The sequence below is a fragment of the Blautia luti genome, from assembly GCF_033096465.1.
Taxonomy (GTDB): domain Bacteria; phylum Bacillota; class Clostridia; order Lachnospirales; family Lachnospiraceae; genus Blautia_A; species Blautia_A luti.
Window position 1 is genome coordinate 3,480,320 of record NZ_AP028156.1, and the last position, 230,686, is coordinate 3,711,005.

The 230,686-nt window shown below is 41.8% G+C and carries 215 protein-coding genes, 1 tRNA gene, 6 pseudogenes and 2 riboswitches (2 of these 224 cut by a window edge); of the genes and pseudogenes, 52 read left to right on the plus strand and 170 right to left on the minus strand.

Annotated features, from left to right (window positions below; all coding sequences use genetic code 11):
- Together R8695_RS16160 and R8695_RS16165 are read left to right on the plus strand one after the other, a co-directional pair.
- Window positions 1-51: the end of a PqqD family protein gene (locus tag R8695_RS16160; RefSeq protein WP_317676190.1), read on the plus strand. It extends 1,143 nt beyond the left edge of the window; the window shows 51 of its 1,194 coding nt (coding positions 1,144-1,194); its start codon lies beyond the left edge, outside the window; its stop codon occupies window positions 49-51.
- The gene (locus R8695_RS16165; protein ID WP_154779431.1) at window positions 48-1,817 is read left to right on the plus strand and encodes a peptidase domain-containing ABC transporter; all 1,770 of its coding nucleotides are present in this window, start codon (window positions 48-50) and stop codon (window positions 1,815-1,817) included. The genes R8695_RS16160 and R8695_RS16165 overlap by 4 nt, the downstream gene beginning before the upstream one ends.
- A gap of 81 nt (window positions 1,818-1,898) precedes the next feature.
- Here the strand turns inward: R8695_RS16165 and R8695_RS16170 are convergent, their stop codons facing one another.
- The 3 genes from R8695_RS16170 to R8695_RS16180 are packed head-to-tail and all read right to left on the minus strand — an operon-like array spanning window position 1,899 to window position 3,110.
- Window positions 1,899-2,279, minus strand: a complete 381-nt coding sequence (locus R8695_RS16170; RefSeq protein ID WP_154779430.1) for a hypothetical protein — start codon at window positions 2,277-2,279, stop codon at window positions 1,899-1,901.
- Window positions 2,280-2,330: 51 nt separating this feature from the next.
- Entirely contained in the window at window positions 2,331-2,699 is a 369-nt protein-coding gene (locus tag R8695_RS16175; protein WP_154779429.1) for a hypothetical protein, read from the minus strand.
- Window positions 2,700-2,726: 27 nt separating this feature from the next.
- On the minus strand, window positions 2,727-3,110 hold the full coding sequence (locus R8695_RS16180; RefSeq protein WP_154779428.1) for a hypothetical protein: 384 nt from the start codon (window positions 3,108-3,110) through the stop codon (window positions 2,727-2,729).
- 316 nt (window positions 3,111-3,426) lie between these two features.
- Here R8695_RS16180 and R8695_RS16185 point away from each other — a divergent pair, with 316 nt between their 5' ends.
- A complete protein-coding gene (locus R8695_RS16185; protein ID WP_154779427.1) occupies window positions 3,427-3,882 on the plus strand; it encodes a S24/S26 family peptidase in 456 nt (151 codons plus the stop codon).
- 9 nt (window positions 3,883-3,891) lie between these two features.
- Here the strand turns inward: R8695_RS16185 and R8695_RS16190 are convergent, their stop codons facing one another.
- A complete protein-coding gene (locus R8695_RS16190; RefSeq protein ID WP_118510386.1) occupies window positions 3,892-4,155 on the minus strand; it encodes a PqqD family protein in 264 nt (87 codons plus the stop codon).
- 107 nt (window positions 4,156-4,262) lie between these two features.
- On the opposite strand from R8695_RS16190, the gene R8695_RS16195 reads away from it, so the two are divergent.
- Window positions 4,263-5,456: a nucleotidyltransferase family protein gene (locus R8695_RS16195; RefSeq protein WP_243139418.1), complete on the plus strand. Its 1,194-nt coding sequence runs from the start codon at window positions 4,263-4,265 to the stop codon at window positions 5,454-5,456.
- Between the two features lie 35 nt (window positions 5,457-5,491).
- Here R8695_RS16195 and R8695_RS16200 read toward each other — a convergent pair whose 3' ends face one another.
- The 17 genes from R8695_RS16200 to trmB form a co-directional block, all read right to left on the minus strand.
- On the minus strand, window positions 5,492-6,859 hold the full coding sequence (locus tag R8695_RS16200) for a DUF4832 domain-containing protein (protein ID WP_154779426.1): 1,368 nt from the start codon (window positions 6,857-6,859) through the stop codon (window positions 5,492-5,494).
- Window positions 6,860-6,878: 19 nt separating this feature from the next.
- Window positions 6,879-9,233 carry a hypothetical protein gene (locus tag R8695_RS16205; protein ID WP_154779425.1) on the minus strand — a complete coding sequence of 785 codons (2,355 nt, stop codon included), beginning with the start codon at window positions 9,231-9,233 and terminating at the stop codon, window positions 6,879-6,881.
- A 47-nt stretch (window positions 9,234-9,280) separates the two neighbouring features.
- Complete coding sequence (locus R8695_RS16210; RefSeq protein WP_154779424.1) at window positions 9,281-10,387, minus strand: glycosyltransferase family 2 protein; 1,107 nt, start codon at window positions 10,385-10,387, stop codon at window positions 9,281-9,283.
- Window positions 10,330-11,844 carry a lipopolysaccharide biosynthesis protein gene (locus R8695_RS16215; protein ID WP_154779423.1) on the minus strand — a complete coding sequence of 505 codons (1,515 nt, stop codon included), beginning with the start codon at window positions 11,842-11,844 and terminating at the stop codon, window positions 10,330-10,332. Before R8695_RS16215 ends, R8695_RS16210 begins: the two co-directional genes overlap by 58 nt.
- Window positions 11,845-11,947: 103 nt before the next feature.
- On the minus strand, window positions 11,948-13,246 hold the full coding sequence (locus R8695_RS16220; RefSeq protein WP_243139417.1) for a DUF4832 domain-containing protein: 1,299 nt from the start codon (window positions 13,244-13,246) through the stop codon (window positions 11,948-11,950).
- A complete protein-coding gene (locus tag R8695_RS16225; RefSeq protein WP_154779421.1) occupies window positions 13,221-14,006 on the minus strand; it encodes a glycosyltransferase family 2 protein in 786 nt (261 codons plus the stop codon). The genes R8695_RS16220 and R8695_RS16225 overlap by 26 nt, the downstream gene beginning before the upstream one ends.
- A 20-nt stretch (window positions 14,007-14,026) precedes the next feature.
- A complete protein-coding gene (locus tag R8695_RS16230) occupies window positions 14,027-15,226 on the minus strand; it encodes a glycosyltransferase (protein WP_154779420.1) in 1,200 nt (399 codons plus the stop codon).
- The gene (locus R8695_RS16235; protein ID WP_154779419.1) at window positions 15,223-15,594 is read right to left on the minus strand and encodes a hypothetical protein; all 372 of its coding nucleotides are present in this window, start codon (window positions 15,592-15,594) and stop codon (window positions 15,223-15,225) included. The genes R8695_RS16230 and R8695_RS16235 overlap by 4 nt, the downstream gene beginning before the upstream one ends.
- Before the next feature lie 15 nt (window positions 15,595-15,609).
- Window positions 15,610-17,055 (minus strand): exopolysaccharide Pel transporter PelG, encoded by a 1,446-nt coding sequence (pelG, locus tag R8695_RS16240; protein ID WP_154779418.1) that lies wholly within the window; start codon window positions 17,053-17,055, stop codon window positions 15,610-15,612.
- A 20-nt stretch (window positions 17,056-17,075) separates the two neighbouring features.
- On the minus strand, window positions 17,076-18,542 hold the full coding sequence (gene pelF / locus R8695_RS16245) for a GT4 family glycosyltransferase PelF (RefSeq protein ID WP_154779417.1): 1,467 nt from the start codon (window positions 18,540-18,542) through the stop codon (window positions 17,076-17,078).
- Window positions 18,543-18,554: 12 nt separating this feature from the next.
- Window positions 18,555-20,381, minus strand: coding sequence for a DUF2194 domain-containing protein (locus tag R8695_RS16250; protein WP_154779416.1), 1,827 nt, complete (start codon window positions 20,379-20,381; stop codon window positions 18,555-18,557).
- A 39-nt stretch (window positions 20,382-20,420) separates the two neighbouring features.
- Window positions 20,421-21,215, minus strand: a complete 795-nt coding sequence (locus R8695_RS16255) for a hypothetical protein (protein WP_243139416.1) — start codon at window positions 21,213-21,215, stop codon at window positions 20,421-20,423.
- Between the two features lie 98 nt (window positions 21,216-21,313).
- Complete coding sequence (locus R8695_RS16260) at window positions 21,314-23,503, minus strand: NAD-dependent epimerase/dehydratase family protein (protein WP_154779415.1); 2,190 nt, start codon at window positions 23,501-23,503, stop codon at window positions 21,314-21,316.
- Between the two features lie 18 nt (window positions 23,504-23,521).
- Entirely contained in the window at window positions 23,522-24,556 is a 1,035-nt protein-coding gene (locus R8695_RS16265) for a stealth family protein (protein ID WP_154779414.1), read from the minus strand.
- Window positions 24,557-24,752: 196 nt separating this feature from the next.
- Window positions 24,753-24,825 (minus strand) — tRNA-Lys (locus R8695_RS16270).
- 103 nt (window positions 24,826-24,928) lie between these two features.
- On the minus strand, window positions 24,929-25,084 hold the full coding sequence (locus R8695_RS16275; RefSeq protein WP_182437397.1) for a hypothetical protein: 156 nt from the start codon (window positions 25,082-25,084) through the stop codon (window positions 24,929-24,931).
- Window positions 25,085-25,164: 80 nt separating this feature from the next.
- Complete coding sequence (gene trmB / locus R8695_RS16280) at window positions 25,165-25,830, minus strand: tRNA (guanosine(46)-N7)-methyltransferase TrmB (protein WP_118510409.1); 666 nt, start codon at window positions 25,828-25,830, stop codon at window positions 25,165-25,167.
- Between the two features lie 258 nt (window positions 25,831-26,088).
- On the opposite strand from trmB, the gene R8695_RS16285 reads away from it, so the two are divergent.
- From R8695_RS16285 to R8695_RS16325, 9 genes are all read left to right on the plus strand, one after another.
- Window positions 26,089-26,400 (plus strand): hypothetical protein, encoded by a 312-nt coding sequence (locus R8695_RS16285; protein ID WP_118510411.1) that lies wholly within the window; start codon window positions 26,089-26,091, stop codon window positions 26,398-26,400.
- A gap of 48 nt (window positions 26,401-26,448) precedes the next feature.
- Window positions 26,449-27,492: a V0D/AC39 family V-type ATPase subunit gene (locus R8695_RS16290; protein ID WP_118510413.1), complete on the plus strand. Its 1,044-nt coding sequence runs from the start codon at window positions 26,449-26,451 to the stop codon at window positions 27,490-27,492.
- An 11-nt stretch (window positions 27,493-27,503) separates the two neighbouring features.
- Window positions 27,504-29,447, plus strand: coding sequence for a V-type ATP synthase subunit I (locus tag R8695_RS16295; protein ID WP_118510415.1), 1,944 nt, complete (start codon window positions 27,504-27,506; stop codon window positions 29,445-29,447).
- A gap of 117 nt (window positions 29,448-29,564) precedes the next feature.
- Window positions 29,565-29,996, plus strand: coding sequence for an ATP synthase subunit C (locus R8695_RS16300; RefSeq protein ID WP_019163225.1), 432 nt, complete (start codon window positions 29,565-29,567; stop codon window positions 29,994-29,996).
- A 1-nt stretch (window position 29,997) separates the two neighbouring features.
- Window positions 29,998-30,306 (plus strand): V-type ATP synthase subunit F, encoded by a 309-nt coding sequence (locus tag R8695_RS16305; protein WP_118510417.1) that lies wholly within the window; start codon window positions 29,998-30,000, stop codon window positions 30,304-30,306.
- 12 nt (window positions 30,307-30,318) lie between these two features.
- The gene (locus R8695_RS16310) at window positions 30,319-30,906 is read left to right on the plus strand and encodes a V-type ATP synthase subunit E (RefSeq protein ID WP_118510419.1); all 588 of its coding nucleotides are present in this window, start codon (window positions 30,319-30,321) and stop codon (window positions 30,904-30,906) included.
- Window positions 30,899-32,671, plus strand: coding sequence for a V-type ATP synthase subunit A (locus R8695_RS16315; RefSeq protein ID WP_118510421.1), 1,773 nt, complete (start codon window positions 30,899-30,901; stop codon window positions 32,669-32,671). Before R8695_RS16310 ends, R8695_RS16315 begins: the two co-directional genes overlap by 8 nt.
- Window positions 32,672-32,790: 119 nt before the next feature.
- Window positions 32,791-34,173: a V-type ATP synthase subunit B gene (locus R8695_RS16320; protein WP_118510423.1), complete on the plus strand. Its 1,383-nt coding sequence runs from the start codon at window positions 32,791-32,793 to the stop codon at window positions 34,171-34,173.
- 18 nt (window positions 34,174-34,191) lie between these two features.
- The gene (locus R8695_RS16325) at window positions 34,192-34,809 is read left to right on the plus strand and encodes a V-type ATP synthase subunit D (RefSeq protein ID WP_118510425.1); all 618 of its coding nucleotides are present in this window, start codon (window positions 34,192-34,194) and stop codon (window positions 34,807-34,809) included.
- 666 nt (window positions 34,810-35,475) lie between these two features.
- Here R8695_RS16325 and R8695_RS16330 read toward each other — a convergent pair.
- Together R8695_RS16330 and trxB (R8695_RS16335) are read right to left on the minus strand one after the other, a co-directional pair.
- Window positions 35,476-36,258, minus strand: coding sequence for a C40 family peptidase (locus tag R8695_RS16330; protein ID WP_243139415.1), 783 nt, complete (start codon window positions 36,256-36,258; stop codon window positions 35,476-35,478).
- 134 nt (window positions 36,259-36,392) lie between these two features.
- Window positions 36,393-37,316, minus strand: a complete 924-nt coding sequence (gene trxB, locus R8695_RS16335) for a thioredoxin-disulfide reductase (protein WP_154779413.1) — start codon at window positions 37,314-37,316, stop codon at window positions 36,393-36,395.
- 139 nt (window positions 37,317-37,455) lie between these two features.
- Between trxB (R8695_RS16335) and R8695_RS16340 the strand changes: the two genes are divergently transcribed.
- Window positions 37,456-39,204 carry a DUF885 domain-containing protein gene (locus tag R8695_RS16340; RefSeq protein WP_154779412.1) on the plus strand — a complete coding sequence of 583 codons (1,749 nt, stop codon included), beginning with the start codon at window positions 37,456-37,458 and terminating at the stop codon, window positions 39,202-39,204.
- 166 nt (window positions 39,205-39,370) lie between these two features.
- Here R8695_RS16340 and R8695_RS17915 read toward each other — a convergent pair whose 3' ends face one another.
- Together R8695_RS17915 and R8695_RS16350 are read right to left on the minus strand one after the other, a co-directional pair.
- Window positions 39,371-39,460, minus strand: a complete 90-nt coding sequence (locus R8695_RS17915; RefSeq protein ID WP_154779411.1) for a cation-transporting P-type ATPase — start codon at window positions 39,458-39,460, stop codon at window positions 39,371-39,373.
- Window positions 39,461-39,576: 116 nt separating this feature from the next.
- Window positions 39,577-40,014, minus strand: a complete 438-nt coding sequence (locus tag R8695_RS16350) for a MarR family winged helix-turn-helix transcriptional regulator (protein WP_118510435.1) — start codon at window positions 40,012-40,014, stop codon at window positions 39,577-39,579.
- Between the two features lie 173 nt (window positions 40,015-40,187).
- Between R8695_RS16350 and R8695_RS16355 the strand changes: the two genes are divergently transcribed.
- From R8695_RS16355 to R8695_RS16375, 5 genes are all read left to right on the plus strand, one after another.
- Window positions 40,188-41,702 carry a CapA family protein gene (locus tag R8695_RS16355; RefSeq protein WP_118510437.1) on the plus strand — a complete coding sequence of 505 codons (1,515 nt, stop codon included), beginning with the start codon at window positions 40,188-40,190 and terminating at the stop codon, window positions 41,700-41,702.
- A 164-nt stretch (window positions 41,703-41,866) separates the two neighbouring features.
- Window positions 41,867-42,349: a cyclic pyranopterin monophosphate synthase MoaC gene (gene moaC, locus R8695_RS16360; protein ID WP_154779648.1), complete on the plus strand. Its 483-nt coding sequence runs from the start codon at window positions 41,867-41,869 to the stop codon at window positions 42,347-42,349.
- A 51-nt stretch (window positions 42,350-42,400) separates the two neighbouring features.
- Window positions 42,401-42,889 (plus strand): MogA/MoaB family molybdenum cofactor biosynthesis protein, encoded by a 489-nt coding sequence (locus tag R8695_RS16365; RefSeq protein ID WP_118510439.1) that lies wholly within the window; start codon window positions 42,401-42,403, stop codon window positions 42,887-42,889.
- A gap of 13 nt (window positions 42,890-42,902) precedes the next feature.
- Window positions 42,903-43,334 (plus strand): MOSC domain-containing protein, encoded by a 432-nt coding sequence (locus tag R8695_RS16370; RefSeq protein WP_118510441.1) that lies wholly within the window; start codon window positions 42,903-42,905, stop codon window positions 43,332-43,334.
- Between the two features lie 60 nt (window positions 43,335-43,394).
- Window positions 43,395-44,168 carry a TatD family hydrolase gene (locus tag R8695_RS16375; RefSeq protein ID WP_118510443.1) on the plus strand — a complete coding sequence of 258 codons (774 nt, stop codon included), beginning with the start codon at window positions 43,395-43,397 and terminating at the stop codon, window positions 44,166-44,168.
- 116 nt (window positions 44,169-44,284) lie between these two features.
- On the opposite strand, the gene R8695_RS16380 is transcribed toward R8695_RS16375, so the two are convergent.
- The gene (locus R8695_RS16380) at window positions 44,285-53,530 is read right to left on the minus strand and encodes a Cna B-type domain-containing protein (RefSeq protein WP_317676191.1); all 9,246 of its coding nucleotides are present in this window, start codon (window positions 53,528-53,530) and stop codon (window positions 44,285-44,287) included.
- A gap of 329 nt (window positions 53,531-53,859) precedes the next feature.
- Complete coding sequence (gene metG, locus R8695_RS16385) at window positions 53,860-55,818, minus strand: methionine--tRNA ligase (RefSeq protein ID WP_118510024.1); 1,959 nt, start codon at window positions 55,816-55,818, stop codon at window positions 53,860-53,862.
- Window positions 55,819-56,565: 747 nt separating this feature from the next.
- On the opposite strand from metG, the gene R8695_RS16390 reads away from it, so the two are divergent.
- Together R8695_RS16390 and R8695_RS16395 are read left to right on the plus strand one after the other, a co-directional pair.
- Window positions 56,566-56,997: a Fur family transcriptional regulator gene (locus tag R8695_RS16390; protein ID WP_118510022.1), complete on the plus strand. Its 432-nt coding sequence runs from the start codon at window positions 56,566-56,568 to the stop codon at window positions 56,995-56,997.
- Between the two features lie 286 nt (window positions 56,998-57,283).
- Window positions 57,284-57,829: an NADH peroxidase gene (locus R8695_RS16395; protein WP_118510020.1), complete on the plus strand. Its 546-nt coding sequence runs from the start codon at window positions 57,284-57,286 to the stop codon at window positions 57,827-57,829.
- Window positions 57,830-57,941: 112 nt separating this feature from the next.
- Here R8695_RS16395 and R8695_RS16400 read toward each other — a convergent pair whose 3' ends face one another.
- The 3 genes from R8695_RS16400 to R8695_RS16410 all read right to left on the minus strand — a co-directional run bounded on the left by R8695_RS16400 (window position 57,942) and on the right by R8695_RS16410 (window position 60,757).
- Window positions 57,942-59,357: an Ig-like domain-containing protein gene (locus tag R8695_RS16400; protein WP_118510018.1), complete on the minus strand. Its 1,416-nt coding sequence runs from the start codon at window positions 59,355-59,357 to the stop codon at window positions 57,942-57,944.
- 147 nt (window positions 59,358-59,504) lie between these two features.
- Window positions 59,505-60,161: a hypothetical protein gene (locus tag R8695_RS16405; protein WP_154781067.1), complete on the minus strand. Its 657-nt coding sequence runs from the start codon at window positions 60,159-60,161 to the stop codon at window positions 59,505-59,507.
- Window positions 60,162-60,208: 47 nt separating this feature from the next.
- Window positions 60,209-60,757, minus strand: coding sequence for an Ig-like domain-containing protein (locus R8695_RS16410; RefSeq protein ID WP_154781066.1), 549 nt, complete (start codon window positions 60,755-60,757; stop codon window positions 60,209-60,211).
- 153 nt (window positions 60,758-60,910) lie between these two features.
- Here R8695_RS16410 and R8695_RS17800 point away from each other — a divergent pair.
- A pseudogene (locus tag R8695_RS17800) lies at window positions 60,911-61,102 on the plus strand (argininosuccinate synthase); the annotation flags it as partial.
- A 240-nt stretch (window positions 61,103-61,342) separates the two neighbouring features.
- Here the strand turns inward: R8695_RS17800 and R8695_RS16420 are convergent.
- Entirely contained in the window at window positions 61,343-64,702 is a 3,360-nt protein-coding gene (locus R8695_RS16420; RefSeq protein WP_154781065.1) for a leucine-rich repeat protein, read from the minus strand.
- 418 nt (window positions 64,703-65,120) lie between these two features.
- On the opposite strand from R8695_RS16420, the gene R8695_RS16425 reads away from it, so the two are divergent.
- Genes R8695_RS16425 through R8695_RS16435 form a run of 3 tightly spaced genes read left to right on the plus strand, consistent with a single transcriptional unit; the run spans window position 65,121 to window position 66,885 of the window.
- Window positions 65,121-65,285 carry a hypothetical protein gene (locus tag R8695_RS16425; RefSeq protein WP_167515506.1) on the plus strand — a complete coding sequence of 55 codons (165 nt, stop codon included), beginning with the start codon at window positions 65,121-65,123 and terminating at the stop codon, window positions 65,283-65,285.
- A 24-nt stretch (window positions 65,286-65,309) separates the two neighbouring features.
- Window positions 65,310-65,801: a hypothetical protein gene (locus tag R8695_RS16430; RefSeq protein ID WP_317676192.1), complete on the plus strand. Its 492-nt coding sequence runs from the start codon at window positions 65,310-65,312 to the stop codon at window positions 65,799-65,801.
- 4 nt (window positions 65,802-65,805) lie between these two features.
- Window positions 65,806-66,885: an IS66 family transposase gene (locus R8695_RS16435; RefSeq protein ID WP_317676193.1), complete on the plus strand. Its 1,080-nt coding sequence runs from the start codon at window positions 65,806-65,808 to the stop codon at window positions 66,883-66,885.
- A 25-nt stretch (window positions 66,886-66,910) separates the two neighbouring features.
- Here the strand turns inward: R8695_RS16435 and R8695_RS16440 are convergent, their stop codons facing one another.
- Window positions 66,911-68,203, minus strand: coding sequence for a zinc ribbon domain-containing protein (locus R8695_RS16440; protein ID WP_118510008.1), 1,293 nt, complete (start codon window positions 68,201-68,203; stop codon window positions 66,911-66,913).
- Window positions 68,204-68,217: 14 nt separating this feature from the next.
- A complete protein-coding gene (locus tag R8695_RS16445) occupies window positions 68,218-68,922 on the minus strand; it encodes a serine/threonine protein kinase (protein ID WP_243139483.1) in 705 nt (234 codons plus the stop codon).
- 126 nt (window positions 68,923-69,048) lie between these two features.
- Between R8695_RS16445 and R8695_RS16450 the strand changes: the two genes are divergently transcribed.
- Window positions 69,049-69,474: a helix-turn-helix domain-containing protein gene (locus R8695_RS16450; protein WP_118510006.1), complete on the plus strand. Its 426-nt coding sequence runs from the start codon at window positions 69,049-69,051 to the stop codon at window positions 69,472-69,474.
- Between the two features lie 93 nt (window positions 69,475-69,567).
- Here the strand turns inward: R8695_RS16450 and R8695_RS16455 are convergent, their stop codons facing one another.
- The 18 genes from R8695_RS16455 to R8695_RS16540 form a co-directional block, all read right to left on the minus strand.
- Window positions 69,568-72,402, minus strand: a complete 2,835-nt coding sequence (locus tag R8695_RS16455) for a leucine-rich repeat protein (protein ID WP_154780079.1) — start codon at window positions 72,400-72,402, stop codon at window positions 69,568-69,570.
- A gap of 220 nt (window positions 72,403-72,622) precedes the next feature.
- Window positions 72,623-72,988 carry a hypothetical protein gene (locus tag R8695_RS16460; RefSeq protein WP_308418814.1) on the minus strand — a complete coding sequence of 122 codons (366 nt, stop codon included), beginning with the start codon at window positions 72,986-72,988 and terminating at the stop codon, window positions 72,623-72,625.
- A gap of 74 nt (window positions 72,989-73,062) precedes the next feature.
- Entirely contained in the window at window positions 73,063-74,055 is a 993-nt protein-coding gene (locus R8695_RS16465) for a D-alanyl-D-alanine carboxypeptidase family protein (RefSeq protein ID WP_330585068.1), read from the minus strand.
- A gap of 250 nt (window positions 74,056-74,305) precedes the next feature.
- Window positions 74,306-75,001, minus strand: coding sequence for a 50S ribosomal protein L1 (gene rplA / locus R8695_RS16470; protein WP_118510000.1), 696 nt, complete (start codon window positions 74,999-75,001; stop codon window positions 74,306-74,308).
- Between the two features lie 61 nt (window positions 75,002-75,062).
- Window positions 75,063-75,488 (minus strand): 50S ribosomal protein L11, encoded by a 426-nt coding sequence (gene rplK / locus R8695_RS16475; protein ID WP_008705378.1) that lies wholly within the window; start codon window positions 75,486-75,488, stop codon window positions 75,063-75,065.
- A gap of 70 nt (window positions 75,489-75,558) precedes the next feature.
- Window positions 75,559-76,074, minus strand: coding sequence for a transcription termination/antitermination protein NusG (gene nusG, locus R8695_RS16480; RefSeq protein ID WP_118509998.1), 516 nt, complete (start codon window positions 76,072-76,074; stop codon window positions 75,559-75,561).
- A gap of 15 nt (window positions 76,075-76,089) precedes the next feature.
- The gene (secE, locus tag R8695_RS16485) at window positions 76,090-76,299 is read right to left on the minus strand and encodes a preprotein translocase subunit SecE (RefSeq protein WP_118509996.1); all 210 of its coding nucleotides are present in this window, start codon (window positions 76,297-76,299) and stop codon (window positions 76,090-76,092) included.
- Window positions 76,300-76,351: 52 nt separating this feature from the next.
- Window positions 76,352-76,501, minus strand: a complete 150-nt coding sequence (gene rpmG / locus R8695_RS16490) for a 50S ribosomal protein L33 (protein ID WP_025578252.1) — start codon at window positions 76,499-76,501, stop codon at window positions 76,352-76,354.
- Window positions 76,502-76,695: 194 nt separating this feature from the next.
- Window positions 76,696-78,510, minus strand: a complete 1,815-nt coding sequence (locus R8695_RS16495; protein ID WP_154780080.1) for a sensor domain-containing diguanylate cyclase — start codon at window positions 78,508-78,510, stop codon at window positions 76,696-76,698.
- Window positions 78,511-78,611: 101 nt separating this feature from the next.
- Window positions 78,612-79,877, minus strand: coding sequence for a BTAD domain-containing putative transcriptional regulator (locus tag R8695_RS16500; protein WP_154780081.1), 1,266 nt, complete (start codon window positions 79,875-79,877; stop codon window positions 78,612-78,614).
- Window positions 79,878-79,946: 69 nt separating this feature from the next.
- Window positions 79,947-80,684, minus strand: a complete 738-nt coding sequence (locus tag R8695_RS16505; protein WP_118509990.1) for an SDR family NAD(P)-dependent oxidoreductase — start codon at window positions 80,682-80,684, stop codon at window positions 79,947-79,949.
- Between the two features lie 40 nt (window positions 80,685-80,724).
- Window positions 80,725-82,467, minus strand: coding sequence for a thiamine pyrophosphate-binding protein (locus R8695_RS16510; RefSeq protein ID WP_118509988.1), 1,743 nt, complete (start codon window positions 82,465-82,467; stop codon window positions 80,725-80,727).
- Window positions 82,468-82,517: 50 nt separating this feature from the next.
- Window positions 82,518-83,678 (minus strand): LicD family protein, encoded by a 1,161-nt coding sequence (locus tag R8695_RS16515; protein WP_154780082.1) that lies wholly within the window; start codon window positions 83,676-83,678, stop codon window positions 82,518-82,520.
- 40 nt (window positions 83,679-83,718) lie between these two features.
- Window positions 83,719-86,046, minus strand: coding sequence for a LicD family protein (locus tag R8695_RS16520; RefSeq protein WP_154780083.1), 2,328 nt, complete (start codon window positions 86,044-86,046; stop codon window positions 83,719-83,721).
- Between the two features lie 3 nt (window positions 86,047-86,049).
- Window positions 86,050-87,351, minus strand: a complete 1,302-nt coding sequence (locus R8695_RS16525; protein ID WP_118509982.1) for an adenylyltransferase/cytidyltransferase family protein — start codon at window positions 87,349-87,351, stop codon at window positions 86,050-86,052.
- 270 nt (window positions 87,352-87,621) lie between these two features.
- Window positions 87,622-89,013, minus strand: coding sequence for an acyltransferase family protein (locus tag R8695_RS16530; RefSeq protein WP_154780084.1), 1,392 nt, complete (start codon window positions 89,011-89,013; stop codon window positions 87,622-87,624).
- A gap of 95 nt (window positions 89,014-89,108) precedes the next feature.
- The gene (locus tag R8695_RS16535) at window positions 89,109-89,855 is read right to left on the minus strand and encodes a glycosyltransferase family 2 protein (RefSeq protein WP_154780085.1); all 747 of its coding nucleotides are present in this window, start codon (window positions 89,853-89,855) and stop codon (window positions 89,109-89,111) included.
- A 2-nt stretch (window positions 89,856-89,857) separates the two neighbouring features.
- Window positions 89,858-91,258 (minus strand): sugar transferase, encoded by a 1,401-nt coding sequence (locus R8695_RS16540; protein WP_195978538.1) that lies wholly within the window; start codon window positions 91,256-91,258, stop codon window positions 89,858-89,860.
- A gap of 294 nt (window positions 91,259-91,552) precedes the next feature.
- On the opposite strand from R8695_RS16540, the gene R8695_RS16545 reads away from it, so the two are divergent.
- The 4 genes from R8695_RS16545 (at window position 91,553) to mscL (ending at window position 95,730) form a co-directional block, all read left to right on the plus strand.
- The gene (locus R8695_RS16545) at window positions 91,553-92,692 is read left to right on the plus strand and encodes a glucose-1-phosphate adenylyltransferase (protein WP_154780086.1); all 1,140 of its coding nucleotides are present in this window, start codon (window positions 91,553-91,555) and stop codon (window positions 92,690-92,692) included.
- A gap of 1 nt (window position 92,693) precedes the next feature.
- A complete protein-coding gene (gene glgD, locus R8695_RS16550) occupies window positions 92,694-93,809 on the plus strand; it encodes a glucose-1-phosphate adenylyltransferase subunit GlgD (RefSeq protein WP_154780087.1) in 1,116 nt (371 codons plus the stop codon).
- 645 nt (window positions 93,810-94,454) lie between these two features.
- Window positions 94,455-95,048 (plus strand): 50S ribosomal protein L25, encoded by a 594-nt coding sequence (locus R8695_RS16555; protein ID WP_118509970.1) that lies wholly within the window; start codon window positions 94,455-94,457, stop codon window positions 95,046-95,048.
- A gap of 280 nt (window positions 95,049-95,328) precedes the next feature.
- Window positions 95,329-95,730, plus strand: coding sequence for a large conductance mechanosensitive channel protein MscL (gene mscL, locus R8695_RS16560; RefSeq protein WP_154780088.1), 402 nt, complete (start codon window positions 95,329-95,331; stop codon window positions 95,728-95,730).
- 127 nt (window positions 95,731-95,857) lie between these two features.
- On the opposite strand, the gene R8695_RS16565 is transcribed toward mscL, so the two are convergent.
- From R8695_RS16565 to R8695_RS16595, 7 genes are all read right to left on the minus strand, one after another.
- Complete coding sequence (locus tag R8695_RS16565) at window positions 95,858-97,438, minus strand: PucR family transcriptional regulator (RefSeq protein WP_243139484.1); 1,581 nt, start codon at window positions 97,436-97,438, stop codon at window positions 95,858-95,860.
- A gap of 15 nt (window positions 97,439-97,453) precedes the next feature.
- The gene (locus R8695_RS16570; protein WP_118509966.1) at window positions 97,454-98,089 is read right to left on the minus strand and encodes a cobalamin B12-binding domain-containing protein; all 636 of its coding nucleotides are present in this window, start codon (window positions 98,087-98,089) and stop codon (window positions 97,454-97,456) included.
- Window positions 98,090-98,251: 162 nt separating this feature from the next.
- Complete coding sequence (locus tag R8695_RS16575; protein ID WP_154780089.1) at window positions 98,252-98,788, minus strand: DUF2284 domain-containing protein; 537 nt, start codon at window positions 98,786-98,788, stop codon at window positions 98,252-98,254.
- Window positions 98,789-98,792: 4 nt separating this feature from the next.
- Entirely contained in the window at window positions 98,793-100,526 is a 1,734-nt protein-coding gene (locus R8695_RS16580) for an ASKHA domain-containing protein (protein WP_118509962.1), read from the minus strand.
- 216 nt (window positions 100,527-100,742) lie between these two features.
- Window positions 100,743-101,381 carry a corrinoid protein gene (locus tag R8695_RS16585; protein WP_118509960.1) on the minus strand — a complete coding sequence of 213 codons (639 nt, stop codon included), beginning with the start codon at window positions 101,379-101,381 and terminating at the stop codon, window positions 100,743-100,745.
- A 16-nt stretch (window positions 101,382-101,397) separates the two neighbouring features.
- Window positions 101,398-102,216: a methyltetrahydrofolate cobalamin methyltransferase gene (locus R8695_RS16590; RefSeq protein WP_154780090.1), complete on the minus strand. Its 819-nt coding sequence runs from the start codon at window positions 102,214-102,216 to the stop codon at window positions 101,398-101,400.
- A gap of 129 nt (window positions 102,217-102,345) precedes the next feature.
- Window positions 102,346-103,380: a uroporphyrinogen decarboxylase family protein gene (locus R8695_RS16595; protein WP_118509956.1), complete on the minus strand. Its 1,035-nt coding sequence runs from the start codon at window positions 103,378-103,380 to the stop codon at window positions 102,346-102,348.
- 377 nt (window positions 103,381-103,757) lie between these two features.
- Here R8695_RS16595 and R8695_RS16600 point away from each other — a divergent pair, with 377 nt between their 5' ends.
- The 4 genes from R8695_RS16600 to nudC all read left to right on the plus strand — a co-directional run bounded on the left by R8695_RS16600 (window position 103,758) and on the right by nudC (window position 107,046).
- The gene (locus tag R8695_RS16600) at window positions 103,758-104,633 is read left to right on the plus strand and encodes a serine hydrolase (protein WP_154780091.1); all 876 of its coding nucleotides are present in this window, start codon (window positions 103,758-103,760) and stop codon (window positions 104,631-104,633) included.
- Window positions 104,634-104,673: 40 nt separating this feature from the next.
- Entirely contained in the window at window positions 104,674-105,639 is a 966-nt protein-coding gene (locus R8695_RS16605; RefSeq protein ID WP_243139485.1) for a hypothetical protein, read from the plus strand.
- Between the two features lie 49 nt (window positions 105,640-105,688).
- Complete coding sequence (locus tag R8695_RS16610; RefSeq protein WP_154780092.1) at window positions 105,689-106,120, plus strand: phosphate-starvation-inducible PsiE family protein; 432 nt, start codon at window positions 105,689-105,691, stop codon at window positions 106,118-106,120.
- 77 nt (window positions 106,121-106,197) lie between these two features.
- The gene (gene nudC / locus R8695_RS16615; protein ID WP_154780093.1) at window positions 106,198-107,046 is read left to right on the plus strand and encodes an NAD(+) diphosphatase; all 849 of its coding nucleotides are present in this window, start codon (window positions 106,198-106,200) and stop codon (window positions 107,044-107,046) included.
- 60 nt (window positions 107,047-107,106) lie between these two features.
- Here the strand turns inward: nudC and R8695_RS16620 are convergent, their stop codons facing one another.
- The 8 genes from R8695_RS16620 to R8695_RS16655 form a co-directional block, all read right to left on the minus strand.
- Complete coding sequence (locus R8695_RS16620) at window positions 107,107-107,310, minus strand: PfkB family carbohydrate kinase (protein ID WP_154780094.1); 204 nt, start codon at window positions 107,308-107,310, stop codon at window positions 107,107-107,109.
- A gap of 97 nt (window positions 107,311-107,407) precedes the next feature.
- Window positions 107,408-108,562 carry a DnaJ C-terminal domain-containing protein gene (locus R8695_RS16625; protein WP_154780095.1) on the minus strand — a complete coding sequence of 385 codons (1,155 nt, stop codon included), beginning with the start codon at window positions 108,560-108,562 and terminating at the stop codon, window positions 107,408-107,410.
- A gap of 122 nt (window positions 108,563-108,684) precedes the next feature.
- Window positions 108,685-109,152 carry an Hsp20/alpha crystallin family protein gene (locus R8695_RS16630; RefSeq protein WP_118509946.1) on the minus strand — a complete coding sequence of 156 codons (468 nt, stop codon included), beginning with the start codon at window positions 109,150-109,152 and terminating at the stop codon, window positions 108,685-108,687.
- A 186-nt stretch (window positions 109,153-109,338) separates the two neighbouring features.
- The gene (locus R8695_RS16635; protein WP_008705428.1) at window positions 109,339-109,806 is read right to left on the minus strand and encodes an Hsp20/alpha crystallin family protein; all 468 of its coding nucleotides are present in this window, start codon (window positions 109,804-109,806) and stop codon (window positions 109,339-109,341) included.
- Window positions 109,807-110,393: 587 nt separating this feature from the next.
- A complete protein-coding gene (locus R8695_RS16640) occupies window positions 110,394-110,537 on the minus strand; it encodes a hypothetical protein (protein ID WP_154780096.1) in 144 nt (47 codons plus the stop codon).
- Between the two features lie 60 nt (window positions 110,538-110,597).
- Window positions 110,598-112,049 (minus strand): sensor domain-containing diguanylate cyclase, encoded by a 1,452-nt coding sequence (locus R8695_RS16645; RefSeq protein ID WP_154780097.1) that lies wholly within the window; start codon window positions 112,047-112,049, stop codon window positions 110,598-110,600.
- Window positions 112,050-112,138: 89 nt separating this feature from the next.
- On the minus strand, window positions 112,139-114,205 hold the full coding sequence (locus R8695_RS16650) for a hypothetical protein (RefSeq protein WP_154780098.1): 2,067 nt from the start codon (window positions 114,203-114,205) through the stop codon (window positions 112,139-112,141).
- 27 nt (window positions 114,206-114,232) lie between these two features.
- Window positions 114,233-114,607, minus strand: a complete 375-nt coding sequence (locus tag R8695_RS16655) for a response regulator (RefSeq protein WP_118509938.1) — start codon at window positions 114,605-114,607, stop codon at window positions 114,233-114,235.
- A gap of 184 nt (window positions 114,608-114,791) precedes the next feature.
- Here R8695_RS16655 and R8695_RS16660 point away from each other — a divergent pair, with 184 nt between their 5' ends.
- The gene (locus R8695_RS16660) at window positions 114,792-115,508 is read left to right on the plus strand and encodes a LytR/AlgR family response regulator transcription factor (protein WP_154780099.1); all 717 of its coding nucleotides are present in this window, start codon (window positions 114,792-114,794) and stop codon (window positions 115,506-115,508) included.
- Here R8695_RS16660 and R8695_RS16665 read toward each other — a convergent pair.
- Window positions 115,477-115,743 (minus strand): hypothetical protein, encoded by a 267-nt coding sequence (locus R8695_RS16665; protein WP_205730798.1) that lies wholly within the window; start codon window positions 115,741-115,743, stop codon window positions 115,477-115,479. The genes R8695_RS16660 and R8695_RS16665 overlap by 32 nt on opposite strands.
- Before the next feature lie 370 nt (window positions 115,744-116,113).
- Between R8695_RS16665 and bioB the strand changes: the two genes are divergently transcribed.
- Together bioB and R8695_RS16675 are read left to right on the plus strand one after the other, a co-directional pair.
- A complete protein-coding gene (gene bioB, locus R8695_RS16670; protein ID WP_118509934.1) occupies window positions 116,114-117,085 on the plus strand; it encodes a biotin synthase BioB in 972 nt (323 codons plus the stop codon).
- Between the two features lie 92 nt (window positions 117,086-117,177).
- Window positions 117,178-117,723, plus strand: a complete 546-nt coding sequence (locus R8695_RS16675; protein ID WP_118509932.1) for a biotin transporter BioY — start codon at window positions 117,178-117,180, stop codon at window positions 117,721-117,723.
- A gap of 43 nt (window positions 117,724-117,766) precedes the next feature.
- Here the strand turns inward: R8695_RS16675 and R8695_RS16680 are convergent, their stop codons facing one another.
- The 13 genes from R8695_RS16680 to R8695_RS16740 form a co-directional block, all read right to left on the minus strand.
- The gene (locus R8695_RS16680; RefSeq protein WP_154780100.1) at window positions 117,767-118,912 is read right to left on the minus strand and encodes a YibE/F family protein; all 1,146 of its coding nucleotides are present in this window, start codon (window positions 118,910-118,912) and stop codon (window positions 117,767-117,769) included.
- A 25-nt stretch (window positions 118,913-118,937) separates the two neighbouring features.
- Window positions 118,938-120,626 (minus strand): purple acid phosphatase family protein, encoded by a 1,689-nt coding sequence (locus R8695_RS16685; protein WP_205730799.1) that lies wholly within the window; start codon window positions 120,624-120,626, stop codon window positions 118,938-118,940.
- Window positions 120,627-120,845: 219 nt separating this feature from the next.
- A complete protein-coding gene (locus tag R8695_RS16690; protein ID WP_330585070.1) occupies window positions 120,846-122,795 on the minus strand; it encodes an amylosucrase in 1,950 nt (649 codons plus the stop codon).
- A 25-nt stretch (window positions 122,796-122,820) separates the two neighbouring features.
- Window positions 122,821-124,443: a glycoside hydrolase family 13 protein gene (locus R8695_RS16695; protein ID WP_118509930.1), complete on the minus strand. Its 1,623-nt coding sequence runs from the start codon at window positions 124,441-124,443 to the stop codon at window positions 122,821-122,823.
- A 43-nt stretch (window positions 124,444-124,486) separates the two neighbouring features.
- Window positions 124,487-125,980, minus strand: coding sequence for a glycoside hydrolase family 32 protein (locus R8695_RS16700; protein ID WP_154780102.1), 1,494 nt, complete (start codon window positions 125,978-125,980; stop codon window positions 124,487-124,489).
- Between the two features lie 112 nt (window positions 125,981-126,092).
- The gene (locus tag R8695_RS16705) at window positions 126,093-126,953 is read right to left on the minus strand and encodes a carbohydrate ABC transporter permease (protein ID WP_154780103.1); all 861 of its coding nucleotides are present in this window, start codon (window positions 126,951-126,953) and stop codon (window positions 126,093-126,095) included.
- Window positions 126,953-127,834 (minus strand): carbohydrate ABC transporter permease, encoded by an 882-nt coding sequence (locus R8695_RS16710; protein WP_154780104.1) that lies wholly within the window; start codon window positions 127,832-127,834, stop codon window positions 126,953-126,955. The genes R8695_RS16705 and R8695_RS16710 overlap by 1 nt, the downstream gene beginning before the upstream one ends.
- A 118-nt stretch (window positions 127,835-127,952) precedes the next feature.
- Window positions 127,953-129,215, minus strand: coding sequence for an ABC transporter substrate-binding protein (locus R8695_RS16715; protein WP_118509922.1), 1,263 nt, complete (start codon window positions 129,213-129,215; stop codon window positions 127,953-127,955).
- 458 nt (window positions 129,216-129,673) lie between these two features.
- A complete protein-coding gene (locus R8695_RS16720; RefSeq protein ID WP_154780105.1) occupies window positions 129,674-130,660 on the minus strand; it encodes a LacI family DNA-binding transcriptional regulator in 987 nt (328 codons plus the stop codon).
- A 505-nt stretch (window positions 130,661-131,165) separates the two neighbouring features.
- Window positions 131,166-134,312, minus strand: a complete 3,147-nt coding sequence (locus R8695_RS16725; RefSeq protein WP_154780106.1) for an ATP-binding protein — start codon at window positions 134,310-134,312, stop codon at window positions 131,166-131,168.
- Window positions 134,313-134,449: 137 nt separating this feature from the next.
- Window positions 134,450-135,364, minus strand: a complete 915-nt coding sequence (locus R8695_RS16730) for a 4Fe-4S binding protein (RefSeq protein ID WP_330585072.1) — start codon at window positions 135,362-135,364, stop codon at window positions 134,450-134,452.
- Window positions 135,365-135,529, minus strand: a complete 165-nt coding sequence (locus R8695_RS16735; RefSeq protein ID WP_118509918.1) for a CD1871A family CXXC motif-containing protein — start codon at window positions 135,527-135,529, stop codon at window positions 135,365-135,367. It lies immediately after the preceding gene.
- Window positions 135,530-136,726, minus strand: a complete 1,197-nt coding sequence (locus R8695_RS16740) for a TlpA family protein disulfide reductase (protein WP_118509916.1) — start codon at window positions 136,724-136,726, stop codon at window positions 135,530-135,532.
- Between the two features lie 532 nt (window positions 136,727-137,258).
- On the opposite strand from R8695_RS16740, the gene R8695_RS16745 reads away from it, so the two are divergent.
- Together R8695_RS16745 and R8695_RS16750 are read left to right on the plus strand one after the other, a co-directional pair.
- Window positions 137,259-137,927, plus strand: a complete 669-nt coding sequence (locus R8695_RS16745; protein ID WP_154780107.1) for a response regulator transcription factor — start codon at window positions 137,259-137,261, stop codon at window positions 137,925-137,927.
- Between the two features lie 4 nt (window positions 137,928-137,931).
- Window positions 137,932-139,092 (plus strand): sensor histidine kinase, encoded by a 1,161-nt coding sequence (locus tag R8695_RS16750; protein ID WP_154780108.1) that lies wholly within the window; start codon window positions 137,932-137,934, stop codon window positions 139,090-139,092.
- Between the two features lie 25 nt (window positions 139,093-139,117).
- Here the strand turns inward: R8695_RS16750 and R8695_RS16755 are convergent, their stop codons facing one another.
- The 3 genes from R8695_RS16755 to R8695_RS16765 form a co-directional block, all read right to left on the minus strand.
- Complete coding sequence (locus R8695_RS16755; RefSeq protein WP_118509910.1) at window positions 139,118-140,173, minus strand: threonine aldolase family protein; 1,056 nt, start codon at window positions 140,171-140,173, stop codon at window positions 139,118-139,120.
- A 105-nt stretch (window positions 140,174-140,278) separates the two neighbouring features.
- Window positions 140,279-140,683 carry a DUF1284 domain-containing protein gene (locus tag R8695_RS16760; protein ID WP_154780109.1) on the minus strand — a complete coding sequence of 135 codons (405 nt, stop codon included), beginning with the start codon at window positions 140,681-140,683 and terminating at the stop codon, window positions 140,279-140,281.
- A 170-nt stretch (window positions 140,684-140,853) separates the two neighbouring features.
- Window positions 140,854-141,729 (minus strand): DMT family transporter, encoded by an 876-nt coding sequence (locus tag R8695_RS16765; RefSeq protein ID WP_154780110.1) that lies wholly within the window; start codon window positions 141,727-141,729, stop codon window positions 140,854-140,856.
- 214 nt (window positions 141,730-141,943) lie between these two features.
- Window positions 141,944-142,047, plus strand: a riboswitch (TPP riboswitch).
- A gap of 111 nt (window positions 142,048-142,158) precedes the next feature.
- Here R8695_RS16765 and thiW point away from each other — a divergent pair.
- Both thiW and thiM read left to right on the plus strand, forming a co-directional pair.
- Complete coding sequence (gene thiW / locus R8695_RS16770) at window positions 142,159-142,746, plus strand: energy coupling factor transporter S component ThiW (protein ID WP_118510034.1); 588 nt, start codon at window positions 142,159-142,161, stop codon at window positions 142,744-142,746.
- On the plus strand, window positions 142,676-143,476 hold the full coding sequence (gene thiM / locus R8695_RS16775; protein ID WP_154780111.1) for a hydroxyethylthiazole kinase: 801 nt from the start codon (window positions 142,676-142,678) through the stop codon (window positions 143,474-143,476). The genes thiW and thiM overlap by 71 nt, the downstream gene beginning before the upstream one ends.
- A gap of 104 nt (window positions 143,477-143,580) precedes the next feature.
- Here the strand turns inward: thiM and R8695_RS16780 are convergent, their stop codons facing one another.
- The 13 genes from R8695_RS16780 to R8695_RS16840 form a co-directional block, all read right to left on the minus strand.
- Window positions 143,581-144,951, minus strand: coding sequence for an MATE family efflux transporter (locus tag R8695_RS16780; RefSeq protein ID WP_154780186.1), 1,371 nt, complete (start codon window positions 144,949-144,951; stop codon window positions 143,581-143,583).
- Window positions 144,952-145,236: 285 nt separating this feature from the next.
- On the minus strand, window positions 145,237-146,388 hold the full coding sequence (locus R8695_RS16785) for a double-cubane-cluster-containing anaerobic reductase (RefSeq protein WP_118509902.1): 1,152 nt from the start codon (window positions 146,386-146,388) through the stop codon (window positions 145,237-145,239).
- 91 nt (window positions 146,389-146,479) lie between these two features.
- A complete protein-coding gene (locus R8695_RS16790; protein WP_167829752.1) occupies window positions 146,480-147,241 on the minus strand; it encodes an acyl-CoA dehydratase activase in 762 nt (253 codons plus the stop codon).
- Window positions 147,242-147,474: 233 nt separating this feature from the next.
- Window positions 147,475-148,809, minus strand: a complete 1,335-nt coding sequence (locus tag R8695_RS16795) for a chloride channel protein (protein WP_154780112.1) — start codon at window positions 148,807-148,809, stop codon at window positions 147,475-147,477.
- Between the two features lie 207 nt (window positions 148,810-149,016).
- Window positions 149,017-149,241 (minus strand): acyl carrier protein, encoded by a 225-nt coding sequence (locus R8695_RS16800; protein ID WP_008708237.1) that lies wholly within the window; start codon window positions 149,239-149,241, stop codon window positions 149,017-149,019.
- 22 nt (window positions 149,242-149,263) lie between these two features.
- Window positions 149,264-150,466: a diaminopimelate decarboxylase family protein gene (locus R8695_RS16805; protein ID WP_154780113.1), complete on the minus strand. Its 1,203-nt coding sequence runs from the start codon at window positions 150,464-150,466 to the stop codon at window positions 149,264-149,266.
- Window positions 150,463-151,983: an amino acid adenylation domain-containing protein gene (locus R8695_RS16810; RefSeq protein WP_154780114.1), complete on the minus strand. Its 1,521-nt coding sequence runs from the start codon at window positions 151,981-151,983 to the stop codon at window positions 150,463-150,465. The genes R8695_RS16805 and R8695_RS16810 overlap by 4 nt, the downstream gene beginning before the upstream one ends.
- 45 nt (window positions 151,984-152,028) lie before the next feature.
- A complete protein-coding gene (locus tag R8695_RS16815; protein ID WP_154780115.1) occupies window positions 152,029-152,997 on the minus strand; it encodes a hypothetical protein in 969 nt (322 codons plus the stop codon).
- Complete coding sequence (locus tag R8695_RS16820; RefSeq protein WP_154780116.1) at window positions 152,984-154,495, minus strand: MBOAT family O-acyltransferase; 1,512 nt, start codon at window positions 154,493-154,495, stop codon at window positions 152,984-152,986. Before R8695_RS16820 ends, R8695_RS16815 begins: the two co-directional genes overlap by 14 nt.
- Window positions 154,496-154,626: 131 nt before the next feature.
- Window positions 154,627-155,490: a hypothetical protein gene (locus R8695_RS16825; protein ID WP_154780117.1), complete on the minus strand. Its 864-nt coding sequence runs from the start codon at window positions 155,488-155,490 to the stop codon at window positions 154,627-154,629.
- 60 nt (window positions 155,491-155,550) lie between these two features.
- The gene (locus R8695_RS16830; RefSeq protein WP_118509886.1) at window positions 155,551-156,282 is read right to left on the minus strand and encodes a transglutaminase-like domain-containing protein; all 732 of its coding nucleotides are present in this window, start codon (window positions 156,280-156,282) and stop codon (window positions 155,551-155,553) included.
- A gap of 19 nt (window positions 156,283-156,301) precedes the next feature.
- Window positions 156,302-156,997, minus strand: a complete 696-nt coding sequence (locus R8695_RS16835; RefSeq protein WP_118509884.1) for a hypothetical protein — start codon at window positions 156,995-156,997, stop codon at window positions 156,302-156,304.
- A gap of 15 nt (window positions 156,998-157,012) precedes the next feature.
- Entirely contained in the window at window positions 157,013-157,993 is a 981-nt protein-coding gene (locus R8695_RS16840; RefSeq protein ID WP_182437384.1) for a hypothetical protein, read from the minus strand.
- A 193-nt stretch (window positions 157,994-158,186) separates the two neighbouring features.
- Between R8695_RS16840 and R8695_RS16845 the strand changes: the two genes are divergently transcribed.
- Window positions 158,187-159,371 carry an SAM-dependent methyltransferase gene (locus R8695_RS16845; protein WP_154780118.1) on the plus strand — a complete coding sequence of 395 codons (1,185 nt, stop codon included), beginning with the start codon at window positions 158,187-158,189 and terminating at the stop codon, window positions 159,369-159,371.
- Between the two features lie 203 nt (window positions 159,372-159,574).
- On the opposite strand, the gene R8695_RS16850 is transcribed toward R8695_RS16845, so the two are convergent.
- The 18 genes from R8695_RS16850 to R8695_RS16935 form a co-directional block, all read right to left on the minus strand.
- Window positions 159,575-160,240 (minus strand): HAD family hydrolase, encoded by a 666-nt coding sequence (locus R8695_RS16850; RefSeq protein ID WP_154780119.1) that lies wholly within the window; start codon window positions 160,238-160,240, stop codon window positions 159,575-159,577.
- A 1-nt stretch (window position 160,241) separates the two neighbouring features.
- Window positions 160,242-160,883, minus strand: coding sequence for a thiamine phosphate synthase (gene thiE / locus R8695_RS16855; RefSeq protein ID WP_167829753.1), 642 nt, complete (start codon window positions 160,881-160,883; stop codon window positions 160,242-160,244).
- Between the two features lie 6 nt (window positions 160,884-160,889).
- Window positions 160,890-161,240 (minus strand): Hpt domain-containing protein, encoded by a 351-nt coding sequence (locus R8695_RS16860; protein ID WP_154780120.1) that lies wholly within the window; start codon window positions 161,238-161,240, stop codon window positions 160,890-160,892.
- 44 nt (window positions 161,241-161,284) lie between these two features.
- Window positions 161,285-163,342 (minus strand): diguanylate cyclase domain-containing protein, encoded by a 2,058-nt coding sequence (locus R8695_RS16865; RefSeq protein WP_308418815.1) that lies wholly within the window; start codon window positions 163,340-163,342, stop codon window positions 161,285-161,287.
- Between the two features lie 627 nt (window positions 163,343-163,969).
- Window positions 163,970-165,463, minus strand: a complete 1,494-nt coding sequence (locus R8695_RS16870) for a S1C family serine protease (protein ID WP_154780122.1) — start codon at window positions 165,461-165,463, stop codon at window positions 163,970-163,972.
- Between the two features lie 102 nt (window positions 165,464-165,565).
- The gene (locus R8695_RS16875) at window positions 165,566-168,298 is read right to left on the minus strand and encodes a DUF5722 domain-containing protein (RefSeq protein WP_167515462.1); all 2,733 of its coding nucleotides are present in this window, start codon (window positions 168,296-168,298) and stop codon (window positions 165,566-165,568) included.
- A 172-nt stretch (window positions 168,299-168,470) separates the two neighbouring features.
- A complete protein-coding gene (locus tag R8695_RS16880; protein ID WP_154780124.1) occupies window positions 168,471-168,797 on the minus strand; it encodes an L-rhamnose mutarotase in 327 nt (108 codons plus the stop codon).
- A gap of 246 nt (window positions 168,798-169,043) precedes the next feature.
- Window positions 169,044-169,613, minus strand: coding sequence for a signal peptidase I (gene lepB / locus R8695_RS16885; protein ID WP_182437381.1), 570 nt, complete (start codon window positions 169,611-169,613; stop codon window positions 169,044-169,046).
- 227 nt (window positions 169,614-169,840) lie between these two features.
- Window positions 169,841-171,403, minus strand: a complete 1,563-nt coding sequence (locus tag R8695_RS16890) for an aminotransferase class I/II-fold pyridoxal phosphate-dependent enzyme (RefSeq protein WP_243139486.1) — start codon at window positions 171,401-171,403, stop codon at window positions 169,841-169,843.
- 289 nt (window positions 171,404-171,692) lie between these two features.
- On the minus strand, window positions 171,693-172,943 hold the full coding sequence (locus R8695_RS16895; protein WP_154780126.1) for a 3-isopropylmalate dehydratase large subunit: 1,251 nt from the start codon (window positions 172,941-172,943) through the stop codon (window positions 171,693-171,695).
- A 19-nt stretch (window positions 172,944-172,962) separates the two neighbouring features.
- On the minus strand, window positions 172,963-173,454 hold the full coding sequence (locus tag R8695_RS16900) for a LeuD/DmdB family oxidoreductase small subunit (protein ID WP_118509862.1): 492 nt from the start codon (window positions 173,452-173,454) through the stop codon (window positions 172,963-172,965).
- A 137-nt stretch (window positions 173,455-173,591) separates the two neighbouring features.
- Window positions 173,592-174,842 (minus strand): 3-isopropylmalate dehydratase large subunit, encoded by a 1,251-nt coding sequence (locus tag R8695_RS16905; RefSeq protein WP_118509860.1) that lies wholly within the window; start codon window positions 174,840-174,842, stop codon window positions 173,592-173,594.
- A 3-nt stretch (window positions 174,843-174,845) separates the two neighbouring features.
- Complete coding sequence (locus R8695_RS16910) at window positions 174,846-175,331, minus strand: LeuD/DmdB family oxidoreductase small subunit (protein WP_118509858.1); 486 nt, start codon at window positions 175,329-175,331, stop codon at window positions 174,846-174,848.
- A 230-nt stretch (window positions 175,332-175,561) separates the two neighbouring features.
- Window positions 175,562-179,332 (minus strand): Ig-like domain-containing protein, encoded by a 3,771-nt coding sequence (locus R8695_RS16915; protein ID WP_154780127.1) that lies wholly within the window; start codon window positions 179,330-179,332, stop codon window positions 175,562-175,564.
- Window positions 179,333-179,537: 205 nt separating this feature from the next.
- Window positions 179,538-179,729: riboswitch (cobalamin riboswitch) on the minus strand.
- Window positions 179,730-179,796: 67 nt separating this feature from the next.
- Window positions 179,797-180,072: a hypothetical protein gene (locus R8695_RS16920; protein WP_154780128.1), complete on the minus strand. Its 276-nt coding sequence runs from the start codon at window positions 180,070-180,072 to the stop codon at window positions 179,797-179,799.
- A 57-nt stretch (window positions 180,073-180,129) separates the two neighbouring features.
- Complete coding sequence (locus R8695_RS16925) at window positions 180,130-180,342, minus strand: hypothetical protein (protein ID WP_154780129.1); 213 nt, start codon at window positions 180,340-180,342, stop codon at window positions 180,130-180,132.
- Window positions 180,343-180,436: 94 nt separating this feature from the next.
- Window positions 180,437-180,976: a response regulator gene (locus tag R8695_RS16930; protein WP_154780130.1), complete on the minus strand. Its 540-nt coding sequence runs from the start codon at window positions 180,974-180,976 to the stop codon at window positions 180,437-180,439.
- Between the two features lie 155 nt (window positions 180,977-181,131).
- Window positions 181,132-181,707 carry a hypothetical protein gene (locus tag R8695_RS16935; protein WP_243139487.1) on the minus strand — a complete coding sequence of 192 codons (576 nt, stop codon included), beginning with the start codon at window positions 181,705-181,707 and terminating at the stop codon, window positions 181,132-181,134.
- 841 nt (window positions 181,708-182,548) lie between these two features.
- Here R8695_RS16935 and R8695_RS17945 point away from each other — a divergent pair.
- Window positions 182,549-182,731: pseudogene (locus tag R8695_RS17945) on the plus strand (IS1634 family transposase); the annotation flags it as partial.
- Window positions 182,732-182,871: 140 nt separating this feature from the next.
- Here R8695_RS17945 and R8695_RS16945 read toward each other — a convergent pair.
- The 18 genes and pseudogenes from R8695_RS16945 to R8695_RS17030 form a co-directional block, all read right to left on the minus strand.
- Window positions 182,872-184,212 (minus strand): MATE family efflux transporter, encoded by a 1,341-nt coding sequence (locus R8695_RS16945; protein WP_154780131.1) that lies wholly within the window; start codon window positions 184,210-184,212, stop codon window positions 182,872-182,874.
- 407 nt (window positions 184,213-184,619) lie between these two features.
- The gene (locus R8695_RS16950; protein WP_243139489.1) at window positions 184,620-185,330 is read right to left on the minus strand and encodes a hypothetical protein; all 711 of its coding nucleotides are present in this window, start codon (window positions 185,328-185,330) and stop codon (window positions 184,620-184,622) included.
- Window positions 185,331-185,520: 190 nt separating this feature from the next.
- Window positions 185,521-185,856 carry an ArdC family protein gene (locus R8695_RS16955; protein WP_243139490.1) on the minus strand — a complete coding sequence of 112 codons (336 nt, stop codon included), beginning with the start codon at window positions 185,854-185,856 and terminating at the stop codon, window positions 185,521-185,523.
- 147 nt (window positions 185,857-186,003) lie between these two features.
- Window positions 186,004-186,192 (minus strand): hypothetical protein, encoded by a 189-nt coding sequence (locus tag R8695_RS16960; protein WP_118509844.1) that lies wholly within the window; start codon window positions 186,190-186,192, stop codon window positions 186,004-186,006.
- Between the two features lie 385 nt (window positions 186,193-186,577).
- Entirely contained in the window at window positions 186,578-188,548 is a 1,971-nt protein-coding gene (locus R8695_RS16965; protein WP_154780132.1) for an ATP-binding protein, read from the minus strand.
- A 90-nt stretch (window positions 188,549-188,638) separates the two neighbouring features.
- Window positions 188,639-189,220 carry a ParB/RepB/Spo0J family partition protein gene (locus tag R8695_RS16970; protein ID WP_154780133.1) on the minus strand — a complete coding sequence of 194 codons (582 nt, stop codon included), beginning with the start codon at window positions 189,218-189,220 and terminating at the stop codon, window positions 188,639-188,641.
- 81 nt (window positions 189,221-189,301) lie between these two features.
- Complete coding sequence (locus tag R8695_RS16975; RefSeq protein WP_243139491.1) at window positions 189,302-190,081, minus strand: HNH endonuclease; 780 nt, start codon at window positions 190,079-190,081, stop codon at window positions 189,302-189,304.
- Window positions 190,082-190,233: 152 nt separating this feature from the next.
- The gene (ltrA, locus tag R8695_RS16980) at window positions 190,234-191,490 is read right to left on the minus strand and encodes a group II intron reverse transcriptase/maturase (protein WP_022380659.1); all 1,257 of its coding nucleotides are present in this window, start codon (window positions 191,488-191,490) and stop codon (window positions 190,234-190,236) included.
- Window positions 191,491-191,520: 30 nt separating this feature from the next.
- Complete coding sequence (locus tag R8695_RS16985; protein ID WP_008704419.1) at window positions 191,521-191,709, minus strand: hypothetical protein; 189 nt, start codon at window positions 191,707-191,709, stop codon at window positions 191,521-191,523.
- Window positions 191,710-192,285: 576 nt separating this feature from the next.
- Window positions 192,286-192,985 (minus strand): annotated as a pseudogene (locus R8695_RS16990) (reverse transcriptase domain-containing protein); the annotation flags it as partial.
- A 664-nt stretch (window positions 192,986-193,649) separates the two neighbouring features.
- Window positions 193,650-193,982, minus strand: a complete 333-nt coding sequence (locus R8695_RS16995; RefSeq protein ID WP_154780135.1) for a ParB N-terminal domain-containing protein — start codon at window positions 193,980-193,982, stop codon at window positions 193,650-193,652.
- A gap of 743 nt (window positions 193,983-194,725) precedes the next feature.
- Window positions 194,726-195,130: an arsenate reductase ArsC gene (locus tag R8695_RS17000; protein ID WP_118512163.1), complete on the minus strand. Its 405-nt coding sequence runs from the start codon at window positions 195,128-195,130 to the stop codon at window positions 194,726-194,728.
- The gene (locus R8695_RS17005) at window positions 195,123-195,677 is read right to left on the minus strand and encodes a DUF5714 domain-containing protein (RefSeq protein ID WP_015526525.1); all 555 of its coding nucleotides are present in this window, start codon (window positions 195,675-195,677) and stop codon (window positions 195,123-195,125) included. Before R8695_RS17005 ends, R8695_RS17000 begins: the two co-directional genes overlap by 8 nt.
- Before the next feature lie 102 nt (window positions 195,678-195,779).
- Complete coding sequence (locus R8695_RS17010) at window positions 195,780-196,082, minus strand: ArsR/SmtB family transcription factor (RefSeq protein ID WP_082413811.1); 303 nt, start codon at window positions 196,080-196,082, stop codon at window positions 195,780-195,782.
- Between the two features lie 121 nt (window positions 196,083-196,203).
- A complete protein-coding gene (locus R8695_RS17015) occupies window positions 196,204-197,112 on the minus strand; it encodes a radical SAM mobile pair protein B (RefSeq protein ID WP_154780136.1) in 909 nt (302 codons plus the stop codon).
- Window positions 197,100-197,789 carry a radical SAM mobile pair protein A gene (locus R8695_RS17020; RefSeq protein ID WP_154780137.1) on the minus strand — a complete coding sequence of 230 codons (690 nt, stop codon included), beginning with the start codon at window positions 197,787-197,789 and terminating at the stop codon, window positions 197,100-197,102. The genes R8695_RS17015 and R8695_RS17020 overlap by 13 nt, the downstream gene beginning before the upstream one ends.
- Window positions 197,786-198,223, minus strand: coding sequence for a radical SAM mobile pair system MarR family transcriptional regulator (locus tag R8695_RS17025; protein WP_015567822.1), 438 nt, complete (start codon window positions 198,221-198,223; stop codon window positions 197,786-197,788). Before R8695_RS17025 ends, R8695_RS17020 begins: the two co-directional genes overlap by 4 nt.
- Before the next feature lie 143 nt (window positions 198,224-198,366).
- Window positions 198,367-198,699 (minus strand): winged helix-turn-helix transcriptional regulator, encoded by a 333-nt coding sequence (locus tag R8695_RS17030; protein ID WP_008373705.1) that lies wholly within the window; start codon window positions 198,697-198,699, stop codon window positions 198,367-198,369.
- A 140-nt stretch (window positions 198,700-198,839) separates the two neighbouring features.
- On the opposite strand from R8695_RS17030, the gene R8695_RS17035 reads away from it, so the two are divergent.
- A complete protein-coding gene (locus tag R8695_RS17035) occupies window positions 198,840-199,193 on the plus strand; it encodes a cupin domain-containing protein (protein ID WP_004614173.1) in 354 nt (117 codons plus the stop codon).
- A 258-nt stretch (window positions 199,194-199,451) separates the two neighbouring features.
- Here R8695_RS17035 and R8695_RS17040 read toward each other — a convergent pair whose 3' ends face one another.
- From R8695_RS17040 to R8695_RS17565, 19 genes and pseudogenes are all read right to left on the minus strand, one after another.
- Window positions 199,452-200,162, minus strand: coding sequence for a succinate dehydrogenase/fumarate reductase iron-sulfur subunit (locus tag R8695_RS17040; protein WP_330585089.1), 711 nt, complete (start codon window positions 200,160-200,162; stop codon window positions 199,452-199,454).
- Window positions 200,159-201,703, minus strand: a complete 1,545-nt coding sequence (locus R8695_RS17045; RefSeq protein ID WP_154780139.1) for an FAD-binding protein — start codon at window positions 201,701-201,703, stop codon at window positions 200,159-200,161. Before R8695_RS17045 ends, R8695_RS17040 begins: the two co-directional genes overlap by 4 nt.
- Window positions 201,700-202,239: a hypothetical protein gene (locus R8695_RS17050; RefSeq protein ID WP_009203875.1), complete on the minus strand. Its 540-nt coding sequence runs from the start codon at window positions 202,237-202,239 to the stop codon at window positions 201,700-201,702. The genes R8695_RS17045 and R8695_RS17050 overlap by 4 nt, the downstream gene beginning before the upstream one ends.
- Window positions 202,240-202,249: 10 nt before the next feature.
- Complete coding sequence (locus R8695_RS17055) at window positions 202,250-202,768, minus strand: DUF6921 family protein (RefSeq protein ID WP_167829754.1); 519 nt, start codon at window positions 202,766-202,768, stop codon at window positions 202,250-202,252.
- Window positions 202,769-202,784: 16 nt separating this feature from the next.
- Complete coding sequence (locus R8695_RS17060) at window positions 202,785-205,139, minus strand: heavy metal translocating P-type ATPase (RefSeq protein WP_154780140.1); 2,355 nt, start codon at window positions 205,137-205,139, stop codon at window positions 202,785-202,787.
- Between the two features lie 59 nt (window positions 205,140-205,198).
- Window positions 205,199-205,558 carry an ArsR/SmtB family transcription factor gene (locus R8695_RS17065; protein WP_118512143.1) on the minus strand — a complete coding sequence of 120 codons (360 nt, stop codon included), beginning with the start codon at window positions 205,556-205,558 and terminating at the stop codon, window positions 205,199-205,201.
- Window positions 205,559-206,014: 456 nt separating this feature from the next.
- Window positions 206,015-206,245: an LbetaH domain-containing protein gene (locus R8695_RS17070; protein ID WP_331669646.1), complete on the minus strand. Its 231-nt coding sequence runs from the start codon at window positions 206,243-206,245 to the stop codon at window positions 206,015-206,017.
- A gap of 28 nt (window positions 206,246-206,273) precedes the next feature.
- Complete coding sequence (locus R8695_RS17075; protein ID WP_154780141.1) at window positions 206,274-206,612, minus strand: hypothetical protein; 339 nt, start codon at window positions 206,610-206,612, stop codon at window positions 206,274-206,276.
- 395 nt (window positions 206,613-207,007) lie between these two features.
- The gene (locus R8695_RS17080; RefSeq protein ID WP_005423682.1) at window positions 207,008-207,172 is read right to left on the minus strand and encodes a type II toxin-antitoxin system antitoxin; all 165 of its coding nucleotides are present in this window, start codon (window positions 207,170-207,172) and stop codon (window positions 207,008-207,010) included.
- A gap of 201 nt (window positions 207,173-207,373) precedes the next feature.
- Complete coding sequence (locus tag R8695_RS17085; RefSeq protein ID WP_243139493.1) at window positions 207,374-207,961, minus strand: HD-GYP domain-containing protein; 588 nt, start codon at window positions 207,959-207,961, stop codon at window positions 207,374-207,376.
- A gap of 92 nt (window positions 207,962-208,053) precedes the next feature.
- Complete coding sequence (locus R8695_RS17090; protein ID WP_173719879.1) at window positions 208,054-208,284, minus strand: hypothetical protein; 231 nt, start codon at window positions 208,282-208,284, stop codon at window positions 208,054-208,056.
- A gap of 80 nt (window positions 208,285-208,364) precedes the next feature.
- Entirely contained in the window at window positions 208,365-209,906 is a 1,542-nt protein-coding gene (locus tag R8695_RS17095) for an ASKHA domain-containing protein (protein WP_106492201.1), read from the minus strand.
- 101 nt (window positions 209,907-210,007) lie between these two features.
- Window positions 210,008-210,151: pseudogene (locus tag R8695_RS17805) on the minus strand (rubredoxin); the annotation flags it as partial.
- Window positions 210,147-210,479 carry a flavin reductase family protein gene (locus R8695_RS17105; RefSeq protein WP_308418818.1) on the minus strand — a complete coding sequence of 111 codons (333 nt, stop codon included), beginning with the start codon at window positions 210,477-210,479 and terminating at the stop codon, window positions 210,147-210,149. The gene R8695_RS17105 and the pseudogene R8695_RS17805, both read right to left, overlap by 5 nt.
- Complete coding sequence (locus R8695_RS17110) at window positions 210,434-210,559, minus strand: hypothetical protein (RefSeq protein WP_279238200.1); 126 nt, start codon at window positions 210,557-210,559, stop codon at window positions 210,434-210,436. The genes R8695_RS17105 and R8695_RS17110 overlap by 46 nt, the downstream gene beginning before the upstream one ends.
- Complete coding sequence (locus tag R8695_RS17115) at window positions 210,552-210,959, minus strand: Fur family transcriptional regulator (protein ID WP_117450067.1); 408 nt, start codon at window positions 210,957-210,959, stop codon at window positions 210,552-210,554. The genes R8695_RS17110 and R8695_RS17115 overlap by 8 nt, the downstream gene beginning before the upstream one ends.
- Window positions 210,960-211,091: 132 nt before the next feature.
- Window positions 211,092-211,478, minus strand: a pseudogene (locus tag R8695_RS17120) (YaaA family protein); the annotation flags it as partial.
- Between the two features lie 134 nt (window positions 211,479-211,612).
- Entirely contained in the window at window positions 211,613-212,536 is a 924-nt protein-coding gene (gene trxB / locus R8695_RS17125) for a thioredoxin-disulfide reductase (RefSeq protein WP_005421617.1), read from the minus strand.
- A 150-nt stretch (window positions 212,537-212,686) separates the two neighbouring features.
- The gene (locus R8695_RS17565; RefSeq protein WP_243139494.1) at window positions 212,687-212,875 is read right to left on the minus strand and encodes a thioredoxin family protein; all 189 of its coding nucleotides are present in this window, start codon (window positions 212,873-212,875) and stop codon (window positions 212,687-212,689) included.
- 166 nt (window positions 212,876-213,041) lie between these two features.
- Between R8695_RS17565 and R8695_RS17135 the strand changes: the two genes are divergently transcribed.
- Entirely contained in the window at window positions 213,042-213,725 is a 684-nt protein-coding gene (locus R8695_RS17135) for a Crp/Fnr family transcriptional regulator (protein WP_154780142.1), read from the plus strand.
- 120 nt (window positions 213,726-213,845) lie between these two features.
- Here the strand turns inward: R8695_RS17135 and R8695_RS17140 are convergent, their stop codons facing one another.
- From R8695_RS17140 to R8695_RS17195, 12 genes and pseudogenes are all read right to left on the minus strand, one after another.
- Window positions 213,846-215,537 carry an FAD-dependent oxidoreductase gene (locus tag R8695_RS17140; protein WP_154780143.1) on the minus strand — a complete coding sequence of 564 codons (1,692 nt, stop codon included), beginning with the start codon at window positions 215,535-215,537 and terminating at the stop codon, window positions 213,846-213,848.
- 1 nt (window position 215,538) lies between these two features.
- On the minus strand, window positions 215,539-215,859 hold the full coding sequence (locus R8695_RS17145) for a rhodanese-like domain-containing protein (protein WP_154780144.1): 321 nt from the start codon (window positions 215,857-215,859) through the stop codon (window positions 215,539-215,541).
- Window positions 215,860-215,871: 12 nt separating this feature from the next.
- On the minus strand, window positions 215,872-216,177 hold the full coding sequence (gene trxA / locus R8695_RS17150; RefSeq protein WP_154780145.1) for a thioredoxin: 306 nt from the start codon (window positions 216,175-216,177) through the stop codon (window positions 215,872-215,874).
- Between the two features lie 92 nt (window positions 216,178-216,269).
- Window positions 216,270-217,016, minus strand: coding sequence for an SDR family NAD(P)-dependent oxidoreductase (locus R8695_RS17155; RefSeq protein WP_005421611.1), 747 nt, complete (start codon window positions 217,014-217,016; stop codon window positions 216,270-216,272).
- Window positions 217,017-217,169: 153 nt separating this feature from the next.
- Entirely contained in the window at window positions 217,170-217,328 is a 159-nt protein-coding gene (locus R8695_RS17160) for a rubredoxin (RefSeq protein WP_081017100.1), read from the minus strand.
- A gap of 33 nt (window positions 217,329-217,361) precedes the next feature.
- The gene (locus R8695_RS17165) at window positions 217,362-218,411 is read right to left on the minus strand and encodes a GGDEF domain-containing protein (protein ID WP_008708185.1); all 1,050 of its coding nucleotides are present in this window, start codon (window positions 218,409-218,411) and stop codon (window positions 217,362-217,364) included.
- A 175-nt stretch (window positions 218,412-218,586) separates the two neighbouring features.
- Window positions 218,587-219,348 carry a peroxide stress protein YaaA gene (yaaA, locus tag R8695_RS17170; RefSeq protein ID WP_154780146.1) on the minus strand — a complete coding sequence of 254 codons (762 nt, stop codon included), beginning with the start codon at window positions 219,346-219,348 and terminating at the stop codon, window positions 218,587-218,589.
- Window positions 219,348-219,803, minus strand: a complete 456-nt coding sequence (bcp, locus tag R8695_RS17175) for a thioredoxin-dependent thiol peroxidase (protein WP_117854279.1) — start codon at window positions 219,801-219,803, stop codon at window positions 219,348-219,350. The genes yaaA and bcp overlap by 1 nt, the downstream gene beginning before the upstream one ends.
- Window positions 219,804-219,806: 3 nt before the next feature.
- Window positions 219,807-219,935, minus strand: a pseudogene (locus tag R8695_RS17180) (DUF6219 family protein); the annotation flags it as partial.
- A gap of 593 nt (window positions 219,936-220,528) precedes the next feature.
- Window positions 220,529-220,963, minus strand: a complete 435-nt coding sequence (locus R8695_RS17185; RefSeq protein ID WP_106492463.1) for a bacteriohemerythrin — start codon at window positions 220,961-220,963, stop codon at window positions 220,529-220,531.
- A gap of 76 nt (window positions 220,964-221,039) precedes the next feature.
- On the minus strand, window positions 221,040-221,204 hold the full coding sequence (gene rd, locus R8695_RS17190) for a rubredoxin (protein ID WP_020993356.1): 165 nt from the start codon (window positions 221,202-221,204) through the stop codon (window positions 221,040-221,042).
- Window positions 221,205-221,481: 277 nt separating this feature from the next.
- Entirely contained in the window at window positions 221,482-221,853 is a 372-nt protein-coding gene (locus R8695_RS17195) for a hypothetical protein (RefSeq protein ID WP_154780147.1), read from the minus strand.
- Between the two features lie 337 nt (window positions 221,854-222,190).
- On the opposite strand from R8695_RS17195, the gene R8695_RS17200 reads away from it, so the two are divergent.
- Genes R8695_RS17200 through R8695_RS17205 form a run of 3 tightly spaced genes read left to right on the plus strand, consistent with a single transcriptional unit; the run spans window position 222,191 to window position 223,256 of the window.
- The gene (locus R8695_RS17200) at window positions 222,191-222,793 is read left to right on the plus strand and encodes a Type 1 glutamine amidotransferase-like domain-containing protein (RefSeq protein WP_154780148.1); all 603 of its coding nucleotides are present in this window, start codon (window positions 222,191-222,193) and stop codon (window positions 222,791-222,793) included.
- A gap of 35 nt (window positions 222,794-222,828) precedes the next feature.
- The gene (locus R8695_RS17950) at window positions 222,829-223,128 is read left to right on the plus strand and encodes a hypothetical protein (protein ID WP_330585103.1); all 300 of its coding nucleotides are present in this window, start codon (window positions 222,829-222,831) and stop codon (window positions 223,126-223,128) included.
- The gene (locus R8695_RS17205; RefSeq protein ID WP_330585093.1) at window positions 223,035-223,256 is read left to right on the plus strand and encodes a tyrosine-type recombinase/integrase; all 222 of its coding nucleotides are present in this window, start codon (window positions 223,035-223,037) and stop codon (window positions 223,254-223,256) included. Before R8695_RS17950 ends, R8695_RS17205 begins: the two co-directional genes overlap by 94 nt.
- Before the next feature lie 124 nt (window positions 223,257-223,380).
- Here the strand turns inward: R8695_RS17205 and R8695_RS17210 are convergent, their stop codons facing one another.
- Window positions 223,381-224,019, minus strand: a complete 639-nt coding sequence (locus tag R8695_RS17210; protein WP_008705300.1) for a DUF1847 domain-containing protein — start codon at window positions 224,017-224,019, stop codon at window positions 223,381-223,383.
- A gap of 407 nt (window positions 224,020-224,426) precedes the next feature.
- On the opposite strand from R8695_RS17210, the gene R8695_RS17215 reads away from it, so the two are divergent.
- Window positions 224,427-224,753, plus strand: coding sequence for an SdpI family protein (locus R8695_RS17215; protein ID WP_154780149.1), 327 nt, complete (start codon window positions 224,427-224,429; stop codon window positions 224,751-224,753).
- A 60-nt stretch (window positions 224,754-224,813) separates the two neighbouring features.
- Window positions 224,814-225,023, plus strand: a complete 210-nt coding sequence (locus R8695_RS17220) for a DUF6219 family protein (protein ID WP_154780150.1) — start codon at window positions 224,814-224,816, stop codon at window positions 225,021-225,023.
- 74 nt (window positions 225,024-225,097) lie between these two features.
- Here R8695_RS17220 and R8695_RS17225 read toward each other — a convergent pair whose 3' ends face one another.
- The 3 genes from R8695_RS17225 to R8695_RS17235 all read right to left on the minus strand — a co-directional run bounded on the left by R8695_RS17225 (window position 225,098) and on the right by R8695_RS17235 (window position 227,358).
- Window positions 225,098-225,661 (minus strand): hypothetical protein, encoded by a 564-nt coding sequence (locus tag R8695_RS17225; protein WP_154780151.1) that lies wholly within the window; start codon window positions 225,659-225,661, stop codon window positions 225,098-225,100.
- 237 nt (window positions 225,662-225,898) lie between these two features.
- Entirely contained in the window at window positions 225,899-226,144 is a 246-nt protein-coding gene (locus R8695_RS17230) for a hypothetical protein (RefSeq protein ID WP_330585095.1), read from the minus strand.
- A gap of 5 nt (window positions 226,145-226,149) precedes the next feature.
- Window positions 226,150-227,358: a DNA polymerase Y family protein gene (locus R8695_RS17235; protein WP_308418816.1), complete on the minus strand. Its 1,209-nt coding sequence runs from the start codon at window positions 227,356-227,358 to the stop codon at window positions 226,150-226,152.
- A 230-nt stretch (window positions 227,359-227,588) separates the two neighbouring features.
- On the opposite strand from R8695_RS17235, the gene R8695_RS17240 reads away from it, so the two are divergent.
- Window positions 227,589-228,299, plus strand: coding sequence for a S24 family peptidase (locus R8695_RS17240; protein ID WP_154780153.1), 711 nt, complete (start codon window positions 227,589-227,591; stop codon window positions 228,297-228,299).
- The gene (locus tag R8695_RS17245; RefSeq protein WP_243139495.1) at window positions 228,292-228,501 is read left to right on the plus strand and encodes a hypothetical protein; all 210 of its coding nucleotides are present in this window, start codon (window positions 228,292-228,294) and stop codon (window positions 228,499-228,501) included. Before R8695_RS17240 ends, R8695_RS17245 begins: the two co-directional genes overlap by 8 nt.
- 140 nt (window positions 228,502-228,641) lie before the next feature.
- Here the strand turns inward: R8695_RS17245 and R8695_RS17250 are convergent, their stop codons facing one another.
- The 3 genes in view from R8695_RS17250 to R8695_RS17260 are tightly spaced (at most 33 nt apart) and all read right to left on the minus strand, a layout consistent with a single transcriptional unit that may run on beyond the window.
- A complete protein-coding gene (locus tag R8695_RS17250; RefSeq protein ID WP_055057096.1) occupies window positions 228,642-229,214 on the minus strand; it encodes a CDP-alcohol phosphatidyltransferase family protein in 573 nt (190 codons plus the stop codon).
- Window positions 229,204-230,268: an FUSC family protein gene (locus R8695_RS17255; protein WP_055060228.1), complete on the minus strand. Its 1,065-nt coding sequence runs from the start codon at window positions 230,266-230,268 to the stop codon at window positions 229,204-229,206. Before R8695_RS17255 ends, R8695_RS17250 begins: the two co-directional genes overlap by 11 nt.
- A 33-nt stretch (window positions 230,269-230,301) precedes the next feature.
- Window positions 230,302-230,686 carry the 3' portion of a HAMP domain-containing sensor histidine kinase gene (locus tag R8695_RS17260; RefSeq protein ID WP_005347239.1) on the minus strand. It continues 659 nt past the right edge of the window, so 385 of the gene's 1,044 nt are visible here — the last part of the coding sequence; its start codon lies off the right edge, out of view; the stop codon is at window positions 230,302-230,304.

Here is a 230,686-nt window from a genome sequence, read left to right on the forward strand (position 1 = left end):
GCCGCCTGCGTGATGAAAAATGCCATTGATCAACTGGAGGAGCTGCAATGAAAGAAAAAATACTCCTGATCTGGAAACACCTGAAACAGGGAACCCTGAAAAAAATGTGGAAACAGACATTATGGATCTATCAGTACGGCAGACGTTACTGGAAAGCCATGATCCTGTATACACTGCTTGGTCTGGTCGGAACAGGTGTCTCTCTGGTTTCCAGTCTGATTTCCAGAGATCTGGTGGATATTATTACCGGACACCAGACCGGGAAACTTGTAAGTACCTTTGCCGCAATGATCGGCTTCTCTGTCGCAAACATTCTGGTTTCGCAGGCATCCGGATATGCCTCTACTTTCATTAACCTGAAGGTTGACTCCGAAATCAAGAACGACATCTTTGCCAAAATGCTGATCACTGACTGGGAATCCCTGACCGATTACCACACCGGAGATCTGGTGACACGCTGGAGTTCCGATGCCTCCAACATTTCAAGCGGAATCCTGAACTGGATCCCCAACCTGATCATTTATACTTTTCGTTTTATCAGTGCACTGGCAATCGTGCTTTATTATGACCCTACTTTTGCACTTTTTGCACTGCTTGGAATCCCCTTCAGTGCTCTGCTTTCGAAGCCGCTTCTGAAACGAATGCGTGATAACAATCAAAGAAGTGCGGCTATGAATGCAAAACTTTATGGATTTAATCAGGAGGCTTTCTCCAATATCCAGACGATCAAGGCTTTTGACCTGATTCATTTTTATATTGATAAACTGAAATCTCTTCAGACAGATTATATTAACATGAGACTGGATTTCCAGAAAATGTCCATTCTGACCTCTGTTCTCATGTCCATTATCGGATTTGTCGTATCCTACAGCTGCTACGGATGGGGAATTTACCGTGTATGGAGCAATGCCATCAGCTACGGAACCATGACCATGTTTCTGTCTCTGTCCGGTACACTTACAAGTTCAGTTAATTCACTGGTCAGTCTGGTTCCATCTGCGATTTCACTGACTATCTCAGCCGGAAGACTGATGGATATCGTGGAAATGCCTCAGGAAGACTACAGTCAGGATTCTGTTGTGCGCCGCTTCGAAAAGCAGTATAAAACAGAAGGTATCGGTGTGAACATGCAGGATCTCACCTATACCTATCATAACGGTACTTCTGTTTTCGCCCATGCATCTATGGAAGCCTATCCCCATGAAATCGTGGCTCTGGTAGGGCCTTCCGGCGAGGGCAAAACAACCATGCTGCGCCTGATCCTTTCCCTTCTGGCGCCGCAGACCGGTTCTTCCCATGTATGCGCTGGGGAAAATCATGAACACACCATCGAGATGTCACCTTCTACCAGAAAATTATTCTCCTATGTGCCACAGGGAAATACCATGTTCTCAGGAACCATTGCGGAAAATATGCGAAATGTAAAACCAGACGCTACAGATGAAGAGATCATCGAAGCACTCAGACTTGCCTGTGCATGGGATTTCGTGGAAAAACTGCCAGATGGAATCCAGAGCACGATCAAAGAACGGGGCGGCGGATTCTCAGAAGGTCAGGCACAGCGTCTCTCCATTGCCAGAGCACTGCTGCGCAAATCTCCAATTCTGCTGCTGGATGAAGCTACTTCTGCGCTGGATGTGGCTACGGAAAGAAAAGTACTGCGAAATATTATGCAGGATACCTATCCCAGAACCTGTATTGTGACTACACACAGGCCTACGGTTTTAAATATCTGTACCAGGGTTTATGCGATACGGGATAAGAAATGTGAGGTACTGAATGAAGCTGAGATAACAGCAATGGCTAAAGAATTTTAATTTAAAGATCCGGATGATCTGTTATCTATATGTATAAAAATCCCCTCAGAATGTGAATTGAATTCTGAGGGGATTCTCTCATTAGTCTGAAATACTTACACCGGTAATTGACAGACCTGCGTCAGATGTTACGACCAGATCGCCGAAACCGATATTATCAGTTGGATTCTGATGATAACTCAGTCTGATTGTCAGTGTCGGAGTTCCATCTCCTGAACTCAGTCCTGCTCCACCGGATACGTATGTAACGTTCTGGTTGAAGGAAATTGTTAATACCTGTGATTCTTTGGTATGGTCTGCATTATGATGACCATTTACCTGAATTCTGTAATCTCCTCTGCCTGTCTGTGGTGTCTGCTGGATGGATGCACTTGCTTCATAACATCCAGCTCCACTTGCAGCGTATACGCCTTCTGCTAATCCATTGTCTATGGAAACTACTGGTTTAGAATACTGTTTCATAATAACTGCCCCCTATATATTTTTAATCCTATTCGAAAGTGCTTTCATTAATTATTGGAAATTATTGGAATATGAGCTACCTGTAATTTGCAGATTTTTAATATCGCCATTTGCCTGTACAGTAATCTCAGCTGATGTCGGTGCACTGTGCCATGTCAACGTTGCTGTTTTACCAGAGCAAATTACTCCTGCGCCACTACCCCAGCAACTACTAATATCCATATTAAATGTCAATACAACTGTTAACTGTGATAGATTAACATTGCTTAAATCCAGATCAAATTTTGCCTGACCACTTCCACCCCAATCAGCAGCAATTGTTTTATTGCCAGTCTTAATTCCACCAGCTCCACTCGCCGCATACACACCTTCCGTCATCCCTGCATCAACAGAAACAACCGGTTTCTCATACACTTTCATGTTTATCCCCTTTCCTTATCTCACTGCTTAACTCACAGAATAACTGAATCCAGTCATCTGCAGACTATCAATACTTGTTCCATGATTCAGATGAATTCCAATTGTCAGCGGATTACTTGCTGTACTTGCGAATGTCAGTGTAGCAGTCCGACCTGACCAGGACTTCTGTACAGAAGCATCATCTGTCTCGATCTCATCTACTGTGTCATTAAAGTTAATAGTCAGCGTGATAGTTCCATCAATATCCGACCAGTCCGCCTGTGCCAGACCCTTGCCTCCATTGGATTCCCATCTGTCCCATACACCCAAATATGTTACATTCAGAGTTCCCTTAGAAGCACCACTTGCTGCGTAAACACCCTCTGCCATTCCTGCGTCAACAGTTACTACTGGTTTTTTATATATTCTCATGTTCAATTATCCTCTTATATCTTCAAAATCTAGCATTTTATTTGTTTCATCTTTTCTTTATCATATCCATCTGACCCCTGAAAGTCAAGCATTCTTACGGAAAACTTCCCCGTTTTTTCTTTCATTACTGTCATTATCCCATCCTGCCAGCAAACCTCTGTATCCACAGAATTCATATTGTTCTTTTACAACAGGAATGCTATAATACGCCTGTCCAGGTATTTACCTGAACTAAAAAACATCTACTTCTATTGTATCTGCAAATCTGCAATAATCGCTTTTTTATACATACTATTTATCAGGAAAGAGGATTTCTATGAACCCAACAACTCCGAACTCAGACAAAATCGACCTGGAGCAATTGCTTCGTGATGGAAATATTATCCGCATCAGACCACAGGGCTACAGCATGTATCCCCTTTTTATCCCAGGACGGGATGAGGCACTGATCCAGCAGGCTGACAGCACAGACTGTCGCAGAAATGATGTTGTCCTCTACAGACGGGATCAGGGAATCCTTGTGCTTCACCGCATCTGCCGGGTAACATCTGACGGCTTCTATATGGTAGGTGACAATCAATTCGAAGTCGAAGGACCTCTCCGCCCGGATCAGCTCAGAGGAAGACTCATCGCTTTTATCCATAATGGCAAAGAAATCTCTGTAAAAAATCCTGTTTACCGTTTTCTTTCTTCATTATGGCTGGGAATGCTCCCGCTCCGTCCTTTCTGTTTCAGATTAACAGCTTTTTTCCGCAGGATCCACCAGAAATAAACGTCTTTTTTACAAAAGAATTCTTTTATCCTGCAGAGTTTTCACCACACTTTTTACATCCTCATAAACCTCAGATGAGTCTATGCCATATTCCTTTCCTACTATCTGTGCCAGCTCATCAATATTCTCTGCCTCTTCCGCATGCAGATAGATAAACCCCGCTGTTTCACTCAGCGAGATCACTTCATTCACTTCTTCTGTCCTTTTCCCTGTAGGGAGCACAAGATATTCATCTTCCAGTCTCTTCACAATATATCCTTCTGTTTTTTTCATTTCCCTTTTCCTTTATTTCTAAACATATTCATGGTATACTTACTATTATTTCATGGCACTGTCCACACAGTACCAGTAACAAACTTATACACTTTCAGGAGATCATTATGGAACGAATATACGAAACCTATCTGAAGATAGTAAAAAATGCATGCACGGATTCCCACAGAACCGAATCTGTAAATCCAGCTGATCTTCCGACTCTGGCAGAGCTGGCCCAGAATCATTGTACAGTTCCATATATACTGCCATATCTCAAATCTGTATCCAATTATCCTTTCCTGAAATCCCAGGTAAAGAACATGATGCTGAACTACTATCAGATCGAACATTTCACCCGGCTTACCGTATCTCTCTTGCGGGATCACAATATTGACTGCTATCTTCTGAAAGGTCTGAGTCTGGCTGCCTGTTACCCAGTCCCGGAATATCGTAAGCTTGGAGATCTCGATCTATATCTGGCTGATCCTGCTGATCTTTCAAACGCACAGGCAGTTCTGGAAAGCAGCGGGTATGTACCTGAAGAAGAGCTTAATGATCACCATCTGGTTTATCGTTATACTTTTCCAAAGACAGGCCGCCATTTTTTGCTGGAACTTCATTACCGCGTTGTCGGACAATATCAGTACAACCGTGCCAATCAACTTGTAGATTCCATCTACTCACCGACTAACCTGAAGAAATCCACTCAGACTATCCACGGATACGCTTATACCGTGTTTCCTCCTACAGAATATGTCTTTTATATGATCCATCATATGCTGAAACATTATCTGTACAGCGGATTCGGCATCCGGCTTCTCTGTGATTTCACTTTTTATCTGAAATGCCACGAAAACGAAATTGATTTCCACCGAATCCACGAATGGTGCAGAGAATCACGGATCAGCCACCTTTACGAAATCATTCTGGAATGCTGTCGAAAATATCTGGGACTTCCTGACTCCATAGATGCCAATACACATTATTCCCCAGATGACTGCCAGGATTTCATAACACAGATTCTGAAAGATGGAGATATGGGAACAGACATTTCCCAATCACTCATCGGAAGCAGTTCATACCAGAAAATCAACTTCTTCACTTATTTCAAAGAAGGACACGTCCAGATGAAGGTACGCTTCCCCAGAGCCAGACGCTTCCCGCTCCTGTGGCCCGCCCTCTGGATCATTACTTTCCTCTGTTTTATCCGCAACACCTACACGGTCCGGAATACCACTCTCCGTCAGACCCTTCATGACTTTAAAAAAAGCAACCAGAAGACAAAACTGGTCAAAATTTTCGAAAACAGTGACTCCTGAGATGGGGAGGCACTGTTTTTCACATTACATAAAGATCACCACAGGAAGTTTCTGCCATTTTTATAGCTGCACTTCATTGCCATATGAAGGTTTGTTTTTCCAGTCATAGGATCTTCAATTCCTATACTCAGATTATATTTTTTCCCTGCAAGTTCTTCCAGTTTTTTGGTATCCAGCCAGGTTTCTGTTGCTATAGTTTCTCCGGGAAGGACTGATGACAGCTGAATATCAATCTGCTTCTTTTCAACTGTATTTCCTTCTTTGTCTGTTACATAAACCCATACTGACCAATCCTTATAAAAAGGTGCTGAACCATCATTTACCCAACCCAGGCTTAATTTTGTTCCTGTAAATCCATGAGAAAGAGCAGCCTGAGAAATTCTCAGACGATAACCCATATTTTTCAATACACTTTCGTAACCCTGCTGATATTTTTTATCTGCAATATTAGGTCCCAGAAATGTAGTATGAGATTCTCTGATCAGTTCCACTGTCCGTGATATATCCGTATCCAGCATTTCCTCCATAGAAAGTGAACTGGTAAATTCGCCCCCGACAGGTGCTGTCTTCCAGAAATCTGACATTGACACAACAGCATTTTTTTCATCTGTCTGACTAAGATCTCCACCATTTTGAATTTCTTTAAGCCAGGATTCTGTTTCACCCGGATCACCAGTCATATCATTATAAAGCCCTGTTCCATATTTGGAAGCATGAGAAAAAGATCTTCTCATCAGCAGCATTGCATCCGGAAAAGCCTCTACCCATGGTGCTACATACTGTTCCCTTACATCCTCTTTTGGCAACCGCTGAATTCCTGCACTGTAATTTACATGCCACTCTCCCCAGTGTCCAAGGCTGCCCAGCTCAATATAGCTGATCAATCCATCTCCTCCCAGATGTTCACCCAGAGTTTTTACAGCCTGAGCATGATAATAAATCATCTGTTCATTGTTATAATCCGGAGCAAAACCCTTACCAAATTCCACATCATACCAGGTTCCTGTATGACCGGTCTTTTCATACAGCCACTCCGGAATATCCATATGTTTTTCTTTTCCCGGCACATCACATACAAATCTCAGGATTATATGTTTTCCTTCTTTTTTCCATCGACTGAGCTGATTCTCTTTTTCAATACTTTCCCAGTTGTATTCACCTTCTTTCGGTTCCAGTTCTGCCCAAGTAATATCCATATACAGCAAAGACACATCCTCGCTTACTGTCTCATTCCATGCACATGGTGCATAACCCATAAGCGGATTGCCAAATACTTCTTCTGTTTCTTCATATTCTTTTATATTTTTCTCCGGAAACACACTTATACCAACTATTACTACAAGGACAACAGCCAGCACGATTCCGGCTGCCGTCAGACCTTTCCAATATTTTGCCTTGCCCATAATATCTCCTGTCACACCTTTAATTACTTAAATCATACAGACGATCCGGATTCTGCTTTATTACATAACACACAAAGTTCTCATCTTCATAATAAGTTTTCATTTCATTTGGAAAACATGATTTAAAATTCATACACCAATCATTTATTTCTGATTCAATAATCTGTCGGTTTTTGATATTGGAATATGCATCGGAAGCTTTCCCTATTACTGCAAGTGGTTCGCCAACCAGTTTCTCTGAAATTTTTTCATTTTTAATATCATCTCCCTGGCTTAAAACAGCATTTGAATACTCATAATATTTTGTATACTTTGACTGTGCCAGCCAGCTTGGTCCTGAGAAAAAATGATACTGCGCATAATAAATCGGCTCCTTTTCCACATAGAAAAAGAGATATTCTGTAGGAATGTAATACTGTTCCTGTTTTGATTTGTAATAAAAATCCAGCAGTTCTTCATGTCTTCCGGATTCTATGGCCTGATACATTTCCTCTGTCGTGGATATAATTGTATACATATACTGTGGATATTCATCAATAATACTATTGGTAAGTTCTACCGCTGAATTATAACGCGTCAGTTCATAATACAGATAACCATGAAAGACGCCAAAATAATTTGTTCCTGCATAAATGGCAGCTACCCCTAAAACACTTACATATGGAGCCAGACTTCCTGCTTTTGTTTTTCCCAGCAAAAAAAGCAGCTGATCAACAGGTATCGCCATCATTGCCAGCAACAACACCTGCTCTGTCAGACACAAACGGGCGCCTGCAATGATCTCCGGCAATCCCAGAAAAGGTGCCGCATATAAAACCATAAAAACAACAGAAGCAAACGTTATTCCCCAATACATTTCAAACGGTACTTTTCGAAATCGGATAAAAGAAACTATTGTATTTAAAACGCCAAGAACCAGCGCAATTAACGTAAATCTTAAAAGCCAGACAGCCCGTGAGCTGCCATAAAGCTGCGCATATCCATACTTATATACAAGTTTTACGTCATCAATAATTTTCTTTAACCGTTCCTGCAGAGACACTTTTTTCTGTACCTGTACAGCATTTCCATTCTGCCCTGCTGCGTCTCCGTCAGAAGACATCTGCAACTGATTCTGCTGCGTTTCGCCATTGTTGTCTATAAGATTCTGAGCTGCCTCTTCCATATTGCTTTCATCAGTAATACTCTGCGCTACCTGTGTTCTTCCTTCTTTTGTGTCTGTACCATTTATGATATTCATTCCCCAGTTCAGAGAACCCTGAAGAGGTGTTCCCGACACAAAGGCCAGAACCATCGGCATTGTGGAAATAATAACTCCTGCAATAACAGCAGCCAGCAGTCTGCCAAAATTCTTTTTCTGGAAAATCTTTGTAATTCCAAAAACAGCAAAGGAACCACACAGGAAAAACGCCATGATCGTAACATAAAAATGAATTGCAAGAGACGCCGCCAGTGACATCATAAACAGAAACAAATCATCTCTTTTCTCTTTTGAGTCCTGTTTTTTCCTCATAAATCTTATCAGATACATGACACACAGAAACTGTGTATACAATCCAAATTCCTGTGGTATCGTATACTGCAGTCTGGATATGCCATAAATTTCATCGACACACACAACATCTACAGTCAAAAATGCAGCCAGAATGAAATAAACCGTATATTTAGATTTCATTACTTCCCTGAACAGACAGTAAACTGCAACCAGAAAAGCACTTGCATGAATTTCTCCCAGAAATAACAGACAACTGTATACCGGTATTCCAAACATAACATTCATACAATAAACAAAACAGTGCATTGCCTCCGGGTAAACCCCTTCTGAGAAGATATTTCCCTCTTTCAGTCCATAGATCCACGCATGATGAACATACATGTCTCCCCATCCATAGGAATGGCACTGAAATGCCCCATAGGAAAAATAAATAACTCCAAATATTATCAGAACTGCCAGAACACTATACTCTATTTTTTTGCCTTTTGTCTTTCTGTTCAGCCATTTCAGAGAAACTGTCCCAATATTTTTTACCGTATCAATCAGGCGTAGCAACAATGTCTTCCATCCTAATGTACCTGAAAAAAAAGTCCGGATCTGTGCAAGAAAACCGGTTCGTAATTCTTTCTTTTTTAAAACAGAAATAGCAAATATTCCATAAAATATAACAAAAACAACCCCTGCCTTTAATATATGAAGCAGCCCAAGTGCCAGCACCATTGTATTGACCAGCAAAATTGAAACCGTAGTACAAAATGCAAAACGAAAGGTCAAACTCTTCCCATATAGCTTTTTTCTGAAAACAACAGACGGCCATAAATACATTAAAAAAATGTAACCAATAAGAACCTGTACAAACTGACTAATCCAATATCCCATATTCTAAGTGGCAGCCTCCTTTACCTTTCTTAATATATCTGCCTGCCCTATTCACGAAGTCCTGTGTCTGACAGCCTTTCATCTACTCTCAGATCAATCAGCAGCTTGATCCCCACTGATAAAAGAATATACCATTGATGTTTCATGCCTGATGCAAATCCTCTGATAATAAATTTCCACAAAGGCTGTTTCAGCTCAGACATTCTTCTGGCCTGCGAAAGTTCCAGAAAACTTTCTTTTCCAAGAGGATCCTGTCCATAAATTTTTAACACTTTTCTTACAGCACGCAAAGAATTTTTATGTTGTATATATTCCATCTTTCCATCAAAAAAAGGAGCAAAAAAAAGTGTATACTGCACCAGGCCTTTATATATATCCATATCTTTATTCTTTTCTTTGATCCATCCTTTTATTGTATAAGCAATTTTCAGCCAGCTGTCAGCTGAATTCGGATGATATTTCCAGGAAACCGACTCCTCATTTCTTCGGTAAACATACCCCAGTTCCTGAAGGAATACATATCTGGCATCACATACATAGCATTGCATATTGAACAGTTTATCTTCTGCATAAGCAATGTCTGTAAAAGTAATCTGATTCTCTTCCAGAAAAGCTCTTCGATATAATTTCCCCCATACATAAGATAATGTACCCACAGAAAAGAATCCCTGAAAGCGAAATTCCTCGGACAATGGACTTGATAATGCAAAGGCCTGTGTTTCCTCAGCCGAAAGTAATTTTCCATTCCACAATCTTGCATAATTACTGACAACAATATCTGCATTTATGTTCTCTGCAATACTAATATATTTATAAAAAACATCCTTATCCGGAATATAATCATCCGCATCCACAAATATAACATATTCTCCCTGTGCAGCTTCCAATGCTACATTTCTAGCAGGTCCGGGACCTTTCCCCGGACCTTTGACCATATGAATCCCGGGATATTTTTCTTCATATTCACAGATAATATCAGGACTTTTATCATTTGACCCGTTTTCTGCTAGGATGATCTCCCAGTTTTCATAACTTTGTTTTATGATGCTGTCCAGCGTTTTCCTGAGATATTTTTCGGCATTATAAACTGGTATGATTACAGAAATTTTTTTTCTGCAAAAACTCTTTTTGTTATTCTTCTCAGCAAGTTCCATAGTTCTCTCCATTCCACAGTTTTTCTGTAAACAACCCACAGCAGAACATTAGGCAGAATCAGACAGATCATCAGTCTTAATACCAGTACAAAAAAAGCCTGTCCTGAAATAAATCTGCAGCAATATTCCGTAATTCCCCACACTGCGGCCATCACTCCCAGATATCCTGCATACTTCACAAAAAATCCGGTCACAGGTTTCTCAATCCTGTATTTATAGATCACATAAGGTTCCACCCACACGGAAGTAAGCACTGTACTGCAGAATGTTCCTATAAAAACACCAGCTACCCCGAAATGTGTTACCAGCAAAATAGAAATTACAAGATTCAGCACTGCTTCAGCAACTGCTTTATACCGGTCATACCAGAACAGCCCCATAGATTCTTTAAATATCAGCACTGCCCTTCTCATTCCATTAATAAAAAAATTGATACAGAGAATCAACACAATTTCTTTTTTAAACAAGTATTTTTTTCCAAAGGCAAGTTCCACAAAAGGATTCAAAAGTTCCAGCAGGCAGATTCCAGCAAACCCGAACATCCAGTAGTCGATAAAAAACAACCTGTCAAAAATCTGCCCAACTTTATTCTTATCCTCTGTCACTCCAAGATTTCCCACACTCGCCGCAACACCAAGCATAGCCTGGTCAAATACCTGACGAACAGACCCTATAATCAGAAAATAATTGGAATAAATACCTGCTGTCACAACTCCTACAAAACTGGATATCAGAAGATTATCCGTATTATTCACAACTACATTTCCTATCTTGTGCATCAGCATTGCTTTTACATTTTGGAATATAGCGTGGCGTTCATTCTGTGGAAGTCTGTCTTTACACGGCTCCCTCAGATAGGGAAAAAGTCTGTCCGCTTTCCTGGACATACAGATGTTTCCGCTTATAGTACATACAACAGCAATAACCAGAAACAAAACAAAATTTCCTGTCAGAAGCAGTACAAAAATCTGGCAGATATCCTGCAGCACAAGAAATGCATTATGGTACATCACCGTAATATAATTCATCTGATGAGCATCCACCAGGATTTTCTTATAAATAAGCAAATAGGACACAACTGAATTTGTCAGATACAGAATATAAATCACAATAAGATGATCCACATCCGGCCGGTCTTTCATCAGAATATTGAGAAACGGAATCAGACACAATCCAACAGTAAGAACAACTCCTGCCGTTATTCTGTAAAAAGTTCGGAACATGCGCATCAGTATCTGCTGTTTTTTTATATCATTTCTGGCAATAGGACCGTATAGGGCATAGGTGATTGCAGTTCCCACACCGAGTTCTGACAAAGATAAAATATTTAATATATCTGTAAACAGACCATTGATTCCCACATAGCCTTCACTAAGTGTTCTGGTAAAGACAACTCTTGTACAAAATCCCATAAAGATTGCTGTTACCTGGGCAATGAAGGCCACCGTCGTATTCATAACTGAGTATTCTGTCCTGGATTTCTGTTTCACTCTTCACTTACCCTTTCTTTTTTGATTATAATACATTATAGTCAATTCACAATTGTATGTATAGACATTTTTAAAGAGCTCCAATGCAGAAGTTTTCTGCACTGTTTTTATTGGCAAAGCGGATATTCTGCCCGTCTTTTTTTCTTTGCGCTCTCAGAAACACTTTGCCCGAAACAGGTTCCGTCACTGCCTTTCCCTGGACAGTCGTTCCCGGAAATATTTCCCGCAAATCTATGGAAACCGGGATCTCTTTCCGGATCTTTTCATTCTCAATCGTCAAAAACAGTTCTGCTTCCTGAAAAAGTCTTCCAAATCCGGTATTTTCAATTTCTATAATAAATTCTGCTTTTCCAAACCACGTGATTTTCATCTTCACACATTTTACTGTCAGCCGATACCCCAAATGACTGCCTATATAATCATAAAGACTATGTCCCTGCCAGATTTCAGAACCTTCATATTGCATTTTTTTCCACTGGTTCAGAACTTTCATATCATAAGTACTGTCCAGATAAGTAAGATGCATTTTTTTCAATTCGTTGACAATGAAATCCTCATCACAAAGTTTCTCCTTCTCTTCCTCTGTGCAGGATGTTACTTCCCCTCCACAGAATACATTCTCTGTAAGCTGGTCTATAAAATCCAGTTCTTCCTTTCTCGTCCATGGACAGCTCCATCCTGCTGCTTCTTTTATCATAGTCCCAAATGTTCCCAGATGTGTCAGTGAACCCAGTATTCCATCGTCAAATAAGGACAGATGAGCATATTTTTTCTGCAAAAATTCATCTTCACTTTTCAAAGTTCTCCACTGTGACGGCGTACGCACTGCCATGTACAGGTCTTCTCCTGAATATTTCTGCATACATTCCCACATTTCACCCATATGTTTCGATGATAAATATCTGGAATCATGCATCTCTCCCCAGCTTCCCACCAGCATTCCCTGGAAAATGATTACCGAATGTTCTATATCTGCCAATATCTCACAAATCTGTTTCAAATGTTCCAGGACTATTTCAAATGTATCCGGTTCACAGATCCTTCCGTTTCCTTCCCGGTCATATACAGGTCGAAGAATCACATCTTTTCTGTACTGCAAAAAAAAGCTGAGAATGTCTTTGATATTTTGAGCAGCAACCTCATCCAACCGTATACTGCGATATGCACGAATATCAAGCAGCACAAGCGCCAGCGACTCCCCCTGTCTCAGACTCCATCTCAGCTCTTCCTGGTCTATACTTCGTTCAACAGAAAATGTATAGATTCCATACCATCCTCTGGCGGGATTTTCCAATTCATCAAGACTCTCTGTCAATTCTTCCTGACGAAAATCCCAGCCATTTCTATTTTTCATATTTTTCCAGATCATGTATCTTACCTTCATCTACTTTAAGGATTTTTTCCCGAATCCATACTGCCAGAATAGAAAATGTCATCCTGAACATATAAAGTATCGGCTTCAATCCAGAATGCATACTGACTCCCTCTGTTCTCATATGCATCACCGCCGGAATTTCTCTGACCCGGAATCCCAGAAGCAGCATTTGCATCAGCATATTTGCATCTGGATATTTGTCATCAAAATTGTCATATTTAGAATAAAAAAGAAAAGTTCTCCAGCTAAGCCCCTGCAGACCAGTCGTTGGATCCGAAATTCTTCTTCCAGTTCCCAAACGTAATATTATACGAAACCAGGCAAAAGCAATCTTTTTTGCCATGATAACAGGGAACTCTGAACTCCCCTCTATAAATCTTGATCCCAGTACAATATCAGGAAACATTCCGTTCTCATCCGGTGTCTTCAATGCCTGATATATCTTCGGAATATTACATACATCGTGCTGACCGTCTGCATCCATCTGTATCACATAAAGATAATCTTTTCGTACTGCATATTTATAACCAAGCTGCAGACCGCTTCCATATCCAAGATTAAATACATGAGTTACAACATCATGATTTCTCTTTTTTGTCACATAATTCGTAGCATCTGAGGATGCATCATTCATAACCAGTACATCCGCTATCTGTGCTATCTCCGGCTGCTCCAGTTTTTCCAGTACTGAAATAATCGTTTTCTCTTCATTGTATGCCGGAATAACAATCAAAACTTCTTTTTTATTTTCCATGGCTGTCATTCTTTCTCTTTTTATGCGATTCTAAACAATTCCAGAATATCTCTCTGTTCATCAGATATTTTCTTAGAAGCATTTTTTCTGTACTGCATACATTTTTTCTCATCTGCCAGAAGTACTTTTATATTTCTGCTGATATCTTCCGCTGATAACTGACATAATGCTCCATCTATTCCATCGTTTACCTGCTCCCGGTTTCCACTGCAGTCTGATACCAGGATCGCACATCCAAGAATCTGTGCTTCCTGTACTGCAATACTTTTTCCTTCATACTGCGTAGCATGAACATACAGATCACATTGCTTATAATAAGGATAAGGGTTTTCTTTGGCTCCCAGCAGAATAAAATCTTCTGTAAGACCAAGACTGTCTATCTTTTGCTGAAGCCGGTGTCTGAGTTCTCCCTCGCCAAGTACATACCAACGCAGATTTACCCCCTGGTCTTTCAGAATCTTCATTGCATCAATTGATATTTCATAGGCCTTCTGAGCTGTCAGCCTTCCTACCGTCAGAATTCTTTTCCCACTGTAATTATCTTCAAATCCACCGGGAAGTTCTGCCTTTCTGTAAATCTCTTTTCGATCAATAAGATTATGAAAAATAAACGTTCTGTCTGCACATTCCGGATACACCCTGACAAACCCTTCTTTTACTTCCCCCGATACCGTAAAAATCCTGTCAAAATCCAGATAACAGTCTTTATCCAGCATTCTGGTGTATCCTGCATATTCATAGTCTATATGAAGAAATGCGAATTTCTCCTTTGCCTTTATATGATTATGAACAAAATATGTGGAACCACCTTCCAGATAAGCTACTGCCATATCATAATCTTTATTCAGTTTTAATCCACTGTCCGACATGACTCTCCACAGAAGCTTATCTGCATAAATTTTTCTGTGTTTCAGCATAATTACAGCATTTTTTATCAAATAAGGAATATTCCTGAACAAAGCTCCGCGAATAAACAAACGCCGAAAAACTTTCCTGTTTAGTTTCTTTTTTCCTTCTCTTGTAAGAACCGATTCTGCTGTATAGTCCCTGTTCAGAACATTTACATATTCCGGCACCTGACTGATCAGCTCGCCCTGCTCCAGCAGAACATAAAGATCAACCTGATACTGTTCCGGCGAAAACCTTTTCAGAAGCTCCAGAAGTGCTTTCTCCGCACCGGCACCCCCAAGAGTATTTATCACAAACAATACTTTTTTCATTTTTCTTTCTTCAGTTTCTCCAGCTCTTTGAGAATTTTCTCACAGTCATTATTTAAAAGTGAGATCTGCATAGCCATTTCCTGATTCCTTCTTTTCAGAATGGATACCTGCGTACTTATAAACCACAATCCCCATAAAATTCCTGATACAACGATAATTATCAGAACAAGTCCTCTTGTGCTGATGTATCGATCCAGCTGAGATGGATTTAAAAGCACACCCGAAAAAATCATCAACGTAGATAATAACGCCCATGCAAGGCAAAAAGGCTCTGTCATTTTTCTTTTTGCAAGTGACAGTACTGCTTTTACAAGCATATATGCCCCTGCCACGATCACAAATAATCTAAGTATATCTCCCGAAGCCATTCTTCCGTTCCTTTCCTACTGCTCATATCTGTCAAATACTTTCGGCGATGGGCAGTCCCCTTTTTTCTTTTTTAATAAATGTCCGTTGCAGAATATATGAACATCCAGATGTTTTTCCATCCACTGAAGCCGCATGTAGGCAACAGTCCAACCTGCAAAACTTCCTGCAACGAGGCCTGCGCCATACCATATTTCCGTAAAGTGTGTAGATATGATACTTCCAACCATTGTAATAAGACAAAACGCCAGTCCTGTCAGTACACAGCCCTTCATATCATTGAAATAATACAGAAAAATAATCTCTGCATACATCAAAAACAAAATGAAATATCCAGCTGCCAGACACGGATAAATCCTCATGGTCATTCCTCCGAAACCAAACTGTGGAAGAAAGATCATGCAGACCAGAAAAATCACAAGTGTAATAATAAACTGGACTCTGGCAAGACTCATTAGCTCTTCTGAAAGAGTACGGAACATTCTTTTTTTCGTAATTGCTATATCTGCTCCTCTGCCACCAATTACTGCTTCTGAGTACGCTTTATACCTGTCGTGAAAATACATCTCTACTCTGCTGATAAAGATAACACTTGCAGAAATATTTGTAAACATAGCAAGGCAGGTTGCCATATCATATGTTGTTACACATACAAAAGATTTTACTACGATCATGTGAAGATCTGTTGTCCAGAAAACAAAATTATGGATATAAAGTCCAAGAGTATACAGAAAATTGGTGACAACCAATGGCCAGTATTCTCTGAAATATTCCAGAACCTGTTTATATTTTCCACTGTTTTCTTTAAAGTAACTTCGCACTACAGACATTTCCAGACAGGCAGTCAGCCAAAAGCCTACTGTTAATGAAAACAGCATTCCGTATGTAATGCTCCAGTGGCAGATTTTCACAAGGACAAGAGACAAAATAAAAGTAACTGTCATACCTATCCCAAAGAAAAGCGAGATTTTTTTATAATCTTTGCATATGGACAGATACAACATGGAATAAAACACCAGAACAAGAGCGATATATCCACAATAACCGGTAAAAACATATATGATATCCACTTTTCCCACAAGAACTTCGTGGACACAGAATACAATTCCCAGAACAGAACTGAGAAGAATATTAAGAAGCATTCCCACATAGTAGCAAGGCAGAATATCCTCATATGTTTCTTCATAAATTACGTCTGACATATATTTAGACAATACCGAGTTAAACGGCGATGCCGTAAGTAACGAAAAAATGAATATATACAGCACTGTACAGGAAAACAGTTCCCTTGTAACGTAGTCTACAGAAGAAAAATCCAAAAAGTATTCCATAAGCACAAGCGCACCAATTACTACCAGCATTGGTGCAATGGTAACAACAGTACTGTAGCCCATTCCTATGATATCCGTTGTCAGGGTATTTTTTTTATATATGTTTGTCAGTTTTACACCTATTCCGGCCATATACTCTCTCCATCCTGTAATTACTTACTGATACTAAAAGGTTCTTCTGTCCACGCAATCCCCTGTTTTTCGGCAAATTCCTTATATATATCCTGATACACTGCCTTCATCTGCTCGATCCGGTAAAATGCATTTACACGTTTATAACCGGCCTCTCCCATACGCAGTCTGTCTTCTTCCTGTATCGACATTGTCACCATTGCATGGGCAATTTCTTCAATATTCATAATATGTGTCAGGATACCCGCTTCTCCAAATCCATCATCATTGCCATAAATCAGTTCTCTGCAGTTTCCTACATCTGTTGCAATAACTGGTTTATGCGCTGCATAGCTTTCCAGAATTGTTAACGGCTGCCCTTCACTGATACTGGTAAGCAGTGTAAAATCCATTTTCCCCAGATAATCTTTTATATTGACCCTTCCTGTAAACTCTACATCTTTTGTTCCCAGGGATTCTACCAGATCATAACATTCCTGAGCATATTTTTCATCCTCATCTACTGGTCCCATGATCCAGAGTTTCAGATTCTTTACTCTTTTTTTTGCAAAGTCAAATGCCTGTATCATGGTTTTAACATCTTTAATAGGAGTAACACGGAGAACTGCTCCCGCATTAATAAACTTCTGCTCTTCCTCACTTTTTACCGGAAGATTCGCCAGAGCTTCTGTATTGATGCCATTTGGCGTTACTTTGATCTTTTCTTCCGGACAGCCCAGTTCAATCTGCAGTTCTCTAGCATGGTCATACAGACATGTAACAGTATCCGCTTTATCATAAGCAAGAAGGGACATTTTTTTAAACTGTTCGATCCAGATATTTTTGTAGATACCTTTTACCCAGGCTGCCTTGATCAGTTCTTCCTCCCGTTCTCTCGTATAAATACCATGTTCAGATATCAGAAGGGAACTTCCATGAAAATGTTTGGCCATGCTTCCTAAGATTCCAGAATAACCGGTAGCTACACAATGATACAAATCTGCTTTCGGTACATCCATCCGCAATGTCCAGAACATGGGGAGATAAATAGATCTCAATGTCCAGAGGAAGTCTGAGAAATTAATATTGGAATAATTCCTGTTGTAACATTCCGTGGCAATCCTGAAAAAATCTTCTCCCATAAGAAGATCATCCACAGAAAGGCGCTTTTTATGAAACAGATCAAAGATTATTCCCCAGTCTGTTTTCCGGTTTAGTACCATATTCAGAAGTTCATCATATTCCTTATGAGAGAGGTGAACTTTTTTTCTTGATTTTCTCTTTCTGTTTCCGCCTTCCCACTCACTGTCTTCCAGATATACCTCATAAACCTGTGTAAGATTTTCCGGAAGTTCATAAACGAATTTTCCCCGGAAAGAACGATTGGCTACAATAGCCAGCAATATAAATTCCACATTTGGAAATGATTTTATCAAACTATTGATCCATCCGGAGACCCCTCCGACTACATATGGATAACATCCTTCTGCCACAATGCAAACTTTCATCTGTGTCCTCTCTTATTTGCTGTAATGAAGTCCAGCTGTTTCTAACTGGATCTTCACAGTTACATCCTGTGCCTGAATGAGGTAAGCGTCGTCTTCCAGTTTTTTCTGCGTACCACCCTCGATATCTTTGATCTCTTCACCATGAGTTCTTAAGATAAACCAGCTTCCAGTTTCAGTTGTTTTTACAGTAATCTCGTCATCTGTTCTGGACTCTGAAAAATCCAGATTCAGAAATGTTCTTGTTCTGGTGTTGCTTTCTGAAAGTGTTGTACTGTCAAAGTCCTTAAATTTCTTCCAGTAAGTAAGAAGATTGCTGGAAAAACGTCTCTGCATAGTCTGCCATCTGTCTTTTTTTCGTTTCGGCCAGAAAATATCCTGCATATTCAGCATCACATTGGTATATCCCAATGAACTTTGAATACTTCTCATACGAATATCGCCACTGTAGGTATAATTCATTCCATCACTTGTAACCGACTGTAAAGTTACAGAATCTGTACAATAGGAAATTACCGGTTCATCCTCTGTATATTCGCATACCAGAGTGCTTACATTCTTCATTAATTCTGTATTTATCAGTCTCTTCACTGTATCAAGATCCTCTTCTTCTGTAAAAGCTGCCCCATATTTGTAACTGCTGTTGGCTTTTCGGAAAAATTCGGCATCCTGATTCAGTTTATCATTCAACGAACCTGCATTTTTATACTGAAGAGAGAGACCAGCTTCCGCATTCTGTTCTTTCATCTGTTTCAGATAGAATACCAGATCTTTACTGTCCGGCTCCACGCCATCTTCATAATCAGTCTGCGGCTGCATAAAACAGGTCATTTTCAGACCACTTTTTTCTACAATAGACACAAGAGAAGGCCACATGATATCTCTGACCATTCCGGTTATGGACTGACTGTACAATTCCATCATCTGTTCATTATTCTCATTTGCAAAAACAGGAAAATTGATCATGGAAAGATTCTGGGCATTTACTACCGGATAAATATAATACTGGGAAGCCTCTGTCACCATGCCATCCAGAAGGCCAAGTGCCGTACTGTCTTTCATATAATCTCCCACCACACAAAATACACTTCCATTTTGGATTCCATTTCTCCAGATAAGTGTAGGAAGCTCTTCGTTTACTATATGCCCATTTATTTTTTCTATGTCCAGGACACCCACCATATATGTCTTGGTACCACTGCCTACCTGATACCATGGCACATTAAGCTGCAGATCCTGGCGATCCTTTTCCTCTTTATCTTCGGGCGTTTCATAAGTTACTTCGCCCCCCAGAAGAAGACCTTCAAACAACCGTACTCCTATTAGTTCTGTCTCTTTAGAAACAACCCTGCTAATTCCCAGAAAATCCCGCAATTCATCATCTGCCTGAATGTCTTCTACATCTTCCAGACATCCAAATACAATGATCACACCTTCCTGTGCCAGCTTTTCTATCTTTTTTAAATTATCTCCAAGTGCATACTTTTCAGATTCCAGTATCATCATTCTTGGAAGTGATTTATCATTCTCTTTAAATCCATCCAGCGAATTTATCTTTGCTATATCCCATTTCGCATAAACACACCATCTACTTACAGCTTCAGCCATATCGGACAATGTATTTCCCACAAAAAGAGCATAATTTCTGTTTTCCTCTGTAACAGATTTTAAATCAACTTCTTTATTTCTCCAGACATTTTTTCCATCATTCTGTTTTGCTGTAAGATTGGAATTTATATCATAAGTATTCTGCCAGTCTCTGATCACCATGGAAAACTGGAACAGAAACAGTAACACAAACATCATAATCGCAATACTGAAAAATTTTCTTCTGGAAACCATTAGTCTAATTCTTCTCCTCTGTGCTGCTATCCAGGATTACTACATAAACGTCCTGATCAATTCAAGTGTCTCATTATCAATCGTAATATCCAGCTTTCTTAATTCCTGCATAACCTGGAAAAATTTCTCCTTGTTTCCGCAGGAGAAATAGAGTTTCAGCTGGCAGGTGTAGCTGGACAGGACTCTGGGGTATTGTTCCATGGCTCTGTCGCACCACAGGGTACATTTCTCATAGTCTTTTATTTCCAGCAGGCGCTGGCATACTTTTTCGTAAACTGTGCTGCTGATCTTTATCTTATCAAGAGTCCAGGCTTTTTCAAGTACTTCCTGCATTTTCTGTGTCATGGAACGCTGTTCCAGGCCTGTAAGTACCTGCTGTTCCAGGATGGGGTTCATATATTCTACAAGTTTCACACAGTTTTCTACCTGCTCCTCGTTTTCCTCCTGGCATAAGAGATATTTCTCCTGTACTTTACTTCGGAAATCGTTCAGTACATCCTGAAGAATGGACGCAGCATAATGGGCTGTCTCTGAGTCTTCGCTGTTCAGTGCCAGGTTGATGGAGGCCAGAGAATTCTGGTAGTCTCCCCTAATGACATTCAGCATCAGAGTACGAAGACTTTTCTTATCTGTAACCTCCAGTGCTTCCTCCAGAGAAACCATGTTTCTCTCCATATCTTCATCCGGCCGCAGGAAATTCTCCGTGCGGTCTTTGTTAAATACAACGTCGGAAAGATCCATGCCCTGAGAAGAAAACAGCTTAAACAGCAGAAACGACAGTAGCACGAACATTGGACCTACCACCGGGCAGAGCAGCATCATGACTGCCTTCATCCACACACTTCCAAGCCTTTCTTTTCTCCGGATGTGGTTCCAGATAAGATAGATGAGAACTATGATTAAATTTATGATCAGAAGAAAGATAAATAGTTTCATTCTTTGCGACATACTGCCATCTTCTCCATACACTCTGTTTTATATCCGTTTTTCTCGAATCGCTCCTGAACGATCGCTGCACTTTCTCTGGTAGTGTTGGTCAGCAGAATATACAGTTTTCCATCCGGCATCATTCCCAGATAGTCGCTGTCTCTCATCTGCCGCGACATGTGTTCATCGATCTCACGATATCTTTCTTTCCCAACATCCACTTTTATCAATACACACTCCACCAGATTCTTCAGCTCTGCATTCATATACGCCTGTACCAGTGACTCAAAAGCTTCCGGTTCCAGGATCCTGGAATGTCCGCTGTAACGCTGTTCTTCCAGAGCCTGCATGTATCTCTGTGCACGAAGTACCGCATTCTGGATCAGATAGCTGACAACCGTGAGGAAATTGGCCTGTCCCAGAGTCATTTTTTCCCATTTTAATCCCCAGAGCATGATGATCATCTGAACCTGTCCGCCTTCGTAAATGCCTCTGGCCATCAGCGGATAGCGTTCGTCCATATTTTTGTTGATATATACTTTCTGTTCGCTTAATGCATCATAAATCTCCGCCATCTCTTTATAACGGATGGAATTCCCCAGACTTCTGGCCTTATGGGAACTTGCGGAAAAAATACGGGCATAATCTCTGTTGACCACATTATAAAGAGCTACATCTTTCGTCTGCATCAGTTTCTCCAGCATTTCTACTGCATAGAAAATAACTTCATCGGGCATACGCTGTTCCAGCCCTGCTGTAATACTGTAGATCTTACCGATACTGTCTTTATGATCGATCAGCTGCTGCTCCATAATCTCTTTTACACGAACGTTGCTCTCGTTGATATCCCGTATATCCACGATCTGCCTGTTCAAATGCTCTTCCAGTTCCTGGCTCTCCAGACGCATGGTCCGGATCTGGTCACGCATATATCCTACAACCAGTCCCAGGATAAACAGCTGGGCAATCCACACATAGGTGTTATAATCCACAAGCACCTCGAAGCCGCTTCGTGTATACATCTGCCGGAACATATATCCGGCTACTGCCAGTATGGCGGAAAAAGTAGCCTGCTGCTGCCCATATACAATGGCAAAAAGCAGCACATACAGAAGAAAAGGATCCAGATTTGCGAAATATTCGCTTCCTACTGTTCGGTTATTCATCATAAAGAACGGGATGAAGCAGACCATATTTTCGAAAAATGGAAAAAGTACCTTGATCAGCCATTTCCATTTCTCGATCAGAACTCTCCACCAGGGAAGTTTCAATTCATCCTCATTGAGAAAAACATCCGCGTGCTTCTTCATATAAGAAGCCATATCTTTTATATTTTTCTCCAGATTTCCGAATGCGTGAACCCCGTATTCCTGCTCGAAATACCGGCCTGACAGAACACATCTTCCATTGCTGTCCGAAAATGCTGCAATATTGGATTCTATTCCCATTGCTTCCTGAACCATGGCCGCAAGTTTGAGCTCACTGATCACATCATTAGACGAAAGATTGTACCTGCTACGTTCATGTTTCGTTTTTTTTACAAGCTGATAAATATATTCTACCGCATCTTTCTCATAAAGTAAGGAAAATACATGCTCTGTTTTCGCCTTGATATGACCGTCCCGCAGACAGTCCAGGCACATCCGGGCACAGATATTGTTTACATCCTTTTTTTCTTTCGGAATGCTGTACAGGTGGTCCAGACGCAGTGTTACAATATCCAGCCCACGGTTCATCCTGAAATTCTCACAGATTTCCTCTGCCTGTGATAATGCATCTGCCCGGACCCCGATTCCGGAAAATGGCTCATCCTCTGTAATATCATCTGTGTAATTTCCATTATAGATCTCATCGGAAGAAAGGAAGATCAGTCTTCCTTTATTAACCACTGAATAAGCCACCAAAATATTGACCAGGTGGGAAATAAAGTGCACAATTTCTCTTTCTTCCCCGTTCCACCGGTAATTCGTGTCAAATGCACCCATGAGGATCGTTACATCTGCATTGACGCTTTCCAGAATATCATTCAAATTCTCACAGTCATAGGCGAAATCGTATTTCTCAAATACCCGTTCATATTTATTATGTCTGTATTTATCTCCGGTCAGCAGAAAAACCCTGTGTCCTTCTTTTCTCAGTTTCAGGATCATGCTGTCCATCAGGCTACAGGAGCCGCCAGCCAACAGAATATTCATGTTTTTGCCCTTCTTAATTTATAGTTTTTTCTCGAACAGAGATCGTTCTGGAAGGATTTTTTCCAGTGCACTTATAATTTCCTGCTTCGCCTTCTCGAAATCAATCTCATGATTACTGTCATTGATGCAGATCATTTTCTTTTTCTGCCCGGTGATCGTCTGTACCAGTCTGTCATTATTTTCTTCTACATCGTAGTATCCGCATAGTTTCTGTACATTCTTCGGAACGAATTCCCCGCTGAGCTTCTGGTATTCTCTCAGCACATACTGGTTTACATCTTCTTTATGCCGAAATGGATGGCTACATACCTGCGTAAGCAGCTCCGATTCCAGTTCCCACAGTTTCTGACAGGTGCTTTTCACCAACGGTGACGGACCATGTACTGTATAAAATCCGGTAAACCGGGGAAAAGCCAGTTCCAGCATATTATAGAAGAAATACATGGGCGGATACCCTATATGAAAATATGCCCCGGGATGCTTCTTTATATTATCACGTTTATCGAAATATTTCGCCAGCAGCATGGCATTGTTCAGATATATGTAGGGCATGACCTGATCATTAACATTCGCCACATCAGGCTGAAGCGCCAGCATATCTACTGGTCTGCCATTGCGGAAAAAATCCTCTGCTGCAATGGATTTCAGCAAAAACATATCATCATTAAAATAAACAAAATTCTCTGACAGATCCGGAATTCTGTGCAGGTTCCACTCAATCGTATGGGAATTAAATGTAGGGCAAAATTTCTCTGGGATAAACTCCTCATGCCGGACAATATTCAGTTTGGGATGTTCTATATTCAGCCAGTGTGGAATATGTCCCCAGGTGACCAGATGGATTTTCCTCACCCATGGTGCAAATTTCTCAACACCACGAAACCAGTAATGCAGATTATCCCAGTCTCTGTAACGCTCTTCTCTGTCATCTACGCGATCGAATCCACTAATGCCGCTGATCCTGTCGCTCTTCTCTCTCCGCCACTCCGGATCATTCCCATCTACCCAGGCAATGACAAAATCTATTTTCTGATCTTCACCCAATTTTCTCATATGTTTTCCCCACACAATTACCGTTTACCCTTTCCCGATAACCACAGATTTACTTTGTGCATAAGTATACCACATCTCATTATTATGTTACAAATAAAAAGACATTCTGACTCTTAATCAGAATGTCCATGGTCCATAGACAAGAAAAACACCGTCCCCGCGGCAATCGCATTGTCCGCAAAAACAGTGTTCTTAGTGCGCCTTCAGGGGTTCGAACCCTGGACACCCTGATTAAGAGTCAGGTGCTCTACCAACTGAGCTAAAAGCGCATTTTCTTTAGTTATTGCTTCAAGGTAGTTCCTCAACGCAAGTGATATTATATAAAATGATACATAAAATGTCAATAGGTATTTCATATTTTTTTTAATTTTTTTATTTTTCCTTTTTTTCATCCTTTTTAGACAGTTTATTCAGTAGCTTATTCAGTTCTTCTGCTGATTTCTGTACCTGCCCCATAGCCTTATCAAAGGAGCGATGTTCATATCCGAAAAGCATTATTTTATTATGAAAAGACTTTTTCCTTTTCAAAGACAGCTCCCCGGGACGCTTCGCGCCCCGAAATCTACTTGAATTATTTTATGCTGCTGTCTTTCTTTATATTCCCGTCATCAGTCTGTCTTTTGTCTGGAAATTACCATCTTACAGATTGGATTTCCCATGGAAGAAAACTTTTCTTCATACTCTGTCATTACATTCCCTTTCACCATTTCTTCATTATGGTGCAGATCAAAAGTAAATGCATCCAGATTCCATTTGGTTTCCTTCACTTCTTCCAGAGAAAATTCAAACAATCCTTTATTATCGGTCTTAAACTCTACTTTTCCATCAGGTACCAGGATCTGATCATAACGTGCCAGGAATTCCCTTGAAGTGAGACGACGTTTGGCATGACGCGCCTTAGGCCAGGGATCCGAGAAATTCAGATAAATCTTATCAACCTCACCTTTGTCAAAAATATCCGGCAGAAGTCTGGCGTCCACACGCATAAAATATAAATTGGAATAAACCACGCCATTCTCCTCCAGTTCATGTCTTTTTTGCAATGCGCGAAGAAGAACGCTGTCGTACATTTCAATTCCGACATAGTTGATTTCCGGATGAAGTCTGGCGAGATCCATCAGGAACCTTCCCTTTCCCATTCCTACCTCTATATGGATCGGCTGTTTTTTCTCAAAAACATTTTCCCAGCTTCCTTTATGGCTCTCAGGCTGCTGGATCACATAAGGACTCTCCAGGATTGCATCCTGAGCTCCCGGAATATTTCTTAATCTCATAATATCCTCCATAAAATCCTATCAGTTTTCATACAGTATCTCAAAGTATACCACACTCCCCTGCCAAATGCCTATTTTTTTTGTTGAAAAATAAACAGTTCATTGTTCATTTGTTTAATATTTATCAATTTTCTATGTTTCAAAAAAATTACATGGTTTTTTTCACCAAATAGGTGTATGATATGTAACAGAAATTACTATTTTGCACATAGTAATTCGAGCTTTTTTGTAAAAATTTGACAACTAAGGAGGTTGAAGATGGAGCAGATACTTAACAAATTATCTGAAATCGAGCTTACAGCCCAACGCATCATGGAAGACTGCGATCGACAGAAACAAATACTTTCTGAAGAAGCGGAAAAGAAATGTAAAAATTATGACGATCAGCTTGAAGCCCAGACAGCTGAGCAGATACAGAAGATCCGTCAGCAGCTTGAAGAGGAAAAAGATTCCCGTTTAGCACAGTTACGGGCAGATACAGACGCTACTTTTTCTTCACTGGATGCTCATTACGAGCAGCAGCACACACAACTTTCCCAGGAATTGTTTGAGAAAATACTATCTATGTAAAGACATTACTCAAACATGAAACAACATCAGGAAAGGAAGTGAGTAATAATGGGAGGCGTACTCTCCTACAGCGGACTTTCGACAAAAATCCGCGCAATGCAGAGCAGGCTTACTACCATGGAACAGTTTGAAGAAATCCTCCAGCTGTCTGATGTTACCCAGGTAGCCGCCTATCTGAAACGAATGCCGGAATACTCTTCCAAATGGGATGCACTGGATGAAAATACACTGCACAGAGGCCAGATTGAGAAGCTTCTAAAGAAGTCCATATTTCAAAACTTCTCCAGGATTTATCACTTTGCAAACCCGGAACAGCGTAAATTCCTGGATTTGTATTCCAAGCGTTATGAAATCCGTGTACTGAAAGAAGTCATGACAAATATCTTCGATCACCGTGACACGGACCCTGTAGATGTCTCTCCGTACCGCGAATTCTTCCGTCTGCATTCCAATATTGATGTAGACCGGATCACGACCTGTTCCACCATGGAGGAACTAATCTCCTGCCTCAAGGGAAACGAGTTTTATTTCCCGCTTTCGAAGATCCAGGAGCATGAAACAGCACTTCTTTTTGACTATGGTATGGCACTGGATCTGTATTATTTTACCCAGATCTGGAACATCCGCAAGAAGCTGTTTAAAGGTAAAGATCTAGAAGAGATCACCCGCACCTACGGCGAGAAATTCGATATGCTGAACCTGCAGTTTATCCAGCGTTCCAAACGATATTACAATATGGATCCGGCAAGTATTTATGCATTGCTGATCCCTATGAATTATAAGTTAAAGAAAGAAGAGATCACAGCTCTGGTGGAAGCCCCCTCATATGAAGAGGGCCGGAGAATTTTCCAGAAAACATGGTACGGTAGCAAATATGAGCAGCTTACCGTAGCAAACCTGGAGGAATTCTACAACCATATCCACCGCACGATCCTTGAAAAAGAAGCCCACAGAAACCCCTATTCTGTAGCAATAATCTATTCCTACTTATATAATAAGGAACACGAAGTAAACCGTCTGACCATCGCCATTGAGTGCGTACGTTACGGTGTACAGCATGATGAAGCCATGCGTTATATATGCAATAACTAGGAGGTGAATTTATGATTGAGAAAATGAAGTTCCTGAGCATTACCGGTCCCAAAACTGATATTGACCGAGTGGTAAACACCTACCTTTCCAAATACGAAATCCATCTGGAAAATGCCCTTTCCGAGCTGACTGCAGTAGAGAGTCTTTCTCCATTTATGGAAATCAATCCTTACAAAGAAGCCCTCACTGTTGCTAACAGCTTTTATGAGGAACTGGCTGATCCGGAGCAGATTTCTGTCAAATCAGCACCAGATACGGAACAGGCTTTAAATACCATTCGTCGGATCCAGTCCGATTATCAGGAACTGAGCAATACCCGTACAGATCTGGAAAGCCAGCTTGCAGCACTGGATGAGTCCCTGCGGGTGATCCGTCCATTTCGAAATATCAACTACAATCTTTCCTCAATACTGAAATTCCAGTTTATACATTTCCGCTTTGGAAGGATTGAAAAAGAATACTATCAAAAATTCGAAAAGTATATTTACGAAAATCTGGACACGATCTTTATCAAATGTGATGAAGATGACCAGTATATCTGGGGTGTTTATTTTGTCCCGGAACATGAGGCTCAGAAAGTCAAGGCTGTCTACTCTTCTATGCACTTTGAGAGAATTTACATGCCGGATACCTATGAAGGTACCGCAAAATCAGCCTTCGAACAGCTGACTCAGAAGCGCAACCGTACAGCCGCTGATCTGGCATCTGCAGACCAGAAAAAAGCTGATTTTCTTCTCCGAAACAGGGAAGATATCGTGGCATCCCGCAACGCTATTGCACAGCTTTCCGGTAATTTTGATGTGCGAAGACTTGCAGCATGTACTCACGGTGACAAAGATGTTTTCTATATCTTATGTGGATGGATGACTGAGAAAGATGCGCATTCTTTCCAGGCAGATATCAAAGATGACAGCCGTATCTTCTGTATTATTGACGGTGAAGAGGATGAACATCTGAAACCTGGCGTACATCAGCAGCCGCCCACCAAATTGAAGAATCCGAAACTGTTTAAACCTTTTGAAATGTATATCAAAATGTATGGTCTTCCGGCCTACAATGAAATGGATCCCACATGGTTTGTAGCACTGACTTATTCTTTCATTTTCGGTGCAATGTTCGGTGATGTTGGACAGGGATTACTGCTCTTTATCGGCGGTTTCCTGCTTTATAAATTTAAGCATATCACACTGGCAGGCATTATCAGCTGCGCAGGTGTATTTTCCACATTCTTTGGATTTATGTTCGGAAGTATCTTCGGATTTGAAGATGTGATACCTGCTTTGTGGCTCCGTCCAATGAACAATATGATGACTGTTCCGTTTATCGGAAAGCTGAATACTGTATTTATCATTGCCATTGGTTTTGGTATGGGAATTATCCTTTTATGTATGGTATTTAACATTCTGAATGCATGGAAGGCCGGAGATATTGAACATATCTGGTTCGATACAAACTCCGTGGCAGGTCTGGTATTCTACGGATCAGCCGTGATTTCCATTGCACTGATCCTGACAGGGCACACACTTCCGGGAGGAATCGTATTGTTTATCATGTTCGGCGTGCCGCTGATCCTGATTTTCCTGAAAGAGCCGCTTACGGCACTTATTGAGAAGAAATCAAAAGTTATGCCGAAAGAAAAAGGAATGTTCATTGTTCAGGGACTTTTCGAGATGTTTGAAGTCCTGTTAAGCTACTTCTCCAATACCCTTTCCTTCGTCCGTATCGGAGCTTTCGCAGTCAGCCATGCAGCCATGATGGAAGTCGTTCTCATGCTTGCAGGCGCAGAAAGCGGAAACCTGAACTGGGTAGTAGTTGTCCTCGGAAACCTTTTTGTATGCGGTATGGAAGGTCTGATCGTTGGTATCCAGGTGCTTCGTCTGGAATATTATGAAATGTTCAGCCGCTTCTACAAAGGTACAGGACGTAAATTTGAGCCATTCCGCTCTGTAAAATAGAAACGATTAGATCAAAATATATTTTGATCTAATCGCAATATACACGAATTGCTCCGCTGTAAAACAGCTCCCACAATTCTGGTGTATCAACAATCTAAGAAAAGAGGAGATTTAATTATGACAACAATCGCACAAATCATTTTAGCAATCGCACTGGTACTCAGCATCATTCTTCCATTTGGCTACTATCTCATCGGTGAGAAAAACCGTGGACGTTACAAAACAGCCATCGGCGTAAACGCATTCTTCTTCTTTGGAACAATGCTCATCGCCATCGCAGTTATGTTCACAGGTGCTTCTTCCGTACAGGCTGCTGCTGGTTCTGAGGCAGGTCTTGCAACAGGTATGGGCTACATCGCAGCAGCCCTTGTAACAGGTCTTTCCTGTATCGGTGGTGGTATTGCCGTTGCCAGTGCGGCAAGCGCAGCTTTAGGCGCTATCAGCGAGGATCAGAGTATCCTTGGTAAATCCCTTATCTTCGTAGGTCTTGCAGAAGGTGTTGCCCTTTACGGACTGATCATCTCCTTCATGATCCTGGGACAGTTATAAGATGCAGATGTTTTTGATCAGCGACAATATCGATACTTACACAGGGATGAGACTGGCAGGTGTAGAGGGTGTCGTGGTTCACACACATGACGAATTAAAAGATGCTTTGCAGAAAGCCATCTCCAATAAAGAAATCGGAATCATACTCCTGACCGAGAAATTCGGCCGGGAGTTTCCCGAAATTATAAATGATGTAAAACTTCATCACAAGACCCCTCTGATCATCGAAATCCCCGACAGGCACGGTACTGGCCGCAAACCAGATTTTATCACTTCATATGTAAATGAGGCAATTGGACTAAAATTATAGGCAGGTGTTAACATGACAATTGATGAAAAACTCAGCCATTTTTATGATATCACTGTAGAAGATGCCCGTGCAAAAGCTGCCGCTATTCTGGAGAAGCACAAAGAAACTCTGGAAAAAATGACAGAAGAGCGCAAGGCTCTCAGTGAAGAAAACGCCCAGACACAGATCAAAGCAGAAACCGCCAACGCCAGACGCGAAGTCAACAAGGCTCTTTCTGCAGAACAGCTCACCATCAAACGTGACTGGACCAAGAAACAGAACGAATTAAAAGAGAAACTTTTCTCTGAAGTAAAAGGACTTCTGGAATCCTTTACCAAAACCCCGGAATACGAGAACTACTTGACTACCAAGATCAAAGAAGCTCTGGATTTCGCAGAGAACGATGAAATCTCCATCTATCTCTCACCGGAAGATAGCTCTCTTGCAGAGAAACTTCAGCAGAGCACAGGTGCTGCCATCCAGATTGCGAAAGACTCATTCCTCGGCGGTATCCGCGCCACGATCCCTCAGAAGAATATCCTGATCGATCACTCTTTTGCAGGAAATTTCGAAGCAGCTTACAAAGAATTCAAATTTGACGGAGGACCAGAACATGAGTAATACAGGTATTATCTACGGTGTCAACGGCCCCGTCATTTATCTGAAGGGCGACAGCGGATTTAAAATTTCCGAGATGGTCTATGTAGGCCCGGAACATCTGGTAGGTGAGATCATCGGCCTGAAAAAAGGCATGACCACTGTACAGGTTTTCGAGGAAACTACAGGTCTGAAACCAGGAGATATCGTTACAGGTACCGGAGATGCCATCTCCGTACTTCTTGGACCTGGAATCATCCACAACATCTTTGACGGTATCCAGCGTCCTCTGGAAGAGATTGCCAAAGCCTCCGGCAAATATATTTCCCGAGGTGTCAGCGTCGATTCCCTTGACACAGAAAAGAAATGGAACACACATATCACAGTAAAAGAGGGAGACGTAGTCGGTCCCGGCTCCATTATCGCAGAGACCCAGGAAACAGACTCCATCCTTCACAAATCTATGGTACCTCCAAACCTTACAGAAGCAACTGTTATTCATGCGGCTCCTGACGGAGAATACACCATTCTGGAACCGATCGTAACCATTCAGTTCGCAGACGGAACAACTAAAGATCTGGCACTTGCGCAGAAATGGCCGATCCGTATCCCGAGACCAACCCACAAACGTTTCCCTGCAAGCGTACCGCTTATCACAGGCCAGCGTATCCTTGACACCCTTTTCCCGATCGCAAAGGGCGGTACAGCCGCTGTTCCGGGAGGTTTCGGTACAGGTAAAACAATGACCCAGCATCAGATTGCGAAATGGTCTGACGCAGATATCATCATCTACATTGGCTGCGGAGAGCGTGGAAACGAGATGACTCAGGTTCTGGAGGATTTCAGTAAGCTGATCGACCCGAAATCCGGAAACCTGATGATGGACAGAACCACACTGATCGCCAATACTTCCAACATGCCTGTTGCGGCCCGTGAAGCTTCTATTTATACAGGTGTTACTCTTGCGGAATACTACCGTGACATGGGCTATGACGTAGCCATCATGGCAGACTCCACTTCCCGTTGGGCAGAAGCTCTTCGAGAGCTGTCCGGACGTCTGGAGGAAATGCCTGCAGAGGAAGGTTTCCCTGCATATCTGGCATCCAAGCTGTCCGCATTCTATGAACGTGCAGGAATGATGCAGAACTTAAACGGAACCGAAGGCTCTGTCTCCATTATCGGAGCAGTTTCCCCTCAGGGTGGTGACTTCTCAGAGCCTGTTACACAGAACACCAAGCGTTTCGTCCGCTGCTTCTGGGGACTGGATAAATCCCTTGCCTATGCCCGTCACTTCCCTGCTATCCACTGGCTCACCAGCTACAGTGAATATCTGGAAGACCTGACACCATGGTACAGAGAACACGTTTCCCCGAAATTCGTGGCAGACAGAAACCAGCTCATGGCAATCCTGAATCAGGAGAGTTCCCTGATGGAAATTGTGAAACTGATCGGTAGTGACGTTCTTCCGGACGACCAGAAACTGACATTGGAAATCGCCAGAGTTATCCGTCTGGGATTTCTCCAGCAGAACGCTTTCCACGCAGAAGATACCTGCGTACCAATGGAAAAACAATTCAAGATGATGGAAACGATCCTCTACCTTTACGAGAAATGCCGTGCACTCATCAACCGCGGAATGCCGGTTTCCGTATTGAAAGAGGGCAATAACATCTTTGAAAAAATTATTTCTATTAAATATGATGTAGCAAACAACCAGCTTGATAAATTCGACCAGTACAAGCAGGATATTGATACTTTCTATGACAATATAATGGAGAAAAACGGCTGATGCCGAAAGAGTTATGATTCGTAGGTATCCAGAAGCCAGAAACAGATTTCATGTGAACCATACTGACTTGTCTGCTTATATGAAATCCAGCTATGAATCGTAACAGAGAGGAGAAGTTTATGGCAATTGAATATTTAGGCTTAAGCGAAATAAACGGACCTCTGGTGGTCCTGGAAGGTGTCAAGAATGCCTCCTATGAGGAAATCGTAGAATTCCACATGGACGACGGGACTCGCAAGATCGGCCGTATTATTGAGATTTATGAGGACAAAGCTGTTATTCAGGTTTTCGAGGGAACTGACAGCATGTCCTTAAGCAATACCCACACAAGACTGACCGGACATCCAATGGAGATCGGGCTTTCTCCTGAAATCCTTGGACGTACTTTCAACGGTATCGGCCAGCCGATCGACGGTCTGGGAGATATCACCCCGGAAGTCAAGTTAAACATCAACGGTCTGCCGCTGAACCCGGTAGCTCGTGAATACCCACGAAACTATATCAACACCGGTATTTCCGCAATTGACGGACTGACCACTCTGATCCGTGGTCAGAAGCTGCCGATCTTTTCCGGAAATGGTCTTCCGCATGACAAACTGGCTGCACAGATCGTACAGCAGGCATCTCTGGGTGAAGGCTCCGATGAAAAATTTGCCATTGTTTTCGCAGCAATGGGTGTTAAATACGATGTCGCAGAATTTTTCCGCCGTACTTTTGAGGAGAGCGGTGCTGCAGACCACGTAGTCATGTTCCTGAACCTTGCCAATGACCCGGTTGTTGAGCGTCTTCTTACACCGAAGATTGCCCTCACTGCCGCAGAATATCTTGCATTTGAAAAAGGAATGCACATCCTGGTCATCCTGACAGATATCACTTCTTTCTGCGAGGCCATGCGAGAGGTTTCCTCCTCCAAAGGTGAGATTCCATCCCGTAAAGGTTATCCGGGTTATCTGTACAGTGAACTTGCAACCCTGTACGAACGAGCAGGTATCGTAAAAGGCAAACCGGGTTCTGTAACTCAGATTCCGATCCTGACCATGCCAAACGATGACATCACCCACCCGATCCCTGACCTTACCGGTTACATCACTGAGGGCCAGATCGTTCTGGACAGACAGCTTCACGGACAGGCAATTTACCCGCCGATCAACGTACTGCCGTCCCTTTCCCGTCTGATGAAAGACGGTATCGGTGAAGGCTACACCAGAGCCGACCATCAGGACGTAGCAAACCAGCTTTTCTCCTGCTATGCAAAAGTTGGAGATGCCAGAGCCCTTGCTTCTGTTATCGGTGAAGATGAACTTTCCCCACTGGATAAACGTTATCTGGTATTTGGTAAAGCTTTTGAGAGCGAATTTGTCGGCCAGTCCGAAACAGAGAACCGAAGCATCACCGAAACCCTTGATAAAGGCTGGGAACTTCTGGGACTTCTTCCGAAGGAAGAACTTGACCGAATCGATACGAAGATCCTCGACAAGTACTATCACGAAACAGTACGCTAAAAGAAGCGAGGTGATTGAATGGATCCGAATACCTTTCCCACCAAGGGAAACCTGATACTTGCCAAGAACTCACTGAAACTTTCCCGTCAGGGCTATGAGCTGATGGATAAGAAGCGTAATATCCTGATCCGTGAGATGATGGAGCTGATCGATCAGGCAAAAGATATCCAGACACAGATTGACGTGACTTTCCGCACCGCCTATGCCGCACTGCAGAAAGCCAACATGGAGATCGGTATCGCCTTTGTTCAGCAGATTGCGTGTACAGTTCCCATCGAGAACTCTATCCGCATCAAAACCCGAAGCGTTATGGGTACAGAGATTCCTCTTGTGGAATATGACAAAACAACCAACACTCCTACCTATGCCTACTACAGCACCAAGATGTCCCTGGATGAAGCCAAGGCTGCCTTTGAAAAAGTAAAAGAGCTGTCCATCCGTCTCTCTATGGTGGAAAACGCAGCCATCAGACTTGCCGCAAATATCAAGAAGACACAGAAACGTGCAAACGCTCTGAAGAATATCACCATTCCAAAGTACGAAGCACTGACCAAAGACATCCAGAATGCTCTGGAAGAGAAAGAACGTGAAGAGTTCACCCGTTTGAAAGTAATTAAACGAATGAAGCAGAAATAATCTTAAAGTAAATATCAAAATATTCTAAAGCAGTTAGATGGATATTTCATCATCCATTTAACTGCTTTTACTTTTCCCGATCACAATAAGCGTGATATTGAGTGTGGAAAACCCTTGTGGAAAGTTATCCCCAGGCCATTTTGTTTTGTGTCTGTCCCATCCCCATCGGTCATTTCTATGTGGAAATTTCTCCTCATCCACATCTGGATTCTTTTTTTATCTCCTGTTGTATATTTCAGTATAATATCTTTTAGAATATTCTGATTATTTATCTGTATATCGCTATATTTTGTCTTTTACAGACAATATTATATGTTTTTTAGAATATAGAAAAGTCAATAGATTTTTCTATTTTTTTGTCCTGAAATGTCGATTTATCATTTTACACAAAACATTTGTTTCTTTTATTTTTATGTAAATCAAGTATTCCACACACATAAAATGTGGATAATGTGGATAACTTTGTGTATAACTTTAATTTACGGGCTTTTTCAGATATCCGGTATGTGGATAGAGTGTGTAATACTTTATCCACTTTTCCCATCTGTCGACATTCTTTGTGCAATTTGTCGAAACGGCTAAAAAACTGTCATTCCAGCCCGAAGAAGCGCACAAAAAAATCCCTATCTCAACAGATAAGGACTTCTTTTGTATTCTGTATTTCTATTATTCCATAAATGTTCCGATTGCTGCCGGCTGCTCATAATCATAATTGGAAATCTTAATTCCTGTAGCAGAACCGCTGGCATGAATGATCTTTCCATCACCAATATAAAGTGCTACATGGTCTACATATCCGTGTCCATAGAATACCAGATCACCAGGCTCGATCTGACTTACATCTTTCTTAGTGGAAGCAGCACACTGATCTGCTGCCACACGTGGAAGGCTGTACCCGAAGTTCGCGAACACAGACATTACAAATCCTGAACAGTCTGCTCCGTTTGTCAGGCTTGTGCCGCCATATACATAAGGATTTCCCTCGAACTGTAATGCGAAATTTACCAGTTCCTGCCGCTTGGCCACACGCTGGGCTTCCGCTTCTTCTGCTGCCTTTTTCTTCGTCTCTTCCACAGACTGCTGAATGGCTTCCAGAGCCGCTGCTTTCTCCTGCTCTGCTTTCTCTGAAGCTTTCTGTGCTTTCTCTACCCTGCGTTCCTCTCTGACCTGTGCTGCCTCTTCCTCTTTCTGCATGAATTCCTGAGTCTGCTCTTCTGTCTGCTTCGCCAGAGCACTGGCAAATACGCTTACACTGCCGGTTGCATCTTCCGGATCAGTGATCTCGCTTCCAGAGGCATCCCCCTCAGTTACATCACTGTCAGTTATATCACTTCCATCAGAGAAAAGCTCTGCGCCATCTGTCTCCACTGCCCATACTCCCTGAGCCGGTGCACAGACCATCGTGCTGATCACTGCTGCAAGTATCACTTTTTTTATCTTATTTCTCATGAAATTCCTCTCTTGTAATTGTTACACTTTTGTTACATGGTTATGTATGTTAACATAAGAAAGGAGATTTGTCAAACCAAAAAGGAACTGTTCACAGAATTTTCATCTGTAAACAATTCCCTGTTTTCGCCTTTTTATCTGTTTGTAAGCAGATAGTCCTGCACAGAAGCCACCGTATTGGCTCCATCTGCCACTGCAGTTACCACCTGGCGGAGTTTCTTGGTGCGGATGTCTCCGGCTGCGAAGATTCCCGGTGTTCCTGTGATCCCTTCTTCACCTGCAATAATATAGCCGTGTTCATCCAACGGAACGATTTCTTTAAATCTCGCTGTATTCGGGATGATCCCTATTGCTATAAATACACCGTCTGCAGGGATCACCGACTCACTGTTATCTTTCACATTCCGGATCTTCAGGCCAGTCACACTGTCCGTGCCCTGTATCTCCACTGCCACGCTGTCCCATACCATTTCAATATTCTCCGCAGCTGCCAGACTGTCCTGAAGGATCTGATCTGCCCGAAGTGCATCACGTCTGTGAACCATATAAACTTTCCGGCAGATCCTGGACAGAAAAAGGGCATCTTCTGCTGCAATATTTCCGCCGCCAACTACAACCGCTGTCTTGTCCTTAAAAAATGCCCCGTCACAGGTTGCACAATAAGAAACTCCCATTCCGGAAAACTCCTGCTCTCCCGGGATCTCCAGCATTCTGTGGCTGGCTCCGCAGGCAAGCACTACAGTTCTGGCTCTGTATTCGTTCTTTTTCGTACGGATGATCTTCTCTGCTCCTGTATCTTCCACTGCAAGCACATTCTCCCGCACAGGAGAACCCCCCAGCTTCTGCGCGTGATTCTCGAAAGCTTCTCCCAGATCCATTCCGCTGATCCCCGGAAGTCCCGGATAGTTATCTACCTCATAGGTATTCTGGATCTGTCCGCCCACTGTGAACTGTTTGTCCAGCCACAGAATTTTTAGCCTGGCCCGCGCTGCATAAATGACTGCACTGATCCCCGCCGGTCCGGCTCCCAGGATCGCTATATCATAAATCTCTGACATTTTATACCTCCCGCCTGTTTCCTGCTCTGACTGTAATCTGTATGCAGGAACCTGCATTTCGTAAAATTTACTATTAACTATGATAGCATACTCCCTCTTCTTTTCCAATAAGATAGTAAAAACAGCCTCTGAGGTTTGTATGAAGATCCTGAAAAAAATTATCGCCCTGTGTCTGGTCTTTTGTCTGGGACTTGGACTGGGCTGCCTGTCTGAGTATCCATTTACCGAGAATTCGCGTTTCGAAGCATTCACGGAAAAGCTGTTCCGTTCGGAAGTTTCCGGCAATGCCCTTTCCCTCCATTATACTCTGGCTGATCCTGCTTCCCGTGGAATTTCCACCCAGAATATTTCCCTTGGTACTGTAAACACAGACTTTGAAGAAACTGCCGCTCTCTGCGCTGAATATGAAAAAAAGCTGAAAGGTTTTGCCTATTCCAAACTCTCCCGGGATAACCAGCTAACTTTGGATATGCTGCTTTTGTATTTCCACACCCGAAGTACACTGGGGGAAAATTACCTGCTGGATGAACCGCTGGGGGCCAGTCTTGGCATTCAGGCACAGCTTCCTGTACTTCTGGCAGAATATGCTTTCTATACTGAGAAAGATATTTCTGATTACCTGAAGCTCCTTGGCACTATTAAGCCATATTTTCAGAGCATCCTGGAATTCGAGAAAAAGAAATCGCAGGCAGGTCTTTTTATGAGTGATACTTCTCTGGACCGGATCCTTACCCAGTGCCAGGCCTTCATTCAGGACCCGGATGCCAATTACATAGATGAGATTTTCGCACAGAAGCTTCAGACTCTCGGAAGTTTAAAAGATGAAGACCAGACCATATTGTGCACCTGGCATCATAAGCTGATCCTGGAACAGGTGATCCCTGCCTACCAGAATCTGATGGCCGGGCTGGAGAAGCTTCGGGGAACCGGCCAGACCAGCAGAGGACTGGCATATTTTCCCGGAGGCAGGGAATATTATCTCTATCTTCTGAGAACCCAGACCGGCTCCTATGTTCCTGTCAAACAGATCGAACAGCGCCTTTCCACCCAGCTTATGAATGATTACGAACAGATCCGTTCCCTGATCCGGACAGATTCCTCACTGATCTCCTCTTTAAGCAGATACACCGGCACTATCACCCTTACTCCTGCCCAGATGCTTGAAAAACTTCCTGCACTGATGGCAGAGGATTTCCCTGCATTAAACAATGTTTCCTACGAAATCCGCTACGTACATCCTTCTATGAAAAAGTTCCTCAGCCCTGCCTTTTATCTTACTCCACCTATTGATACCCAGACTCCCAACGTGATCTATATCAATCAGTCAGACCGGACTTCCAGTCTGGAACTTTTCGGAACACTGGCCCACGAAGGATTCCCCGGACATCTTTATCAGACGGTTTCTTTTGCCAGAAGCACTCCTTCCAGCATCCGTTATCTGATCACCTCGCCCGGCTACATAGAAGGATGGGCTACCTATGTAGAATCTTATGCTTATCAGTATGCAGCTTCCCTTATGCCGGATGCTGGTTCTGAAACTGCCTCCGCTGCTGTAACTCTTGCCTGGCTGAACCGCAGCATGAACCTGTGTATTTACTCACTGATCGACCTTGGGATTCATTACAGTGGCTGGGATCAGGCACGTACTGCAGCCTTCCTTAAGGCATTTGGCATTACCAATACTTCTACAGTCAGCGAAATCTTCCAGTACATTGTGGAAACCCCTGGAAATTACCTGAAATATTACCTGGGATATCTGAATTTCCTGGATCTGAAAAACAAATGCAGCCAGAAATCCAGTGATAATTTTGACCTGAAAGATTTTCACCGCCAGATCCTGGAGATCGGCCCGGTTCAGTTTCCTGTATTAGAAAAATATATGAACTAATCATTTCCGCACAAGTGCCTTCCTGACAGGATCCATCGGTATGATCAGCTCTCACAAGTGTCAATACAACATGTAAGATACCTGCAATGGCCAATATGACCTTAAGAATCAGGGTTGCACATAATACTTTGATCCATATATCGTCAAATGTGCCTGTAAACATGGATCAAAGTGACTCTGTTTCTTTCTTCGCCTGCTCATTTGTTCCATATTTCCTCTTACTTTCATCAGCCTGCTGTGAGGACAGTCCAGACATCAGTTTTCTTTGTCTATCGCATTCATTTCCTGGAATAGCCTCCTTTGATATAAGCTTCAGCGAAAAAAATGTCAGGAGCAAACTGTTTTACCCCTAACATCTTTAGCACTTATCCACTATTGATATGACCTGAAAAATTTCTGCAGCTTGGTCAGAGCCCTGGTCAGAGACTCTGTTTCCTCTACATTCAGATCCTTCAGGACAGCCAGCACCATTTTCTCATGGAAATTCTGATGATGACGGTATGCCTTCTCCCCCTTCTCAGTAAGCGAGATCAGCACAACTCTTCTGTCTTCCTGGCTTCGCATACGCTGAATATAACCCTTCTTTACAAGATTGTTCACAGCAATGGTCAGTGTTCCCACTGTTACCCCCAGTGTCCTGGCCACAGTAGACATATTTTTCTGCTGCTGGATTCCCACTGCATCAATAATGTGCATATCGTTTACAGAAATATCCTTATATTCAGGCGTGATCAGCGCCCTCTCTTCCAGATCCAGAATCTCATTAAATAAATGGACAAGCACATCGTTGATCGCTTCATAATGGTTCATCCGGTTCTCCCCCTTTTTACGCTCATAAACATATTATACACTAAAGTAGACGGCAGGGTCAAAAGATATTTGATAAACCGTAACAAACATTTTTTCAATAAATTCTTCCTTTAAGCTGTGAAATTTGATATAATGAATTGATATATACTACATAACATTGAAGGATTGATTTAATGAAAAGAAATAATATTCCTTTGAATTTTAAAGAAAAAAACAATTCCAAGATCAGTTTATACTGTTCTGTTGCAGTTCTGCTGCTTCTTTTTTTCTGTTTTCACCAGCTGGATTACAGCCTGATCACGAAACCTGAAACTGAAGCAAAAGAGGCTGCCGCGCAGAAACAGCAGGAAGCTGAAGCAGCGGCTGAAACTCCTGAGATTTCCACTGCCAGTGTCATCGCAGTGGGCGATAATCTTTACCACAGCAAGCTGTATGAATCCGGAGAATACGATTCCGGCACATGGAATTACGACCATATTTACACCCATGTGCTGAATGAGATCCAGGCCGCAGATGTGGCTATGATTGATCAGGAGACTGTTTTTGCCCCGGATCATAATTCTGTCAGCACTTACCCCTCTTTCGCCACACCGGAGGAAGTGGGAGATGCCATTATCAAAGCTGGTTTCAATGTAGTGGAATCCGCTACCAACCATGTGGATGATTACGGTTATGATTATCTGAAAAATACCCTTGATTTCTGGAGCACCAATTATCCGGATATTCCGGTTCTGGGCATCCATGACACTCCGGAAGATGCAGATACTGTTAAAGTAAAAGAGGTTAATGGCATTAAGATCGCATTTCTGGACTACACCTACGGAACCAACAATTCCGGTGCAGGTGAGGGAAAAGATTACATGATCGATATTTTTGATAAAGATAAGATCACCACCATGATCCAGAAGGCCAAAGAAGTCAGTGACTGTATCATTTTCGTTGCTCACTGGGGCACAGAAGATGATTCAATGCCTAATGAATACGAGAAACAGTGGGCTACATTCCTTATGGAACAGGGCGTGGATGTGATCATCGGCGGACATCCTCATGTACTTCAGCCTTATGGACGTCTTTCAGATGATCAGGGAAACAGCACCTTCATCTTCTACTCTCTGGGAAATTTCGTTTCCACCCAGCAGGAGCTTCCAGAACTTCTGGAAGGAATGGCAAGTTTCACCATCCAGAAGACCACCCTAAACGGTCAGAGCACCATAGAGATCCTTTCTCCGGAAGTGAAACCAATGGTCATGCATTACAATCATGACACCGGAGATTACGGTCCCTATATGCTGGATGACTACACCGAAGATCTGGCTTCCCAGCACAGCGTACGCAATCTGATCGGAGATGAGTTTACCCTGGCAAACCTGAAAGCGAAATTCCAGGAGATCATGTCCATGAATGTGACACCTTCCACCAATACTAATCTACTGAATGTAAAATTTGACTGGGAAGGAAACATGATCGACAAAACCACCGGTGAAACCGTGGAGGACGGTTCTTCTGGCTCGGATTCCAGTGGGGATGATTCTTCTGACAGCAGTTATGATGATGAATCCTATGATACTTCTTATGATGACGGGTCCTACGATAGTTCCTATGATGACAGTTATGACAGTTCTTACGATGATGGAGCCTACGATAGTTCCTATGATGATGGAAGTTATGACGACTCCGGCAATTATTAGATTATTTTATGAATCCCATCACTTCGTAAGCAGACCGGACTTCGCGATATACGGAGCATCTTCGGATGCTCCTTTATTTTACCGCATGGAATACCGTGGACTGCTCCGCTGCAAAGCATTCCCCTACGTCTCACGAATATATGCAGCAGAAAGGAAACAGAAAAATGTCTCAGGGATTTAATCATTTCGATGAAAACGGAAACGCAGTTATGGTAGATGTTTCCGCCAAAAATATTACACCGAGAACAGCCGTCGCCACAGGCGAGATCCACGTTGGACCCGTCATCATGGCGGCTGTGCAGGAAGGATCTGTCAAAAAAGGTGATGTTCTGGGAGTAGCCCGGGTAGCCGGTATTATGGGAGTCAAACGTACTTCAGACCTTATTCCCATGTGTCATCCCCTTCCCATCCAGAAATGTTCCATAGACTATGAACTGGAACCGGAGAAAGGGATCATCCGTGTCTTCTGCACAGTGAAAACAGAAGGAAAAACTGGCGTAGAAATGGAAGCTCTTACAGGTGTTCAGGTAACACTTCTCACGATCTACGATATGTGTAAGGCTATTGACAAGCATATGGTAATGTCGGAGATCCATCTGGTTGAGAAGACCGGGGGGAAAAGCGGGGATTTTCTTTTCCAGGAATAAATATCAGGTGGACATGATATTCGCCTGAATAGATCATACGGAGGGATTTTTATGAAACGAGTAGCAATCATCACATCCAGCGATACGGGGTATCGTGGAGAGAGAGAGGATTTAAGCGGTCCGGCGATCCGTGAGATCGTTGAGAAAAACGGATATAAAGTAGTGTCTATGGACATTCTGCCAGATGACAGGGCTATACTTTCAAAGAAAATGGCAGAAATCGCAGACAATAATACTGCGGAACTGATCCTGACCACAGGCGGAACAGGTTTTTCCCCGAGAGATATCATGCCTGAGGCAACAGAAGACATTATTGACCGCCGGGTTCCGGGAATTCCGGAGGCTATGAGGGCTTACAGCATGACTATCACAAAACGTGCCATGCTCAGCCGCGCCACTGCAGGTATCCGCAAAAAAACTCTTATTGTCAATCTGCCGGGAAGTCCGAAGGCAGTGAAGGAAAGTCTGGAATATATTATTGATCCTCTGGCTCATGGCATTGAGATCATGACCGGAGAAGCAGGAAACTGTGCAAGATAAAAGGGGAGTTTTTATGGGAAAAGTAATTGCTGTATGCACAAGTGAAAAAAAGGGAACTCAGAAAACCAGTGTTCCTGAGATTGATGTCAGAAAAGACTGGGGAATCCAGGGAGACGCACATGCCGGGAAATGGCATCGACAGGTAAGCCTGCTCTCCTACGAAAAAATCGAAGCTTTCCGCGCCAGAGGTGCAGAGATTGAGGATGGTGCTTTCGGAGAAAATATCATTGTTCAGGGAATTGATTTCGCCACACTTCCTGTTGGTACGAAATTCGCCTGCAATGATGTGGTTCTGGAGCTTACCCAGATTGGAAAGGAATGCCACAGCGGATGTGCCATTTTTAAGAAAATGGGAGAATGCATCATGCCTAAACAGGGAGTTTTTACAAAGGTTCTTCACGGCGGAATCATCCGTCCTGGTGATGAGCTGACTATTTTGGAATAATATAACTGCAGGCTGGCAGACAGTTACAGATAAAATCAGATTTGACAGGAGATTTTCACAATGATCATAGATACACATGCCCATTATGACGATGAAGCTTTTAATCCGGACAGAGATGCGCTGCTGAATTCCATGGCTGAAAATGGAATTGAAAAGGTGGTAAATGTCTGTGCGTCTATTTCTGAATTGTACCGGACAGTAGAACTTATGGAAAAATATCCTTTTGTTTACGGTGCGGTTGGTGTTCATCCGGATGATGCCTCGCAGATGACACAGGATACTCTGGATGAGATCTGCAGACTTTCCCGTATGGATAAGATGGTGGCCATCGGTGAGATCGGGCTGGATTATTACTGGCACAAAGAAGAGCAGGAACATGAGGTGCAGAAGAAAATGTTTGCCGCACAGATGGATATTGCCAGAGAGGAAAAACTGCCGTTTATGATACACAGCAGGGATGCTGCCGAGGATACACTGGAAATAGTGAAGGGTTATATGCAGGGAGGTATGTATGGTGGAATCATCCATTGTTTTTCCTATAGTAAGGAAATTGCCGCGCAGTATCTGAAAATGGGACTGTATCTGGGAATCGGCGGTGTGGTTACTTTCAAAAATGCACGAAAGCTGAAGGAAGTTGTGGAGTATGCTCCTTTATCTCAGATCGTTCTGGAAACAGATTGTCCATATATGTCTCCGGAACCTAACCGTGGTAAGCGGAATTCTTCTCTGAATCTGCCGTATGTAGCTCAGGCTATTGCAGATCTGAAGGGGATCACAGCAGAAAAAGTGATACAGGTGACAAGACAGAATGCTCTGGAGCTGCTGGCTTTATAGATTAACTGAGCAGTCAGACGGATCTTCGCAATCTGCTTTGCTCGGCAGTAGTTCGTTTAGTTAAATTTACAGGGTACCGCAAGTGCGGTACCCTGTTTTCGTCTTAACATAGCATCTTATTTCGCTTTTCTTCTTCGCTTGAAGTATACACCTGCTGCCGTTACCACTGCGGCGGCTGCCAGTAATGCGATAAATCCGTCAATTGGTGTGGTATCTCCGGTTTTTACTGCAGTTCTCGTAGATGTTCCGGTGAAACTTCCAGGGGTTTTCTGCGTTCTGTTGGAGGTCGGGATCGCGGGTGTTACTGTTGGAGTCGGTGTGGAACTTGGTTTCGGAGTCGGAGTTGGTGTAGTTTCTTTGTTGGTTATTTCCACAGTTTCCTGATAATTCTCCTGATTCAAAGTGATCTCAGCGTTTTCTACACTGATCTCATACTTGAATCCTGTTGCTCCGTCTACCGGTTTTCCAGCAGAATCTACTTCCGTTACATACAATGTTACATTTCCTTCATTCGGAAGGGCAATAGTAACAGATCTGCTTACCTTAGAATTTCCTGCCAGATCCAGTGCTACGATCTTTTCTTCTGCTTCTTCAGCAAATTGTGTATACTCTTCGTCTGCGAAAATTCCGGCATAGAAGGTCTGGCTACTGTTTTTCGCTTTTCCGTCTGCTCTCAGAAGTTTCTTGGTAATAATCAGTTTTCCGTCTCTGTAGAAATTATCCGGAATTTCTTCGAACTGGTTATCGAAGTAGATTGCTTTGCTTCCATCCGGATTATCAATTTCCACCACATTTCCGTCATGAAATTCTACTGTGTACAAAGTTCCGTCTGCAGTTACATTTGCCAGATAACTGGTTCCTTCCTCGTCGCATTCACCTACATAATACGTGTGGTCTTTTTCCAGTTTCGTGAATGTTACAGAGGATACGGATGCATTCTGGAATACAAGCGGTTTAATGTCAGAAACACGTTCTGTGCAGTCTTCGTCTGCATAAAGAGCTACATAGAAAGTCTGATCTACTGCTTTGATCTCTTCGCCTTCGTTTGTGGTCAGATGTTTGGTTACTGTCAGATCGGCGTCGCTGTATTCTTTCATGGTGTCTTCTACTAACAGGATGCCATCTTTGATGGTTGTTGTAGTTTTTTCTGTGTTGATAGTTCCGTCTTCGTTCAACTCGAAGGTTGTGTCATTGGTGATGTTGTAATCGTCAGGAGCCACTGTTTCACGGAGAATATAGGTTTCTCCGGTTCTGAGACCGGTGGTTTCATGAGCAGTTTTTGTGGAATCCCATTCGTCTACGATGTTTCCTTCCTGATCGATGATCTGGAGGTGTGCGCCTTCCAGTTCTTCGTGGCTGGTAATGTCTACCTTGCTTATTTTTACAGAAGTTGTTTCGTAGTTATTGGTGATGGTTACTGTTGCGGTCTCATTGTGCAGGATTTCTGTGGTTCCTTCTTCTACACTATAGTCTGCTGTCAGGACATAGCCAGGGATCTTTGCATTTGCTTCGATTACCTGATATTCTCCAAGAGGCAGGCTACTCAGAAGATATTTGCCATCTGTGAAATCACTGTAGTAAACAGTTTCCTGATAATCATATGGGCCGGTTATTGTGAATGTCAGGGCTTCTTTTTCTTCTGCTGTGAGTTTTTCGTCTGACAGATCACCTGTAATCAGTTTTTCCAGTTCCAGATTTCCTGTCTTCAGGGTGTTTGTGATGATATAACCAGTGTGTGCATCACCGCTGATGGTTGTTTCATAATTGTCAGTGTTTTCTGTTTCTTTGACTGTGTAGTCAATGAGTTCACCGGCTTTTCTTTCGTCCAGATCCGTCCAGATGTGAGTCCACTGGTTTTCGGCATTTAGGGTGATTTCTTCTCCTTGGGCTTCTCCATCTGCGTAAAGCTGTACTTTAATCTCGGATGGGCGGATGCCGTTATGATCGTTGAAGTCTTCCCACGCTTTAGTTACAGTGATGCTGGTCTTTCCGGGCTGGTACTTGTTGGTGATGGTCGTTCCGGTAACCTCGGTTGTATAATCGGTTACAGTGTCCTCAGTCACGGTGTAAATAATCGGTTCGCCGTTGGCATATTTAGGAAGGTTCTGGAAAGTGTAGCTCCAGTTTCCTTCTACATCGGCTTTTACTACCTTACTGTCTATCTTCTCTCCATTCGCAAAGAGATTTACGGTGATGCTTTCCGGGCGTTTTCCATCCTGGTTGTTTCCATCGTCCCAGATCTTTTCGCCGGAGATGTTTGTTAATTCCGGGGTGTGGCTGTTCGTGATCACATAACCAGTTTTCGCTTCTCCGCTGATCACGGTGTCGTAGCCGGTAACCTTTCCTGCTTCCTTTACAGTGTAGGAAATCTTCTGGCCCGATTTCATTTCGTCCAGGCCACTCCAGGTGTAGCTCCACTGGTTTCCTGCATTCAGGGTTACTTCTTCTCCCTGCTTGCTTCCGTCTGCGTAAAGCTGCACTTTGATATCTGTTGGGCGTAAACCGTCCTGATTATTTCCATCTTCCCATGCCTTTATTACGCTGATGCTGGTCTTTCCGGGCTGGTACTTGTTGATGATGGTGGTTCCTGAAATCTCTGCCGTATACTCCGGTACAGCATCCTCAGTCACTGTGTAACTGATCAGCTGTCCATTCGCATATTTTGGTAAGTTCTTAAAGCTGTACTTCCAGTTTCCTTCTGCATCGGCTTTTACTGCCTTACTGTCTATCTTCTCGCCATTTGCAAAGAGATTTACGGTGATGCTTTCCGGGCGTTTTCCGTCCTGGTTGTCTGCATCGTCCCAGATCTTTTCGCCGGAGATTTTTGTTAGTTCTGGCGTGTGGCTGTTCGTGATCACGTAGCCAGTTTTCGCTTCTCCGCTGATCACGGTGTCGTAGCCGGCAATTTTTCCTACTTCTTCTACAGTATAAACGATTTTCTGGCCCGATTTCATTTCGTCCAGGCCACTCCAGGTGTAGCTCCACTGGTTTCCTGCATTCAGGGTTACTTCTTCTCCCTGCTTGCTTCCGTCTGCGTAAAGCTGCACTTTAATGTCTGTTGGGCGTAAACCGTCCTGGTTATTTCCATCTTCCCATGCCTTTATTACGCTGATGCTGGTTTTTCCGGGCTGGTACTTGTTGATGATGGTGGTTCCTGAAATCTCTGCCGTATACTCCGGTACAACATCCTCAGTCACTGTGTAACTGATCAGCTGTCCATCCGCATATTTCGGCAGGTTCTTGAAGCTGTACTTCCAGTTTCCTTCTGCATCGGCTATTACTGCCTTACTGTCTATCTTCTCTCCATTTGCAAAGAGATTTACGGTGATGCTTTCCGGGCGTTTTCCGTCCTGGTTGTCTCCATCGTCCCAGACCTTTTCGCCGGAGATGTTTGTTAATTCCGGGGTGTGGCTGTTCGTGATCACATAACCAGTTTTCGCTTCTCCGCTGATCACAGTGTCGTAGCCGGTAACCTTTCCTGCTTCCTTTACAGTGTAGGAAATCTTCTGGCCGGACTTCATTTCGTTCAGGCCACTCCAGGTGTAGCTCCACTGGTTTCCTGCATTCAGGGTTACTTCTTCTCCCTGCTTGCTTCCATCTGCGTAAAGCTGCACTTTAATGTCTGTTGGACGTAAACCGTCCTGGTTATTTCCATCTTCCCATGCCTTTATTACGCTGATGCTGGTCTTTCCGGGCTGGTACTTGTTGATGATGGTGGTTCCTGAAATTTCCGTCGTATACTCCGGTACAGCATCCTCAGTCACTGTGTAACTGATCAGCTGTCCATTCGCATATTTTGGTAAGTTCTTAAAGCTGTACTTCCAGTTTCCTTCTGCATCGGCTTTTACTGCCTTACTGTCTATCTTCTCGCCATTTGCAAAGAGATTTACGGTGATGCTTTCCGGGCGTTTTCCGTCCTGGTTGTCTCCATCGTCCCAGACCTTTTCGCCGGAGATGTTTGTTAATTCCGGGGTGTGGCTGTTCGTGATCACATAACCAGTTTTCGCTTCTCCGCTGATCACAGTGTCGTAGCCGACAATCTTTCCTACTTCTTCTACAGTATAAACGATTTTCTGGCCGGATTTCATTTCGTCCAGGTCACTCCAGGTGTAGCTCCACTGGTTTCCTGCATTCAGGGTGATTTCTTCTCCCTGCTTGCTTCCGTCTGCGTAAAGCTGCACTTTAATGTCTGTTGGGCGTAAACCGTCCTGGTTGTTTCCATCTTCCCATGCCTTTATTACGCTGATGCTGGTTTTTCCGGGCTGGTACTTGTTGATGATGGTGGTTCCTGAAATTTCCGTCGTATACTCCGGTACAACATCCTCAGTCACTGTGTAACTGATCAGCTGTCCATCCGCATATTTCGGCAGGTTCTTGAAGCTGTACTTCCAGTTTCCTTCTGCATCGGCTTTTACTGCCTTACTGTCTATTTTCTCTCCATTTGCAAAGAGATTTACGGTGATGCTTTCCGGGCGTTTTCCGTCCTGGTTGTCTCCATCGTCCCAGATCTTTTCGCCGGAGATGTTTGTTAATTCCGGGGTGTGGCTGTTCGTGATCACATAACCAGTTTTCGCTTCTCCGCTGATCACAGTGTCGTAGCCGACAATCTTTCCTACTTCTTCTACAGTATAAACGATTTTCTGGCCGGATTTCATTTCGTCCAGGTCACTCCAGGTGTAGCTCCACTGGTTTCCTGCATTCAGGGTGATTTCTTCTCCCTGCTTGCTTCCGTCTGCGTAAAGCTGCACTTTAATGTCTGTTGGGCGTAAACCGTCCTGGTTGTTTCCATCTTCCCATGCCTTTATTACGCTGATGCTGGTTTTTCCGGGCTGGTACTTGTTGATGATGGTGGTTCCTGAAATTTCCGTCGTATACTCCGGTACAACATCCTCAGTCACTGTGTAACTGATCAGCTGTCCATCCGCATATTTCGGCAGGTTCTTGAAGCTGTACTTCCAGTTTCCTTCTGCATCGGCTTTTACTGCCTTACTGTCTATTTTCTCTCCATTTGCAAAGAGATTTACGGTGATGCTTTCCGGGCGTTTTCCGTCCTGGTTGTCTCCATCGTCCCAGATCTTTTCGCCGGAGATGTTTGTTAATTCCGGGGTGTGGCTGTTCGTGATCACATAACCGGTCTTGGCTTCTCCGCTGATCACGGTGTCGTAGCCGGTAACCTTTCCTGCTTCCTTTACAGTGTAGGAAATCTTCTGGCCGGATTTCATTTCGTCCAGGTCACTCCAGGTGTAGCTCCACTGGTTTCCTGCATTCAGGGTGATTTCTTCTCCCTGCTTGCTTCCGTCTGCGTAAAGCTGCACTTTAATGTCTGTTGGGCGTAAACCGTCCTGGTTATTTCCATCTTCCCATGCCTTTATTACGCTGATGCTGGTTTTTCCGGGCTGGTACTTGTTGATGATGGTGGTTCCTGAAATCTCTGTCGTATACTCCGGTACAACATCCTCAGTCACTGTGTAACTGATCAGCTGTCCATCCGCATATTTCGGCAGGTTCTTGAAGCTGTACTTCCAGTTTCCTTCTGCATCGGCTTTCACTGCCTTACTGTCTATCTTCTCGCCATTCGCGAAAAGGTTTACCGTGATGCTTTCCGGGCGTTTTCCGTCCTGGTTGTCTCCATCGTCCCAGATCTTTTCGCCGGAGATTTTTGTTAATTCTGGGGTGTGGCTGTTCGTGATCACGTAGCCAGTTTTCGCTTCTCCGCTGATCACAGTGTCGTAGCCGGCAATCTTTCCTACTTCTTTTACAGTATAAACGATTTTCTGGCCGGATTTCATTTCGTCCAGGTCACTCCAGGTGTAGCTCCACTGGTTTCCTGCATTCAGGGTGATTTCTTCTCCCTGCTTGCTTCCGTCTGCGTAAAGCTGCACTTTAATGTCTGTTGGGCGTAAACCGTCCTGGTTATTTCCATCTTCCCATGCCTTTATTACGCTGATGCTGGTTTTTCCGGGCTGGTACTTGTTGATGATGGTGGTTCCTGAAATCTCTGTCGTATACTCCGGTACAGCATCCTCAGTCACTGTGTAACTGATCAGCTGTCCATCCGCATATTTCGGCAGGTTCTTGAAGCTGTACTTCCAGTTTCCTTCTGCATCGGCTTTTACTGCCTTACTGTCTATCTTCTCTCCATTTGCAAAGAGATTTACGGTGATGCTTTCCGGGCGTTTTCCGTCCTGGTTGTCTCCATCGTCCCAGATCTTTTCGCCGGAGATGTTTGTTAATTCTGGCGTGTGGCTGTTCGTGATGACAAATCCGGTCTGCACATCTCCAGTTACTGTAGATTCATAGCCTGGAATTCTTCCAACTTCTTTCACAGAATAAACAACTGTTTGCCCATCCTGTTTAACCGGAAGATCGCTCCATCCATAACTCCATCCATTACCCTCGTTCAGTACAACCGGTTCTCCCAGTTTCTGACCATTGGCATATAACTGTACCAGAATACTTTGCGGACGTTTTCCATCCTGATTGTCTGCATCATCCCATTCTTTACATACACTTGTTTCTATTTTCTCCTCTTCCTGCCTCGTATTATCAAACGCGGCGGCCGGAACCAGATTATCCTCTGTTACCTCCTCCAGATCAGAAGCTCTGTAATATTTCACAGAATCAATCTTATAAGAAGTAATCGTTGTATCTCCGGAAATCTGAGAATCTGACGATACAGTGATCACTGCAATGTAAACCGTATCATCCTTAATATATCCATCCACCTCACCGTATTCAGAAATACGATAATAATACTGTCCATCTGCCCGAAATGTCATCGAAGTGAATGTTACAAAATTTCCTTTATTCGGAAGAATTTCAACCTGCGCCCATTTTCTCCATTCCTTATTATATATCTCAAGCTTGAACCTGAATTTCTCATCATCCCCAGGTCTGTCACCGTTTACTGTCTTGATTGCAGTCAGCTGCGCCGGAACAGGAATATGACTAGAATCCGGCATATCACTCCATACACAATGCCATTCTGAACCATTCTTATCAAGTGTATCCACAACCAGCCATCCTGAACTTGTTCCACCCAGTCCATGCACAGTCGCCTTCGGTGCCAGGAAAATACCAAACATACCGCTGGCAAAAGTAACATCGGTTGCATTCGGCATATTGAACACAACGGTTCTCGCATACTGATCCGCAGATGCACTGGATGTGGTACTCTGCATATATCCACTTTCGCGGTCTGTATCCCAGATCTCAAATCTCTTCAGATTTACGCTGGTACCTTTATAGTTGAATACAATGGTCTGATCGGACTTCTTTTTAATCCGCAGTGCTCCTTCACTTATATCGTTCAGCCAGTCGCCATCGATATAATAAGTTCCTTCCGGACGTTCAGAAATATCGATCTCCGCCTGGTTCATCACTTCATTCTGATTCTTAACCTGATAACTTACCTCATCTGCCATACTTGCAGATACTTTCGATACACTTGCGATCAGTCTGTCCACATAAACTTCCAGAGCACCTTTCGCAAAAATCGTCTTCTGGCCTTTTCCATTTACTTCCAGACTCAGTCTGTCTTTTATGGCATCTGTACACCAGACATCTGAATTCTTTCCATCGATCTTCAATGACGAATCGCTGCTCATATCCGCGATCACATACACACCACCATTGTTGGCATCTCCGTTATTTCCCGTGTATGCGCCAGCTGTAACATTACCACTGCCGGTAAAATATTTCGTAGCAAAATTGGTATCCATATGAGCATCTTTATTAATCGTATTCGCAGTCACACCATAGTAGATAGCATTTCCCAGAATACTCCAATAATTCTGCAGTGTTCCAGGATTCAACTCCTGTCCGTTCACATTTACAAAAGCAACCAGTGAGAAATTATTCAGGTCAAAATCCGCTGCTTCTGTTTCCAGCTGAACTTCTGCTTCCGAAACTACTTCTACATTAATATTTCCTGCTGAAATGTCTGTAGCATCTGCAGTTGTATCCACAGATTCCTTCGTAGCTTCATCCAGAGGCAGATGAACAACTGCGATCTCTTCTGCCTTCTCAGCTTCAACTTCCTGCGTAAGCTGACTCTTCTTAAAATCAAAGGAAATATTTACCGCGCCTTCTGTAGGCTGGTATTCTTCTTTTTCCCCTGGAATCACATTTCCGTTTTCATCTGTCTTATCCACCAGAAATGCAATATCATAAAGAAGTGTATTCTTTTCTGTATATACATCACTCTCCTGCCCATTGGCTGAATTATCAGGAGAGATCATTTCTGCATTGTTATTTAATGCCTGCATATAGACATCATAATTATATCCTGCAGTCTGTGGAGTTACTCTGGTAACTCTGAACTCAGCTTCATCCGGCACTGCATCCGGTGCTGCCAGCGTAGCAGTTACCACTACTTCACTGTCCTCATATGTATAAACGAGCTGCTCATTTTTCTTCATCTCATTTATACGGACAATTGCAGCAGTTCCCATGTTCACAGCAGAAAAAGCTGCACCCTGAACTGCCTCTGCTTCATTTGTATCAAACTGGGCTGCTGTATCTTCCTGTCTGTTTACATAAACCTTCAGATTACTCCGAACAATCTGTTCCTGTGTGTTTTTCACCAGCTGAGGCTCTGTAAAATTCATCTGCACTTTCACACTTCCATCTGCCGGCTCAACCCGTCCGCCTGCTGTTTCTGACCAGAAATAGATATCATACAGCAGATATTCCGCTGTAAAAATCTCTCCATCAATTCCAAGCAAGGAATTCATTTCAGATTTTTCTCCCTCGTATCTCTGTGGGTCTGTGTTCAGAAGATTTTCAACCTTCAGTTGTGCATCCTGCGGCAATCCTGCACTCTCTTCAGCTGCAGCTGTCACAGAAATACTTTCATCTTCATATGAGAAATCTGTTTTCGGAACTTCCGTCTGCTCCGGCTCCGGTGTAGCTGTCAGTTTCGGTATCTCTGTAATCTCAGGCTGCTCCGGTTCCTCTGAATCTCCAGGTTCTTCGGGCTGCATTGTTTCTTCCGGATCTCCTGATTCCTCAGGCTGTGATGGATCCTCCGGTTCTCCAGGTTCTTCAGGCTGTGATGGCTCTTCCGGTTCTCCTGATTCTTCGGGCTGTGATGGCTCTTCCGGTTCTTCTGTTTCTTCGGGCTGTATTGGTTCTTCCTCCATCACTTCTTCTGTGACAGGCTCTTCCACTGTTTCTTCCACCTGAGCCTGTCCCTCGTACTCCTGTACTTCATCATATCCTGCCAGCTCCTCTTCCGCTGCGAAAGTCACCGGAATCTCGTCACTGTCTGCCAGAATACTGTTCATTCCCGACTGCTGAAAGATCATCAGCACAGTCAAAAGTCCCGCCAGATAACGTTTGGCTTTGTTTTTCTTATTCATAGTTCTCCTCCTTACTCCATTTCTGGATAAAATTTTCACCATTCAGGTTTACTCCTGTGGTGAATCCGTTAAAAAGGCAAAATTCTCCTTTATTTTTATTGTCATAAGTATATCATCTGCCGGTCACAAATCTGTCATATAACCAATTTTTCCTTAAATAGACAAAAAATTCCCGAAAAACCGTATTAATTTCATGAATATCGCGGTTTTCCGGGAATGATTTTCTCTTAAGTATAAAGTTTTTCACAGCCCATATAGATTATATTAATTACTTGAAGTTTTTATAACCTAAATTGCAGCAGAATTTTCTGTATTTCAAAATTCTGATCTTAGCAGATTTCTGCTCCTGCAGGCATTTCTTTCTCAGGTACCATCAGGGAAAGATTTCCGTCTGCGTCTTCTGCGCAGAGGATCATTCCTTCGCTGAGTACTCCGGCAAGTTTAGCTGGTTTAAGATTTGTAACAACCATAACTTTCTTGCCTACCATTTCTTCTGTACTGTAGTGTGCTTTGATTCCGGATACGATCTGGCGTACCTGGCTGCCGATCTGTACCTGGGAGCAGAGAAGTTTCTTGGATTTCTTTACTTCTTCACATTTGATGATCTTTCCAACCTGGAACTGGAGTTTGCCAAAATCTTCAAACGTGATCTCTGGTTTTGCTTCGAGATCGATCACATCTTCATTCTCTTCTTTTGCAGGCTCTTCAGCCTTTGGTGGATGAAGTTCTGCTACTTTTGCCATTACTTCTTTGAGGTCAAGGCGGGCAAAAAGGATCTCAGGTTTCTCAGTTACTTTGTTTCCTGATGGATAGAGACCAAATGTCTTAAGATCTTCTAACTCTCTGTCCTGAGCATTTAACTGAGCAAGGATTCTCTCTGTTGTTTCCGGCATAAAGGATTTCAGCAGAGTTGCACCGATACAGATTCCCTCAACAAGGTTGTAGAGAACAGTTGCAAGTCGGTCTTTCTTCTCTTCGTCTTTTGCAAGTGCCCATGGCATTGTTTCATCGATGTATTTGTTGCAGCGTTTGAAGATTGTGAATACTTCTGTCATTGCGTCTGCTACACGAAGTTTATCCATTTTTTCGTTTACTTTTGCAGGTACGGAGAGGATGAAGTTCTTAAGATCATCATCTACTGGCTCTGTTACACCTTTGTTCTCTACAACGCCGCCAAAGTATTTGTTGGACATGGAGATTGTACGGTTTACGAGGTTTCCAAGGGTGTTTGCAAGCTCGGAGTTCAGACGCTCTACCATTAGTTCCCATGTGATGACACCGTCGTTCTCGAATGGCATTTCGTGAAGTACGAAGTAACGGACTGCATCTACACCGAAGAAGTCTACCAGTTCGTCTGCATAGATTACGTTTCCTTTGGATTTACTCATCTTTCCATCGCCCTGAAGAAGCCACGGATGTCCGAATACCTGTTTCGGAAGTGGCAGATCCAGTGACATCAGGAAGATCGGCCAGTAAATTGTATGGAAACGAATGATGTCTTTTCCGATCAGGTGCAGGTCTGCAGGCCAAAGTTTTTTGAACTGTTCTGTGCTTTCTCCGTCGCAGTCGTAGCCGATTCCTGTGATGTAGTTTGTGAGGGCGTCAAGCCATACATAGACTACATGTTTCGGGTCAAAGTCTACCGGGATTCCCCATTTGAAAGATGTTCTGGATACGCAGAGATCCTGAAGGCCCGGGAGAAGGAAGTTGTTCATCATTTCGTTCTTACGGGATTCCGGCTGGATGAAATCCGGGTGAGTGTTGATGTAATCGATGAGTTTGTCAGCGTATTTGCTCATTTTGAAGAAGTATGCTTCTTCTTTTGCAGGTACGCATGGGCGGCCGCAATCTGGGCATTTGCCGTCTACAAGCTGGGATTCTGTGAAGAAGGATTCACATGGTGTGCAGTACATTCCTTCATAGTGTCCTTTATAGATGTCGCCTTTTGCGTACATTTTCTTGAAGATTTTCTTGACCTGTTTTTCGTGGTCTTCGTCTGTAGTTCTGATGAATTTGTCATAGGATGTGTTCATCAGATCCCAGATTCTTTTGATCTCACCGGATACGTTGTCTACGAATTCTTTTGGGGTGATACCGGCTTCTTCTGCTTTTAATTCGATCTTCTGACCATGTTCGTCGGTTCCGGTCTGGAAGAATACGTCATAGCCCTGCTGGCGTTTGTAGCGGGCGATGGCGTCGGCTAAGACTACTTCATAGGTGTTGCCGATGTGCGGTTTGCCGGATGTGTAGGCAATGGCGGTGGTGATGTAGTATTTTTGTTTTTCCATTAGTTTTGGTCTCCTTTTTTGAATGTGGACGCCCGGGAAATAATTTCCCAGGCTGGTTTTTGAAATGATAACAACTATTCCTTATTTATAGAAGAAAAACATAAATTCTTCATGATGGGAAGGAACTGGTGTTGGGAGAAATAAAAAAACGTCTCCTCAGAATATCTGAGAAGACGAGTATTACCCGTGTTACCACTTCTGTTCATTTCCGGGCTCGCGCGGGGAAACCTTGGGAGGTACGTTGTGATACCTCTACGCTGTAACAGGCGTGCCTGTCGCTGCCTAAAGCTGTTGACTCTCAGCAGTGCCTCTCGGAAGCCATCTTCGATCTGCTCCTTGCATATCCCTCTCAGCCTTGGAATCTGTTTATTGTGATCCGTGGGGATTTCTCTGTAATGCGGTCTGCAAATGTACTCTCTTCTTCAATGAGTTTGTATTATTTCGTGACAGCGGTTCGCTCTGTGATTGTGAAACGCTGCTAGTTATAGGAAATAGTTATTTCCTGTTATAGGGAAAATATAGCACATTTCGGTGGGTTTGTAAACCCACATTAAAATTGTCTGCTTTTATATTTCTGATGTCTTATCCAGAAGTTCACTCCTTTTAATGCTGCATCATTTTTTTGTTCTTTTCAAAATAATATCTTGACAATTTAAATCAAGTATTGTATAGTAACAATATCAGTAATGATTATTGTTATTAAATAAGCAATTAAAGTTACTGTAGTTCAGAGAAGGGAGGAATACCATGGCGACACTGAAATACAGCCGTCAGAGAGAATCTATCAAAGAATTTCTGCGAAGCAGGACAGATCATCCCACAGCAGACGTGGTATATGAGAATATGAAACTTATCTATCCAAATATCAGCCTCGGCACGGTATATCGCAACCTATCTCTGCTGGCTGATCTGGGAGAGATCAAGAAGCTTTCCTCTTTCGCCGGAGCGGATCACTTTGACGGTCGAACCGAGAGGCACTGCCATTTCATGTGTACCAGATGTGAGCGGATCATTGATCTGGAGAATGAGAAGATCCACCATATTATGGAACTTGCAGGTGAGAACTTTGGCGGAAAGATTACAGATTACAGCGCAAGATTCTTCGGACTATGCGAAGACTGTTTAAAAGAAACAGTAAATGAGTCCGATACTTCCGAGAATACTTCTGATGAAAATTAAAGTTATTCTCTAAAATACCTACCATATTTAATGTCAAGATGAACACAATTTTTTATCTATACAATTAATGATAAAAGGTCGCAAAAAAGATAAAATAAAACTTGACTTTTTCAATCAAGTATGGTAACCTAAGAACGTAGAAAATAGTAATGATTACTATTATCAAAAATTACTTTTTCTACCGCACATGCGGAAAGCACCAAAGAACCAAACGATGCCGAAAACAAACAGATTTTTATCCGGCATCCAATTAATAAATTCATTAAAAGAAAAGGAGATTTTAATTATGACAAAATGGGTATGTAGTGTATGTGGTTATGTTTATGAAGGCGAGAACGCTCCGGAAGTCTGTCCAGTATGTAAAGCACCAGCAGACAAATTCATCAAACAGGGCGAAGAAATGACATGGGCAGCTGAGCACGTTGTAGGTGTTGCTCAGGGCGTCAGCGAAGACATCATCGAAGATTTAAGAGCAAACTTCCAGGGTGAATGCTCTGAGGTTGGTATGTACCTTGCAATGGCCAGAGTAGCTCACAGAGAAGGATATCCGGAAGTTGGTTTATACTATGAGAAAGCTGCTTACGAAGAAGCAGAACACGCTGCTAAATTCGCTGAATTATTAGGTGAAGTTGTAACAGACAGCACAAAGAAGAACCTTCAGATGCGTGTAGAGGCTGAGAACGGTGCTACAGCTGGTAAAGTTGACCTTGCTAAACGTGCAAAAGCAGCTAACCTTGACGCTATCCATGACACAGTGCATGAAATGGCTCGCGATGAAGCTAGACACGGAAAAGCATTCGCAGGTCTGCTTAAGAGATACTTCGGAGAATAATTTCTAACACAACCTCGCATAAAATAAGTCTTTTTACAAGAGGGAATCACTTTCGTGATTCCCTCTTTTTGATGCTGTTTTCCAAAGGCTGTTGCAATCTTGAATTTTTTTACTAACCTACCATCCTTTTGGAAACTCCGTAAAAAGAATCTTTCTGATTGTCATCTAACTTGATATATCCTCTCTGTCCATTGTATTTAAAAATCATATAGTTATTATTGTCTTTTGAACAAAATCCCTCTAAAGTAGCAACAGCACCTTTTTTTAGAGTAAAGTTATTTTTCCCACTTGGAGAACTATAAAAAACAAGATTTTTCATTGCTACAAATTTATTATCATAAAAATAATTTTGGTAACCATCCTGATAATACTCTGAGGTTAATTTACTCTTGTCTTTGTAATATAAAGAAGTTGCAACGGCTGTATCAGACGCTCTTTTAAATACACCATTTGAATATACATAAGTATATTCCACATTAACTGCGCCTATAAGATATGGTTGAATTAAGTATTTTATTTTGATCGTATTATTTCCATTAAATGCTATATCATCAAGTATGGTGTAAGCATGTGAAAAACCACCCAATTTTTCATTTAATACTGTTTGAAATTTATTAGTTGCCTTATTATATTGAATAAAGAAATCGTCTTCGGAATATGAATAACCACTTTGAACTCGTATTATCTGAATATTATTTTTTAATGCTATATAGGATATACAAACATTATCACTCGATAATGCAAACTTCTGTGCATTTTTCCCATTTACAGATATTGATAACGTGCCATTAAATTTATTATCAGACCATCCAGTTCCTGTGGCTTGGATATCAAGCTGATCTGCATTTCCGTCTCCTGTCAGATCAATTTTGGTATGTAATTCATGATTTCCATAGACAACATTTATCATACCTAAATTCAGCTTTACTCCAATAATAGCTGTATGAATTGTAGTGTTATTAGATGGTGTATTCGTTGTTCCTACCGTAATTTTACAAGTTGCTTTCTTCCCACTTCCATCTTTCACTTTCACTGTAATTGTGGCAGTTCCATTTCCAACAGCTTTCACAACACCTTTTGAAGATACTGTTGCTACTTTTTTATTGCTTGAACTCCAAGTTACCGCTTTATTGTTAGCACTGCTTGGAGAAATTGTTGCTTTTAAAGTAAGAGATTTCCCCTTTTTAAGTGTAGCTGATGTTTTATTCAGCTTTATGCTTTTTACTGGCTGCTTAACTGTCACTTTACAAATAAATTTTTTCTTTCCATATTTGGCTGTAATTACCGTATTTCCCTTCTTTTTGGCTTTTACAACTCCTTTAGAAGAAACCGTTGCTACACTCTTTTGACTGCTTGTCCAGGTGATCTTCCCTTTGATTCCCGATACCTTTAATGTGTAAGTTTTGCCAACATTGAGCGAAACACTCTTTTTATTCAGCTTTGCAGCACTTACGGAAACAGGCATTACCATTACACTAAGCATCAGACATACCAATAACAGTATTGATACTTTTTTGAACCTCTTCATACTCTTTTTCCTCCTGAATCCTTTTTCTTTAACAGTATCACAATTTTTTCTTTCTTACAATCTTCACTGTATTGCGTCTCCCACAATTTACAAAAAAGGACAGCCGCCCGGCAAAGATCCTGCCGGTGCGGCTGCCGCATTTATACATTATAAAGAACCATAGAGACTTACTGCATAAGAATAATTCTTTCTGGTATCTTTGTAAATAATCTGCAGATAGTGCTGGCTGTCTAAAGTGATGCTACTTCCATTCTTAATCTTTTTCTGTACTCCTGTTCCATATTCACTGTAATATATTGCTTCTATCTTATAACCTTTCTTCGCAGTAATATTTATTTTTCCCTTTTTAGGAGAGCTGGAAGAAACTGTGACCGTATTTTTCTTATCAAGCTGTTTCTTATAATCCTTTTTTCCAACTACACATTTATTCAGCGGATTCGTATAATTGTAAACGGAAATCTTGGATTTAAAAGAATATTTTTTTCCATTTTTTCTCTTTACAGTAAATGATACTGTAGTAGTACCTTGTTTTTTAGCTTTTATAGTAATCGTATAGTCATCAATGAACTTCTCTTTTTTCACTGTCGCTACATTGGTATTACTGCATTTCAAATTCAGGATCTTATCAGATTTCACTGAATTCATGATTCCATACCCTATTTGATTTCCCTTCAACATCGTTATGGACTTCGCAAATTTAAGAGTACCGGCTGCCTGTGCTGTGACTGGTGCTGCTGCAAAATCCGCTACAATAAATGTAAACGCCAGGAATAATGCAATGACCAGATTTTTGATTTTTTTCATATCTGTTCCTCCTTAGATATATGATATTGTTGTATTCTTATAACTGCTTATTTTACAGTTATTTTGCAGGTTATTTTCTTTGAGCCGCTTCGAATAGTGATTGTCGCAGTTCCCTTACGCAGTCCTTTTACCACACCTTTAGATGTTACGGTAACTATCTTTTTATCAGATGAACTATAGGTAATTTTTTCCTGACTGGTTACCGGAGCGACTGTAATTGATGATGCCAGTTTCGTATAGGTGGTTCCTTTGGCAAGTGTCAGTTTTTTGACTGTAGAAGTAATCTTTGTAGTTTTCACTGTACTCTTCTTCACAGCCACTTTGAAAGATACCGTTTTCTTACTTGCAAGGGTAACAGTAACAGAAGCATTTCCTGTTTTCTTACCTGCTGTCAGCTTAAAGGTCCCATCTTTCTTTACAGCTGATACTTTTACAACTCCTGTATCGCTGGACGTAACCTTTTTAACATAATCTCCTTTGGCTAATCCTGATGCTTTGAATGCGGTTGTGGACTGTCCTGTTTTCAGTTTCAGAGAGGACGCTGTCAGTGAAATAGTCGGTTTCAGTTTGGCTGTTGTCTTCTGCTTTTTGATCACAGCACCACATACCTTACAGTGACTACCTCTTCATATAATTTCCCCTTTTTCCTTTTCTATAGTTTTCATAAAAGCTTATAAATTATCATACAACAATGCCAGTTTAAAATCAATTAACTGACAGCATAGTGTCCCCGCTTATTCCATAACCGGAAACTGTACAAAGGCAACATCATCAAAGCCGGTACAACTTCTCCATACAGCCTGTACAATGAATCTCTTGCATCCTTCACAACAGGTGACCTCTATGACCACCACGATGCAGACGGATTCATCACACTGTTCGGACTTCCACTGAAAGTTCGCGCTATGATGTTAAAAGAAGTTGAACAGAACAAAAAATAATCCCTGAAATAAAAAAATCCTGCTGAATCCATTTCAAGATTCGGCAGGATTTTTTATTGTACGGTAAATCATGACCACACCTTTATTTTTATTCAGCCATTCCCTGACCCTCTCCTCGCTCTCATGAAGAACCCGGGCTCTCCTGACAGGTTTTCGCAGGATTCCTGAAATGTGATCAGATTACTGATTTTTATGTGCTGTATTACTGTTCACTCTGTGTTCAATCGTATGTTTCTGTAATTACTTTTTAATTTTTACAGACTTCACATTACTCCAGGAAGAATACAGTGTTTTTCCTCCTTTTTTCGTATAGGCCCTGACTCTGACATAATAGGTTTTATTCTTTGTCAGAGAAGTAAGCGTAGCTTTTACAGTTGAATTCTTTTTGATGGTCTTTGTTTTCAGGCCGGTCTTAAAATTACTGCCTGTTGCGTACTGAACCTGGTAACCTTGTGCACTGCTGTTTCGTTTCCACTGGGCGGAGAGCTTTCTGCCGCTTACGTTAGTGGCCTTGCTCAAGGATACCTTGGATGGAGTTACAGAAACTGTGACCTTCTTTGAACCGGATTTATAATTCCTGCTGGATGCCGCCTTTATGGTAATGGTAGCTGCTCCCGCAAATTTCGCTGCGATTGTCACCTTTCCATTCTTGTCAACGGTAACGCTCTTATTATCCGACTTATATGTGAGGTTCGCCTTATACAGGTCTTTTGCCTTCAAGGAGAAGGTCTGTTTCTTCGTGCTCTGGGTTTTCTTTACACTGGAAGCTGTAATCTTATTCGTTCCCGGAACAATCTTAAAGGTTGCGGTCAGCGTTCCCTGGTACCGTCCTTTTATTCCAGTTACAGTCACTGTTGCTGTTCCCACATTTACATTATTCTTCCAAGTAACCTTATAATCAAGCCCTTCATCAAGGAACTGGTCTCCAAAATCACCATGATAGGATTTATCTTTCACATAAACCTTCATTTTCTGTGCCGCTCCGGTATATGGCATTGTAGTATATCGCAGGCTCAGTTCCCCATAACTCTTCAGATCCGCTCCATATATATCTCTGCTTTCTGGATCCCAGGCAGACCAGGTTATCCAGGTTCCACCATAACTTTGAAGTTTATCCTTGGTCCAGGTCGGATTGTTTTTCGGATAATACGCCGTTAATGCCCTGCCTCGGAACATATTCTCTGACATTTCTGGGGCATCCCCATAAAAATACAAGCTATATATCTGTGTTCCTTCCAGAACATCATCTTCAATCTTTTTGATCGTTTCTGCAATATCAGCGGATGTACTATCCCAGTTTTTAAATGTATCTTTCGTAATAACTGTCTTATCTCCGGATGGAGCTGGGGTTGTCGTTGGCTTCGGCGTCGCTGTTGGTTTTGCGGTCGGCTTCGGGGTTGCTGTCGGTTTCGCAGTCGGCTTCGGCGTTGCTGTCGGTTTCGCAGTCGGCTTCGGCGTTGCCGTTGGTTTTGCGGTTGGCTTTGGCGTTGCTGTCGGCTTCGGGGTTGGTTTCGGCGTCGCCGTCGGTTTCGGCGTTGGCGTTGCCGCATTTTTCTTCCAGACTGCTGTAAATGTTCTGTCTCGATATGCGCCTTCCAGCAGTTTCGTATCTGTTACCTCACTGCCATCTTCATCTTCCCATCCCTGGAATGTATATCCCTTCCTTGTCGGCGCCAGAAGCGGATAGGATTCTGTCTCACCTGCCACATAACTGGTATGGTTTCCTGAATTGTTCTGACCGCCACCCAAATCATAATTAATCTTGTAAGTTCCTCCAGTGTAGAAAATAATTCTGGACTGATCTAACTCACTTTCTTCCGCTGCATCAGAGCCTTCCCAGTTCCATTTAAAACTTGTTGCACTGGAACCGCGGACCATGGCAAATTTCACAGTACTTAAACTTCCGATTCCCATATACCGCACATTTTTAAATTCCTCAAAATATTGGGAATAGCTTCCATAACTTTCAGGCACTTTCGTCCATTGATAATTTCCTGTAATATTATCCGGAATAATGACCTTGTCCAGTTTACTTCCATAAAATGCGAATTCACTGATGGATGTCGTATCTGTAGGCAGTGTATAAGTTCCTCCCGGATTCTTTGCCGGTGGATAGAAGATCAGCTGTCTGGTCGGAAATCTCTGATAGGAATCTTCTGTAGGATCCCATTTCCAGTACAGAATACCATCTACAGAATAATAACCGCAATTTTCCTTCACTACATTAATCTGTTTTAAACGTTGTGCTTTGCAGAATGCCGCTGTATCCAGACTGAAAGATGCCTTCATATTTGACAAATCCAGATTGACGGTTTCTACCTGCGAGTTTCCAAAAGTGCAGGCACTTACCCGATTCCCACTCGGTATTCTTACTCTTACTGTAGAAAGAGGGAACTTCGGGCAATTTCTTAATTCGTCTGTCCAGACTGTCTGCAAATTGGCTTTTGTATTTAAAGTAGTAAGCTCCGGACACTCCTCCAGACTTAAAGATTCAAACGCACACTCTGTATTAATTTCCGTAAGTTTCGGACAATCACTCGCTATTACACGACTGAAACTACCCGTAGTATAAACAATTTTAACGTTATCATCATACCATATATTTAGCCTGTCAGCATTTCCATTAAATACTACCGTTTCAACCTGAGTAAAAGAACCAGGAATTGTCAATTCTGTCTTTTCCACCTTCTTCCAAAGCTCATAATCAAACTCTTCATATACATCATTTCCATATATTACTAAAGAAGTAACTGTTTCACCCAGGCCATGATAAAGTGAACCATACTTGTTCCAGGAAGCACTGTTATACATTTTCACCGATTTCAGCTTAGGCTGTTTCTCCTTATCTTCATAATAATCATCAAACAACCAGCCGGTATCTGAAAAATCCGCTCTGAATTCCGAATTATTCGGCAACGTCAGGTCTTCCAGATTTCTGAATGCCCCAAATATACCATAGTAATTACACTTACTGCCCCTTACAACTTTCGTAACCGAATCCGGAATCTCGATAGCCCTTATGGTCTGAGGATCGAAGATCCAGAATCTGTTAGAATAATCCGTGGAACTTCCAATATACGGACCAATGGCTGTTACCTTTTTCCCATTGATAGTACCGGGAATCCTCAGCAGATACACATCAATGTTTCCACCCGGTTTTCCCCATCCGGTAACAGTCAGGGTTCCATCATCATTCTCATAGCCGATCCAGCCATGCCACTGTCCATCCTCTTCCATAATATTATGGGAATACCTGTCCTTAATCTCCTCTGTATCCCCTGCTGCCTCTGCACCGTCATCAAATACTTCTGCACCAGCAGCAACTGGTTCTTCTGTTCCATCTCCGAATTCCTCTGCATCAGGATTCTGAGATACCTGCCCTTCATCTGCACTTCCATCAGACACCTGGGCAGCTTCATCCGATTCGCTTTCTTCCTGCGAAACCACATTATTTTCTGCTGCATTTTCCTCTGTACCATCCGAGAACTCTGAAATTCCTGCAATTTCAGTCTCCCCTGCATATACCCCAGGCGCAGAAGTCACTGTCACTGCCGCAGCTACGGACAATGCCAGCATTTTCTTTAAAAAACTTTTCTTCATACTCTTCTCTTCCTTTCCTCTTCGGCCTTTTTTCCAAAGATCTTATAATACGATAATACCCTCCCATTTGTGTTTTCGTCAATCATAAATTATAAATCCGGAAATTTTCACAGCAAAAAAGTTACTGTTCAAAGGTGTGTATAAGTCATTGTAAAAAGTGACGAAATTATTTTTTCTATTTTGTGGATAATTATCTTCAGCAGAAAAAACTGTGTTTATAGTTTTTTCTGCTGTTCTTTTTCACAAAAGTTATACACCGAATCTTATCCATTCTTTCAGACAGAGGCCTTATATCTGCTCATTTTCAATCTTATAATGGAGATTTATCCACAGTCAGATTGCCCAATGGGTCATTTCCGGGAATTCGCTTTTTTCTGCATTTCTGCTATACTTTTTTCAAGAAAGAGAGGTTGTTTTTATGGAGATTGATTTTATACAGGAACTAAAAAAACGTGATGAGCTTCTTGACGGCTATCTCAGGCAGATCGAGATCCAGGAGGAATTCATCCAGAAACAGAAAGAGCTGATCGAATATCTCGAGGATCATATCTCAAAGATCACAGATATCGTCAGCAGTGTTTAGCAGGACTGTACCGGAGGAAAACGTATGCCTGATACTTATGATCATATCACTCTCATGTGTCGGCTGAAAGCTGCACAACGCAGAAACAAAGAACTGGAATCTGGCGAAAGATATATCCAGTTAGAAGAACTTCATCAGAAAGAGTACAACGTTTATGAACATAAGATTGAGAAGCTGAAAAAAGAACTTGCAGATGCGCACAAAGAAACGATCCGTGTGCGCAATTACTGGCTTCAGGTACTGGAGGATATGCTCCGGGAGTTTGAAAAGGCACAAAAAAGGTCCGCGCAGGAACTCCGAAAAATGGAGATCCGTACACTGAATGCAGAAAAGCAAAGAGATGATGCACTGGATAAAGCAGCCGTTTTCAGACATCAGTTTTATGAAGCGGCATCCAGACTGGAAGAAGAACAGGGAAAAAACAGGCAGAAAACCAGGCGGGCAGCCTGGCCACAAAGGGCACTGCCGGAAAAGGCAGGAGCCTACGCAGCCAGTTATCCTCCTTCCTCCACCTGAAGAAGTGCTCGAAGACTGTGTTTTTAAAAAGACTGCCAGGACCATCGTAAAGCAGATGGTAAGTATCCGTATGGTCCTGAATGTAACGGAATATCATGCAGATGTTTATTATAACAGTCATACGGGAGAACGTGCACATGCAGCATTTCCAGATGGAGTTATCGATGATGTGAATTATGATGGCAGCATACGTGCTTTTCTGTTCCTTCTGAACAATGACTGCTGTACATCCATTGATAAGAGCAGGGCTTTTCTGTCCGACCTGACGGGTGGAAAACTGAATATTTCCAAAGGCATAATAAGCAGACTAAACCGGGAGTTTGCTTTAAAAACTGAGCCTGAACGCAGGTCTGCCTATGCAGATATGCTGCTTTCCCCTGTTATGCATACGGATGATTGTACAAATGCCAGGGAAAACGGAAAGAGCTGCCAGGTATATGTCTGTGCAACCCCGGACGGAAAAGCCCTGTACTTTGCCCGCGAGAAAAAGGGACACGAAGGAGTAAAGGGTACGGTTACAGAAGACTATCAGGGGATCCTTGTCCATGACCATGATATTACCTTTTATAATTATGGAGCAGATCATCAGGAATGCCTTGCCCATGTACTGCGGTATCTGAAAGCCAGCATGGAGAATGAACCAGACCGTACCTGGAATAAAAAAATGCATGCACTGGTGCAGGAAATGGTCCACTTCCGAAATGGATGCCGGCAGCCACACGGGCCAGATCCGGAAATAGTCTCCGGATTCGAAAAACGATACCGTGAGATACTGGAAACTGCCAGGAAAGAATATGAAGACATTCCGGCAAATGATTATTATAAAGACGGGTACAATTTATTCCTGAGAATGGAGAAATACATGCACAACCATCTGTTGTTCCTGCATGATATCCGGGTACCTGCCACGAATAATGAAGCCGAAAGGCTTCTAAGGAATTATAAGCGGAAACAGGCGCAGGCCGTGACATTCAGAAGTTTCGAAAGCATCGATTATCTCTGCCAATGCATGAGCATGCTTGTTTTGATGCGCCTTGAAGATCCGGCAAATATATATGACAGAGTGTCCAGAATATTTGGATAAAGAAAACTGATGGCTTTGACTGTTATCAGTCTACACCATCGGTTTTCTCAAGTCCAGCTAACCCTTGAACAGTAACCATAACCGCCCTGGCTGTATCCACCGGATGCTCCGCCTTATTATCAATATCCGTATCATTTCCAGAAAATATACTTCCTGCGAAATCAAGGACTTCTGATCCTGGCAGGCTGTCAATGCAGACAGCAGTTCCATTCCCGGTAAATGTATTGTTTAAGTAGCTCGGGGCGGTTCCATACGCAGAACTGGTATTAAATTTCAAAGCTGTATTGTTATTTGTGAAAGTACAAGCACTGGCATTGACCCATGCTCCGTTCTGTGCCAGAGCAGCGGTATCCCAGCCTTCGAAGGTGCACTGGGAAAGGAGTACAAGACAATACGCATTCAGTCCGGTTCCTGAATTACCTTCGAAACGAATCCCCGACATCTCCGCATAATTTCCATTAAGCCCTCTCATGCTCACTGTTCCTGTAAAAGTAGTCTCAGCGTTTCCTTCTTTACTTCCATAAATCCCCCAGACGTGATTGCCGAAAGTAATATCTCCCTCATAAGTCACTGCCGGAAGATGCAGATATACCGGTGTATCGGAAGACACCTCTTCTTCAATGGAAGCCAGCAGCGTCTTCAGATCATCCGTTGTTTCCATGGGAACATCTTCCGAAAAATAGGCGACTGCAGCCTGTTTTTCTATCGTAAGACGGGTACTGAGAGAAATGGTATCTCCATTTTTCATGGTCAGTGTCCACAGAATATCATTGGTACCACTGTCAGAAGTATACATAATATCCGAAACATAGGCTGCATTCGGAAAACTTTCGTTATGTACCGGTTCTATATATTCCATTTTCTGTGAATCTTCAGATGGCTTTGTATCAACCACACAGGATTCCACCTCTTCTGAAAACTCCTCCCATGCCAGCTCTCCTGTCTCCTGATCGAACGCATACAGCTGACAGGGAAGTGCACTGTCCATGCCTTCTGACAAAGTATCTGTACGTTCTCCCTGTGCATGTCCCGTCACCCCATCTCCTTCAGAGAAAGTCAGAAGAACTTTATAAGATTTATCTTTATCTGGATAAACGATCTGCGCGCTGCCTTCATAAGTCTGTGGTCTGTGATGCAGAGAAATCAGCGTCCCCACTGCAGCAACTACAGCCAGTATTCCCAGAACCATAAGCATTTTCTTTTTCCACCTTCTCGGGGTCTTTACTTCTTTTTTTTCCATCTGAACTGCTGTGCAGTGTGGACAGAACGATGCGTTATCCGGAAGCGGATGCCCACATTTTATGCATTTTTTGCTCATTCTTCCTTCTCCTTTTACAGAACCTCCATCAAATGAAGAATATTTTTATACCTTTTCTCCGGGCTTACCATTGTACAGCGTTGTACGATCCGCCCTATTCTTCCACCTGCAAGCTTTCTGGAAGGATGTTCCCCTGTCACCATAATATTGAGCAGAACACCCAGCGCATAAATATCAGCGCGCCCGTCTGACTGAGAAAGGCCGTATTGCTCCGGTGCGGCAAAACCGGTTGTACCCAGAATCTGAGTGTCTTCCTGGATAGCACTTTTATATATTCTGGAAGCATCAAAATCAATCAGTACCGCCTCTTTCCCACGTACAATAACATTGTCCGGTTTTACATCCCTGTGTACCACCCCCATGGAATGAAGCACCCACAATGCCGAACACAGCTGTCGTGTAATCTGCCTGGCCTCTGCTGCAGTCAGCAGACCACACTCCAGAATATCTCTGAGTGTATCCCCCTGTACATATTCTTCCAGCAGGACAGTCCTGCCGTCTCTTTCCCCTACTTCCATAATCTGGGGCAAATACGGGCAGGAAATAGTGAGAAGCAGCTGATAAACTTCGCTGCTCCCATAAAAATGTCTAAAAATATAACGGGTGCCGCTGTCTCTGTGACGTACAAGTGAGACTTCGCCCCGTTCACTTTTCTTGATCAGCCTTATGGTATCATATTCATTATGAACTGACTCAAGAAGGTTGTCATAAATATCCATATTTCTCATCCTCATCACTATGCGGTCTGCATATTGTTTTTCAGAACCATTTATAGTATATTGTTATTTGAGTACACTATTTAGAATATTGTATCTTATTCAATAACTATTGTAAAGGCGCGGATTATGAAAAAGAAAAATACAGATGGTTTACAGCAGGAACTTATGGATTCACCGGATCTTACTCTGTTCCTGTCCCAGAACCAGGAACAATTTGTGAATAAAAGTGTATCTGAGTTATTAAACCATCTGTTTGAGAAGAAAAATATTTCCAAGGCTGCTCTTGCCAAAAAAGCCGGTATGAGTGAAATCTATCTTCACCAGATTTTCGCTGGCCGTCGGAATCCTTCCAGAAACCGTCTGCTGTGCCTGTGCTACGGTCTGGAAGCCAGTGTCGAAGAAACCCAGGAATTACTGAAACTCTGCGGAATGGCCCAACTCTACCCGAAACTAAAACGTGACGCTATCATCTATTACGGATTGCTGCATAAACTTAGCTTGTTTGAAATTAATGATAAGTTGTTTGATGAGAATGAAGAAACCTTGTTCTGAACATATAATATAAATAAAAAATATCTACGTATTTTTCAAAAAATGGAGCCCCTTTATACAGGACCCCATTTCTCTTTGTAATACTATTTTACATTAACCTGTTACTTTTGTTTTCGCCCCGGCTCCTTTTGCTTTAAACAATTTCTTATATGCAGAAATCTTTGCTTTCGGAACTTTGAAAGTACAGGTTGCCTTTATTCCCTTGAATGCATTTGCTCCCACATTTTTATCTGTTAATTTGGAAGTATTCACGATAACCTTAGCCAGTGATTTGCAATTGTAAAATGCCTTCGCACCAATCCGTCGTACATTACTTCCTATGGTAACCGACTTTAATTTCGACGCATTTGCAAATGCGGAAGAATCAATTCCTGTAATCTTGTAGGATACACCTCCAATTTTTACAGTTTTTCCTATTGTAAGGGATGTTCTTGTTTTCTTATCAGTAATTCCCTTTACACTCACTGTACCTTTTCCATTAACAGCAGCATTTGTTACTCTGTAGGTGATTTTGCTGACCGTGACCTTCTGCTTCTCAGGTAACGTAATCTTAAATGTTGCTTTCGCTGTAATTCCTTTATATTTGCCTTTTCCGGTAACAGTTATTGTGGCCGTTCCAATGTTTTTATTATTTTTATATGTTACTGTATAATCTGTATTTTTCTTTAATGTTTTGGAACCTTGTTTAACTGTAACACCTATTTCCTGTGATTTTCCATTATAAATAACAGATGATTTACTGACAGTTACCTTGAATGACCTTACCGTTCCACCCAAGTCGATAAATTCAATTCCCTCTGTACTTTCAGCATATTTCTCCGCTGCTGTGTCGGCGTAACCACTTAGTTTGAATTTTTCTTTTGGAAATGCAGGTTCGTATTTGTCATAATAAACTCTGTTTCCCTCTACACGCTTCACTGCCTTTGTGCCAAATGCATATTCTCCAATGTTCTTTACACTGGCAGGAACCGTTACCTTGTTTAATGCCGGGCAATTCAAAAAAGCTCTATGCCCAATTTCAGTAACTTTATCACCAAGAACCACTGATTTAAGATTTGTATAACCTTCAAAAGCTAATGAACTTATTTTTCCGTTCTTGATAGTGATTTCTTTTAATCCAGGTAATTCCTCTGGTTTTCCAATTCTTCCATCTTCACCCAGATGTGGCACCGTTAATTTTTCCACACCACTATTTCTCAGAAATCCTCTTTGCAATATTGTAACACTATCCGGGACAATAAGCTCTTTCAATGCTGTCATTTCCTTAAAAGCATCTACATCTATTTCTGTGACTCCTTCCGGCAGTATCAGTTCTGTAATAGATTTATCACCTGCAAAAGCACCTCTTCCAATAACTGCCGGACCATTTTCGAATGTTACATCTGCCAAATTTTCACAGCCACTAAAACAATAATCAGAAAGCGTCACTTTTCCTGATATATGAACTGATTTTAACGCAGTAATTCCATTAAAGGCATTCTGATTTAAATTCAGATTTTCATCTCCGTTAATTACCAGACTCTGAACATCCCCTGAGATCCTTCCAATCTCCGCAACATCGTTTCCAATCAGTAATGTCCATCCTGTACTGTTCGGGAGATATCCTTCTACCTTTTTGGCTGCCTGAACATCAATTACTTTTAAATTTTCACACTCATCAAAAGCGCCTAACAGTAACTCTGTATCTTTTCCGGTAACTGTCAATTTTTCAAGACTGGATTCATTCCAGAAAGAATCACTGCACATACTAACCAGAGTCTGTGGAAGTACGAGTTCTTTAATACTTTTACATCCCAGGAAGCATCCCTGTCCCACGCTTGTCACATGATCCCACTTCACAGAACTAAGGGATTTACACGACATAAAACTGCCTCCACCTAACTCTGTAACCTGATTCAGATCTATCTCTTCCAGACCGGTTTCTGAAAAAGCACTATCTTCAATTTTCTTAATGTTATCGGGGATCACAATATGTTTCAAAGAAGTACATCCCGAAAACGTAGCAAACCCTATCGTATCATACTGTCCAGGCTCAATCGTAACATCCTGAAGCTTAGCACACCTCGAAAAAGCATGATAGCCCAGACTTTTTACATTTGATCCAATATATACCTTTTCCAATGATTCTGTACTCCATGGTGCAGAAGTCCGCCAGGAAGGCAATGTACCACCATAAATATACATCTCTTTCAATGAATCATTGCGTGAAAATATACTTACACCATAAGTAATATCAGTACACAAAAATGTAACCTTTTCAATCCTGGTATTACAAAATGCATAATCACCTATCTTCGTTACACTTTCAGGAATCGTCAGTTCGCCTCCCAGATTCTCACAATTCTCAAAAGCATTATAATCAATCGTCTTCAGTTCATTTCCAAATTCAACTTTCTCAAGACTCCCGCAGTTTCTAAAAGCTTCACTTTCAATGGTCGTTACATAGGGCATTTCAACAATATGGACCCCACTTCCTGCAAATCCTTCTGATTCAATAACCTTTACATTTTCTCCCAGCACAATCTTTCTTGCATACGCAGTGGAAAAAGCTCTTAAACCAATGGTTGTCACATTATCCGGAACAACCAGAACATCTCTTTCAGTGCCATGATACTTCACCAGGACTCCATCTTCTATCTCAAAATCATCTGATGCCGCCGCTGGCAGGACCGTATCCTCAAATTCTTCATTCTCCGTTTCTCTGTCCTCTGTTTCATCTTCTACAATACCAATATCCTGTGGCTGCGTCGCATCATCTCCGATTTCCTCCCCTTCCGAAAAGGCAGAAATATCTGTATCATCCACAGCATTACCTTCATCTGCTGTAAATTCAACATTCAGATCTGACGCCATTGTACTGACACCACCAGTTCCCACTGCTAATGCAAGACAGCACATGCAATTAATCAAAAACTTTTTCTTTTTCATAGACTTCTGTCTCCTTTCTTTTTTCTAAAATTCTACTATATCAAATTCAACAATTCAAGAACAAATATCTATCAATTTATCTTTTATGTAAAAGAATTCTAATTTTTCAACTTATCATAATGTAATCATTTATTCGCCTGAAAATACCAAAAGAGCTATCGGTCATTCCGTTTTTACCGATAGCTCTTCTTTATCCGTTCGTATTTTCATCATTGAAAGTTTAACTGCATTTTTCCTGAAGTTTAGCAACCTGATCTGTTAGAGAATTAATTCTAATCTCATTCATCATTACCCTGTTCATCCAGGTAATCGGCACATTCATCTTATCGATTACATTCTGGTAATTCTCTGCAAGGATGGAAAGATTTTTGTCTGTTGTGTTCTCCAGATGCAATTTAATATCCGCAAAATTATTTCTGGTCTCTTCTTCAAAACGCTCCTGACACTTTTCCATTCGATCCATTCGGCCTTCAAAATCATCCATTCGACCTTCAAAACCATCCATTCGACCTTCAAAACCATCCATTCGAATTCCAAATCCTTTGACCTCTGCTAAAATAGCTTCCAGTATTTGTCTGTCTGTCACCAGTTCCACCTCCTTTTACAGCCCGTATCGTTCTTATGTATGTGACTGATTATAACACGAACCTCAAACTCTGTCTACCCTTCAGACCCATTATTCATCTTTTCCTCAATCGCAGCTCCAACTCTGTTATAAATGTTTACCGCATCCTGAATATGGGGGATTGTATTTGTATTATCACCGACTGCTCCTGCGGAAACGAAAATATATTCTCTGCCCTCAATCTCTGCAAAACTTGTCAGGCAGTGTCCGGCCTCGCTGGTGTATCCGGTTTTGCCACCCAGAATCTTTCCACCTGTTACTGTGGGATCGGGCAGATTTTTAAACATGGTGCTGTAATACGTGATGCCATCCGGGTGGATATTGGTCACTCCTGTGGAATGTCTGGGGCTTTCCACGATTTCACGAAACGTATCATTCTTAATGCAGTACTTCATCAGTACCGCTATATCCTTAACCGTGCTGTAATGATCCGGATTATGTAGCCCTGTAGAGTCACAGAAATGCGTATTGTCCATTCCAAGCTTCGCAGCCTTCTTATTCATCAACTCTGCGAAATCCGCCTCAGAACCGCTGATGGTATCTGCCAGAGCAATACAACACTCAGCTCCCGACGGAAGCATGGCACCATAAAGAAGATCAATCACCCGCACATCTTCACCCGGCTGAAATCCCGCCTGGGTCGCATCCTGCTCATAGAGCCCGGCGAACATCTCATCCGTCAGCGTAATCTTCGCCTCCAGATCATCCAGATTCTCGATAGCCACGATCACTGTCATGATCTTCGTCATGGAAGCAGGATAGATCCTCTCCTCTCCATTGATCTCTCCCAGTATCTTACCACCCCGCGCCTGCATCAGGATCGCATTGGGACTGTTGATTCCACTGATATCCACTTCCTTCAAAATTGGCTGCTGAAACTGCGCAAACCATTCCTTCATGCCTTTATTCCAGCCAACCATTATGACCAGCGCACAGATCACGATCACCTCAATAAATGTACACAACACAATCCTGCCCGCATTTCTCCGGGCATAACCCCTTCTCCTTCTGCGTCTTCTGGCTGCCAAAGTAATTCCTCCTGTCTGTCACTATCTATATCTGCTATCATATAACACATACATCTAAAATATCTCTATCATCCATTCATCCTCCCTACTATAACACACTCTCTCGAAATCCTGTAACCCCCTTCTTTCGCCAAACCGAAATACCAAACCAGGCAGATATTCACAATTAAAGAAAGGTACTTCCTGATCCGGTTAAAAAAGAGTGCAAAAAAGCCCCCGAATTTCTTCGGGAGCTTCATTTTGCTTAAATTTATTGTGCTAACTTAACCGGGTTGATCTTCACACCAGGTCCCATTGTCGGAGCGATTACAACGCTCTTTAAATACTGACCTTTCAGTGTGCTTGGTCTAGCCTTAACGATAGCATCGATCAGCGTCTGGAAGTTGTCGCTTAACTGTTCTTCTGTAAAGGATGCTTTACCAACCGGAACATGAATGATGTTGGTTTTATCAAGACGGTACTCAATCTTACCTGCTTTGATATCGTGAACTGCTTTAGTAACGTCCATTGTTACTGTACCAGCTTTCGGGTTTGGCATTAAACCTTTCGGTCCAAGTACACGACCAAGACGACCTACAACACCCATCATATCTGGAGTTGCAACAACAACGTCGAAGTCTAACCATCCTTCGTTCTGGATCTTCGGAATAAGCTCCTCAGCTCCTACGAATTCAGCACCTGCTGCTTTTGCTTCTTCAGCTTTAGCATCTTTAGCGAATACTAAAACACGAACTTTTTTACCAGTACCATGTGGCAGAACAACTGCTCCACGGATCTGCTGATCTGCATGACGTCCATCGCAGCCTGTACGGATATGAACTTCGATAGTTTCGTCAAATTTAGCAACTGCAGCTTTTTTAACTAAGCTGATAGCTTCTGCGGTATCATATAATGTAGCGCGGTCTACTGCTTTAGCAGCTTCCACGTATTTCTTTCCTCGTTTCATTTCTATAACCTCCTGTGGTATTTGCGGGGAACGCCCTCCCACTTACTATTTAATATTAAAATTAATCAACTACTTCGATTCCCATACTTCTTGCAGTACCAGCGATCATGCTCATAGCTGCTTCGAGGGATGCTGCATTTAAGTCTTTCATCTTAAGTTCAGCGATTTCCTGAACCTGAGCTTTAGTAACCTTAGCAACTTTTGTCTTGTTCGGTACGCCGGAACCGGATTTGATCTTAGCAGCTTTCTTAAGAAGAACTGCAGCCGGCGGAGTTTTGGTTATGAAGCTGAAACTTCTGTCTGCATAAACAGTGATAACTACAGGAATGATTAAGTCTCCCTGATCTGCTGTTCTTGCATTGAACTCTTTTGTGAACTGAACGATATTTACACCGTGCTGTCCAAGAGCTGGACCTACAGGTGGTGCTGGAGTTGCTTTACCAGCCGGAATCTGTAATTTGATATATCCTGTTACTTTCTTTGCCATTTTTCGGCACCTCCTATGTGGTATTGGCGGGGGTTTATGGTCCCTCCCACGATATTGTTACCTTTGCTTGTTACATCTGTTTGATTTCTGCGAAACTAATTTCTACCGGCGTTTCGCGGCCGAAAAGTTCAACATTGATCGTTGCTGTCTGCTTCTGTACATTAAGAGCAGTGATAACACCAACGGTATCTTTCCAGGCACCGCCTGTGACAACAACTGTATCCCCTTCTGCGAAATCCACCTGGATATCCTCATTCTGGATACCAAGAGGGAGCATCTCTTCCTCAGTTAACGGTACCGGCTTGGATCCTGGTCCAACGAAGCCTGTTACACCTCTGGTGTTACGGACAACATACCATGTATCGTCATTCATAACCATGTTGAGAAGTACATAGCCAGGAAACATTTTCTTCTGAACCTGTTTCACAGTTCCGTTCTTCAGCTCGGATACTTCCTGTAAAGGAACACGAACCTCGAGGATCTGGTCTTCCAGGTGTCGGTTTTCGATGGTTTTTTCAATGTTGGCTTTTACTTTGTTTTCATACCCTGAATAGGTATGAACAACATACCATTTCGCTTCTGACATACAATCACCTTATCCTTATTTCATTAAAAGATTAATGCCTTCGAGAATAAATGAATCCATTACGCTGATCAGTACACAAAGCACAATTGATACGCACACAACCACGATGGTCTGTTTGAGCAGAGTGCTGCGGTCTGTCCAGACGATCTTCTTGAATTCTGATTGAAGTCCCTGAAACCAACTCTTCTTCTGGCTTTTGCCAGCAGATTTTTCATTTCCTTGCATAGCCTGACCTCACAATTCTCTGTGAGTAACTGTTTCGTCCAGTTACCTTGGATTACTTTGTTTCCTTATGCAGAGTGTGTTTGCGGCAGAACTTACAATATTTCTGAGTTTCCATTCTTTCAGGATGGTTCTTTTTCTCCTTAGTCATATTGTAGTTACGCTGCTTGCACTCGGTACATGCTAATGTAATCTTAACGCGCACAACTTCCACCTCCAGTGTTTTCATTTGCATGGTCATTTCCTCATGCCTGACGATGTATCCGTCACCTTTTTCGGGCATAAAAAAAAGACCTAACTTCCATGTCGCTTGTCAAGTTTATCACAAAACAGCTATGGAAGTCAAGCCTTTTTATTAAATTCCATGATTTATTACAACAGTAAAAATGAGAATTGTTTTCAGACGATATGCCAGGTTCCTTTTTTGGTTCTTTTCACCTCATAAAGCCCCTTATCTGCCCTCTTGTACAGTTCCTGGAACGTAACTTTTCCTTTCTCTGTAAGGGCAATACCCATGGAAACAGAAATAGTAACTGTTTCTCCCTCATTCTCGTAGGTAATATGAAGCTGTTCGGAAAGCAGTTTCACTCTTTCCTGCAGTACATCCAGCGGAATATCCCTGAAGAAGACAACGAACTCATCACCGCCAAGCCTGCAGATCACATCCTGTGCACGACAATTATCCCTGATGATCTTCACTACATCATGGAGCGCATGATCGCCCCACATATGTCCCAGACGGTCATTCAGATTCTTGAAGTTGTCCAGGTCAGCAATCATAAATGCATGAACAGAACCGGCCTCCGGATCACTCTTCAGGATCTGCTCGATCCTCTCTGTACCTGCTGCACGCATAATGGCTCCTGTCATCGGATCAGTCTCACTGTCTGTGATATCCTCAATACTTCCCACCATTCGTGAAACAGCCCCTGAATCATCGAAAATATTGGTGGTAAATATCTGCAGGTATCTCATTCTGCCCTTAGACCAGACTGAGATCTTTTTCTGACAGGTAACTTCTTTATTTTCGATGGTTTCCAGAATATTCCTGATATCTGCACAGGACTGCGGACTTACCTTGCTGATATTTTTCAGCAGGATAGGAATGCTGAGCTGTTCCTGATCCAGACCGATATCTTTATACTTATCATTCAGAAACTGGATAAGTTCTGTTTCCACATCATATGTAAACACACAGGTATCACTGTTTCTGGCTGTGATCCTGTAGGTTTCCTCATTTAACATCAGTCTGTTGTTCAGTCTGCGGATATAACGTTTATCTTCCCTCTGGAAATACAAATATACCAGCAGGACCAGAACCATCATTCCGATAAGTTTCGCAGTAAGCTTTATGACATGTTTCTGATATACGGCACTTTCACGTGCGATCTCCGTCTCCCGGATCGTTGTTACTGTATACAGATGAATATCTCTTACCGGTGCGATCACCGCTACCATTCCATCATCATTATCTCCGTAAATCTCAAAGGGCACCGTAACCCCGCTCCTGATCCTGAGCTGGATTGTGGGCAAAAGCAGACTCAGATTTCTTTTTCCCATATCTTCGAAGAAATTCGTTCCTGTAGTATTTCTCACATCCTGTTTCAGCAGATAATTTCCATCTTCATCCAGCACAAACTGATTTCTCTTTTCTTTTTCCTTCGCTATATCATCAAAGATATTCAGTCTGGTACTGGAAAGAATGCCACAGAGAATTCCTTCTATCTGGTGGGCATCATTATAAATCGGCACGGACAGAACAACACCGCTTTTATATGTAGTACCATTCTTGCTGATTGCTTTATTTCCGGACATACTGGTCTTGAAATAGCTCATCTCAGAATAATCTTTCTTCATTCCCGGAGCTTTTCCACCCTTGTTCAGAATTCTCATATATACGAAATGAGTTTCTTTTTTGCTGTAAGTCCTGCCCAGAAATCTCTGAGTCTCTTCACTGTCCAGAGACATATCTTTGATCCTGGCTGCTGCTGATTCCAGTATCTCATAATAACGAGCCGTCTTATACTCAATCAGACGTGCATTCTGCTCTGTCCATTCTGTTACATTATCATATTTTTTATTTTTCTCTGTTTTTTTCAACATTCCATTGAAATTCAGCAGTGACCATGCCGTAAACAGTAATGCTACAATTCCAGTGAGGATCAGGATCCTTTTTTGAAATTTTTTATTACGTGTCCCTTTCACTTTTATCACCTGCCCGGATACTCCCGCACCCAGAATTCCTTTTTGTTACATTATATCTGCGTCCCAAGTACTTGTCAAACAGATTACTGTTCACTCTGTGCCCAGTAACCTCAAACAGAATCATTTTCCCAGCCTGCTTTTCTCTGTATCCGTACAGGCAGATCATAGTCTGCAGTAACTTCGCGCATTTCTGCTCTTATTTCTACTCTTACACAATTTATCTCTTTCATATAACTGCCTCTGATCCGGTTTATTACCTTGTACACACCCTCAAGAGTGCACCATGGCAGCATCACAATATACTGTTCATCACTGTATCTGGCAACCACATCTCCCATTCGAAGCTGATCCATCAGGATTGTTTTCAGCTTCTCCATTGCTTTCTTTTTATGGTAAAGGAATCTGGCAGCTTCCATAACCTGTTCCAGCTCGTGAAATTCAAGAGTGAGAAGCAGCAGATATTCCGGTATTTTCCCTCTGGATGCACGCCTTGTTTCCAATCTGTAGATTTCCCTGAATACTGTATATTCACACAGAAATACACCTGACAGCTCCGGTTCCTTTATATTGCTGCACACATCCTCCAGAGTTGCCTTTTCCAGATTATGATCCATCTTCAGGATTTCTTCATAAAGTGCCTGTATTCTCCGTGATCTCCGGATTCCCAGCCTGGAATGCAGGATCTGGCTGGCCACCTCATACTGTTTCAGGGCATTCTCCATATCCCCCATTTTGATCCAGCTTCTGATCAGCCAGTAATGCATATCTTCATTCACTTCATCACAGGTGATCCCATATGCGCAGATCTGGTGGATCTTCTTGTAATCCCCGGTCTGATCATACAACACACACAGTTCCCCTGTCAGTTTCATAAAAAAAGAATGATAGAACGTAAAGCGCACGGAAAAAAAGGAATCTGCGCTTAAAACTGCTGTCAGCGGTTTCCTGTATATGAACAGTGCTTCTTCATAGGCAGTAATCCTTTCTTCCACCAGTTCTTCCGGTATACTGCGAATCTTCTCTGCTGCCTGTCCGAATTCTTCCATGTCACAGGAAACGGGAATATTTGGGTTCCATCCATAAGCCCCTGCACTGGAAACAATATATTCTTCTGTGCCCAGTTCCCGCAATGTCATCCGCAGTCTGTAGACCAGATTTTTCAAAGCTCCCAACGGATTGGCAGAACCTCCATTTCCCCACAGAAATTCTCCCAGTTCTTCCCCGCTGATCATTCGTTCCCTGTTCATAACGAAATATGACAGCAGTTTCAGGATCTTTCTGGAGTGGATTGTCTGTTCATCCAGCATCCCTCTCTCGCTTTTTATGGAAAAATCTCCAAAAAAGCATACTTTTACAATTTTCTTTTTCTCTTCCATATTTTTCCCCCTTCATCTTCTGTGCCTTGTGATCCGGTTTACGCCGGTCACAGATCTGCCTGTCATTTATCAGAAGTAATCATATCCTCCATGGATATCCACAATACTTCCATTCATATAATGATTGGTCAAAATACTATACGCCATATCTGCTACTTCCTGGATCTTTCCAAAACGGTGAAGGGCAATTTTACGGTTGATCCTTTCGTAGCTTTCCTGTGTCCGGGTCTCATGCCACGGGGTCTGTATAAATCCCGGCGCCACTGCATTTACCCGGATCCCCCGGGGCTCAAATTCCTTGACCAGCGATTTCGTCAGGAAATGTACTGCTGCCTTTGTCACCCCGTATACCACAGATGAGGAATATGCCTGCTGTCCTGCATAAGATCCCATGAAAAGGACGCTTCCTCCTTCTGTCATCACAGGCATAAATTCTTTTATCATAAACACCGGAATGGACAGGTTTGTATTTACGATCCTGTTCCACTCCTCAAATGTGTAATCTGCGAATTTATCATATGTGCTGATCCCCGCATTGCTGATCAGCCAGTCCACATGCCCGGCCTGCTTCTTTACAGTTTCCACAAATGTCATCATTTCTTCATAAGAAGACATATCTGCTTTCAGAATGACCAGCTTCTCCTGATCATCCGGAGTCAGACTGTCCCAAAAGCATTCCGCTTTCTCTGCGTTATGAGCATATGTGGCAAATATCAGGTCATCTTTCTCGGAATTCGCCAGGATCTTTTCCACGATCCCTCTTCCGATCCCGGAGGTTCCTCCGGTAATTACAGTTACTCTGCTCATATCTTTTCACTTTCTGCTGTTTCAGCTGTATCTGCCTTAATTACAGGCTCATCAGTTTCTCATAAACTTCTTTCGGCGCATAAGGCTGCTGGTTATGGATCGGTTCTCCCAGGCAGGTTTTCGGATATGCATAGGTTCCGTGTTCCAGCATGATTTCCAGAAGTCCCGGGCCTTCTTTTTCCAGGAATTCCGGTGCGGTTTCCTTTACCTCATCACACCACATACGTTTCGAAGGGATTCCGTATGCGTCAGCTACTTTCGAGAAATTGCAGGATGCAAATCCACAGCCGTCTGTAGTTCCGGCGAAGAGACAATCGAAATAGTCTCTCTGAAGATGCCGGATCATTCCCAGTGCCTCATTATTCATGATCAGCATTTTAATTGGAAGGTTCTCCCTTTTTACCCATTCCAGTTCCTGGATATTCATCTGGAAGGCTCCGTCTCCACAGATACATACCACAGGTCTGCCTGTGGCATAATAAGCGCCGATAGCTGCCGGAAGTCCATATCCCATAGCTCCGTGACCGCCGGAAAACAGAAGTTTCTGGCCCTCGCGGTTCTTAAACGACTGATAGCTCCAGACCATATGCTGACCTACATCCACGGCTATGGCAGAAGTATCCTGCAGCATATCACTGAGATCTGCGATCATACGGTTGGTATATCTCTCCGGAGTCTGGTCATCTACTGCCTGAAGGTTCTCTTTGATCTCCCTGCAGACCTCCAGCCAGTCCCCGAACTCCTTCTTAACACTGCTTCCTTTCTCTGACAGACACCGGATCACTGCTCCTGTTTCTGCCTGAAGTTTCACTTCATTTACACCATCTTCATGGATATCTCTCTTCAGATTATAAGGATCAATATCTACACGGATAATGCGGGCATTTTTCGCAAATTCGTGCACTTTGGTCCCGATCTGTCTGGTACACATGGAAATCCCGAAACACAGGATCAAATCACTTTTCGCGTTGGCGATCATATTAGCGTAACGATGTCCGTAAGCACCTCCGATACATCCGAAATTCAGCGGATGGTCATAGGACAATACCGACTTCGCCAGCACACTTGTGATAACAGGTATCTGTCTTTCCCGGGTAAAACGAAGCAGTGCCTGCTGACTTTCTGTGCTGTCCACCCCATGTCCAAGCATGATCACCGGGCGTACAGACTGCTCCAATGCCTCCAGGATCACATCTGCCGCTGCTTCTGCCTGTGCAGGATCTGTATGACATTCTTCGAATTCCATATCATAGACCGGATTAGCCACTTCACTTCTCTGCATATCCATGGGCAGGTCGATCAGAACCGGTCCCTTTCTTCCTGTATTCGCAATATGATATGCCTTATTTAACTCTTTTACGATATCCTCCGGTTTTCGGATCTGCACTGCATATTTGGTTATCGATCCTGCCATTGCAACAATATCTGTTTCCTGAAATCCCTGCTGCCGTAACCCTTCAATTCCTGAATATTCATAGGTATTCAGCTGTCCTGTAAAGAAGATCACAGGCAGGGAATCATAATAGGCATCTGCCACACCGCTCAACAGATTCACAGCTCCCGGACCGCTGGTAGCATAGGCACAGGCACATTCTTCCTTCGCCTGGGCATATCCGCAGGCCGCAAACGCAGCTCCCTGTTCATTATAACAGGAATGATTTTCCGTCAGCGGATTCCTTTCAATGGAATCTACCAGATGTGCGATCATGGTTCCCTGATATCCGAAGAAATGCCTGACTCCTTTTTTCTGTAAAAACGCAACAATATAGTCTGAAAGCTTCATAAATTTCCTCCCTGCTCACCCCGAACAAAACCTGGCAGTTTCTGCCTGCCTCAGATCAGTATTCCGATCTTTTCTTTCTGTTCGGTTTTTCCTGTTTTCTCCAGAACATCTATATAAATATCGAGAATTTCTTCATCTTCCGCAAATATTTCACCCTTTTCAAGACTCTTCTGCATCATCTTGAAATATGGGCGGAACACCTTTTCCAGTGTCACATAATCTTCATTTTTATATAAATTCAGAATATAGTCCTTTTTCCTCTCATAGGAAATTCCCAGATTCATACGTTTGCCGCAAAACTCTACATAATCCCAGGATTCTTCGAAATAGTCCTTCATCTTGCGGCTCTTTCTCACTTTACGTACACTTTTCAGTCTCTCTTTGACAAATCGGTCAAAACTGCCCCATTCTTTCCACAGCTCTGCATAGCTCACTCTTGCGCTGATGATGGACTGCCCCGGCACCGAATATTTCGGCTCTCTGATCTGTCTGTAACCTGATCCATAGCTTATAGTCAGGTACTTCTTTATGTTTTTCGGAACCTGGAACTTCTCTCCTTCCAGCTCTACTGTCTGCGTTTTTTCAAAAAGTTTCGCCGGATATACAGTCACCTGTTTCTTTCTTTTCAGAGAATATTTCGATGCTGCAGGGTCCTGCTGGCTTCTGCAAAGGTCTTCATAGATCTTTCTGGCAGTCCACTGTCTGCCTGTAAGCTGACAGCGAAGCTTGATAAGCATTTTACTGCAAAAAGTTTTAAACCCTTTTTCATCGGCAGGCTGATCTATATTCTCCAGCCATCCCTTTTCCTCAAAAGTACTCCATCTCTTCTTCATTCCAGAATCACCGTTTGCCCTCAGGGGATAGATCGTGATTCCCAGCCCCGGATATGCATACTCTCTGGGACAGTCAAGATTCAGGCAGACTGTGTCTGTATTCTCATATCTGAGATAAAAACCCGGGAAATATTTATGGGTTTTCATAGATTCCAGAGCACGTTTCTCCCTTGGATCATTCTCCACTGCCTGACGGAACCGTTCCATTTCCGCAGTTTTCATCAGAACTACGCCGAAGTACGGATTCTGTGGAAAAGGCAGGCCCTCCACTGCGCATAACGTAAGACGGGGAGACAGATAATATTCGATATTATTCTTCCGGCATATTTCATCAATCTCTTTTAATAAAGATAAAATTACCTTCTGTTTCCTATTCAATTTCTTATAACCTCTCTATACAATCTTTTGTGTCCACAGATCATACAAGTTTGGACGCAAGTGCCTGAATATCTTCCAGGCTTCCATATTTATCCAGCCATCCGTTCAATACAGCCTGGATATCTGATTTCTTTCCAGAATCTGCTGCCTGTCTGCTTCCATCTTTCAGATCATTGATAATAATACGATAAAGCTCCGTTTTCACATAAGAGGGCTTTACATAGTCCAGTGCTGATCGATAATTTTCAAATGCGCTTCTGGTCTGTCCCTGTTTATTACGGATATCTCCCATAAGTTTATAGACATACCCTTTCTCTTCTTTATGGATCAGACGGCTACGCACCTGCTCTGCCAGCCACTCCAGCTCACTTTCCTCATCTGTACAAATGATCTCTGTCCTTAATGAAGCAAGTTCTGCCGGATATCCCAGACGCCTCCAGGCTTTGGTCAGTGCTTTCTTGTATACCTGAAGGCCTGGTTTCTCTTTCTTGTTATTTTTGTCCTGTTCCTCATCTGGCGCATCCTTCTTTCCGTTTACCGGAAGTGGATTTTTCATCGGAGTGCCTATCTTTTTACGGATCTCACGGATTTCTTTTTCAATCTCACTCTGAGTCCGTGCGCAGGCTACTTTTACCAGATAAAGTCCGGCTCTGATGTCTTCATCATCCGGAAGTATCTTCATCCACAGTTCCATGGTGCGAAGGGCTTCTTCTCTTGCACGGCCGGCGATCAGCTGCTCACAGTTTGCCAGGATCTGCTCTTTATATGGAAGAAACAGCCTGTCCATTTCCAGCCAGATCATGCCGTTGGAAGTTTTCTCCCGTACCTGTGCATAAAGTTCAAGTGCCTTCTCTCCGTTTCCGTTCATCCATAAAATATCTGCCTTATATTTCAGGAAATATCCATCTTCCGGGAAAATTCTCAACGCATCTTCCAGGAAACGTTCCGCTTCCAGCCTGTGTTCTCCTGCATCTGCCATCATGAAACGGCATTTAAATTTCATCAGTCCCGGATGTTCCGGATATTTCTTAAGCAGATCCTCACAGATCCTGCCTGCTTCTTCCATTCTCTGGAATTCGTAATGATCCGCAGCTTTCCGAAACAGTTCTATGTCCATTTTCAACGTCTGCATACCGTCCGTAAGATGCTTCTGTTTCTCCCATATCTCCAGCAGGCGGTATGCCTTGGAAACCCTTTCTGTATAAAACAGCGTCTGCACAGCTGCCATAAACACCTCATCCGGAAGGTCTGCAAGAACAGGATGATAAAATGCATAAATAAATGTGTAATCTTCCCTGCCGATAAATTCCGCACTGAGCTGAGCTTTATAATATGCACCAAACAGATTCGACAGGCTGCCATATTCCCTTTTCTCCATGGCTTCTTCCAGGTTTATCCCGGACTTCACAATAGATCTCTGGAGATCCAATGCCACAACCTTCGCCTTCATCATAAGGCCTTCCTGGCGGAGTTTGTGCCGCTTCTTCGCTATACACATATTATAAAATTTACGCCGGGCAGCATTAAAACGAAGTCTGCCCTTTTTCATCTTGGGCATATAATCTTCCCTGAATTCTTCGAAAGAAACCCCATCTACGTTAACAGCCACATGTCCTTCCCTGCTGTCATGAGGCGGCATATATGACCACTCATCTCCGTAATGCCAGATGAGATAATCACTGCAATGATTGGGGATCATTACCTTCTCCCCTTCGAACTTCCCGTATTTCACAGGAAAGAGCATATCCTTGTCAAACAGGAACGGACAGCCTCCCCAGCGCATGGCATATCTGTCACATTCTTCTTCCTTATAGGAGAACATGATCTTCTCCAGTTTCTTCAGGGTTCTGTTTTTACCCAGAAAAACATAGGAAAGCAGGTATTTCAGATAAAGGGACGCCGGGATTTCCCAGCGGTCACTGTATCCTACAGAGATGTTGATCAGATCTGAATAGATCATCATATGGGTTCTGTATTTCTCATATTCTTTATCGTCTGCCGGAATCGGGTCCAGCGTAAGTACATCTATGATCTCTCCCGCACAGTCCTTTCCGATGATCTGGCTCTTGTGGACAGCGCAGGTATCTGCTGATGCATAGCGTGGAAAAGAATTCGTATATGTCCTGTCTACATCTGAACACTGGATCTTCCGCTCCGGCGGCAGTTCGGTTCTGCAGATTTCCACAAATTTCTCCCAGTCAGATCTGGGCATGTACAGATCCACATCATCATCCCAGGGAACAAAACCTTCATGGCGAACTGCCCCAACCAGAGAGCCTCCCGCCATTACATACCGAAGATTATGTTCTTTACAGATTTCATCAACCTCCTGAAAAAGCTTCAAAAGATATTTTTGTTTTTCCGTCATGAGTTATCCTTTCTGATTAATAGTTTCCAATACTTCCAGCAACTTCACGGACTCATCATAAAAAAGTCTGGTGCATTCTGTCCTCTTGTCCCTGATCATGATCATCAGTTCCTGAAGCAGATAGCGGAAACCATTTCCATCAAAATTAAAGCTATAGCGTTTCAGGAATTCCCGACCTGAAATATTCGCCTCGAAATAACCGGTATTCCACCAGTCATTGGGGATCGTAACCCTTCCGTTGCTTCCGATGATCACCATCTCATCTTCCACATCTACTGTAGTACCAATCTCTATGGTAGCAAGGGCATTCTCATACTTTATAGTGATCATATCGTATACGAATTTCCCCTGTCTGTCTGTTACAGCATTGGTATTCACTTCCAGGCAGTTTTTGCCCAGAATCTTGATCACTGCACAGATCGCATTGCACACTGTTTCATTAAAAGGCTTGCCGCCCTCGAAATCATCCTGGGAAATGGCACACTTCACACTGACCAGATCTCCTACCAGGTTACTGTGTACCAGCCATACCAGCTGGGTAAAAGCTCTCAGGTACACCAGTGTGAGCCGTTCGATCAGAACCACCTTATGCTCTGCAGCCTTCCGGAAAAAATATCTCAGTTTCTCCGGTGAAAGAGCGGCCGGCACATCGCTGATCACATATTTTCCCATGTCTATGGCGCGTTCGATATACTGTTCTCTCTCCAACTGCCTGCATTTAATATATACAATGTCAATACCAGAAAGAAATTCATTATAGTCATTCCACCAGGAATCCAGTTCATATTTATCACAGAAATCCTGGGCTGTTTTTTCATCCTCTGAGAAAACACGTTCCACATGAACACCACTGACATATTTCGACTCCTGCACGAAGTCATTATCCCTGATATCGTCTGTTACCACACCCATATTAAAGATAACTCCCTCACCGCGCAGTTTCGTACTGGAAATATTCTTCGTTCTCTCCAGATATACTACATCGCAGTAATTCTTCAGATAGTCGAATTTCCCTCTCCAGTCTGAACCAACTACCAGTATATCAATATCATATTTAATGATATCATTGACTTTCTGTCCCTGGTATTCCTCAATGATGATCTCATCTGCCAGCTCTGTTCTCCTTACATTCTCGATCCTTTTGATCAGGCTGTCCCTTACATTCAGCTTTCCGCGCTCAATATCGTAGCTCTCACTGGTAACACCAACGATCAGATAATCGCCCAGTGCCCTGGCACGTTTTATAATGTTATAATGGCCCTTATGAAACAGATCAAAAGTGCCGTACGTAATTACTTTCTTCATATACTCCCCTGTGTCCTGTACTTGGTGGTTAACATTGCTACTTTACATTTCTTTTACTATTATTTCACCGTTATTTTTAATTATAACATAGATCAGGCCGTCCGTCATTACTTTGTAAAAAAAATGATATGGTTCTGTAATGATAACAATTCCTCATCTACTTTATTCTCCCGCCCCTGGCAGTGGGCGCTTCAGTGATAGAACGCCATCGGAGTGCTTTTTCTAAATAATAAGAAAAGCCCCGGAAACCTGTGTTTCCAGAGCTTCGTATCACTGATCATCTGCAGGGTACTGTCCGGTTTTCTCTCTTTTCTGGAGATTGCTGTTCTCTGCTTTTCTGGTAGCAGCCTCCAGCTCTTCCATCAGTTCTTCCAGTGTCAGTTCCCTTTCTTCTTCCTTCAGAGGTTCCTCCGATACATCATCCAGATTATCCTCTTCTATATCCATTTCATATCCTGCCACCCGGCTGGATCCTTCATTCTTCTCTGTGGTCTCCTGCGTACCTTCCACTTCAGGGTCTGCACTTCCCACATGATCTTTATCCGGTTCCAGAGTCGCAGCCAGCTCTTCGATAGCCTTTCTGCGCTGTCTCAGAATTTCATATTTATTCTCATCACTGTCATATTCTTCTTCCAGTCCCTCATCCCTGACTGTCTTATCTGTCTTAAACAGGATAAATGCGATTATATTTATCACCCCTGTATACAGCCAGTCCACAGGCAGGCTTCCCAGTACCAGGATAAATACCAGCGATACTCCCAGCAATGCCCACACATTGGTCAGCTGTGGAAGTCTCAGCAGATACAATCCGTTCATAATGATCATGATCGGATAATGGAAAAGATAGATTCCCATGGTATGCCGGCCAATATAAGTCAGCGGTAACTTGATATCCGGCATCAGTGCCAGGAATGTATAGATCACAATAAAAGATACCAGATACATCAGAAGCCTGATCACAATACCTTCCTGATCAGTCAGTCCGCAGAGCTGATATCTGTGATTTGCACGGAAAATAGCAATTCCCATGCCATTGGTGATCATATAATTCGGGATGGCCCAGAGCAGTACTGCGGAGATAGGCACCAGAACCCATTTTCCTTTAAACTTACGTACTGCCGTAATATATTCACTTTTCCAGAGGTAACCTGCCGCAAAAAACGGGAAAAATACCACGATCCTGGAAGCAGACAAAAACGTCGTAAACTCCGGTCTGGTTCCTGCCCACAGTGCAAAAATAATGCTCAGCGGAACAATGAATCGGATCTTGCCCATAGCTTCAATGGTCAGTCTGTATGCAAAAAGCGCCAGCACATACCACATAACTGTTCCTGTAGGTCTGAGTATCTCATAATCTACGGATTTCCCCAGCCATATCTGGGAATAACAGGTAAGTGAATATCCCAGAATATAGGGAATCAGCAGATTCTTCACATTCTTAAGAACATTCTGCGGTTTCTTTGACAAATATCCGGAAATAAAAACAAAGGCAGGCATATGGAAGATCGTGATCCCATACCAGATGTATCGTACCACCATGTCTACCTTCACCAGATTGAATGCAATGATATGATTAAAAACCACAAGAAAAATAAGCAAAACTTTTATATTGTCTATCAGGTAAGAATACGGTACAGCCGCTCTGTCTGCTTTAAATTTCATATTTATATACAGTCCTTCTGAAAAATTTTCACTGTCTGTTTCACAGCTTAGTTAAAATAAGTATAACATATTTTTATGATTTTTGGAATAGAAACTTAATGGAAGTATTTCCAAACTCCATTTACAGCGTAAGAAATAAAGAACAGACTGCTTCTGACCGGATCATATCCTGCATATCTGTAAACCCGGTACGTCATAGACGCTGATTTCAGTTTATTCCTGGATTTTCCCCCTTCACTGAGCCGGTATTTAAGAAGAGGTTTATTGATCCCGGCTGCACTGCCGTACTTTTTCAACACCTTAAGCCAGGTGATATAATCTTCATGACTGTCATCATGCTCCATAGGAAATTCCAGTGCTGCTTCCCTGCGTATCAGCACTGATGAGCAGTTAATACAGTTGTGTTTCAGCAGATCTCTGTAACGGATCTTCTCCCTGACCGGAATATAGCGTCCGGTATCACTGCCATCTGCCTTCATCAGTTCCCGCCCTGTGGAACACATTACAAGGCCTGTCTTTTCAAGGATTCCCAGCTGTTCTTTCAGCTTTCCCCTGTCCCACCAGTCATCTGCATCCAGAAATGCAACATATTCACCGACAGCTTCCTGCACACCCCGGTTTCTGGAACGGGCAGCTCCCATATTTTCTTTGTTCTTAATATATCGAAAGTCCTCTCTGCCCTCATAGGCAGACAGGACTTCCTCTGTACCGTCTGTAGATCCGTCATCTATGACTAGAAGTTCCAGGGAAATCCCCTGCTCATAGACAGATTCTACAGCTCTTTTAATATATTTCTCTCCATTATAAACCGGCATGATTACAGATACCAATGGTCTGTTCATGATCATTCCTCCGTTTTTTCCTCATCAGTCTTTACACTGTTTCCGGAATCCTTCAGTGCATTTACCTGCTTATCATCCACACCCTCGGAAACTTCCTTCTGGAAAAAGATCTTCACAGTCATAAAGATCAGTTTAATATCCAGCAGGAAAGAATAGTTCTCAATATAAAACAGGTCCAGCTTCAGCTTATCATAAGGAGTTGTATTATATTTTCCATAAACCTGTGCATATCCGGTAAGTCCGGCTTTTACTTTCAGGCGGTAATAAAACTCCGGCAGTTCCTTCTCATACTCACGCATGATCGTCTTTCTCTCAGGACGTGGACCTACCAGGGACATATCTCCCTTAAATACATTAAACAGCTGGGGCAGTTCATCCAAATGCAGATTTCTCAGCACTTTTCCCACCGGAGTGATCCTGGAATCATGTTTGGATGCCAGACGGGCACCATTTTTCTCCGAATCCACGCACATACTGCGGAACTTGCAGATCATAAAGGATCTGCCGCCTACAGTCAGACGCTCCTGAAAATAAAATACCGGTCCTCTGTCATATAACTTCACAGCAAGGGCAATGATCAGCATAATCGGAGAAGTGATCACAATACCGATACCTGAGATCACCATATCCATCACTCTCTTCGCAGCTCTCTGATCTATGGATAATCCCATATTTCTGGACATAAGAAGAGGAGTATCGAAAAGATGGATCCTGTCACTTCCCATGAGGATGATATCTGAAATCTTCGGGCTGACATAACAGCGGATAGAATGGGCGAAACAGTACTTCAGATAACGGTTTCTCTCCATAGACGGAAGATCCCAGATGATCACACCGTCATAATTGCGCATAAGTTTATGGATTTCCCTCTCTCCTACACTGGAATGTACCTTGCCGCTGATATCATATTTATCCTTTCTGGAATTCATCTTATGGATCAGATCATCTCCCGGATCACGGTCTCCGTAAATAACCAGCAGCTTTCTGGCACGATATAATTTCGAATAAATATATCTGGAGCCCCATATCCATATAATAATAAGGATCAGCTGCAGACCGGTCATTTCTATCATAGGTCCCGGACTCAGAAACCATCTGTTGATCAGGGTGATCTCAAAATATTCCACCACATTGGTACACAACAGTGCCAGAGTCAGAGAATAAAATACATCCACCCGCTTCAGATATCCCACCTTCAGGCCGCCATAAAGCTTGGCGAACATAGCGAACATCAATCCATAGATTGCGATCAGAACCCAGTTACCTTTTCTCCAGAATGGCTCATCGATCTGACCACGGTAAACCGTATACCACACATAGGCAAATACTGCCATCTGAGCAAGAACCACCAGGCTGGCCAGACAGAATACGATAAATCGTTTATAATCTTCTCTTTTATTCACGTGATACCTCTTATTTCTGAAATTCTTTTCTTATTATATATTTCTAATATTTCTGACTTCCCCATTATAGCCCAAGATATATGGTACGTCCACCCGTTTTCGTTAAATTTGTTTATAATGCTGAGAGTCACACTCTGGTTTTTTTTGCGATGTTTTGTATATAATGCATAATTTTTTGACAGTTTTTATCTGTTTCTAGCGAAAATTTTACATATTTTTTTTACAAACCTATGGAAATCCCCCCAAAAAAATTGTATAATATTCGTAAGTAAATGAAAGCGAGGGTTCACTATTATGAAACAAAATAGTATGTTGGCTATGATCCTGGCCGGCGGTCGTGGCAGCCGTCTTCATGATCTTACCAATAAAGTGGCAAAGCCAGCCGTTTCATACGGCGGTAAATATCGTATTGTAGACTTTCCTTTAAGTAACTGTGCCAACAGCGGCGTTGATGTTGTAGGTGTACTTACACAGTATGAATCCATCCAGCTGAACAGTTATGTTGCAGCCGGCGGCCGCTGGGGTCTTGATGCCAAAGACAGTGGTGTTTACGTTCTTCCTCCGCGTGAGAAAGCTGATGAGAATCTGAATGTATACCGCGGAACTGCAGATGCAATTTCCCAGAATATCGACTTTATCGACAAATTTGATCCGGAATATGTTCTCGTTCTTTCCGGTGACCATATTTACAAGATGAACTATGACGAGATGCTTGCAGCTCATAAGAAAGCGAATGCCGATGCAACGATCGCAGTTATCGAAGTTCCACTGAAAGAAGCAAGCCGTTTCGGTATCATGAACACTGATGAATCCGGACGTATTGTAGAATTCGAAGAGAAACCGGAACATCCTAAGAGCAATCTTGCATCCATGGGTATCTATATCTTCACATGGAAACTTCTCCGCAAGATGCTGATGGCTGATATCAAGAATCCTGATTCCAACCATGACTTTGGTAAAGATATCATCCCTACTATGCTTAACGATAATAAGACTCTTTATGCATATAAATTCAAGGGCTACTGGAAAGATGTTGGTACAATTGATTCTCTCTGGGAAGCAAACATGGATCTGTTAAGCTCCAAGAACGAACTGGATCTGGGCGACCCATCCTGGAAGATCTATACAGAAGACGTTACTGCTCTTCCACAGTATATCAGTGCAGAAGCAGACGTTAAAGATGCATATATCACACAGGGTTGTGTTGTTCAGGGTGAAGTGAAACATTCCGTACTCTTTACAGGTGTTAAGATTGGTGCTGGCGCTATCGTTATCGACAGTGTTCTGATGCCAGGTGCTATCGTAGAAGAAGGCGCTGTAGTTCAGCGTGCACTGGTAGCCGACGGTATCCGTATCGGTAAAGGTACCATTGTAGGTGATCCGAAGAGCGAGCACATCGAACTTGTGGCGAAACGTGTAAAGGGGGCAGAATAATATGTATAAGGCATTTGGTATCGTAAACTCCTCCGGGAGAAACATTTATGTAGATGGTATGCAGGATTATCGCCCGATTGGCGCGTTTTCCTTCCTTGGAAGATACAGAGTCATCGACTTCCCTATCTCCAACATGACTAACAGTAATATTGACCGTATCCAGGTTTATATCAACAATAAACCTCGTTCTATTGTAGAGCACGTTGGAACAGGACGTCATTACAACATTAACTCCAAGAGTGGCAAACTTCAGCTTCTCTTCTCAGAGCATAATAATGACAATGATATCTACAACACAGATATCTCCTGCTACATGGACAATATGGAATCCCTGAGCAGAATGCAGCAGCCATATGTTGTCATTGCTCCAAGCTACATGGTTTACTCCATTGATTTTGATCAGTTTATACATACACATATTGACTCCAGTGCAGATGTTACCCTGCTTTATCATTCTGTTGATAATGCCAAGGAAGCATATCTGACCTGTAATGTTCTGGAACTGAACCGCCAGAAAGGTGTAGAAGCCATCGGTGCTAACCATGGTAATAAGAAGAACCAGAATATCTATATGGATACCTGCGTCATGAAGACAGAGCTCTTCATCAGCCTGGTAAAAGAAGCTAAGAAGCTTTCCTCCATGTACACTCTGACAGATATCCTGAACGACAAATGTGAAACTCTGGATATCCGTGGCGTTGCACATAAAGGATACTTTGCAAGCATCACAGATTTCCCAAGCTACTATGCAGCAAACATGAATCTGCTTGACTACAAAGCAGCTCAGGAACTGTTCCATGAGAACTGGCCGATCTATACACGTACCAACGACTCTTGCCCGACTCAGTATTTCAGCACAGCAGAAGTTAAGAATTCCGTAATCTCCAATGGCTGCCAGATTGAAGGTACTGTTGAGAATTCCGTAATCGGACGTGGATGTATCATTAAGAAAGGTGCTGTTGTCAGAAATAGTGTTGTACTCGCTGAAGTTACAATCGGTGAAGATGTTCACGTAGAGAATGAAGTCGTTGACAAATGGGCACGACTCATCCGTAAGAAAGAAATCGTATCTCCGGCTGACCAGCCTGGTTATATCAAGAGAAATGATACTCTGTAATTGGTGATTAAGTAATAAAATGAGTCCTTGGAAGTGGCAACTTCCAGGGGCTTTTTCAGGTTCCAATTTGTTCTAAGATATGACACACTTATTCTGTTGTCACATCCTACACCGACAACAGGAGGGAGATGTTTTCCTGGAATTCCTAATTCATATACTCATATCAGATCTTGTTCCTTTTATGATTTCTGTTCTGGCAGGCATCCTTAGTAATTACATATATAATAAGCTGACAGAACATAAACGTGACAATAAGGAATAAGCGGAACATCAACCGTAAATTGAGTGAACCCCCGGAAGAGGCAACTTCTGGGGGTTCTTTGTTTTTGTTTACTTGAAATTCTTAATTCAACTTTTACCCGATACAACTATAACATTTGCTATTCTGAAAAACAATACGCCTAATTTTTCAAGTCAGATAACATTTTACTTTCTCCAAATTTGTAAGATTTCACAAATTCTTCACACTTTTTCCCTTGCATTTCATTCCTTGCGTGTTATAATACAGCTGTAACAAAGATAAAGAACAAGCAAACAACTGAATACTTAAAAATACTTAACACCACCTGGAGCACATATGATTGCTCTTAGATCAAGATAGTGTCAAGCGTGTCACCTCAGCTGTAAAAATGGAGGAAAAGTCAAATGAATACTTTAAAAGCTGAAAAAAGAACAATGGACACAAAGGCCAAAAGATTAAGAAGAGAAGGCTACGTTACAGGTAACGTATTCGGAAAAGAAATGGAAGGTTCCATTCCTCTTAAAATGGAGAAATCCGATGTAGAGAAACTTCTCAAAACAAGCAACAAAGGAAGCCAGATCATGCTGGACGTAGACGGTCAGTCTTATGATGTACTGATCAAGGAGATCCAGTTCAATCCGTTAAAAGGACAGGTGGATGAAATAGATTTCCAGGCACTGGTAAGCAACGAGAAAGTACACTCCGTAGCAGAGATCGTACTTGTAAACCATGACAAACTGGAAGCCGGTGTATTGCAGCAGCATCTGGAAGAAATCTCCTTCCGTGCTCTCCCATCAGCACTGGTAGACAAAGTTATGGTAGATGTCGGTGACATGAAAGTCGGCGATGTGATCAAAGTCAAAGACCTCGCCATCGCCCAGGATAAAGACGTAGACTTAAAGACAGACCTCGAAGCTGCAGTTGTATCCGTAGCCGCCGTTCACGTAGACCCGGCTCTGGAAGCTGAAGAAGAGGCTGCTGAAGAAGAAACTAAATAACATAATATATTACTGTTCACTTCGTGCCCAGCAACATGCTTCGCGATGCACAGAATTTATGCTAATCGCATAAATTCTGTGCGGTATGTCTCAGGTTTTCTGTGACTTTCGCTCACAAAAACACCTCGCAGGATATTACCAGTGAATAGTGACTACAATATCTCTTTTAACACTAATTCAGGTACGCTTAAGCGTACCTGAATTTTTTTATCAGAAAATTGACCTTTCCAGCCATCTACGCTATCATAATAGTATCACACTTTTTAAGGAGGAAATTCCAATGAAAAAATTCATGGAAGAATTCAAAGCATTTGCCCTGCGTGGCAATGTCATGGACATGGCAGTCGGTGTCATTATCGGAGGTGCTTTTTCCGGAATCGTAACCTCTTTGACCGACAACTTTATTAAACCAATTCTTAACGTACTAACAGGAGGCGCTACATACACACTCCAGGATGTATCCGGATTCGCATCCTCATTCATCTCATCTGTAGTAAACTTCCTCATCATGGCATTCATTCTCTTCTGCCTGCTCAAAGCAGTAAACAAAGTCACCTCCCTCGGTGCCAAGAAAGAAGAACCAGCCGCTCCGACCACTAAGAAATGTCCATTCTGTATGAGCGAAATCGACATCAAAGCAACACGCTGTCCACACTGCACTTCTGAATTACCAGAAGAATAATTTTACAACCAAGGGGTGTCCAGAGGGGACGCGGCTTTGCGTCCCCTCTGGGGTTTTCTTTTACTCAGAAACTCAATACTCTGGGATATTCCATTTTTTAATAACGGTATCCGTTTATACCTGTACCCTATTCTTTCTCTTCCTCCTGCTCCAGCAGCCTGAACGACAGTTCCAGATAAAAAATCTCCTCCGGATCATCCAGGTCAGACTGCAGAATTTCCTTAATCCTGTCCAGCCTGTACAGAAAAGTGCTTCGATGAATAAACAGTTCCCTCGCCGCCTGGGTCGCACTCAGATGTTCTTCCAGATACGCCCTCAGCGTCTCCATATACTGTGTCTCATTCTCTTCATCATGTTTCTTCAGTTCCAACAAACCTTCATGGCAGATCATTGACCCCGGCAATCTTCTGGTAGACTGCTCCAGAATATACGTCAATGCCACCTGACTGAAATAATGGATCCACAGATAAGGCTTCTTACGGCTTCCTACATCCAGCGCCGTCTTCGCCTGCACATACTGTCGCCGCAGGTTCATATGTCCCTCCATTACCCTGCTGTATCCAGCTTTCAGATAAGTATCACGGATAAAATAAATCAGCTTGCCTGCCACTTCCTCCTGATTCATTCCAAGTCTGGTCATGTCAAAAAATACCACAATCTCATCCTGATAAAGAAAACTCACCGAATCCTCCAATTTCTTCTTGATATACCGACAGATTGCCCTCGTAGAAAGATTCTGCTGATTTAGATAAGTGATTTGCAAAATCAAACACATATACTCATGATTTCCACTCCATCCCAGTTCACTGAGTTCTCTGCTCACCTGCAGATAATCCGCAGTCCTGTCCGACAGAACCCTGACAAAAATCTGCTCCATATCCCTGTCCGGATCTTCTTCCTCCGCCTCATGCGTAAGCAGATACTCCAGTTTCTCCACCAGAATATCCAGCACACAGATAACTCCCGGCGTGATCTCCGTCCTGCACTCTGTCAGAACTAACCTGTGGGTTGCCTTCTCATCCACAAACAGATTTCTGTTCATCGAACGACATCCACTAATATAGGTCGGAAACATCACATACTCATGAGTATCTGCCATATCACGGTAGGTCTCATTCTGCAAAAGCGCATTTACATACTCCATATTCAATCCGTCGTCTGTATACAGCCGCGCTCTCAGTGGCAGATACTCACTTCCCGCTTCTGCCACAAAAGTAAAATCCAATCCCATTACAGTTAAAGGATTCTGCAGAAATTCCGATGTCACCCGCAGAATCCAATCCATTCCAGCATGCTCTAACATCAGATCATGAATTTTCCGCTCCCATTCATCAGCCCCATCAAAAATCTCCTGCACATCATTCATAAATTCTGCGATTTCTTCCAGATCCTCAAGGTCTATACAAACAAAAGCACCTTTAAAATTATCTGCCTCATCTTCAAATCCTGCTGTCCCTTTCTTCCTGCAGAAAATCCAGAAAATATCCTCAGTCTTTGAACCCACAGCTTCCCACTCTTCTGCATCATATCCCTGAATCACATATACATGTCCTGTCCGAAATCCATCTTCTGATTTCTTTCCCTGCTTATTTATCCCACAACATAAAAAAGGGCGCAGATATCCGTCTGAACCAGATAAATTTCCCTTTTCCAGAATTTCGTATTTCTCTTTTATCTTTTCATATAAATAAACTGATGACAGCCGCAATCTCCTGTCCTCCTGTCACACAATAAACGTCTTTGCAACTTCCACAGCCTCAATACAATTCTCCGTATAAGCATCCGCTCCCATATTCTTTGCCAGCTGTTCAGTCACTGCACCACCGCCAACCATAATCTTAAATTTATGCTTACCGCTGTTTCGTTTCAGAGATTTCACCACCTGCTCCATCTCCGGGATAGAAGTGCTCAAAAGAGAAGAAATGCACACGATCGACACATCCGGATTCTGCTTCACAGCACGCAGAAACTGTTTCTCCGAAATATCCACCCCAAGATCGATCACCTTAAATCCTGCACTGCGAAACATAATCGCAACCAGATTCTTACCAACATCATGGAGATCTCCCTCCACAGTTCCCAGGATCACAGTCCCGATATTCCGTCTGCTGAACTGCGCATCCTGCTCTTCCAACAGTTCAAACCCCTTACGCACACTTCTCGCTGCAGCCAGAATCTTAATAATATCCGCCCCATTCATCTTATAATTCTCGCCCACAGTTCTCATAGCAGGAGTCATCGCCTCCTCCACGATCCTCGCAGAAGAAATATGCTGCTTCAGTGCCTCTCTCACCAGTTTCTCCGTATCCCCCGGATGCCCCTCTTCAATTGTTTTCTGTAACTGTTCAAGTACTGTCATATATCAAGCCCGCCCTTAACCATTCTGCTGAAAAAATCCTCCGCCTTACGGCGAAGGATTTTTATATCCATTCACACTCATATGCGCTATAACAACTGCGCTTTCAATACATATATTTTATCATAGCCTGAAGTTATTTACAATGTAAAAGCACTTTCATTTTCACTCCAACAGATAACAGCTCGTATAAGCAATCGTACAATCTCCATAATAATATTGCAGCCCATTCGCCTGACAGACCTGCGTCACCAACATCCCATAAGCTTCCATCGAAGAAAAAGCCTGCTTCGGAAAACGACACGGCGCATCCGGATAGGTACAGACTTTGCACTTCGTACAGCACCCTGCTCCAATTGCCAGCATATCAGGATAAAGCTCCCTCAGCTTCTTCTCAAACTCTACAAAATACTCCTTATGCCTGGCTTCCGTTTCCATCATACCTTCTCCATCAAGAGCGTCCTCCAGTTCTCCCACAGTCTGAACAATAATTCCATATTTATAACGCCGTACTTTTGCCTCACATTCTTCAAGTGTGCCACATCCTGGAGGACAGCTCCAGCACTTATTATATTTATGACAGGTATCTGACGCACACATCTGACGCACCTCCGGTTTCAGTTCAATCGTATCACAATCCAGCGGCGCCACATGTGAAAAGCCCTGTTCCATTCCCATCTGTTCTAATTTCTTTATATCCATAACCTCAACTCCTTACCTCAAATCCCAGCTCATCAATAAAATAATCCTGAAAATCACCCGAAGCAGCCAGCTCCACGAAATCAATCTTTCTCACCAGCTCATCCATTTCCAGCATTTCCTTCTCATTCACAAGCGCAATCTTCGCGCCCTCACCGGCAGTATTTCCCACAGGCTTTACTTTCCTCACAAGTGCTGCTGGAAATAATCCAATCTTCCCTGCACTGACCGGATCCATATAATTGCCAAAAGCCCCTGCAATATATACCGAACTGATTTCATCTTCTGTAATCCCAAGCCGCTCCATAAGCATCTGGATCCCGGCTGCGATCGCAGCCTTTGCAAGCTGAACCTCTCCAATATCCTTCTGTGTCAGATAAACCCCTCTCTCATTGCCAGCCAGCTCCGGTGATACCAGCATAAACACACTCTGATTCTTCTGTCCACTGCTCAACGCTCCATTCTCATCCAGCATTCCCGCATCCAGAAGCCCTGCCACCAGATCGATCAATCCTGAACCACACAAACCAACCGCCGGTTTATTCCCCACAGTCGTATAACTCCATTTCCCATCCCTAAACTTCACATGATCCACAGCTCCCGCCGCGCCACGCATTCCGCACTCGATCTTGGCCCCTTCAAAAGCAGGCCCCGCTGCCGTAGAACAAGTCACCAGACGCTCCCTGTTCCCCAGAACCATCTCCCCATTCGTTCCAATGTCGATCATCAGTGAAATCTCCTCCTGCAGATCCTGCCTCAACGCCAGCAGACATCCACAGGTATCCGCTCCTACATAGCCGGCAATATCCGGCAACATGATCAATTCCGCCTTCTTCTGCACAGCCAACCCATAATCCTCCGCATTCAAAACCAGCCTCTCACTCACAGCCGGCGTATAAGGCGCATGCACCAGCGAAGCCGGAGAAATCCCCAGAAACAGATGATGCATACAGGTATTTCCCACAATACACACCTGAAAAATATCCCTCCTGTCAATCCCTGCATTCTCTGCCAGCACGCCCAGCATCTCATTAACCGCTTCCCGTATGCACTGACTTAACGCCTCCGTTCCATGCTCCAACGCATAATTTGCCCTCATGATCACATCCGCACCATACTGCGCCTGGGGATTCATCCGGCTCTCCACCGCCAGAGTCCTGCCATCCTCACCATCAAGCAAATACCCCGCAATCGTAGTCGTCCCAATATCAAACGCCACCAGACACCTCCGACCAGCTTCCTTCCTAAACTCCAGGATCCGCCTTCTACTATAAACCACATACCACTCATCAGAATCTCTCCGCATTCCATACAGTTCCCCTGCCAACTTCAGATTCACTTCCATACTCTCCGGACTAATATCACTATCTTTCTCCCCCAATATATCCAGAAGCCGCTCCCAATCCGACCGCCTCTCCCCTACATTCGCTTTCTCCAGTTCAACCTGAACCATCCGCAATCCCGGCCCAAACACAACCTCCCGGTTAAACCCATCCGTCAATATCTTCTCATTACCAGCCCTGTCCAACGTCTCCACTGCACAAATTTCACCCACACCAATCCGCACCTGACACGCCTTAACCACTTCCCCATCAATCTTAACCAGACACTTTCCACATTTACCAAGCCCACCACAAGGCGCATCCGGTCTCAACCCTGCCCTGATCTCAGCCTCCAGCACCGAAGTTCCATCTTCCACCTCTATCTCAATATCCTCACGCACAAACTTCACCCAAGCCATATAAAAAACCTCCCACACTTGCCCAATAATCAACCTTTTCACACATCTATTATTTTATGTCCAATAACTTCCCCACATCTCATTCACCCACTCGCGAAACCAACACCCATTATTATACCACCCCATAAAGCGAAAGGACCACCCCACGCACCCGCAGAGCAGTCCCCTCCCTTTATGTTTTCATGTTATCCTTATACCATAAAAGAATAATCCAGCTTAAGCCGCCGCCAGCTTCTTAGCCAACGAAGCCGCACTAGCCGCATCATCAGAATACCCATCAGCCCCAATCTCCTCAGCAAACGCCTCAGTAATCGGTGCCCCACCAACCATAACCTTAATATTACCTCTGAAATCAGCCGCATTCAACGCCTCAACAGTCTCCTTCAAAGACGGCATAGTAGTCGTCAGCAAAGCAGAAAGAGCAATAATCTTAACATCCGGATTCTCTTTATAGCACTCAATAATCTTAGCCGCCGGAACATCAACCCCAAGATCAATTACTTCAAACCCGGCACTCTCTATCATCATAGCCACCAGATTCTTACCAATATCATGAAGATCACCGGAAACAGTCGCAATAATAACTTTACCCAGCGCACCAGTAGAACCAGTTGCCAAATGAGGTTTCAGAACCTCAACTCCCTTCTTCATAGCACGCGCTGCAACCAGCATCTCCGGAACAAAAATCTCACCATTTTTAAATTTCTCACCAACTACGGACATTGCACTGATCATACCATCATTCAGAATCGCAACCGGATCATCACCCTCATCAATGGCTTCCTGTACAGCCGGTCCTACTAATTTCGCTTTCCCTTTTTCTACTAATTCAGCAACTTCATTTATCTTAGACATAATCAAATCCTCCTTATTATTTCTTCTTTGCAGTTCCAATCAGTCCTTCTCTGTAAGCCCCGATATATTCCATACAATAATCATCCAGACCAAGCAGCGCCTCTGTCGCATAAACCAGTCCAAGCATATCCTTATTAGTCGGATCCATAATTCCACTGTCCAGTCCGGCATTCATTGCCAGTACCAGGAAACCATAATTGATCAGCTTACGCACCGGCAGATTAAAGGAAATATTACTGATCGCGGCTGTGATATGAATCGACGGATACTGCTCACGAACACTTGTAATTGTCTCAATATTAGTAGCAATACCATCCTCAGAAGTACAAAGCATCTCAACCAGCGGATCAATATGAATTCTGTTCGGAGCAATTCCATACTCCTTCGCTTTCGCCATGATCTTGTCAAAAACTTTCAGACGGTCTGCCGCACATTTCGGAATACCAGTATTGTCACTCAGCAGCGCAATCACCTGCCATCCTTCATTTCCCGGCTCTGCCATGATCGGGAAAATCGTATCAATCTTATGTCCCTCTCCTGATACAGAGTTAAAAATTCCAGGCTTCTTACAGAATTTATACGCCTGTGCCAGAACATCCGGGCTCGGGCTGTCAATAGAAATTGGAAGATCTGTAACCTCCTGAATACAGTCGATCATCCATTTCAGAGTTTCCACTTCCTCTGCTTCCGGAACAGAAGCACAACAATCAATATAAGTAGCCCCACTATCTGCCTGAAGCTTCGCCCTCGCTTTAATAAAATCAGAATCTCTCTTCGCGATCGCTTCTGCAACAACCGGAATAGAACCATTAATTTTTTCCCCAATAATAATCATCTTTTAAACACCTCCATAGCATCATCCTCTGTCACCCCCAAAATCTCATCTACGCGTCAGGCAGATATTCGCATTCCGCTCTGCCATCCTCTCCCAAACTTCCGATTTGTCACTGGCAAATACAAAAAATCAGAACATGATCTGCCACGGAAGTCTCGTAGATTCAGATGCCTTAATACCAAATTTCTCTTCATTCAGCTTGTCAATGGAATCACAGAGAGATTTGTAAACTCCCGGATAAACAGAACCAGGACCACCCTGAGCGATACAAGGAATAAAGTATTTATTTCCACAATCTTCACAGACACGACGTACAACTGCCTCGCAGTTCTCATCTGTCCATCCCTCGAAGTCAACTGCACGGTTCTCAATACCACCCATGAAGCTGATCTTTCCACCATACTTCTTGATCAGTTCCGGAAGATTATTGGTTTCCATACATCCCTGCCATACATCGATTCCCATCTCGATCATAGACGGAACCAATGTCGCAGCATAACTGTCAGAATGATGGATAACCAGTTCAACACCATGGCTGTGATAATATCCGTAGATCTCTTTATACGGCTCAAGTAAAAATTCATCAAACATTGCCGGACTCATAAATGTACTGTCCAGTCCGCCCCAGTCATCATGATGGAAAATTGCATCAGGATGAAGATTAGAACAGATTCCTTCTGCCAGTTCCAGCTCCCACTCTGTCAGATATTTGATCAGGTCATGCATCTCATCCGGATTTGTAATGTAATAAACCAGCGCATTGCTGATCTCGCACAGATGATGAGTCTGCTCAAATATTCCCGGTGCAACGAAAGCTGCCTTAAATGCCTGCTCTCCATCAACTGCATCATACTGAGCTTTCACCATATCCCACTGATCCTGGGTAAATTTCAGAGACGGTGCATGTACATAATCTTTCCAGTCTTCAATATCTTTTACTACGATCTTATCCGGAGTATGTACAGGGAAAGAACCTGGAACCCCTTTCGGGAAAGTATTGGTTACGCCCCATGCATTTACCACATTTTCCTGTCCCGGCTGGAGCAGCGGGTTTGCATACATAAACGGATGAAAAAGAAGCTGCACTGCTTCATACTGATTGACAAATCTGTCAGGATTACCGCCCTTTATAACTTCCAGCATATTCTGTTTTGGTGTTAACATATGATCTACCTCCTCATATAGTTTGGGAAACACCCCCATGTTTCCATATTTATTTAGTTAAATTGTCGTTCTTTATCCCGTTTTTGATGATTCTATTGTAGCATTTGTATATATCGAAAGCCATAATTAGATATGCGGATTTTCTCCATACATATCCATACAATTTGTATGAACTATTTTTATATCATCTTAAATCCGTCAAATCAGAAAAGGTTATACTTGTAACCATCACCCGGAGACGTTATAATTTTAAATACAAAAACTCTATATCTATCAATTATAATTATGATATCCGGGTCAAAGGTTCAAAAGCCGTCCGTGCCTGCACCATAAAACTTTTTTTGAACCAGGGTCCCGCCAGACATGAGGTGAACATTATGTACTTAAAACGCGCTTTACTTCCTCTTATTTCCGTCTGCTTCCTTCTCTCATCTGTATGCTCCGCATCTGAAGGTGAGGGAATGCTTTCTCCTTCCTCGGAATCTACAGACAGCGTCTTCGGAAGTTCCTCTTCCGCAGAACCTGTAACCGATGAGAAGCTTCAGTCCCTGTTAGATCAGCTCCAGGTGAAACTGCCCACAGGCAATGGAAACTGGTCCCTGTACATCTGTGATCTTTTTAATGAATCCGAGGGCGGATTGAACACAGATTCCATGCAGGCAGCCAGCCTGATCAAGCTCTACATTATGGGAGCAGTTTACGAGAATTATGACTCCGTGATCCGGCAGTATAGCAAAGAATCTGTAGACTCCAGCCTTTATTCCATGATCACCGTCAGTGACAACGATGCAGCCAACACATTAGTCAGTTATCTGGGCGGTGGTAATTCCACAGCCGGAATGCAGGCTGTAAACAGTTTCTGCCAGGCCCACGATTATACGAAAACAAGTATGGGGCGCCTGCTTCTGGCAGATAATACACAGGGAGACAACTATACATCCACAGATGACTGTGCACATTTTCTCCAGGAGATCTATGAGGAAGAAGATTCGGATTACCCACATGCTTCTGATATGTACACCCTGCTGAAAGCCCAGACCAGAAGAAACAAGATTCCAGCCCAGCTTCCCCAGGATGTAAAAACAGCCAACAAAACAGGCGAACTTTCCAATGTAGAAAATGACGCCGGGATCATCTATGATTCCGAGAATGACCTGGTGATCGTATTCATGTCCCAGAATCTCTCAGACACCTCTGCTGCACAGAATACCATTGCTTCACTCAGCAGAGAAATTTACGATTACTACAACTGATTCCGTTAACAGCACGAATTATTAAAAAAGGAGGATTCCTATGATGAAAGAGAAAAGAAAAGTTTTAACACTATTGGCTGCAGCTGCCCTGGCAGTCTCTGTTCCCGGAAATTCCGCTGATGTTCAGGCATCATCCAACACCTTTCGCGTAAACGTAGCCACCGGATATCTGGCACTGAGAAATGATACCTCTTTCGATACCAGCAATGAGATCGGAGAACTTTACACCGGCGATCTGGTAGAAGTAGCAGATTACACCGGAGCTACCGGATACTGGTATGTTTACTCTCCGAAATATGACAGATACGGCTATGTCAATAACGATTACCTGGACGCTGTAGTATCCTCTTCCCCCAGTTATTCCAATTCCAACTGGACCGTAAGCGTGGACAAAGGATATCTGGCCCTCCGCAGCGCGAAAGCCTTCGATTCCTCCAACGAGATCGGCCAGCTTTACTCCGGCGATACAGTATGTGTTTCTGACAGCAGCGATCCCTCTTACTGGTATGTATATTCTCCCAAGCTGAATTCCTACGGATATGTTAATAAAGACTATCTCTACGGCGGCAGTTCCGGAAGCAGCACAGGATATTTCGGCGAGACACGAACCGTCCATGTGGACAAAGGATATCTGGCTCTTCGCAGTATGAAGGCATATGATTCCTCCAACGAACTGGGGGAACTTTACACCGGTGACACAGTCCAGTTAATGGATACCAGCGATTCCCAGTACTGGTATGTCTACTCTCCGAAATATGATCTGAACGGTTTTGTAAATAAAGATTACCTCACAGGTGGAACAGCCTATGCCACCAAAACTGTCCACGTAAGCAAAGGATATCTTGCTTTGCGCAACGCCAAGGCATATGATACCTCCAATGAGATCGGTCAGTTGAACACCGGCGACACAGTCCAGCTGATCGATTCTAATGACTCCCAGTACTGGTACGTGTATTCCCCACGGCTTATGAATTACGGATATGTAAATAAAGACTATCTGTATTAAATTTCATCCTTTTGCCCACGAAAAATTTTAAAGAAAGAGTTCATAAATTATGCCAAAAAGACAGGTAAACCATACCATACGTAAACATTTCAACGAAATCATTTATAATATTTCACGTTACACGGAAATCGTCCTTTCCATTATCATTCTGGTGGTGATCGCTCTGTCCGGCATCCGCCTGATCATGGAAGTGGCAGCCACCTCTGTGCCGACTATGGATACGGAATTTTTCACCAGTTTCCTTTCCCAGGCACTATCTCTGGTAGTAGGCGTAGAGTTTGTAAAAATGCTCTGCCAGCATTCCGCCCAGACAGTTGTAGAGGTACTGATGTTCGCCACTGCCCGTCAGATGGTGGTGGAACATCTCGGACCCAGTGAAACGCTCCTGGGTGTGATCAGCATCGCAGTCCTTTTCGCCATCCGAAAATATCTCATGACGGATAATGACGATATGAATTCACGGAGGCACAAAGACGAATAATTTTCTGATATGTTGTTATAACAATGTATTTTTCGAACTGTATATGGTATATTTTTTCAGAAAAGGACTATTACATTATGATTCAGGATATTGCGCCACATACTTATCACAACGAATACAGACCGTCCCAGCCGGACAAAGACAGCTTCATTCTGGTCTATGAGAAAGGAAGCATCCTTCTTCCACGGCAGGAACGTGAAGAAGCCATCTCTTTTCCCCGTTTTCAGGAATTAGAAGGCAAAACAGAAAATCTCTACAGTAATTATATCTACCTGTTTTCCGTTGACGACCAGCGTTTCTATCTGATCCCCCATCTGGACGCTTCCCTGCTTCCGGATTATGGATTTCAGGATGTCCGTGTGCTGCGCACTGCACACCCCCAGCACCTGGCATTCGCAGGAATTACAGGCCATCAGCTTTACCAATGGTACAATAAGCGCCAGTTCTGCGGCTGCTGCGGCAAACCTATGATCCACAGCCAGAAAGAGCGTATGATGGAATGCCCCTCCTGCGGAAATCACGAATACCCGGTTCTGTGTCCTGCAGTTATCGTAGGAATTACCAACGGCGATAAGATCATCCTGTCCAAATACGAAGGCCGCAGATTCAAACGCTACGCCCTGATCGCAGGCTTTGCAGAGATCGGCGAAACCATTGAGGAAACAGTCCACAGAGAAGTTATGGAGGAAGTGGGACTGAAGGTCAAGAATCTCCGCTACTATAAAAGCCAGCCATGGTCTTTCAGTGGTTCCCTTCTTTTCGGATTCTTTTGCGACGTAGACGGCGATGATACTCTCACTGTCGATCACGAAGAACTCTCCATGGCCCAGTGGGTAGAACGGAACAAAATCCCCGATCAGGGCAACAACATCAGCCTGACCAAAGAAATGATGATGCTCTTCCGCGCTGGAAAAGAGCCCAGATAAACACAAACAGGCTGTATGTTTCCACACATACAGCCTGTTGCTATTATAATCTTTTTACAGTCACTTCGGACAAAATCTTCTTACATATTCAGATTTGAAATCTCCCTTATTCGGAGAAAGAGCATTGGCAGATACTACTGCCACTGCGAACTTCAATGCTTCCTGCGGCGTATAATTTCTTTCCAGTGCAACAGCCAGTCCTCCTGCCATGGAATCACCGCAGCCGGACTTCTGGGAAACATCTGCAATTTCTTTTACTGACATTCCCTTTTGCGCAAGAGATTTCCTCAGTCATAAACAATACCTCCAATTTTTGGATTTAAAAGCATCGATTTCTGAAATGTAATTCAGATTAGAATAATTAGGCAGCACTCCCATTACCGAATCCGCGACCTCTATAGGTTTTGCTACATTCCTGTTCGAATTCTTTCAGTTTGCGTCTGGCTTCAGGTGTGAGGTTGGTTGGTACCTGAATCTGTACGGTTGCATATTCATCGCCGTGGACAGACGGATTATTCATCGCTACGATACCTTTTCCTCTTAAACGGATCTTAGTTCCCGACTGTGTACCCGGTTTAATATTGCAGAGAACATCACCGTAGATGGTATGAACTTTCGCTTCACCGCCAAATACAGCAGTTGTAAATGGAATATTTACAGTTGTATAAACATCTCTGCCTTCCCGTCTGTATCCAGGTTTATCCTGAACATTTACTTTCAGAAGCAAATCACCGGCCTCACATCCGCCCACTCCCGGATATCCTTTTCCTTTAAGTCTGATAGACTTACCGGATTCAATACCTGCCGGAATATTGACTTCATAATTCTGGACACCACCGTTGCTGCTCTGCAGGCGAATAACCTTCTTACCGCCAAAAGCAGCTTCATCAAAGCTGACAGTAACCTCCGCATGAAGATCCTCACCTTTACTGCTGTAAGAACCGCTAAAGCCATGACTGCGGAAATCACTTCCACCTGTACTAAAGCCACTGCCGAAGCCGCCAGTTCCATTGCTTCCGAATCCACCAAAACCACTTCCGTGAAATCCACTGCCACCGAAGCCGCTGCTTCCAAAGCCACCGGATGATTTACTCTTCTTAAATCCACCACCAAAAATGTTCTTCAGGATATCATCCATATCTTCGCCATTTTCAAAATGATATTCATGATAACCATTGCCATCACTGTACGAGCCATGGAAACCGCCGCCAAAAGGATTGCCCTGTGTTCCGCCAAATCCACTGCCAAACGGGCTGCCCTGTGCGTTTCCATAATTACCGGCGCCTTCTTCAAAAGCAGCGTGGCCGAACTGGTCATATAGTTTACGCTTCTTCTCATCACTCAGAACATCATAGGCTTCATTTACTTCCTTAAAATGCTCTGCTGCCGAAGCGTTTCCCTCATTGCTGTCCGGATGATATTTCTTTGCCAGTTTTCTGTATGCTTTCTTAATCGTTGCTGCATCCGCGTTTTTGTTCACGCCCAGAACTTCATAATAGTCTCTTTTCAATATCATCACCTTCCCTCATAAACACATTCTAATGCAATCATTCCACACTTCATATTTCTGCAATCCTCATTATGCAAACAACGGGAAGCCAAAAGATTTGACCTCCCGTTGCTGTAACTTAACATCTATTATCCTTCAATGGAGATGCTGTGCTTCTGTTCCACTGCTGGCTTTGCTTCTTTCTTCGGAACAAATAATGTCAGGATACCATGTTTGAATTCTGCTTTGATGTCGTCCTGATGTACTTCCTTACCTACATAAAAGCTACGACTGCAGGCACCTGCATAACGTTCTCTGCGGATATAACGTCCTGTTTCTTTCTCTTGCTCATCTTTATCCAGACCTTTCTCTGCACTGATGGTCAGATAACCATTTTCCAGTGCTGCGTGGACTTCATCTTTCTTAAATCCAGGAAGATCAACGATCAGTTCATATCCATTGCTCATTTCCTTGATATCGGTTTTCATTACATGATTTGCTTTATGTCCATAAAGCTTCTTCTCTGCATCCTTCATTGCTCTGTCATCATAATAGAATGGGAAATCTCCAAAAAAGTCATCAAATAAATTTTCTCCAAAAATACTAGGCATTAACATAAGTCATATCTCCTTTTCTAATATATTTTATATATGTCAAATCTGTTCGCCAGATTTACTTTCCAAATCTATCTCTACAGGTTTTTTCAACCTTTTATCTTCAATCTTTTAGTGTAAACTTTTGTTTTTTATATCTGTTTTTAATCTCTGGCTGACCCTTAACGGGTCAGTCAGAATATTTATTCATCAGCCTTCAATAGCAATTGTTTTCTTCTGTTCTACTGCTGGTTTTGCTTCTTTCTTTGGTACAAATAATGTGAGGATACCATGTTTGAATTCTGCTTTAATGTCTTCTTTCTCAACTTCTTTGCCTACATAGAAGCTACGGCTGCAGGCACCTGCGTAACGTTCTTTACGGATATAACGTCCTGTCTCTTTCTCCTGCTCATCTTTGTCCAGGCCTTTCTCTGCACTGATAGTCAGATAACCATTCTCCAGATCAGCCTTTACTTCATCTTTGGTAAATCCCGGAAGATCTACAACCAGTTCATAGCCCTTATCAGTTTCCTTGATATCGGTTTTCATTATATGGCTGGCTCTGCGTCCGTAAAGTTTCTTCTCTGTATCTTTCATTGCTCTGTCATCATAATAAAATGGAAAATCTCCAAAAAAGTCATCAAATAAATTTTCTCCAAAAATACTAGGCATCAACATAAGTCATCTCTCCTTTTCTATACCGTCCATCTATATATGATGGACTCTCTGTTATGCATCTTTACCTTGTTTCTTTGGAACTTAGGTTATCAGGAATCTCATAGAACTTATTTCTTTGTTCTCTTTTTGTTCCCCTTCCTTTGTTCTAGCTGTAATATAACACTTATTATTAGCACTGTCAAGAGGTGAGTGCTAATTTTTTTGTGAAAACTTTGTGATTTTGTAAACCCTTTGTGAAGCCTTGATAAATTGCAAAACAGTTTTCGTTTTCTTATGTCGAAAAGAGGTACCGCCTTTTAGCAGTACCCCTTGTTTTCTTTAGTATTAGTTTATTCACTCTGCGCAAAATCATGTACATAGTATAAATCCGGTTTTTATTTTTCTTTCATATAAACGATGCCAGGGGCAAAAGCCTGAAACCACGATGTGCCTGCACAGGAATGGTTTCAAGGCTTATCTGTATTCCCGGATATACGGTTCCTGCACTGAGATAGCTGATTTTTCCAAACAGAGAATAAGTTTCTGAACGGATTCCTACATACATACGCGGTTCATATTTCTTTAAACACCGACACACATCTTACAGATCATCCTGTCAGATCATCGATCTGAGTCCACATAAGCAGAAAACCATGCAGGAGCAGTATAACAATATACAGAATACATTTCTTTTTATCTGCCTCAATTCTTCGATAGGTTCTGGTATAATCAATTACTTTCTTTTCTTTCATAGACCCCTCATTTTGTTATGTTTCGCTACGCAGCTCATAACCGGGAATCTTCCAGAATTTTTACCTCTCCTCCCCGTAAATTACAGCACTGCAGCCCTTCTGTTTTTTGCTCTGATACATTGCCCTGTCAGCCTTTTTGTATAGCTGATCAAAAGAAACCTCTTCATATCCATCATAAAAACACGCACCCAGGCTTATTTCTACGTTCTTCCCCTGCATCTCTACGATATCAATCTGTCGGATGTTTTCAAAAAACCTCTCAAAAAATTTCTCTGCTACACTCTGTTCCAGCATTCCCGGTACAAACATGGCAAACTCATCACCACCGAGGCGCAAAACCACATCACTGTCACGACATGTTTTCTGTAGCTTCTCCGCAACGGCTATGATTACCTTATCTCCTACAGAATGTCCATAAGTGTCATTGATGGATTTAAATTTGTCACAGTCGATCAAACAAAGCAATCCTCCTGTTTTTCTCCTTAAAAATTCAGTAATCTTTTTTTCTCCGCTTCCACGATTACATAATCCTGTCATAAGATCTGTCCGCGCCAGATAAATCAGTCTGTTCTCACGCTTTTTTTCTTCTTCTATACACTCAATACAGAAAAGTACATGCAAAAGTCTTCCATTTTCATCGTAATCTACAGGAATAAATCTGCTTCGGCACCAACCTAATATTTTATCTGTAAATTCATGTGTTATGCTGTTTTCCCCAATAAGCCGTTCTTCCAACGTACTGATATCTACAAACTCCAGCGATTCCTGAAGTTGTGATTCTATACACATTTTCTCAGCAATACCATTGATATGTCCGCAAAAATCATCTCTGATTTCATATTCTCCCATTTTAAAATCTTTTCCCAAATATTCCGCAATCTGATCTGTCATTTTTATAATATGATATCTTTTTGTCTGCACATCAACCAAATGCATAGATATATAGATTTTGGAAAGCGATGAATAACTGCTGAGCTTCGCCTCTTTATTTGACTTTATAAATGAATTACGCATTTTCAGAAATGAGATAAGAAGCGTTCCTATCATATCCAGGAAAGTAGTAAGCCCCCTGTAATCACTCTTTGGAGGATTATCCACACCGAAAAAACCACTTATCTCATCTTTATAACGCAAAGGGCACACCACCACATTTCTCACATTCTGCGCTTTTAACATATCATACGATACGCGATGTTCTTCTTTGATATCTTCTATATCAGTGATAATGATACTTTCACCTTTGGAAAACGTATCATACCACCATTTTATTATATCCATATCGACATTCTGCAATCTGTCTATCTCGGGAATTACTCCCTGTGCACACCATTCATATGTATTGTCTGTACCATGTCTTTCTTTACAATCTTCGAAAATATATATTCTGTCAGAACCGATATGTCTGCCGAAAAAGCGGATAAATTCATTAATCTGCTCGTCAGGTGTATTGTAATTAAGTGCAGATCTAAGTGCTTCATTTATGACCAGTTCATACTTTATGATTGTCTTCATGTTGTTTTCCTCTATATATTTTCACTGTATGTAATTATAATGTCCTCTTAATCAGCAACCACCGGTTCAACCGGTGGTTGTGCTCACTTTCAGATTCCCAGAACAGCAGATATCTTAATCTCTTTTTCCGTTTCACTGAGATCAAAATCACCGCCATCTTCCACAGTCATGTGTATCTCATACAGTACATCTTCGGATAATGTATCCGGTGTTTCACCATCTTCTGTCTGAATATGCCATTTCTCTGCCGGAACTTCTTTCAAGGTACCATCTGTGCCATATGCATACAGCTTCAAAGAACCTGTTTCCCCTGAGATTCCTTTCATACGTATTGCAACGGTTGTGTTCGGATGTACGTTCTCAATTGTGATCGTATTCAGCCATCCTTCCACATCTCCCTGGCCGCCGTCTGCTGCAAATTTCTCCTGACTTAACACATTGCGCATTGCCTGATCCAGATCCACCTTGCGGTAAGGCATTTCCGGCAGATATACAAACCTGTCCTGCAATCTCAGAAGTTCCAGATAGCCAGTCGGACAATAGAGCGCATTTCCGCTGTTTCCCGCATACATACCGATAGCCATGTTGTTGTATCCCGGTTTGTCAGAAATATCCATGGTAAATGCAGTCTCGCCTGTCTCAAAATCAAGCATGATATACTGCCACATACCAGTTTCCATATCCTGAACATATCCGTAAATATATCCTGTTGCAGTGGACAGCTTCATCATGGAAGTGTCAGACAGATCACTTCTGCACCAGATACTCTTCATCTCATATCCGTTCTCCGTCTTAACTGTATCCACACGTTCTATACCCGGCGCGATCATTTTATTGCCCTGTCTCAGCCAGCCCACATCATAAATATTCTCATAGCTTTGTATTGAGGAATCATTATCTGCTTCTCCAAGCTTTGCACTTCCTGCACCAAACCAGTTACATACGATCGTGCTTACAGTTCCCTCTCCATCATCATATACAATTGCAGAATTTTCCACAGACACCTGTGTATCTTCCGGAAGCTCATCTATAACGGGCATGCTCGCAACCTGTTCTCCTGTTTTCATATCCACCGCAATAAGATTTACCGGATCCTGATTATCTGTAAACATAACCAGATCTTTGGTCAAAGACGGGGAACATCCACCTCCCCATGCAAGACCGCCACCTGTCGTCTCATCGCCTTCTTTGCTTTCCTTGGCACCCACACTTTTATAGGAAGTTTCCCAGACTTTTTTCACACCATTATCCGCCTGGAGCAGATAACACTTCAGATTTGTCAGAATGACCGCACCCTCCTTAGATGCCGCAATACCATTCTCTGCACCCTCTCCCGGTTCCAGTTCATATACAAACACTGCATCTGACAGATCCACATCTTCTCCATTCAAGATCTTATCGATAGCTGCACGCGAAACATAGCCAAAGGTTCCCTGCTGTTTTCTGTCAGGATAAATGCGGAAGCCTCCTGTTGCAAACCAGAGATTTCCCTCATAATCAAAAACTACAGATAACAGATTCTGATCCAGTGTTTTTCCAAGTGCAGCCTCTGCTGCCGCTTTAATATCAATATCCAGCACTTTCTCAAATTCCGGAAGTACATTTCCCTCCTCATCTGTAGCCTTAAGCATAAGTACCCGATTATCGTTCGTCGGACACACAATGCGATTGCTCTCATCTACAAAAGAATATGAACTCTGTATCAGATAGCTTCCATTGTCATGCTGTTTTGGTGAAAAATAGCCCAAGGTCTGTGCCTCATCTGCATTAATATCACGGATCGCCAGGCCACCCAGAAGCGGAACCACAGAATGTCCATAGGAATCAAAAAAGACTGCCGGGGAAGCATTGGGATTAACTTTTTCATAAGAAACATTGATCTCAGAATAAATATCAACAGGCAATACCTCATCTGTTGAATCTGTATTATAGCAGTCATGATGAATATTGGAATCACTTGCTGCCATATAAGGATTCACATCCATAACCTTCGGTGTAAGTGTCTTTATAGGCAGTTCTGATGTCTGACCTGCATTTTCCTCTGTCTGTGTTTCTTCTACCTGTGTTTCCTCTGCACGTACCATATTTATTGACGGTTCAGATGTTGTAGCTGCTATAAAAGCGATCATTGCAAGAATTAAAGCTCTTTTCTTCATAATTGTTTTTCCTCCTGAGTGTTTTTGTCATATTACATTTCTGTGTTCAAACCAAATGGAGAGTCCTTCTTTTATTTTCTGCTCTTCCACAGGTTTCATAAAAAAATATTCTATCCGCATCCTGAACGCATGAAGCGAAAAATCAAGATCACTGCACCAGATAATCCCACATTTCGGATACAGGGAACGGAGATGTTCTGCCGCATTCAGCCCGGACACCCCAGGCAATGCAAGAAACACCACTGCCGGTACTGTTTTTCGTGTCCGCCCAAAAAACCGTTCCTGATCCTGATAGATTTCAATCAATGGAAAAACATTCTTTTCTGTACAGTAATTTCTGATGTATTCCGCACAGTTCTGTCCTTCCTGTTCCTGATCAGTCAATATGGCAATACAATACACGACATCCCTCCTCTTCCATTTGATGTACTCCCATTTGTTATCCTCATTATAAAAAAGTCAGAAATTTTTTCAATAATTCTGTCACGAAACGACAGAAAATGACACGAATTGTAAATCTATGGTATTGTTTTGTGATATACTTATAGCAGAATTTTATAAACATATAAATAAAGGAAGATTTACTATGAGAATTGCAATTGTTGATGATATTTCAGAAGAACGGACACTACTTCGCAACAGACTGGAATCTCAATTTTCCAGGCGCAATGTCCACATAGATATATTTGAATATGAAAATGGAGAAACTTTCCTCACTGCAGCGAAGGAATGTCCTTTCACTGTAGTGTTTCTGGATATTTATATGAATGGATCTAACGGGATTGATACAGCAAAAGAACTTCGCAGATCAGACACTGACTGTCTGCTGGTCTTTACAACAACTTCCACTGACCATGCATTAGAGGGATTTCAGGTCCGGGCTCTCCACTATCTTGTAAAGCCCTACAGTGAAAATGATATTTCCGTACTGGCAGATGAAATCCTTTCCCGCATCCCGGATTCCGGGAAATACATAGATGTAAAGGTAAACGGCAGTAATATTCAGATTCCCTTCCGGAAAATAATCTACGCAGAGCATTTTTCCCACATGATCCACATCCACACTGCCGGTGAAAGGGAACTGGTCACCCGCCAGTCCTTTGATTCCTTCATAACCTCCCTGAAAATGGACTCACGTTTCTATCAGTGTAACCGGGGCGTTGTGATCAATCTGGAGCATGCCGTTGATTTTGACGGATCAGGCTTTCGCCTTGATAATGGAAGCAATGTCCCTGTCAGCCGTAAACTGCAGAAAAACGCCAGACAGACATTTATGGAATTTCTGTTCCAAAGGAGGTCCTGAAATGACTGACATACTTCGCCCTGTACTTGAACTTTCCGTAATCATTCCCGGTATACTGCTGGTATATCTGCCTGTAAAAAGCTATCTGAAGCAGGCCCCGCTTAAGCTGACCGCATGGCTTCTCCCTCTTCTTCTGGGAATCTGTATTTTGGGAGGAGCGGTTTGCTGTGCCCTCTACCTTCCCACCAGATGGGTCCTGTTTCCTCTGCTGCCTGTCATTATGCTCATTTACCATAAAACGTTAACAATCTCTGTCTTTCACAAATAAAATTTCCGGTATCTGATTATGCTTATATGCATATATGAGCAGTTCATCTACCGAATATTTCTTTTTCTTATTTTCATAAACGTTCTTCTCCTCAGATTCTGGATTCTCTCTGCCATCCAGCCATAATACTCCACATTGTCATAATTGTTCAATTTTTATCATACCAGATATTTCATTGCGCCAGTAAATGACACGCTGAATAGATATATTGACAGGCCAAATATTTTCACGTAAACTTTATATTGTAAACCTATTTTAAATTTTAAGTTGACATTTTATACTTTTATATGTTAAAGTGATACCCGTACAAAAAATCACAGGGAAGGTATTATTATCTATGAATTCCGAATTATATGAAAAAGATGCTCCTGTTCTTTCCAGAGAGGATGCGATCGCTGTTTTAAATACCCCGAATGAAGAACTTGATGCGCTGATCGATCGTGCAAAGAGTTTACGATACAAATATAAAGGAAATCGTGTAAGCATTCATATTCTTACCAACGCCCGTAGCGGAAACTGTTCTCAGGATTGCGCTTACTGTGCACAGTCCTGTCGCTCTACAGCAGATATTGATAAATACAAATGGGTCGATGAAGAGAAACTGTATCAGGACAATGATTTCGTAAATGATTATCATTTATCCAGACACTGTATCGGTCTGAGCGGCATGAAATTTACAGATAAAGAAATCGAAGAACTTGCCCGCCGGATCCGTAAGATGAAAGAACACGGAACACATCTCTGCTGCTCTATCGGTTTCCTGACAGAAAAGCAGGCCAGAATGCTGAAAGAAGCCGGTCTGGACCGAATAAACCATAATCTGAACAGCAGCCGATCCTATTACCACAACATCTGCAGTACACACACATTTGAACAGCGTGTCCAGAACATCCATATGCTTCAGGGACTTGGATTCGAGATCTGCAGTGGCGGAATTATTGGTATGGGGGAAAGTAAAGAAGATGTAGTTGATATGCTTCTCGAACTGCGCGAGATTCAACCGGAAGCACTGCCCATCAACTTCCTCCTTCCAATTAAAGGAACTCCCCTCGGCAACGCCGATATCTCCATGCTGACAACCGAATACTGCATGAAAGTCCTCTGTCTTGCAAGACTTCTCGTGCCGAAAGCAGACATCCGCTGTGCTGCCGGAAGAGAAGTATATTTCAAAGGTGAAGAAAAAAAACTGCTTAGTGTTGTTGACTCTATCTTTGCTTCCGGTTATCTGACAGAGGGAGGTCAGGGCATTGAGGATACACTGAAAACCATCACTGACGCGGGATTTACTTATGAGATTGAATCCGCATGATCATACACTTGCTGACAATTGAACACTATTTAACCAAGTGCGGACAATTTTATCTGCACAACAAAAAACTTCAAAAGGAGAGTTCTCTTAACATGAACCAGACAAAAAGCATTGCCGCACCTCACAGCAAAACCTACGAAATAACCATGACCGCACTAATGGCCGCGGTTACCTGCATTCTTGCCCCACTGTCCATCCCCATCGGCCCTGTCCCGATCTCATTCACCAACCTGGCAATCTATCTGTCCCTGTATCTTCTCGGATGGAAAAGAGGAACGATTAGTTATCTGATCTATCTTCTGCTTGGCCTGGTCGGCCTTCCGGTATTTTCTGGATTCACAGGCGGCCCTGCCAAACTTGCAGGTCCTACTGGCGGATACATCATCGGATTTATCGTTATGGCCATCATTGCCGGACTGGTAATTGATAACTGCCATAAGCCATGGATCCAGCTTATCGGTATGATCGTCGGAACGATCGTATGCTACCTCTTCGGAACTATATGGTTCTGCCTGGTTGCAGATTACACTTTCAAAGCTGCTCTCGCAGTCTGCGTAATCCCATTCATCCCGGCCGACCTGGTAAAAATGATCATCGCCATGATCATCGGACCGATGATAAAGAAAAGAATACGGTAATTTTCAGAATCCTAACAGGGGCTGTCGAAAGACAGCCCCTGTATTATTTACTCTTATGAAAAAGTATCGTACAGATCAGTACAGTAAACGGTACAGAAAGCACGATCCCGAAGCTTCCCGCCAGTCCCTGCATGATCGCAATACCAATATTATTGGAATTAATGATCTGCTGATACGGAAGATCATAAGAATAATCCAGAAGAAGTGTACTGACACTGCTTCCTGCAAATGCCAGGATCAGTGTGTTGCTGTCTGTTCCCATCATGTCTCTTCCCACACGCAGCCCGGCTTTGAAAAGTTCTTTCCGGGTTAATGAAGTATTCTGTCTGTAGATTTCATCAATAGCACTGCTAATGGACATAGCAACATCCATCACTGCTCCCAGACAGGAGATCAGCAATCCTGAAAAAAGCAATCCGCCAACCTGGATACGATTCGTGTTCCAAAGAGTCATCAGTGTCTCAATATCCGAAACATTAAAACCGGTAATCCCGGAAGCCTTGCTGAAACACCACGCTGAAATTCCTGCAAGAACAACACCGGCAAGTGTTCCAAGTGTCGCTGCACATGTCTTCCGTGTCGGACCTCCGATCAGATACATAGTAACCAACGTTGTAATAAAGCATACAAACACCGCCGTCCAGAACGGTGAAAATTTCAGATATACCAACGGCAGATAAACAAAGATCACGCAGAAGAATGTAAAAATCAACCCAAGGCATCCCTTAATTCCCTGTTTCCCACCAATCAGGCAAAGAGCCAGCAGATAGATAATCGCAAAGATATAAATAATGCCTTCTCTGTCCTGGGTATAAACACTGGCAACAGTCGAATCACCGGCAACACTCTGCATAACAATGACTTTCATTCCCGGTTTACATGCAGCACCGAAAAGATATCCGGAACTGCTTGTGATATCGAGATCCTGTCCTTTTCGTTCACCTGTAAGCATATGTACACAAACCTTCTGCTCTCCTACACGGGTTCCGTTTTCCTGTAGATTATCTTCAAGTACTTTGACCACTTTTGCTTTCTCAAATGTCTGTCCTGTCCGGACCACCAGCTCTGTTTTTTCCACCTGATTCAATTTAATGACAAAAACAGCGAACATACAGACAAGTAAAAGATAAACAAGATACCGGACTGTCTTCTTTTTCGTAAGCAGCCCGGTAAATTTTGTGCTTTTCATAGAGTTGATTTCTCAGACCCTGTTTTTAATTCTCAGATGTTTCAGCTGCTGCATCTGCGGAAGCATCTGCATTATCTGCTGTATCTGTATTATCTGAAGAATCTGTTTCTTCATCGGCACTGTCTGTGGTGTCTGCAGAAGTGTCTGTGGTGTCTGCACCAGTCTTTTTAATTGTAAATGTATCATCAATCGCTTCAGCCTTACCGTCATCTGTGATCTGGTAAGTATCAATGGAAAAAGTATCTGCAGTCAGTGTGATAACTGAATAACTTGGAAGCCAGTTCTGGCTGCGGGCTGCAACATAATCCTGCTGAGTGGAAAGAAGTTCATAATACTTGGAACCGGAAGCAGAGTTTGCTGTCATATACAGGATTCCTTTTGGATCTGTAACGGTATCTCCGTCAACATCCTCGATGGTATAGCAGTCATTGTCCTGATGGAACGCATCCAGGGCTGCCTGCGCATCTGTATCGCCCTCTTCCGGAGCAAGTGCGATCTGTTCCTGTGTATCTACATTTGTAGCATGATCCCAGTCATAATCAGTTCCGTCTTCATTCAGACTGAACTCATATTTACCATGAGTCTGTCCATCACCGTAGAGCATTTTGGAACGGCTGTATGTATGGTCATGTCCTTGAAGAACAACATCAATATCATTTGCATCAAACACCGGAGTAAGCTGTGTACGAAGTATCATACCATCTGTATCAGAATGATCAAGGCCAGATCCGTAAATGTCCTGATGGATCGTTACGATTCTCCATTTCGCATCCGGATAAGCCTTAACAGCTTCTTCAATTGTCTTCTGATGTTCTGCTACATTGTAGTTGTTAGTATTTAAAACGATGAAAATTCCGTCTCCATAGCTGTAATAGTAATCACCGCCTGCCTGAGTCTTACCATTCTCTGTATTGTTCGGATTATTAAAGTGATACATATAATCCTCATTCAGAGAATCATGGTTACCGATTGTAGTTGCCACTGCAAGTCCCTTCAGGGCATCTGCGCTTAAGTAAGAAGCATACTCTTCTTCTTTTGCTTCACCTGTTTTGTTAACCTGGTCACCTGCGGAGATCACAAAGTTGATATCAGGATTTTCTGAAAGTGCTGTATTCAGAGTACGGTTCCATGAGAAACCATCGTTCTCTGCTGCTTTGTTTGCTGCACCTGATTCATTGGTAAGTTCTGCACCATTCTGAGTCTGGCCTTTGGAAGCACCGATCTGCGGGTCACCTACATAGAGGATTTTTACAGAGTCTGTACCCTGTGTTTTGTATTCACATACATCTGTCTGCTCGCCGTTTTTCTCAACTGTATAATAATAAGTTGTATTCGGCTCCAGTCCGGTAACTGTTACATGATTATATTCATATACAGTGTCCCCGGTAAGGCTCTGGTCTACATCACCGGCAGTTCCCTCAAATGTTTCAAGATTATCTTTATCTGTTCCAAAATGAACTACAGGTGTTGCATCACTGTCACCTTTCTGGCTGTACCACGCGAAGTTTAACTGCGTATCATCAGCACCTGGTGTAAGGGATACTTTTGTAAAATCTGTCGCTGTTGTTTCCCATGCCGCATCCCAGTCAGACCATCCGGAATCAGCTCCAACCACGCTGCTGTCCATATAATGATCGGTAGAAGCATATGCCGCCGGACATACTACTGTTACTGAAAGTGCTGTTAAAAGACCTGCAATTAATTTTCTTTTCATAATAATTAGACTCCTTTTCATCCATAAAAAGTATTCTGTTTTTTTCAGTCGTCGGGTGGAGTATAGCACCCAAATTTTCAAAAAACAATACAGTTTTCTTATGTTTGACAGACATTTACTCTTTCCTTAACAAATACAATTGTTTGTTAAAATTACAGACACAAAGAGTCAAAAAAGAGACACCGGAAATTTTCCGGCATCCCTTCAGAATTTTTCATCTTATTTTTTCTTCAGCCAGTAGAATCCGTATGCCGGGATATTTACTCCTGCAGCTTCCATCTCCTGTCCGGTGATGAGGTCTTTGTACAGGCCATCTCTTTCGTTGATCCATGCAGTCTTGTCATATTCGCTGAAATTGAACAGACCATAGATCTTGTCTCCGTCATAGTAACGGCCGATGCAGAGAATGCTGTTATCCCAGGTTTCTACTGTCCAGGTATCAGCATTGGTCATAAATGCTTTCTCTTTCTTGCGGATCTTTTCCAGTTTATCCAGCTGTCCGAAGAGCTGTCCCTCTACTGTTTTTGGATCATCTGCTCTGGCAGCCAGATCCCAGTGCATTGCGCCTCTGTGAATATAGCGGGAATCCTGCACTTTATCCGGATCATTTTTATAAGAGTAATCATTGACCTGTCCGATCTCATCTCCGCTGTAAAGAACCGGGATTCCGGACTGCATGAACATATATGCATGAAGCATTACATCCATCTGGATTGCACTCTTCATGGCAGCTTTGTCCTTCTCAAATCCGGCTTTCTCGATTCCGCACATAGAAGCTGTAGTTCCGCAGAATCTGGCATCTCCTGTTACAGGATCCTCATTATAAAGGACTCCGCGGCTGTTGCTTTCCCCTGTATAACCCTGAAAATAATCGTTCAGATATTTCTTATGGGAACGCTCCTCAATACCCTCCTGTTTCAGAGTGGCATAATCCAGACCCCAGCCAATATCATCATGGCAGCGCAGATAATTCAGGAATACATAATCCTTCGGTAAACCATTGACAATATCCAGCTGTTTCTTCAGAAGACTTACATCCCTGGTGGCAACTGTATGCCAGGTTGTTGCCATAGTCGTTACGTTATAAAGCATATGGCATTCCGGTTTCTCTACTGTTCCGAAATAAGGAACTACCTTCTCCGGCTCCATAACAACCTCGCCCAGAAGAAGAATACCCGGGCAAACGATCTCACTGATCAGACGCATCATACGTACAATGGTATGTACCTGTGGCAGGTTTCTGCAGGAAGTATTCAGTTCCTTCCAGATATACGGCACTGCATCGATTCGGATAATGTCAATTCCTTTATTGGCAAGGAACAGGAAATTATACATCATCTCATTGAACACACGTGGATTTCTGTAGTTTAAATCCCACTGATACGGATAGAATGTAGTCATTACATAATGTCCGATCTCAGGCAGCCATGTGAAATTTCCAGGAGCTGTGGTCGGGAATACCTGAGGTACTGTTTTCTCATACAGAGACGGAATATATGAATTATCATAGAAGAAATAACGGCTCATATATTCACCATCTCCCTGGCGGGCTTTTTTCGCCCACTCATGATCCTCGGAAGTATGATTCATAACGAAATCCATGCACACGCTAATGCCTTTCTCATGGCAGGCACCTGTAAGCTCTTCCAGGTCATCCATAGTTCCCAGATTTTCCTGAACTTTCCTGAAATCTGCTACTGCATATCCGCCGTCAGAACGACCTTTCGGAGTATCCAGAAACGGCATGAGATGAATGTAATTAACATTGTTCTTTTCCAGATAGTCAATCTTGCTTTCCACACCTTTCATATTTCCGGCAAAATTATCGATATAGAACATCATGCCCAGCATGTCGTTTTTCTTATACCAGTCCGGATCTGCTTCACGCTTGCTGTCCAGCTTTTTCAGGACATCTGTACGTTCTTCATAGAAGCGGTGCATCTGGTCACATAATTCTGCGAACATGGGGCTGTTTCCATAAAGTTCCATGTACAGCCAGCGCAGCTCATCCAGTTTCTTCTCGAATCGTGTGTTATAAACTTTTTCTGCTTTTGCAGCCTTAACAACAGCTTTCTTTGTCTGTTCAACCTTTACTGTCTCTGCTTTTTCAACTGTCTTAACAGCGCTTTCCGTCTTCGCTGTTCTTTTCTTTCTTTCCCTCTGATTCACTTTCTTTCCTCCTCGTATCCATCTATTATCGAATCCGATAGATTCTTGCTTCATAAGGACGCAGTACATCTGTCTGCATATTTTCTTCTGTATAATTTCCGATCAGAAGCTCCAGATCCTCTGCTTTCTCAGAAACAGCATAATCAACTGTGTTTCCATAGAAATTGCAGACTACCAGAAGCTTATCTTCGCCATTATCTCTCAGATATGCGAAGATCTGGTCGTGATCCATATCCAGCATGGTGAACTTGCCATCTGTCAGAACCGGAAGCTCTTTTCTCAGCTGGATCAGTTTGCGGTAATAATTAAATATAGAATCCTCACAGTCTACCTGCTCTGCAGCATTAATCTCTGTATAATTGGGATTTACCTTCATCCACGGTTTTCCGGTTGTAAATCCAGCCTGCTCTGTAGTATCCCACTGCATCGGTGTGCGGGCATTGTCACGGGTTTTCGCATAGATAGATTCCATCAGCTCTTCATGGGTATATCCCTGTGCCCTGCGCTCCTTATACATGCCGAAAAGTTCAATATCACGATATTCCTCAAGCTCATATTTCACATTGGTCATACCCAGTTCTTCCCCCTGGTAAATGTACGGAGTTCCCTGCATTCCGTGAAGAAGTGTTGCCAGCATTTTCGCAGATTCCTCTCTGTACTGACCCTCATCTCCCCATCGTGAAACGATTCTCGGAAGATCATGATTATCCCAAAACAGGCTGTTCCATCCACATCCATAGAGCTCTGTCTGCCACTTATTCCACACTTCCTTGAACTTATGGAATGGAAGAGGAGCCAGATCCCATTTCTCCTTGCCCTCCTGCTGATCCAGACAGATATGTTCGAACTGGAACACCATGGAAAGTTCACTGCCGTCCGGATTGCTGTACAGTTTGGCGATCTCCGGAGTAGCACTCCAGGTTTCACCTACAGAAATCAGATTATCTCTCACAAATGTATGTGCCGTCATTTCTTTTATGTATTCATGAAGCTTCGGACCATTGGATGTGATCTTCTCATCCGGCACTTTTCCCACCAAATCGATAACATCCAGACGGAAACCGCCTACCCCTTTATCGATCCAGAAATTAATGATATCCCACAGCTCCTGTCTCAGCTTCGGATTCTCCCAGTTCAGATCCGGCTGTTTCACAGAAAACTGATGGAAATAATATTGTTCTACTTCCGGTACCCACTCCCATGCAGAACCGCCGAAAGCAGCTTTCATATCATTGGGAAGTACTCCCTCTTTTCCATCACGCCATACATAGTAATCATGATAAGGATTTTCCCTGCTCTTTTTCGCTTCTATAAACCATTTATGTTCATCGGAAGAATGATTCAGTACTAAATCCATTACAATATAAATGCCATGTTCCCTGGCTTTCCCGATAAGTTCTTCCATATCTGCCATGGTTCCGAACATGGGATCCACATCACAGTAATCAGAAATATCATACCCATTATCATCCTGAGGAGAACGGTACACCGGGCAGAGCCAGATACAGTCTATCCCCAGTTTCTCCAGATAAGGCAGCCTCTTAATAATTCCCTGGAAATCTCCAAATCCATCTCCATTGGTGTCCTGAAAACTTCTTGGATATATCTGATATATTACGGCACTTTTCCACCAGTCTTTTTTTAACATATCAACTCTCCTTTGACATCTGCTGTATCGGTTATTGTCAGTTTTATTTCTTCAGTTCATATCTGGTAACATCCATCTCTACTTTTCCATCTGCAAAGAAAGAAATGCCATCTGCTTCAATATCTGTATAGATCGTAGCTGTCAGTACATGCTCTCCGTCATTGACAAAAATCTCTGCGCTGTAACGGTCCAGGATCAGGCGGAGTTTGATTTCTCCGTTCCGGCTGTTTACCTTGCTTCTTCTCTGATGAATGATCGCTCTTCTGGAACCGGAGAATTTACGGTCGATCTTCAGCACAGATTCATAGGGACGGAAACTTACTGCCGTATGATACTGCTCATTCTGGGCAAAACGTACTGCAAATTTCTTATAAATATCCTCTGTATTTCCCGGACGAAGTGTAAGTTCCAGATCTACACATCTTCCGGATACACCATCCAGTTTCAGATCATTTTCAAATGTTACATTTTTATATTCTACTTTATCTGTACGAAGGTTCTCGATCTCTCTGACCGGCTTCTGGATCAGACGGCCATCTTTAATCGAAAGTTCTCGCGGAATACTCATCTGTCCGAACCATTTGCCCTTCGGAATACGATTGTTGCTGCAAGTATCCCAGTTCTGCATCCAGCCGATCATGATCCTTCTTCCGTCCGGTGCTTCCACAGTCTGCATTGCATAGAAATCAATTCCATAATCTACAGCCTGATCACTCTCAGGAATAAATGTTTTCGTAGTCTCATCGAATTTACCGATCAGACAAAGTGTTCCATCTCCGTTGTGATATTCAAAATCTTTCGGAAGCATATCCTGAGGGCTTACCAGCACAACGTCCTTTCCATCCAGAGAAAAGAAATCCGGGCATTCCCACATTTTTCCGAAGTTTCCGTCATTGGACAGCATGACAGATTCAAATTTCCAGTTATATCCATCCTCACTTCTGTATAACAGAATACGTCCGCCTGTTCCATCTGCCCTGTCATTCACAGTTACGCAGCGGTAAGAACCATCCTCACATTTCCACATCTTCGGATCACGGAAATCAAACGGGCTGCTGTTCTCCGGCATATCCTCTACTGTAAGAATCGGGTTTCTCGGATCTTTTTCATAATCCATTCCATCACCTGTAGCAAGACACTGGGTCTGGATATCACGGACACCGCCATCCGGCTGAGCTTCTTTGCGCACCCCAGTGTACATAAAGAGCTGCTTACCGTCCGGGAGCTCTATGGCACTTCCGGAAAAACATCCCACATAATCGTACGGCATGTCCGGTGCAATAGCTGAAGGCAGATACTCCCAATGAAGGAGATCATCGCTTACCACATGTCCCCAGTGCATAGGTCCCCACTGACTGTCATATGGATAATACTGATAATACAAATGGAATTTATCTTTATAATAGGAAAAACCATTGGGATCATTCATCCAGCCCACTCTTGGAGATAAATGAAATTCCGGTCTCTCCTGGTCTGTAATGTTCTGTGCCATCGCCTCTTCATATCTTCTGGCATCGCGTAATGTCTGACTTGTCATAATCTATCTCCTTAATATCAGGCGAAAATTCCTCTTTTCGCCATTTCCTCAATATAGTAGTTAAGGGGTCCAAAAACATAAATTGCCTTTGGGCCCCATGTAACTTTATTTATCAGCCTTTTACAGCTCCGGAAGTAACACCTTCCACAATATATCTCTGCAGGAACAGATATAATATCAGGATTGGAAGCATAGCCAAAAGGAGGGCAGCCATTACCAGTCCCAGGTCTGTAGAATATGTACCATAGAATGCCTGTGTGGCGATCGGAAGTGTATACAGCTCTTTACGTGCAAGCACAAGACTTGGAAGAAGGTAGTCATTCCAGAATGCCATGGCATCAATAATTGCTACAGTTGCGATGGTTGGTTTCAGAAGCGGAAATACGATTTTCCAGTATGTCTGCCATCTGTTGCATCCATCAATATATGCGGCTTCTTCCAGTTCCATCGGAATGCTGGTATGAATCGCTCCGTGGAACATGAAAGTTGCCATAGAAAGAGAGAATCCAACATGCATGAAGATCAGTGTCACACGGCTGTTAAGGATACCAAGGATACCGCCATAGAGAGATACCAGCGGGATCATCAGAACCTGGAAAGGAATCACCATGGAAGCGATCATTGCAGAGAACAGCAGTGCGCATACTTTCCAGTTATTACGTACGATTACGAAGGCAGTCATTGCTGCAAGCACGATCGTCAAAATTGTGGAGGTAGTTGTGATGATCAGTGAGTTCGTAAAGGAAGTCGCGAAGTTCATTTTCTTCATTGCATCTGTGAAGTTGGTAAGGATAAATCCATGAGATCCAACCAGTGCCAGCGGATCTGCTGTAATGTCACCTTTGGTCTTAAAGGCATTGATAATAACCATGATAAACGGGAAGATAAACGCCAGGAATAAGATGACCAACACTGCTATTGTAATAAAATGGCTTATTTTCTTTTTCTGAGCTGCTTTTTTATTTTCATCCATTATGCTGCCACCTCTCCTTTCTTACCAATATAAACCTGAGTAACACCTACGATCGCGCAGACAATGAACAGAACAAGGGCTTCTGCCTGTCCAACACCGTAGTTCTTATAAGAGAATGCCTGATTGTATACGTGCATGGCTGCCATTACGGAGGAGTTGAACGGCTCGCCCTTTGTTAAGGAAAGGTTCACATCGTATACCATGAAGCATCTTGTGATTGTAAGGAACAGACACTGTACGAAAGAAGATCTCATAAGCGGGATCGTTACGTTGATCGTTGCCTGAGTCTTTGTACATCCATCAATCTGTGCAGCTTCCATAAGGCTCTTGGATACGCTCATGAATCCGGCTACATAGATCAGCATCATGTATCCGGCGTACTGCCATACAGATACGATGATCAGGCAGGCCATTGCACCATTGGTGGTTGCCAGCCAGGAAGTTGAAAGTGCTCCGATAGATAAAGATTTGCCAAGTGCTACGAAAGCACGGTTAAATACGAATTTCCATACATAACCAAGTACAATACCACCGATCAGGTTCGGAATGAAGAAACCTGCACGGAAGAAGTTCTGGCCTTTGATACCGCTGGTCAGAAGGTATGCCAGGAAAAATGCTACTATGTTTACCAGGATTACGGCGATAACTGAGTATATAAATGTACGGCCAAGTGCCTGCCAGTATGCTGTATCCTGAAATGTAGATATATAGTTTGCAAGCCCTACGAAAGGCTTTTCTTTTGAAACACCGTCCCAGCTTGTGAATGTGAGATACAATCCATAAATAAATGGAACGATCACTACTGCACAAAACAGAACTGTGGAAACGCCGGCGAACATCAAGTACTGTTTTACTTTATACTTCATCGTGTTTCTTTCCATATTAACGATCCCCTTTCCCTTTTATTATCCCCGTTTCTCCCTTTTAAGGGAAAGAGGCTGCACGCCGCATGACACTGGCGTGCAGCCTCCCGGGGTGGCATATGCCTTTTATTTAATGTTAGTGCTCTACAGGAGCTGTATTTTTCCAGTAATCTTCAATCTCAGATGCGAATTCTGCACGGTCGATCTGTCCTGCAAGGTATTTCTGGCAGATAGCACCACACACGGAAATGCTGTCATCTGGCATGTAGTTATAGTTACCGATCAACTGGCCGGCATCTGCATATTCTTTTACAGATTTTCCAAGCGGATCAGCTACTTCCAGTTTATTATTGGAGAATGCCGGGATCAGTGCACAGTCATTTACGATGAAGGACTGTCCTTCTTCAGAATCAGCAAGCCATGTAAGGAAGTCTTTTGCTGCCTGGCGCTGTTCATCGCTTGTTGCATCAGAGGAGTCGATCATGAAGAATTTGGAACCGCCGCCTACAAGTTTCTCGTTGGAACCGTCATCTGTGTTCTGTGGTATAGGCATCATACCCATGTTTTCGGAGTAGTCATATGCATTAAGCACTGACCAGTCCCAGTTACCGCCGAACATGAATGCGATCTGTCCTTCTGCAAGCATCATTTCTGTTGTCTCACGCTCTGCAGCGATTGCAGAATCTTTTGCGTAGTTGTTCTCCATCATTACATCGAAGAAGTCCATAAGGGAATTGAATTTCTCGTTGTTGATCAGGTCTGCTTTTCCTTCGTGAAGTTCGCTGATGAATTCTTCTACATCTGGCTGTTCTTCATATACCTGTGTAAGGAAGTGAGCCTCCAGTGACCAGTCTTCTTTCATGATTCCGGTAGGTGTTTCCATTCCTCCTTTTTTCAGAGTTTCAAGGAGTTCTTTAAATGCATCTAATGTTTTGTAATCTTCCGGATTAAATTTCTCACCAGTGATAGCTTCAATGGCATCTGCATTGTAGATAAGTCCACGAGCCTCTACACATGTCGGAAAACCATTGATCTGGTCATCAATTCCAATTGCATAATCTGTTTCTTTTACCCAGTCCTGATCACTTAAGTCGATCGCGTGATCTTTCGCGAGGGAGTAGATATCTTTCGCATCTACCATGGCCAGTGTGTATGGGTCGTTTGCAGAATATTTGGTAGCCAGGTGAGCTGCTACTGTATCACTGGAATAGTAAACTTCTACGCCAACACCTGTTTCTTCAGAATATTCAGCAGCTTTTTCTTCGAATTGGCTCTGAACTTCCATCTTGGAGTTGAAGATTGTGATGTTTACGTCATCCGCCGCCATAGCCGGTACGGATACAGTTGCCATTGTTGCTGCAGTTGCCATTGCAAGTGCCATTGAAATACGTTTTTTCATTTTCTTTTTTCCTCCTGCTTTTTTAGCTTGTCTTTACGTCCCCGACGTATTTTCTTGATAGTGTTATTCTATCATTATGGTTTATATATGTCAATCGGTTATCATATATTTTTTGCGTTCCGAAGACATTTTGTTATAATAGCACTATTTTTATCGTCTGTTTTTGTGCATTTTTACATTCAGTTTTTGTTTTTTCACTGGATTATCACATATTTGAGTTGGTTTTCTATAAAACTTCGCTTATTTTTATATCAACCGCATGTTATATTCATTTCAAATACATCCCACATTTCTGAATGACCGATTATGATATTATCCTGTCTGCTTGAAGGGATGCAAAGCACTTCGGTGGTATCATTGGAGTTTCATTTTATGCAATAAAAAAGCAGGTATCTTTCTCGATACCTGCCGATTATTTATTATATTATGTCCAACGGATATTCACAATGCATAGCTTATCAGGTTGTTCCACGTTCCACCAGCGTAACCGGAAATACTGTCTTGGTTGGAACTACCTTACCTGCGTCGATCTGTACGATTGCCGAGATCGCCTGCTCCGCCATCTGTTCTACGGGCTGATGAATGGTAGTCAGTCCGGGACTGGTAAACTGTGCAATGTTCACATCATCGAATCCTACGATCTTCAGTCTGCCCGGGACTTCGATATTCAGATCATAACAGGCCTGCAGTACATAGGCACCGATCACATCTGAGCTGGCGAAAACACCATCCACATCTGGATGCTCGATCAGTTTCTCCCTGACAAATTCGTAATATTCCATAGAATCAAACATCTGCTTCTCTGTCACGATGACAACATTCTCTGTCTTCGTCTTCGCACAGATGTCACGAAACGCCACTTCACGGAAATCTGCCGGCATATGGACGTCTTCACCTGCACTCATTCCGCCGATATACATCAGTTTATGACATTCTTTATCAATCAGATGCTGAGTTGCCATTGTTCCACCCTGATAGTTATCACATTCTACACTCGAAGTACCTTCATCCATAGATCGTTCCAGTGTGATCAGGGGGAAATCCAGTCCTCTGAACTTCTCAGTTTCGAAGCTTCCGCTACAAAGCACTACGCCGGCCACTCTGCCGCTTTTACACATCTCGATACACTGTTCTTCCCGTTTTTCTTTATTTCTGGAAACAAACAGCATGATACGATATCCCTGTTTCGCAGCTTCCCGTTCCAGTCTGCTCAGAACTTTGGCGAAATAAGGATGTTCAATTTGTGGCAGAATCACACCGATGATATTATTCTTCTGCTTCGACAGGGATCTGGCCATCTCGTTCGGCTGATAATCCAGTTCTTTCATTACCCGATATACTTTTTCCCGTGTCTTATCGCTGATATATCCTCTATTATTCAAAACTCTGGAAACAGTCCCTACTGTCAGTCCCGATGCCTTTGCCACATCCTTGAGTGTTGCCATATGTGTATCTCCTTCGTTGCTCTTTACTGCATGATTACTGTATTCATGATATCCGGTGATCCGGCTTATTCACTATGTTTCATAATTCAATTTTATTCTATCACCCGTAAATGCAGTATGTCAACCGATAACTATGTTGTATTTTCCGTCCCTAAAATGAAATTTTAAATTCCACTGTCCGCATCCCCAACACGTTCTAATCCAATTGCACAAAAAGAAAAGCTCAATCTCCGGGAAAGCTCTTTCAGCAATCGGTCTTATCAGCCCTCAATAGCTATTGTTCTCTTTTTGTTCTCTTTTTGTTCTCTTTTTGTTCTCCTTTCCTCAACAAAGCATCACGTTTTATGAGCCTTTATTCATAATATTTTCACGTTTTTACACATTCAAAAAAAGACGCAACCCACATTTCTGTGACTTACGCCTTTCTCTACTCATATTTTCGTCATCCAGACTTTGAACTCTGATTCTGATAATTTACTGATAGCAACATATTTTGCAGATGACATTACTTTCCACAGCACTCCACAATAGTTTTCTCCACATCTTCTATCTGAAATGGTTTTGCCAGGTGTGCGGTCATGCCGGCTGCGAGACATCTTTTTGCATCTTCCTCAAATGCGTTTGCAGTCATTGCAATGATCGGAATTGTTTTTGCATCTGCCCTGTCCATGGCACGTATGGCTTTTGTTGCTGCAATGCCATCCATAACAGGCATCATGACATCCATCAATATGGCATCAAAGGTTCCCGGAGGATTACTTTCGAAGTGCTCCACCGCCTGTCTGCCGTTTTTTGCAACTGTAACCTTCGCACCGTCATCTGTCAGCAGCATTTCTATGATTTCTGCATTAAGCTCATTATCCTCGACTGCCAGCAGATGCAGTCCACGAATATCATATTTTTCTGCAATTTCCTCATCCTTTTTCTGTTTCTGGGCAATCTCAAAGGGAATGGTAATGACAAACACAGATCCAACTCCCACCTGACTTGTCACCTCAATACTTCCATTCATCTGCTCAATCAATCCCTTGGCGATCGCCATTCCCAGACCGGTTCCCTGATAAACACTACGGGCATCTGTTTTTTCCTGTGAGAACGGATCAAAAATGCGACTCAGGAACTCCGGACTCATCCCTATACCTGTATCAGAAATCGTCCACCTGTATGTACAGATTCCATCATGTATATCTGCCGCCTCCATTACCGTAGTAATCTTTCCTCCCGGCCGGTTATACTTAATACAGTTTCCATAGATATTCAGAAAAATCTGGCGAAGATGCAGTGAGCTTCCATAGACATAAGGATAAGGAATATCCTCCTTATTTTTCTCATAAATCCACTTAATATCCTCATCTGCTGCCTTGTGAGTGATAATGCTTTCAATCTCATAGACCAGATCTTTGAGACAGATATATTCATGAGTCAGAACAATATGACCTTCCTCTATTTTACTCATCTGCAGAACATCATTGATAAGGGAAAGCAAATAATCCGTTGCTATCTTCATCTTTTTGTGATTTTCCCGTATCAGTGCTTTATCCTCAAAATGAGTCTCATCAATCTTTAACAGACCAATAATACCATTCAAAGGTGTCCTGATATCATGGCTCATGCGGCTGAGGAAATTCGTTTTTGCCCTGCTCTCGGCACGCATCTCATTAAATGCAGCCTGAAGGCGCGCCTGTTCCTGCTCATCCCGTTCATGTCTCTGTGTGGTATCCTGCAACAGAATGATCGCATAAATCATGGGCACCTCAGCAAGAATTTCTGTATCAAACACCACCATCCTGGTCATCAGAACTGTTTTCTGTACCCAGCGGATACTTCCATCGTCTTCGCGGGCACAATACTCCACAGACATATTTGTTTCTCCGTTCTCAAACCTCTTACGAAGCTTTTCACAATTATCTGTCATACAGTAACCGGCAATTGTTTCCTGGGTGATTTTTTTCTCATATTCCCAGCAATAATCCCGATAAGAACATGGAAGCGGGTAGTCCATAAAAAGTTCCCGGCTCTTCTGTTCTTTTCCATTCAGTACAATCCTTCTTTCCAGAGCATCCTTTGTCAGATTTACTGTATAGATCACATCTGACAATTCCAGAAGCGCATCCACATAGCTGTCATTTTCCAGGATCGACTGTTTCAGTTGTTCATAATAGAGCTGAAGCTGCTCTTTTGCACCTGTCTGACCTTCAGAAGTCTTTCGGATGGTTTCAAATGCCAGAAGAAAATGATGCAGCTTTTTGTCCTCATCCCAGTCCACCGGAATCAGTGTCAAGCGGTTATATGCCCCCTGTTTTCCGATATTATACTCATATTCCAGAACATCTTTCTTCGTATGCATCTTCTTTTGAAGTTCCGAAATCTGCAGTCCTTCGCGGATATCTGCCTGACTGGATTTTTCAACCTGTTCCTCTATGATCTGTTCCACTGCTCCGGAATATGCACCATCAGAGGCCAGGAAAAAATTTTCACTGGAACGGATTGCCCGATAAGTATCCATCCTGGCATCACAGTACAGACAATCCGAGAAATTACTGCCATGCTGATTAAGCAGCTTTAACAGCTGATATCCCTGATGCTTTTCTGCAGCAGCTTCTTCCCATTTCACATGATTTTTATTAATATACATGTTCTTGTCTGCGCAATTAAACAGCTCTCTCATTGTACTTCCGGGAAAATCGCCGGCCAATGCAAAGCCTACCGCATAGCTCAGAGGAGTATCCGGATACACTCTGGATTCCTCTGTCATATCCCTGCGCACCTTTTCAAGGCACTGTGTAAGCTGTTCCCTGTCCAGTCCATGGGTAACTGCAAGAAATTCATCTCCACCTGCTCTTCCCACAAACTGCTCTGCTGGCATGGAAGCCCGCAGGCAGATGGCAAATCTACGAATATAGGCATCACCGGCTTCATGACCTCTGCTGTCATTAATACGCCGGAGATTATTAAGATCAAAACTGCAGACACCGGTATCTGCATCCGGTTCTTCCTCACTCAGTAATTCTTCACATTTATTTTTGTTCGGAAGTCCCGTCGCATCATCCAGATATACCTTTCGCTGCAGTAAACGATTCATTGCAGCATATTGTATTGCTTTGATGAATTCATATCCGATCAACAGCATCAGCACAACAATATCTGCTGTGATATATTTCTCAAGCAATGATAAGGATGTGGCTTTTTTCTGCGAATATTTTTCAGCCAGGCCTGTTGCTTCATCGCAGATCACAAAAAACTCCTCACTTTCCGGAATAATATCTGTGTTTCTGGCTCCTTTGAACCTCACAAGATAAATTTTCTTATACAGGTCAGAGAATTTATCATCCAGTTCCTGCATTTTATTCTGAAAATCAACATCATTGAGACGTACAAGATTTAATTCATCATTTCCATTTCGCAAACCGTCAATAAAAGTTCTTATATCATGGATCATCTCATTTTCCTGCTGCGTGGAAAGCTCCAGTTTTATGAGTCTCTGTGTCTCTCCCCTGACTAAACCGGTATAATTTACAATACGGGCCGTTCCCTGAATATCTGAGACAATTCCCATCATTATGATAATAAGGATAGCCAGAATAACTGCCAGAACACCAATACTGACCTGAATAATACTGGATTTCTTTTTCTTATTCTTCACTTCGGACATGGCCCTCCCCCTTCTTGTTTTATTCTGGAAAAGTACTTTCTGTACTCTATCTATTTTACCGTACTTTTTTCATCATGCCTACTAAAATTTGAATGTATTTATTTATAAACAGGCAAAAACACCTGGCAGACTACTTTTTATAGTCTGTCAGGTGTTTTTCTAATTCCACACTGGATTGCATCTGTCGGACAGGCTTTGCGGCATCTGCCACAGCGGATACATTCCGGACTGTTGGAGTTTTCCACAGGGTCAACGATCATCTGACATGCTTTTGCACATTTTCCGCATTTTATACACTTATCCTTATCCACTCTGTATTTATACAGGGAAACGGGATTAAATACGGAATAAAGTGCTCCCAGAGGACAGATATATTTGCAGAACGGACGGTAAATCAAAATGGAGAGAATGATCGTTATGATCAGGATCACATTCTTCCATATGTACAGCCAGCCCAGTGCACTGCGCATGGATTTATTCAGAAGTACCAGCGGCAGTCCACCTTCCAGTGTTCCTGCCGGGCAGATCAGTTTGCAAAAATAGGGCGCCCCCTGTCCCATAATATCCACAAGGAACAATGGAAGCAGGATCACAAATACTGCAAAAATCACATATTTCAGCTTACGAAGCAGCTTGTCGCCTTTGAATGTGCGGATTTTCTTAGGAAATGGAATCTTATTCAGCAGATCCTGAATCAGTCCGAAGGGACAGAGAAAACCGCAAATCAGTCTTCCCACCATAGCTCCAATGAAGATAAGAAATCCCACCACATAATAAGCCATCTTGAAATTCCAGCTCCCTATCACAGCCTGAAGAGAACCGATAGGACAGGCGCCAACAGCACCGGGGCAAGAATAGCAGTTCAGGCCCGGAACACAGGCATTTTTCAATTTGCCTGTGTAAATTTTGCCTGTGACAAAACCGGTAACATGACTGTTTGTAATGAATGCCCACAGTGCCTGGATTCCGTGACGGGGCCACTCATTGATCTTCATATTTTTTGTATTTTGTTTCTTATTACTTTTGTTATCGTTGTTCTTTTGATTACTCATTTATCCAATTCCCACACATTCCATACAGATGTTAATGGCTTTTGTAAACACCACTGCCAGCTCTCCGCGGGAAATCCCATATCCCATAAAGCAGGCTCCCACAAACATAAGAATCAACGCCGGCCATTTACTGTTCCATATTTTGCTGGTTTTTAATTTATCCATTTATTTTCCCTCTGTAACATTCTCCAGCTCTTTTTCCACAATCTCTTTCCACTCGTCCAGACTGTGGCTTCCGGAGTAAGTTTCGCCTACAATATTTCCGTTCTTATCAACAAAGAAGGTTTCCGGGAAAGCGGAGATTCCATTGAGACGTCCGTTCATCATTCCGGAATCCGGGATCAGGAATGGATAGGATGCCTTTGTTTTCTCCTGAAGTACCTGAGCCTTTTTCACTGCTTCCTCATCCTGCTTTCCATCACTGCCTACTGTATCCAGTGTCACGCCTACTACTCCCACACCTTTATCCTTCATCTCCTGATAAAGCTTCTCCAGATCAGGAATCTCATTGACACATGGAGAACACCAGGTGGTGAAAATATTTACCATAGTCAGATCATATTTGCTGAAGATATCCTGTGTGTAGGTTTTTCCGTCAACTCCTGTTGTTTCAAATTTACCTACATTTGTTCCTTCAGCTGCCTCTGTACTGTCAGAAGTATCCTGTGGCTGATCAAATGCAGAGAGCATCTGGAACGGGGTCATTTCTGTAAGTGTTACTTCAATCCCCTCCACATCCTTTAACAGGTCTGCATCTGCATCCTTGTTTGTGCTGAGATAATATTTATATTTGCCATCACTGCTGGTACCCAGTTCTTTATGCTCTGTGCAGCCGGTAATCGTATCCAGATCTTTCTGGGATTCCTCATCATACATTCCGATCACGCCTACTCTGCTGAGACTTTTCAGCCAGTCGTCATATCCGGTGCCCATCTTGTCCACCTCTGCATCCTTCTGCTCGTCTGTCAGGGTACACCAGCTTGCTGTGGCATATGTGACTGCATCTGCATTGTCATTCCATCTCTCATCTGTAAACATGGAAATGTTTTTCTTCTTCATCTGCTCTTTCAGGTCTTTGGAAATCCCTAATTTCATTCCAAGGAATGGATATTCATAAGTATCCTGCGCCGGCTGAGCAATCTCTGACGGTTTAAAGGAACCTGCGATCAGACCTTCAGAAGCTGCCACACTGCCATCTTCTGCTGCCTGAGCATCCTCACCATCCATCTGGACTACACCTGCTTCATCTGCAGGCACTGCAAGAGCCTCCCCTGCATGTACAGTTACAATACCTCCCATAGATGTCACGCTTAATACACCTGCTGCAAAAATCGCCATTAATCTCATTCTTCTGTTCTTCATTATAAGTAAGCTCCCTTCATTTTTTACTGTTACGATTTTTATAATATCAGAGTTAAAAGATCAGAAAGTCGTTCGTGCCTGCACGATAAGACTTTTGAATTTCCCGTATCTGCCGCGGGTCTGGATTTGTCCCCGCATAACAGACATCGTTTTATTGATATGCACACATTATAGCATCTGAGAAATAAAATCTGTGTTAAGAAAATAACTTTTTTCAAAATTTTATTCTGTAACCAATCCCAGACAAATCTGAAACATCGTCAAGCGGATATTCGCAATCCGCTTTGCTACGCGGCTCTACACCGAATAACTGCTCCGCAGTTTGATTCGGTTAAAAAACTTTATAATCAGATATTTTTAATTAATATGAAATCATTTTCTTTTTTACACGAATTTTATACTTAATGTGCTATGATAAAATTGATAATATATCAGAGTCAGAAATTGACTCGTACAAACACAAAAGGTCTTTTAGCCTTTTGATTCTGATATTATAAAACTATAAATCTGGAAATTCAAAAAGGAGACTATCATGCACATTTTAATTATAGAAGACGAAGAACAGCTCTGCCGTTCCATGGCAGAGGGGCTTCGCATGGACGGATATGAAATAGATACCTGCTTTGACGGGGAAGAGGGACTGGAATTATGTATGACAGAGAATTACGACCTGATTCTTCTGGATCTGAATCTGCCGGGAATTGACGGTCTGAAAATCCTGCGTCAATTCCGTACCTTCAATACCAATACTCCTGTTCTCATACTTTCCGCAAGAGTACAGATTCAGGATAAGGTAGAGGGACTGGATCTGGGAGCCAACGATTACCTCACCAAGCCATTTCATTTCGAAGAGCTGGAAGCCCGCATCCGCAGCCTCACCCGCCGCAAATTTATTCAGGAGGACGTTTGTCTGAGATGCAGCCGTATTACCTTTGACACACGCACAAGAGAAGCCAGTGTAGATGGCACACCTCTGGCTCTCACCAGAAAAGAAAGTGCACTTCTGGAATACTTTTTGCTTCACCGCGACCGGATCATCAGCCCTGAGGAAATGATCGAGCATCTCTGGGACGGCAGCGTGAACAGCTTCAGTAACTCCATCAGGGTGCACATTTCTTCTTTAAGAAAAAAACTGAGAACTGCTCTTGGATATGATCCTATACAGAATAAGATCGGACAGGGCTATATTATGGAGGACTAAATCTATGAAATTTTATTCAGAAAAACTTTCCCCCCGCAGGCTTTCCCTCCAGTGGCGGCTCACATTGCTGATCTCCGGGCTGGTTATCACAGCCTGTGCACTGATGTATTTTTTCATCAGCCGTTCTGCTGTGACCGGTCTGGAAGGGATTTCCGACTATGTGGTTCTGGTCACCCCAGACAATTCAAACCCAATCTCCATCAATGTAGATCCCAAAATCCTCATCCCTGATCTGGAGAACCAGATCCAGAATACCAAAAACAACTTTCTGTTCCAGAGCATGATCGCCACAGGTATCATTATTCTTCTCAGCAGTATCTGTACCTGGTTTGTCACCAGAAGAGCCCTGACCCCCCTGCGCAGATTCAGCGACAGGATCAGCCAGGTACAGGCTCAGAATCTGTCTGAACCGCTGGAAGTCCCACTCTCAGAGGATGAGATCTCACGTCTGACCAGATCCTTTAATGACATGCTTGCCCGCCTGGACAATGCCTTCTCTGCACAGAAACAATTCGTGGCAAGTGCAGCACATGAGCTTCGCACTCCCTTAGCTGTAATGCAGACAAATCTGGAAGTTTTTTACAAAAAGCCGGAGCACGCACCCCAGGAATACGACAGACTTTTCACTATGCTTCAGGAACAGACCGGACGACTTTCCCATCTTGCAGAAATCCTGCTGGACATGACAGGTCTTCAGACTGTAGAGCGTTCTGACACCATTTCCCTTGCAGCACTCACAGAAGAAGTTTTCTGCGATCTGGACCCGGTTGCAGACAAGCATCAGATCCGGCTTATTCAGACAGAAGGTGACTGTACTGTTACAGGCAGCTATATCCTTCTGTACCGTGCAGTCTATAATCTGGTTGAAAATGCGATCAAATATAACCGTCCTTCCGGTTCTGTCACTGTAAGCATTCATTCTGCAGAATCTGCAGTCCTGGAGGTAACCGACACAGGCATCGGTATCTCCCCTGAAAATCAGGAAAAAATCTTTGATCCCTTCTACCGTGTGGACAAATCCCGCAGCCGCGCCATGGGCGGTGCAGGCCTGGGTCTTGCTCTGGTAAGCGAGATTGCCAGACAGCACAAGGGTCAGGTAAAAGTGACCCAGAGCAGCGAAAAAGGCAGTACCATTGCCCTGATACTGCCTGTAACAATCCTTTAAATCAACTGACCATTGATTTTTTCTCTTATTTATTTTTTTCCAGAATCTGAATCAGTTTCTGTGTATCTTCCATTGTAGTAGCCCAGCTTGTGGCAAAGCGGATCACAGAGTGTGTCTCATCATACTTCTCCCAGAATCCGAACTCCACATCCTGGGCTATTTTTTTCATTACCTCATTGGACACAATGCAGAAGATCTGATTGGTGGGAGTATCCAGAGAAAGCTGATATCCATACTTCTTCAGTGCATCCTTGATCTGCTCTGCAGCTTCCATTGCAGGTTTACCGATCCGCAGGTACAGCCCGTCCGTAAACAGCTCACCAAACTGGATCCCTGCGATCCGTCCCTTGGCAAGCAGTGCTCCGTGCTGCTTGATGATCGTAAAGAAATGAGGAATCCGTCCTTTCTGCGGTATAACCACTGCTTCTCCAAACAATGCTCCGCATTTGGTTCCTCCAATGTAAAATACATCGCTAAGTTCTGCCAGATCAGTCAAAGTCACATCATTCTCCGGGCTTGCCAGTGCATAGGCAAGACGGGCGCCATCTACATAAAGAGGAAGATGATTTTCCCGGCAGACTTTGCTGAGAACTGCTAATTCCTCTCTGGAATACAGAGTACCATATTCTGTTGGCTGGGAAATATATACCATCCCGGGCATTACCATATGCTCATAATTGGCATCATCATAGAAATCCTTCACCAGCTTTTCAATCTGCGCTGCAGAGATTTTTCCATCTTTCTGCGGTACTGTCAGAACCTTATGTCCACCAAACTCAATAGCACCCGATTCATGAGTTGCAATATGCCCTGTATCCGCAGCCACAACTCCCTGATAGGATTTCAAAAGTGCATCGATCACTGTGGCATTGGTCTGTGTTCCGCCAACCAGCAGGAATACATCTGCCTCCGGTGCATTGCAGGCTTCTCTGATCTTTTCTTTCGCATCTTCTGTGTATGGATCCTGACCATAGCCCACTGTTTTCTCCAGGTTTGTCTCCATCAGCTTTTTCATGATTGCGGGATGCGCGCCTTCCATGTAGTCACTGGCGAAATATAAACGTGATTCTGTATTTTCCATTTTTATCGTTATGTCCTTTCTACTGCAATATCTGCGCATTTGACTTTTTTATTCATAGCTTCTATTCTGTACCGGAACACTATTCATTCTGTTACTCTATTTTTCTTAGCATTTCTCCCATCTGCTCTTCTGACTTTCACAGATGGAGTTCCACTGACAATTCCCACAGATTTCTTTCCTCTTTCCTGATGCCAGGATCTCTTTCTGGACAAGTTCTGTAAAATCATCAAATTCTATAATCTGTCCATTCTCCAGGCCACACAGTTCCAACACTGCATTGTCATATGCTTCTACAAGCGAAAAGGAAGAACAGCATCCTTTTTCATTATTCGGACAGGCAGAACAGATCTCGTCTGTATCTGCATGAAGCTGTATCTTCGCTCCCTTCTGGAAAATATCCAGCATTTCCTGCATATGTGCGGAAAACCCATTACTGTATCCCTCACCCTTGAAATATGCAAGGCACATTCCATGGTGAGGGCGTAGTGGAATATTTTTTATAAAAGACATCTTTGTGCACCCTTCTCCTTAATTTTTTAACATATTGGATACTTTAACACAAAGCGTTTTTATTGACAACTTTTTTTATTTTATAGTTTACAATCCAATAATTCTATATACTGATCGGATTTCATCAGACTTACTGGATAAAATCAGAAAAATCCTTTTTTACTTTTTCTTCATTTACCAGCCTTAGATACTCTCATATTATAAAAAAATGTTCCCAATGATGCCAGAATGATCAGCACATATCCTGTAAAGCTGTACTTATCCGGAATCTCTCCAAACAGAATAAATCCCAACATCGTGGCAAAAATAATCTGCGAATAGTCAAAAATGGAAATCTTCCCTGCAGGTGCATAGGTGTATGCAGCCGTAATCGTAAACTGTCCACCCGCTGCAAATAATCCTGCCATAAGCAAGGTCACAAGCTGTTTCATACTCATCGGAGTGAAATGAAATACCATCCACGGCACAACCGACAAGCAGGAGAAAAATGAAAAATAAAACACGATAACCGGTCCCTTCACTCCGTGAGTTCCCAGTACACGCACCATCGTATAGGCAATTCCTGCTCCCAGTCCACCGCAGACTCCGATCAGTGCCGGAACAAGTGCCGCATTCTGAAATCCCGGTTTCACTACAAATAAACATCCTATAAACGCCAGCACAACACATGCAGCCTGTGCCGGTCTGATCTTTTCCTTTAATAAAAGGAATGAAAAAATAATCGCAAAAAACGGAGACAACTTATTCAGAATCGATGCATCTGCCACCAACAGATGATCAATGGCATAAAAGTTACACAGAATTCCCAGTGTCCCGCACACACAACGCAGGATCAGCGGTCCCCAGTATTTCTTATCCACCTTCGGCACTGTACGATTCTTACAGAGAATTATCGCTGCAAACACAGCCGCCACCAGATTCCGGAAGAAACTCTTCTCCACAGACGGCAGATCACCTGCCAGACGTACGCTCACATTCATACAAGCAAAGAAAAACGCCGACAGGATGATCATTATCATACCCTTTATGTAATTTTCCTGTTTCATCAGATTTAACCTGCCTTTCTGTCCATGCAGACAGCTTCTTTTTCATAATATGCTGTCTGTCATCTACCTGTTAATCATAGCACGGACAATCGTTTTAGTACAAATAGATTTTTTATTCCAGCAACACTTTGAAAGGAACTGCTGACCTGATTTTACATCCCATTGACTTTTCCAGATGCTTGTGTTACCCTAACACAAGAAAATCTGCATAATGGATAATAACAACGGGAGCCTGTGAAACAGGCTGAGAGGAAGATAGATCTTCGACCGCACCTGATATGGATAATGCCAGCGTAGGGACTGTATTTGTATATTAAAATCTGCCAGTGTGTTATTCCGGCAGATTTTTTTGCAGGATTTTATCTGTTTCCTGCACAACTGATAATGTCTGCTTCGGCAGACCAAATCTTCATTTCAAGGAGGTTCATTATGAACACAGACAGATCAAAAACACTCAGAATGGTCATGCTCGCCATGATGGTTGCCATCGGCGTTGTCATCTCACCCATTCTGAGAATCGAGGGTATGTGCCCTACTGCACACCTGATAAACATCGTCTGTTCCGTACTTCTGGGACCGTGGTATTCATTGCTTTGTGCCACTCTCATCGGAATCATCCGAATGATGTTTATGGGTATCCCGCCACTTGCACTGACAGGTGCCGTATTCGGCGCATTTTTATCAGGCGTTTTCTACCGCGCTTCTCATGGAAAGATTATCTGCGCAGTGATCGGTGAAATCTTCGGAACCGGTATCATCGGCTCTCTGGTTTCCTATCCTGTAATGGCATTTCTTATGGGCAGAAGCGGACTGAACGCATTTTTCTATACACCAATGTTTCTGGCAGCAACCTGCATGGGAGGCACTATTGCCTATTTCTTCCTGAAAGCATTAAGTCACGCAGGAATGCTTGCCAAATTCCAGCAAAGTCTCGGAGCAAGAGTATATGATCGAAAAGCAAACAAAACTCAGGCCGCTGACCAGGTCAGCCCAGCCACTGATACACTGCATCACTAATCCAATTTCTATCCATGACTGTGCCAACATCATTCTGGCTACAGGGGGACGCCCCATTATGGCGGAACACCCTGCAGAAGTGGCAGAGATTACAAGCCGCGCCCAGGCATTGGCACTGAACCTTGGAAATATTACAGACGCACGCATGGAGTCCATGCCGAAAGCCCTGGAAACCGCAGCCAGGCTTCACCTCCCGGTTATGCTTGACCTGGTAGGGACTGCTTGCAGTTCCCTGCGCTATGAATTTGCACAGAAACTTATGACCATCCACATGCCACAACTCCTGAAAGGCAACATGTCCGAACTCCTTGCCATGTCTGGTCAGACTGCACACGCCATCGGTATAGACGCAGGCGCACAGGATGTCCTCACAGATGCCAACTGCTCCCACCTGAAGAAGCTTTTCCAGGAAAAAGCAGCCCAGTGGAACACAACTCTCCTGATCACCGGCAAAAAAGACATGGTTGTTTCCCCAGACAAATGTGCATTTATTACAAATGGCACTCCTGCCATGTCACAGATCACCGGAACAGGCTGCATGCTTGGAATGATCTGTGCCACATATCTGGCAGTCACTGATCCTTTCACCGCTGCCGTGACCGCTGCCACTGAATTCGGCATAGCCGGAGAAAAAGCAGAAAAAAACAGCTCCGGCCCCGGAAGTTTCCAGGTGGAACTGCTTGATCAGTTTTATAATTTGCCAGCACAGGATTACCTTTTCTCACAATAATTTATCTTCAAAAAAAGTTCCTGTCAGATGACATAGATTAATTTATTCATATCATCTGCAGGAACTTTTTTTACCCTATATCTCTCAATATCTCTGCCTTTTCATTATATTACTTCCGCCCTGCGCATCTTCGCCAGCTCTCTTCTCGCAAACACAATTGCCAGCACAAATGCCGCCGCATCCGCAATCGGACCTGCATACATCACACCGTCAATTCCCATAAACAGTGGGAAAATAATGATCAGCGGCAGCAAAAAGATCACCTGTCGTGTCATTGACATCACAATACCAAGCTTCGCCATTCCGATAGAAGTAAAGAAACAGGAAGACATAGGCTGAATGCCATTTGCAAATGTCATAAACATAAAAATCTTCAGATATCGTTCTGCGAACTGGAAATACAGATCACTTCCTGTTCCAAAGATACTCACAATCTGATGTGGGAACAGCTGGAAGCACGCAAAAAATATAGTCGCGATCACTGTACAGGCAGTTATTGAATAACGATATGTCTGTCGAACTCTGTCGTATTTCTGTGCCCCATAATTGAATCCCCAGATTGGCTGACTTCCCTGGGAAATACCGATGCAAATTGCCATAAATACCATATTAACCTTGGAAATAACACCTACACATGCAATAGGAATATCACTTCCGTAGACAGAATTTCCACCATAATAACGCAGAATATTGTTCAGTACGATCTGAACAACTGCCATTGCGATCTGATTAATACAGGAAGCCATCCCCAAAGAAACAATCGCCTTAAGATAAGAGAGCTTCGGCTTCAGCATCGCCCCTGTCAGATACATCTTTCGAAACTTACAAAAATATACAATAACCAGAACTCCGGAAACAATCTGTCCAATCACCGTTGCCCAGGCAGCTCCTTTGATCCCCCATCCAAAACCAAAGATAAACAGCGGATCCAGAATGGTATTAATAATCGCTCCTGTCATGACACAGGTCATAGAATAAGTCGGGCTTCTGTCCGCTCTGACTACATGATTTCCACCAACAGACAAAATATAAAACGGAAGTCCCAATGCCGTAATTCCGGTATAATCAACTGCATACGGCATTACATCTGTCGTCGCTCCAAACAAAATCAGCAGTGGTTTCAGAAACACCAGCACAATCGCCACAAGGATCACACCGCTGATCACCAACGATGACAAAGCCGTTCCCGCGATCCCGCTTGCCTTCTTCTCCTGCCCTGCGCCCATTTCCAGGTTATAATTCGAAGCCCCTCCGATTCCCAGCAGTAATGCCAGCGAAGTAGCAATGGTCGTAACAGGAAATGCCACATTCGTCGCTGCATTTCCCAGCATTCCCACGCCCTGTCCAATAAAAACCTGATCCACAATATTGTACATCGCACTGACCAGCATACTGATGATCGCCGGAATCGCAAACTTCGCGATCAGGCTGCCCACTGGTGCTGTACCAAGTGGATTCTGCGCCTGTGAATTCATATCCTGCGCATTTTGACTGTTTTTTCCCAAGTAAAATCCTTCCTCTCTTTATCATATTGATATATTTCATCCCTGATAATTCCATAATAAAGCACTTGTCAGAATAAATTTTATTATTCCCCTGCTTTATGCCGTATTATTTACTTTAACATTTATTCTCCTTCCCTGCAACGAAAAAAACATGCAAACTCTTTCTGAATTTAAAGATCGTTCGCATGCTTTTTAGTCTCTTTTTACCCCAATTACTCTGTACTATAACAACAGAAGGATTTTATCTATATTAGATTACAGCATCTCAATCAGTGCCGCAATACGTGTATTAAGCTGTCCTATATCAGACTGGGAATAATCTGTCTCTACATGCAGATAAGGAATCTTCTTCTCTTCCCTCACAAATCTTCCAACTTTACCTGCCTCCACGTTATAAGTATGACAGGCCTGCAAAGTCATCTCCACAACAGCTTCCACCTGATACTCGTCGATCAGCTCATTCAGCAGTTCAAAACGGTTCGGATTCGGAGTCATAACAGAACATCCGATATTCAGATAACGTCTTGCAATTGCCTCATAGATATCCGGGTCACTTTCATCAATGAGTCTGTCCACACTCTTCGCACCAGAGCAGTTTTCAAATGCAACTACCACTCCACCGTTTTCTTCAATGGCTTTTACCACTTTCATGGTAGCACCACCCATTGGACATCCGGTAATTAAGATACGATGTTTCTTACCCTCATTCTTACCTGCTGCATATTCTTCTTTCACTTTCGCAGTCAGTGCATCAATCTCTGCCGGAACTTTGGAGCGGTCGAATTTGAAAGTAGTTCCATACAATACATTATAGAGATTCTCGCCCTTCATCGGTGCCGGATCCAGTTTCATCAATTCATAGAAATCTTTCAGTGCACGACGCCCTTCATTACTGATGCGAACCGCCTCGCGCAATTTCTCCTCTGTGATCTCCACCTCAAATTTCTTCTCCAGATATTCTTTGAATCGGATGATCTCACTCTTCCAGTACTGTAATGCAGCTTCTGTCTGCTTATGAGGAAGTTCCAGAATAAATACATCTTTAAATTCAGACATAAACTCATACATTTTCTTCTTTCCGTCGCAGGTAGTCTCACCAACCACAACATCTGAGAAATAGAAGAATGGACATTTATCTGTCACTGCGAAACCATAACTTGCCTTGATCAGCGGACAGAGATTTTTCGGCAGTGTCTGCTCTGCTACAGGAATTGTCTCATCAGACATGGAACATAAACCTACAGAAGCAGCTCCCATTGCCATTGCAATCTCCTGTGGGAAATATGTACAGTAAGAACCAATAACCGGAATATTCTGATCCTTGATCTTCTTGATGGCAAGAAATGAATTCTTCCTCTGTTCTGCAAACTCCTCAAATACCTCTGGTAACTCTTTAATTACTTCCATCTTTGTGTCTCTCAACTTTCTATATAGTTTTTATATTTTGATGTTTCAACCTTACTCCTACTGCTTTCGCATCATTTTCTACGATGTTCATTTATTTCTTTTTCTCTTTAGCAAGCAATGATGCTCCAAATGCTCCTGCATATCTTCCGTCTTTCATAGCTTCAACCATACATCCCAGATTCTCCGAAAGAATCTCTACGAAATACGGACATTCACTCAGTCCCCCTGTAAGAATCACCGTCCCGGGAAGCTGCTTTCTCCTGGCAAGCTGTGCAACCTTTTCCGCCACAGAATTTACTACTCCCGCAGCTATATCTTCTCTGCTTCGCCCCTCGCCGATCATACTGATCACCTCGGATTCCGCAAACACCGTACACAATGAACTGATCGGTACCGCAGTTCCCTTCGCTGCCAGATCAAACAACTCCGCAATCGTAACTCCCAGTCGATTCGCCATAATCTCCAGAAACTTCCCGGTTCCTGCAGAACACTTATCATTCATAAGAAAATCCTGGATCATTCCTTGCTTCACCAGGATCACTTTCGTATCCTGGCCACCTACATCAATGATCGCGCAGTCATTCCCCGCCATCTCTCTGCCACCTCTCCCATGACAGGTGATCTCTGTGATCACAAAATCCGCATAATCCACAGCCACACGCCCATATCCTGTAGCTGCTACACGAACTTCCTCACTCTTTACATCAATCCCTTCATCCAGAAGCCTTGATGCTATTTCCGATGCCGTTTCCTTACTGCTCCACCCTGTAGGCAGCACAAACTTTATTTCCCTGTCACCGGTTACAACTGTCTTCGAAGCAGTTGAACCGATATCAATTCCAACGTAATACACCCTTTCTCATCCACCTTCATTTCTCCGATTTCGTTTTTATATCTTCTATTATATACGAATACTTCTCTAATCAAAAATTTAAAACACAAATAAAAGCAGAGGATTTATTTCATTTGTCAATAAATCACACCTGCTTTTATTCTGACTTTATCTCTTGTCATCTACACATCCATGACCAGTACTTTTCATACAATCATCCGCAATATTTGCAATCCGCTTTGCAGTTTATTCAGTCAAAATCTCGTATGTTTGTTCACATATCTGGCCTTATACTTGGAATACACAATCGTCTGATCCTTATACAGCCCATAATATCCGGAAGCCGCATAACTGATAGACACCGCGATCAGATAAAACGAAACGCCTTTAAACCCAAACATCTCAAACGCGATCAGGATGGACGTGATCGGACAGTTCGTCACACCGCAGAATACTGCTGCCATCCCACATGCAGCACAGATAGACGGTGAAAGTCCAATCCAGTTACCCATCGTGCATCCAAAAGTTGCACCAATACAAAATGACGGCACAATCTCACCACCCCGGAATCCGGCACGCATGGTCAAAGCTGTCAGGATCAGTTTCCACAGGAAATCAAACGTTCTTGCCTGCCCGTCCTCCACTGCTTTCTCGATCAGTTCCGCGCCGGCACCCATATAATCAGTAGTTCCCAGAAGCATGGTGATTCCAATCACCAGACAGGCTCCCACAACCACACGGATATACGGATTCTTAAAATATTTTCCATAAGTTCCTGCAACTCCATTCAGCACCATACAGAACACAATACTGACCACAGCACATCCGGCTGCAACAACGCCCATCTTCAGTCCTGTCTCAATGGTCAACTCCGGAATATCCACTACATGAAAGGCCTCCGGTGTAACTCCCATACCAGCTGCAAACCCGGATGCGATCAATGACGCGATCATACATGGCATCAGCGCCGTATAATACATAACCCCAACACTCACAACTTCCAGGGCAAATACAGCAGCAGCCATCGGCGTTCCAAATAATGCAGAGAACGCCGCACTCATACCGCACATTACGATCACATGCCGGTCCTCTTCGTCCAGATGGATCCATCGTCCAAGCTGATTCGCAATACTTCCGCCAAGCTGGATTGCTGCACCCTCACGCCCTGCAGAACCACCTGCCAGATGAGTAAATGCCGTAGAAATAAAAATCAGCGGTGCAGACAGAAGCGGTACATCATCCTGGGATCTCACCGTAGAAAGCACCTGATTCGTGCCTCCGTCATCCTTGCCGAACTTCTCATACAGAAACACAATGATCAGCCCCATCACAGGCAGCAGATAAAATATCCATCCATTCTCTTTCCTGTAATTCGTCACACCTTTCAGCATAAAAGAAAACAGCGTACTGGCTGCTCCTACAATACATCCCACAAGCACCGCCAGCATCAGCCACTTCACAAGATTTCCTACATCCCTCTGGATCTCACCGCTGTAATATCGCAGCTTTCTTTTCAGTGGCCTTTTCTCTTCCATGCTCTGTTCTTTTGTGCTGTTCTCCTGAACTACACTCTTTTCCTCTTTCTCCATTTCCCCTCAAACCTTTCTTAAATATAACCCGTTTTCCCCATTTTATCATATATATTTAAATAAAAAAATAAGAAAGAATCCTGCTTACAGGATTCTCTGCCTGTGGTGGGCGCTTCAGCGACATAATTCCTCTTATACAAAAAAGACCTTTATTCCAGACATCTCCCGGTATCTGGAATAAAAGTCTTACGGATCAGCAACTTTCTATCAGCCTTTCAGTCTGCACACCATATCCCACAGTGCTTTCGCAGAATTGAAGTTCTCCGGAATGATATCTGCCGGAGTAATCGTGATATCATAAGTATCCTGTAATTCACTTACGATAGACAGGATCGCGAAGGAATCAAGGATTCCGTCATCAATTAAAGTATCGCAGTTCTCAAAGTCTGCATCCGGCTGGATTTCTTCCAGAAGTTCGATTAATTCTTCCATTTCGTAATCTCCTTATCTGTTTTTATTTTTCTGAATTTAAAGTGTCTGTATGTATACCATCCCGCACCAGACGTAGTCCCTCTTCCTTCGTCCAGAAATAGATTCTCGGAAGCGGACGGCTTAAGAACAGATAAATTCCCTCTGTCACGGAATAAGCACCTACCCTTTCGAATACCAGTATATCATGGATCTTCGGTTTATGCAGTGGAAAACGCTTCACAACCACATCGCTTACTGTACATAAGGCACCGCACAGATTCCAGTTCTCCTCTTTCCCTTCTGTCTTCTCTGTTCCGTCAGGAGCAAGCTGTGTGCAGTAGGGCTGTTTCATCGCCATGGCCTGTCCATAATAATTCAGATGATTGATACCGCCATCCATAATGATATACGGCTGTTCTTTATTTACTTTCATATCTACAATAGAAGTAACATAATATCCGCAGGCTGCTGCCAGGAAACGTCCCATTTCAAGCACAATCCTGCTCTTGAATTCAAGCCCGTCAAGCAGTGTCCGGAACTCACCCAGCACAGCTTCCATTTCCTCTGCCTTATCCTTCTTAAAGTACGGTACAAAGAAGCCCGGACCATATTCCAGTACCTGCGCCTGAAAACCACTCTGCTCCTTCAGCTCTCCCATAAATCCGTCCAGATGCTCCAGTTCCTCTTTCATCTGTGCCAGATCTTTCTTCTGTGTACCGGAATAGAACTGAAGTCCCTGAATTTCCACACCGCTGAAATCATTTCTGTGTGAAATGATCCCACGGATCTCGTCTTCATCTACGCCGAACTGATTTCCGCTGGTAACACGGATCAGTACAGAAATCTTCATCCCCAGCTTCATTGCAGTATCATTCAGGATATGCAGATGCTGCATGGATTCTACTGTATAAACACCTTTTCCTTTATAAGTGGAAAGTACGTACTCTATATCTTCCGGATTCTTATATACACCGGAAAGTACGATACGCTCCATAGGAACTCCCACACGCTCACAGATCCTGAATTCTCCAGGTGAACACACCTCGAAAGAAGGAACCACATCCATCATGGGACCTGTCAGAAAAGGATTGGCCTTCATAGCATAACACAACTCTGCCTTTTCTCCAAGACAGCTGTGCACTTTTTCCACAAATTCTTTCATCCTGTCCAGATCAAATACATAAGCTGGTGTAGGAGTCTTTTCTTTCTCGATCAATTCTTTGATAAATCCATATGCGGAACTCATTTGCCTTCCTCCTGATACATTTCAGTAAGTGCTTTTCTGTCAATTTTGCCATTCTTTGTAAGAGGCATTCTTTCTACCTGTCTGAACACATTCGGTACCATAAATGCAGGTACATACTGTCCCAGTGCTCTCGCCAGGGGACGTCTTTCAATCTCGCCTTCATAGAAGGCCACGATCTTACTCTTCGCTGTGTCAAAAATACAGCAGCTTCTTACAATCTCCGGAACCTTATCCATAGCTGCCTCGATCTCTCCCAGCTCGATCCTGTGTCCCATATGTTTGATCTGGAAATCTTTGCGCGTTGCGAAACACAGCTCACCCAGCTCATTGTAATAAGCCAGGTCACCGGTTCTGTACATAGGCTCCAGATATCTGTCATTCAGTGGATTCTGTACGAAAGCTTTCGCAGTCTGTTCCCTGTTCTTATAATATCCCAGAGCCAGGGCACTTCCGGATACACACAGTTCTCCGTTTTTATTCCTCTCTGTGATCAGCTTATCTTCCTCATCCAGAAGGAAAACTTTTTCATTAGGGAATGCCTTACCCATAGGAAGTACATCACCTGGCTGGAATTCTCTGTCTACAATGTAATAGGTACAGTTACAGGTGATCTCAGTTGGGCCGTAAATATTTACATACATTACATCCGGCAGATATTTTCTCCAGATATTCAGATGTTTCACGGGCATTGCCTCACCTGAGAAAAGGATCTTCTTAATATTATCCGGAACCTTATACTCGAAACCATTTAATGTGGAAATAATGCACAATGCTGATACTGCCCATACCAGAGTTGTTACTTCACGTTCGATCAGATAATCGATCAGCTTCATAGGGAAGGAGAACAGCTGTCTCGGAACAATCTGTACTGTAGCTCCTGTTTTCAGTCCAGAATAAATGTCTTTAACAGATACATCGAAATCCCACGGTGCCTGATTTCCCATTACATCCTTATCCGTAATGTCAAACAATTCTGTAAAGCAGTCAATGAAATCCAGTACCGATCTGTGTCCTACTACAACTCCTTTCGGAACTCCTGTAGAACCGGATGTAAAAATTCCATACAGAGGATCTACATCCAGTGCCTGCTCACGGATAGCTTTCAGTACTTCCGGATTCTCCGGTTCTGCTGCAAGTTCCGGTGCCATAAGTACTGTTCCGTGGAAGTCCAGCTTCTCCAGATCCTTTAAATATTTCTCAGAAGTAACGATCACATCACTGTCCAGGATTCCCAGGATCTGCTGCAGTCTGCTTGCCGGCTGTTTGGTATCCATCAGTACATAGAAGCATCCCGCATAAACAGCTCCCATGAAGATTCCAATTGTTTCTACACTCTTTTCCATAAATACCGGAACCGGATTTCTCGGAGTAAAATGTTTCGCCAGTGCAGTTCCTGTTCTTCTGGCAGTATTCTCAAGTTCGCTGAACGTACAGGATGTATTCTCATCTGCAAAAGCTGTTTTATCCGGATATTTCTTCGCTGATCCTTCCAGATATTCCAAAATACTTGTTTTCATAAAAATTCCTCCCTCCTGTTATAAAGCCTTGTTCTTCATCATTCGTTATTTACTTTCCAGTACCTGTGCAAGGACTTTGGAATAAGCTCTTGCAGCATCACCGTTCATATGTCCGTCATAGTCTGTATAAGCTTTCAATTCATGTGTAAACGCTTTAAAATACTGTGTATTAAAGTTTACATATTCCACACCCTGTTCTTCAAAAAACTGTCCGAAGTATTTCCAGGCTGCATTATAATTATCACTGTAATCTCTCAGTGTATCAATCGGTATCGGAGTTGAAACTGCTACAAATTCAATATCATTTGCCTTGCACAGCTCGATCAGTTTCTGAAGATATTCCATATTCTGCTGATTCACTTTACCTTCTTCATAGAGCTTGGGCTCAGATTTCTTCAGCTTCGTCACATCCACCGGATATCTTTCGATAAATCCACTCTCATGATATTCCTGTGTATCACTCTTTAAATGTGAAACATCATAATCCCCTGTGACCTTCTGTGTAAAGGTATCTTTCACCTTCGGAACTTCATAGCTCAGTGAATATTCATACCATGGAAACAGGATGGTACGGAAGTTACATTTGGCAATGGAATTCCAGAAATATTCCAGTTTTGCTTTGGAAAAAGGAAACTCATGATAGAACAGAAGATAGTTATTTCCTTCTTCTTTCTCTGTTACAAAATATCCAGGATCCACTTCATAAATGATCCTCTTCGGATTCTGTTTCTCTTTGATCAGCTTGGTAAGATAATAAGCATCAATCCCGTATTCCCCACCTACGCACATGTTATGTCCGCTGCGGCCTGTAACTTCTTCCATTGTGTCAGGATCAATATCTGTCATTCCATGGGAAGTTCCCAGAATAATATCATCAAATTGCTGTGTTACAACTGTATGTACATCGTTTCTCATAAACGTACACGGATAAAGTGCCAGATCCAGTCCCACAAGAAGGGCAATGCAGATCATCAGCACCAGGAACGTTTTTAATGTTTTCTTAAAATTGTGCATAAATAAATCCTCTCGCTACTGCTGTTGATCCGAAGAAGCCAATGGATGCAAGCAGACAAAAATAAATGATCACTGTAACCGGCAGGCTCAGTCCTGAAAGTGTTTCTCTTATCTTCATGCCCCGTTCCTGAAGAACACTTACGATAAAGAGGATCACACATCCAACTGCCAGGATTGCCAGTGCATAAGGGGTAAATGCTGTTCCTTCTTTTCCCGCCGGGATCAGGAGCAGCTGCGACGGAGTGAACTTCGTAACAGACAGTTTCATCATATGGAAAGCCTGTCCTACTGTATCCGCCCTGTCAAAGAACCAGCTGATATTTACCAGGATAAATGTACGGATGATCATAAACACATGATACCAGTTTTCTTTTCCTGTGATGTTCAGTTTCTTTTTCCAGTTTCTGTAGTTCTCTGCCATCAAGCCGCTAAATGCAATGATAATACCATTGTACATACCATAGACAATGTATTTCCATGCAGCTCCGTGCCACACACCTACTACGAAGAATACGATCAGGTTTGCCAGGCAGATCGGAAGAGTACGTCCGGTTTTTTTGCCGAAGACTTTCTTTCCCCATTTGCCAAATTTTCCCATCCATCTGGAAAGAGTGACCGGATAGAATACATAATCTTTCATCCAGGTACCAAGTGTGATATGCCAGCGATGCCAGAAATCCGTGATGGAAATGGAGAAGAACGGACGCTTGAAGTTCTCATCCAGCTCAATCCCAAACATAGAGGCAATACCAATGACCACATCCATACCACCGGAGAAATCTGCATACAGCTGAATGGTATAGAATAATACTCCGAAAAGTGCCAGACCGCTGTACTGATCCGGATTATCGAAGATCGCATCTACGAAAACTGCTGCCCAGTCTGCCAGGATCATCTTCTTAAAGAATCCCCACAAAATTCGTTCGAAACCTCTGGTAATATTTTTCCCCTCGAATTTATGCGGCTCATAGAGCTGATGGGCCAGACGGCTGTATCTGCCGATCGGTCCCTGCAGAATCTGTGGGAAAAAGGATACGAACAGCGCATATTTCACAGGATTCTTCTCTGCATCACAGCGCTTCCAGTATACATCCAGCAGATATCCGGAGGACTGGAAGGTGTAGAAAGAAATTCCCAGAGGAAGAAGGATCTCCATTCCTCTTAAATTCATGTGAAACAGCGCATTCAGATTTTCTACAAAGAAATTTGTATATTTTACCACACCCAGCATACCGAAGTTCAGCACCAGTCCCAGAATCAGAAGATTACGGGCACTTTTCTGACTTCCCTTGGTCTTCATTTTCTCAACGCCAAGCGCTACAAGCCAGGTAACCAGAGTGGAAAAAAGCAGGAATCCAACGTATTTCACGCCTCCTACCAGATAATAAATGTAGCTGAAGCACAGAAGCACCAGCCACTGACATTTCTGTGGCACAATGTAATAAACCAGCACACTTGCTGCCACAAATAACAAAAACAGATTTGATACTAACGACATGATATTTTTCTCTCCTGAACCTAAACAGGTTGCTGCACTAATTGCTTAATGCAGCAACCCCTGTCTTTTAACAATTATATAACCGAATCAGAATCACTTTTTCTGGTTCAGTTTTGAATGTCATTCCGGGCTTAGTTTAAAAGTCCGTTATCCAGACATCTGTTTCCACCGTCGTCAGATCCGCCGTCATCGGAACCACCATCATCAGAATCACCGTCATCTCCGGAATAATCATAGTCATCTCCGGAATAATCATAATCATCTCCGGAATAATCATAATCATTGCTGTAATCGTAGTCATTACTGTAATCATAATCACTGCTGTTATCATAGCTCTGAGTGGACTGTGAAGATGTCTGTGCCGGTGCTTCTGTTGGCTTCGGTGCAAGTGCCTGCTCTGTTTCCAGAGTATTGAAGGACTTCTTCTGGCTTGTGCTGTCGAATACCAGGTAAGCTACTTCACCTTCCAGATGAAGTTCTGCTTCTTCTGTATCACCGAATGGGAATGTGTGGATCTCTGCTGTTGTTTCATCCTCGAAAGTAAGCTGGATATTGTACTTCGGAACTTCTTTCTCAGCTTCTGCATCCTTGGAATCTTCTTCCTTGGTTTCCTCAGTATCCTTTGCTTCTGCATCTTTCTCTTCGTCCTTTGCATTCGGATCGAACCAGAGAACTCTTTCCTCATCTGTCTCAAATTTATCTTCGTCTTTCAGGAAATTGTCCGGATATTTCTCATCTTTTTCATTCTTTACAGTTACACCTGTGATCACCTTGCCTGTAAGGTTTTTCAGCTTTACGCTGAGTACTCCCTCTTTATCTTCTTCCGGTTTCTCACCGATAGTTTTTAATTCTTCCTCTTTCGCTGCATCTGTGGAATCAGTTTCTGCTGTGTCCTCTGTCTTGGCTGTATTGTCTGCTGCCATAGCTGCCTGGCTGAAGAGAAGGCTTGTTCCCAGTGCTGCTGTCATCAATGCTGTTACGATTTTTTTCTTCATGATTTCTGTCCTTTCTGACTGTCTGAATTGGCTTTTCTGTCATTGCTGAGTTTACTCAGATTAGTTTAAACGTTTGTAATCAATATATTTCAGAGTTTTTGGTGCACCATATTTTAATTTATATCCATTCAGTTTATATTCCTTCTGGAAATTCGGATCATATACATAAGTAGTTCCTTTATAATCAATCTCTACCCATGCATGTGCACCCTTACCAGATGATTTCTTAAAATATCCTTTTACATAATGTGCATCACTTCCGGATACCTTCGCCATCCAGTAGAATGTAGCTGCCATAACATAGCAGTCACCTCTCTGTCTCTGGAAACCATAGATTCCGTAATTTCCCGGTGTTTTCTTTGCAACTTTTACATTGGCTGTATACGGAATGGAAGCACTCCAGTTAAATGCTTTCTTTAAATTTCCTCCGTACATATCCAGTCGTGTTGCTGCAAGAGTTTCTACCTGATTCATCTTTTTCGCTTTGCCCTTGGAATTAATCTTGTAGTAAACATTCTTTACTTTCTTATATACGACTTTACCCGTTACATCGAAGTGATATTTCACTTTACTGATAGTTTTGGTAACATTTGTTACTTTCTTACCGTTTACATAATAGTACTTCTTTGAAGAATCCCAGCCGTTCTTCTTGGACGCTGTAGCACTTGATACAGCGATATCTTCGGCATTTTCAACGCTGTGAACTGTTGTCTCGGAAGCCACGATCGGAGCTGCCGGTGTAAATGCCATTACTGTACTGAGCATTAAAGCTGTTAACTTTTTTCTGTTCATTCTGATTTCCTCTCCTTTTCTATCTCCATCTAGTTATAACACTCTCTACCACTTCTGCACTGCTGCCCTCTCCATATGGACGGAACATATTTAACTCGATATTTGCATAAGTATAGGTTACATCCCATCCGTTTCCACCCAGGAAGCAGCTTTGTTTACTGATCTTTACTTTTTTTACCTGTTTTCCAAGCAGTTTTTTCAGCTTTACCGCATTCTGCTGATATTTTGTGGCATTCTTCTGGTACTTTTTACGATCAGGAACAGCTGTATAGGTTCTGTATACTTTGGACTTGGCCTGATTATACGCACCTGTCTTGGTATCAAAATAATACAGAATCGCTCTGCCATATGGTTTAGTGCTTGCCATATGGAAACCAGTTACTCTGTGTCCGTATACATCGAATCCATAATATTTGTTATCAATCTTCTTAATCACAATACCATATCTTCCCTGGAAATCCTTATCTGCCTGATAAGCTGCTCCATTCTTCTGGAAATAATAGATACATCCGGAAGAAGATTTTCCCCACTGGTTTTTAATCATCTTACCTTTTGCATTATAACCGTAACGTTTGCCTGATTTGGTTTTTACCTGTTTCACAGCTGTCATTTTTGTGGCAGCCTGTACAGTAACTGCCTGCTGATCTGAGATAACCGGAGTCAGCATCATGAGCAGACAAAGCATTACTGCAAATAACTTTTTGAATTTCTTCATTTTTTCTCTCCTCTTTTAAAATTTTATTCTGTGTTCCACTGTATAAGCAGGACGTGAAGCTGCACCAAACAGCGTTCCATACATGTTATCATAATAAAGCCCATTGATCATTACGAAACTGTGTCCGTCCGGAATGGTGATCACGTATGGCTGATAGCCCAGCTCCTTCGCAATGGCAGCTACGCAGCTTGCAATTCCATAACAGTTTCCTGTCAGCCCTGTCCGGAACATCTGTAATGCATATTTATACACCCAGTTCTTCGTCTTGAATTCCTGAGGTGTGGGGTCCATATATCCTACGAAATTGGTATATGCCATGATATAACGGAAACAGGAACGGAATTTCTCATAATTGCTTGCTCCCGCATTGCTGTGCTGTGCGATAAAGCTTCTAGCTGCAAATTTACACTGTACCTGTGTCATATTTGTGGCATATCCGTTCTTATTAAACTTAATGCCCTCCACTGTAGTACCTGCAGCACACTTTCCTCTCTTATCAGCATAGTACATTTTACCATTTAGCTCACGCCATCCTGTAAGCGCTCTTCCCCTGGCATTTACCAGGTATTTCACTTTGTTTACAGTTACAACGGCTGTTTTACCAGGCTCAACCCTCTGGGCCTTTTCATTGAAAACATAAAATACGCCTCTGACTTTATATGGGCCGTCATGAGCAGCAACTGTATTGGACTTAAACCAGTAATGCTTTCCATTTACCGTTTTCCAGGTGCTTGTGACCCTTTTGTTTTTTACATAGTAGCGATAAACTCTGCCCTCTTTTACCAGACCTTTTTTCACAGGTTTGGGAGTTGGCTTGGGCTTCGCTGTTGGCTTCGGCGTGATCGTAGGTTTGGGAACTATTGTGGTTTCCAGTTCAGGTGTTAAAGCAGCCGACTGTGCTGCGCTGATGCTCACACCGCCTGTACCCAGTATAAGGGTCAATGCACATACTGCCAGACCAAGTTTCCAGGGAACAAATCTGCTCTTCTTTTTCATTCTCATTTTCCTTTCATATCCACTGCAGAACTGCCCGGATATTCTGGTTCTCCTTTCCATTTTTATAAAACAATTATATTATATTCTACCCGTAATTTCAATCAAGACAGTGTTAATTTTGTATAATTATCACCTTGACGAAAAGGCCGTATAAGGGTGTATCATAATAACGAAGTTAAAGGAGGTACACTATATGTTTAATACACTTGAAGAAAAGACTGAAGAAAAAGCAATGGTACAGTTCCTTGAACGTTTTACTGATTATCCATTTCTGGTAAAGTTCAAGAATTCCGAATATCACATCGGTGAAGGCACTCCCACATTCACAGTTCATTTCAAAAAAGCCATTCCACTGGGTGACCTGATGAAAAGTACTTCTCTCGCACTGGGCGAGGCTTACATGCGCGGAGATCTTGATATTGAAGGAAACCTCTATGAGGCACTGGATCATTTCCTGGGACAGATGGGTAAATTCTCAACCAATGAGTCTGCATTGAAAAAGATCATGTTCAGTTCCACCTCAAAAAAGAACCAGGAAAAAGAAGTAACCAGCCACTATGACATCGGCAATGATTTCTATAAATTATGGCTGGATGAAACCATGAGTTACTCCTGTGGCTATTTTATTCATGAAGATGATTCCTTATATCAGGCCCAGGTAAACAAAGTTGACTATATACTGAAGAAACTTTATCTGAAAGAAGGTATGTCCCTTCTGGACATCGGCTGTGGCTGGGGATTTCTCCTGATTGAAGCAGCCAAAAAGTACAAGATCCATGGTACAGGCATTACCTTAAGCCATGAACAATATACAGAATTTCAGAATCGTATCAAAGAACAGCATCTGGAAGACTATCTCACCGTAGAATTAATGGATTACAGAGATCTGCCGAAGCACAATTACCAGTTTGACCGCGTAGTCAGTGTGGGTATGCTTGAACATGTAGGCAGAGATAATTATCAGCTTTTCCTGGATTGTGTGGAAAAGGTTCTGAAACCTGGCGGATTATTCCTTCTTCATTTCATCAGCGCCCTGAAAGAACATCCGGGTGACCCATGGATCAAGAAATACATTTTCCCGGGTGGAACTGTTCCAAGTCTGCGTGAGATCCTCAATCATATGGCTGAAGATAATTTCCACACTCTGGACATCGAAAATCTCCGTCTGCATTATAATAAAACCCTGCTTCACTGGGAAAAGAATTTCAGAGATAATCTGGATAAAGAAAGAGAAATGTTTGATGAAGACTTCCTCCGCATGTGGAATCTTTACCTGTCTTCCTGCGCAGCCACCTTCCACAACGGAATTATCGACCTGCACCAGATCCTGATGACGAAGGGAATCAATAACGAACTTCCTATGACACGTTGGTATTAGTCATTATAGTACTGTTGTTTCGTATATGATATTCGTACTATTGACTCCTGCGGTGTGACAGTAATATAACTGGTACTTCAACGCAACGTGTTCTTGCCAGAGATTCCTTTGGTATCATAAAAACATTACAAAAGTAATTTTCTATAATTACGGCACAAAAAAGTTCCATACGGTATATAATAAATAATACCGCATGGAACTTTTTATTTATGCCCTGCTAACCAGGCATCCATTCTGTCAAAATATTCTTCGCAGATTTCTTTCATTTCCGGCACTGCATCTTTACCGCTCTCATCATAAACTCCCAGCACCACGAATCCAGCTGTTTTCGCAGTCTGTGCTGCATGAAGCGCATCTTCCCAGATGATTGTTTCCTCCGGCTTACTTCCCAGAAACTCTGCTGCTGCCAGATAAATATTCGGTTCATCTTTCCCCGATCCAATCTCTGTGCAGGTAAAAATCTTTCCAAAATAATCTGCCACACCATTTCTCTCCAATGCAGCTTCCGTCAGAGCTTTATTTCCAGAAGTAGCTACCGCCATTTTTATGCCCTGTTCCTCAAGCCACTCCAAAGTTTCTTTCACTCCCGGCTTCAGAACAGCTTCATATTTATAGAAATTTGCTACAATCTTCAGCACATCCTTTATAATTTCCGGTATTGTCTGTTTCAGATCATAGGTCTCCTTCAGATATGCAGCTCCCTGCTCCAGACTCACAGAATGGAGCGCTTCTTTCGTTTCCAGTCTGCTCTTCAGCCCCAGACTGCTCAGATACCGCTCACCGATATCATTCCATACAGGCATGGTATCCAGCAATGTTCCGTCTACATCGAAGATCGCAGCTTTTATTTTCTTCCGGTAATCTTTCATATCATCCTTTCACCATCTCTTCAGAACATTTTTTCAGCTCTCTGGCAGCACTCTCAATATCCTGCTGTGCAAAAACAGCGCTGATCACTGCAATTCCATCTGCACCGCATCCGGTAAGTTCTTTTACGTTATCTCTGGTAATTCCGCCAATAGCCACCACCGGGATCCTGACTGCTTTGCAGATTTCCTTTAATGTTTCATGTGAAACATTTTTCGCATCTGACTTGGTACTGGTGGAAAAAACAGCGCCTACTCCCAGATAATCTGCACCATGGGCCTGGGCCAAAAGTGCCTGTTCTACAGTTCTGGCGGAAACACCGATGATCTTATCCGGTCCCAGCCTGTCTCTCACATCCCCGGCTTCCATATCGCTCTGTCCCACATGGACTCCGTCTGCATCAATTTCCCGGGCAATTTCCACATTGTCATTAATGATCAGCGGAACCTTATATTTCTTGCAAAGAGCCTTGATTTTCCGGGCTTCTTTCATAAAATCTTCTTCATCCAGATTTTTCTCTCTCAGCTGAAGAAATGTCACGCCGCCTTTCAGCGCTTTCTCTACCTGCTGGTACAAAGTCTCGCCATTAAGCCAGTGTCTGTCTGTAATTGCATACAGTCGTAAATCTTCACTTTTGCAGTTCACGATTTCCTAGTCCTCCATCATACGGATGGCATCAGTAGTTTTTTCATACTGCTCTGTCACCTTCGCAAAAAGTTCTTCACATCCGTTTGTATCTCTTCCTCTCAGCTTCTCTGTAATATCGAAGCTTACTTCATAAAGATTATCAAATCCAAGATTCTGGCATACGCCTTTCAATGTATGTGCAGCACGAAAGGCTTCCTCTCCGTTCTGTTCCTCCAGACCCTTTTTCAGGCTGGCATAACTTCCATCATCCAGAAATTTCTTTGCAAATTTTTTTATCAGGGCTTCACTTCTCAGTCTACCGAGAACTCCCTCATAATCAGCACCCATCTGTTCATAACACTCTTTTACTGTCATAATTTTATCTCCTTCATACAATCTGTTATTTATTTCCAACCTGATCAATCTATCGGCGATATGGCAGAAAACATTTCTGCCATGGATTCATCATAGAATCTGAAGTCTCCTGTTCCGCTCTTCTTCGCCGCGCTCAGCGCCTGATCCGCATACTGAAACAGGCTTTCATAATCCATTCCATATTTCTCAGTTCTGGCAGCACCAATGCTTACAGATATTGAAAAATCCCGGTAAAAACCATTCAGATTTCTGGAAAGTGTCCTCAGCATTTCCTCGCTACTCTCTGTATACTCCTGGAATACCAGAAATTCATCTCCCCCGGCCCTGGCTTCTACTGCATGAGTATCTACATTTTTACGTATGACATCACCCACATACCGCAGAACCTGATCACCGAAAAGATGTCCATACTCCCGGTTTGCATTGCTGAAAGAATCCAAATCTATAAGCATCAGGATGAATTTCTTATCCGGATATACTTCCAGAAGTTCCTGGATTTTCTTTTTGGCACAGTACTGTGTATATACTCCGGTAACTATATCCACTCCCATAATATCATTGATATCAGAGGTGTGGTCTTTATGATCTTCATAAATATCTATGATTTTACCGATGCAGCCCATATATTCCGGAACTTCATCTTCCGACCAGACGACTCTGGTAATAACATGGTATGTATGCATTTTACCGGATATGTTCATCTCCACATCTGTTTCTATTATCGGTTTATCTACAGAAGTTTTCCGCATCAGCTGATCAAACCTTTTCATATTTTCCCTGCCGATCACGGTCATAAGCTCTTCATTATCATCAGGCGTAAGATTGATCTCTTTTACCCCAAGTGTTCTGGATGCCCACTTGGTAAAGGTAAGCATTGCAGGGGAAACTGAATATTCAAATCGCATCTCCTTTGACATTGACACGAAGAAATGATACTTCATTCTCTCATATTCCAGAAGGCGTCTCGTTCTTTCTGAAGCTGAAATCTCCTGGGTCTGCAGTACCTCTTCCGCGATATGCTGCGTCTGTCTTTTATTCATTTCTCCCGGTGATTTCTCCTTCAGCTGTTCCTGTATCTCATCCTGAAGTTCTTCCAGACATTCCAAAAGAAGCGGGTTAAAAGTTCCGCATTCTCCTGCCAGGATCATCTCCATCGCCTTCTCATGGGAAAAAGCTTTCTTATATACTCGCTCACTGGTCAATGCATCATATACATCTGCCATGGAAACTACTTGTGCGGAAATTGGAATCTCCTCTCCTTTTAAGCCATCCGGATATCCTTTACCATCATATCTCTCATGATGCCATCTGCATATCTGATATGCAAACTTCACCAAAGGTTCATCCTTATACTGCTCCAGATTCTCCAGCATGGAGGCCCCGATCATGGAATGTGTTTTCATGATCTCGAATTCCTCTGCTGTAAGTCTGCCGGGTTTATTCAGAATCTTATCATCAATTCCTATTTTACCGATATCGTGAAGCGCAGATGCTGTTGTGATCAGAGATCTGTCTGTCCAGGACAGGTTGTATTTGTCCGTTTTCTGCACCAGACTGTCCAGGAGAAGTCCTGTGATGGTATTGATATGCAATACATGAAGACCACTTTCCCCATTTCGAAATTCAACAATATGACTGAGGATATTGATCATAAGACTCTCATTTTTCTCTTTCTCATAAATCTGATCCCGTACCATACCAGCTAGTTTCCTCTGTCTGGCATAAAGCATGATCGTGTTTCTGACTCTTCGGTACACAATCAGTGCATTATACGGTTTATTAATATAATCAGTCACTCCCAGCTCATATGCTTTCTCCACATATTCCGCTGAATTCTCTGAAGATATCATAATAACCGGCACTTCTTCGATCCAGTGATTCTTATTCATAAACGCCAGCACTTCAAAACCGTCCATGACAGGCATCATAATATCAAGCATGATCAGAGATATTCCACCCTCATACTGATGCAGCATGGCAATAGCTTCTTCACCATTCACTGCTTCTAGAATCTCGTATTCTTTCCCGAGCATTTCTGCAAGCATGGCACGGTTCATCTCTGAATCATCTGCGATCAGAATCCTGTTTATATCCTTACTCAAATTTTTCTTCTCCCTTTTCACCTTCTGATACATGTATCCGTAGTTTACTCATTTTATCATTCTCTCTCTGTTCAAACTATGTATTATTTTATCATACCCTTGGTTTCTTCACAAGTAACCGCGCAGAAAAAGGTCGGAAATGAGAAAAAATAGGTTACTGTTCACTTTCCAATGGTATTTAGATAATCTATACCCTTAGTCAGTCTTAAGGGTCTAAGTTACTGTTCACAGGTAATATCCCGCGAGGTGTTTTTTTTGAGCAAAGCTCACAGAAAACCCGAGACATACCGCGCGAATTTATGCGATTAGCATAAATTCTGTGCATCGCGAAGCATGTTACTGTGCACGGAGTGAACAGTAACGAGTCTAACAAAAAATTACAAAAGTCTTGACTTTTAAGCTGGAATATGTCAAGTGTTATATATAAATTTTTGTTAGATCCTTATAATATTAAATCAGGAGTCGTTATCTAAATACCATTGGAGAGTAAACAGTAACAAAAATAGTATGAGCAAAAAGGAACATCCGCATATCAATTTTCTCATTGTATATACGAATGTTCCATGATTTATATTCACTATTCAATTTACAGTTTCGGCATTCTCTGCTTTCCCTCAGTGAATTCCTTTATCTGAAAAATCCCTGGCTCTCAAAATACTTAATGAATGGATTGTCGTCATCACTGTTGTCCTGGGAATCATCCTGACTATCGGATTCTTCAGCATCTGAATCATCTTTTTTATCTTTCCTGTCACTCTTCTTACTGTCGTCAGATGTATCCTGGCTGTCACTCGCATCAGTGTTTTCATCCAGAGTTACTGTTATGGTATCTTCTTTATACTCAGTACCATTCGGAACTGCTACAGTAAGTTCAACCTCTTCACCTGGTTCATAGTAAGAAAGATATTCGATCAGCTGATCAATACTGGAAACGGATTTGCCTTCGAATTTCGTAATAACACTGTTTGCTTTCAGGCCAGCTTTCTCAGCTGCACCGCCCTCAACTACTTCGTTTACGAAAACACCTGCCGGGATACTGTACATCTGAACTGCTTCTGAACTTACAGAACGTCCTTTGATTCCCAGTACGCCATGGTCCGCATCTTCCAGTTTATCTCTGGTAGTCTCATTCATCAGATTTTCAAGAATATCTGTTACATCAGAAATAGCAATGGCATATCCCATGCCCTCAACTTCTGTAGATGCAAGTTTCGCAGAGTTGATACCTACAACTTCACCATTCATGTTCAGCAGAGCACCGCCGCTGTTACCAGGATTGATAGCTGCATCTGTCTGGATCAGGTTTACACCATCGCCTGTATCACTGCTGTCATCTGTTACTGTATTGTTGCTGGAATCCATTCTGCGGTTCTTCGCACTAACGATACCAGTTGTTACGGACTGTCCATATCCAAGAGCATTACCAATGGCAACTACCTGCTCACCAACTTTAAGGTCATCTGAGCTGCCTACATTGGCAACGGAAATGGCATCCATAGTATCGCTGTCAATGTCATCCAGTGATACAGATACAACTGCCAGGTCTTTCTCTTCATCGAATCCCTTTACAGTAGCTTCTACTGCATTACCATCTACAAATGCTACAGATAAAGTATCTGCACCAGATACTACATGATAGTTGGTAGCGATCAGAAGTTCATCATCATTCTTACCAACAATGATACCGGAACCGCTACCCTCTACTTCCTGCTCTTCCTGCTGTGGAGCATATCCATACATTCCGTACATTCCATAATAAGACTGTACCTCCTGTACAGATTTGGTTGTGATAGATACGATAGATGGAAGTGCTTCTGCTACAATATCAGAAACATCCATGCTTCCTGTTGCCTTTGTACTGCTGTCGGATGTATCCTCACTGGCATCTGACTTTAAATCGTTTTCTTCATCTGCTTTCTTCTCAGATTTCGCATAAGTCAGTTTATTTTCATTATTGGATGCTGCCTGAACAGTGGTTCCTTCATTCCATCCTGTAAGTCTGTTCACGCCTTCGAAACTTCCTGCGGCCAGACCGCCTGCCAGAACTGCACACAGGCTGAGTGTAAGACCTTTCTTTACAATTTTCTGTATTTTATCATTTTTATTATCTTTATTCATCATAATGAAGTCTCTCCTTTAGAACTCTCTCTGTTTCCTTTTGATGCTTCTAAGTATAGAAATGATTTGTGTTCTTTGTGTGGGAAAAATGTGTTTAATTTGTGACTAATTTCTATACATCTTATAAACCCTTGATGCCTTATATCCGGGAACAAGAAATTTCCAGTTTCCAACCTGGCTGTTCAGGATTTTCTCTGTATATTTGAGGGAACTGGAACTGTCCATATACCTGAATACATTATAGACCTTTTTCGCCTTTCCATTGCTGGTCTTCAGCCCCAGAGCAAGTCCCTGGGCCACTTCATGACTTTCATCCATATAACTGCGAATGATAAATCCATCAATCATAGGGTTACATGCCGCTTTATAGTAAGCCAGTGCCATGGATGCCGCCTGATTTACCTGACCGCCATAAGAAGATGAAAATCCCTGTTCAGACAGGAATACTCTTTTATCTGATCCGTAATGGTTCTTCACATAGCTTGTCAGTGCCTCAATATTGTACATGGTAATAAATGTGGCAGTCTCGCCGCTCTTCGTCAGCAGCGGTTCATTGACACTGGACCAGAATTTCGCCTCTGTCAGTGGCTGGCTGTATGCATGGTATGCCACATTCCAGCTGATGCCTTTCTGCAGTTTCGATACTGTTGATGCAAACTTATCCAGCGTAGATTTCGAGGTGTAGCATACTGAGAATATATTTCTCTGGTTCCAGCAGTTATCCAGACAAATAAATACTTTTGAGCTTGCCCTTGTGCTGCGCACTGCATTATGCAGGCAGCGGAACGCTTCACTGTACATGGAAATATATTTGGAGAAGCTCACATTTCCTAGATAATAATAACAGCTGGCACTGTTTACTTCATTTCCCAGAATCCAGTTACTGATATAACATCCATTACTGCCGAAGGTTTCCCCCAGATATGCAAACAATGCTTCCATCTTCTGTCTGGCTGCACTGTTGTCTGTGTTCCATCCATAATAGGCAGTTTCCCCGTAAGGGCTGTTTGCCCTTCTCAAACTCTGGGTGAGTGAACTGTTATTCAGGCTGATCTGCGCTGTCACCTGGATTCCTTTCTGGTTGCATTCTGACACAAGATTTTTGTATCCATACAATGCTGCGAAATAATATTTCTTCCCATTGTATTTATATTCATTATATCCATATCCTGTATTCAGAATATCCGATGCGAAAAAGTTTACAAATACATTCTTACTCTTGGTCTCTGTGATCTGATTAATATCTGTGGCCTGGATCCCCTTCTTGGTTTTTGGTATGAAATAAGCCGCCTGATAACTTGCCAGTTTCTCCGGATTACTCACATAACTTCTGTTGCTGATCACGGAATAACTGCCTTTGGAATTTTTCGCTCCTATGGCAAATTTACCCTGGATATACTCCGGATGGCCTTTGGTCTTTAATTTAAATGTAAGTTTCTGGTTTGCCAGATCAGATTTCTTTATTTTGTCTACTGTTTTTTTCACTTTACCTGTAGCAGAATCCAGATACAGCAGATAATAATAGTTGTCCCAGGTTTTCACATACTGAGGGACTGTCGCTGATACACGGATCTGTCCTGCGGAATATCCTTTTACGTATTTCAGTGAAGCCGCTTTGGAAGAAATTTTTACAACTTTAGTCCAGCGGGCATATAGTGTAATGTTCTTCGCGGTTCCTTTTTTGATAGTGGTGATCTTTGTTTTATATTTACTGTCTGTATACCAGCCGGCGAAATGATATCCGGAGCGGGTTGGTTTTTTCAGTTTCACTTCTGTATTCTGTTTATAGGTTTTCGGGTTTGCAGAATTGTTTTTGCCTCCATTCAGTTTATAAATAATCTTATAAGAAGCTGCTTTCTGCCAGATGGCATACAACACAACTGTATCTGAATCCTCCTCTACCCCTGCTGCAGTTTCTTCTATATTCTGGTTCTGGGATTCACTGTTGTCAGAAGTTTCTTCCTGCACGGCAGGTTCTGTCTGGGCTGTGGAGTTTTCTGTACTCTGAGCTTCTGTACTCAAATCGTTGTTCTGAGCTGTGTCTACACCTGGAGTTTCTGAATCTCCTGCTGATACTGCATCCGCGCCTGGGACTGTATTTTGAACTGCGGCATCCCCTGCTGATGGCTCTTCGGTATTCTCAACTACATCCTCTGCTGACGGTTCTTCAAGATTCTGTACTGCAATCTCTTCAAACAATTCGTCAGCTGTGTTTTCTTCATTATCTGTATTTACGTTCTCCGTATTTACATTTTCTACATCTGCCGATTCCACATTACTGTTCTTTAATTCTTCCTCCTGCCCGACTGGCAGCTCTGCTTCTGATGATACACTGTGCAGAAGCTCCGCTATAGAGTCTCCTGGTTTATAAGAAGTACCTTTTCCATCTTTCTGTGTGTTCCACTCTTTGAAAATATATCCGCTTCTGGCTGCAGGAGCTTCCGGTGCTTTGGCATCTTCTGCTTTTTCACGTGAAACAGTATAGGTCTTTTCCAGTTTCCCATTACTGTAAAGTTTGATCTTATAGCCATCCTCTGTTCCTGCCGATTCAGTAATGTCTTCCCCTTCGTTCTCTTTCAGATCCGGGATGTCCTGGGAATTATCATTTATTTCCTCTGCTTTTCCTGTGGAAAAGTCCTCTGAGCCAAATAAATCTTCTATATTTTCTGCTTCAGTCTCATCGCAATCATTCCCCATTCCATCGTCAAACTCACTGACTTCTGTTACCTGAGTCTGGGTTCCCTGGGTGAATTCCGCCCCCATTATCGTCTGGGGTATCCCTGATGGCACTGCCATACAAAGCGCCATTGTTACTGCCATAAGCTTCTTCCAGTTCATGAAATTTCTCCTCCTTCTTGTTTCCTGCCTAACTGACAAAATTATCCGCATTCGCTGCCTGATCATGGCTGCACAACTGATATGCCGTTTATTTGGTCAACTCTGTCAGAACATCTGTTAGTACAGCGAACATTAAGTAACCGCCCTATTGACTTGTCTGATTTTCGCTGTACTAGTTGTGCCATGCAAGTCTTCTGCTTGCAGGATGCCACTCTCCTGTCATCCAGTCCACATCATTGGTGATCCAGTCCATGATTCCCAGCTGCCGTGTCTCCCAGGCCACTGTTGCTTCTCTGTCTTGTGGTGTTTCATCGATCTCCGTAGTCGTATCGATTTCATCATATCCGAAAATATATCCACCTGCATTCCAGATACTGAAATTCTTTATCTGATTTCTGTCCAGAAATGCTGTAAGATCCTTCCAGATTTCTCCCAGTCTGGTACGATACGCATTCATCTGACCATCCTTTACTTTCATCGCAAATGCATGTCTCTCCATAATATAAAAACCTCCCTGATATTTTATGTCCTGACTTATTTCCGTCAGTCTCTGCCATTTATATAGTCTGCATGACCTGCCATTTCACAGTCGCCCGATCCGTACATATAACAGCAAAAAAAATGCTACAATCTTTAACATTTAAAATGTAAAAAACTATAGCATTATTTTACCATCTGATATTCCCTGCCGCAACAGACATTCGTCTGTGCAGACATAATAAATTAGTACATCGTTTTCGATGTACTAATTTACTGTTCCTATTTTATTTAATGGCCAATACCTTATCGCCACTTCTGCCTCAATGGCATCTTTCTCTACAAACGTATTCATCCAGTAACGGGAATCCATACTGTGATTTCGATTATCACCCAGCATGAAATAGCAGCCTTCCGGTACCTCGTATGGTCCGAAACTTCCCTGAGGTGTTTCCGGACAGAAACTGTCATCCAGTGGTTCTTCTGAATCGTTGATATAAACCTTACCATCTACAATATTTACAGTTTCTCCCGGCAGACCGATCACTCTCTTTACGAAAAGCTGAGAAGGATCATCCGGATATTTAAAGATTACAATGTCAAATCTCTCCGGATCCTTAGTCTTATACGCCAGTCTGTTTCCAAATACTCTGTCACCGGTCATGATCGTCTGTTCCATGGATCCTGATGGTACTCTCGCATTAATATATACAAAATGTCCCAACAGAAATGCAATCACAAAGACAACGATAATGATCTTCGCATAGTCCCAGAGTTCTTTCCACATAGACTGTGCAGGCTGTTTCTTTTCTTCCTGGTTTTTGTCTTCATTTTCCATCTTAAGTTTCTTACCTCCAGAAATTTTTACTGTTTCTATTCTATCACACCTCTTTGGGATTCACCACTTAATTTTCTATAAAATTCTACAGCATTACTGTTTACAGTAATATGCTTCGCGGGATATTACCAGTAAACAGCAGCCTTCACTTCATGCACAGTAACAATCCCTGTGTAACAAATAAAAATGGCAGATGTTTCACGTGAAACATCTGCCATTTTTATTTGTTACACAGTCTGATGATACGTGCTCAGGAAGTCTCTGATCTTACCTGCTGCCTCTTTTAATACTTCGATTCTCGGCAGATACACAACACGGAAATGATCTGGCTGTCCCCAGTTGAATCCACCTCCATGCACCAGAAGAATCTTCTTCTCTTTCAAAAGATCCAATGCAAATTTCTCATCATTTACAATGCCAAATTTCTTCACATCAATCTTCGGGAACATATAGAACGCAGCCTTCGGTTTCACGGCTGTAATTCCAGGAATATCTGTCAATGCATTATAAATATATTCTCTCTGCTCATAAATACGTCCCCCCGGAACAATGTAATCATTTACACTCTGATGACCGCCCAGAGCAGTCTGAACGATGGACTGTGCCGGAACATTGGAGCATAATCTCATATTAGAAAGCATCTTAATTCCTTCGATGTAATCTTTCGCCACGTTCTTATTTCCACTTAAGATCATCCATCCAATTCTGAATCCTGCAATCATATGTGACTTGGACAGACCACTGAATGTTACACAGAACAGATCCGGTGCCAAAGATGCAATGGATACATGCTCTTCTCCATCCATAACCAGACGGTCATAAATCTCATCAGAAAAGATAATCAGCTGATGTTCTCTGGCAATATCTACAATCTGTTGAAGAACTTCCCTTGGATATAATGCCCCTGTAGGATTATTCGGATTGATAAGTACAATCGCCTTGGTACGTTTGGTAATCTTTCTTCTGATATCATCCATATCAGGATACCACTCTGCCTGTTCGTCGCAGATATAATGAACTGCTTTGCCGCCTGCCAGAGTAGCACAGGCAGTCCACAATGGATAATCTGGTGATGGAATAAGAATCTCATCTCCATTGTCCAATAAAGCGGACATACTCAAATTAATAAGTTCGCTGACACCATTTCCTGTATAAATATCATCTACAGAAACGTTCGGAATCTTTTTTAACTGCGCATACTGCATGATTGCTTTTCTGGCAGAAAATAAACCTTTGGCAGGGGAATATCCCTCACAGTCTATAAGCTGATCTCGCATATCATAGATAACTTCATCCGGTGTACGGAATCCAAAAGGTGCCGGATTTCCAATATTCAGCTTCAAAACCTGAGTTCCTGCTGCTTCCATTCTGGATGCTTCCTCAACTACCGGTCCTCTTACATCATATAAAACATTATTCAGCTTTGATGACTTTTTAAACTCCCGCACTGCGCTTTCCTCCGTTTCCTGACTCTCCAGGTTCTTTTTCTCTGGATCTTCTGTTTTCTTTATCATCTTTTCTTTTGGTTCAACATTAACTGTCTTTTCTTTCGTTCTTTCTGCTCCTTTTCCCACTGTTCGGACATTTTCGTCCAATAACCAGGACTCTTCTACTTGCAATGTCTCTGCAATAAAATGAAGAATCTCAGCTCTGGGAATTGTTTTTCCGCTTAAATACTGGCTTACATGGCTTTTTCCAAGTTTCACACCTTTTTCCTGCGCACATCTCACAAGGTCTATCTGTTTCATATTTTTATTATTCAACGCTTCTTTTAATCGATCTGCAAACATATATATCTGTAATCCTTTCAGCATTTATTTTTATTATATCTCGATGTATATCGGTTTGGTTTGAACTTTTTAACTAAATTGAACTTTTTTTATTCCAATCAAATTTATTGAACAAATTATAGCACGTATCCTTTATAATTACAAGATGTTTGTTCAATTTTAGCGTTTTTATTTAGTTGAACTATATGTCCGTGTCAGAAAGACGTTTTTTATGAAACATTTTGTATTCATACACAAAAGCAGGAAAATCATACGATTTTCCTGCTCTCAGCCATCTGAATATCGTTTTTTATTCTACGTTCGGAACTACAATCTTACCTGCCACAGCACAGGAAGCTGCTGTTCTCGGAGATGCCAGATAAATTTGAACTTTGGATGTTCCCATACGACCCAGGAAGTTACGGTTATTCGTAGCCACTACACGTTCACCATCTGTAAGGATACCTCCTGTACGTCCACAGCACAGTCCACATCCAGGATGCGTAATAATAGCACCAGCCTCTGCCAGAGTATCCATAATGCCCATTTCCACTGCCTGTCTGTAGATCTTGCGGCTTGCAGGAGTTACAATAAGCTTCACGAAATCAGCTACTTTTTTGCCTTTCAGCACCTCTGCTGCCGCCTGCAGATCCTCCAGACGTCCGTTTGTACAGGATCCGATAAATACCTGATCGATTTCTGTACCTTCCAGTTCGCTTACATCCCTGATCTTATCAACCTGGGACGGGCATGCCATAACCGGAACGAAATCCTCAGCACGATAAGTAACTGTTTTCATATATTTAGCATCTCCGTCGCCTTTCAGGCTTTTCTGGAAGTCATTTAATTCGATTTCGCAGTATTCTGCAGTCTTTTCATCCGGTGTAAACAGTGCACACTTGGCGCCTGCCTCAATTGCCATGTTTGACATGGTCATACGACTTGCTACAGACATTTTTTCGATGGTGCTGCCTGTGAATTCCAGAGCACGATAAGTTGCCCCGTCAGCGCCCAGATCGCCGATAATACGAAGGATCACATCCTTTGACATTACATTCTCAGGAAGTTCGCCGTCAATAACAATCTTGATTGTTTCCGGAACCTTAATCCACATAGTTCCGGTTCCCAGAATACTTGCCATCTCTGTATATCCGATACCGGAAGAAAATGCACCTACACATCCGTATGTGGTAGTATGGCTGTCTGTACCGAACACAATGTTTCCAGGTTTCACGTAGCCCGCTTCTGTCATTAACTGATGACAGATTCCATCGCTTCTGTGTACATGTGTCATGCCATATTTCTTCGCAAATGCATCACCTGTATGGAAATGTCTTGTATCATCCAGCTGGCTTGCAGGCACAAGATGATCGTAGATCAGGATCACTTTTTCCGGATCCCAGAGCTTCGTAAAGCCCATTTCCTCGAATTTCTCTGCTACAAAAGGGATAAAGATATCATGGATCATCACTCTGTCCACATTGACAGTGACAATATCGCCCGGTCTTACACTTTTTCCCACATTATTTCTGATAATCTTTTCGATAACTGTCTCGCCCATCTGCTTCTCCTTTCCCTGTTTAATCCAGACCATTTAATTTACGCATGGCTTTTACCAGACCGCCGGCCTGGATAATGCTCATCAGATTCTCAGGCAGGGAAGCAATCGGATATGTTTTTCCATTGTAATCTACATGCTCATTCATCACTACTGTTACTTCATCGCCTTCTTTGATGTCATCATGAAGATCCGGCTGTTCAATAAGCAGAAGGCCGTTATTAATAGAATTACGGAAGAAAATTCTGGCAAAAGATTTCGCGATCACGCACTGAATGCCCAGTGCCTTGATGATCTCCGGCGCCTGCTCTCTGGATGATCCGCAGCCGAAATTCTTTCCCGCCACGATAATATCTCCTTTGGAAATCTGTCCTGCCAGTTCCGGGCGAAGAGGACTGAATCCATACTGTTTCATATCATCTATTGTTTTCAGTGCCAAATACTCTGTAGGAATAATGATATCTGTATCAATATCGTCTCCCAGTACCCACACCTTTCCTGTAAATTTTTCCATCGTATTTACCTCGTATTATGTATGTATTCCTTGCATTTTTTCACTCAAACAGATCAAGTACATATTCACGACCCGCTTTACTACGCGACTCTGCACCGAATAACTGCTTCACAGTTTGATCCGGCAAAATGCCGGCCTTATACCTGGCTGGCCAGTGCGATCTTACCTGCAATGGCAGAAGCTGTAACAGTCGCAGCTGATCCCAGATATACCTTGGAGCTTGGATGTCCGGCACGTCCTTTGAAATTACGTGTACCAGTGCTGATCAGAACTTCGTTTTCACCGATAACGCCCTGGCAGCTTCCCCAACATACACTGCAGTTCGGGTTCATTACAATAGCCCCTGCTTCCATAAAAATGTCAATAAGGCCTTCTTTTAATGCCTGTCTGTAGATGGTCTGGCTTGCAGGTACAACGAGAAAACGAACGCCCTCTGCTACCTTTTTACCCTTAATAACTTCAGCGCCTACACGAAGGTCTTCGATACGTCCATTATTACAGGATCCCAGGAAAGCTTCGTTAATGGCGATTCCGCAGGTTTCTTCTGCCGGGACTACATTATCTACGAAGTCTGGTTTCGCAACTACAGGGCGGACCTTGGACAGGTCAAATGTATATTCACGGGCATATACTGCATCCGGGTCACTATGATATACAGCTTTCGGCTCACGTCCATGCTCTTTCAGATACTCAATAGCTTTCTCATCTGCCTCGAAGATACCTGTCTTAGCGCCAGCTTCCACAGCCATATTGCAAAGTGCCATACGGTCACTGATACTGAGTGTTTTCGCACCTTCTCCAGTGAACTCCATAGCCTGATAATTGCAGCCATTTGCACCGATCTCGCCAATAATGGTAAGGATCAGGTCTCTGGCATATACGCCTTCCGGAAGCTTGCCGATCAGGTTGAATTTCACAGATTCCGGCACCAGAACCCATGAGGTTCCTGTTACCATACCATAAAGGAAATCTGTACATCCAACGCCTGTTCCAAAAGCCCCAAGTGCTCCATAAGAGCATGTATGGCTGTCTGCGCCGAAAATCAGCTCGCCCGGGCGTACATAATTCTCGATCATTACCTGATGGCACACGCCTTTGCCTTCCCAGAAATCAATATTGTTTTCTTTTGCAAAGTCTCTCATCTTCTTCTGGGATGCTGCTGTTTTCGGGCTGTCAGATGGCACATTATGATCCACGATAAACACAAGTTTCTTTGTGTCAGCAATATGGGGATTTTTTAATTTATTACGATACATATCAACAGTCAGATGAGTAGTTCCGTCATTACTCATAAGACGGTCCAGTTTTACTGTATGGATATCTCCTGGTTTTACACTGTCTACGCCAGCTGCAGCTGCGATGATTTTTTCTGCGATTGTCATTCCCATATCTTATTTCTCCTCCTCACGGTTCAGAGACGCGATCAGTCCGCCCTGATTTAAAATTCCCTGCATATATTCAGGAAGCTTGGTGCAGGAATATATTTTTCCATTTGCCTCTGCAGTTCCTTCAGACATATGCAGCACCATAGTATCTCCTGTCTGTACTTCATCCGGAAGATCTTTACAGACAATAGCCGGAAGGCCGATATTAATAGCATTTCTGAAGAAAATACGCGCAAAAGATTTCGCAATAACGGCCTGTACTCCTAATGCTTTCAGAACACCTGGAGCCTGCTCTCTGGAAGATCCACAGCCAAAGTTCTCTCCGCCTACTACGAAATCTCCTGGTTTTACTTTTTTCGCAAAATCCGGATCCAGAGATTCAAAAGTATGTCCTTTCATTTCGTCCAGGTTCGGAAGCAGCAGATACTGAGATGCAATGATCTGGTCTGTATCCAGGTCATTATGAAATTTAAAAATTGTTCCTTTTTCCATAATAATTTCCCTTTCTGTTTCTATTTCAGGTATGCCTCTACCATTGCCGGAGGCTTATCTACTTATAAGATAAAATCACCAGTTTCTCAGGCTGATTACAATCTTTTTCTATTTTATCACAAAACAGGTCATATTGAAAATGAATGTTTGCAATAAAGTACGCCAAAATCCCTCCGACGGGACATATATCAGCTCTGCCGGAGGGATCTTTCTCTTTTTACTTATTTAATTTATTTTTTTACCTTAATTGTGATCACTGCTTTTTTGCCGTCTACACTTACAGTTATTTTCGCTGTTCCTGCTTTTTTGGCTGTGATCTTTCCGTTCTGATCTACAGACACAACCTTTGTGTTGGATGATTTCCATTTTCTCGCAGAGGTTGCTCTCTTCGGTTCAGCACTCACACTAAGGAACTGTACTGTACCTTTCTTTAATGTAAGGGATTTCTTGGCAAATTTCAGGCTCTTTGCCTTGATCGTATCTTTCTTTACATTTACTGTGATCTTCTTTGTAAGTTTTCCTGCTTTTACTGTAATAACTGCCTGTCCGGCCTTCTTCGCAGTAATCTTTCCGGAAGAACTTACAGTGGCAACAGATTTCTTACTGGATTTATAGGTTACTTTATCTGTAGTATTGGACGGACTTACGATTGTTCCTATTGTAGCTGTCTTTTTCGCTTTCAGATAGATTACAGATGTATTAACTGTCAGTTTCTTTGCCGGAACCTTTTTCGGCGGTTTCGCTGTTGGTGTCGGCGATGGTGTTGCACTTGGGGTTATTGATGGAGCTGGTGTTTGTGTTGGCTGCGGTTCCGGTGTAGTTGTTGGTTCCGGTACCGGTGTTTCTGTTGGTTCCGGTGCTGGTGTCACAGTGATTTCAATATATGGCAGAACCATACTTGGTACACTTTCATTAGCCACTGTCTTTACTACATAATTTCCTGTGTTCGGAATATTAAATGTAAATTTTCCTTCTGCATCAGATTTGGCAGATGCGGTTACGGTTTCTTCTGTTTCTGTATTTACCAGAGTAACTTCATAACCTTCTGCAGGGCTGTATTCATTACGTCCCTGTGTTTTATTTACATCTGTATTCATATAATATTCGTCGCCTGTAAGAGTAAGAGTAAAATCCTGATTTTGCTCTACACTTACACTGTTATCTGTAAATTGCAGATAAACCGGATTTTCACTTGAAGTTGCGGAGAATACAGAAAGTATATCTCCCTCTTTCAGTGCACACATTCTTGGGTCATTTCCAACCCATTTTCCATTTACACGGAAAGCAACCATATTTTTATAACTTTTCTGACCAAGAAGTATTCCTATACCGGCTCCCTTCAGTCCACACATGAGATATCCTGTAGGGTTGCTCAGATACTCTTCTCCAAATAATTCTTTATGGATATCTGCCATTGCATCAATAACTGCAACCTTCTTCTTTGTCTCATATCCTTTATCATAATTGCCTTTTTTGGCGCCTGTAATCTCTATTCCTGCAGCATCTTCCGAAGTTACCTTCATAGTCATCTTCTGAGGTGCTTCTCCTGGTTCTTTATTTACAAGTACTGTAATCTCAGCAGTTTCTGCATTCTCATCTGCATAAATCTGTGTGATAACACTGCTCAGTGCTGTTCTTGCAGCCTTATATGTATCATCTGTACCATTTTCATCTGTCAGAGCAGTTTCCGCATCTGTGATCGCTTTATTTAAAGTTTCCTTCGTTCCTGTCGGCCACTGTCCAGGTGCATCACCTTCTGTGATTTCATCATATAATGCCTTCGCATCTTTGATATCACCCTCCAGAAGTGCTTTTACAGTTTCATTGGAAAGAACAGCCTCAAGTTCCACGTTTAACTCACTTCCGGATGCTGTCCACGGTTTGGAAATGGTTGTTTCTACATAGTTATCAGCAGTATAAGTATAGGTATAATTATTATTTTCTACCATCTCATATACGCCGTCTTCTGAAGGAGAAACAGTTAATGTTTCGCCGCCTTTTTTATATGTAACAGATACCATTCTCGGGTTTATCGGTTCCTGATGTCCGGATTTCGCACGGATCTTAAATGTAACCTGATAATGGTTCAGTCTGGTCATGGTAACTGCAATATTTTCATCCTGAGCAGGTATAAAGTTTCCTGATACAGAGCGATAATCTTCTGCTTTCGCAGAATAAAAATATCTTACACCGTCCCATAATGTATAACTGCCATCTTCTGCCGGTGTTTCGCCTGTTATGGTCACATCAGCTCCCTCTACAGGATTTCCTTCAGCATCAGCAATACTGAATGTAATTTTGTGCTTGCTGTCAGCTTCTGCTGTAAGAGATAAGTTCACAGTCTCATCAAATGCTGCAGTAAAGCTCTGTGATAATACTGCTGTACCTTTCGTTCCAGCTGCAATATAGCCATCTCTGGATGCCGTTACAGTATATTTCTTTCCCGGAATCAGTGTATAACCATTCTCTGAAGAAGTTACTTCATTCTTAGTACTGTCTGTTACAGTAATCGCTGCATCCGGGATCACTTCTCCGTTCTTGCTGTTTACAGCCTGAAAAACAACCTGGCAGCTATTGGTCTGTGGTTTGACTTCGAATGTATACGTATGCTCTGCCAGTGCTTCTGCTGTATTATCATTGATCGCTGCATCCTCCACAGATGGATCATATAATTTCAGAGTTGCAGTAAATGTCTGTTCTTCTGTTCTCTTAGTCTGATCCAGATAATAAGTCTGCTTCTTCGCAGGTTCCTGCTTTACTGTGCTTCTAAAAGCACTCCAGTCAGAGAAGAACCAGCCACTCTTGTATTCTTTTACATTCGGACGGTTCAGCTTAATACTGGAAACTGCATACTTCTTCGCATCGTAATAAGATACTATATAGGTATCATCTTTTCTTTCTATTCCGGATGTAGTTGTAATTCCCGCATCAACATAATTTCTGTACAGGTATTTCAATGCTTCTGCTTTTTCATCCGGTTTCTGCACTTCATCGCTTACCTTCTGTACAGAAGATGCCACGATCTTCGCATAATGGTCTGTCCATACCTTATCATCACTCCTGCGGGCTGCGATTTCAAACAGGCTGTCCAGTTTCTCTACCGGTACAGACCAGAAAATATGCTTTGCGCCATCTTCAGATGGAATATATGCAGCCATATTTTCCTCTTTTGCAGTTTCAGCATCCAGAGCTTCTCCTGCATAAAGTCTGTCATAATCTGCATTCTTTAATGTCATAATCGCATTGATCTGTCCATCTTCCACATATAAAGTGCAGGCCTCTACCGGCAGACCGCTGTCTGCACGTACATTGGCTGTATAAGTACCAGTTTCCAGCACGTCCGGAGCTGGTGTCACAACAGGGATTGTAGTCAGTTTAATATGAATCGTATATATAATATCATGCACCATTGTCATGGCAGTGGTTGTTCCGGTAATCTCCATATCCTGATTCAGGACAGCCGGAACTTCAAAAACAGACCCTTCATAAGAAGTTCCGGTAATCGGAAGATATTCATTATCTCCAACTACCAGTTTCGTATACTTGGAACTGCTGAATACAACAGTGGCATAAATTTTTCCTCTTTCAACCTTTACTTCCGGACAGGTGATCGTTGTTTTTCCAGATCCTCCTTTGAACGAAAATTCTTCCGGCGTATAAGTTCCATCCTGATACTGATCTTCAGATGCACCTGCTGCTGAAATCTCTGCTTCTGTCAGAACATCATCTTCGGAATCTGTAAACTGTACATCTTCCTGCAGTTCATCTGTCTGTTCTCCATCTGAAAACTCATAGTTATCGTTTCCGTTGTCCTGTGATGTTTCTTGTGAAAACATACTCAGCTCGTCTTCTGCCAACTCCTGCTCAGATGTCTCCGGAGTATGATCCGTAATCTCAGTTTCCCCATCTGAGAAGACATCAGCGCCCCACACTGGTGAAATTCCAGTTACTGTCATGGTTGCGGATAACATCAGTGCCAGAAAAGCTTTTGATCTTTTCATTTCAATACTTCCTCCTTTGAATTTTGAAATATACATATACTCCGCGATAAAGCTTTTCTTTCTTATGGATAAAAGCAGATAAAAAGGACAGCATTCAGGGCTAAACAAAAAAGACCTGTTTTCGCACGAAAACAAGCCCTTTAATCCTATTATATCCAGTTATTCATCCTTGACATAATTAATGAAAAAGCTTTCATCGGAAGCGTCTCATCAGATATTTTCAGCAGGTTTCCTGGCTGACAGATCTTCGCTCTGCTGCACCTTCTCAGCAAAATGCCAATGGCACCTTCAGCATCACTCCCTGTTCACAGTGACCGGATCGCTCAGGACTCACACCTGATTCCCTTTTAACCTTTGGTAATATTTTTACAAAGGCACTGAAAACAATGTATTTATTTTTATTTTATCAACTATATTCCAAAAATCAAGCTTTATTTTCTATATTTTTGTCAAGGGATAATTACTCATCCCAATCCATTTCTGTACATTTCACTGATCACAGCCTGGGCATGTTCTGATTCTTTCTTCTCAATAATCTGATTTCTGTCACTGAGGATTGCCAGCATCTCATCTACCAGATCTTCGATCTTGGGATTCGTATATCTGTATAAATATCCCAGCATTCTCGTTGCTGTATAATCTGTATTCATGTTTTTATAAGCAACTTCTGCGCAGAATTCTTTAGGATACCCTTTGCTTAGCAGAACTCTATATAGTTCCTTCGTTCTCTCTGATGCCATAAATGTATCACCCCGTCTGTCAGTTAACAGAGATTCTTAGTCGTTTCCTGATATAAATCACAGTACATCTGCAATTACTTCTGATGCATCTTCCAACGCATCTAACGCCTCTGTCAAAGCATCCAATGTCCGTTCCTCTGTAGTATTCTCCTCATCGAACTCACTGATCATATCAGCCAGAGTATCCTTTATCTCTTCAATGCTGTTAAAGATCTTCTGTATTTTTTCCTTTTTCTCAGTCTGTATTTTAATATTTACTATTTTACTCATCTGATTTTCTCCCTGTTTTTTTATGCTTCTTAAGAAGATTTACCAAGCCTTCCCGAATACATGCAGCCTCTGCAAAGACATACGAGCTCTTTGGTTATAGCATACTTTTAATCTCCCTGATTACACTTTCCCCCGTCAATGGCTTTGAAATATGTTTATTCATTCCTGCCTTTATGCTACGCTCCACATCATCCTGAAAAGCATTTGCAGACATGGCTACAATAGGGATCAGTTTTGCATCAGGACGATCCATTGCCCGAATCTGTCTTGCTGCTTCCTGATGATAGCCCACAAGCCTGATCATATTGTCTGGGGATGGGACTCTCCTTCCTGTACATCGTATATAAATGACTCCCTTTACAGGATGCATGTAACGGTAAACAGCTTCTGATTCATGACTTTTCAGTTCTTCCATGTAATCCCAAAAGCACTCCCTTTCCTGCGGATAAATATGTTCTGCCACATACTCCATGCATTTTTCCGGAGACAGGTCTTCTGTAATTCCAAACAGTTCATTTGTGATCTCATCCGTGTACAGTCTTGTCTTTTTTCCTTCTTCAGACTCTACTTTCCAGAATCCGGAATTTCCTGCCTGAAAGTATGCCTGTATGTCCTCATTGTTCAACTTTTTCATAAGCCTGTCCCTCACATATATTATTTTTAGATACACAGATACATGTATCTTGCTACCTGTTTCAACTAACAGGCTTTATAACTGATCTTTTCCCATGTTAACTCTGTATAAAAAACTATTTTGATTATAAAATAAACGTTCACCAGTTTACAACTTTATAAATGGTAGACTTGCTGGCAAATCAGCTGTTTTAGAGCCTTTGCCATAGCATTTGATTTTATATGTGTTTCAATATTTTGCACGAAAGTAGCAAAAAATATCTGGCTGCGAATGCCCTGACTTAATTCAAAACGAAATTCCTGTACACTCTTTGTTCGGTATTCAGAGAAATGTTCGTTCCGATAGGGCAGAATCTTCATGGCACAGTAACTGATATTGATCAGGTTGACCAGCATTTCAATCCCTTTGCAGCTTCGCGCCATATAGTTGCAGAAAGACCAGAAAGTTTTCTGCTCATAGTAGCTTACTTCAATATTCCACCGAAATGAGTACAAAAACAGCGGAATGTATTTCATACGGTCACTTCCGGTCTGGTTCAGTGGCGCTTTTTTCTGCCACATACGATAACCAAGGGGAACGGAAAGATAAGATACCTTATCCCCATTCCAGACGGGTACGCAGAGCATGACACTTACAAAGCAGTGTCCATTCAGGTAGTTGGAACCGTTGTGTGCGGCATGGTCAAACAGTTTTGAAACATTTTCAAATTTTGTGCCAAATTGGGATACCATTGTATCATCCACACACAGAAATACCGGCTACGTCTGCAAGGAATCCAGTATCAGCTTCAAAGCAATCCTGACAGTGGTATTCATAAATCTGGAATAATCAACCTTTGCATAGGAACATGCATAATAAAATACATTCAGTTATTTCTCCGTTATTCCGAATAAAAAATGTTCATACAGAAACCGGATGGAATGCGCCGATTCCAATGCCAGTATGGATAGTAACTGCAGAAACAGAGTATCTGCTGTCGGAACAGAAAAAGTTTCAAAATAAGTCAAAAAATATTTATGAAGTCTACCAATCAGTGTTTTTTCGTTGTATAATGCTTTTTGTCGTACAGGGTCGCTTTCCTTTGTAATGTTTTTCACAAACTCATTATACATCAGAAAGTCCTGTACGATATTTTTTTATGAAAAAGTTGTAAAGTGGTGTAGCCATAATATCTTAGCAATAAAAATCCCGATTGAGCTTGCCCTTATTGTTTCCCTTGTGTTATATCGTCCCACCAGTGTTTACGAACTCTGATAAGGGCAAATACAAGGGCAAGAAAATCCTATAAAACAGTATAACACAAAATAAAAGTGACATGGTGAACTGATTGAAATGCTTCTAATTTTTGTCGCAAATAATTGATTAAACAATAAGGAGCATTCCTGTAATTCATTAAAAGCGCCAATTGAATAAAAAAAACCTCAAGGTAAGATTGAGTTGCATCTTGGCGGATGTAAACAAAACAATCAAACACCGGAGGTTCCAAATGAATTATACACAGAATGAAAAGATTGAGCAAGTAACAGATTCAACAATAGTTGTCGGAGTTGATATCGGAAGCCAGATACATTATGTTTGTATTTACTTCACACTTTAAAAGACATAAAATTTACGGATATAGAAGAATAGGGCTTCATGCCGGTATATGAACGTCAGGAAATCACTGATGATCTCCATGAAACCTGCGGATTCAGAACGGACTATCAATTCATAACAAAACGGAAAATGAAAGGAATTCAGAAAAAAGTAAGCGGAGATAAAACACTACTATATTTCGTGTATGCAGATAAAAGTGCCACACCCCTTGTATTTACAGGGATTGTGGCACTTTTTTAACTAATCAACTGTCAAATATGAAATTATATAGAGAAACGGCTGTTTTGTCAAATTATATATCAAATTGAATCCACCTTATCAATCGGCCATAATTTTCTGAGTGCCGCATAAGAAATCAAAAAGTTTGCGAGCCATCCAGCCGGTACAGCAAGCCAGACAAATGCAATACCAAAACGAGGGGCACAGATTAAGGCAACTGACAATCTTATTGCAAGATTTACCATATTTGCAATAAGAAATGGCCGCATGATTCCAAGCCCACGAAGGACTCCATCTGTTGCCATCTTGATACCCATGAAAATGAAAAAGTAGCCTAGCCATCTCATATAATCCCCTGATACCTGATAAGCTAAAGCAGTTCCGTCTTTTCCTAAGAATAACGAAGAAATTTGCGTATGCAATGTCTCAATAACTATAAAAGCAAGAACTGCAAAACATAAATCTAACACCAGTGCAGCATGATATCCTTTTTTGATACGTTCGATTTTCTTTGCACCAAGATTTTGGGAAACATACGGTGAAACTGCATTTCCAATAGATATAAATATCAGTGAAAATACATTCTCTACTCTCATCGTTGCCGAATAACCCGCTAGTGCCTGTGTACCAAATGGATTTACAACCGCCTGTACAATCATCATCCCAATTGACACTGTAGACTGCTGAAGAACCGAAGGTACAGCAATTCGAAGCATTGAACGTAACTCCTGCCCGTCAAACCAGCTAAAGTGACTTTTATATCGACGCATCCGACTAAAGAAAATCAAAAGTGAAAATACTGCAGAAATTCCTTGTGCAATAAGAGTCGCAAGGGCTGCACCAAACACACCAAGACCAAGTCCAGCCACCATCCAAAGGTCCATAAATATATTTAAAACCGAAGAAAATATTAAAAGACCTAACGGAATCTTTGATTCGCCGATTGAAGTGAACATCGTTGAAAGGATATTGTACATAAACAGAAACGGAAATCCCACAAAATAAACTCGAAGGTACAGTACCGCTTCATCCAATATATCAGCAGGTGTCTGTAATAAACTCATCATTGGATGGGAAAAGCAAAATCCAAACAGACCCAGAAGTATACTTAGAATCAGAAAACTAATTAATGATGTCGACACAATCGTTTTCATTTTGCTATAATCCCGGGCACCAAAATAACGGCTTACAAGAACCCCTGCACCTACACCTGCACCCAATGCTATACAAATGAATACATTCGTAAGTGCGGCGCAGGCACCAACTGCAGCAAGTGCAGATGAGCCAACAAACTGACCAACAATAATAGAATCAGCCATATTATATACTTGTTGAAAAAAACTGCCTAGAATCATAGGCATTGCAAAAACAGTCAGCGCTTTAAGAGGCGCATCTGTAATTAAATATTCATCTTTTGACATTGTCTTATTTTCCTTCTATAGAGATTTATTTTATATCTTTAAAACACAAAATGCAAATGTTGTTATGATCAATCAACATTTTCTGATAAATTGATTATAACATGTATTATCCTTTTTTCATAATAAAAGGTTTTATACTAATTCTTTTCTAATTCTTTTTCTAAATTTATAAACATAAACAAGGCTCAAAAGGGCACTTTCCCTTATGAGCCTATACACTTTATCATCTAACGTATTTTGCTTTCATTTTTCCATGTCTACACATGGCATTTTTCTCTTAAATCGCGTTCTATGATGGTTCTTTCATCTTGCTGATATCCTTTGCTTGCATTTTTCTTGAAGTACTATAGGGCGGAACCAGTTTTAAAGATAATCGTCTCTTTTTCACACTTTAACCTTCGTATATTCTACCCTCGCTTTCTTTCTAGTTCCTGATCCAGGTACTTTGGTATCGGCTTTCCGGATCGGCGAGCAATAGCAATCTGTTTCTGATCGATTGTAATGCCATCTTCTTTGACCATTGCCATATTCATAAATAAATGTTGTTTTCCAGGTGTGTCTTCATCCACGTGGTAAATCGCATAGCGGTCACCATTACCTCTGAACATTTCTTCCTCTAGGGTATAATCATACTTAAATGGGTACATAGCCCTATCAACTCTCTCCGAAATATCCGTTCCTTCTGTAATCGTGTCTTCCAGCCAGTTTTGGATATCTCCCCATGATTCAAACTGTAGATAGCCGGCAATTTCATGCGTCCCATCCGGTGCCAGTTCAATATGTCCCGGTTTACTTTCCTGATAATCATAACGGTATCCGGCTGCTTCCAGTGCATCTACCAAAATGCCATATTTTTCATGTAATTCCGTTTGCTGTTTTTCTTCAAGAATGATTTCCAATTCTTCTGTAAGCTGATTAATCATTTCACCAGCTGTCTTGCGGATCACATCCATAGATGCTTTCATTTCCTTCATTTCCCGGCTGCTACTCCAACCTGCAATGTAAGGAAAACTATAATCCGATGTATCCAAACCAAAGGAAGAGCACACACAGTAAGCAACGGATTCTGCTTCAACCTCTTTTGTCAGTCGGTCTTTTTCTACACCAAGACTTTCCATGATCTCCCTGTCATGCAGTTTTACATGGGCGGTTTCATGAATAGCAGTCTTTAAGGTCTAGCTTTCACTGAGTCCTTTTTTTATCACGATTTCCTTGTCTGCATTGTGATAATATCCATTGGCATTGCCCTCGATCTCATCGAATCGTATCGGCACTGGGGATATTTTTTGGATAGCCTGCATGAAAGAATCAAAATCCTGTACAGCTGCAGTCAGTAATTCTGGTGCCAGTGTCTGGATTGGTTCCCATGATCGGTCGCTGATTTTCATCCAGGACTTTTTTTTCCTTCATTTTCTTATATGGTGCTGGTGCGATAATTGTAATTCCTTTTTCACCTTTCATGACCTGTCTACCCATGGACTGCCAGTTTTTGTAGCTGGTAACAAGTGTGGCATCCGGTCGCTGCATGGCGATCAGCATTGTATTATTAAAAGAATAATTGTGAAACTTTGCCATGGTTTTAAGAAATTCCTGATAGCGGTTACTTGTAAAAAGCTCTTCCACACCGGATTCCAGTGACTGCATAATGCTGCCATATCTTTTCCCTGGACCGGCAGTGGAATAGTAGTAGTTTTATTTTGTTCTGTCATAATACTCCTTTCCAAAAACGCCCCACGACATTGTGCTTATGCCGCAGGGTTTTTTATTAGTTGATGAGATGATTATTTTTTATTAGAGTTCCATATCGTGCTTCTTTGTTTTCGGTTTCTGATCTGGCTGTTCTTTTCCTGCTTTCTCTGTTTTTGCAGCCTGTGCTTCTTTTTCTTTCTGACGTTCTGTGAATCTATCTGCCTTTTCAAAGACATGATCCTTTTGTCTAAATTTGATGTATCTCCCGGAAGTGTATAATGAACATTCCAATGATCATTTTCTGCTGAATTTACTCTTTATAATAAAAGTATCAAAATGAAAAAAATCACAGCAAATTTCAAATTATTTTATTTTTGTACAATATCACTATAATTTGTCTCAGGGTAAAGAAACAAATGCACCTGTTATAGTGGCTCCGCCGTAGTTCCAACTTTTACATGGAATGAAAGGAAAAGGACAGCACAAAAAAGGAGAAACTGCACTGCCTTTCCTGGCCAGATACAGTTCCACCTCTTTGCATTCCTTTTTTGTTATTTAATGTATTCTTTTATTAACATCTGATCTTTTAGACAATGCTTAAATACTTTGTTATAAGGGATTCAGATACCGTCATTTTTTTCTCACTAATGATGCGATTTTCCTGGTGCTCAGGCATTTATCCGTCATTTTGTTTCTGCTTCAGTTCCTTTGCCAAACATGTGTCACGTTTAATGTATTTAGCGATTGTATCAGTTAATTCCTCCATGTTAATCGGCTTGGAAATATGGTCATTCATGCCTGAATCCAGGGATTCCTGAATATCATCTATAAAAGCATTTGCAGACAAAGCTATAATTGGAATCGTAACTGCATCGGATCGCTCTATACCTAGGGCTCGAATGGCTTTCGTTGCTTGGTGTCCATCCATGTTTGGCATCATAATATCCATCAAAATAAGATCGTATGTGTCTCGTGGATGATTTTTAAACAAATTCACGACTTCTTTTCCATCTGATGCGCGTGTTACGGTCATACCGGCATCTTCTAGCATTATCGTAGCAAGTTCAGCATTTAGATCATTATCCTCTGCCATAAGAACATGAACACCTGTCAAATCTCTATGTAGAGGTTGTTTTTGTTTTGATTGAATAACTTGTTCTGTCAACTCCAGTGGAATCTCCACAGTGAATGTAGTACCTACACCTTTTTTGCTCTCAACAGCAATTGAACCGCCCATCATATCTATATGTTTTTTTGTGATGGCCATGCCAAGACCGGTTCCCTTATATTTGGTTCTGGCATTAGCATCATCTTCTTGTGAAAACGGCTTGAATAATTCTTTCTGGAACTCTTCACTCATGCCAATACCATTATCTTGAACAACATAACGAATTATGATATGTTTCTCATCCGTTCCGGGGTAACTGCTGATATCCAAAGTAATCTTTCCACCGTCCTTTGTGAATTTCACAGCATTGCCAAGAAGATTCACCAGGACTTCTCGAATACGCGTAACATCCGCAAGGACATATGGGTTCTTTGGTCTTTCTCGATGTACTTCAAACTTAAGATCTCGGTTATAAAGAAGTCCATTCATAATCGCCTGGACGTTATCTGTCAATTGAGTAATATCCACTGGCTCAGGCGAAATGATAACTTTTCCACTTTCAATGCGACTAAAATCCAGAACGTCATTCAACAAAGAGAGAAGATGATTCGAACTTTTTTGAACTTTCTCCAAGCTATCATGAATATCTGAAACCGTGTTCTGATGAAGCGCAATGTTTGTAAATCCAATAATGGCATTCATCGGCGTTCTGATGTCATGGCTAATATTAAGCAAAAACGCAGATTTTGCTTTGTTGGCAGCATCTGCTTCCTCAGCGGCGTTCATTAATAATTGTTTTTGTTTTTGCTCTTCTGCCTTGCTTTTCTGGTAAACATAATAGGTATATAGACAAATTAAAAGCAATACAGCTCCTGCGACTAAACCGCAGATGATGGAAATATGATTCGTCTCTTCAACCATTCCATAAGCTGATTGCATATCCATTTCAATGCAAAATGCGCCAATGATTTCTCCTGTCCCATCATGATTTGCGCTTACAGGATAGCAAGCCGTAAAAATCGGACCCCATGTTGTATCAATGATATCCTGAGAGTACACATTCTCCCCAGAAATAGCCCTATCAATATACGGAACCATTTCTTCCTCAATATAATCTCCAGGTCGTCTTACATCATCCGCATCCGGATCCAAACCGTCTACCACATAAACGAGTTTTCCTTCTTCATTTTTTGTAGCGGTGTAAATATATCGAGTAGAATTCAGTGTTCTGATTTCATTGAAATATGAAGAAATATCCTTATATAATTGCTTCTTTTCATCAGATTGATCTTTGATTTGAGCAAAATCTTCTTTTCCAATTTTTCCATTCACAAGCTTATGTACTGCATCTGCACTCTCTGTATCACGCGCAATTTCTGTTTCAAGGGCGGTCTTAGTGTAAGAACTTTGCAGGATAAATGTATACAGTGCTATTACAAAAATTATCAAAAGCCCCATAAGCACAAGGATACTACCTGTATTCTTCAGTCTAAGGAATTTCTTTTTCTTCAAATTAACTCCTTCTTTTGTTTTCTTCATGTCGTTCACTCATATCCTCTCTTCATTCTCTTCCAAATGTTCCGAACATTTTATTATATCACAGCAACATATTGTTCCGCTATTATTTTTTCAAGACATATGTCTATGACAAATGCTCAGTATCTCTTCTTTCATTTCTGCCGGGGTATATGATTTCGGAAAATACCGATACAGTTGTTCGTTGTTAAACATCACTCTGGTAATTTCCCCTTTTTTGATCTCACCCATGATCTCTCTCATTTTTGTTCCAGTCAGCTTTTTCTCCCGGCTTAATTTCTTTATTCTCTGTGCCTGGGAAATGGATGGGACTGCCTGTGTATACTCCATAGCATCTATAAATTCCTTTTGTTCCTCTATCGTTAAATACGAAAGTTCCACAGCCGGGTTAAATGAAAGTTCTCCGTTATCCAGCTTTTCCAGTAACTCAGAAATCAGATCCGTCAACTTCAGATACCGCTGTACCTGTTTTGCACTGTCACCAAATTCTTCACCAATGATTTCTACTGTCTTTTTTCCTTTCAACGGGTAGTCAGACTGGCTACTTTTTCTTCTTCCTCCGGTTCGCTTCATAGCTTCATTCTTCATCTTATAAGCAAAAGCCTTTTCACTGAATGTGATCTGCTGCCTCTGTAAATTGTAGGCTAAGACCACAGCGCCTTGCCTTGTTACCAAGGTAGGTTTCCATAGCCTCGCCCCGAAACCGTACGTACACCTCTCGATGTATACGGCTTCCCATTTATCATAGTCTTTCAGTTATTTCGTAATCATGGCATAACAGTTTGGACAAACTGCAAGTGTCTTGCGACGCTTAGTCAACATAATAGTGTTCCATTCATTGTCCGCTTTGATTGATTTCAAAGACTTCACATGATGCATGCATATATCTCCTGTGTTTTCTCCACATAGTTCACATACACCCAGCTTAATCCTTGTTCTCAAATAATTTGGATTATCATACTTGACGTATTGTGGTAAGAGGTCGGGTTCGAAGCTACAGGCGTAGCGTTTCTTCTTGAATCCATCATGATAGAACTCACAGTATTTTAACCCTTTCTTTGTATTATAAGGAACCATAAAAATTCCATTCCTACGGTATTTTCTCTGTATCTTGTAAACGCTCTTTTGATATTTAAGTCCAAAGGTCTTATACATGCTATATTCCAAGATGAATGCAAAGTTTTTGATGACTGTTGCATTTTCCGCTATCGAATAGTAATTATATATACCTCTAATCTCGGCATTCACCTGTGATACTATTTCCACATCGGTCATGTGAACCATATTGCCTCTGTGGTGAGAATCCCATATTTCTTTGCCATTTTCATCATACCTAATCCTAAGTGCACCATACTCTATTAGCTTAGCTTGCCACTTATCCCTTGGAGCGTATAATTTGATTCTGCCCGTATGAGTTTTCCTTAACTGATGCTTTGAATCATACATTAGTGCTGAATTCTTGGCTGTAGTAATGTCGTAGCCTAGGAATCTGGCTTTATCTTGACTATGCGTGATTTTGGTCTTTTCTTCGGACATCTCAAGATGCAGAGTATCCTCGAGAAATACTCTGAATTTATCTTTTATTTCAGAGGCATCCTCGAATGAACCAATGACTCCTATTAAGAAGTAGGTAGACCCAAGGAACCTCCCCTTGAGTCCCCATCAGAACCGTACGTGAGCCTCTCGACTCATACGGCTCCCTCTCCAACAGATGGTAATATTCCAAATTTCCAGTGTGCAAACAAGTTTCTGTCTCTTCTGGCTACTGCACCAAGCCAGTGCTCGGCTCTGCTTCTCGTGTTTTTCTTTTTATAACTTCGTCGTACCCATTTAATCAGACATTGATTGATATAACGCAACACCTCATAAAATTCTGACTTATAATAGTGTGTGTAGTAGTTAATCCATCCTTGCACTACTTTGTTTATCATGTTCCCAATATCTTTTAATGAGAGATCCGCCTTTAACTGTATCTTCCATTCTCTGATCTTCTGTTTCATAGCAGTTTTGGCTTTTTCACTGACCGCAGGCGTAAAGCCTACAAAGAACTTTCCTTCTTTATTCTTATTTAGCCTTGGTCTGAACGTATATCCCAGAAAAGTGAATTGGGTACAACTATAGTTTTGTGGCCTTCGGTTATCCTTGCAGTAGACAATACGTGTCTTTTCTTTATTCAGTTCCAATCCAAACTGCTGAAAACGTTCTTCCAGTTTCTGCTTTATAAATGCAGCCTGCTTGTACGATTGGCAGTGCAGTACTCCATCATCAGCATATCTTTCCCACCAGATGTTCGGATATGCTTTTGTCATAAAGTCATCAAATACATAGTGAAGAAATAGATTTGCAAGCACAGGACTGATAACTCCACCCTGAGGTGTTCCTGACCTGCGTTCAGCAACCGAGCCATCACTCATGATGAACGGCACTGTAAGCCAACGTTTTATATAAAGTATCAGCCATTTTATTTGCGTATGTTTCTCAACCATGTACATCAGATATCCATGTTTGATGTTATCAAAGAGCCCTTTGATATCTAATTCCAATACCCAGTCTCTTTTAAAACATCTTTCCCTTGCTTGTCCTACTGCCTGAATTGCAGATTTGTTCGGACGGTATCCATATGAGTCATTGTAAAACATTGGTTCAACCAGCGGTTCAAAGTACATCTTCGCAACCATTTGTGCGATTCTGTCTTCTACTGTTGGAATTCCCAAAATTCTGATTCCACCATTTTTCTTGGGTATTGCTACTGCCCTTACAGGCTTCGGGAAATAACTTCCTGATGCCATCCGGTTCCATAGTTTATACAGGTTGTTATTAAGATGCTCCTCAAACTCTTTTATGGTTTGTTCATCTGCCCCGTAACTTCCTGCGTTTTCCTTTACCGCCTGAAAAGCTGCAATTACAGCCTTCTTTGAAATATCAAACTGTTTTGCTTCGCTCATAAGCTCCTCCTTATTCCTAAGTTGACTTATTTACTCTGCTTGGATACTGTGGCTTCTTCGCTCTGTTTTCTTTTCAGAAACCCTCTTCACTACTACAAGCCACTCTGCCCCTATGACTGTATCAGTACTCTGTACCTTGCGGTTCGTCCACTTGGCACTCTCCCTTAACACCAGCCCGTAGGTTCCCACGTTCCATATGAATGCCTGAACAGTGTTCATGCCACCTTTACGCCGTCCACCGCATAACCAGTAAATAGGCTCCCGTTATGCTTATCCCAGGTTAACGACTGACCCCCTGGTTTTGATGGAGTCTCTACGCTTTCGACGTTTTCGTAAGTGGTTCACAGCTTCGTTCATCTCCACTGTCCACACCTGACTGTTTTGTACAGCCTTTTCTCTGACGCTCAGTACCATAGCTTTTGACTACAGCACCTCAGAGTGATTTGAAACCTCCACCTATATAGCGGTTCCGATGGGCCTGCCATCATCATTCACACAGCATGGCTATACTTGTTTGACATCATGTCACAAGTTTCCGCCTTCGTGGCGCACAATCATCCGCATATCTACAGTAGACCAAACTTTTGTAGTCTTCATTATTTGCTCGCTTACTTGGTAAGCTGTGCTTATAGCTAATGGCATCTTTTTGCAGACGCAGAGCTTCTTTTCTTTGTTGCTCATTCCAACTGTCCCAGTTTGCTCGGTTTCTTCTTCTGATGTAGTACAGCTTGCTTGCGGCTCGTGAGTATTCAAGGTTATCCTTTGATTTTCCCTTGCTAAATTCTTTCTTTAGACGTTCTGCAAACTCATCCAATTTTGACAGATAGATATTTGCTAACATAGGGCTCACGCCTGAACCTTGGGGTGTTCCTGAAAATGTACAATTGTACACCCATTGCTCCATATATCCAGCTTTCAGCATTTTCCATATGAGAGCCAAGAAGTTTTCATCCTCGATTCTCTCCCTCAGAATGTTTACTAGCACATGATGGTCGAAGCTGTCGAAGCATGCATGTATATCACCTTCTACGAACCAAGTGATTCCGGTGAACTGATTTTGTATCTGCTGTAAAGCAGAGTGACAGCTTCTGTTAGGTCTGAATCCATGAGAATAATCTGAAAAGTTAGGCTCATATATGCTCTCAAGAATCATTTTGACCACTTCTTGTACTAATTTGTCTTCTGTTGATGGTATTCCTAGCGGGCGTTTCTTTGTGCTATTTTTCTTTTCAATGTACACACGCCTTGCAGGGTTTGGCTGATAGCTGAAATCTTTGAGACTTTCTATAAGCGCATTGATACGTTTTTCACTCATTCCGTCTAAGCTTTTGCCATCTACACCAGGTGTCATACTTCCTTGCGATTGGCTTATGTTTTTATAAGCTAAGAAGTAAAACTCTGGGTTGTATAAATTCCGATATAATCTCTTGAATTTATACTCTTTGTTTGTTGTTTTTTCTGAAAGACTTTTCAATACCTTTACTGGTTCTCTCAATGTCTCACACATCCTTCCTCGTTTTAGTATTGAACGATAAACTGCCGCCCTTCGCCATGTGGGCGTTATTATTCGCTTCCGTTTTTACGGCTATCCTTGTCAATCCAAGGTCCGCGGACTACTACGACGGCTCCGTTACCATGCTGAATATTCAGAGTCATCTCTCTTGCTTTTTACACTTGAGATTTATCACCTTTCGGCATTACTCATAGCCCATGGGCATTTCAGTTTAGGTAATCCCCGTTTAGCATCATTATGATAAGTTGTACTATTGTCGGTATGGGAGTTTTTGTCATTTTCCATTACTTATGGCTAGCTTGCATCGATTATCCCACGGATTGCAGACAGCAAAATACTAATCCGCCAATGCACCACCGTAACATCTTCCCTTCGGTGTGGAGATGGTTAGCTCCAGCCTCTGACTTTCCTTCAAGCAGTGTAGCCTTCATCCTCATATAGTACCTTTCGCCTCGACACTCAGTCGCAGCTTGGAAGCTTCGCTGACTTGTGCCTTTACAAACGTGCTGTTGTCCCCTTTATGTTTCCACTCGAGGTTAGTTGTTGGCGATAAGATTGTGTTTTTCACACTTGATAATTTTTCTTATTGCTTTCTCAGAGCAAAATCATAATGACCCACGCCGCTTGGGTGTCCACCCCAAGCGCCTTACGGGCGCACGGAATCCACCATACTTAAAATGGAATCATCTTCACTTAATACTCGGATAATTACCGGTACTTTACGGTATCCCAGCTTCTCCGCAGCATGTTTTCTTCTGTGTCCGGAAATAATCTCATAAACACCATCTGGAATCGGTCGTACAATCAGCGGATTTATGATTCCGTATTTCTCAACACTCGCACTGAGCCGAATCATTTCCTGATCCATCCAAATCTTAAACGGAGGGTTCTTAAAGGTCCGCAGACGTTCCAGCTGAATCTCTATGATTTTTTCGCCATTTTCTGGAACTGATGCACTTCGTGTATCCACTGTATCCATATCTTTCCTCCATTTCTTATCTGCAACAGGCTTTCTGTTGACCTTAGTTCTCACTAAGCAAAGATTCTATTGTATTCACACCTAATAACTTACCGCCGGATATTTCCCTTCCTCTTTTTTCTTATCTGAGCTTGAATTTACATCCACTTTCTCAAATAAACAGCTGGCTTTTCTCTTTTATTAGAATTTCGATTTATTTCCAGCTATTATACCAGCAGTGCGTTTTATTAGACAGCGGCTAATAGGATTCTTTCCGTATTAGCTGATATTCCATTCCATTTTCCCTCTGAAAAAACAAAAAAGCGGAAATTATATTAGAAATTTTTCTAATACATTCCGCTTTTGATAGGACGTCCCGTGCGGGAATCGAACCCACATCTAGTGCTTAGGAGCTCGAGATACCACTGTAAATACATACAATGATTAGTCAACCTAAGTCAAGGAAATCCTTGGTTTTCCTAACTATTCTGTTACTCCCTGTCAAAATAAGAAAACCTGTTTTCATCTCTGTAAAGCACCTTTCGGTGCTCGGAGCACCCGGAGGATATAACCATTCCGTTCCATCGAGTTCACTCAGTTGGCCACCATTACGATTCAGCTTCGTAACAATGATCACTTGGTTTTCTTATTAGATTAACTATATTATAACGTGCTGTAGGTCGGATGTCGATGATTTTTTGACCATATTTATTGTTTTATATGTTATTTCTCTACTAGTTCTGTAAACTGGAATCTGATGCTGTCTACCTCTTATCCAATCCATTTTTTAATTTCAAAATATCTTTTCTGATTTTTTCAATGACTGTCTTAAATTCCTCATCACTTTTTCCTGTTGGATCTTCAAGTCCCCAGTTATCATCAAACGGTCTTCCTATAAATGGACATCCCACATTACACCCCATTGATATTGCAATATCCGGATTTGGAATATCACTAACCAGCTTACTGAACTGCCCATCTGCTTCCATATCTATATTATATAATTCCTTCATAATACGGACAGCATCTTGGTTAATCTGTGGTTTTGTTTCTGTACCCGCCGAATAACTTTGAAACACATCTGATGCCAGATGTCTTCCAAAAGCCTCAGCAATCTGACTTCGGCAGGAATTATGGACACAAATAAATGCCACTTTTACATTACTCATGAAATGGACACCTCTCCTTTATACACTGCTCATTAAAATCTGTGAATCCACATTGCATTTGTTCGTATTGCAATGTTACTCCATAATGAGCATTCACATAATCAATACCATTCTTAAATGCTATCATTGCATCTCTCTTACAGCATCTTGGTCCGTTTATGGCTCCTAATTCTCCGATTGCTTTCGAGGTAAACTGCATATGATTTCCCCATGTTCCATCTGTTGAAAGCGGACCTGTTCCGTCGATGATTGCAAGTGCAGCGCCAATGGATGTGATTGCTCCGCATATTCCCCATAAACCACACATTGCTCCCGGCATCCGAAGTCCTTCTGACATCAGCCTGTCCAATGCCTGTTCTAAGTCTATCTCTCCACCTGCGTTTTTGTAGGCTACTAGCAAACTTGCACCATCTAATATATGGTGTTCCGGTCCATGAATGCTGATATATTCCTTCTCTGCAATCTGCTTAAAAATAACAACCGGATTTGTTCCCTGTTCTTTCTTTATATCTTTTACAATCAGTTCTGCTTTTTCTCTTACTGTCATAGAAACCTTCCTTTCGTCTTATTTGCAATACACCGATGATCATGCATAGAATGACCCACACAGATAAATACTTTTGAAAAACTTCATCTTAGCATTTCCCATCTAACAACAGCTATCTTTTTTGTCACAGCATGACTCACATGTCAAACTGCCAATAAAATTCTTGAATTCTAATAAAGTATCACAATTCAAAGAGTAATGATGCCATTTACCTTCTTTGCGATCATTTACCAATCCACATTCCACCAGTATCTTCATATGATGAGACAGGGTTGGCTGTGTAATTTCAAATTTTTCCAAGAGCCTGCATCCACATTTTTCGCCATCTGACAACATTTGCACTATTTCTAATCTGTTTGAATCTCCAAGTGCCTTGCAGATTAATGCAACATTTGTTAGTTCCATTTCATTTACCTCGCATTGATATTTATCTATGTGTGTAGATTAGCATATACATAGATAATTATCAATGTGTTTTTATAAAATAAAGCCATACATTTTCATGTACAGCTTTAAAAACTTGAATTTAGCGATTTCTTTTTCCGGTATTCTCTGTCCCACGGATTTCCTCATGATAGAAATAATCTACGATCACCGGATGCCCCTGCGGGACTCTGCCATAAGGCATTTCATTATCCACAAAGGCACAATCATACTTCTTAGCCATTTTCTCAGCTTTTACTTCAAGTGCTTCAAAGTAGCTGCGGTTATGCTTGTTATAGATCTCGTCGTAAAGTGGTACAAGATCAGGATATTTTCCGGCGATATAATCCATAATTGTCTTTTTGAAACCGCCTCGAAGATTGAGATTTTCGAGCCAGAACAGATCGCACTGATTCTTTACCCGCTCAAAGATTGCTTCAAAATCCGTGATACCGGGGAATACCGGGGATACGAAACAGACTGTACGGATACCTGCTTCATATACCTGCTTCATAGCAGAGATACGGCACTCAATGCTCGAAGCAGAGTCCATATCGTTCTTGAAATTTTCATCTAGTGTGTTGATCGACCATGAAACGGTTACACGTCCAAGCTTCTTCAGCAGATCAATATCCCGTACCACAAGATCCGACTTTGTGCAAATCAGAATATCTGCGTCACTGCCGATCAGCTGCTCCAGAAGTTTTCTGGTATTCCCGAATTGCTCCTCCTGTGGATTGTAGCCATCTGTCACAGAACCGATGACCACCCGCTGTCCGGCATATTTCTTCGGATTTTTAATTTCCGGCCAATGCTTCACATCAAGGAAAGTGCCCCATTCCTCCTTGTGCCCGGTAAAGCGCTTCATAAAAGAAGCATAGCAATACTTGCAGGCATGTGTACAGCCCACATAGGGATTGACCGAGTAACCGCCTACCGGCAGACTAGACTTAGTCATGATGTTCTTTGTTTCTACCTCACGAATGAGGATTCCATTCATTACTTCTTCCATGATTTCTGTACCTCTAACACTTTATTAAATTCTTCCGGCATTTCCTGAATCATATTTTCATCCCCTATGATAGGGACAAGGTCTTCCTTCATAAACACCGGAATGCCGAACTTATGTGCCTGGTCCGCCAGAGACCATGCCCATTCCGGCTCCGTATGAATCTTCCTGCTCTGAGCTCCGGTCATGGTGCCGACAACGATCCAATTGATTCCGGAAAGGTCAACTGTGCCGGGATCGTCGAATAACGGCTCAAAGGTAACATGGTAATGTTTTGCTCTGACGTTTTTCCGAAGGGCGTCGATACGCCACAGTTCTGCTTTCCTCGTCACCGTAACGCCAAACCATGCGTTTTCCAGATCGGTATCAAAATTCAGCAAATCAGGTCGCTTGGTAAGGAACAGGAACTGATGCTGTGGATTTTCACGGATCTTTGCAAATACCTCGTCTCTCCATTCCGGCTTCCATCCGGAGAGATCGCTCATCCCGGTAAGAAGAAAGTTCTGCGGACGTTTCTTTTCCATCATCTTGAACTTACCCGGAAAGAATTCAGGGTCAGCGAAGTCATCAATCATATGCCAGCGTTTCACGTTGTTGCGGGCATAGCAATATGTACACCCCACTGTGCAGCCAATGACGATATTCATGTTCTGAATCTGATCTTTGATACAAATACTCATGACTTCTGCCACTCCTCAAGATTCTTTCTGATGCGGTCGAGGCATTCCTCAAACCGGGTAATTTCTTCCTCTGAAAAACCTTTGTAGTAAATACTGCCCATCTCATCAGATACAGAATCGTACTCGCCCTTTAAGGCATGTGCTTTCTCAGTCAGAAACAGGAGTGTTTTCCTTTTGTCCGTTTTAGACTGAACACGGCTTATCAGCCCTTGATTTTCCATTCTTTCCAGCATCGTAGTAAGAGATGTTATCGCTAATCCGCATTTAGTCGAGAGTGACCTGATTGAGATACCATCCTCCTGCCACAGCACATAAAGAATACGCCCCTGGGCTCCATTAAACGCATCAATATTCTTTTCGCTGAGAATCTTCTCAAAAATCCGGTCTCCAAGCTGTTTTATTTTGGTGACAAGAAATCCTCCATTCATTTCCATACAAAAGCTCCTATATAGTAATTTATTAAAAACATACTATATAGGAGCTTTATTGTCAAGAGTTTATATGTCTTAATAGGTAAATTCCGTTTTTTTCAATTCTCCAAACTGGAATTGTTCGAGCTTTTCAAATACTAACGTCCTTAATTCTGTTCAATAATTGATTTATAGTAGTTACCAAAGTCAGCAAGTGAATTAACAATTGGAAGCATTTTTGTTCCGAGTTCCGTTAAGCCGTATTCAACTCTCGGTGGCTGCTCATGGTAATCGTGGCGATATGCCAGCCCATCACTCATCATTTGTCTTAAACTATCTGTCAAAACTTTTTGTGAAATACCATCTATACTTCGTTGTAGCTCATTGAATCTCCATGGACGCTCTTTCAAGTTACGCAAAATCAGCAGTTTCCATTTTCCTCCGATAAGAGATACTGCTGTTGCAACTGGACATTCCGGTAATTCTTCTTTTGCTCGCATAATTCTCACCTCCGAGTCTATTGTAACACATTCATTTTTGAGTGTACAGTTACAAAAAGGTGCGTACTTGTTTTTGTATGTGTCTCACACTATACTAATACCAAGCAACCAGAAACTACAAATTAACTATGGAGGTTATTATGGCAAATTACACAAAAACAACTATTGGAAAGGAAAACCGAATTGAGCTGCATGAAAAGTTGTCTTTAACAGGTGCAGAAATCAGTTTAAACGAACTACCTGCAGGAGCAAATGTCCCATTTGTTCATTCTCATAAAGAAAATGAAGAAATCTATGGAATTCTTTCAGGTAACGGCAAAGCCATAATTGATGGAGAAGAAATCAGTCTTTCAACTGGAGACTGGCTAAAAATCGCACCTGCTGCAAAGCGTCAGTTTTTTGCATCCGATATTTCTGGAATTACTTATATCTGCATTCAGGTAAAAGAAAATTCTCTGGAACATTTTACAGCAGAGGATGCCGTAATCGGCTAATTAAAGTATTTATTTACAAAAATGCACAGTTCACGATAAGCTAAGAACTGTGCATTTCTTTTTTGTTCAATATTACGTTTTCTCAATTTTTCAAACAAGAAGTTATCAGTGATTATCTTTTAGAAAACAGCCAACTACAGCGACGCCAAATCCAAGAACACCTAGGACATATCCCCAAAAATTATTTGTTGTCACAGCAATTCCTAAAGGTATTATTGCAATCCCCAATAACTCAATCTTAATTCCTTATCATCCATTTTATCTGCCCCAAACAGCCGCTGCATTCGACCTTACAAGCAGTTCTTCCACAGGCAGACCAATCGGACAAATATCATGACAAGATAACGACTTCCCGCATCCCTCAAAATATTTCTTCTTATATTCAGCAGAAATCTCATTCAAATGAGTGCTTTCCTGTTCTTCATTCAGAATCCGAAATGCGTTGACTGCAGCAACAGCGCCTGCGAAAGTCCCATTTGCAGAGAAGTTAGGACACACTTCAAGGCAGCAGCCACACATCAGACAGCGTGCCGACTGGTATCTCGGTTCATGTGTCCACGGATTCATATAAGCTTCACTTTCAAGCCAAAGGTTCAGTTTTTTCAAATTTTCAAACAGAATTGACCGATCAACGATCAAATCTCTTACAAGCGGAAATTTGCTTAAAGGTTCCAAGGTGATTGTAGAACCTTTTAACGTATGTAGAAATGTAGAGCATGCTAGCCTCGGACGTTCGTTAATCAGCATGGCGCAAGCCCCACATTTTCGCACCATACAGCTACATTCCCAGCTGATGGGAGTAACTATATTCCCTGAATTATCTTTCAAAGGTGTTCTACTGTTCAATTCCTTTAGAACATTGGCAACAGAGCTGTTTTTGCTTCCGTCAAACTCAAATTCCTGCCAATAACTGTCTGATTTCTGACTCTCCTGCCGCCTGATTCTTATTTTATATACCAAGTGAATCACCGCCTTTCTGGAACAGGTACAAAGGAAATCTGTATCTGCTTTCCATCAAATCTGGCTACCGTTGTTTTAAGGTAATCATCGTCATTGCTCTTCGGATAATCCTCCCGCCAGTGTGCACCACGGCTTTCTTTTCTTGCAAGAGCACTCTTTAGAACTGCCATGCCAAGCAATGGAAGATTTCCTGTCAGCGCTTGTACCGTTTGAATCCCATTTAACAACGTATTCTCATTTCTGACAACGCCCATAGTATCCTGCATCACTTTGTTTAATTGCTTTATTTCTGAAATTTGAGACGTTGGTGGAAAATCTATCTGTGTCGCACAAGATAGATCTACTACATCTGCCTGTTCACATGCTGATTTTGCCGCAACACGTCCTCCGTATAACGCTCCTAACAGAGAATTTCCACCAAGACGGTTGGCACCATGATATTGGGCACAGCATTCTCCGGCAGCGTAAAGATTCTGAATCGGCGTTCTGTGCTGCTCATCCACCAGAATGCCTCCCATAAAATAGTGAATTCCCGGTAAAACAGACACCGGTTCCTTTCGTATATCTTTATGCAGATAGGTCATACAATCGTCTGCCAGACCAGATAGCTTATTTGAAATAATCTCCTCCGATATTTCCATCATGTCAAGAAATACCTCTGATTCATGGCTGACCTTCCATATCTCTCTAGCGGTAATATCTCGTGGCATCAGATTTCCAAGCTCCGGGTATTTTTCCTCCATGAAATACCATTGTTTTCCATCTTTCATGGCAAACAACCTGCCGCCTTCCCCTCTAGCTGCCTCGCTGATAAGCATACGTTTCCCGCCGCATTCCACAGTAGTCGGATGATACTGGATCATTTCACCATTTGCCAGAGGAACACCAAGCCGGAACAATTCTGCGGTTACTTCTCCCGTATTGGACAGCGAACCTGTTGTATTCCCAAACAATCCGTGCATACCACCGGAGGCAACAATGACCGCATTCCCCGGTAATTCCACAATTTCCTGACTGTATTCATCCCTGATTACGCAGCCACAACAAATATTGCCACACAGACGAAGTGTTAGGAAAGAATGATGGCTGAACCGTTCTACCATACCAGATGCTTCTTTCCTGCGAACAGCGTCTATCATAGCTGTCATGATCTGCTTCCCGGTATCGCTCTGTGCAAAAGCAGTCCGTTTCTTTTTCTGCCCGCCAAAATTCCGCAGATCCACATCATCATAGCCACTCATGTTAAATTTAACTCCAAGTTTTAGCAGCCAGTGCACCAGCTCCGGTGCTGCCTGTGTCATTCCCCAAACTGCATTTGGATCTGCCAGACCACATGCTGCCTTTATTGTATCTGTAAAATGTTCTTCGGGACTGTCGTTTTCATCTTTTGTATTCAAAGCTGCGTTGATTCCGCCCTCCGCCATAACAGACTGTGCCCGCTCTGACGGAAGGGAGGAAACCAGTTTTACATTGCATCCATTTTCCGCTGCCTGCAAAGCCGCTGAAAGTCCTGCCAGTCCAGCACCTATAATAATAATTGTCTTACTCATAGATATTGCCACCCAATATAATATAAAATAACCGCTCCCGCTATAAAAAGAAGAAGCACCGAAAGAATCAAATAAATATCACTCCTTCGTTCTTTATAACTGATGATTCCCAGTGATACGAGCAATGGGCGGATATTGATAAAAATATGAACAAAGATTGCCGCTACGAACAAAAGCTGAGTTACCATCTTTACAGTTGTAAAAGGGAACAAAATATATGTCCCATTCTGCACCTTTCCAAACAAGCCAATATGGAATAACAGCAGAATCAGTATTGCCATCCCACTGGCTCGTCTCGCCCAAAATATGACGTTTTGTTTCAGATACATTTTTCCTGATTGCTTCGCTGTCTGTAAACTCTGAACTGTCAGGATGACACCAATCACCGTATGCACAACAAGAATACCAACACCAATCCATGCAAGAAGTTTCCCTGCACTACTTCCAACTCCGTTCAGCATAAAGCTGCCCATGATTCCATGAATCATAAAAATGAGAAGCATTAAAACAGACAAAATCGTATTCCATTTTCTCATAAATTCCCGCTCACCTCATTTCTTCGCTGTCCATGATCATATAGTCCATCTGTGTTAGCGTTGTAACATCAATAAAATCATCCGATGCCAGGAATACATCATACTTTCCACTTACCACTCTTGATAGCATCATTGTGTTACTGTACTCTTTCAGATCTACGGAAAAACCGGCCTGTTTCAACCTGTCACAGAGTTTCTTAGCATAACTGACAAGCGGATAATCCGTCTCAGATACATATAACCGAAAACTAATGTCCGTTTTCATGAGATTTGTTTCATTTGTTTCCGAATCATCCAGTGCCAATTCTTTTAATTTATTCCGGGTGTTCTCGTTGTCGAGACCATCTGACATCATATTAATACCGAGAACATAAGAGCCTTCCAACTGTGCGGAGGCTTGAGCCGCCTTTTTTGACTTCGGTGTTGCTCCTGTGACTGCATCAATCATAGAAGGCGGTGAATGTAAAATGCCACCAAAACCTACAAGAAAAACAATCGTAACAACTAACAGAATCAGTTTTCGTTTCACATTCCCACCTCATTTCCTATTTTTTCAAAATTCTCATTGCGTTCAAAACAGCAATTATGGTAACGCCTACATCACCAAATACAGCTTCCCACATTCCCGCAATACCAAGAGCGCCAAGAATCAGGAACACACTCTTAATCCCAAGAGCAATCACTATATTCTGCATGACAATCTGTTTTGTCGCTTTTGCTACTTCAATCGCGTCCACCAGCTTAGACGGTTCATCTGTCATCAGAACTACATCTGCTGCTTCAATGGCCGCATCCGAACCAAGCCCACCCATTGCAATACCAACATCTGCACGGGCAAGGACAGGAGCGTCATTGATACCATCACCAACAAAAGCCAATTTGCTTCCCGGTCTCTTTTTACCATCTAAAAGCTCAACCTTTTCCACTTTTTGGTCAGGAAGCAGCTGTGCATAATATTCATCCAACTGCAATTCTTCTGCAACAGACTTCCCAATTTTTTCATCATCACCGGTAAGCATGACTGTTTTTTCCACGCCGATATGTTTCAGGTCAGAAATTGCTTTTTTACTGTCCGGCTTCACTTCATCTGTTATCAAAATACATCCTGCATATTGACCATCTACAGCCAAATAAACTTTTGTACCTGCTTTTTCACAGGTTGTGTACTCTATACATTCTGTATCCATAAGTTTCGTATTGCCAGCAAAAACTTTCTTTTCCCCTGCCATTACACTGATTCCATATCCTGAAATTTCCTTATAATCAGAAATCACTGACTGATCCATTTCTTTTCCATAAGCAGCAAGAATGGATTTTGCAATAGGATGGTTAGAAAAACTCTCTGCCTCTGCCGCATACTCCAGAACCTGTTCTTTTGAAAATCCATTTGCAGACAAAATATCCGTCACATTGAAAACACCTTTTGTAAGTGTTCCGGTTTTATCGAACACAATAACGCTGACATTATTAAGCGCCTCTAAATAATTACTTCCTTTTACAAGAACACCTCGTTTAGATGCCGCACCAATACCTCCGAAGAAAGTCAACGGGATTGAAATGACCAATGCACATGGGCAAGATACCACAAGGAAAACAAATCCTCTGCGAATCCACTCTGTCCAACCTCCACCAAGAAGGATCGGTGGCAGAATTGCCAGAATAGCTGCTAAGATTACAACAACAGGAGTGTAATAACGTGCAAATGTAGTAATAAAATTTTCTGTTGGTGCTTTTCGGCTTGACGCATTTTCCACAAGATCAATAATCTTTGAAACAGTAGATTCACCAAATACTTTCGTTGTCTTAATCGTTAAAACACCCGTCTGATTCATACAACCGGAAAGTGCTTCGTCTCCTTTATGAACGCTTCTCGGAACCGATTCTCCAGTTAAAGCCCTCGTATCCAGCATAGAATCTCCATCCAATACCACACCGTCTAATGGGATTTTTTCACCAGGCTTTACAATAATAATCTCACCAATGGCAACACTTTCAGGAGATATGGTAATCAATTTCCCATTTCTTCTTACTGTAGCAGAATCTGGACGTATATCCATTAAGTCTGATATAGATTTTCTGGAACGCTTAACAGCCAATGACTGAAAAAATTCACCTACCTGATAGAATAACATAACAGCAACTGCTTCTGGATATTCACCAATGACAAAAGCCCCAATCGTAGAAACACTCATCAAAAAATGTTCATCAAATACACGCCCCTTTGAAATGTTCCTCACAGCCTGCCATACAACATCTCCACCAAGAATAACATAAGAAACAATGAGAAAAGTTAACTCGATAGGCAGTGGCACTTTCGCAAAAACAGTCAATGCCATACCAATAGCATAGATTGCTGCACCAATCGCTAAACGAACTGTCAACTTCTTATCCTCATTGTTATAGGATTCATTGGCCTCCTGCTTTTTTTCCGGTATATAAGATTCCTGTACAATTTCAGAAACTTCCACATCGGGCTCATGACTATGAACAATCGTTTCAATCTGACTGGCTATCGTATCTGCAGCTGTCTGAGCAACATTGATTGTAAGCGTCTGCTTCATCAGATTTACCACTGAGGATTGCACTCCATCCAACTCTCCGACTTCTTTTTCAATTTTTGCAGAACAATTCGGACAATCCAATCCTTTTAACGAATAACTCTTTGTAACATTCATAACGGTTTCTTCCTGAACTTCCACATCGGGCTCATGACTATGAACAATCGTTTCAATCTGACTGGCTATCGTATCTGTGGCTGTCTGAGTAACATTGATTGTAAGCGTCTGCTTCATCAGATTTACCACTGAGGATTGCACTCCATCCAACTCTCCGATTTCTTTTTCAATTTTTGCGGAACAATTTGGACAGTCCAACCCTTTTAATAGAAATATGCGTTTCATGATAATCTCCTTGTAATTTGTTTAATTGTTCAATTACTCAACTATCATATTAAAAAATATTATTTCTGCCAAAGATGCTCAAATCCCTTGTCAATAATCTCTTTCACATGATCATCTGCCAGCGAGTAGTAAACTATCTGTGCTTCTTTACGGAATTTTACCAGATTCGCTAGGCGTAATGCCTTTAACTGATGCGAAATTGCAGATTTTGTTACCCCCAGTAGCACTGCAAGATCACATACACACATCTCACTCTGTTCTAGAGCGTGTAAGATTTGTACTCTAGTTCCATCTCCAAATAGCTTAAACAAAGAAGCCAACTGGATATAATCATCTTTTGGCTGCATCTTGGATTTCACATTATTCACAATATCCTCATGAATTACATCGCAATTACAAATATAAGGCGTTTTTGACATATATTCACCTCCAAATAATAATAGTTGAACAATTACTCAACTATTATTATACTTATTTTTAAATTTATGTCAATAAGCTGATGTTAGTTCCCCATAAATTTTACAATTAAAACCAGCTCTTTATTCTTTTCTTAATCTTTTTCCCAGTATACCGTTTTGGCTTTCTTGTCACACTTCCTGTAATCGAGTAGACTTACACCTCACAATGTAAGCCCCTCACAGAACCGTACGTGCGGCTTTCCCGCATACGGCTCTTCATAATAATATTTACATTCTCAAAACAAGCTGACATAAATCTTTGGCATTGCCAATGGATAATATTTCAGCATTTCAATGAATCCTTCTCTTGTATAACTCTTTCTGTCACTTCGTCTATTCAGCACCTTAAACAGAAGTTCTCTCACTTGTTGTTTGTAGTTTGAAATCATTCTGCCATTAAAACTTATGCCATAGTACCTATAATGACCTATTAGTTTCAGATTTAGCATCCTCTATATAAATACCACCCTGATCCTGAAACTTACATCCTGCATTAATAAAAACATTTTTACCTATATGGATATTTCGTCCGCAGTCTGTATAAAACGGAGGAAACATTCCAAAACTTTCATCTATTTTTTGTCCGGTAAGTTCCGACATAAGCTGTATAATTTCTTCTTTTGTATGATATTTGTTATTCAGCTCCATCGTTATCTTTAATGCCCTTTGAGACAGCTCATGCATGTTCTGACAGCTTTGCGATATTCTGATGCAGTTCTGCTGATTCAGCCTGCAGAATTACCAGATCTTCTACGCTCCGCTGTCCCTCATCCGGTAAGTCCTGCACTCCAATTCCATCTGTATTCTCACTGAAAACACAATCCAACAGCTCCGTCCACTTTGTTTTTCTTGTCATGGTTTCCGGATCTTCCGGCTGCCACTTTTTACTTCTGTAAACTTCATTACGGTAAGCGGAAAGCATTGCCTTGGCTACCTCTTTGGTTATTTCATAAAATTTCCCATCAACTTTTGCATAAAATTTGTCATTGAATTTATATGGATGCTCTACATACATCGTCCGTTCCTCCTGAATTTGAAATCTGTTTCGTGTTCCAAATTCAGGAGCGGAGGGGACCGGCTCCTTCTGATGCCTCTGATCATGCGTACTGATTTCCTTTCAGGCCACCAGATCAGTCAGACCTGTGGCTTATTGGCCGGAAATCAAAATTTCAGGGCAACAAAAAAAGCCCCTCCGGGGTGCTAACCCGAAAGAGCTTTTCTAATAATCATATGAAGTTTTCCTGCTGTTCTTTTATTTCCAGCATAATCAGTATAACAGTTCAAAGTATCAGGGGTATCTCAAATACCTGCCGTAAAGTATCACTGATTCCTCTAAAAGTATCATCATTTGATACTTTTTAAATTGGCATAAAAATACACCGGAACTCACCAGCCCGATGTATGATCTTCCTATTTATTTAATGTGCCATGATTTTTCTCATGTTGAGCAATTGCCTGACGAATCAGATACAGCACTTCTCCATTGATAGAACGCCCCTCAAATTCAGCAAGACTTTTCAGTTTTCCGTGCGTCTCAGAATCAATCCGAAGACCAAGATGTTTATCTTTTTCCATATGGCTTCCTCTCCATTTGATAAGTACAAAATAAGTTCATAATACAAGTACATTTTAAGTACAAAACATGGTAAAATGGTTTAAATGAACTTGTTTTAAGTACTCTATATTTTATATTAGGGGAGAGCATCAAAAATATGAAGAAAGAAAAGCGATATTATCAAATCCGAATGGATTATTTCTGGCTTTCCATTCTGGCAGTCATAATACTGCATGATGTTTCATCGTTTTAAATTCTTCATCGGTTAATTTTTCTGGTTTTTCCAGAATCTCATTCCCGATTGCGACCTTTCCTATGTCATGTAAAGCTCCGGCAATATACATTTTCTGACAGATATCCTCATCAAATCCCATGAACCTTGATATTTTTTCCGCACCTTCCGCAACACCCATTGAGTGGTTACTTGTAAAGGGTGATTTATAGTCCACAATATGGGCAAAAAGATCTGCAATAGCTTTAATCTGTGCAAAATTAAGTTCCAGCTTTATTCTGGGTACTTTCCTCCACAACATCGTATCCAGGGTTTCATTATCAATCATATGAATTTTTTCATCTGAAAAAGCATTAAAAAAAACTTCCACGCAGAAGGAATCAAACAATTTATCTTTTGACTTTATTACAAATTCTTCTGTTCTTTTCCACTCATCCAAATCTGATTTCATAGATCGGCAAAATATATCTATCGTATCACACATATGGATAATCCTTGCAAAAAACGGTACTTCATTCCATTGTTTTCCAAAAGGTTCACTTCCATCAGCTTTTTCATGGGGGGTACAGTATGACATTAGATACATCATTATGAAACGGTATATTTTTCAGAATTTTTTCTCCTATGGTACAATGCCTTCCCAGCTTCGTCACCCCGTTACGTAAAGCGTCATTTTGAAGCTCTTCCTGAATATATTGTGCCACTGCATTGTCGTGCAGCAATGCACACTCTGCCAGATCCTGCAGGCTTTGACCCTGTATACCCATTTTTTTCAGCAGTACAAACCGCCATATATGCCACACGTTTAGAATGATTGTTTGTTACTTTAATCAGCTCTGCCTCTACACAGTCCAATGCATATGAGCAGGCTGCTAATAACCCCAGCACATCAAATTTCATTTTTGATCTTGTCTCCTCCTTTGTTCTGTTTTCTGAGAAATCTGGAATATGCTTACCATGACAGATTTCTCAGCCTCGGATCAATAAAAGCATATGTTTTGTCTTTTCTTTAATTTTTCCATGACCGTTGGATATTTTTTATAATCTGTGTGAGGTAAGGCCTGGGCAGCTACCATCTGTTCCAGAAAATCATCCACTTCCGCAAATTGTATATAAGTCATTTCTTCCAGTATCTGATCAATATCTGCAAGAAGTTCTTTGTTCAGCAAAAGCTTTTGTGCTCCTTCCAGCGAAGAATTTCCAGCATTGATCATCTTCTCCCGTTCCATGTCAGGATACATCCCAATGGTAATGGCTGATTCCACAGATACATATTTTCCAAAAGAGCCGGCTACATAAAATCGATCTGCCTGATTCAGTTCAAGTCCAGATTCCCGGAGCATGATCTCAACCATTATATGTGCTGCGGCTTTGGTAAGAATAAACTCGTCGATATCTTTCTGATAAAAATACAGACCCGGAGCATATTCTATGCAAAGCTGACCTTCTCGTTTCTGAATAAGATTCGTTTTTTCAGGAGAAAACTTACCACGAATATCTATCCAGCCTTCTAAAAAAAGTTCCGCAATCAGATCGACAATACCGGAACCGCAGATACCCTTAGGGCTAATTTTTCCTGAAGAGTTACCAATTACATGAACATGGATTTTTCCACCTCTTATCCTCACGCTGTCCACTGCTCCGGCATCTGCCCTCATCCCGGTGTGTACTACACCGCCTTCCAATGCAGGCCCCGCCGCACCGGCGCCGCAAAGAAGAAAATCTTTATTTCCTATCACAAGTTCACCGTTGGTTCCAATGTCAAAGAAAACACTGATTCCATCCTTTTTATATAATTCCGTTTCAATCATTCCACTGATGATGTCACCACCCAGATAATTAGACTTCGCCGGATAACAATATACATAACCATTCAGCGGAATGTCCAGATCTTTTGCCGGCTGGAATCCCGGACGGTCTGCATGAACAGCATGTGGCGTATAAAAGACACAGAAAGCATCTATTCCCAAAAGAAAGTGGATCATGGTGGTATTGCCTGCTACTACCATAGACAGACATTTTCGTGACACCGGATGCTTTACATCCAGCTTATCCATGCACTCTATAATAGACTCAACTGTAGCAAGCCGTATCTCTTCCAGTTTTTTCCTGTCATCTTTGCAGAAAAAAATACGTGATAAAATATCGGTTCCCCACTGAATCTGTTTATTAAAGCAGCTCTCTTCTCCCAATATCTCACCACTATTACAATCTAAAAGTCTCACCACTACCGTTGTACTTCCAAGATCCACAGCCAGCCCATAATGCTGTCTGGCTGTATCTCCGCTTTCTATATCAACCAGCTCCCATTTTTCTCCATTCCAGGAAAGCGAAACGGTTATTTTCCAACCTGCACGATCAAGTAATGGATATAGTTGTCTCAACATGCGAACCGGAATATGAACCTCCTCTTTCACGCCCTCCGCGGATAAAGCTTCCAGAATGCGCTGCTGGTCTGAACGCTGATCCTCTTCGGTTGGAACAGAAAGATCAAGATATAATTTTCGGCTAAGACCTCTCATAGTATTCATCTCCCTACAATTTGTGCATTTTTTATTCTGTAAAAAAAGAAGGTCATCCGTTATATCACATACTTGACATCCTTCCTTTTCATTGTTATTTATTATACTTCTGAGAACTGATCTTTTCCTACGGAACATAACGGACATTCAAAATCTTCCGGAACATCTTCCCATTTTGTTCCCGGTGCGATACCACCTTCTGGATATCCTTCCTCTTCATCATACTCCCATCCGCAAACATCACATGTCTGTTATTTCACCAATAAACATCGTATGGGAACCCAAATCTTCTGTTTTATTAACACTTACAGAAATATACGCATTTGTTCCTTCTGTGATATAGTAAATTCCATTTTCGCCCCTTGCACATTTTTCAAATGTTTCAAACTTATTCATATCCCGCCCGGATTGAAAACCAAAATGTTTAAATAATTCAAACTGGGCACTCTGGCTTAATACTGACACTGTGAATTTTCCGGTTCTTTGGATCATTTCATGTGTATAATTTGCTTTATTTACACAGATACTTAATTGATTAGGTTCTGATGCCGCCTGGATTGCAGTGTTAATGATACAGCCATTATCCTCTTGGGCTTCTCTGCAGTCAGTACAAATAATCCGTAACTCAGCTTATACATCGCTTTTTTATCCATTCTGCTCCTCCTTCATCTTCTCCCTGCATCTCGGACAAATGCCTTTAAAGGAAATATCATATTCCAAAAAATCAATTCCATGCGTATCATGAATTCTTTTCATTAAATCCGGTATTTCCTCCATATCTACATCCGATACCTCACCACATTTTATACATCTCACATGATAATGATTTTTCAATGTGATATCGAACCGATTTGCTCCATCTGGCACTTCAACCTTTCTCAGAGCACCTTCTTCTGACAGTATATCAAGATTTCTATATACTGTTCCTTTTCCAATGGTAGGATATTCTTTTTTTAGAAATTCATATACTTCATTTGCTGTAACATGCCTTTTCATTTCATATACAGCATTTTTCACAAGATCTTTCTGAATTGTATTTCTTCTGTTAGTCATTTGCCCTCCTTATTGGGATTTATTCTTAATTAGAAGTATATATCAGAAGTTTTAAAATTTCAATATAAAATTAGTAATAATTACTATTATTGAAATAATAGCACTTTGTAAATGTCCCTTTTTCGCACAATCTTATTCCATAATTTTTCGTTCAAAAACATATTCTATTTCAGATGATAAATCTCTTCTAAAATTGTATCCAAGTCTGTCAAACGTTTGTACGTCTGCAGGATTTTCAATTTCTTTTTCTGCCATATATCTGACCATCTCACCACGAGCCATCTTAGCATATGTACCTTTTGTTACCAGTTTATCCCCTGATTGTTCACAAAACGTAACCGTAATATATTTGTCTTTATCTGATAAATATTTTTCTATACATTTCGAGTATTCTTTTGATGCAAGATTAATGATAATCCTGCTGTCATCAAGCACTGAACGATATAATCTTTCACCCCAATAGTCATATAGATTTTTGGTATCTTCTATTTCAGCTTTCGCCTTCATCTCCAGGCGATGCCTTCTTTCATCAGCATAATCATTGTATCAGGATAAAGTTCACAAAGTATCCGCAATACATTCCCATAAGTTCATGTCATTATTGAAATTGTACATATTTCAGTATGAAAAGTTCACCATTCAAATTCTGATTATTATTTCTCCACATACTCTTCTGCCATATGTACTGCCATAGCACCATCTGCCACTGCTGTTACTATCTGACGAAGTAACTTTGTTCTGACATCTCCTACAGCATAAACACCCGGAATACTCGTTTCAGTGTTTTCACCTGCCACAATATATCCTTTATTATCCAGTTCTATCTGATTATCTAAAAAATCTGTTGTCGGTTTTCTTCCTATACTCACAAACAGGCCGTCACATTCTATAATGTTTTCTTCTCCTGTAACTGTATCTTTCAACCGCACACCAGTCAATCGTTCTCCATAAATCAGTTCATTTACTGTATTGTTCCATCGAAACTCTATATTTTCAGTTTTCATCAGCTGGTCATGGTAGATTTTCGTTGCACGTAATGTATCTCTTCGATGAACAATGATGACTTTCTTAGCAATTCGACTTAAAAGAACAGCATCTGATACAGCAGAATTTCCACCACCAACAACCACCACGATCTTATCTTTATAAAACATACCATCACAGGAGGCACAATAAGCAACCCCATGACCTATCAATTCTTTTTCTTTAGCGAGACCAAGTTCTCTTGGATTTGCTCCAGTAGCAATCACTACTGTTTTCCCAATATAAATTCCCGAACTAGTTTCTACTCTCTTAAGCTTTCCTGTTAAATCCATATTAAAAACTTCAGCATATTCACTTTTAGCGCCAAATTTTTCCGCCTGTTTTTGCATTTTCTCTGCCAATGAAAATCCGTCAATTCCATTTTCAAAACCAGGATAGTTATCAATCTGCCAGGTCAATGACATCTGACCACCTGCAGATAATTTTTCTAAAACAATGGTATCAAATCCTGCTCTGGCTGCGTATAATGCTGAAGTATACCCTCCAGGTCCTCCCCCCACGATAATCATATCGTAAACATGATTTTCATTCATACAGCAGTCCTCCTTTTATTTTTCCAATGCTTCATTAATAAAATTCTCTATCATTATTTTTGATTCAGGTGCAACAATAGAATCTATTGCCTTTCCATTTCGATATAAAACCAGCGTAGGAATCACCTCAATCTTTTCAGCTTCTGCAATCTATGGTTCTTCATCAATATTCACTTTTCCAGCAATAAGAATATCGCTGTATTCTTCACTTATTTTTTCATAAGCCGCTCCAATTCTACGGCAATAACCACACCAAGGTGCCCAGAAATCAACCAAAACCGGGTTTTCCTTATGAATTAATTGTCCAAACTTTTCTTTATTTATATTTATAGATGTCATATTTTTCAACTCCTTCTCCTATTTGAACTTAATATACCCCAAATAAGTGCTTGCTTCCGTGATGATATCACAGAAAAGATAATTTACTTTATTACACTTCTTTTTATTTCTATTTATGGCATATGCCAGTTATATAATTGACGCATCTAAAAAAAGCAAGTATACTATGTTCGTAAAGGAGATAACGGTTATGAACTTCGAAAATTGTTTTCCACTATGGAATGACTTAAATACAGCACAGAAAAAAATAATTTCAGACAATTTAATCACACAGTATGTAAAAAAAGGGACAATCATTCACAATGGAAACCTGGATTGTACTGGATTATTACTGGTTAAATCCGGGCAGCTTCGAACTTACATACTTTCAGATGAAGGACGGGAGATTACACTTTACCGTCTGTTCGATATGGATATGTGTCTTTTATCCGCCTCATGTATCATGCGGTCTATTCAATTTGAAGTAACCATTGAAGCAGAAAAAGATACGGATCTTTGGATCATCCCTGCTGAAATCTATAAGGGCATCATGAAAGAATCTGCTCCTGTCGCAAATTATACCAATGAGTTAATGGCTACCCGTTTTTCTGATGTCATGTGGCTGATTGAACAGATTATGTGGAAGAGTTTGGATAAGCGTGTTGCTTCATTTCTTTTAGAAGAAACATCCATTGAAAGAACAAATGAACTGAAAATCACTCACGAAACTATCGCAAACCATCTTGGTTCCCACAGGGAAGTTATCACTCGAATGCTTCGATACTTTCAAGGCGAGGGTCTCGTCAAACTCTCCCGTGGCAAAATCACAATCCTTGATCCAAAAAGACTGGAAACACTCCAAAGGTCATAAAATTGTTTTTCTGTAACATATAAAGAAGAATCCTCCATTTATCAGAATTATGAAAGTCATTCTAATAAATGGGGGATCCTTTTATATAACGAGAAAATTATAAAAATATTATGATTATTTTTAATAATCCATACCACATGCATATGCCTTTTCAATCAGCGCACGGTCATTGACAACTGCATCATAGAAGCGGAATCCGCCGGAGAAGTTGTATGTTTCATATCCATTTCCTTCCAGAATACGACTGGCAATATAACTTCGCAGCCCACTCTGGCATATCAGGTAAACAGGCTTTCCCTTCTCAATTTCATTGATACGTTCCCTTAGTTCATCTACAGGAATGTTTTTGAATCCATCCATATGCCCCCTGTTAAATTCACCTACAGTTCTCACATCCAGCAACACAACACTTTTATCTCTAGAAATCTTATCCATATCTTCCAGATGCCATTGTTTTAAGGTACCTTTTGCTATATTGTCTATCATGAATCCTGCCATATTTACAGGATCCTTGGCAGAGGAATAAGGCGGTGCATATGCGAGATCCAAATCCTTCAGCTGGGTTGCCTTCAGCCCTGCATGGATTGCTGTTGCCAGCACATCAATACGTTTATCAACTCCTTCATATCCAATAATCTGAGCACCAAGCAAACGATAGGTCTCTTTTTCAAAAACCACCTTCATGGTCATCACTTTTCCACCAGGATAGTAACCGGCATGACTCATAGGAGAAAGAATTACTGTATCTACCTCTAATCCTGACTTTTTGGCATTGGTTTCATTGATACCTGTAGTGGCTGCTGTCATATCAAACACTTTTATAACGGAGCTTCCCTGACTGCCCAGGTAACGACTATCACCGCCACAAATATTATCAGCGATGATTCTGCCCTGTTTATTGGCTGGCCCTGCCAAAGAAATCAGCGCATCATTACCCGTAACATAATGTTTTACCTGAACTGCATCACCTGCAGCATAAATATCCGGTACAGAGGTTTCCATTCTGTCATTCACTACAATACTTTCCTTGATGCCAAGTTCCAGACCGGCTTCTTTTGCTAATACTGTGTCTGGTGTGACTCCGATTGCCAGAACTACCATATCAGCCTGAAGGGATGGATTATCTTTCAACAGGACCTCCACTCCGTTGTCTTTTTCTTTAAATCCTTCTACTGTATAGCCCAGTACCAGTTTTATCCCATGCTTTCTCATTTCATTATGGATCATGGATGCCATATCCGGGTCAAAAGGGTTCATCAGCTGCTTAGGCCGCTGGACAATCGTAACATCCATGCCAAGCTCCCTCAAATTTTCTGCCAGTTCCAGACCAATAAAACCGCCACCTGCCAATACAGCCGATTTTGGATGATTCTTATTTATATATTCCTTTATCCGAAAAGTGTCTTCTACAGTACGAAGTGTAAAAAGCTTATCAATACCTACTCCGGGAAGTCTCGGCTGTGTTGGCTTTGCACCTGGAGAGAGGATCAGCTTATCATAGTTTTCTTCAAATATCTCACCATTCTCTAAATTTTTCACTGAAACTGTTTTACGATCCGGATGTATGGAGATAACTTCATGATGAATTTTCATATTGATATGGAAACGTTTAAAAAAACTCTCTGGTGTCTGTAATGTAAGTTCTTCCGGATCTGTGATCACGTCTCCAATATAATATGGAAGCCCACAATTCGCATAGGATATGTATCCGGATCTTTCAAACACAGTAATTTCTGCATGTTCATCCAGTCTTCGTATTCTTGCTGCAGCTGTAGCTCCTCCGGCTACACCGCCTATGATTATTACCTTCATCTTATTTTTCCACCTTTCCTGAGTAAGCTGCAATGCCACCGATATTATTTACTTTAGAATATCCCATTCGTTGCAACAACCCTATTGCTTGATGACTTCGGGCTCCGGAATAACAGTATACAAACAGTGGAATTTCTGTATTCTTCACTACTGAAACAACATTGTTAAGTTGTTGTAACGGTACATTTTTACTTTCTGGTATATGCCCTTCCTGATATTCCTGCGGAGTACGTACATCCAGCAGAACTGCATCATCAGTCCTTTTATATTCTTCTATGCCTTGATTAATATTCGACTGTTTAAAGCGATCAAAAAATCCCATTAGCACACCTCCCTAAAGCATTTCTAAAATCGCATTCTTAGGTCTCACCCCTGAAACCTGCTGTACAATCTTCCCATTCTTCATAACCACTAAAGTCGGAATGCTCATAATACTGAACTTATTTGCCAGTTCAGGCTCTTCATCTACATTAATCTTTCCAACTTTAATATCTCTACGCTCACTTGCAATCTCCTCTACAATAGGTACTACCATGCGGCAAGGCGCACACCAAGATGCCCAAAAATCTAAAAGAACGGGTTTATCGGAATTCAGTACTTCGTTCTGAAAATTATTTTTATTGATATTAATAGCAGACATTTTACAGTCCTCCTTATCTTTTTCTTTTTGTAGATTTATTATAGTCTTAATTTCATTTATTTTCCGTGATTACATCACCATACCTCATTAACTTAACTTCTTGCCATGCCATCTACACTTAATATAACACCTGTAATGTAACTCGCCTCATCTGAAGCAAGAAACACAAACGCATTGGCAATATCTTCTGGCTGTCCAAGACGACGCAATGGAATTCTTTCAATCATAGGTTCGATAACTTCCTTTGGCACGGCCTTCATCATATCAGTTTCTGTAATCCCAGGTGCAACAGCATTAACACGAATACCTTTAGGTCCTAGTTCTCTTGCTAATGATACAGTCAATCCGTTTACTGCAAACTTCGATGCCGGATAAGCAAACCCACTTGGCTGTCCCGAAATACTCACCATGGAAGAAGTTGAGAGAATGACCCCCTTGCCTCTTGCCACCATACATTCTGCTGCTACACGAGTAGTATTAAATACTCCTTTTACATTTAGATCCATGACTTTATCAAAAGTCTCCTCTGTATAATCCATAAAAGAGGTGTTTTCTGAAATCCCTGCATTATTTACCAGTATGTCGACACATCCATATTTTTCAGTTGCCTCTTTAAAAGCCTTTCTGACAGACTCCATGCTTGCCAGATTTGGACTAATTCCAGCAACTATTGCATTGGGATATTTTTCTTTTAATTTATCTACAGCAACATCTGCCGATTCCTGTGAACTTGCTGCCAACACAACTGAAGCACCTTCCTTCAAGAATTTATCAGCTGTAGCAAATCCTATACCACGGCTTCCACCCGTAATGATTGCAACTTTATCTTTTAATCTCATTTAGACTACCTCCTTACTTTGTTTGTAGTTACATTATAAGCAAAAGGTAAATCATTTTCTGTGATATCATCACAAACGATCGCAATAAAAAAACCTGTTGCTCACACGCACCAGGGTTTTTGTTTATCTATCCGTATTTAAATAATCAGAATTTTATTCAACTTCTGAAAACTGATCTTTTCCAACATTACATAATGGGCATTCAAAATCTTCTGGAACGTCCTCCCACTTTGTTCCTGGTGCAATACCACCTTCAGGATAACCTTCCTCTTCATCATATTCCCATCCGCAAACGTCACATACATCGATTATATTTAAGAAGATTCATCTACTCTGAGCTGAGCGCTAATTATATTTCTTACATAACTGTTTATTCTTATACATATAAGCATCTGCATCATCCAATAACATCTGCATTGTACACGCCATATCATCGGAGGATAATGCCCATCCGCATGCATAGTCGATTGGTAATTGATTTTCACAACTATTTAATCTCTCTTTTTCTCTTGACAATGATTTTAATATCTCCTTAATTTCCGCCTCGCTCGTATGATAAATAACTGCTATAAACTCATCTCCGCCATATCTTCCAACAAAATCCTTTTCTGGAATGACACTGCACAAAAGCTTTGCGAAATTCAATATCAACTGATCTCCTGCGGAATGTCCCATTGTATCATTTACAGTTTTTAGATTATTTAAATCAAACATTATGCATGCTGTAGAATCTGTAATTATATCTTTTTTATTAAGTAGCTCATTACAGGCATTTTTATTTGGCAGTCCAGTATGAGCATCTACGAATGCTTTTTGTTCCAGCAGTCTGTTTTGCATTGCCATCTGCATTGCCTTTAGAGTCTGCATAATAACCAATATCACCAGACTCAACATATCAAGTGCCGACAAAAGCTCTATGGTACGAATCTTTACAGCGATTTTTTCTGAATAACTTTCTGCGGCAGAGACAGTTTCATCTGCCATCGTAAAATATATTTCACTCATATTAACAATGTCTGTATTTTCGTATCCCTTGTTTCTTACTGCTTCAATTTCTGTTTTCAATTTATCCCAGTAATCACTCTGGATTTGCAATTTTTCCTGATACTCTTCATCATTGAGTTTTACCAGGTCATAATGTCCATCCTGATATCTCAATCCAAGAAGAATATCATCCAAATATTTAATTAATTCGTCATTTTGGTTTCCTGTAATTTCTAATTTTATTTCGCGCTGCGTAGCTCCACGTACCAGACCGGCATAATTTATTACGCGTGCTGTTCCCTGCAGCCTACTAATCTGAATCATCATAAAAATAATAAGAACTACCAATATCAATATAAGGAAACTCTGTATAATACCTATTAAATTTTTACTTTTCTTGTTTGTCTTCATTTCACAATTTATCTCTAACCTTAAATAATATTCATTTCAATAACTATGCTATTCATTTACTTTCTCTATATTTTGGACAAATACCTTTAAATATAATATCATAATCGTTATGGTAATGATTTTTTAAGAAAAATCGAATTACTTTATTAAAAAAATACCCATAACAAGTATCTTTTTAACAAGATGTTATCTCTGTTTTCCGTTCAAAAACATATTCTGCATCTGATGATAAATCAGAGCGGAATGAATAGCCTAGTCTATCAAATTTCTTAATATCCTCAGGATTTTCAATTCTGTTTTCAGCCATGAACCTAACCATTTCACCACGGGCCATTTTAGCATATGTACCTTTTGTCACCAGTTTATCTCCTGATAACTCACAAAATGTAATCGTAATGTATCTATCCTGTCGTGTCAGATATTTTTCTATGCACTTAGAGTATTCTTTCGATGCCAGATTGATTATAATCCTGCTGTTATCAATCACTGAGCGGTATAATAAATCTCCCCAGTACTCATACAGATTTTTTGTTTCTCCTATTCCAACCTTCGCCTGCATTTCCAAACGATAAGGCGTCACACCATCCCTTGGTTTTAACACACCATAAAATGCAGATATTATTCTCAAATGATTTTGTACATACTCGAACTGACTGTCCTCAAACACAGATGGAGCCATATATTGAAAAGCAATTCCTTCATATGATAAGACAGCTGGGATAAGTAAATGATAAAGATCCATGTTTTCCAATCTATTGAAGTTCTGTTCTGTAATTTTGTCATTACATTTCCAGATAGTCTTCAGTTCTTCTTTTGACTTACTTTTCAACCAACTTTGTATCTCTGTCGTCTTTTCAATAAATTCAGGCAATCCATCCGGCGCTATGCTGTCAGTATCTGTAATCATCTTTTTAGCAGGGGATAATATTATCTTCATTAATCTAATTCCTTGAGCATATTTTCAGGATCATCTGCAGCCTTGACTTTATCATTTGCCTTTATAATAATCCCCTGTTCATCAATAAGATATGTGGTTCTTACTACTCCCATAGAGACTTTGCCATAATTTTTCTTTTCTTTCCAGACATCATATGCTTCAATAACTTTACGCTCCGGATCTGCTAATAGCGTAAATGCCAGTCCGTATTTTTCTTCAAATCTCTTGTGAGACGCTACAGAGTCCTTGCTTACTCCGAGAATAACAGCTCCCTTCTCAGTAAACTGTGGATAACGCTCAGAAAAGCCACATGCCTGCTTCGTACATCCTGGCGTATTATCCTTTGGATAAAAATATAAGATCACTTTTTTTCCTGCATAATCGCTTAATTTATGCACTTCTCCGTTCTGATCCGGCAATTCAAAATCCGGTGCTTTTATTCCTAACTCTAACATTTACTATTCCTCCGCTTTTATATTTTTCACCTGTTTTCTTGTTCTTTTATTACCCGAAATCATTTTATGACCAGAATAGACTGCCATAATCATGCATATCAGAGAGCCAAATGCAAAGTATTTGTGTGCTTTCATGTAATTCCTCCATTTTTTCAGTGTATTCAATTCTAATTATACGCTACCATATTCCTATGTCAATTTGATAATAGAGCATTCCTATAAAATTTTTCAAAATATCATTGTCAAAACTATGTATTGTTATCCTTTAATTTTTCTTTGAAATAATTGACAAAAAGCTTGCTTTCAGGAGATTACTATTTAATCTCTTTTCCATCTATATATAGTTGAAATTTATCAGGATTATTGACAATATCATAGTCCTTTCCGTATTCTACAGGTCTATATTCGGCTGTCATTACCGATTCCCCGTCTTCAATATCCTCTTTCCATAAATAGATGTGCATATCAATGCTCGTCGCATATCCTCTGTCTGTGGAGAATTTTGTCGAATGAAAAGAGACTTTACAACTTAAAATTGGATAAAAAGGACAAAAAAAGAAGAGCTGCTTGCTCTTCCCATATAGTAGTAGTAAAATAATATGTCATGCCAGCGCAATATATTACCTAGAATATCGCTATAACAGGAAAGGGACTGCATTGTGACAGCCCCTAGTTTACTTCATCATGTTGTCTACATTCTGAGTGAACTCATTCCCTGGTTTATTTTAGCATCGATCTGGATTTTGTTTCATAAAGATAAATTTTGCCACAGAGCGGTCGTATGTTTTAATGTGTCCAAACAGCCAGTCGATTACATTTTTCTGTACAAGTTCACTGAACTGATCTGTTGGTCCTTCATACTCCTGAAGGTATTCATACAGTTCCTGAATTGTCTTTTTAAACTCTTCATGTTTTTCATAATGTTTTTCACGCTCTGGATAACCGGATTTTTCCTGAAGCTTTTCCTCTTCTTTGAAATGAAAGTCAGTATATTCATCCAGATAATCCAGCATTTTGATTGCTTTTACTTTGCTGTCGCCATTTTGACAGGCAGTTACAAAGTTCTGGATACGGTCGATCAATTCTTTATGCTGGGTATCAATTGTTTCATTTCCTGTTACTAAATTGTCATCAAAGGTAATGTTTAAATCGTAAGTCATAATTTGACCTCCATTTCTTTTATATGTTCTCTTAGGATCTTTTAATGTCTGACAGTTTCGTACCTGCATTTTCTGCTTAGTCTTCTACAGGAACGAAAACATCTTTTCCTAATCCACAGATTGGGCATGTCCAGTCATCTGGAATATCCTCAAATGCAGTTTCTGGATCGATACCAGCGTCTGGATCTCCTACTGCCGGATCATAAATATATCCACATGGTTCACATTCATATTTTATCATAGTCATTTTCCCTTTTCAATGTCGATTTATTTTTGTTACCAAGTTCCTAGCAATTTTTCTAACACTTTGTTTCTTGTATATCTGTATTATACATGATAATTATTTCTCTTGTCAATAATAGTAATTATTATTATTATTGTACTTAGCATAAACTGATATTTGAATTGCAAATTTACATATTGTATATATCATGGGAATAGTTGAATAAAAAAATGAACTCTATTCATTAAAGACAGAGTTGCTGGAAATTATTTCTCTCCAACAACTTTTTTCGTCTTTAATTCCTTGAAACACAATACTGTCCAATCAGATTCATCCAACTGTTATATTTATTCTTTTCACACACCTTTCGGCAAATTTCATTTTCCATCAATACACAGAACATCTTATCATAATCAAATGCCCAAACAGCACCATTCACATGGTTTTCCACTGCTTTCTGATCTATGTTCTTTAAACGTGTGGCCATTTTTTCAATTTCTCCATTTCTCAAGTTACCGATATTTTTGCAGATAAACCGAAAGAAATTCAACGTTGCATATTCGTCATGCCAATGGAACTCTTCTGGATTGTTTATAATTTTACTGACTCGCTGCTGTTCTTTGATTATCTGATCAGCTACGCCTTTCATCGAATCTTCGTATCTCATATTACTCACCTACTCTTCCTCAACGCCCAGTGACGGTTTAAATCTTTTATCCTTTGCCTGCGGTACCACGATCTCATAAAAATAAAATCCTAAATATCCAAGTGCCTGCTTCTTCATTTTATAAAAAGAAGTCCTGCCTATTCCTAGCTCCTGCTGTACTTCCACATCTGTCTTACATAAATTAAAAGGTAAATATGTTCAAACATAAGGCACCCGGAATCTTAATGATTTCTGGGGTTTTCTATTATTGGGATAAAACTATTTATAGCAATTTAAACCGAATTATGATAACATAAGGCAAAGATAAATCGGAATTTATATATAAAGGAGAATATTGATGAAACTGTTTTTATGTTCGCACTTTTCAAGTGTAGGAAGTCTGATAAAGGAAGAAATTGAAAATAAAAAAGTCGCATTTATTCCAACAGCTTCGCTGCGTGAAGGCTACACCGGTTATGTCGGCTCGGCTCGAAAATTATTCAAAAAGTTGGGAGCAATCGTAACTGAAATTGATATTTCAACGGAGGCTTATTCAACGATACAGTCTGTTTTTGAAGATGCGGATGTGATATATTTTACCGGCGGCAATTCTTTTTTCCTTATAGACCAGCTCCGTAAAACGGGAACGGATGAGCTGTTGAAGAAAGAATTGGCAAAGGGAAAACTGATGATTGGTGAATCGGCAGGTGCGATTATATGCGCTCCAAGCATCCAATATATCGAGCAAATGGATGAAAAGCCGGAGGACTACTCACAAGAAGATGATGCAGGGCTTGATTTGATTGATTTCTATGTTCTTCCGCATTATCTTACATCACCATTTAAGAAAGTTACCGAGAAAATAATGACTGAGTTTTCGGATTTGAATCTATGCCCAATTAACAACCGTCAGGGAATTGTAATTGATGGTGAAGGTTCAAAGGTTATTTGCAAAGACTAATTTGAAAATTCGCGTTTGTGGAGCGAAGCAGAACAATGAAAGCCCCAGTGGGGCTTTTAAGCGACAGAACGGTCTTGCGTAGCAAGATGGAGGGGCTTTGCCCCGACAAGTTCCAGTTTGTCTGGTTGTCCTTTGAGAGGGGAGAAATCCTCTTCTCAAAGGGCTTTTTCTATTTATACGGATATTCGCAAACTACAAGACAATCCGAAGAATTATCCGTGATTGCAATGATGAGCAGTTTTTGCACAGTGATGAACCTGATGTGTTACTTCCTCATTTTAGCTGCCACTCGCTTAGACATACATTTACAACAAGAATGTGTGAAGCTGGAGTAAATATAAAGGTCATTCAAGACGCACTCGGACATTCAGATATTTCAACTGCACTGAACATCTATGCTGATGTTACAAAAGAAATGAAAGCGGAAGAGTTCAAAGGATTGGATAGCTACTTCAAAGTATAATATTGGACTTCACATACAGAAAGAGAACATACAGAGTGTTGTGTGTTCTTTTTTTCGTTGGATAAAAAGAGAAATGCTTGAATGGGATATCTTTATGTATCTTTAAACGCCCAAATTAGAAATATTACTCTTCTTCACTCTTCTTCAACTTTGAATAATAACTATCCGCAGTATAAAGCGCCGCCACCGGATTATGCCCCAATACACGGTCTTTCGTCACTGCTGTCGTAGTCAGTGCCTCGGAATATTTGTAAAACAGACTGTCATGCCCCACACAAAGTCCGACCACAACATTCAGGTCCGTCTTCGCCTTGTTCAGAAGCTTTGCCTGCAGGATCGGATTACACATATTCACACCGACACCTTCGCAGCATTCCGGGATGCCGACCGATGTCTTCTTCTGTGTTCCGGCTTTACAGCCGACACCATACACCTCAAAGCCATGTCTGCGCAGGATATCTGCCAGGATACGGCTTTCTTTCAACAATCCGACACAGGTTGCGATCCCGATCTTTTTCGCATTAATCTTCTTTGCAAAATCCATGATTTCTTCGACACGGGTATGTTTGCAGTAATTCTCATACTCTACTTCAGCTGCAGCGATTGTTACTTTGCGGTTCTCGTCTTCATTGTAGCATTCCATAGCTTCATTTAGAACTTCTTCATCCATGTGTGTTGTCAGACAGAAATCCGGATAGGTTTTATCCATTTTGTTGCAGTTTTTTACTGCGCAGTCGATACAGGACATGTCTTCTTTTTTCATTTTTTCATTCTCCTTTTGTATACCTTGGTATCTACAGAGGCCTGCCACTGGCAGATTCTCTAGATTAAGCTTTACTTTGTAAAATATCCTCTATTTACTTCATAATAACAAATACTTATACTACAGACAATGATTTTCCGTTTTTATTTTCTTATTTTTTGTAGTTCTTTTCTATGAGAAACGTTCCCCGATTCAGGATTGATTTGTCATGAATTGTCGATTCTGATTTTTGAAAAATTATTGAAAATTATCTTTTTAAACTTGAAGATATATAACAGTCTCTCTGATAGACCATCATCTTTGGATTTATACTATCATGTATAGGTTATTTCGTCAATCAAAACATTTATCCACTTCCCTCATTTCAATCCCAGCTCTTTCAATACCTCAGCCGAATACCAGCTACGATGATTGGTTTTGGAAGATATTTTATGAAAAAGGCTCCAAAGGAAATAAATTCAGTATTTGGATATCGGACTTCGATGTCTATAAAGAACAAAGACACATGGGAATTTGCTCATAAATATTGTGGTAAAGTCTGGTATGTCTGTGGAATGGTTATGTTGCCGATAACAGTAATATTCATGCTTTTAGTGATTGGAAAAAATGAAGATTGTGTTGGGAGTATAGGAGGAATTATCTGTGGTGTTCAACTTATTCCTTTAATTGGGTCTATTCTCCCAACAGAAATAGCATTAAAAAAGAATTTTGATAAGAATGGAACAAGACGATAAATTCAAGTTTGCATATTTCTAAAAAAGATGTATGATATAAAAAAAGCTCAGGAGGTTCAAATGAAATCACATAAATATTGGTCTATCGGTGCGATGGTTTCCATGATCGGAACTTGCTACACCGGCTATAAGGATATGAAATCAGCTCATAAATATTTTGCATTCAGTTCACTAATCTGCATGGCTATGGCCATTTACTCAGGTCATAAAATGATTTCTGGCAAATCCGGAAAAACTAAAGAAATCGTAGCTGAAGAAGCTGCGGAATAATAAGGGGAATAGGGGAGTATTCCATTATATACGAGCCTGATGGAAAGGGGAGACTCCATCAGGCTCTTTCAGATCTACTCTTCCGTTTTTGGAAAAGATGGCTTATATCGTTTATTTGCAGATTGTGGCACTACGATTTCAAAAAAATAATATCCCAGATACCGGAGCGCTGCTTTTTTCTTCCGGTAAAAACTTGCCCGGCTCATCCCCAGTTCAAGCATAATTTCCATTTCTGTCATTTTTCTGTGCCTGCAGAAGCAACCATAAAGCACATCATAATATTCTGTTCCAAAATTCGGCGTAAAATATTTTACCAGTGTCATTGCCCGGTTGACCATATCACAAAGTCCATAGATTAGAATGATATTGTTTACTTCTTTTTTCAGTTTTCCTAAATTCATGCGGTAATCATAGGCATCCATATACTGAAGGGCATAGGCCATATTCTCATTGATCTTTTCCTGACACTCTTGCTCTAATTCATCCAAAACCATCTGATTTTCCAAAATCAAATCCTGATAATTGTTCATCAGTGCTTTAATCTTTTCATAGTACAGATCCATTCTCTCTTCTGTATGTTGTGCTGCATTTAATGTAATTTCCTTAAACGATCTAATCGCATAATCTCTCTCTGTCATTATCAAAATCTCCTTTTTTCGTATTGAATCGTCTTTCTCTGACGTTCTACACTCCCATCCCTGTGATTTTGACGGAAGCTCAATAAGAATTATTCTTGAGCAGAGCCACATCTGCATGGACAATATAGTGGGTATATTGTTTCATGGACATAGATGTAATGCCCTTATATGTCAATCTGAAAAGAGCAAAAGGGAAAGGTCAGCTCTTTTGCAGATCCTATTTTCTTTCTTAAATCTTTACGCACTCTTGCGCTCCATAAACCACTTATCAAATTCATAATATAAATGGCATTCCTTACCATCTACTATTACAATATACATAATTCCTGTACCACCCGCTTTCCGGCTGGCACAACGTTCTCTCGATTTTACTTTATTAATTACATATTTAGTTCCATCTTCCCAAATAAATTCTATTGGCATCATTGCGCCTTCTATGCTGAATTTTACAATGACTTCTACATAAACTTTGTTGTCATTCAAAGCACTTACCTCCCATTAAAATATCCGACCGGATGAACAGTGTGGGATCCCTGTACATCCAGGCTGGATAATATTTTATCCTGATACATAAATGCTCTCTGGACACTGTGATATCCAAACCGTCGCCTGATATCATCTACTGCCCTGTCTAACTTCTCCTGTTTTTCCCGGCGCTGTTCATTCATAAATAAATCTAACTGCACCGGAACCTGCCCCATAACCAGATCATCTGTACGGATTCCAAGACTTCTGATCGGACGAGGCCAATGATAGTTCTCTCTAAAAAGCCAGTATGCTGCACTCATTATCTCATCTGTAATGTCTGTCGGCTCCTGCAACTTTCTCTGCCTGGTGAAATGAAATAACCCATTATCACGAATCGAAATTGACACTACATTACATTTAAAACCATGTTTCCGCAGTCTGGCTGCGACACTTTCTGCCAATGCCATCAGAATAATCTGTACATCCTGATCATTTTCCAGATCCCTGGGTGTCGTTGTACTGTTGCCAATAGACTTTATCGGTGCCTGATATCCTTCTACTGAAACTGGCGAATCATCCCAGCCATTCGCAAATGAATAAATGACAAGTCCCATTTTCCCAAGCTGCAGTTCCAGAAAATCTGGATCTGTTCTTGCCAGTTCTCCGATTGTGCGAATACCATATTTCTGTAAAGTTCTATTCGTTGATCTTCCCACGTATAGAAGATCTGACACTGGAAGTTTCCAAATCAAATCCTGATAATTCGCTTTATTAAATTCGGTTATTGCATCCGGTTTCTTATAATCGCTTCCTAGCTTAGCAAAAATTTTATTCCATGTCCATGAGATTCCAATGCTTACAGTAATTCCCAATTCTTTTTTTACTCGTCTGCTTATCTCTTCCGCAATCATTCTTCCGTTACCTTTCAGTGAAGAACTTCCAGTAACATCAAGCCACGCTTCGTCGCAGCCATATGGTTCAATCTGATTCGTATACTCTGAATAGATTTCACGGAGCATAAATGAAAACTTCAAGTACAAATCCATTCTGGGTGGTACAAATATCAGATCTGGGCATACCTGTTTTGCCTGCCACAATGCCATGCCCGTCTTAACCCCGCTTCTCTTCGCAATATAATTCGCCGTCAATACAATTCCATGCCTCGCTTCAGGATCTCCTCCTACAGCTAATGGCTTACCAGCATATTCTGGATGATAAAGCATTTCCACACTAGCATAAAATCAGTTGGCATCACTGTGCAATATTACTCTTTCCACATTTTCACCTTTCCTTTTTAGAACGTGTGTTCTTTTTCTATATAGTCATTATATATCGCTTTTAAATCTTTGTAAAGTAGCAGATATGTCGTTTTTATAGATTTTAACGCTATTATTGTTGATTTTTTATCTGTTATGGGTTATAGTATATATAGGGAATAAATACCTGCATATGGAGGTGTATGATGATAAAGAAAGATTTTGGATCCATTATCGCTAATAAAAGAAAAGAACGCAGACTGTCTCAACCACAACTGGCAGCTCTTCTGTGTGAAAGAGGATTAGATGTAAGAGCACATTCTATCAGTAAATGGGAAAAAAATGTAAACCTGCCAAATGTTTTACAGTTTTTTGCCCTCTGTGAGATTCTTGAGATTTCCGATATAAACAGAACATTCCAGATTGGAACGGATGAGAAACTTTTCTCCAAATTAAATGACGAAGGACAAGCCAAAGTTCTTGACTACATGAACCTATTAGTGAAAATCGGAGAATACATTCGAGAAGAACCAATCATTTACCAATTTCCACGAAGAACTCTCAGTCTGTATGATCTCCCGGTTTCAGCTGGAACAGGACAATTCCTTGATTCCGACCGTTTCTCTGAAATTGAAGTTGGTGATGAAGTATCTTCCAGTGCTGACTTCGGTGTCCGGGTATGTGGTGACAGCATGGAGCCTCTCTATCTGGATGAACAGATCATCTGGATTCATAAACAAGAAACACTTAAAGAAGGAGAAATCGGTGTCTTCTTCCTTGATGGTGATGCTTATGTAAAGAAATACCATCAATCCGATTCCGGTATTCAGCTTATTTCTCTAAATAAAAAATATGCCCCTATCCAAGTCACTTCCGGATCCACCTTAAAAACTTTTGGAAAAGTAGTTGGCTAATTTTAAAAGGCTGATGGTTCAGAACGAGGACCTGGATTATTTCAGACTCTGCAGTTCATTGAATGCGACTCCGGAACTAATGAGCTTTAAATTATACAGCCTGACAAAACGAGGCCAGGCTTATCATATGCCGATGGAGATTCAGGGCAATTTCCTGGCGAATAAAGTAAATAAAGATCCTGTTCTATATATCATAGTATGAACAGGATCTTTTTATAATGATTTATTTTCTATCTAAAATTTTATTAAACCGACTAAAGACTCCATAGTTTGTGTGTTTGACTTACTGTTTATATCTATCTTCTCCTAAATATTTTTCTAGTCATTGCAATATAAAATTGCTTATACAGTCTCTTCCTTAAGAGTCCTGGTGTTCTGGATAATATACAGAGCGACCGATATGACCATCATTATAGCGCACAAACCAATCAACAGATCTGATACCATCGGTGTAATGTGGAACCATATAATATGCACCGCTGCAGTTCCATATAATAAAAAGGTTACTATCTTTCCATGCCAGTCTGCACCATGTACTTTTCCTGTCTTTCGTATCACAAGACATCCACTGACTACCATATACAGCTCCTTACCTGCCATTATTACGATTAAAAGAAGCACATGTGGAAAACGAGTAAACAGACAGATTAACATCGCTGCCTGTGTCAGCTTATCAGCCACCGGATCAAGTATTTTTCCTAAATTACTAATCCTATGGAATCTTCTTGCGATATATCCATCAGCAAGATCCGTAAGACCAGACAGCAATAAGATTTCACCAGCTAACAGAGGATTTTTCTTTACACAATAACTCCATATAATTACCGGAATCAGGCAAAGCCGAAAAAAAGAAAGAAGATTAGGAACCGTAATAATTCTATTCAAATTTTCTTCCTGATTCACTTCACTCTGCATGTACGGTCACCTCACTTTCCTTTTTTTTAGACATAAACCAATAAAATATAACACAAAATGCTAAAGCAAACACAACACCAAAAACATTTTGAATCACTCTAAGACTAACCGCTCCTTGTAGTCCATAAGTCTCTGCAGCAATGGCTAAAGCACCAAATGTGTTAAATACTGCCTGCCAGCCATATTGTGCTGAAAATCCTACACCGATTCCACCAAGAATTCCTATATATGCATAGATTGACGAAGGAAGCAGAAAATATAATACTGTAAAACATATAACACCTGCAATATTTCCGACAATCCTTTTACGGACTCTGTAGTGCATATCTTCCATAAACGGCAAAATCGTGGACATGGCCGCAATACCAGCCCACATTGCACGTGGCATATTACAAAGTTCTGCAATGCAAAGGACAATCGGTACGCATAAAATCTGACATATCTGCCATTTTGTTCTGGAAGAAGTGATATCAAATTCTTGTATCAGATCTTTCAGATTTCTTTTATAAGTTCTGTTTTTATGATTTCGATAAAATACGAAGCAGGTAAGTGCTGCACCTAAAGCCATTCCGACTAATCGCATCTGATAGCTTTTTCCCGTAACATCATAACCATATAGCAGCAGATACCCAAGAACCAATGTAGATTGATTAAACATGAATGGATTATGGCATCCGAACAGAATCAACACAGCCAGTGCCGCAATATTTAACAGCATTCCCAATACCGGTGAAAACTGATTTGCTAAATGCGGACATACAGTCATAATTACAAAGAACAAAGCCAAAAGCATCGTAGATTGTCCGGTGTGGATCCCCAGATCCGCATTTCTAAACACCATGAGACATAATAAGACTACTACACCTACAATGCTGTTCTCATTTCCAAATAGGATGCTGAAAATACTAACAAAGAAAAAACAAAATGCCATTGTAACAGCTATCTTCACCAGATATACCCACATATGATATAATTTTTCTTTTAGTGTTTCACTCTTTTTCAACAGGTTTTTAGAACCTGTCTGATTTAACTGCAACTCCTGATAAAATGTCATATAAATCCTCCCATCTTCTAATTTATCTTAAAACTATATAATCTCATCTTTCTGCTTTGGCAGCTCTATAACAAATCTGCATCCACCATATTCACGGTTTTCTGCTTTGATTGTTCCTCCGGCACTATCTACAATCCGTTTTACAAGTGCAAGACCTAGGCCATTTCCTTCTGCTTTATGAGATCCATCTACCTGATAGAACTTGTCAAATATTCTGGATTTTACATCATCCTCTATTCCTGGTCCTTCATCTTCCAGAATGAACTTAACAGAATCCTGTTCTTGTTTCAGAAACATCGTAATTGTCCCCTTTGAAGGGCTGAACTTAATCGCATTATCCAAAAGATTTATCCAGATATGCATAAAAAGTCCTTCATTCCCAGTATATTTAACTTCCTCCAATTCTACCTGAAAACCA

Bases quoted from the DNA above. Each gene is read 5' to 3' on its own strand.
- R8695_RS16675 (WP_118509932.1), top strand. From the start codon at position 117,178: ATGAACCAGACAAAAAGCATTGCCGCACCTCACAGCAAAACCTACGAA.
- pelF (WP_154779417.1), bottom strand. From the start codon at position 18,542: ATGAAAGTTTGCATTGTGGCAGAAGGATGTTATCCATATGTAGTCGGA.
- R8695_RS17225 (WP_154780151.1), bottom strand. From the start codon at position 225,661: ATGACAGAGAGAGATTATGCGATTAGATCGTTTAAGGAAATTACATTA.
- R8695_RS16395 (WP_118510020.1), top strand. From the start codon at position 57,284: ATGACAAAATGGGTATGTAGTGTATGTGGTTATGTTTATGAAGGCGAG.
- R8695_RS17220 (WP_154780150.1), top strand. From the start codon at position 224,814: ATGAAATCACATAAATATTGGTCTATCGGTGCGATGGTTTCCATGATC.
- R8695_RS16890 (WP_243139486.1), bottom strand. From the start codon at position 171,403: ATGTTTGCAGATCGATTAAAAGAAGCGTTGAATAATAAAAATATGAAA.
- R8695_RS16930 (WP_154780130.1), bottom strand. From the start codon at position 180,976: ATGAAAAAGTTGAACAATGAGGACATACAGGCATACTTTCAGGCAGGA.
- R8695_RS16830 (WP_118509886.1), bottom strand. From the start codon at position 156,282: ATGAACAGAAAAAAGTTAACAGCTTTAATGCTCAGTACAGTAATGGCA.
- R8695_RS17085 (WP_243139493.1), bottom strand. From the start codon at position 207,961: ATGTCATACTGTACCCCCCATGAAAAAGCTGATGGAAGTGAACCTTTT.
- R8695_RS16570 (WP_118509966.1), bottom strand. From the start codon at position 98,089: ATGACAGTACTTGAACAGTTACAGAAAACAATTGAAGAGGGGCATCCG.
- R8695_RS16545 (WP_154780086.1), top strand. From the start codon at position 91,553: ATGAAACAAAATAGTATGTTGGCTATGATCCTGGCCGGCGGTCGTGGC.
- R8695_RS16180 (WP_154779428.1), bottom strand. From the start codon at position 3,110: ATGAGAATATATAAAAAACCAGTAGTAACTGTTGACGCAGGAATGGCA.
- R8695_RS16895 (WP_154780126.1), bottom strand. From the start codon at position 172,943: ATGGGCGAGACAGTTATCGAAAAGATTATCAGAAATAATGTGGGAAAA.
- R8695_RS16580 (WP_118509962.1), bottom strand. From the start codon at position 100,526: ATGGCTTGGGTGAAGTTTGTGCGTGAGGATATTGAGATAGAGGTGGAA.
- R8695_RS16920 (WP_154780128.1), bottom strand. From the start codon at position 180,072: ATGGCATCAGAGAGAACGAAGGAACTATATAGAGTTCTGCTAAGCAAA.
- R8695_RS17915 (WP_154779411.1), bottom strand. From the start codon at position 39,460: ATGTCTGGACTGTCCTCACAGCAGGCTGATGAAAGTAAGAGGAAATAT.
- R8695_RS16625 (WP_154780095.1), bottom strand. From the start codon at position 108,562: ATGATATTGAAAAGAGACTATTATGAAGTTCTGGGCGTGAACAAAAAC.
- trxA (WP_154780145.1), bottom strand. From the start codon at position 216,177: ATGTCTGCTATTAATATCAATAAAAATAATTTTCAGAACGAAGTACTG.
- thiW (WP_118510034.1), top strand. From the start codon at position 142,159: ATGAACACAGACAGATCAAAAACACTCAGAATGGTCATGCTCGCCATG.
- R8695_RS16295 (WP_118510415.1), top strand. From the start codon at position 27,504: ATGATTGAGAAAATGAAGTTCCTGAGCATTACCGGTCCCAAAACTGAT.
- R8695_RS16390 (WP_118510022.1), top strand. From the start codon at position 56,566: ATGGCGACACTGAAATACAGCCGTCAGAGAGAATCTATCAAAGAATTT.
- R8695_RS16765 (WP_154780110.1), bottom strand. From the start codon at position 141,729: ATGAAACAGGAAAATTACATAAAGGGTATGATAATGATCATCCTGTCG.
- bcp (WP_117854279.1), bottom strand. From the start codon at position 219,803: ATGTTAGAGTTAGGAATAAAAGCACCGGATTTTGAATTGCCGGATCAG.
- R8695_RS16315 (WP_118510421.1), top strand. From the start codon at position 30,899: ATGAGTAATACAGGTATTATCTACGGTGTCAACGGCCCCGTCATTTAT.
- R8695_RS16700 (WP_154780102.1), bottom strand. From the start codon at position 125,980: ATGACAAGTCAGACATTACGCGATGCCAGAAGATATGAAGAGGCGATG.
- R8695_RS16375 (WP_118510443.1), top strand. From the start codon at position 43,395: ATGATCATAGATACACATGCCCATTATGACGATGAAGCTTTTAATCCG.
- R8695_RS16620 (WP_154780094.1), bottom strand. From the start codon at position 107,310: ATGTCAGTAAAAGAAATTGCAGATGTTTCCCAGAAGTCCGGCTGCGGT.
- R8695_RS16340 (WP_154779412.1), top strand. From the start codon at position 37,456: ATGAAGATCCTGAAAAAAATTATCGCCCTGTGTCTGGTCTTTTGTCTG.
- R8695_RS16260 (WP_154779415.1), bottom strand. From the start codon at position 23,503: ATGAATATTCTGTTGGCTGGCGGCTCCTGTAGCCTGATGGACAGCATG.
- R8695_RS17025 (WP_015567822.1), bottom strand. From the start codon at position 198,223: ATGGAAATGAATGGAGGATTTCTTGTCACCAAAATAAAACAGCTTGGA.
- R8695_RS16285 (WP_118510411.1), top strand. From the start codon at position 26,089: ATGGAGCAGATACTTAACAAATTATCTGAAATCGAGCTTACAGCCCAA.
- R8695_RS16850 (WP_154780119.1), bottom strand. From the start codon at position 160,240: ATGAAAGATTACCGGAAGAAAATAAAAGCTGCGATCTTCGATGTAGAC.
- R8695_RS16630 (WP_118509946.1), bottom strand. From the start codon at position 109,152: ATGTTAATGCCTAGTATTTTTGGAGAAAATTTATTTGATGACTTTTTT.
- R8695_RS16725 (WP_154780106.1), bottom strand. From the start codon at position 134,312: ATGTCCGAAGTGAAGAATAAGAAAAAGAAATCCAGTATTATTCAGGTC.
- rplA (WP_118510000.1), bottom strand. From the start codon at position 75,001: ATGAAACGAGGAAAGAAATACGTGGAAGCTGCTAAAGCAGTAGACCGC.
- R8695_RS16665 (WP_205730798.1), bottom strand. From the start codon at position 115,743: ATGGTAAATGAGCATAATGACAGGCAGCAGAGGAAACAGGACCCATCT.
- R8695_RS16535 (WP_154780085.1), bottom strand. From the start codon at position 89,855: ATGAACAGACCATTGGTATCTGTAATCATGCCGGTTTATAATGGAGAG.
- moaC (WP_154779648.1), top strand. From the start codon at position 41,867: ATGTCTCAGGGATTTAATCATTTCGATGAAAACGGAAACGCAGTTATG.
- R8695_RS16450 (WP_118510006.1), top strand. From the start codon at position 69,049: ATGAAAAAGAAAAATACAGATGGTTTACAGCAGGAACTTATGGATTCA.
- R8695_RS17050 (WP_009203875.1), bottom strand. From the start codon at position 202,239: ATGAGAAAATGGAATACGATTTTGTCTGTTTTAATGCTTCTCATTTTT.
- R8695_RS16290 (WP_118510413.1), top strand. From the start codon at position 26,449: ATGGGAGGCGTACTCTCCTACAGCGGACTTTCGACAAAAATCCGCGCA.
- R8695_RS16805 (WP_154780113.1), bottom strand. From the start codon at position 150,466: ATGAGTTCCGCATATGGATTTATCAAAGAATTGATCGAGAAAGAAAAG.
- R8695_RS16405 (WP_154781067.1), bottom strand. From the start codon at position 60,161: ATGAAAAAAATCAAAAATCTGGTCATTGCATTATTCCTGGCGTTTACA.
- secE (WP_118509996.1), bottom strand. From the start codon at position 76,299: ATGCAAGGAAATGAAAAATCTGCTGGCAAAAGCCAGAAGAAGAGTTGG.
- R8695_RS16680 (WP_154780100.1), bottom strand. From the start codon at position 118,912: ATGAAAAGCACAAAATTTACCGGGCTGCTTACGAAAAAGAAGACAGTC.
- R8695_RS16800 (WP_008708237.1), bottom strand. From the start codon at position 149,241: ATGGAAGAATTAATCGAACTTCTGGAAGAAATCCAGCCGGATGCAGAC.
- R8695_RS17060 (WP_154780140.1), bottom strand. From the start codon at position 205,139: ATGAAACGCATATTTCTATTAAAAGGGTTGGACTGTCCAAATTGTTCC.
- R8695_RS16440 (WP_118510008.1), bottom strand. From the start codon at position 68,203: ATGAGCAAAAAATGCATAAAATGTGGGCATCCGCTTCCGGATAACGCA.
- R8695_RS16870 (WP_154780122.1), bottom strand. From the start codon at position 165,463: ATGATGAATAAAGATAATAAAAATGATAAAATACAGAAAATTGTAAAG.
- R8695_RS16430 (WP_317676192.1), top strand. From the start codon at position 65,310: ATGCCTGATACTTATGATCATATCACTCTCATGTGTCGGCTGAAAGCT.
- nudC (WP_154780093.1), top strand. From the start codon at position 106,198: ATGATTCAGGATATTGCGCCACATACTTATCACAACGAATACAGACCG.
- R8695_RS16875 (WP_167515462.1), bottom strand. From the start codon at position 168,298: ATGAACTGGAAGAAGCTTATGGCAGTAACAATGGCGCTTTGTATGGCA.
- R8695_RS16905 (WP_118509860.1), bottom strand. From the start codon at position 174,842: ATGGGAATGACAATCGCAGAAAAAATCATCGCAGCTGCAGCTGGCGTA.
- R8695_RS17210 (WP_008705300.1), bottom strand. From the start codon at position 224,019: ATGAAAAAAGAAGACATGTCCTGTATCGACTGCGCAGTAAAAAACTGC.
- R8695_RS16575 (WP_154780089.1), bottom strand. From the start codon at position 98,788: ATGGATATAAAGAAATTAGAACAGATGGGAATGGAACAGGGCTTTTCA.
- R8695_RS16610 (WP_154780092.1), top strand. From the start codon at position 105,689: ATGCCAAAAAGACAGGTAAACCATACCATACGTAAACATTTCAACGAA.
- R8695_RS16225 (WP_154779421.1), bottom strand. From the start codon at position 14,006: ATGGAAAATAAAAAAGAAGTTTTGATTGTTATTCCGGCATACAATGAA.
- R8695_RS17075 (WP_154780141.1), bottom strand. From the start codon at position 206,612: ATGTATGTAGAGCATCCATATAAATTCAATGACAAATTTTATGCAAAA.
- R8695_RS16530 (WP_154780084.1), bottom strand. From the start codon at position 89,013: ATGAAATTTAAAGCAGACAGAGCGGCTGTACCGTATTCTTACCTGATA.
- R8695_RS16300 (WP_019163225.1), top strand. From the start codon at position 29,565: ATGACAACAATCGCACAAATCATTTTAGCAATCGCACTGGTACTCAGC.
- R8695_RS16660 (WP_154780099.1), top strand. From the start codon at position 114,792: ATGAGAATTGCAATTGTTGATGATATTTCAGAAGAACGGACACTACTT.
- R8695_RS16825 (WP_154780117.1), bottom strand. From the start codon at position 155,490: ATGAAGAAAAAAATCGTAACAGCATTGATGACAGCAGCACTGGGAACA.
- R8695_RS16425 (WP_167515506.1), top strand. From the start codon at position 65,121: ATGGAGATTGATTTTATACAGGAACTAAAAAAACGTGATGAGCTTCTT.
- R8695_RS17045 (WP_154780139.1), bottom strand. From the start codon at position 201,703: ATGAGTAAGACAATTATTATTATAGGTGCTGGACTGGCAGGACTTTCA.
- R8695_RS16420 (WP_154781065.1), bottom strand. From the start codon at position 64,702: ATGAAGAAAAGTTTTTTAAAGAAAATGCTGGCATTGTCCGTAGCTGCG.
- R8695_RS16200 (WP_154779426.1), bottom strand. From the start codon at position 6,859: ATGGGCAAGGCAAAATATTGGAAAGGTCTGACGGCAGCCGGAATCGTG.
- R8695_RS16860 (WP_154780120.1), bottom strand. From the start codon at position 161,240: ATGACAGTAAAAGAGTGTTATGAACAGATGGGTGCTGATTATGAGGGA.
- R8695_RS16190 (WP_118510386.1), bottom strand. From the start codon at position 4,155: ATGAAAAAAACAGAAGGATATATTGTGAAGAGACTGGAAGATGAATAT.
- R8695_RS17215 (WP_154780149.1), top strand. From the start codon at position 224,427: ATGATTGGTTTTGGAAGATATTTTATGAAAAAGGCTCCAAAGGAAATA.
- trxB (WP_005421617.1), bottom strand. From the start codon at position 212,536: ATGAATGAAAATCATGTTTACGATATGATTATCGTGGGGGGAGGACCT.
- R8695_RS16820 (WP_154780116.1), bottom strand. From the start codon at position 154,495: ATGTCGTTAGTATCAAATCTGTTTTTGTTATTTGTGGCAGCAAGTGTG.
- R8695_RS16210 (WP_154779424.1), bottom strand. From the start codon at position 10,387: ATGGAACTTGCTGAGAAGAATAACAAAAAGAGTTTTTGCAGAAAAAAA.
- R8695_RS16600 (WP_154780091.1), top strand. From the start codon at position 103,758: ATGTACTTAAAACGCGCTTTACTTCCTCTTATTTCCGTCTGCTTCCTT.
- R8695_RS16370 (WP_118510441.1), top strand. From the start codon at position 42,903: ATGGGAAAAGTAATTGCTGTATGCACAAGTGAAAAAAAGGGAACTCAG.
- R8695_RS16230 (WP_154779420.1), bottom strand. From the start codon at position 15,226: ATGAAAAAAGTATTGTTTGTGATAAATACTCTTGGGGGTGCCGGTGCG.
- R8695_RS16325 (WP_118510425.1), top strand. From the start codon at position 34,192: ATGGATCCGAATACCTTTCCCACCAAGGGAAACCTGATACTTGCCAAG.
- R8695_RS17185 (WP_106492463.1), bottom strand. From the start codon at position 220,963: ATGACTTACGATTTAAACATTACCTTTGATGACAATTTAGTAACAGGA.
- R8695_RS16935 (WP_243139487.1), bottom strand. From the start codon at position 181,707: ATGGTATCCCAATTTGGCACAAAATTTGAAAATGTTTCAAAACTGTTT.
- R8695_RS16595 (WP_118509956.1), bottom strand. From the start codon at position 103,380: ATGTTAACACCAAAACAGAATATGCTGGAAGTTATAAAGGGCGGTAAT.
- R8695_RS16925 (WP_154780129.1), bottom strand. From the start codon at position 180,342: ATGAGTAAAATAGTAAATATTAAAATACAGACTGAGAAAAAGGAAAAA.
- R8695_RS17065 (WP_118512143.1), bottom strand. From the start codon at position 205,558: ATGTCAAAAACGCCTTATATTTGTAATTGCGATGTAATTCATGAGGAT.
- R8695_RS16640 (WP_154780096.1), bottom strand. From the start codon at position 110,537: ATGAAAGAAAAGAAAGTAATTGATTATACCAGAACCTATCGAAGAATT.
- R8695_RS17115 (WP_117450067.1), bottom strand. From the start codon at position 210,959: ATGACTAACAGAAGAAATACAATTCAGAAAGATCTTGTGAAAAATGCT.
- R8695_RS16310 (WP_118510419.1), top strand. From the start codon at position 30,319: ATGACAATTGATGAAAAACTCAGCCATTTTTATGATATCACTGTAGAA.
- thiM (WP_154780111.1), top strand. From the start codon at position 142,676: ATGATCGAAAAGCAAACAAAACTCAGGCCGCTGACCAGGTCAGCCCAG.
- R8695_RS16695 (WP_118509930.1), bottom strand. From the start codon at position 124,443: ATGTTAAAAAAAGACTGGTGGAAAAGTGCCGTAATATATCAGATATAT.
- R8695_RS16165 (WP_154779431.1), top strand. From the start codon at position 48: ATGAAAGAAAAAATACTCCTGATCTGGAAACACCTGAAACAGGGAACC.
- R8695_RS16755 (WP_118509910.1), bottom strand. From the start codon at position 140,173: ATGGAAAATACAGAATCACGTTTATATTTCGCCAGTGACTACATGGAA.
- R8695_RS17095 (WP_106492201.1), bottom strand. From the start codon at position 209,906: ATGAGAGGTCTTAGCCGAAAATTATATCTTGATCTTTCTGTTCCAACC.
- nusG (WP_118509998.1), bottom strand. From the start codon at position 76,074: ATGTCAGAAGCGAAATGGTATGTTGTTCATACCTATTCAGGGTATGAA.
- R8695_RS16880 (WP_154780124.1), bottom strand. From the start codon at position 168,797: ATGGAGAGACATGCATTTGCGATGAAAGTAAAGGATGGTCAGATGAAT.
- R8695_RS17200 (WP_154780148.1), top strand. From the start codon at position 222,191: ATGAAACTGTTTTTATGTTCGCACTTTTCAAGTGTAGGAAGTCTGATA.
- R8695_RS16955 (WP_243139490.1), bottom strand. From the start codon at position 185,856: ATGCAGTCACTGGAATCCGGTGTGGAAGAGCTTTTTACAAGTAACCGC.
- R8695_RS16650 (WP_154780098.1), bottom strand. From the start codon at position 114,205: ATGAAGAAAAGAGCTTTAATTCTTGCAATGATCGCTTTTATAGCAGCT.
- R8695_RS16505 (WP_118509990.1), bottom strand. From the start codon at position 80,684: ATGAGCAGAGTAACTGTAATTACCGGAGGAACCTCCGGGATCGGAAGA.
- R8695_RS16785 (WP_118509902.1), bottom strand. From the start codon at position 146,388: ATGGAAGTAATTAAAGAGTTACCAGAGGTATTTGAGGAGTTTGCAGAA.
- R8695_RS16815 (WP_154780115.1), bottom strand. From the start codon at position 152,997: ATGCACAATTTTAAGAAAACATTAAAAACGTTCCTGGTGCTGATGATC.
- R8695_RS17110 (WP_279238200.1), bottom strand. From the start codon at position 210,559: ATGGATAAAAAAGCGATGTATAAGCTGAGTTACGGATTATTTGTACTG.
- R8695_RS16635 (WP_008705428.1), bottom strand. From the start codon at position 109,806: ATGTTGATGCCTAGTATTTTTGGAGAAAATTTATTTGATGACTTTTTT.
- R8695_RS16840 (WP_182437384.1), bottom strand. From the start codon at position 157,993: ATGAAAAAGAAGAGCAGATTTGTTCCCTGGAAACTTGGTCTGGCAGTA.
- R8695_RS16910 (WP_118509858.1), bottom strand. From the start codon at position 175,331: ATGGAAAAAGGAACAATTTTTAAATTTCATAATGACCTGGATACAGAC.
- R8695_RS17080 (WP_005423682.1), bottom strand. From the start codon at position 207,172: ATGGAAAAAGATAAACATCTTGGTCTTCGGATTGATTCTGAGACGCAC.
- R8695_RS16205 (WP_154779425.1), bottom strand. From the start codon at position 9,233: ATGGGATATTGGATTAGTCAGTTTGTACAGGTTCTTATTGGTTACATT.
- R8695_RS16975 (WP_243139491.1), bottom strand. From the start codon at position 190,081: ATGTCCGAAGAAAAGACCAAAATCACGCATAGTCAAGATAAAGCCAGA.
- R8695_RS16235 (WP_154779419.1), bottom strand. From the start codon at position 15,594: ATGGCTTCGGGAGATATACTTAGATTATTTGTGATCGTGGCAGGGGCA.
- trmB (WP_118510409.1), bottom strand. From the start codon at position 25,830: ATGAGATTAAGAAATATTCCGGGAGCTCAGGATGCAATCCTGGAGAGT.
- R8695_RS16645 (WP_154780097.1), bottom strand. From the start codon at position 112,049: ATGAAGACAATCATAAAGTATGAACTGGTCATAAATGAAGCACTTAGA.
- R8695_RS16985 (WP_008704419.1), bottom strand. From the start codon at position 191,709: ATGAACACTGTTCAGGCATTCATATGGAACGTGGGAACCTACGGGCTG.
- R8695_RS16380 (WP_317676191.1), bottom strand. From the start codon at position 53,530: ATGAATAAGAAAAACAAAGCCAAACGTTATCTGGCGGGACTTTTGACT.
- R8695_RS16305 (WP_118510417.1), top strand. From the start codon at position 29,998: ATGCAGATGTTTTTGATCAGCGACAATATCGATACTTACACAGGGATG.
- R8695_RS16255 (WP_243139416.1), bottom strand. From the start codon at position 21,215: ATGAAGGCAGTCATGATGCTGCTCTGCCCGGTGGTAGGTCCAATGTTC.
- rplK (WP_008705378.1), bottom strand. From the start codon at position 75,488: ATGGCAAAGAAAGTAACAGGATATATCAAATTACAGATTCCGGCTGGT.
- R8695_RS17090 (WP_173719879.1), bottom strand. From the start codon at position 208,284: ATGAAATTTGATGTGCTGGGGTTATTAGCAGCCTGCTCATATGCATTG.
- metG (WP_118510024.1), bottom strand. From the start codon at position 55,818: ATGGAAAAACAAAAATACTACATCACCACCGCCATTGCCTACACATCC.
- bioB (WP_118509934.1), top strand. From the start codon at position 116,114: ATGAATTCCGAATTATATGAAAAAGATGCTCCTGTTCTTTCCAGAGAG.
- R8695_RS17255 (WP_055060228.1), bottom strand. From the start codon at position 230,268: ATGACATTTTATCAGGAGTTGCAGTTAAATCAGACAGGTTCTAAAAAC.
- R8695_RS16780 (WP_154780186.1), bottom strand. From the start codon at position 144,951: ATGAATTCACAGGCGCAGAATCCACTTGGTACAGCACCAGTGGGCAGC.
- R8695_RS17145 (WP_154780144.1), bottom strand. From the start codon at position 215,859: ATGGGATTTTTTGATCGCTTTAAACAGTCGAATATTAATCAAGGCATA.
- R8695_RS16705 (WP_154780103.1), bottom strand. From the start codon at position 126,953: ATGGATGAAAATAAAAAAGCAGCTCAGAAAAAGAAAATAAGCCATTTT.
- glgD (WP_154780087.1), top strand. From the start codon at position 92,694: ATGTATAAGGCATTTGGTATCGTAAACTCCTCCGGGAGAAACATTTAT.
- R8695_RS16350 (WP_118510435.1), bottom strand. From the start codon at position 40,014: ATGAACCATTATGAAGCGATCAACGATGTGCTTGTCCATTTATTTAAT.
- R8695_RS16185 (WP_154779427.1), top strand. From the start codon at position 3,427: ATGAACCCAACAACTCCGAACTCAGACAAAATCGACCTGGAGCAATTG.
- R8695_RS16400 (WP_118510018.1), bottom strand. From the start codon at position 59,357: ATGAAGAGGTTCAAAAAAGTATCAATACTGTTATTGGTATGTCTGATG.
- R8695_RS17010 (WP_082413811.1), bottom strand. From the start codon at position 196,082: ATGGAACTAACAAATGTTGCATTAATCTGCAAGGCACTTGGAGATTCA.
- R8695_RS16455 (WP_154780079.1), bottom strand. From the start codon at position 72,402: ATGAAAAAGAAAAAGTTTTTGATTAATTGCATGTGCTGTCTTGCATTA.
- ltrA (WP_022380659.1), bottom strand. From the start codon at position 191,490: ATGAGCGAAGCAAAACAGTTTGATATTTCAAAGAAGGCTGTAATTGCA.
- R8695_RS16715 (WP_118509922.1), bottom strand. From the start codon at position 129,215: ATGAAAAAACGTATTTCAATGGCACTTGCAATGGCAACTGCAGCAACA.
- R8695_RS17135 (WP_154780142.1), top strand. From the start codon at position 213,042: ATGTTCGTAAAGGAGATAACGGTTATGAACTTCGAAAATTGTTTTCCA.
- R8695_RS16795 (WP_154780112.1), bottom strand. From the start codon at position 148,809: ATGGAGAAAGAGGAAAAGAGTGTAGTTCAGGAGAACAGCACAAAAGAA.
- R8695_RS16355 (WP_118510437.1), top strand. From the start codon at position 40,188: ATGAAAAGAAATAATATTCCTTTGAATTTTAAAGAAAAAAACAATTCC.
- R8695_RS16320 (WP_118510423.1), top strand. From the start codon at position 32,791: ATGGCAATTGAATATTTAGGCTTAAGCGAAATAAACGGACCTCTGGTG.
- rd (WP_020993356.1), bottom strand. From the start codon at position 221,204: ATGATAAAATATGAATGTGAACCATGTGGATATATTTATGATCCGGCA.
- R8695_RS16175 (WP_154779429.1), bottom strand. From the start codon at position 2,699: ATGAAAGTGTATGAGAAACCGGTTGTTTCTGTTGATGCAGGGATGACG.
- R8695_RS16720 (WP_154780105.1), bottom strand. From the start codon at position 130,660: ATGGCAACACTCAAGGATGTGGCAAAGGCATCGGGACTGACAGTAGGG.
- R8695_RS16710 (WP_154780104.1), bottom strand. From the start codon at position 127,834: ATGGAAAGAAACACGATGAAGTATAAAGTAAAACAGTACTTGATGTTC.
- lepB (WP_182437381.1), bottom strand. From the start codon at position 169,613: ATGGAAAATGAAGACAAAAACCAGGAAGAAAAGAAACAGCCTGCACAG.
- R8695_RS17240 (WP_154780153.1), top strand. From the start codon at position 227,589: ATGATGATAAAGAAAGATTTTGGATCCATTATCGCTAATAAAAGAAAA.
- R8695_RS17195 (WP_154780147.1), bottom strand. From the start codon at position 221,853: ATGAGATACGAAGATTCGATGAAAGGCGTAGCTGATCAGATAATCAAA.
- R8695_RS16590 (WP_154780090.1), bottom strand. From the start codon at position 102,216: ATGATTATTATTGGGGAAAAAATTAATGGTTCTATTCCGGTTGTTGCA.
- R8695_RS17165 (WP_008708185.1), bottom strand. From the start codon at position 218,411: ATGAAGACAAACAAGAAAAGTAAAAATTTAATAGGTATTATACAGAGT.
- trxB (WP_154779413.1), bottom strand. From the start codon at position 37,316: ATGTCAGAGATTTATGATATAGCGATCCTGGGAGCCGGACCGGCGGGG.
- R8695_RS17030 (WP_008373705.1), bottom strand. From the start codon at position 198,699: ATGCGAGCAAAAGAAGAATTACCGGAATGTCCAGTTGCAACAGCAGTA.
- R8695_RS17070 (WP_331669646.1), bottom strand. From the start codon at position 206,245: ATGGAGCTGAATAACAAATATCATACAAAAGAAGAAATTATACAGCTT.
- R8695_RS16810 (WP_154780114.1), bottom strand. From the start codon at position 151,983: ATGAAAACAAGTATTTTGGAATATCTGGAAGGATCAGCGAAGAAATAT.
- R8695_RS16265 (WP_154779414.1), bottom strand. From the start codon at position 24,556: ATGAGAAAATTGGGTGAAGATCAGAAAATAGATTTTGTCATTGCCTGG.
- R8695_RS17950 (WP_330585103.1), top strand. From the start codon at position 222,829: ATGAAAGCCCCAGTGGGGCTTTTAAGCGACAGAACGGTCTTGCGTAGC.
- R8695_RS17250 (WP_055057096.1), bottom strand. From the start codon at position 229,214: ATGCAGAGTGAAGTGAATCAGGAAGAAAATTTGAATAGAATTATTACG.
- R8695_RS16995 (WP_154780135.1), bottom strand. From the start codon at position 193,982: ATGGATACAGTGGATACACGAAGTGCATCAGTTCCAGAAAATGGCGAA.
- R8695_RS17000 (WP_118512163.1), bottom strand. From the start codon at position 195,130: ATGAGTAATGTAAAAGTGGCATTTATTTGTGTCCATAATTCCTGCCGA.
- R8695_RS17155 (WP_005421611.1), bottom strand. From the start codon at position 217,016: ATGAGATTAAAAGATAAAGTTGCAATCATTACGGGTGGAAGCCGTGGT.
- R8695_RS16900 (WP_118509862.1), bottom strand. From the start codon at position 173,454: ATGGAAAAATTTACAGGAAAGGTGTGGGTACTGGGAGACGATATTGAT.
- R8695_RS16330 (WP_243139415.1), bottom strand. From the start codon at position 36,258: ATGAGAAATAAGATAAAAAAAGTGATACTTGCAGCAGTGATCAGCACG.
- R8695_RS17015 (WP_154780136.1), bottom strand. From the start codon at position 197,112: ATGGAAGAAGTAATGAATGGAATCCTCATTCGTGAGGTAGAAACAAAG.
- mscL (WP_154780088.1), top strand. From the start codon at position 95,329: ATGAAAAAATTCATGGAAGAATTCAAAGCATTTGCCCTGCGTGGCAAT.
- R8695_RS16585 (WP_118509960.1), bottom strand. From the start codon at position 101,381: ATGTCTAAGATAAATGAAGTTGCTGAATTAGTAGAAAAAGGGAAAGCG.
- R8695_RS16730 (WP_330585072.1), bottom strand. From the start codon at position 135,364: ATGAGTAATCAAAAGAACAACGATAACAAAAGTAATAAGAAACAAAAT.
- R8695_RS16915 (WP_154780127.1), bottom strand. From the start codon at position 179,332: ATGAAAAGATCAAAAGCTTTTCTGGCACTGATGTTATCCGCAACCATG.
- R8695_RS16965 (WP_154780132.1), bottom strand. From the start codon at position 188,548: ATGAAGAAAACAAAAGAAGGAGTTAATTTGAAGAAAAAGAAATTCCTT.
- R8695_RS16945 (WP_154780131.1), bottom strand. From the start codon at position 184,212: ATGTCAAAAGATGAATATTTAATTACAGATGCGCCTCTTAAAGCGCTG.
- R8695_RS16760 (WP_154780109.1), bottom strand. From the start codon at position 140,683: ATGTCTTTTATAAAAAATATTCCACTACGCCCTCACCATGGAATGTGC.
- R8695_RS16195 (WP_243139418.1), top strand. From the start codon at position 4,263: ATGGAACGAATATACGAAACCTATCTGAAGATAGTAAAAAATGCATGC.
- yaaA (WP_154780146.1), bottom strand. From the start codon at position 219,348: ATGAAGATAATATTATCCCCTGCTAAAAAGATGATTACAGATACTGAC.
- R8695_RS17140 (WP_154780143.1), bottom strand. From the start codon at position 215,537: ATGAAGGTAATAATCATAGGCGGTGTAGCCGGAGGAGCTACAGCTGCA.
- R8695_RS16500 (WP_154780081.1), bottom strand. From the start codon at position 79,877: ATGGAAGAGAAAAAGAAAATTGTAAAAGTATGCTTTTTTGGAGATTTT.
- R8695_RS17020 (WP_154780137.1), bottom strand. From the start codon at position 197,789: ATGAGTATTTGTATCAAAGATCAGATTCAGAACATGAATATCGTCATT.
- R8695_RS16740 (WP_118509916.1), bottom strand. From the start codon at position 136,726: ATGAAGAACAGAAGAATGAGATTAATGGCGATTTTTGCAGCAGGTGTA.
- R8695_RS16845 (WP_154780118.1), top strand. From the start codon at position 158,187: ATGTTTAATACACTTGAAGAAAAGACTGAAGAAAAAGCAATGGTACAG.
- R8695_RS16950 (WP_243139489.1), bottom strand. From the start codon at position 185,330: ATGGAAAGTCTTGGTGTAGAAAAAGACCGACTGACAAAAGAGGTTGAA.
- R8695_RS16445 (WP_243139483.1), bottom strand. From the start codon at position 68,922: ATGGATATTTATGACAACCTTCTTGAGTCAGTTCATAATGAATATGAT.
- R8695_RS16555 (WP_118509970.1), top strand. From the start codon at position 94,455: ATGAATACTTTAAAAGCTGAAAAAAGAACAATGGACACAAAGGCCAAA.
- R8695_RS17565 (WP_243139494.1), bottom strand. From the start codon at position 212,875: ATGACATCTATAAATATAAATAAAGAAAAGTTTGGACAATTAATTCAT.
- R8695_RS16365 (WP_118510439.1), top strand. From the start codon at position 42,401: ATGAAACGAGTAGCAATCATCACATCCAGCGATACGGGGTATCGTGGA.
- R8695_RS16605 (WP_243139485.1), top strand. From the start codon at position 104,674: ATGATGAAAGAGAAAAGAAAAGTTTTAACACTATTGGCTGCAGCTGCC.
- R8695_RS16835 (WP_118509884.1), bottom strand. From the start codon at position 156,997: ATGAAGAAATTCAAAAAGTTATTTGCAGTAATGCTTTGTCTGCTCATG.
- R8695_RS16735 (WP_118509918.1), bottom strand. From the start codon at position 135,529: ATGGATAAATTAAAAACCAGCAAAATATGGAACAGTAAATGGCCGGCG.
- R8695_RS16685 (WP_205730799.1), bottom strand. From the start codon at position 120,626: ATGAAAAGAAAATTAATTGCAGGTCTTTTAACAGCACTTTCAGTAACA.
- R8695_RS16215 (WP_154779423.1), bottom strand. From the start codon at position 11,844: ATGAATACGACGGTGGCCTTCATTGCCCAGGTAACAGCAATCTTTATG.
- R8695_RS16525 (WP_118509982.1), bottom strand. From the start codon at position 87,351: ATGAAGAAAGTAATTACGTACGGCACTTTTGATCTGTTTCATAAGGGC.
- R8695_RS16750 (WP_154780108.1), top strand. From the start codon at position 137,932: ATGAAATTTTATTCAGAAAAACTTTCCCCCCGCAGGCTTTCCCTCCAG.
- R8695_RS16510 (WP_118509988.1), bottom strand. From the start codon at position 82,467: ATGAAGCTTTCAGACTATATTGTTGCGTTTTTACAGAAAAAAGGAGTC.
- pelG (WP_154779418.1), bottom strand. From the start codon at position 17,055: ATGGCCGGAATAGGTGTAAAACTGACAAACATATATAAAAAAAATACC.
- R8695_RS16170 (WP_154779430.1), bottom strand. From the start codon at position 2,279: ATGAAACAGTATTCTAAACCAGTAGTTTCCATAGACAATGGATTAGCA.
- R8695_RS16745 (WP_154780107.1), top strand. From the start codon at position 137,259: ATGCACATTTTAATTATAGAAGACGAAGAACAGCTCTGCCGTTCCATG.
- R8695_RS16520 (WP_154780083.1), bottom strand. From the start codon at position 86,046: ATGACGGAAAAACAAAAATATCTTTTGAAGCTTTTTCAGGAGGTTGAT.
- R8695_RS17035 (WP_004614173.1), top strand. From the start codon at position 198,840: ATGGCAAATTACACAAAAACAACTATTGGAAAGGAAAACCGAATTGAG.
- R8695_RS16250 (WP_154779416.1), bottom strand. From the start codon at position 20,381: ATGGTTTCCAGAAGAAAATTTTTCAGTATTGCGATTATGATGTTTGTG.
- R8695_RS16220 (WP_243139417.1), bottom strand. From the start codon at position 13,246: ATGATCTGGAAAAATATGAAAAATAGAAATGGCTGGGATTTTCGTCAG.
- R8695_RS17005 (WP_015526525.1), bottom strand. From the start codon at position 195,677: ATGACAGTAAGAGAAAAAGCAGAACTGATTGTAAAAGATATAAAGAAA.